Below are 228,100 nucleotides of genomic sequence, written 5' to 3' on the forward strand. Positions count from 1 at the left end.
AACTGATCATCGGCGCCATGATGCGCAAGCTGGTGCATGTAGCATTCGGCGTACTCAGGTCGGGCAAAATATTTGATCCGACCTTGCACGCTGCTTGACGGGGATAACAGTATCTACCTGCCACGGCATACCGTAGGTCGGATTGGCGTAGCGTAATCCGACAAGCACCGCATTAAATCGCATCAAGTTCGTAGCCGTCGGATTAGCGCAGCGTAATCCGACAGTCACCCCCTCAAATCACATCCAGCGCCGTGCGCAGATCATGCCGCAAATCCTCGATATCCTCGATCCCCACCGACAGCCGGATCAAGCCATCGCCGATGCCCAGTTTGGCCCGCTGTTCGGCCGGGATGCTGGCGTGCGTCATCAGGGCCGGGTGCTCGATCAGGCTTTCCACGCCGCCCAGGCTTTCGGCCAGGGCGAACACTTCGCAGCGCTCGAGGAAGCGCCGCGCGCCGGCCAGGTCCGTATCGAGGTCGATCGAGATGATGCCGCCGAAACCGTCCATCTGGCGCTGCGCCAGCGCGTGCTGCGGGTGCGAGGTCAGCCCCGGATAAAACACTTTGCGTACTTCCTTTTGCTGTTCCAGCCACTGCGCCAGGGCCAGGGCGCTTTCGCAATGGCGCTGCATGCGGATGGCCAGGGTTTTCACGCCGCGCAACGCTAAAAAGCTGTCGAACGGGCCTGCAATCGCGCCCACGGAGTTTTGCAAAAAGCCCAGCTGCTCGCGCCATTCCGCCTGGCGTGCTTCCGCGCCGACGACGGCGATGCCGCCGATGATGTCCGAGTGGCCGTTCAAATACTTGGTGGTCGAATGGACGACGATGTCGAAGCCATGCTCCAGCGGGCGCTGCACCAGCGGGCTGGCAAACGTGTTGTCGGCCACGGCAATGATGCCCCGCTCGCGGCAGATGTCGGCGATCGCGCGCAAGTCGGCCAGCTTCAGCATGGGGTTCGTTGGCGTTTCCACCCACACCATCTTCGTATCCGGGCGCAGCGCGGCCAGCAGGTTTTCCGGATTTGTCAGGTCGGCATAGTTAAATTCGTGACCGGCCGAGCGCCGGCGCACGCGCTCGAATAAACGGTAGGTGCCGCCGTACATGTCGTCGCCGGCGACGATATGGCTGCCAGCATCGAGCAATTCCAGCACGGACGAAATGGCGGCCAGGCCCGAGGCGAACGCGAACGCCGCGCTGCCGCCTTCCAGGTCGGCCACGCAGCGCTCGAGCGCCCAGCGCGTGGGATTGTGCGAGCGGCCATAGTCGAGGCCCTTGTGCACGCCGGGGCTGTCCTGCACGAAGGTGGAGGTGGCGTAAATGGGCGGCATGATGGCGCCCGTCGACGGGTCGGGCGACTGGCCGGCGTGGATGACTCGCGTGGCGAGGCGGCTCTTGCGGGTGGTTTCTTGGCTCAAGATAGTGTCCTGCGTAAGTGGTTGAGAAGGTCGAAGCGAGTGATCAGGCCATAGAAGGCGGTATCGTCGGCAACGACGGCCGTCAAGCCCCGGTCCAGGGTGGCGCGCAGGGCGGGCAAGCCGCTTGACGGCGCCAGGGTTTCGATCTGCGTCGTCATGGTGGCGCCCACCAGCGAGGCGAAATGGGCGGCGTCGCCGGAGACGTGCAGCAGCAAGTCCGATTCGTCGATGATGCCGACCAGTTGGCCGCCGTCGATGACGGGCAGCTGCGCCAGGTCGCTGGCGCGCATGCGGTTGAAGGCCGTGAGCAGGGTGTCGCCCGGCGCCACGCTGACGACGTCGCCCTCGTCGTAGCGGCGCCCGATCAGGTCGCGCAAGTCGCCCGACACGGCGCGCTGCAGCAAACCCTGGTCGCGCATCCAGCCATCGTTGTAGACCTTTGACAGGTAGCGCGTGCCCGTGTCGCAGACAAACGTGACGACGCGCTTCGGAGTCGTCTGCTCGCGGCAGTATTTGAGGGCGGCGGCCAGCAGGGTGCCGGTGGACGAGCCCCCTAAAATGCCTTCGGCGCGCAGCAGGGCGCGCGCGGAATCAAAGCTTTCCTGGTCCGTGATGGTGTAGGCCTTGGTGACGCTGTCCATGTCGGCGATAGCCGGGATGAAGTCTTCGCCGATGCCTTCGACGGCCCACGAGCCGCTCGTGTCGGCTACCTTGCCCGTGTCGATGTATTCGGTGAGGATGGAGCCTTGCGGGTCGGCCAGTACGAATTCGAGCTTCGGCTGCGCCTTGCGGAAGTAGCGGGTCAGGCCCGTCAGGGTGCCGGACGAACCGACGCCGACGACGATGGCGTCCACGTCATGGCCGCTTTGCTCCCAGATTTCGGGCGCCGTCGTCGTTTCGTGGGCCAGCGGATTGGCGGGATTGTTGAACTGGTCGGCGAAGAAGGCGCCCGGCAGTTCGCGCGCCAGGCGCGCCGCGTAATCCTGGTAGTACTCGGGATGGCCCTTGCCCACGTCCGAGCGCGTGGTGTGCACTTCCGCGCCCAGGGCTTTCAGGTGCAGCACTTTTTCCATCGACATCTTGTCGGGCACGACGAGAATCACGCGGTAGCCCTTGATGCGGCCCACCAGCGCCAGGCCGATGCCGGTGTTGCCGGCCGTCGCCTCGACGATGGTGCCGCCCGGCTGCAGGCGGCCGTCCGCTTCGGCCGCCTCGATGATGGACAGGCCGATGCGGTCCTTGATGGAACCGCCGGGATTTTGCGATTCCAGTTTCAGGAACAGCTGGCACAGGCCCGTGTCGAGCCTGGTCACTTCGACCAGTGGGGTATTGCCGATCAGCTTGTATAGCGCTGGCGGCTGGGATGGGGATGGCATTCGATCATTCATGGTGGCTCCTGTCAGAGAAACAACGGCTCCGGATTGTGTCCCGAGCCGCCTTCCGTGCCGCGCAGTGTAGGCGGGTGGACGAGTGCGGCGAACGAATGTTTATATGCTTGCATATGCGCTCTTCGCATATCGGCGGCAAGGTTCGCGATGCGAGTATGCGCCGTTTTTTGCCCGCTTGCCGCGCCAATGGCACGACTATTAAGCTGCCGCAAGCGCGCCATTGCGATTTATAATCACGCCTCGAAAAGATACTAAATAGTATTGAAATTACTCAGACAGGGCAGGCGGCAGTGGCAAAACTTTATTTCCGGTATTCCGCGATGAACGCGGGCAAGTCGACGGCCTTGTTGCAGGTCGCGCACAACTATGAAGAGCAGGGCCAGCAGGTGCGCCTGTACACGGCCGCCATCGACAGCCGCTACGGCGTGGGCCGGGTCACGTCGCGCCTGGGCCCGCAGCGCCAGGTCGACATCTTTCATGCCGACACGAATTTCCTCGACGATATTCCCCAGGTCGCCTGTTTGCTGGTGGACGAGGCGCAATTTCTCAGCACGGCCCAGGTGCAGCAGCTGCACCAGTTGGCGCAAGTGAAAGGTGTGCCCGTCATCTGCTACGGCTTGCGCACGGATTTCAAGGGCGAACCGTTTCCCGGCTCGGCCTATCTGCTGGCGCTGGCCGACGATATCGAGGAATTGAAGAATATATGTACTTGCGGCAAGAAGGCCACGATGAACATCCGCGTGGATGAGCAGGGCCGCCGCATCAAGGAAGGCGAGCAGATTAGTATTGGCGGCAACGAAAGCTACCGCCAGGCATGCGGGCGCTGTTTCTACTCATAAATTAGTCGGCGACGGGCGCACCCACATCGGCATCATCCGACAAGGCTAGGTCGCCCCGCTCGAAGGCGGCGAGGATGTCATTGGCGCGCGCCACGTCGTGCTCGCGCACCATGATGCGGGCGCCGCCGATGGCGGCCGCCAGCAGCATGTCTGCCTGCATGTGCTGGTCGTCCGTCAGCAGCACGTCGATGCCGGCCGCTGCCAGGCAGCCGCGGATGACGTGCGCATCCGTGGGGATCATCAGCCGGGCAATCAAAACATAGTCGTCGTGCATCGCGTCTCCTGGCGGTGTGGTATGCGCCATCTTAGCACCGCGTCCGCTTTTACAGCTTGAACACGCTCACCACCTGGTTCAGCTCCTGCGCCTGTTCCTGCAAGGCGTCGGCGGCGGCGGCCGCTTCTTCCACCAGGGCCGCATTCTGCTGGGTCACTTGGTCCATCTGGGCGATGGCCTGGTTGACTTGCTCGATGCCGCTGCGCTGCTCTTCGCTGGCCTGCGCGATTTCGGCCATGATGGTGCTCACTTGCTGCACGCTGGCCACCACGGTATCCATGGTGGCGCTGGCCTGGCTCACTTGCGCGTGGCCCAGGTCCACCGTGCTGGCCGACGCCTGGATCAGGTCCTTGATGTCTTTCGCCGCTGCCGTCGAGCGCTGTGCCAGGGTGCGCACCTCGGTGGCGACGACGGCGAAGCCGCGCCCCTGCTCGCCGGCCCTGGCCGCTTCCACGGCCGCGTTCAAGGCCAGGATATTCGTCTGGAAGGCGATGCCGTCGATGACGCCGATGATGTCGGCGATCTTGCTTGAGGAGTTGCGGATGGCGTCCATGGTGCTGGCCACCTGCGCCACGGCCGCGCCGCCTGTCGCTGCCAGGCTGGACGAGTCGTGCGCCAGCCGGCTTGCCTGCTGGGCATGGTCGACGTTCTGGCGCACGGTGGAACTCAGTTCTTCCATCGAGGCGGCCGTTTCTTCCAGCGAGCTGGCTTGCTGCTCCGTGCGGCTCGACAGATCCAGGTTGCCGCTGGCAATTTCACCGGACGCCGTGGCGATTTGCCCGGCGCTGCCGCGCACGTTGCCGACCACTTGCGACAGGTTGTCGCTGATGCGGTTCATGGCCAGCAGCAGGCGGCCGATTTCGTCCAGGCTGCTGGTATCGAGGTGCACCGTCAGGTCGCCGGCAGCGATTTGCGCGGCGGCTGTTTCGGCGGCGGCCAGCGGGCGCGACACGAGGGTGCGCACGAGCCAGTACAGCAGCAGGGCGAAGACGAGCAGGGCGATGAAGCCGGAAACGGCCAGCTGGTTGCGCAGCTGGCGCGCTTCCGCCGTGATCTCGTCCGTGAACGTGCCGCCCGCGATGATCCATTGCCAATCCTTGAATTGACGGTAATACAGCTGCTTTTCGCGCGCGCTTGCGCTCGTTTCGCCGGGCGCCGTCCATGTGTAGCGCATGGCGCCGTCTTTTTGCGCCAGCATGTCCTGGATGAACAATCGGCCGTCGCTGGCCTTGAACTCAAGCGCGCTCTTGCCTTCGCTGTTCGGGTGCAGCACCAGGTGGCCGTAATTGGCGCCGGGGGCAGTATCGACGATATAGATGTAGCCCGTCTGGCCGATCTTGACCTGGCGAATCTTCTCTTTCAGCATGGCCAGATTCTTGCTGATATCGAGGCCGATGAACAGCACGCCCACCACCTTGCCGCCCGCATCGCGCACGGGATCGTATTGCGTGATGTATTGCTTGCCGAACAAGGTGGCCATGCCGACAAAGCGCTGGCCTGCGCGCAGCGGCGCATAGCTGGGGTGGTTGTGGTCGAGCTGGGTGCCGATGGCCCGTTCGCCATTCTGCTTTTTCAGCGAAGTGCTGATGCGCACGAATTCATCGCCATTGGCGGCAAAGATGGTGGCGATCACGCCCGTCTGGGCCGTGTAGCGGTCGACCTGGGCCGTGTCGAGGTTGAGCACCTTGCCGCCGTTGGCCAGCGCGGGCGTGGCCTTGCCGGCCACGGCCACCATGGCACCCGCGTCGACCGTGAACGGGCCGGGAAATTCGGCCGCGAACAGGCGCGCGAAGCTGGCCGCCTCGTTGACCATGGCCGTGTGGAACACTTGCGTGGTCGTCATGACGCTATTGAGTTCGCTGGTGACGGCCGCTTCGGCGCGCTGTTCCAGTGCAGTCGAGGTGCGGATGCTGATCAAGGTCGTCAGGCTGGCGAGGATCAGGCTGACGAGGGCAAACGTGAACACGGTAATCTTGCCGCCGACACTCCATTGGCGGGGGGAGAACGAAATTGTAGGCATAGTTTGAGTCTGGCAAAGGGTAATCAGCTCGGCCATTCCTGGTCATGACATGACACGCGGGGAGGGGATCTGGTGGGGATACTGCTGAAACGGAGGTGCGCCGGCTGTGGGAGCCGCGCACGGGCAAGCTGGATTTCAGGGCGCGATGATAGCATGTTGCTTGCCTTTTGTTACTAAGTGTTTCCCGCAGGAATTACTTTTTCGCGGAAAAACATCATCGGTATCAAGGTTTGCAAAAACGGCCCATTGACTTTTTGGATTTCAATGGCACATCTAATCCATCTTCGTTGGAGGTGATGTGATTTTTGTCACGAATGTTTCACTTTGTAATGAATGAGACGCCATCCTTAATCCGCGTTTAAGCTTCCGGGAAGAAACTGATATTCCTTGGGAGACTGCCAGGCCGTATCCTGTAGAATAATATGCAGACCAGTCGTGTATTCCCCTTACTGTCTTGCTGGCTGGCGCATGAATAGCTGCGCCGCCTGGAATTGATTCAACTAATTTTCGGAGAAGCCGATGAAGAAGCAAATGATGCTGGTCACCCTGGTGCTTGCCCTGTCAGCCAACGCTGGCGCAGCCCAGACGGACAAGAGCGCCGCTCCTCCGCTACCCATGAAGCCGCTGGCCCAGCAAACGCAGGCCGCCTTGTGGGCATCGCGCGTATTGACGCGCGTCCATTACAAGGCCATGCCGCTCGACGACGCCATGTCGGAGAAAATCTTCGACCGCTATTTCAAATCCCTGGACGCGGAAAAACTGTTTTTCGTGCAGGCCGACATCGACCGTTTCGCCCCGCTGCGCACCAAGCTCGACGACGCCATCATCAATGAAGACCTGACGTCGCCGTTTGCCATCTATAACTTGTACCAGCAGCGTTTCGACGAGCGCATGGCGTATGCGCGTGAATTGCTGAAAACCAAGTTCGACTTTGCCGCCGACGAGAGCTACCAGATCGACCGCGAAAAAGCCGCTTGGCCGAAGAATGACGAGGAAGTGCGCGACCTGTGGCGCAAACGCGTCAAGAACGACTGGCTGCGTTTGAAACTGGCAGGCAAGGAAGACAAGGCCATCCGCGAAACGTTGGACAAGCGCTATGAAAGCTACACGACCCGTGCGCGCAAGCTCAACAGCGAAGACGTGTTCCAGATTTTCATGAACGCCTACGCCATGTCGATCGAACCGCATACCAATTACCTGGGTCCGCGCGCTTCCGATAACTTCGACATCGCCATGCGGTTGTCGCTCGAAGGCATCGGCGCCGTGCTGCAGACGCGCGACGAATACACGGTCGTGCGCGAAGTCGTGCCGGGCAGCCCGGCCGGCTTGTCGGGCAAGCTGAAAGTGGGCGACCGCATCGTCGGCGTGGGGCAGGGCGAAAGCGGCCCCATCGTCGAAGTGCTGGGCATGCGCATCGACGACGTGGTGCAATTGATCCGCGGCGCCAAGGATTCCGTCGTGCGCCTCGACATCTTGCCGGCCGACGCCGGCCCCGACGCCAAGCACGTGGTCGTGCCGCTGGTGCGCAAGAAAATCAGCATGGAAGAGCAGGCGGCGAAGAAATCGATCATCGAAGTGCGCGACAACGGCGTCAAGCGCCGCATCGGTGTCATTGCCCTGCCGACCTTCTACCAGGACTTCGAAGCGCGCCGCCGTGGCGACAAGGATTTCAAGAGCGCCACGCGCGACGTCAGCCGTTTGCTGGCCGAGTTGAAGAAGGATAAGGTCGACAACGTCCTCATCGACTTGCGCAACAATGGCGGCGGTTCGCTGAACGAAGCCGTCGAACTGACGGGCCTGTTCATCGACAAGGGCCCGGTCGTGATGCAACGCAATGCCGAAGGCAAGGTCGACGTGGAAAGCGACACCAATACCGGTCTGGCCTGGGATGGCCCGATGGGCGTGCTGATCAACCGCGGCTCGGCCTCGGCTTCCGAAATTTTCGCCGCCGCCGTGCAGGATTACGGCCGTGGCGTCATCATCGGCGAAGGCAGCTTCGGCAAGGGTACCGTACAAACCTTGTTCAACCTCGACCGTTTCGGCGGCAGCGAAAAAGCCCGTTTCGGCGAGCTGAAAATGACCATCGCCCAGTTCTTCCGCATCAATGGCGGCACCACGCAGTTGCGCGGCGTCACCCCCGACATCAAGCTGCCCGCCATGTCGGACACGGAAAACTTTGGCGAATCGAGCTATGACAATGCCCTGCCATGGGTGGCCATCAAACCGGCGCCATACATGCCGACGGGCGACCTGAAGGATATCGTGCCGCTGCTGGACAAGAAGCATGAAGCGCGCGTGGCCAAGGACAAGGATTTCCAGTACTTGCTCGATGACATCGCCCTCGTCGTCAAGCAGCGCAAGGAAAACCAGATTTCGCTCAATGAAACTGTGCGCCGCAAGGAGCGCGATGCCCAGGAAGCGCGCGCCAAGGCCCGTGAAAAACGCCTGATCGCGCAGATTTCGAATCCTGCCGACGACCTCGTGGTGATTCCCGATCCGAAAGACGTGCTGAAGGGCGCGAAAGCAGCCAACAAGACGGCCAAGCAGATCGCCGCCGTGAAGGGCGCCTTGCGCACCGACGACGGCTTGCAGGGCGACGAACGGGCTCTGAGCGCCGAACTGGACGCCGAAACGGCCGCCAAGAGCGCCAAGGACGTGCTGCTGAACGAAGCGGCGCGCATCCTGGCCGACGAAGTGGCGCTGATCAAGGCAGACACCCGCCTGGCATCCAAGGTCTTGCCGTATGCCGCGGATGTGAAGGCGACCCCGGTGGCGGCGACAGCGAAGTAATGAACGTGGAGTAAGGGGAGGGGAGGGTTATCTGTTTCGCGTATTTCTATCATTCCAACAATCAATTGGATTGATATGCCGCGATGCAGCATAATTCACTTGTCTCCTCTATTCTCCTCCAAGAAAATAGATTCAGCCCGCTCCTTGTAGCGGGCTTTTTTTTGTCTCAGATGTTGTGCGCGGGCAGTTGCACGTCGGGCTGGGCCGCCAGCAATGCCGTCAGCCAGCCGGCAAACGCCTGCAGCTTGGGCGTGGCCAGCCGGCCTTGCGGCGTCAGCAGCGACATGGGCATCGGCGTCGGCGGGCAGTCGGGCAGCACGGCCACCAGCGCGCCGCTGTCGAGGTGCTGGCGCACCTGGTACATTGCCGCCTGCGCCACACCCAGCCCTTGCAACGCGCAATCGACGCTGGCGTCCGCGTCATTGACGGCGATGGGCCCGGCCATCTGCACGCGCACCACTTCCTTGCCTTGTTGGAAATCCCAGTCGAAGGCGCGTCCCGTGCGGCCCGAGTAATGCATGATGCCGCTGTGCGCGGCCAGGTCAGCCAGGGTGTGCGGCGTGCCGTGCTGCGCCAGGTAGGCGGGCGAGGCGCACGTGGCGAAACGCATCAGGCCGATCTGCTTGCCGATGAAGGCGGAATCCTGCAAGGTGCCCACGCGCAAAGCGCAATCGATGCCTTCCTGCGTCAGGTCGACCAGGCGGTCCGTCAGGCTCAGCTGCAATTGCACGTCCGGATACGCGGCATGAAATTGCGCGATATGGGGAATGATCAGGCGCCGGCCCACGGTATTGGGAAGGTTGATGCGTAGCAAGCCGCGCGGTTTTTTCGCCTCCGGGCCGCGAAACGCCAGTTCCGCCGTATCGACGGCCTTCAGGATATCGATGCAGTGGCGAAAGTATTCGGCCCCTTCCGGCGTCAGCGACAGGCGGCGCGTGGTTCGCTGCAGCAATTGCGTGCCCAGGTAGGCTTCCAGCTTTTGCAGGGTGGCCGTCAGCGCGGCGCGCGGTAAATTCAATGTTTCGGCCGCCTTGGAAAAACTGTTGGCCTCGACGATGCGCACGAAGGTTTGCATGGCCTTGATCTTGTCCATGGGATAGCTTTCGTTTAATTGTTCATCTTATGTGAAAAGTATAGAGGGATTATGCCTTAATTATCTTTGCCGCAGTTTTGCCTAGAATGGCAACATCCCTATTGAATCGAGGAAACAACATGAACAAGGCCTCACCTTCTGCTCCCCACGACATTTCACCCGCCATGGTGCTGCTGCTGGCCATCGCTTCCGGCCTGATCGTCGCCAATCTGTACTACGCGCAAACCCTCGTCGGGCCCATCAGCGCCTCGACGGGCCTGTCGGCCAAAGCGGCCGGGCTGATCGTCACGCTGACGCAAGTCGGCTATACCCTGGGCCTGCTGTTTGTCGTGCCCCTGGGCGACTTGCTGGAAAACCGCCGCCTGATCGTCACTGCCTTGCTGGTGACGGCCACGGCCCTCGTGGTGGCGGCCCTCTCCACGGGCGCCATCGTGTTCCTGGCTGCCGCGCTGGCCATCGGCCTCGGTTCCGTGGCGGCGCAAGTGATCGTGCCGTTTGCCGCCCACCTGTCGCAGGAAGCGACGCGGGGCCAGACGGTGGGCAAGGTAGTCAGCGGCTTGTTGCTGGGCATCATGCTGGCCCGCCCCGTGGCCTCGCTGGTGGCCGCGCACGCCAGCTGGCACGTGGTGTTTGGCGGTGCCGCAGTACTGATGCTGGCGCTGGCTGCCGTGCTGCGCCGCGCCTTGCCCGTGCGCCAGCCCGTGTCGAGCATGAAATATCCGGCCCTGTTGGCTTCGCTGTGGCATTTGTTGCTGGGCACGCCCGTACTGCGCCGCCGCGCCGCCTATCACGCCGGCCTGTTTGGCGCCTTCAGCCTGTTCTGGACCGTCACGCCGCTGGTGCTGTCCAGCCCCGCGTTCGGCCTGTCGCAAACGGGCATCGCCATCTTTGCCCTGGTGGGCATGGCAGGCGCCGTCGCTTCGCCCATCGCCGGCCGCCTGGCCGATGCGGGCCACACCTTGCCGGCCACGGCCGTTGCACTGGCGCTGGGCATCGTCGCCTTTGCCTTGCCGATGGTCGCGCCGGAATCGAAACACGTGGCGCTGGGGCTGCTGGTGGTCGCTTCCATCGTGCTCGACATGGGCGTGGCAGCCAACCTGGTGCTGGGCCAGCGCGCCATCTTCAGCCTGGGTGCGGAAGTGCGGGGCCGCCTGAACGGCCTGTATTTCGCGCTGTTCTTCGCCGGCGGCGCGGCGGGTTCGGCCATCGGCGCCTGGGTATATGCCAGCTACGGCTGGCAGGCAACATTGCTGACCGGCATGGCGTTTCCAGGTCTGGCCCTGCTGGTGTGGCTGGGAGAATTTTTACCGCAGGCCACGCGCCGTACGGCTTGAAACCCTGATGGCGCCTCATTATCACTGATGAGTATTTCTATCATCATGAAGATAAAGTGGCGTGATATGCCGCAATGCCGCAAGATGCACTTGTCTCCTCTATCTCCTCCAAGGAAATAGATTCAGCCCGCTTCCGTAGCGGGCTTTTTTTGTCTGTTCAGATCAAATCACCACCAGGTCGAGCGCGCGCATGAAGTTCGCCGCCTGCGCATGCGTGATGACGGCGCCTTTCAGCAAGGCCGCTTCGCTCAATTTGAAACCGTCGATATCGGTGCCGCGCAAGTCCGCGCCCTGGAACTTCGCCAGTTTGATGGTGGCATTGCGCAGGCTGCCGCCTTCGAAGACGGCCTCGCGGAAATCGCAGCCGGCCAGGTAGGCGTCGGAAAAATCCAGCTGTTTTAAGGTCGCCTTGCGAAACGAGAAGCCGCGCAAGTCGGCGCCCACCAGCAGGCTGTCTTCGAAGGTGAGGCCCAGGTGGGCCACTTCCTCGAAAGACGCGCCCGTCAGCTTGCAGCCGCGGTAGGTTGCCGAGGCCAGCTTGGCGCGCCGCCATTTCGTGTTGTTCAGGTCGCAGCCTTCGAAACTGGCGTCGACGGCGTCGACGGATTCGAAATCGGCGCTGCCTGCGCGGCAGCGGCGCCAGGTGCTGCGCGCCAGTTTGCTGGCGAACAAGTTGGTGTCGGCAAAGGTGCAGCGCTCGAAAGTGCAGCCTTGCAAATCGAGGCGCGACAAGTCTTCGCCGTCGAACGCGCAATCGATGAAGTGGCGTACCGATTGCGCCAACTGCTGTTCCATGCCGGCGCGGTCCAGGGTCATGCCATCTACTGCGGTGTCGTGTGTTGCCATCCGTATTCATTCCTCATCAATGCAGGGGAGGGATGGCACGGCGGGAAAAATGCACGAACCAGAACACCTCCCCGGCTGGTGGTACAGCCAAGAGTCAGCGCCGTGGGTCCGCGTGGGCGGGAGCATGCCGGACTGCGCCGGGCACTTACCGGGTTACCAACCGGTGCGCTCATTTTCGATCAGTACGCATTGTAGCGTGTCCGAATCGGCCTTGCCAGTTTCCGCAAGCTCGGGTTAGTATCACTGCAGGCACACGCATTGTGCCAACGTCGCTCGGACGGATCCGGGCGCTTACGTATAGAGATACCATGACCGACAGCCAAGCTCCGCGCAGCTTTTCGCGCATCAATCGCCTTCCCCCCTACGTTTTCAATATCACCGCCGAGCTCAAGATGGCCGCGCGCCGCCGTGGCGAGGACATCATCGACATGTCGATGGGCAATCCCGATGGCGCCACGCCGGCCCACATCGTGGACAAGCTGGTCGAGACGGTGAAACGCCCCGACACGCATGGCTATTCCGCGTCAAAAGGCATTCCGCGCCTGCGCCGCGCCATTTCGCACTGGTACAAGAAGCGCTACGAGGTTGACATCGACCCGGACAGCGAAGCCATTGTCACCATCGGCTCGAAAGAGGGCCTGGCCCATCTGATGCTGGCAACACTCGACCGTGGCGACACGGTGCTGGTGCCGAACCCCAGTTACCCGATCCACATCTGGGGCGCCGTGATCGCGGGCGCCGACATCCGCTCCGTGCGCATGGGGCCGGGCGTGGACTTCTTTGCCGAACTGGAACGGGCGATCCGCGAAAGCTATCCGAAACCGAAGATGATGGTGCTGGGCTTTCCGTCCAACCCCACTGCGCAATGCGTGGAGCTGGAATTTTTTGAAAGAGTCGTCGCGCTGGCGAAGCAGCACAATATCCTGGTGGTGCATGACCTCGCATACGCCGACATTACCTTCGATGGCTGGAAGGCGCCGTCCATCATGCAGGTGCCCGGCGCGCGCGATGTGGCCGTCGAGTTTTTCACCATGTCGAAAAGCTACAACATGGCGGGCTGGCGCATCGGCTTCATGGTGGGCAATGCGGAACTGGTGGCGGCCCTGGCGCGCATCAAGAGCTACCACGACTACGGCAGTTTCACGCCAGTGCAAGTGGCCGCCATTGCCGCGCTGGAAGGCGACCAAAGCTGCGTGACGGACATCTGCGCCCAGTACCAGCGCCGCCGCGACGTGCTGGTGAAAGGCTTGCATGAAGCGGGCTGGATGGTGGAAAAACCGAAGGCGTCGATGTATATCTGGGCGCATATTCCGGAAGCGTACCGCCACCTGGGTTCGCTGGAATTTGCCAAGCTGCTGCTGCAGAAGGCCAAGGTCAGTGTGTCGCCCGGCATCGGTTTCGGCGAATATGGCGATGAATACGTGCGCTTCGCCCTGATCGAAAACGAGGCTCGCGTGCGGCAGGCGCTGCGGGGCATCAAGAATATGTTGCGTTCTGGCGACGGGAAAACGGAAGCGGCAGCATAAAAGTTGCCGTGTGGAATTCTTCGTTGCCCCTAATATCACTATCGCGTATTTCTGACATCACGAATATAAAGTGGTTTTATATGCTGCGACGCGGCATCATTCATCTGTCTCCTCTATCTCCTCCAAGGAAATAGATTCAGCCCGCTCCCGCAGCGGGCTTTTTTTTGGCGTCGCCATCGCCGCTGTCCACCGCCGGCAACACCAGCGGCCCGCAGCCAGACCATAGGGCCAGGCCTTGCCCCTGCAGGAAGATCAGGGCGCCGCCTAAGCTGCCAAAATGACATTGTTGAGTGCTAGTATTTCGACTCGCCTGCCGATGCGGGCAGCTCGTCACCACTCTCCAATCATATCGGGAATCATCATGACCTCATTCATCAAGCCATTGTCCATTGCCGCCGTCGTGGGCACCTTGTTCGCCAGCATCGTTCCTGCCAGCCCGGCTTCGGCGGCGGGCGCCGTCAAGCCCACCATCGTCCTGGTCCATGGCGCGTTTGCCGATGCATCGAGCTGGGACGGCGTCGCCGCCATCCTGCAAAAAGACGGCTACACCGTCATCGGCGCGGCCAATCATCTGCGCAGCGTCAAGAGTGACGCCGATTCCGTGGCCCGTGTCGTCAACAGCGTGCCTGGCGCGGTCGTGCTGGTGGGGCACTCCTACGGCGGTTCGGTGATCAGCGCCGCTGCCCAGGCAGGCGGCAACGTCAAGGCGCTGGTCTACGTGGCGGCTTTTGCGCCCGATGCCGGCGAGACGGCCGCTGGCCTGTCCGGCAAATATCCGGGCGGCACCTTGGGCACGGCTTTGGCCAAGCCCGTACCGCTGGCCGATGGCAGCAACGATCTGTTTATCGAGCAGGCCAAGTTCCACGACCAGTTCGCCGCCGATTTGCCAGCGGCCAAGGCCCGCCTGATGGCGGTCGGCCAGCGTCCGATCACGGATGCGGCGCTGAACGAAGCCTCGCCTGCGCCAGGCTGGAAGGGTATCCCGTCCTGGTTTGTCTACGGCAAGGCAGACAAGAATATTCCCGCAGAAGCGCTGGCCTTCATGGCCAAGCGTGCCAATGCGAAGAAAACCATCGTGATCGACGGCGCCTCGCACGTGGTGATGAGCTCGCATCCGGCGGAAGTGGCCAAGCTGATCGAGGAAGCGGCTGGCAGCGTCAAGTAAGCAACCAGGGCATCACGCCAAGATATTGATGGGGCTTATCTCGCTCATCACAACACATGATTGGCGTGATATGCCGCAATGCGTCAAAATGCATCTGTCTCCTCTACTTCCTCACAGGAATTAGATTCAGCCCGCTCCCGCAGCGGGCTTTTTTTTGCCCCGACGTTTGTCAGTGTTCTCCATTACCGGTAAACCGCCGCACGGCCACTTCCCACTGCTGCATCAGGCTGGCCGCCTGGTCGCGCCCGATGGTGGGCAAAAACGTCCTGTCGGCGCGCCAGTGCGACGCCAGTTCCTCCACGCCACGGTACTGGCCGATGGCCAGGCCCGCCAGGTAGGCGGCGCCCAATGCCGTCGTTTCGATCACTTGCGGGCGCACGACGGGGATGCCCAGCAAGTCGGCCTGGAATTGCAGCAGCAGGTTGTTGGCGCAGGCGCCGCCGTCCACGCGCAGTTCCGTGATCGGCGCTTGCGCGTCGCGCGTCATAGCGCCCAGCAGGGCGGCGCTCTGGAAGGCGATCGCTTCCAGTGCCGCGCGGGCGATGTGGCCCACCGTGCTGCCGCGGCTCAGGCCCAGGATGGCACCCTTGGCCGACGGCACCCAGTACGGCGCGCCCAATCCCGTGAACGACGGCACGAAGACGACGCCGCCCGAATCGGGCACGGAGGCGGCCAGGCCTTCCGCTTCGCCCGCGTGGCCGATGGCACCGAGGCCGTCGCGCAGCCATTGCACCACGGCGCCGCCGATGAAGACGCTGCCTTCGAGCGCATACGCCGGCTGCGCGCCCGCCTGGCAGGCGGCCGTGCTGATCAGGCCATGCTGCGATTGCGCGCACTGTTCGCCCGTATTGAGCAGCAGGAAGCAGCCCGTGCCATAGGTATTCTTGGCCATGCCCGGCTTGAAGCAGGTCTGGCCGAACAGCGCCGCCTGCTGGTCGCCGGCGATGCCGCCGATGATGACAGGGCTGCCCAGCACCTCGGCATCCGTTTCGCCATATACGTGGCTCGATGGGTGGACGGATGGCAGCAGGCTGGCGGGAATTCCCAGCCAGTCGAGCAGCTGCGCATCCCAGCAGCCTTCATGCAGGTTCCACAGCATGGTGCGCGAAGCGTTGGTGACGTCGCTCACGTGCAGGCGGCCGCCCGTCATTTTCCACGCCAGCCACGTATCGATAGTGCCGAAGGCCAGTTCGCCGCGCATGGCCCGCGCGCGCGCGCCGGGCACGGCGTCGAGTATCCAGCGCAGCTTGGTGCCGGAAAAATACGGGTCCAGCACCAGGCCCGTTTTGGCGTGGATGGCGCCGGCCAGGCCGCGCGCGCGCAAGTCTTCGCACAGCGCTTCCGTGCGGCGGTCTTGCCAGACGATGGCGTTGTACACGGGTTCGCCCGTGGCGCGGTCCCATACCACCGTCGTTTCGCGCTGGTTGGTGATGCCCAGCGCACCGAGCGCATCGGCCTGCAAGCCCGTCTTGGCCAGCACTTCACGGCAGGTCGCCAGCTGGCTGTGCCAGATTTCCATCGGATCGTGCTCGATCCAGCCCGGCTGCGGGAAGAGCTGGCGAAACTCGCGCTGTGCCACGGCGACGATGGCGCCTGATTCATCGAACACCATGCTGCGCGAGCTGGAAGTGCCCTGGTCGAGGGCCAGCAGGTAGGTCATGCCGCCACCTCTTGCGCCAGATGGGCCGCCAGCCACTGCTGCACGCGTGCCACGTCGGCCGGCGTGCAGCGCAATCCCAGCTTGCTGCGCCGCCACAGGATGTCGTCGCTGCTCCTGGCCCATTCCACCTCGATCAGATAGCACGCTTCAGCCTCGTACAGGCCGGGCGCCAGCTGCGCGCCCAGGTCGGCCATCGAGGCGGCGCCCGTCAGCAGGCGCGTGGCGCGGCTGCCGTAGGCGCGCGCATAGCGGCGCGCCAGCGCGGGCGGCAGCCAGGCGTGGTCGCGCTGGAAGCGGGCGAGAAAAGCCTCGAAATCATGGCTGTCCACCAGCCGGTTCGCCTGCTGCAGGTCGCCGCCGGGCAGGGGCGCCTCGGCCGTCCACGCCGCGGCGGTATTGTCCAGCAGGGGCGCCAGCAAGCCCAATGCTTCCTCGGCCAGCTTGCGGTAGGTGGTGATCTTGCCGCCCCAGATATTGAGCAGCGGCGCACCCGTCGCCGCGTCGCCGCGCGCCACTTCCAGCAGGTAGTCGCGCGTGACGGCCGACGCGTTCTGCGCGCTGTCGTCGAGCAGCGGGCGCACGCCCGAATACGTCCACACGACGTCGGCGGGGCTGATCTCGCGCTTGAAATAGCGGTTCGCTGCCTGGCACAGGTAAGCGATTTCCATCTGGCTGATTTTGACCTGGCTGACCTCTCCCTTGTATTCCTCGTCCGTGGTGCCGATCAGGGTGAAGTCATCCTGGTAGGGAATGGCGAAGATGATGCGCTGGTCCGGGTTCTGGAAGATGTAGGCGTTCGGATGCTCGAACAGGCGCGGCACGATGATGTGGCTGCCCTTGATCAGGCGCAGCCCCTGCGTCTTGCCGCCGCCGGCCGCGCCGGCAAATTGCGCCGTCCACGGTCCTGCCGCGTTGACGATGGCGCGCGCGCGCAGCACCTGGCGCTTGCCATCTTCGGCTTGCAGGGTGGCTTGCCAGGCGCCGCCATCGCGGCGCGCATCGACGCAGGCCGTGCGCGTGAGGATGTGCGCGCCGTGTTCCTGCGCATCGAGCGCATTGAGCACCACCAGGCGCGCGTCGTCGACCCAGCCGTCGGAGTACACGAAGCCCTTGCGGTAGCCGGCCTTCAGCGGCGCGCCCGCCGCGTGCTTGTCCAGCGCGATGCCTTGCGAGGCGGGCAAAAAGGCGCGCTTGGCCAGGTGGTCGTACAGGAACAGGCCCGCGCGTATCATCCAGGCGGGGCGCTGGGCGGCGTCGTGCGGCATGACGAAGCGCATCGGCCACATGATGTGGGGCGCGGCGCGCAGCAGCACTTCGCGTTCCTGCAGCGCCTTGCGCACCAGCTTGAATTCATAGTATTCGAGGTAGCGCAGGCCGCCGTGTATCAGCTTGGTGGACGCGGACGAGGTGTGCTGCGCCAGGTCGTGCTGTTCGCACAGCACCACGCGCAAGCCGCGGCCGGCCGCGTCGCGCGCGATGCCGGCGCCGTTGATGCCGCCGCCGACGACCAGCAGGTCGCAGTGGGCGGGCAGGGAGGAAAAGCGGGAAGCGGACATGGAAGGTTCGTCTTGTAAAAGTAAAAGGGAAAGGCGCCGCCTCAGGCAAGCAGCGACAGCACGGGCGGCAGCACCAGGGCCAGGCCGGCGATCAGCAGCAGCACGAAGACGGCGCGGCGCACCTGTTCGATGGGCAGGCGCGAAGGGTGGCGGCGCGCCAGCCACGTCAGGCCCATCACCAGCGGCAAGGCCTCGAGCGTCAGCCAGAATGCCGTCATGCTGAACTGGCCGTGCGCCAGCACGAGGGCCAGGCGCAGCACGGCATTCGCGGCAAACAGCACGATCAGCGAATGGCGGATCATGTCGGCCGGCCATGGCTGGCGGTACAGGTGGTACACCATGGGCGGGCCGGCGCTGGCGAACAGGCCGCCCATCACGCCGGACACGCCGCTGAAGAACAGAAACGCGGGCAGGCTTGACTGCCGCGCCCGCGCGCTGGCGCGCAGCACCAGCATGAAGGCGCAGACGACGATGGCGCAGCCGAGCAGGAAGCGCAGCACGCTCACTTGCTGCGCGCTGAACCAGCCCAGCAGGGCCACGCCCGCGCCCACGCCCAGCTGGCTGACGGCCAGCGAGGGGCCGAACACGGGCCAGGCCAGCTGCGGGCGCGTGCGGCCAAACGTGATGGCGGCATTCACCAGCACCAGCACGCTGACCACGTTGGCGACGTCGCCCAGGCTGGCCAGGTGCAGCACGGCCGTCAGGCCCAGCAGGATCAGGCCAAACGCAAAGCCCGTCAGGTTCTGCGCCACGCTGGCCAGCGCCACGCAGGCCAGGAACAGCAAGTGCGACGCCACGCTCATGCCAGGCTCATTTCGCCAGCGACAGGAAGAAGTCTTGCTGCGCGCAGCCGTGCCGCACGAAGACGGGCGGCTGGCCCAGCGGCGCGCCGACTTCCACGCGCTGGCCGCCTTCGAACACGGCGCCGCTCCACAGGTGGATCCAGGCGTCGCCCTGCGGCAGGTAGGCGCTCCAGCGCGCGGCGCCGGCCGCATGCACGGGCGCCACCAGCAGGTCGGGGCCGAACAGGTACTGGTCCTGGATGGCGTAGGTGGCGCGGTCGTGTTCATAGTGCAGGAACAGCGGGCGTTGCAGCGGCAGGCCGCGCGCCACGGCGTCTTCGGCCAAGGCGCGGATGGTCGGCGCCAGCGCCACGTGCAGCCGCGTCATGCGGGCAAAGTGGCGAAATACCTCTTCATCCTGGTAGAACTGGAAGTTTTCGTCGGGACGGTTGCCTTCGTGCGTGCGCATCATCGATGTAAACACGGCCATCTCCGTCCAGCGCTGGAACAGCTCGGCCGTGCGCAGGTTGCCGAACAAGCTCGTATAGCCGCCGATGTCGCTGTGGTGGTAGGCATTGCCCAGGAGGCCAGACGACAGGGCGCCGCAGATCACCGTCTGCAAGCCGTCGTGTCGGCTGAAGTCGACCGACTGGTCGCCCGCCCACAGCAGCGGGCAGTGCGCCTGCACGCCCGTGTAGCCGGCGCGCATGAAGAAAGTGGCGTCGCCCGTCTTGCCGGCCCGTTCGATGGCGCGCGCATTGACTTCGGCCCACAAGGTCGGCCACGCGTTGTGCATCAGGCGCGCGTCGGCGCCATTGTGCAGGCGCAGGTCGATCGGCAGGTATTCGCCGAAATCGGCCATCCAGCCGGACAGGCCGAAATCGAGCATTTCCTGGCGCAGGATGCGTTCCTCGAACCACAGCGCGGCCGCCGGATTGGTGAAGTCGACGACGCCGCAATCGAATTCGCCGAAGTCGACCAGGTAGGCGCCGCCATCCATGGCGGTCGCCAAAAAGCCCTGCTGCAGCGCTTCCTGGTACAAGGTGCCATCGTTGCACAGGTAAGGATTGACGTAGCCGAGGAAGCGGATGTCCTGTTTGCCCAGGTCGGCGATCCAGTTCTTCAGGTCAGGGTAGCGCTGCGGCTGCCAGCGCCAGTCCCAGAACAAGCGTTTGCCGAACGAGGTCTGGCGCAAGCCGACCCAGTCTTCGCACCACAGGGCGCTGACGGGCAAGCCGTGTTCCTGCGCCTGCGCGAGGATGGCGCGCGCGTGCTCCTCGCCGCCTTTCAGTCCCAGCATGGCGCCATTCTGTAGCCATGCCGGCAATTGCGGCTGGCGGCCGAAGCGCTGCGAGACGACGCCCACCAGGTCGACGAAGGTGTCGGCCAGCATGAATTCCAGGCGCTCTGGCATGGCCCAGAATTGCAATTCGTGGAAATCCGGCTGGCGGAAATCGAAGTCCGCATACGCCGTCGTTTCCGCATGCAGGCAATAGCGCTGCGACGAGATGAAGCTCGGTTGCGGATAATTCGTGTGGTAGTAGTCGCCGCCCGACTTGGACGTCACGTCCGCTTGCCACGTCAGATGCGTCGACTTGTCGCGGCCCACGCCCGGCTCCGACGTCCACAGGGGGAAGTGGCGCCCGCGCAGGTCGAAGTACGACATCTGCTCGCCGCAGCCCCACACATGTTCGTCCTGTTCTGCGGGCAGGCGCAGCCACAGCCGGTTCCAGCCCGGCGCCGCGTAGCGCACCACCAGGTGCACGCCATGCGGCTGCGATTGCACGGCCAGCACCAGTTGCGGTGCTTCGCCCGCATGGCGCGCAAAGCTCAGGGTGGCGGCGTCGTCCTCCTGCGTGACGGTCAGCGCACGCAGGGCATTGCGCTCCTCGACGTAATCCTCGATCTCGAAATTACCTCGGTACATTTCCATGCTTTCGCGGCCTTGGCCGACGAACACGCATGGCGCATCGACGCTGTGGCGCAGCAGCAAGCGGCCGGCGCAGCGCAGGGCGACGCTGTCATTTTCCTGGTGTAGTGTGTACTGCATGACGATCAACTCCTGTGAAAACCGGCCGCCGCATGGCGGGGCATGCGGCGGGCCGGCGGTGCATCAACAATTAAGTATTCATTAAAAGACGAGGAACATGCCGGCGGTCAGCTCGACGGGGCTGTAGCCGAAGTAGTTATTGTCCCCCCGGAACTGCAATACGCCCAGCTTGGCGTGGCTGTTGTTGGCGATGCGCGTGGCATAGGCATAGAACGACAGGGTAGGCTGGAAGTTGTACAGGTAGCCCAGCGAGTACGCGGTCGACTTCGGCTTGCCCACGCCATCGCCCGTGTTCGCGCCGAACGCGCCCCTGGCGTTGGCGCCGTCATAGCTGATGTGCGCCAGGCTGCCCTCGATGCGGTGCTTGCCGATGTCGTACGCACCCGACACGCCGAAGGCGTCGGCCGCATAGCCGCCCGCGTTCGACACCCGGTAGGACGTGTAGGAACCGCCCAAAGTAAAATCGTGCCACTTGTAGCGCGCGCCGACGATATCCGTCACCTGGTTGCGCTTGATGAAATTCGGCGTGCCGGCCGTACTGATGTCGTTGCTCTGCTGGTAATCCATGTGCGCATAGCCGAGGAACAGATCGCCCTTTTTGTACAGCACGTTGGCGGCCCAGCTGCGGCCATCGTTTTCCAGGTCGGTGGCGGAAGACGCCTGCTGGCCGGCCGAATACGATACCTCGGCCGAGACGTTGTTCCAGGTGGGGCTGCGGTAGCGCAGCGCATTGCCGTAGAACAGGGCCGTGCCCGAGTTGTTGCCGGCCAGGCTAGTCGTCTTGCTGGCGTTGCCCGTCACGGGGTCTTTCAGGTAGCGGCCCAGGGATTCGGGGCGCGTGAGCGAGAACAGGGCGCTGAAGTCGTTGGCGCCGTAGTTGTGCGCCGACGCCAGGTCGGCCCCCAGCGACACCCAGAACGGCGCCATGTACATGGTGCCGCCTTCGATCGAGCCCCAGGTGGTCGATGCAAAGCCGACGGTGGAACCGCGGTTGAACAGCACGGACGAGGTGGTGTTGTTTTGCGTGCCGCCGCCCGCGTTGCCGTTGAACAGGTTGAGACCCGTCTCGACGCCGAAGATGGCCTTGTATTCATCGCTGAAGACCCAGGCGCCCGTCAGGCCCAGGCGGCTGGCCATCTCGCCCTGGTTCAGGCGGTGGTTCGTCAACTGGCGCCCGCTGGCATCCTTGCCGCGCGAGACCGTATAGCCGATGTCGCCGCGGCCGTACAGCTTCCAGTTGAAGCCGGTGACGGGTTTCACGGATGCCGCCGCTGGCGCTGCTGCCATGGCTGCGGCAGGTGCCGCCGCAGGTGCAGGTTGGGCCGCCTTCGCTTCCATCTGCGCCACCCGGTCCTGCAACTGGGCCAGCATGGCTTTCATGTCGCTCAGTTCGTCGGCGCGCGCGTTAGCGCTAACAAATGACGCCGAGAAAAGGGTGCCCGTGATGGCCGCGGCCAATGTGGTCTTGCGTAACGTCGTTTGCATGATCCTGTCTCCTGTGTTTTTATAGGTGTATTGTTGCTGATCCCTGCCTTGCCTACATTAAATAATCAAATCCCTCCCATGCATAAATATTTGATATCGAGAAAGTCGTCCATGCCGTAATGCGAGCCTTCGCGGCCCATGCCCGAATGCTTGACGCCGCCGAACGGCGCCATTTCATTGGCGATCATGCCCGTGTTGATGCCGACCATGCCCACTTCCAGTTCTTCCGCCACGCGCCAGACCCTGCCCAGGTCGCGGCTGTAGAAATAACCGGCCAGGCCGAATTGCGTGGCGTTGGCCATGGCGACGACTTCGTCTTCGCTGCCGAAGCGGAACAGGGGCGCCAGCGGGGCGAAGGTTTCCTCGGTGGCGACCAGCATGTCGCTGTTCGCTTCCAATACCACGCTGGGCTCGAAAAAGCTGCCGCCCAGCGCGTGGCGCTTGCCGCCGATGGCCAGCTTGCCGCCCTTGGCCAGCGCGTCGGCGATATGCTGCTCGATCTTGCGCACGGCGTTTTCATCGATCAGCGGGCCTTGCGTCACGCCAGCGTCCAGGCCATTGCCCAGTTTCAGCTCGGCCACCTTGGCCACCAGGCGAGCGGCGAAGTCGTCGTAGATGCTGTCCTGCACGTAGATGCGGTTGGCGCACACGCAGGTCTGGCCGCTGTTGCGGTATTTCGACATCAGCACGCCTTCGACGGCCGCGTCGATGTCGGCGTCCTCGAAGACGATGAAGGGTGCGTTGCCGCCCAGTTCCAGCGACAGCTTCTTGATCGTGCCGGCCGCTTCGCGCGACAGCCAGGCGCCCACTTCCGTCGATCCCGTAAACGTGATCTTGCGCACCAGGTCGTTGTGGCACAGTTCCGTGCCGATCGCCTGCGCCGCGCCCGTCACCACATTGAAGACGCCGGGCGGCACGCCGGCGCGCAGCGCCAGTTCGCCCAGGGCCAGGGCCGATAGCGGCGTTTGCGACGCCGGTTTCAGGACCATGGCGCAGCCGGCCGCCAGGGCAGGGCCGGCCTTGCGCGTGATCATGCCATTCGGGAAATTCCACGGCGTGATGGCCGCGCACACGCCGATCGGCTGCTTGATGACGACGATGCGCTTGTCGTTCGACGGCGGCGCGATCACGTCGCCATACGCGCGCTTGCCTTCCTCGGCAAACCATTCCAGGTAGGCCGCGTTCGAGACGATCTCGCCCTTCGCTTCCGCCAGCGACTTGCCTTGCTCGCTGGTGAGGATCAGCGCCAGGTCGTCCGCGTGCTGCACAATCAGGGCATGCCAGGCGCGCAGCACCGTGGCGCGCGCCTTCACCGTCTGCTTGCGCCACAGCCTGAAGGCCGCGTGCGAGGCGGCGATGGCGCGCCGCGTCTCCAACGCGCCCATGCGCGGCACGGTGGCGATGACTGCGCCCGTGGCCGGGTTGGTGACATCGATGGTGGCGCCGTCATCGGCATCGCACCAGACGCCGTCGATCAGACATTGTTGTTTCAACAGGCTTGCGTCTTGCAGGTTCAACATGAGGGTTCTCCTTGGATGGGTGATGCGGCTTAACCCGCTACAGATACTTGCGCGAGGCCCGCGTCGACGATGATGTTCTGGCCCGTGATGCCGTCCGAATCGTCGGCCGCCAGGAACAGGGCCGTGCGGGCCACGTGGCCCGCATCAAGCCGGTATTTCAGGCATTGCAGTTCGATGAAACGCCGGTCTTCCTCGGGATCGCGCCACAGGGCGGCCTGGCGGTCGGTGACGATGGCGCCCGGGGCGATGGCGTTGACGCGGATATTCTGTTCGCCCAGTTCGCGCGCCAGGGTGCGCGACAGGCCCGCGATGCCGGCCTTGGACGTGGTGTAGCCGACCAGGTTGGGGCGCCCGCGCATCCATGAAATCGAGCCGAGGTTGATGATGGAGCCGCCCCCGGCGGCCGCCATGCCGGGTGCCACCTGCTGGATGGCGAACACATGGTGCTTGAGGTTCAGGGCCAGGCAGTTGTCCCAGTACTCGGGCGTCAGTTCTGCCAGGCTGTGGCGGTCGTCGCGGCCCGCGTTATTGAGCAGCACGCGGATGGCGCCGAAACGCGCTTCGATGTCGGCCAGGCTGGCCTGGTAGGCGGCGATGTCGCGGATGTCGCTGTACACAAAATAGGGCGCATGGCGGCACAGAGGCGCGAGGCGCGCGGCCAGGGCGGCGCTGGCGTCGCGGTCGATGTCGCAAAAAGCCACTTGCGCGCCTTGCAGGGCGAAGTGTTCGACGAGCGCAGCGCCGATGCCGGAGCCGCCGCCGGAGACGAAGACCACGCGGTCCTGCAGGCTGGGGTAGAGAGTGATGTTGGCGTTCATGCTGTCCTCGGGGGCAAATTGTGGGGTATCAATCCCGGTAAAGGGGTTCGGGGCGGCCGGCCACGTCCAGGCGCACGGCAAACAGGCCGCCGGCCTGCGGCTGGCGCGCCAGTTCATCGTCGCTTGCGCCTTCGCGCGCGCTGGTGATGTACAGGGTGCGCAGGTCGGCGCCGCCAAAGGCGATCATGGTGGGGCGCGCGACGGGCACGTGCACGATGCCGATGATCTCGCCCTGCGGCGAAAAGCGCAGCACCCGGCCGCCTTCGTACTGCGCGCTCCAGTAGCAGCCTTCCGCGTCGATGGCCGCGCCATCGGGGCGGCCGCCGTACACGGCTTCTTCGCCCTTGACGGGAAGGCGCGCGAACAGCTGGCGCTCGCCCACCTGGCCGCTGGCCGCGTCAAACGCGAAACGGTAGATCACGTGGTTCGGCGTGTCGGACTGGAACAGGGATTTCCCGTCGGCCGCGAAGGCCAGGCCGTTGCTGACTTTGACGCCAAGATCCTGTTGCGGCCCCCAGCCCAGGCGCGTGGCGCCCCGTTCCAGGCAAAACATGGCGGCCAGTTCCGCCGTGCGCGGCTCGTACATGGCGCCGGCCCAGAACCGCCCGGCGCTGTCGCAGCGGCCATCGTTGAAACGCATGTCGCGGCTGTCGTACGGTGCATCGGCCAGCTTGTCGAGCAAGCCTTCCTGCGGATAAAAACGGTAGAAACCGTCGCGCAGGGCCGCCACCAGGCCGCCCTTTTCAGCCAGGGCGATGCAGCCCGGCTCGCACGGCACCCACCAGACACGATCGAGGTTTGTCGCCGGATCGTAGCGGTGCAAACGGCGCCCGGCGATGTCGATCCAGTACAGACACTGCTCGGCCACGCTCCACAGCGGGCATTCGCCCAGCTGGGCGCGCGCATCGAGCACGAGTTCGGCTTGCCATTCACGCATGCTGTTTCTCCTCGATTGCCAGGCGCATGGCGATGTGCAGGCTCTCGCCGTGCGCCAGCAAGCGCATGCCCGTGCCCTGCGCGCCGCGCGCGGCCAGCGCAAACGCGTTATTCGCGTGCGTGACGGGTTCGATGGCGATGAAACTGCGCTCATCGTTCGGCGCGAAGCAGACGAGGTGGCCGCAATTGTCGCTGGCCGACAGGTGCACGGCATAATCGCCGTAATCGAGGCTGGCGCGGCCCGTCCAGCCGCTGTAGCAATTGTCCGCCTGCCAGCCGGCCACCGGCTGCGGCGTGGCGAATGGCGACGCCTGCGCCACGGGCGCGAGACCGGCCGGCAAGTGGTCGTCGCCCATGTTCCACACGCCATCCCACTGCGCCTGCAGGCGCAGGCCAGGGGCCAGCGGGAAGTAGGGGTGAAAACCCAGGCCGGCGGGCATGGCGCGCGCGTCGTCATTGCGCACCGATAAAGTCAGGCGCAGGCCGGCTTCGTCGAGCAGCACGGTTTGCTGCACCGTGCAGGCGAACGGCCAGTCGGCGTCGCCGCCATGCACGAGCAGCAGTTCGGCGCTGTCGCTTGTTCGCGCCGCCACGTGCCAGGCGCGCTGCCAGCCGAAGCCGTGGATGCTGTGCGGCTCGGGCGGGAAGTTGGCGCGTAGCGCATGCGCGTGGCCATCGGCTTGCAGCACGGCGTTGCCGATGCGGTTCGAATACGGCGCCAAGGGATAGCAGGCCATCTGCCGCACATTGGCACTGGCACAGCTGGGCGCGGCGCGCAGGATGTCGCGCCCGCGCCAGCGGAGCGCCGTCAGCGCGCCACCCGTAGCCGGGTGAACGTCGGCGTGGCAGTCGCCATGCGCGAGGGTGAAGGGAGGCTGGTGGTTCATTTTCAGCCTCAGCCCTTCAAGCCGCCCGAGGTCAGGCCGCTGACGACCTTTTCCTGGAAGATCACGATCAGCACGACGATGGGCACGATAGCCACTACCAGCGCCGCCGAAATGATCGGCCACGGGAAGGCGAACTCGCCCTGGTACAGCTGGATGCCGACGGGCAGGGTGCGGTAAGCCACGGCCGAATTCATCGACAGCGCCAGCAGGAACTCGTCCCAGGAATTGACGAACGCGAGGATGGCGGCCGTCGCCACGCCAGGCGCGGCCAGCGGCAGCACGATGCGCCACAGGGCGCTCAGGCGGGTGCAGCCGTCGAGCATGGCCGCGTTTTCGATGTCGCGCGGGATATCCTGGAAAAAGCTCACCATCATCAGCGTGCAGATGGGCAGGTTCAGCACCGTGTACGGCAGCACGAGCGCCCAGTAGGAATTGAGCAAGCCCAGGCTGCGCATGATTTCGAACAGCGGCACCATCAGGGTCACCAGCGGGAACATCGACACGCCGATGATGGCTGTCAGGATCAGGCCACGGAAACGCAGGCGCAAGCGGGCGATCGCATACGCGGCCAGCGCGCTGATGAACAGGCTGAGCAGAGTCGACAGGCCGGCCACGATCAGGCTGTTGGTCAGGAACGTCAGCAGCGGCTGGTCCTGGAAGGCCGAGATGAAATTGCCGATGGTCGGTTCGTGCGGCCAGTAGGTGATCGGCTTTTGCGTCAGCTCGCTCTCGGTTTTCAGCGAGGTAAACAAAATCCACAGGGCGGGGAAGACGCCGTTGAGGATGACGATCGCGGCGGCGAACCAGCGCAGGCGCTTCGATGAAAACAGGCCGCTCATTCTTTGTCTCCTCTTACATATTTCAGATATACGAACGTGGTGGCCATCGACAGCAGGAACATGAACACCGCCAGGGTCGAGCCGTAGCCCACGTCAAGGTAGTCCACCGTATTGGACTGGATATACATGGCCAGGGTCTTGGTTTCGTCGCCAGGGCCAGGCATGTTGTACGGAATATCGAAGGACTGGATGGCCGTCAGCGTGCGGAAGATCAGCGCCACCAGCATCGATGGCACCAGCAGCGGCAGCGTCACTTCCGTAAATTGCTTCCACTTGCTGGCGCCGTCCACTTCGGCCGCTTCATACAGCGAGGCGGGGATCGTTTGCAGGCCGGCCAGCAAAATCAGGGCCATGAACGACGAGGTTTTCCAGATGGTCGTGATGCAGATGGCGGCCATCGTCAGCGCGGGCGAGTTGAACCAGATTTGCGGTTCCCAGCCCAGGCCGGGGATCAGCAGGTCGATGCGGCGGATGATGTCGTTCACCAGGCCGTATTCGCTGTGGAAGAACCAGGCGAAGATCAGGCCGACGAAAGCCAGCGGCAGTGCCCACGGCAGCAGCAGCGCCAGGCGCACGGGCCAGCGGTACTTGAACGGCATGTTGGCCAGCATGGCCAAGCCCAGGCCCGCCACCAGCGCGCCCGGCACGGTGACGACGGTAATGATGATGGTGTTTTTCAGCGACTTCCAGAACAGGCTGTCTTCCAGCGCCATCTTGTAGTTGTCCAGGCCCACGAAACTGGGCAGGCTGCCGCCGGACAGGCGGATGTCGAAAAAGCTGTTGTAGATCAGTTTGCTGACCGGGTAGGCCACGATCAGCAGTAAAAACAGAATCGCCGGCGTCAGCAGGACCCAGGCCAGCGTCGTTTCGCTGGGGTCCGTGATGCGGCTTTTCAGGGTGCGTTGCCTCATGATTTCCTCGTCTGTTGCGGTGTGCGTATGCGTGTGCCGCTCGGGCCGCCGTCGTGGCGGCACGGGCGCATGCCGGTTAGCGCAGGATGCGCTTGACCCGGTTTTCGATCTCGGCCACGCCGGCCGCCGGCGTTTTCACGCCCGCCATCACGGCATTTGTATTGACGCGCACGGCTTCGGACACTTCGCTGTAGCGCGGCGTGACGGGGCGCGAACGGGCGCTTTGCACCACCGGCAGGGCATCGGCGAACCAGCCATTGGCGGCCAGCACTTCCTTGTCCTGGTAGACGGACGGGTAGACGGGCAGGTTGGAGGCCTTGATGGCCAGCTGCTTCGACACTTCCGGGCTCGACAGCCAGCGCACCAGCTTGGCCGACGCTTCCTTGTTCTTCGAGAACGAGGACACGGCCCATTGCCAGCCGCCGATGCACGAGGCAGTTTTGCCGCCCGCCATGGCCGGCAGGCTGACGACGCCGACTTTATCTTTCACGCTGCTGTCGGCGCCATCCTGGAAGTGATTCCAGGCATAACCCCAGTTGACGGCAAACAAGACGTTGCCGGCCTGGAATTCCTTGCGCGTATCGTCGGTGGCCACTTCGGCGATGTTCTTTTTCGCCACGCCCTGGTCGACCAGCTTGCGCCACATGGCCAGGCCCGCTTCCGCCTTGGGCTTGTCCAGGGTCAGCTTGCCGTTGGTGACCAGTTCGCCGCCCTGGCTCCAGTACGGCAGCAAAAAGGTGCAGACGGCGCCTTCGATGGCCTTGCCCTGGAAGCTGATGCCTTGCAATTCCGGATTCTTTTCGCCGGACTGGATGGTGCGCGCCACGGTGGCCAGCTCATCCCAGGTTTTCGGCGCCGCCAGCTTGTACTTGGCGAGCAAGTCCTTGCGGTAGTAGAGGAACATGGCGTCGGCAAAGGCGGGCAGGGCCACGACCTTGTTGTCGACCATATTCGCTTGCTTGTAGGCGGGCAGGTACTGGCCCATGATCTTGTCGCGGTCGGCGCCCAGGTATTTGTCCAGGCTTTCGATCCAGCCGGCCGACGCGTACTGGGCCGGGCGGATGATGTCGATCAGGAAGACGTCCAGGGTGGTGTCGCCGGCCGACAGCACGGTGTTCAGGTATTTCTGCTGCAGCTCGGACGTGGCGCCGCCCGTTTCCAGGTCGATCTTGACGCCGGGATTGGCCGCCATGAACTTGGTGAACAGTTCGCGCATGACTTCGGGGCGCTCCTGGCCGCCGACGAAAACCTTCACCGTTTGCGCGTGGGCCGCAGTGGCAAGAACGAACGTGGCGCCGAGCGCCAGGACGAGGGATTTGATACGCATGATGTTTGTCTCCTGTTTTGGTATGGGAATGCCGCTTGTGCGCGGCTTATCGGGATGGCAGTACCGCGCCGCCCTGCGGATCGAACAGATGGAATTTCTCCATGTCCAACTGCACCGTCACTTGCTGCCCTGGCGCCAGGGCAAACGTGGGCGGCAAACGCGCCGTCAATTCGCCGCCTTCGCACTGGAAGATGACGAGCGTTTCCGCGCCCAGCGGTTCGACCACCACGACAGTCGCGGCCAGGGCGGCGCTGGCGCTGCCGGCCGCTTCCAGCGTGATGTCTTCCGGGCGGATGCCGAATTCCACGGCGCGGCCATCGAGCTTGCCGCAGGCGGCCTGGCGTGCCGGCGGCAGGGCCAGGCGCGCTGCGCCCAGCACAATCTCGGCCTGGCCGGCGCCGTTGCGCGCCACCTTGGCGCCGAGGAAGTTCATCGGCGGCGAACCCGTGAATCCCGCGACGAATTTCGACACGGGTTCGTTGTAGATCTGGTCCGGCGTGCCGACCTGCATGATGTTGCCGCCGGACAGCACGACGATGCGCTCGGCCAGGGTCATCGCTTCGACCTGGTCATGCGTGACGTAAATGGTGGTGGCGCCGATGCGCTGGTGCAGTTTCTTGATTTCCGTGCGCATTTCCGAGCGCAGCAGGGCATCCAGGTTCGACAGCGGTTCATCGAACAGGAACAGCTTGGCCTGGCGCACGATGGCGCGGCCCATGGCCACGCGCTGGCGCTGGCCACCGGACAGGGCGCGCGGCTTGCGGTCGAGCAAGTGGTCGATTTTCAGGATGGTGGCGGCGGCGCGCACGCGCTGTTCGATTTCCGCCTTCGGAAACTTGCGCAGCTTCAAGCCAAAACCCAGGTTGTCGAACACGGACTTGTGCGGATACAGCGCATAGTCCTGGAACACCATGGCGATGTCGCGCTCGCGCGGCGGCAAGTCGTTGATGACCTGTCCCTCGATGGAGATGGTGCCGCCCGTGATGGTCTCGAGCCCCGCGACCATGCGCATCAGGGTTGATTTTCCACAACCCGAAGGGCCCACGAAGACGACGAATTCGCCTTGCTTGATTTCCAGGTCGATGCCATGAATGACTTCGACGCCGTTGTCGTACTTCTTGACGACCTTTTCCAGTTTTACACCTGACATGCTTGTCTCCAAAAGATGCGAATGACGCGTCTGAGCGCGCTACGTGCGTTGCAACAGAAATAGATTAGTAGGCACCCGTGTCGAGGGCTTTCGCCAGCGACGGTTTCAGGGCCGTGATAAAGGCATTGGCCTGGCGCATCATCATGCCCATGTCCGAGGCGATGGCCACGTAGTCATAGCCGTAATGGATGAAAGTGTGCACCATTTCCGGCGAGGGGCCGACAATGCCGATGGGTTTGCCGATGGCGCGGGCGCGGCGGGCCGCGTCGGCAATCGCCGCCTGGACATCTGGATGGCCGATATTGCCGATATGGCCCATCGCTGCCGACAGGTCGCCGGGTCCCACGAACAGGGCGTCGACGCCATCGATGGCGGCGATCTCTTCCAGCTGCGCCAGGGCGGCCGGCGTTTCCAGCTGGATAATCGAGAAGACGGCGCCGTTGGCGCGGGTGGCGTAGTCGGGCACGGTGCCATAGCGGCTGGCGCGGTGCATGGCTGCAAAGCCGCGCGTCCCGGAAATAGCCTGGCCCGGCTGCGGATAGCGGGTGGCGGCCACGGCGCTGCGCGCTTCAGCGGCGTTTTCCACGAACGGGAACATCAGGGTTTGCGCGCCGATGTCGAGCGCGCGCTTGATCTGCACGAGGTCGTTCCAGGCCAGGCGCACGACGGGGCAGGCCGGCGTGCCGCCCACTGCCTGCAGGATCTGGTAGGCGTCCTGGTAGTCGATAGGCACGTGTTCCATGTCCAGCACCAGCCAGTCGAAGCCGGCGCAGCCCATGGCTTCGGCCGTCACGGGCGTGCCGGCCATCAGCCAGCTGCCCAGCGGTACTGCTTTGTCCGCCAGCAGGGCGCGGAAGCGGTTGTCCAGGATATCCATATTTACTTTTTGCTCTCTATATATATGTAGGGAAGACGGCGGCGTCAGAAGATTGGCGGCTCGGGCGTGGCGGCGTTGCCCAGCAAGAAGTCCAGGTCGCAGCCCTGGTCGGCCTGCGTCACGTGCTCCATGTACAGCTTGGTGTAGCCGCGCGCATATTTTTGCGCCGGCGCCTGCCATTCGGCGCGGCGGCGCGCCAGTTCCTCGTCCGTCACGTCCATGTTCAGGCTGCGCGCGGCGATGTCGAGTTCGATCATGTCGCCGTTGCGCACCAAAGCCAGCGGACCGCCCACGGCCGCTTCCGGCGTCACGTGCAATACGCAGGTGCCGTAGTGGGTGCCGCTCATGCGCGCGTCGGAGATGCGCACCATGTCGCGGATGCCTTGCTGCAGCAGCTTTTTCGGCACGGGCAGATTGCCCCATTCCGGCATGCCGGGCGCGCCGATGGGGCCGCCGTTGCGCAGGATCAGGACCGTGTTTTCATCGATGTCGAGGTCCGGCGCGTGGATGTGCGCCAGCATCTCCGCGTTCGAGTCGAACACGAGGGCGCGGCCCCGGTGCTTGGCGAATTTCGGATTGGCGGCCGACGGCTTGATGACGGCGCCGCCAGGGCACAGGTTGCCGCGCAGCACGGCCAGCGCCGCGCCGTCGGCCACCGGCTGCGACACCTTGCGGATCACGCTGTCGTCGAGGCACACGGCGTCGGCGATGTTTTCGCCCAGACTGCGGCCCGTGACAGTCAAGGCCGTCAAGTCCAGCTGCGGCGCGATTTCCTTGAGCAGGGCCGACATGCCGCCCGCATAGAAGAAATCTTCCATCAGCTTGTCGCCGGACGGGAAGAGGTTGGCGATGACCGGGACTTTTTGCGCCATCGCATCCATTTCATCGAGCGACAGGGCCAGGCCGGCGCGCCCGGCGATGGCGACCAGGTGAATGGCCGCATTGGTCGAGCCGCCGAGCGCCATGTAGGCGGCCACGCCATTCGACAGCGCGGCGCGGGTGAAGAAGCGCGACGGCTTCAAGTCTTCCCACACCATGCCGACGATGCGCTCGCCGCATTGCGAGGCCATGCGTACGTGATTGGCGTCCATGGCGGGAATACTGGTGGCGCCCGGCAAGGTAAAGCCCATCGCTTCGACGATGGACGTCATGGTGGACGCCGTGCCCATGGTGTTGCAGGTGCCGGGCGAGCGCGTCATCTTCGCTTCGAGCTTGATCCACTCGGGCTTGGCGATGTCGCCGGCCACGTAGTCGTCCCAGAATTTCTTGGTGTGCGTGCCCGCGCCCACGCTCTGGCCGCGGTAGCGGTCATTGAGCATGGGGCCGGCAGGGCAGAAGATGGCGGGGATGTCCATGCTGATGGCGCCCATCAGCATGCCGGGCGTGGTCTTGTCGCAGCCGCCGAGCAGCACGGCGCCGTCGATGGGCAGCGAGCGCAGCAGTTCTTCCGTTTCCATGGCGAGGAAGTTGCGGTAGATCATGGTGGTGGGCTTGACCATCACTTCGCCCAGCGACAGGGCAGGCAGCTCGACGGGGAAGCCGCCTGCCAGCAGGATGCCGCGCTTGACGGCCTCGGCCCGTTCGCGCAGGTGCGAGTGGCACGGCGACAGGTCGCTCCAGGTATTGATGATGGCGATGACGGGGCGGTCGAGGAATTCCTCGCGGCGCAAGCCCATCTGCTGCAGGCGCTGGCGGTGGGCGAACGAGCGCATGTCGTCTGGGGCCAGCCAGCGCTGGCTGCGCAGGGATTCCAGCGTGCGGCGGGAGGTAGCGGAGTTCAATGTGTGTCCTTTTTGGTTGCCTGGCCCGCTGCGTATGGCGTTCCAGTGCTGCTGTCTCGGGTCTTGCTTGTCGCCTTTGTTAGCGCTAACATTGCAAGTACAGCGAAATATAATTTGAATCGCACGGGGCTGTCAACAGATTTAATGCAGGGTGCAGGCGCAAAGCCCTTACACTATCGGCATGATTTCATTGACGCCAATTTCCAGGATGAAATTTCTGCGGCCCAGCCGATGAGCCGTAGCGCACCGGCATGACGCCGGCATCCCCCGTGCGTGCGGCCATGGCATGATGCGTGGTGATTACCGATTTTTGAGAAGGCAGTACCCATGAACGACCCAGTACGCAAGCGGCGCGGCCTCGGCCGCAGCACCGTGTTCGATGTGGCCAAATTGGCACAGACCTCGGCCATTTCCGTGTCGCGCTATTTCAAGGAACCGGACCGCGTGTCGCAGGAAACGCGCGACCGTATCAAGAGCGCCATCGACCATCTCGGCTACATCCGCAACGAGGCGGCCGGCGGCCTGGCCTCGACCCAGGGCCGCATCGTGGGCGCCATCGTGCCCAGCGTGTCGAACTCCATCTTTGCGGAAACCATCCAGGGCTTGTCGACCACCTTGTCGCAGCACAATTACCAGTTGCTCCTGGCCACCCACGATTACTCGATCGAGACGGAAGAGAAGGTGGTGCGCGCCTTTCTCGGCTGGTCGCCGCGCGCGCTCGTGCTGACGGGCGCCGATCACAGTGCCGCCACGGAAACCTTGCTGGCGGGCTTGCAGATTCCCGTCATCGAAACGTGGGATATCCGCCCCGAGCGGCCGTATCCGCAGATCGGCTTTTCGCATATCGCCACGGGGCGCGACATGACCTTGTACTTGCACGGGCAAGGCTACCGGCGCATCGTCTACGTCGACAGCGGCATCGGCAGCGATTTCCGCGCGCGCAAGCGGGCCCAGGGGTATGAGGAAACCATGCAGCAGCTGGGCTTGCGTGCGGAAATCGTGCAAGCGTCGGTGACGGCGCCGCTCGATGCGGGCGGGCAAGTGTTCAGCGAGCAAATGGCGCGTGCCGAGCGTCCCGACGCCCTGTTTTTTGCCAACGACAACATGGCTGCCGGCGCCATCTATGAAGCGGCGCGCCTCGGCATCCGCATTCCCGAGCAATGCGCGGTGGCGGGCTTCGGCGACTTCCCGTTCTCGGAAAAACTCATGCCGGCGCTGACGACGATACGCGTGCCCCGCTATGACATCGGCCGCCTGGCCGCGCAAGCCATCCTGCAGCGCCTGGGCGAAGTGGACGAGGGTGCCGCGCCACCGGCCTTGGCGCCGCTGCCTTACGAGCTGATCGCGCGGGCCAGCGCCTGACGGCCACTGTCAGGGGTAGATATTGATGAATCATATTTCTATCATCACAACATGCAATTGGCTTGATATGCTGCGATGCGGCATCATGCATCTGTCTCCTCTACTTCCTCACAGGAATTAGATTCAGCCCGCTCCCGCAGCGGGCTTTTTTTTTGCCTGCTTCCATGGCCTTATCGCTTCAGATAAGCTTGTTTAAACATAAACATGCAAGGAGACAAGTTGATGATGCCTTTGTTTCGCGTCGCCGGCACGCTGGCGCTGATGGCGCTCGGTGCCTGTTCGGCGGAGAAGCACCCGTTTGACCGCCATTTGGCCCAGTTGCGTCCGGTCACGGTCGCAGCGCTGCCCGATATGGGGTGGCCGCCCGGCACGATGTTGTGCCCGATGGGAATTTATCAGAGCGAGCTGAGCGACTCGGTGCCTCATGCAGACCGCGTTAACGCATTCCTGAAGCAAAAGAAATTTCTGGGTGATGAAGGCCGTTGGTCGCTGATCGTCGTCACACCGATGTCCGAAGGGGGCGCCGGTATCGAGCAATTGCTTTTCAAGCGCGGCGATTATGACGTGATCAATGATCCGCAACTCATCGCGCGCGATGCGGAAACGGTGCCAGCGGGGTTTGCGCCGCACGATTGCGTGGCCGTAGAGCAAGCCCGCGTGCTGGTGACGCGTGAACAAAGATCGCATCGAAAACGCGTCATTTTTGGAACGAGCTAGGCCCGCTTCCGTCGCGGTTTTTGCCCGCGTCGTGCGTGGTGCGCTACAGCACATTCGCCGCCACAGCCGAACTGTAGTTGCGCGCCAGCGCCGCGATGATGGCGGCCATCGCCTGCGGGTTGTCCGTCACGCCGAAATGCGCGGCATACAGGCGCTTGGCCGCCTCGACTTGTGCATTCGTCAGTTTCACGGCATAGGCCATGCGCACGGTTTCAGGATTGTTCAGCGTCATTTTTCACCTCGAAGACAGGATTTTGCTTGGCTCGCGTCACTTGTACGCGCAAAGGATTGCAACTACAATCGTTGCATTTGCAATCGTATAGGCAATATCTGCCTTACGCAAGCATTGTTGCGACAGGAGCCTGCATGCATTCTTCCCCTTTATTCCCTCCACAGTCATTGGACGTGGCGCGCCACGCCGTCCAAGCCTGCCTGGCCGTGCTGGCGGCACCGCCGGCGTTGCCGTTGCGGCAGGTGTCGCCGCGCCGGGCGCTGGGCGCCATGGCGGGCAGCTTGCAGACGGGCCCGGGCGCGGCGAACGCCATCCGCGTCGTGCGCGCGGAAGTGACGCACCGGCCTGGCGATGCCTGGAATGTGACGGCGTCCGCCAGTGCCTGGCCGCTGCGCTATGGCGCCGACAAACCGCTGCTGTATCTGTGCCGCCCCGCCTCGCTCCAGGCATTGAATGGCGTGCTGGTCGATGCGCGCGAGCGTGGCATCGTCTGCAGCGATGCGGAAACGCAATCTTCTCGCTGGCCAAAAGGCGTGCAGCCCGCGCTGCCCGCCTGGCTGGCCACGCAGCACAATTGCACGCCGTTCGACCCGGCCACGGGCGAGGAAGTGCGCGCCATCCTGCGCTCGGCACTGGAAACGCTGTACCTGGAACAGCAGTCAGGCTATTACTATCTGGCCATACATGACGAAGATGCGGACGAAGGTGCGGATGAAAATGCGGGCGAAGATGCGGTGGCGGCGCCCTTGTCGGACGCCGATGCGGCAGCGGCCAGCCTGGGCATGTACCGCGTGTCGCCGCCGGGGCCGGCGCCATGCCGGATGCGTCTGTGCGGCGCGGGAACGATGCTGGCCGTCGTTGCCGAAGCGGCACGCTTGCTGAAGGAGGACTGGGATATTGCCGCGCAAGTGTGGAGTTGCCCCAGCTATACGCGCCTGGCGCGCGATGCGCAGGCGGCGGAGCAGTGGAACCTGCGTCATCCGCGCGCCGTCCCGAGACTGGCCCATGTGCGGCGCTGCCTCGATGACAGTGCCGCGCCCGTCATCGCCGTCACCGGCTATGGGCAGCACATCGCGGGCCAGATCGGCGGCTACGTGCGCGGGCGTTTCATCGCCGTCGGCGCTGACGCCATGATGGAGGTCAGCGCGCCATGGCTGGCCGTCACCGCCTTGAAAGCCCTGGCCGACGATGGCGCGCTGCCCCTGCAGTTCGTCGAGTACGCGCTGCGGCGTTACGCTTTGCTCTGAGCCTTGCCCTGACCTGCGTTGCGTGCCGCCTCGGCGGCGCGCGCGAGGGCGGCGCTGAAGTCCTGCTGCTCGCCGCTGTCAAATTGCGCCAGGAACAGGTCGGCCACCGTGGCCTGGTAGACGGCCCACATCTTCTTGCGCAGGATTTTCCCGTCTTCCGTGATGGAAACGAAGGCGGCGCGCCCGTCTTCCATCGAACGCGTGCGCGTCACCAGCCGGTCCGTTTCCAGCCTGTCCACCAGGCGGGTCAGGTTGTAGCGCTCGATGGCCAGAGCGTCGGCCAGTTCATGCATGCGGCGCGAACCGTCCTGTCCGCTTTCGAGTCCCCACAGCACGTCATACCACGCATACACGGGCAGGCCGGCGGTGGCGAGGCGGCGCTCGATTTCGCGGATCATCAAACGGTGCGTGCGCACGAACGCGAACCACAGGTCGGGCGCAGGGGCCGAGCCAATTTCAGGCGCAGTTTCAGACATCGGTATTCCTCCAGATCGATCACGGTTGCAAATGCAATTATAGCGCTATACAATGGCCGCCGTAACGATTGCAAATGCAATGATTGCATAAGCAATTATTCGCGTTTTGAATTCCCAACCCAGGAGACTGCCATGACCATATCCCTTGCTGTGCCCGATATCGACCCGCAGGAAACCAAAGAATGGCTGGAGGCGATGCAAGCCGTCGTCGCGGTGGAAGGGCGCCCGCGCGCCCATTATTTGCTTGACCAGCTCGTCGATTCCGATTCCGCGCAGCACGGCGGCATGCATGGCCGCGTCACCACCGCCTATACCAACAGCATCGCCGCCGAACGCCAGGGCGCGTATCCGGGCGACCTGGCCATCGAGCGCCGCCTGAACGCGTATATCCGCTGGAATGCGATGGTGATGGTCTTGCGCGCGGCCAAACACTCGAACGTGGGCGGCCACATCGCCACCTACCAGTCGGCGGCCGTGCTGTACGACGTGGGTTTCGACCACTTTTTCCGTGGCCGCACGGACCAGTTCGCCGGCGACCTGGTCTACATCCAGGGCCATTCCGCGCCCGGCATCTATGGCCGCGCCTATCTGGAAGGGCGTATCACGGAAGCGCAGCTGGACAATTACCGCCGCGAAGCGGGGCGCGAGGGCTTATCCTCGTATCCGCATCCCCGGCTGATGCCCGACTTCTGGCAATTTCCCACCGTCTCCATGGGCCTGGGCCCGCTGACGGCCGCCTACCAGGCCCGTTTCATGCGCTACCTCGAGTACCGTGGCTTGAAGGAGCACCAGGGCCGCAAGGTATGGGCCTTCCTCGGCGATGGCGAGATGGACCAGCCCGAATCCCTGGCCGCCATTTCCCTGGGGGGACGCGAGCGCCTCGATAACCTGATCTTTGTCGTCAACTGCAACTTGCAGCGCCTTGACGGCCCCGTGCGCGGCAACAGCAAGGTCATCCAGGAACTGGAGGGCACGTTCCGTGCGGCGGGCTGGCATGTGATCAAGGTCATCTGGGGCAGCGGCTGGGATGCCTTGCTGGCGCGCGATACGAGCGGCTTGTTGCGCCAGCGCATGATGGAATGCGTGGACGGTGATTACCAGACCTTCAAGTCGCAGAATGGCGCTTACGTGCGCGAGCATTTCTTTGGCAAGTATCCGGAACTGCTGGCACTGGTGGCGCACATGTCGGACGACGACATCTGGAAGCTGACGCGCGGCGGCCACGACCCGGAAAAAGTGCACGCCGCGTATGCCGAGGCGATGCGCACACCGGGCCGTCCCACCGTGATCCTGGCCAAGACCGTCAAGGGTTTCGGCATGGGCGAGGCGGGCGAAGGACAGAACATCAACCATCAGCTGAAAAAGATGAGCGCCGACGCCGTGCGCGCGTTCCGCGACCGCTTCGCGTTGCCCGTCAGCGACGCCCGGCTGGAAGAAATGCCCTACCTGAAACCGGCGCCGGACAGCGAGGAAGGCCGCTATTTCGCCGCGCGCCGGGCGCAGCTGGGCGGCTACATTCCCGCCCGCATCAGCAAGGTCGTGCCTTTGCCCATACCGCCGCTGTCCGCGTTCGCCACCCAGCTCAACGATAGCGGCGAGCGGGGCGCGTCCACCACCATGGCCTTCGTGCGCATCCTCGGTACCTTGCTGAAAGATCCCGCCTTGAGCAAAATCATCGTGCCCATCGTGCCGGACGAGTCGCGCACGTTTGGCATGGAAGGCCTGTTCCGCCAGATCGGCATCCATTCCTACCTGGGCCAGCTGTACACGCCGCAGGACGCCGGGCAGCTCAGCTATTACAAGGAAGCCAAGGATGGGCAGATATTGCAGGAAGGGATCAATGAATCGGGTGCCATTTCTTCCTGGATCGCCGCCGGCACGTCGTACAGCAACCATGGCCTGGCCACCATCCCGTTCTACATCTTCTATTCGATGTTCGGCCTGCAGCGCGTGGGCGACCTGGCGTGGGCGGCGGCCGATGCCCGCACGCGCGGCTTTTTGCTGGGCGCCACGTCAGGCCGCACGACACTGATGGGGGAAGGCCTGCAGCACGACGATGGCCACAGCCACGTGCTGTCGTCCGTGATTCCCAACTGCATTTCGTACGACCCCACGTTCGCGTATGAGCTGGCCGTGATCATCCACGACGGCATGCGCCGCATGTTTGCCGAGCAAGAAGATATTTTCTATTACATCACCTTGCTCAACGAAAACTACCCGCACCCGGCCATGCCGGCAGGGGCCGAGGCCGGCATCCTGCAGGGCCTGTATCTGCTGCAGGAAAGCCCGGAAGCCCTCACGGCAACCACGCCGCGCGTGCAGCTGATGGGCAGCGGTTCCATCCTGCGCGAGGTGCTGGCCGCCAGCGTGCTGCTGCAGCAGGATTTCGGCGTGGCGGCCGACGTGTGGAGCGCCACCAGCCTGACGGAAGTGCGGCGCGACGGCCTGGCCGTGGAACGCTGGAACATGCTGCATCCGGACAGCGAACCGCGCGTGCCGTATATCGAGCAATGCCTGGCTGGCCGGCACGGCCCCGTGGTGGTGGCGACCGACTACATGAAAATCGTCGGCGACCAGGTGCGCCCGTTTGTGCATGACCGGCGCTTCATCACCTTGGGCACGGATGGCTTCGGCCGCTCCGATACGCGCGAATCCTTGCGCACCTTCTTTGAAGTGGACCGCCATTTCATCGTGCTGGCCGCGCTGACGGCGCTGGCCGATGGGGGCCAGCTGCCGCGCAGCAAGATTGGCGAAGCCATCGCCAAATACGGCATCGACGTGGACAAGCTCGATCCCGCGTCCGTGTAACTTTTTTCGAGGAGGGCATCATGAAACTGTATTACGCAACGGGAACGTGTTCTTTGTCGCCGCATATCGTGGCCATCGAGGCGGGCATTGCGCTGGAACTGGAACGTGTCGATATCCGGAAGATCCCGCGCATCACGGAAACCGGCGCCGATTATGCGCGCATCAATCCGAATCTGTACGTGCCGGCGCTGGCGCTGGACGACGGTACGATCTTGCTGGAGGGCACGGCCATCGTGCAATACCTGGCTGACCTGGCGCCGGCCAGCGGCCTGGCGCCGCCGGCAGGCACCATGGCGCGCGTGCAGCTGCAATCGTGGCTGGGTTTCATTGCCACCGAGCTGCACAAGGTGTTCAGCCCCTGGCTGTTTCATCCGGAGTACGGCGCGCAGGCGCAAGACGTGGCCCGCTCGCGCCTGGCCGCACGCCTCGACTATGTGGAGCGGCAACTGGGCGATGGTGGGCAGTACTTGTTGGGGGGCACGTTTACGGTGGCCGATGCGTATTTGTATACCGTCCTCAGCTGGTCGGAGGTCGCCAAAGTCGACCTCGGCGCTTTCCCGCAGGTGAGGGCGCTGCTGGCCAGCATAGGCGATAGGCCAGCCGTGCGCGAGGCGATTCGTTGCGAGGCGCAGCGGCAGGCCCAATGAGATATTGATAAATCGAATTTCTATCATCACAACATAGAATTGGATGAATATGCTGCGATGCGGCATCATGCACCTGTCTCCTCTACTTCCTCACAGGAATTAGATTCAGCCCGCTCCCGCAGCGGGCTTTTTTTTGCCCGTTTTTATGGCATAAAGCTGCGCACGCTTGCTTGTCATCATCGCCATCGTGTTGCTTTTGTGCATGCTAAACTGGGCCTTCCCCAGACCAAGGTTGTTCGATGCTTCCATTATTTCGCCACACGCTGGAGTCCACGCCGATCCTCGCCCTGTTCCTCGTCATCGGCGCCGGTTATGCGCTGGGGCGCATCAGCGTGTTCGGCTTTTCGCTGGGCGTGGGCGGCGTGCTGTTCGCGGGGCTGGCGCTGGGCGCCTTTGCTCCCGGCTCCGTGCCGCCGCCGATGGTCGGCTCCATCGGCCTGCTGCTGTTCCTGTATGGCATCGGCGTGCAGTACGGCGTGCAGTTTTTCGCCGGCCTGCGCGGCGCGGGTCAGAAACACAATCTGATCGCCTTTGCCGCCGTCATGGGCGGCCTGGCCGTATCGATCTGGGGTGGGCAGTGGATCGATATCTCGCTGCGCATGGCCAGCGGCGTGTTTGCCGGCGCCATGACCAGCACGGCCGCCCTGCAGGCGGCGCTGGAAGCGTCGCACGGCAATGGCGACGCGGCAGTCGGCTATGCCGTCGCGTATCCGTTCGGCGTCGTCGGCCCCATGCTGGGCCTGTACCTTGCCGGACGCATCTTGAAGCCCGTGCTGACGCCGCCGCCGGCGCCCATCGTCGTGTCCGAAATTACCATCGATGCAGCCAAACTGGCGGGCGCGGCCCTGTCCGAACTGGCCGATGGCCCGCTGGCTGGCGTGCAAGTGATCGGCGTGCGCCAGGGCCACCAGAACCGCTTGCCTGATCCTGGCCTCGTGCTTGGCGTGGGCGACGCGCTGATGGTGTCGGGCACGGTGGCTGGCGTGGAAGCGGCGCGCACGGCGCTGGGCCACCTGGACCCGGGCCGCTTGATGAAGGACCGCAGCGATTTCGACGGCACGGAAGTGTTCGTGTCGGACGCGGAAATCGTCGGCGTGCCCTTGGGCGAACTGGATCTGGCGAAGGATTTCCCGCTGCAGATCGCGTTCATTCGTCGCGGCGACGCCATGATTTTGCCCCACCCATTCCTGACCTTGGAGTTTGGCGACAGGGTGATGGCCATTGCGCCGGCCAAACATGCGGCCGAGGTGCGCAAGCTGTTCGGCAATTCCATCACGGCCACGGCCGAGTTCAGCTATGTCTCGCTGGGCATGGGCATGGTATTGGGCGTGCTGCTGGGGCTGGTGCCGATTCCGTTGCCGTGGATAGGCTCGTTCAGCCTGGGCCTGGCCGGCGGGCCGCTGGTGATGGCGCTGATTCTGGGGCGCCTGGGCCGAGTCGGCAAGATCAGCTGGCGCTTGCCGCTGTCGGCCAATCTGGTCATGCGCAACTATGGCTTGACGATATTCCTCGCCTCCGTCGGCATGGCGTCCGGCTTGCCCTTCGTGCAGCAAGTGGGCGCCGACGGCTTGCCCATGCTGGCGCTCGGTGCCGTGACGGTGCTGGTGGTGGTGGCGCTTGTCGTGATCCTCGGCAAGGTCTTCCTGCGCCTGCCGTTTCCCGAACTGCTGGGCATCGCGGCCGGCGCCACGGGCAACCCGGCCGTGCTGGTGTTTGCCAACCGCCTGGCCAAGTCGGACCGGCCGAACCTCGGTTATGCGATGATTTTCCCCAGCATGACCATCGTCAAGATCGTCGCCGTGCAGGTGTTGCTGCACTTGTATGGCTGATGGCGGCCACCGTCAATCCCTCGCAGCGCCAGGCTGCTTGTCGGCTCCAACAACGCTGATGCCAAACGACAGCAGCAAGGCGGCAGCGGCGAAGCCTGCGGCAAGCCACAGGTTGGCGGAGAGGCCCAGCTTGTCGACGGCTTGGCCACCGGTCCACGCCCCGAGCGCAATGCCGATATTGAAGACGCCCACGTACAGCGCGGCGACGATCTCCACGGCCCCGGGCGCCGCCTTCATCATCAAGGTCATCAGGCCGACCGATACGCCGCCGTAGGCCAGTCCCCAGGCCAGCAACACCACGCCGCCACCGATGCCGGAGCCGCCGATAGCGAGGAACAGCAGTGGCGTGAGCAGCAGGCCGCCCGAGATGGCGATGATGGTAGTCGCCGTGCGCCGCGCCGCGACGACACCGGCCAGGAAGTTTCCAATGATGCCGGCGAAGCCATAGGCAAACAGCAGTGCGCCCAGCCATTGCGTGTCGAACCCCGACACGGACAGCAGTAGCGGGCGCACGAAGGTAAAGGCCATGAAATGGCTGCTCACCAGCAGCAGGGTCAGAAGCAGCCCCGCTTGCAACTGCCTGTTGCGCAGCTGTTTGCCGAATTGGCGCAAGGTCGTCGAAGCGGCGGCGGGCAAGGCGGGAATGACGGCCAAGTGCAGCGCCAGTACCAGGCCGCTGAACAGCGCCATAGAGCCGAAGGCCCAGCGCCATCCTGCAAGGTCGCCGATGTGTGCGCCAAGCGGCACGCCCAGCACGGAAGCGGCCGCCACGCCACCGAAGATGACCGACGTTGCCAGGCCAACCGAGCGGGCAGGAACCAGCCGGGAGGCGAGGCCGCCGGCGATGGCCCAGATGCCGCCCATGCAGAAACCGACGAGAACACGCGCCGCCAGCATCCACGCCATGTTTTGCGCCACGGCCGAGGCAATGTTTGCGATCACCAGGAGTGTCAGCAAACCACAGAGAATCTTGCGCCTGTCCAGGCTTCCCGATGCAAGCACGACCAGCGGCGCGAACAAGGCCGCCAGCAATGCGGGCAGCGAGATCATCAGGCCGGCCGTTCCCGTGGAGGTGCCGAGGGTGTCGGCAATCGGCGTCAACAGGCCGACCGGGAGCATTTCCGTCGTCACGACTGAAAAGGTGGCCATGCCGACAGCGGTGACCGCCAGCCACGGGTGGCGGGCAGAAGTTTCTGCGGCAGCGCAGGAAGACGTACTCATGGTGCATATCCTTCATGTGATCAGGCGATAAAACGGGTGTGCCCCGCTTGCAACGGAAACACGCCGCAGCGATAATACATACATCGCGTATGAATAAAGTATATATACATACGCAGTGAATGTAAACAATCGTACGTTACGTATGTAAGGAGAAAACAATGGTTCGCCGCACCCGTGTGGAAATGGAAGAAACCCGCGCGTCGTTGCTGGCCACCGCCCGCAAAGTGTTCAGCGAGCGCGGTTATGCCGACACGTCCATGGACGACCTCACCGCGCAGGCAGGGCTGACGCGTGGTGCGCTGTATCATCACTTCGGCGACAAGAAGGGCTTGCTGCTGGCGGTGGTGGAGCAAATCGATGCGGAAATGGATGGCCGCCTGCAGACCATCTCCGACAGTGCAGGGGACCTGTGGGAAGGCTTTCGCCATCGCTGCCGTGCCTATCTCGAGATGGCCCTGGAACCGGAAATTCAGCGCATCGTCTTGCGCGATGCGAGGGCGGTCCTTGGCGGCGCTTCACCGGACTCGCAGCGCCATTGCCTTGAGTCGATGCAAGGTCTTATCCAGCAGCTGATGCATCAAGGCATCGTGGCCGACGCTTGTCCGCAGGCGCTGGCTTCGCTGATCTACGGCAGCCTGGCGGAAGCGGCGTTCTGGATCGCAGACGGCGACGAAGGCAATGCGAGGTTGATAAAAGGAACGGCTGCATTGGAATTACTGTTACGCGGATTATTGCTGAAAAGGTAGTCGCGAAAAGTGCCAATCTCGCCAGTAGCGGACATGCCTGGAGAAGGGGATGACGATATTGAGCAGGGTGGGAAATAGCGGTCGAAGCTTATATTGACACGGAGGAAAACTATGCAAGTCACGCGTATCGTTGCAAATTTCCCGGCGTCGGATCCGGGCCTGGCGCGGACGTTTTACGAGGAGGTGCTGGGCCTGAGCCTGTTGATGGACCATGGCTGGATCATGACGTATGGTTCGCAAACCGAGATGAGCGTTCAAGTGAGCTTTGCGACGGAAGGCGGCTCGGACACCGCCGTGCCCGACCTTTCCATTGAAGTCGATGACGTGGATACCGCATTCGAACGCATGTCCGGAGCAGGGTTCCCCATTGAATATGGCCCTGCCGATGAACCTTGGGGGGTCCGGCGGTTTTTCATGCGCGACCCGTTCGGCAAGCTCATCAATATTCTGTCGCACACATAGACGAGGTGGCTGCGCCAGCCAGCCGATTGCATCGACTTCCCTTGCGCGCTAGCCATTGTAAAACCCCTGGCGCCGCTTCCAATCTGTTGTACAATCCTTGAGAACGGTCGTGCTTTTTTGTGCGCTGAGCTTCCTTGCGTGCAGTTATCACGGCAACCGACAAGAACCAGGAGACAGACATGGACCTGCATTACACGGCCGAGGAGATGGCCTTCCGCGACACGGTGCGCGCCTTCCTCGACACCCATTTGCCGGCGGATTTGCAGCGCAAGGTGCGCCAGCATTTGCGCTTGAACCGCGACGATTACGTGCGCTGGCACAAGATTGTCGCGCAGCAGGGCTGGGCCGCGCCGGCCTGGCCCGTCGAATATGGCGGCACGGGCTGGACGTCCGTGCAGCGCCATATCTGGGAAGACGAGTGCGCACGCGCCGCCACGCCGCCGATCCTGCCGTTTGGCGTGAACATGGTGGCGCCCGTCATCATGGCCTTCGCCAGCGCCGAACAAAAAGCATACTACTTGCCGCGCATTTTGAATTGCGACGACTGGTGGTGCCAGGGCTATTCCGAGCCGGGCGCCGGTTCCGACCTGGCCTCGCTGAAAACCACGGCCGAGCGCGACGGCGACCATTACATCGTCAATGGCCAGAAAACCTGGACCACCCTGGGCCAGCACGCGGACATGATCTTTTGCCTGGTACGCACGGACAGCACGGTGCGCAAGCAGGAAGGCATCAGTTTCTTGCTGATCGACATGAAAACGCCGGGCATCACCGTGCGCCCCATCATCATGCTCGACGAAGAGCATGAAGTGAACGAAGTCTTCTTCGACAATGTGCGCGTGCCCGTCAGCAATCTGGTTGGCCAGGAAAACAAGGGCTGGACGTACGCCAAATACCTGCTGGGCCATGAGCGCACGGGCATCGCCGCCGTCGGCCGCTCGAAGCGCGAGCTGACGTTCCTCAAGCAGCTGGCCATGCAGCAAACCAAGCGCGGCGCGCCGCTGCTGCACGATGCCGCCTTCGCCGCCAAGGTCGCCATCCTGGAAATCGAATTGATGGCGCTGGAAATGACGGTCTTGCGCGTCATCAGCGAAGAAGACAAGGGGCCTGGGCCGCAGGCGTCGATGCTGAAGGTGCGCGGTTCGGAACTGCAGCAGCAGCTGACGGAACTGATGGTCGAAGCCATCGGCCCGCAAGCCTTGCCGTTCGACCCTGACTTCCTCGACGGCAGCGCGCAACACAGTGCTGGCGGCGACGACCTGGCCGCACCGCTGGCCGCGTATTACTTCAATTACCGCAAGACATCGATCTATGGCGGCTCGAATGAAATCCAGAAAAACATCATCACGCAGATGATCCTGGGCCTGTAAGCCAGAAGGAGACGACATGGATTTCCAATTTAATCAGGAACAGCAGCAATTCGCCGACGCGCTCAGGCGCTGGGTCGACAAAGATTACCCGTTTGAAACGCGCAAGCAGATCGTCCACTCGGCCACGGGTACGTCCGACGCTGCCTGGGCCACCCTGGCCGAGCTGGGGATGACGGCCTTGCCGCTGCCGGCCGGCGTGGGCGGTTTCGACGGCACGGCCGTCGACATGCTGCTGGTGCTGCAGGAACTGGGCCGCGGCTTGGTGGTCGAGCCCTACCTGGCCACCGTGCTGGGCGCGCGCTTCCTGAGCCTGGCCGGCGGCCACGACAGCGTGCTGGAACAGGTCGCCAGCGGCAGCCTGAAACTCGCTTGCGCGCTGGGCGAGCGGCAGTCGCGCCACGATATGCACGATATCGCCACGACCGCCACCGCCGGCGGCGACGGCTTCGTGCTCGACGGCGAGAAAACCGTCGTCATCCATGGCGCCCAGGCGGGTGCGCTGGTCGTCTCGGCGCGCAGCAGCGGTAGCCAGAGCGATACGGACGGCATTTCGCTGTTCTTCGTGCCTGTCGACGCGCCCGGCGTTTCCGTGCGCGACCACCGCACCATCGACGGCCAGCGCGTCGCCACGGTCACCCTCGTGCAAGTGGTGCTGGGGCAAGACGCTCTCATCGGCCAGGCGGGGCAGGGCTGGCCCGTGCTGGACGCGGCGCTCGACTATGGCGCCGCCCTGCTGTGTGCGGAAGCCGTGGGCGCCATGGACGCCATCTTTGCCGCCACCCTCGAGTACCTGAAGACGCGCCAGCAGTTCGGCGCGCCGATCGGCAAGTTCCAGGCCTTGCAGCACCGCATGGCCGACATGTTCATCCACCTGGAGCAGGCGCGCTCGATGGCCATGCTGGCCGCCGCCAAGGCCGAAAGCGACGATGCGGTTGAACGCCGCCGCACGGTCTCGGCCGCCAAGGCGCGGGTGGGACTGGCCGCCACTTTTGTCGGCCAGCAAGCCGTGCAATTGCATGGCGGCATGGGCGTCACGGACGAATTGCCCGCCGCCCACCATTTCAAGCGCCTCTCCATGATCGCCCTGACCCTGGGCGACGTGGACCATCATATCGAGCGCTTTATCGCCCAGCCGGGCTTCTTGCCGACGGAGACCGCATGACCGCATCGCCTGCCATCACCCCGAAACACTGGTATTTCGAAGACTTTACGCAAGGCCTGGAAATCGACCTGGGCCAGCGCCATGTGACGGAAAAGGAAATCATCGCCTTCGCCACGGATTTCGACCCGCAACCGTTTCACGTCGACCATGAGGCCGCCGAAAAGACCATCTTCAAGGGCGTCATCGCCAGCGGCTGGCATACGTGCGGCATGATGATGCGCCTGGTGGTCGACAACCTGCTCAAGCATTCGTCCAGCATGGGCTCGCCCGGCCTGGACAGCATCCGCTGGCTCAAGCCCGTGCGCGCGGGCGACACCTTGCAGCTGACCTACCAGGTCAAGGAAGTGCGCCCATCGAGCAGCAAGCCGGACCGCGGCATCGTCATTTCCGTGTGGAGCGTGCGCAACCAGCATGGCGAAGTGGTCACCACCGTTGAAGGCATGGGCATGTTCGGCCGCCGTCCTGCCGGAGAGCAGCATGCGTGATATCGCCGGCATCGCCGGTTTTCAGGCCTTGGCGGGGCAGCACGTGGCCGTCTCCGACTGGCTCACCATCACCCAGCAGCGCATCGACACCTTTGCCGACGCCACGGACGACCATCAGTGGATCCACGTCGATACGGAGCGCTGCGCGCGCGAGTCGCCGTACGGCTGCACCGTGGCGCACGGCTTCCTGACCTTGTCGCTGCTGCCCGCCATGTTGCAGGGCGCCTTGCACATGGCCGGCATCCGCATGGCCATCAACTACGGTTTAAACAAGGTGCGCTTTCCCGCGCCCGTGCCCGTCGGCAGCCGCCTGCGCGCGCGCCTCGACATCCTTTCCGTCGACGACTTGCCGGAAGGGGCGCAAGTGAACTGGGCCGTCACCATGGAGCGCGAAGGCGACACGAAACCCGTGTGCGTGGCGGAGTTTTTGATGCGCTGCTATCCCTGAGCGGCAAGCCGAGCCCACATCGTAGGTCGGCGTAGGTCGGCTTAGCCCGCAGGGCGTAAGCCGACGCAGGCAGGCAGCAGGCGCGCGCGCCTCCTCTTCACTCCCCCTCCGACGCGCAATACCTGTCCCGCCCCGTATGCTTGGCGCGGTACAGCAGGGCGTCGGCGGCGCGGATCAGGGCGCTGGGGTCCATGCCTTCCGTGGGCATGACGCTGGCCATGCCCAGGCTGACGGTGACGTGCGGGCCGACGCTCGATCTGGCGTGGGCAATGTGCAGGGCGCGCACTTCGTCGAGGATGCGCTGGGCCACCACTTCGGCGCCGTCGCGCGTTTCCTGCGGCAGCAGGATGATGAATTCCTCGCCGCCGTAGCGCGCCAGCAGGTCGGGCGGGCGCACGGCACAGCGGCGCAGGGCGGCGCTCACCTGCTGCAGGCACAGGTCGCCCGCCTGGTGGCCATACGTGTCGTTGTAATCCTTGAAGTGGTCGATATCGGCCATGATGAGGGTCATCGGCATGCCGTCGCGCGCGCAGCGCCGCCATTCGCTGTCCATCGTGTCGTTGAAGCTGCGCCGGTTGGCCACGCCCGTCAGCGAATCCGTCAGCGACAGTTCGCGCATGGCGTCGGCCTGCCGCTTGATGGTCAGCTGGCTGCGCACGCGGGCCCGCACGACGGCCGCGTTGAACGGTTTCGTGATGAAATCGACGGCGCCCGCTTCCAGCGCCCGCGTTTCGTCTTCGGGCTGGTTCAGGGCCGTGACGAAGATGACGGGAATGGCGCTGAGGATGGCCGACTCGCGCAGCGCATTGCAGACGGCATAGCCATCCATGCCGGGCATGACGGCGTCGAGCAGGATCAGGTCCGGCAGTTGATTATGCGCGATTTCCAGCGCCTTCTCTCCGCTCAGGGCGAACAGCACGTCGTGTTCCTCGCGCAGCAGCTGGTGCAGGATCTGGATGTTTTCCATGGCGTCATCGACGATGAGGATGCGCCCGTTCATGGCAAGGTTGGTCCAGCTCACTTGTTTTCCTCTCGTTTCAGCTGATCGAGCACGAGTTTTTCCGCTTCGGAAAAATTCAGCGTTTCAATCGCGTTGGCCAGCGCCAGGGCCGCTTCCCGGTCCGACTGTTGTAGGGCGGGGTGCAGGATGCGGAACTGGGCCAGCGCCTTCAGGTTATTGTTGCGGATCAGCACGAGCAGCTCGGCCAGGCCGACGCGCAGGTCGACCGGTGGGCTGCCGGGCGCGGCCTGGGCCGGCTGCCCGCGCCGTGGTGGCGAGGGCAGGGTACGCGCCGCATCGATGACTTCGGCCATCGCCAGTTCCAGCTGTTCCAGCAGGGCGGCCGTAGCGTGTGATTGCGCCGTTTTTAACGCTTTTTCAGTCTCGGCAGCCAGGCTGGCGACATGCGTGGCGCCCAGGTTGGCCGCCACGCCGCACACGCGGTGCAGCAGTTGCGCCGCCTGCCGCGTGTGACCGGCGGCCAGCAGGCGCCGGGTTTCCTCGACGGCGTCGCCCTGCGAATTTTCAAAGCGCTTGAGCAGCGCCAGGAAGGCGCCGTAGTCGCCGCCGAAGCGGTGCAGGGCGGCAGCCAGGTCGATGCCGGGTATCGAGGCCGGCATTTCCAGCACCTCCGTGGCGGCGCTGCCTGGCTGAACGGCGCTGCTGCCGCCGCCTTGGGGGGCCGGCACCAGCCGGGTCAGGGTCTCGATCATGTCGTCGACGTCGATGGGCTTGGCCACGTGCGCATTCATGCCGCTGGAAATCGCGCGCAGGCGGTCTTCGTCCATGGCATTGGCCGTCATGGCGACGATGGGCAAGTCCGGCAAGCCCAGCGCGCGGATGGCCAGGGTGGCGTCGTAGCCATTCATGACGGGCATCTGCAAATCCATCAGCACCACGTCCCACGCTTGCGGGCTGTGCGCCAGCATGTCGACGGCCAGCCTGCCGTTGGTGGCCACGGCCACGCGCGCGCCCGAGTGCAGCAGGATGTACTGCGCCACTTCCTGGTTGATTTCATTGTCTTCCACCAGCAGGACGCGCATGCCTTCCAGCAAGCCCGACAGGGGCGTGGACACGGGCAGCATGGATGGCGCGCTGCGGCCATTGCGTCCATCCCGCACGGCGGTGACGGTCGCCAGCAGGCGCGCTGGCGTCGCCGGTTTCGAGACGATGCCGGCCAGCATCAGGCTGTCGGCCAGGCGTTCGAGGTTTTCGCTGTCCTGGTCGGCCACCAGCATGATCACGGGCGGCAGCACCAGGTGTTCGTCGGTGCGCGCCTCGGTGAGCATGGAAATGCCATCCATGCCGGGCATGGCCGCGTCCAGCAACACGAGATCGGCCGCCGGTTCGCCGCTGGCATGGGCGCGCAGCAGGGCCAGGCCGGCCGCGCCGCTGTCGGCGCTGCGGCTGCGCCAGCCCTGCGCCGCGCACCAGTCTTCCAGCATGGCGCGCACGCTGGCGTTGTCGTCGATGATCAGCAGCGACAGCGCCCTGGACGCGCCCTTGCCGTGCGGCTCGGGCGGCGGCGCCACCTTGTCGAAGCGGCAACTGAAGCGGAAGTCGGACCCCTCACCCAGCGTGCTTTTCACGCTGAGCTGGCCGCCCATCAATTCCACCATGCGCCGGCAGATGGCCAGCCCCAGTCCCGTGCCGCCGTATTTGCGGCTGGTGCCGCTATCGCCCTGGGAAAACGCATCGAAAATGTGTTCCTGTTCGGCCGCGCCGATGCCGATGCCCGTGTCGCGCACGGAAAACTCGAGGGTGGCGCTGGCAGCATCCTCGGCCACCATGGTAATGGCCAGCACCACTTCGCCATGCGAGGTGAACTTGACGGCGTTGCCCATGAGGTTGATCAGGATCTGTTCCACGCGCAGGGCGTCGCCGATCAGTTCGTCCGGCACGCCGGGGTCGAGCACGAACACGGGCTCCACGCCGCGCGCCCAGGCGCTGCTGGCCAGCAGCACGCCGACGCTGCCCAGCATGCGTTCGAGCTGGAAGCGGCGCTGTTCCAGCACCATCTGCCCCGCCTCGATCTTGGAAAAGTCGAGCACGTCGTTGACAATGTGGAGCAGCGACTGCGTGGCCATCTGGATCTTGCCGACATAGCTGCGCTCGCGCCGTTCCAGCGGCGACTCTTCCAGCAGGCGCGCCAGGCCGATGATGGCGTTCATCGGCGTGCGGATTTCATGGCTCATGTTGGCGACGAATTCGCTCTTCGCCGTGCTGGCCGCCTCGGCCTTGTCGCGCGCGCGCACCATTTGCTCGTTCAGTTCGTGCAGGCGCAATTCCGTGCGCTTGAGTTCGGACACGTCCGAGGCCAGCACGAAGAAGCCGCGCACGCCGCCGCCGTCGTCGAGGTCGGGAATGTAATTGGTCCACGTATGGCACACCTGGCCCGTGGGGTCGAGCAGGTCGCGCTCGAAGCTTTGCGGCCGGCCTGCCAGCACGCCCTCGACGTGGGGCGCGTACACGTCGAACAGTTCCTGTCCCAGCAGTTCGCTCATGTGGATGCCGGCCAGCTCGGCGCTGCTGCGGCCAAACCATTCATTGTAAAAATTATTGGCGAAGCGGCAACGCAGATCGGCGCCCCAGTACGACACCATGCCGGGCAGGTTGTCCGTGACGGTGCGGATGAAGCGCTCGCTCTGTTCCAGGCGCAAGGTGGTGGCGTGCAGCACCTCGGTGGCGCGCTTGCGTTCCGTGATGTCGATCGATACCCCCAGCACATGGCTGGCGCGCCCCGCATCGTCGCGCAACACCACCTTGCGCGTGGTGAAGTGGCGCGTCGTGCCGTCGGCCGTGTTGATCGCCTCCTGTTCGATTTCCACCATCTGCCCCGTGGCCAGCAGCTTGCGGTCGGCGCTGACGAAGGCGGACGCCTGCTGCGGCGGGAAGAAATCGTGGTCGGTCTTGCCCAGCAATTGCTCGCGCGAGCGTCCCAGGGTCAGTTCCGCGTGGCGGTTGATCATTTCAAAACTCAGCTTGTCGGCGCGCTTGACGAAGACCATGGCCGGGATGTTTTCGATGATGGTGCCGAACAGGTGTTTTGAGCGGCGGAACTCCGCTTCGCTGCGCTTGCGCTCGCTAATGTCCAGCCACAGGCCCGATACGCCCAGCAATTGCTGTTCGGGGCCGAAGATCGGGTGATACGAGACGATCCAGTGACTGAGCTGTTCGCGCTGCCGCCCGCCATGGCCTTGCAATTCGAGGTCGACGATGGGCGTTCCTGTTTCAATCACCTGGCGCACGCAGCGTTCCACCTCCATGCGCACGGCGTCGTCGAACTGCATGGCGCCCACGGGCTGGCCCAGATGCTGCGCCACGCTGGCGCCGCTGATGGCGGCCAGGTAATGGTTGATCATGACGATGCGCAAGTCCAGGCCCACGAACAGCATGCCGATGGGCGCCGTCGCGTACACGGTTTCCAGCAGGCGCGTGGATTTTTCCAGGGCCAGCGTGCGTTCGGCCACCAGGCTTTCGAGCTGCGTACGGTGGCGCCGCAAGTCGCGTTCCAGCGCGCCCAGGGCGCCTGCCATGTCGGCCGATTCGCGGTCCGCGTGGCGGTGCGAGAGCAGCGGTTTGCCCTGCGCCAGCGCGTGGATTTGCTGCGTCAGTTCCTGCAAGGTGCGGGCCAGGCGGCCGCCCACGCGCCAGGCCAGGGCAAAGCCGGTGCCCAGCAGCAGGGCCAGGATGAGGGAGCCGGTGACCACCGACCCAAGCAGGGCCTCGGCCACCGTGCTGGTGCGCATGGTGACGGTCACCGTCCAGGCGTCGTCCGGCGCGCGGCGAAAGCCCGTATATACGTCGAGGCCTTCCAAGGTGGTATGGCGCAGCACGCCTTCGCGCGCCCGGCGTATCTGCTCAAGCAGGGGCGCTGCGGTGCGCTGGCCCACATAGCGCTGCGGCGCCAGGGTGCGCGCCACATTGATGCCGTCGGCATTGACGATGGCCGCGCCCAGATAGGCGGGCAGGTGCAGTTCGCGCAGCAGCAGGGGCAGGTAGTTGGACGGGTACAGCGCCGTCAGCACATAGGCGGCACCCTTGTCACGTGGCAAAGGTTGGTTCAGGGCCAGCCGTGGCACCTCGTCCGGCGCGATGAGCAAACTGGTCAGCCGTGGCTTGCCGTGCTCGCGCGTGCGCTCCATGCTGGCGGCCCATTTTTGCGGCAAGGGAGGCGGCACCTGGCCGGCGGGCAGGGCTGTATTGACCAGCTGGCGTCCCTTCGCGTCGGAGATGATGAAGGCGCTGACGGCCAGGCCCGGCTGCAGCAGGCTGCCGGCCAGGGCGCGCAGGGCGCCGATGTCGTCGGCTTGCAGGGCGGGCGAGGCGGCCAGGATGTGCGCGGCCAGCTGGGCGCCGCTCAAGTCGCGTTCGACGGCGGCCGTGACGGCCCGCGCCGCCTGCGCCGTTTCGCTGACGACATGGTCGCGTTCGCGCGTGTAACTTTGCGCCACGAGCAGGAGAAACACGAGGGCCGTCGGAATGACCCAGGCAAGCACCAGCCATGAAATTCTTGAGCGTATCGAAGGCAAATCTTGCACCCGGAAAGCTCCCAGAATGGATGAGTCGACAGGCAGGCTCACGCTGGCGCTGGCTGATCTTGAATGAAAAGATGCTAGACGAAATTGATTGTTCTGACAAGCCTAGTTTCTGGAGTGGAAAAAAGGTTGCGCAAGGCATACAGAGGAGGGTGGCGCCCACCCCGCCGTGGCGGCGGGGTGGCAAGGCAGTTTACGGGACCACGGTCAGTACGTCGACATCGATTTCCGGGCTTTCCATGAAATCTTTTTCCACTTCGCCACGGATTTCCACGCGGGTCTTGGCGTCGATCTTGCGGTTCATGAAGACCTTGTCGTCGATGTCCACGCGGATTTCCGCCGTGCCGTCTGAGAAGGTATATTTCTCGTTGCCCACTTTGCGCAGCAGGTTGCCGCGCAGTACGACGGCCTGGTCGTCGACGGGATTTTTCAGGATGGCGGCCACATTGGCGGGCGCGGCCGGGCCGGTCGTCGGTCCCACATATTGGGCTTGCGCGCTGCCGGCCAGCGCGGCGCAGGCGGCCAGGAAGACGATGAGTGTGCGGTGCAGTGACATGGTATTCCTTCGATAGTGACTGGTGGCTCAGAAAAATACGGCGGTGCGGGGAATGATAGCACCGGCATTGCCATAGGGCATGTTCGCGCGGACGCTGCCCGTGCTGGCCACGCCATCGTCGAGTTTGCTGTCGATCTGCTCGGCATAGCTTTCGGGCAGGTTGTCGAAACGGATGCCGTTGCCGGCCCGGCCGCCCACTTCGTCGTTGTACAGGTAGACGGCGCCGCCCTGGGCGCTGGTCATGAATTGCGAGGTGCCGTTGAACGAGCCGGTGATGAAGCCGCCCAGCGCCAGGTGCTGCGGCGCCAAGGTGAATTCGCGCGGCTGGCCGTCGCCGATCTGGCCATCGCCATTGCCGTTGCCGGCCGAATTGGGCACGTGCACGGTGCCCTGGATATCGTCGCCGGGCAGGGCGCGGAACTTGTCCTGGTAGGCGTTGACGGCGGCCGTCAGCGCATTCGACTGCTGGATGATGTTTTTCACCTTGGCGCTGTCGATCAAGCCTTGTCCCTTGAGCACGCCACCGAGCAGCAAGCCGATGATGACCAGGACGATGGCGATTTCTACGAGCGTAAAGCCGTGCTGGCGGCGTGGGAGCATGGGATTTCCTTGGAAAAAAGTGCTGGTGCTGGGTATGGCAGCTTCAGGACCGCAGTTTACTGCAAATGGCGCCGCGCGCGCAGGGCATTTCGGACGGTGGCTCATGGCGCCGCCTTTTTCTTTTTGGCCAGTTCGTCGAGTTTGCGCGCGAGGAAAGCGAGCTCGTGCGGGTCGCTGATCTGGCCGCTGGCGATCAGGCCGCCGATCACCAGGCGGGCGCTGTCGAGCTGGTCCATGTCTTCCAGGATGAACGCTTCCATTTCGCGCACCCACGGCGGCACGTGCGGCCCCGTCGCCAACTGGCGTAGAGCGCGGGCATAGCCGAGCGCCAGCGGCAGGTCGTGCAGCTGGTGCTTCGCCACCAGCACCGCCTGCGCCATGGCGGGCCAGCGCTGCTGCGGGTCGGCCGCGAAACTGGCGGCGACAAAGGCCAGCATGCGCCGCGCGCGCTGTGGCTCTGCCACGCCCGCGTACACTTCGCTGGCGGCCACCAGCGCGTAGCGGCTGCGCGGGTCGAGCGTTTGCGCCGTCTCCAGCCAGCCGGCCAGGCGGTCATAGTCGAGCGCGCGCCACGGCAGGCTGACGCCGGGCTGGTCCTCGAACGACTGCAGGTACAGCAGCATGGCCTTGGACATGGCCAGCGGTTCGCCCAGGCTGGCCAGGCGCGCCACGCTGGCCGGCGGCGCGGCGGGCAGGGGCCGCGCCTGTGCGGGGGCATGTTGCTGCGCCAGGCGCCAGCCCAGCTGCAGCAGCAGGCAGGCCGCCAGCAGCCAGCACAGGGGGCGCGGCACGCTGCTCCAGGGACGCTGGGCGGCGGCCATCAAATGTTCCTGCGGTAAAAGTCGCACAGCGCGCAGCTGGCCAGCAAGCCGACATAGATGGCCGTTTGCGCCGCCACGCCGGCCAGGGCTTGCCAGTCGCCGGTCGCGTACAGCAGCCATTCCGTGCGGGTGAAGGCGTCGAGGCGGGGCAGCAGCAAGGCCAGCACGTCGATGGCGCCGGCCGTGGCCCGCTGCGGCCAGGAGTCGCCCGCCTGCGGGCCGTGCGCCAGCAGTTGCAGGCTGCCCAGCATGCGCGCCAGCACATAGAAGCCGCCCGTGGCGGCCAGCGCTGGTAAGGCCTGCTGCAGGCTGGCCGCGCACAGCAGGCTGAAGGCGGCGACGATCCACAGTTCGCCCAGCAGGGACAGGGCCCACAGCGCACTTTGCGCGGGCGCGGCGAACAGCGCCATCAACAGGCCGAACAGCACGGCGGGCACGGCCGCCAGCGCCCCGTAGCCGAGCAGTTTGCCCAACAGGTAGGCTGCGCGCGGCATGGGCAGAGCCAGCAGCAACTCGAGGCCCCGGTCGGCCGCTTCGCGCGCCATGCTGGTAATGATGAACGTGGCCAGCAGGAAGACGCTGGCCAGGCGCAAGGTGGCGGCCAGCAGGGACGCCTGCACGGCGCCGCTTTCCGTCAGCGCCAGTTGCTGCAGGAAGCCGGCCAGGCCGGCCGCGGCGCAGGCGGCCAGCACGAACAGCCACGGCAGGCGGCTGCGCAGCGCTTCGAGCAGCGTGTAGCGGGCGATGGTGAGGGCGGGCCGGAGCATGGGCATCAGCGGGGCAGCCTTTGCGCCGCCACCATGCGGTTGAACAGGATGTTGGGCGAGAGCCAGACGATGATATCGTCGAACTCGCCGCCGGGCTGCTGCGGGCCGCTGGCGGCGCGGCTGATGAAGGTGGTGGCGTTCGATGCATTGTTGCGTTCGTCGACATTGTTGCCGAAAGGCACAGCCTGGCGCTGGCCCTGCACGCCCGTGGCGCCGAAGCCGTTTTTCCCATGCGACATGATCATGGCGGGGATGTCCCGCAAGGCCGTCGCCTGCAGCAGCGCGCCGCCGTTGCGCGTGACGATGCTGATGTCGCGCGGCGTGCCCAGATTGAACTGCTGCTCACTGTCGCTGAAGGCCGGCGTGACGCTGTAGCGGAACAGATTGTTCCAGCTGTCGCCCTGGCGCAGCCCCAGGGTGGCCCATGGCAGGAAACCGGCGCGTTTTTCGCCCGTGCAGCGCGTGCCGCGCCGGTCTTCCAGTCCGCTCATTGCGGAAATGGCGGGACACGGCAGATAGCCGTAGCGCAGCGCGTAGCCCGTCAGCGCTTCCTTCGCTTCATTGAGCGCCTGTTGCGTCTCGGCCACCTTGCGCTGTTCCAGTTGCACCGTCAACGGCGTGACCAGGCCGCCTATCATCAGGCCGACGATGACGAGCACGATGGCGATCTCGATCAGGGAAAAGCCGCCCTGGCGGCGCGGATGGAGGGCGCTCATGGCAGGTTGCGCGCGGCGCGCATGCGTTGATACAGGGTAGGCAAGGTAATCCAGGTGAGCATGTCGTCAAAGGCGCCACCGGGCAGCGTGGCAAGGTCGGTGGCGGGGCGGGTGATGAAGCTGCGGCTGGCGCTGTCGTTGGCCGCTTCATCGATATTGCCGCGCGCCGTATTGGTCTGTGGCACGCCGCTGGCGGCCGTGCCATAGTGATCCTTGCCTTGCGAGAACAGCACGATGGGCAGGCATTGGGCGCTGACGTCGCACTGGTCCTGTCCCGCCACGAAGGAGATGGCGCCGCGGCCGTCGCGCGTGACGACGACTCTGTTGGCGACGGCGGAAAACGAGACGATGGGCGCGCGCGCCATTTCCGGCGTGACGCTGTAGCGCAGCAGCTTGCCCCAGGCATCCACGCCATCCACGCCCAGCGCGACCCACGGCAAAAAGCCGCTGCACTCGGTATCGTTGGCGCAGTCGGCGGCCCGTTCGCGCCCGTCGAGGGCGGAAGCGGCCGGACGGGGCAGGCGGCCATTGGTCGCCGCAAAGCCCAGCAAGGCGTCGCGCGCCTGCGCCAGGGTGGCCAGGGTGCGCTGCTGGCGTTCGGCTTCGCCCGTGTTGCGCCCGAAGGCGCTGATCAGCAGGCTGGCCGTGCCCAGGCCCAGCACGGCCACCAGCAGCAACAGGGCGGCGCCGCGCTGGCGACGAGGTTGACGATGCGGTTGGCGCGGCGTCATGGCGGCGCCTCGGTGACCGTGCCGCTGGCCGGATCGTAGCGCTGGCCGGGTTTGAGCAGCAGCACCTGGCCGTTCGACAGGCGCAAGGTCAGGGTGCCGGGCGTGCCGGACTTGTCGCGCGCGAGATGGTTGTGCGGCTCGTTCTGCGCTTCCTGGTTCAGCCAGACGGTGGTGCGGCCGCTGCTGCGCTGTACCACACCATTCAATTCCACGGGCGGGGCGGGCGGCGGTGGCGGCGGCGGGGATGGGGGCGCCGCCAGGGCCGGATCGGGCGCCGGCGGGCCGTAGCGCTGCGCGTCGAGCTGGGCGCGCTGCTCGGGCGACAGGAACAACCGCCCCAGCTGTGGTGGCTGCGCCTGTGCCTGGGCGATGAGCGCGGCGCCAGCCAGCAGCACGCTGAGGACGGGGGCGCGCAGGACGAGGGGGCGCTTCATGGCCGCCCCGGCACGGGCGTGCTGCCCAGGGTCAGCCACAGCAGCTCGCATTCGGCGCCCAGGGCGGGCGCCATGGCGCCCGTAGCGATTGCGTTGCCTGTGCCTGGACTCGCGCCGGCCGTGGCGTGCCGCTTGAGCGTGCAATCCTGCACGGCGAAATAGCCGGCCTGGCGCAAATCGTCCAGCAGGTTCAGCAAATCCATCTCGTGCAGCAAATCCATCTGCAGGCGCATGCGGCTGCCGCGCAGCTGATATTGTCCCATCACCATGGGCAATGGCACTTGCAGCCCTTGCTGCGGGCTGATGTCATAGCTGATCGGCAGCAGTTTGCGCTGTTCCTGGCTGCGGCGGATGGCGTCGATCCAGGCCAGGCGGTTTTCCTCGCCGATCAGGCCGCGCTGGCGCAAGGCGATGAATCGCGGTTCGTAGGCGCGGATTTCCTGCTTCTCCGCCTCCACGTGGTTGAACAGCATGGCGGCCGCCGAACGCGTGCGCTGGGCCAGGTCCAGCTGCTGCGCCTCGCGCTCGCGGTAGGCGATGCTCAGGCTCAGCAGCACCAGGCCGGCCAGCATGGTCAGGGTAAAGCACAGCAGGGCGCGGCGTATCAGGTGCAGTTCGCCCAGCCAGGCGGGCAGCGCGCGCGCGGGCGTGCCGGTCCGCTGCATGCCGGGCAGGGGCGGCTGTTTGACGGGGCCGCTCATGGCTGCCACGCGAGCAAGAGGGTGAAGCGGGCCTGGCTGGCCGGCGCGGGCACGGCGCTCTTGCCGGACAGGGCCGCGCTGGGGCGCAGGTCCAGCGGCGTTTCCTCGATCGTCACCTGCAAGCCCGGCTGGCGCGCCAGGGTTTGCGCGAAGGCCGTGATGGCGGCCAGGGCCACGCGGTAATCATTGTTCGGCATGGCCACGTCCGCTTCCAGGCGCAGCGCCTGCGGCGGTGCGACGGGAATGCCGGCCATGGCGCTGCCGGTCGGCCCTCCCGTACTTTGCTGCTGTTGTTGCTGCTGTTGCGGCGGCTGACTGCCGGCCACGCGCGCGGGCGCCTGGCCCGCATGCCAGTGCAGCTGGCCGAGCGCCACCTGCGGCGCCTGGTCCAGCGCGGCGCTCAGCATGCCCAGCAGCCGGCCCGGCTCCGGCGCCTGGCTGGCGATCATGTAGCCCAGGGTCACGGCCACTTTCATGTTCTGCGTCTTGGTCGGTGCCGGCGGCTGGGTCGACATGACGCTGCGGTAGCGCTCCTGGTAGGACGCCGTTTCCTGCGCCAGGCGCTGCGTGGTGGCTCCGTCGGCTATGCCGCCAAGCAAGTTAATCGCGCACCACAGGGCTGCCGATGCGCCGATCAGCGTGCTGGCGCCATACAGCGTCTTGCGCGCGCGCTGGAAGTGGTAATAGCGGGCCAGCGCGCCGGGCGGATAGTGGCTGGATGGCGGATGCTTGCCCAGCAAGGTCAGCAGCAATTCATCGGCCAGTGCCGGCGTCCGGCGCAAGCCCACCCGTTCGCCGGCCAGCTGCAGGTCGATGAAGTGGTACGCCACTTCGACGCCGTTATCGCACAGCAGTTCTAGCTTGGCGATCTGCGCGGCTGGTGCCAGGATGACGGTATTCAAGACGTCGCCGCGCGCCAGCATGCGCGTGCTGGTGAGAAATTGCCGCGTCTTTTCCGTTTCCAGCGCAATATTCACGGCCACGCCGTCGAGCGCGATGGTGGCCGTCTGGCGCGAAAAGCGCAGCTGGCCCTTTTCATAGTAACTTTGCCGCAAGCCGCCCGACTGCTGCGTCACCAGCAGCAAGTGTTCATGCGCGATCGACAGCTTTTTGACCAGCGCAATACTGAGCAGGCTGGTCGAATAAATGCCGGCCACGGGCACGCGCAAGTGCTCGAGCGCCTCCGTCCACGGCTGCAGCAAGGATGGGTTGGTCAGGGCAAAGAACAGCACCTGGTCGTCGTGGCGGCCGGTGCTTTCGCGGCCCAGCAGGGTGCTGCCCCTGTAGGGCGTATCGCGGTGCAATTGCTGTTTGCGCCGCTCCAGCAGCGCTCGGCCCGCCTTGCCGCGCACGTGGGGCAGCAGCTGGCGCTGGAAATCTTCCTCGATCAAGTCCGTCAGCAGGTAAGCGGGCACGTCGAGACGGTGCGCCTGCGGATCTTCCAGCCACGCGGCGAAACCGTCCAGCCCGGCCGCGCTGGCGGGAAAGGCCTGGCCCGGGCCCAGTACGCCGTGGTCCCAGTCGTAGGCGCACAGGGCGTCGCTGGTGATGTAGAGTAATTGTTTGCGGAACACGGCGGCCTCAGGTCTTGATTGTACTGATGGTGTCGTAGATCGGCCCCAGCACCGACAGCATGATCCAGCCCAGCAGCAGCCCCAGGATGACCGTCATGGTCGGCTCGATCATGGCTTGCACTTTTTCAATCAATTCCTTCACTTCCCGGTTGTAAAAGTAACTGACATTGCGCAAGGCCGTGTCCAGCGAGCCTGTGGCCTCGCCCACCTTCAGCATGCGGATCACCAGCGGCGGAAAGATGCCCGTGTGCTGGAAGGCGGCCGTGACGCCGTAGCCCTCGCTGATCAGCTGGGCGGCGCGGCGCAGGCCGGTCGCCACCACCTGGTTGCCGGCGATGCCTTCGGACAGGCGAATGCATTCGAGTATCGTGATGCCGGAAGCATACATCAGGGCGAAAAATGTGGCGAAGCGGGCCAGGATGATCTTGTGCAGCACCGGTCCGACCAGCCACAGCCGCAGCTTCAGGCCATCCCAGGCATAGCGCGCACCGCTGCTCCTGCGGATGAGGGAGCGCAGACCGAAATACAGCAGCACGGGCAAGGCCAGCAGCACATACCAGTATGCGATGAAGACATTCGACACGGCAATCAGCACGCGCGTGTGCAGCGGCAGCTCGCCGCCCATGTTGCGAATAAACGCCGTCAGCTGGGGGACCAGATAAATCATCAGGAAAAACGTCACGGCCGCCACGACGATGGCGACGATGATCGGATACATGACGATCTTGCGCGTCTGCGACGCCAGCTCGTCCTGCCATTTCAGACTTTCCGACAGGTTCTTGAAGACTTCGGCGATCTTGCCGCTCTGTTCACCCGCCAGTATCAGGCTCGTGAACGTGGCGTCGAAGATGTCGCCATGCTGGGCCAGCGCGCCCGACAGGGGCAGGCCGCCTTCGATGCTTTCGATCAGATCCGTGACGACTTCGCGCAGGCGCGGGTGGTCCGTGCTTTCACGCAAGTCGTTCAAGCCATCCAGGATGGGCACACCGGCGCCCGTCAATTGCTCCATGTGGAAGCAGAAATTGATCAGGTCGCGGCGGTGGATGACCCGCTTGCCCAGCAGCACCAGGTACTGGCCCGTGATCTTGCAGTCGATCAAGTCGAGCTGCATGCGGTGCAGGCGCGCTTCCAGGTCCGGCACGTTGGCCGCCTCCATGCTGCCGGGAATCAATGTGCCGGCGGCATCCATGGCGCGGTAGACATATTGCGCCATCAGGCCAGCCTTTCCGTCAGGTCGACCACGCGGCCCACTTCTTCCAGCGTGGTGACGCCTTCCATCACGCGGCGCATGCCGTCGTCGACGAGGCCCTTGAAGCCGCCCGCGCGCGCCGCGTTCTTCAATTCGCGCGAACTGGCGCGGCGCGCCGTCAATTCATCGAGTTCGGCCGTCATCTTGAGGATTTCCATGATGGCCAGGCGGCCCTTGTAGCCCTGGTGCGCGCAGCGCTCGCAGCCGACGGCGCGGCAGATGGACACGGGCGCATCGTCCATTGCCAGGCCCAGCAGGCGTCGCTCGACGTCGTCGGCGATCGCGGTTTCCTTGCAATGCGGACACAAACGGCGCACGAGGCGCTGCGCCACGATGCCGATGATGTTGCCGGCCATGATGTCGGGCAGGATGCCGATATCGAGCAGGCGCGAGATGGAGCCGATGGACGAGTTCGTGTGCAGGGTGGAATACACCTGGTGGCCCGTCATGGCGGCGGCAAAGGCCATTTCCGCCGTTTCGCGGTCGCGGATCTCGCCAACTAAAATGATGTCCGGGTCTTGCCGCATCATCGAGCGGATGCCGTCGGCAAAGCCCAGCTTGACGGATTCGTTGACGGAGGTCTGGCGTATCATGTTCATCGGATACTCGACCGGATCCTCCAGCGTCATGATGTTGACGCTTTCCGTATTGATGTGATTGATGATCGAATACAGGGTCGTGGTCTTGCCGCTGCCCGTCGGGCCCGTCACGAGGATCACGCCGTCGGGCCGCGCGATCATGAGTTTCAGCAAGTTCAGTTCCGCCTCGGCCAGGCCCAGGGCGTCGAGCGGCACGATGCCTTTCTGGCGGTCCAGCACGCGCAGCACGAAGTTTTCGCCATGGGTGGTGGGCTGCGCCGACGCGCGAAAGTCGATTTGCCGCCCGGAAAACTTGATGCTGATGCGCCCATCCTGCGGCGCGCGCGCCTCGGCGATATTCATGTTCGACATCACCTTCAGGCGCACGGCCATGGCCGGCCAGTACGATTTGTGCAGGCTGCGGATTTGCCGCAGGATGCCGTCGATGCGGTAGCGGATGCGCAGGAACGACTGTTCCGGTTCGAAATGGATGTCCGAGGCGCCGTTCTGCACGGCATCGGCCAGCAGTGCATCGATCAGGCGCACCATGGGCTGGCTGTACTCGTCCGACGGCGAGGCCATGCTTTGATAGCTGACTTCGCCCGTTTCGATTTCGTGCAGGATGCCGTCGATCGACAGTTCAAAGCCATAGTACTGGTCGATGGCGCGCGAAATGTCCGACTCGTTGACGAGCACGGTGGAAATCGTGATGCCCTTGACCAGCATGGCGCTGATCTGGTCGAGCGCGACGATGTTGCTGGTGTCGGCCATGGCCAGGATCAAATTGTCCGCCTGCCGTTCATACACGATGGGGAAGACGCGGTAGCGCTTGGCCACGTCCTTCGGGATCAGTTTCAGGGCGATGGCGTCGACCACCAGGCTCGACAGGTCCGCGCTGACCTGTTTCAGGTTTTCGCTGAGCGCTTCGCGCACGGTGGCTTCCGTGACGAAACCCAGGGTGATCAGCAGCTTGCCCAGCGGTTCGCTGCTGCGCCGCTGCTCGATCAAGGCGATGCGCAGCTGGTCTTCGCTGATCACGCCTTTCTGGATCAGCAATTTGCCCAGCGGAAGTTTTGCCTGTTCTGCCATGTAATGCTTATTCCTGACGGGGTGTGATGGTGGCCGGCTCGGCCGCGGGTGCTGCCGACGCCGCAGGGGCGGCCAGTTCGCGCAAGCGCGTTTGCACGACGGCCTGGTCGAACGCGGCCTGCGTGGTTTGCGCCAGGGTCAAGGCGCGCTGGTAATAGGTGGCGGCCAGTTTCGGCTGGTTCAGCCGGTCCAGGCCCACGGCCAGGTTGAAGGCGTAATCGGGATTGCCGGGCGCGGCGCTGTAGGCACGGAAAAATTGCTGCTGCGCTTCATTCCAGCGGCGCTGCTTGGCGTACACATTGCCCAGTGCAAACAGCACGGGGCCGCTGTCGGGGGTACGCGCCAGGATGGCTTTCAGTTTTGCCTCGCTCTGCACGACGTCGCCCTGGCGCAGGCCGATCAGGCCGGCCAGCGCTACGCCATCATCGGGATTGATTTCCAGCAAACGCACGTACAGCGACGCCGCTTGCGCGCCCTGGTTCTCGCGCTGGGCCACGGCCGCCAGGCCCAGCAGCGCGTCGCGGTTGTTGGCATCCTGCTGCAGCACGCTTTCATATTGCTGGCGCGCCGCGCCCAGCTGGCCCCCGTTAAAGGCTTGGTAGGCTTGCTGCACGCCGGGGTTGATCTGCGGCGCCGTATCGTTGCGTACTACCTGGATCTGGCTGTTGTCGGGCGCGGCGACCGGTGGCAGGCTGGGCGGCGCAGGCGGCTGCAGTTGCGCCAGCTGGGCGGCCACGGCCGCTTGCGCGGCGGCCTGTATCATCGCCTGCTGTTCCGCCGCGCCGGCCGGCTGGCGCTGTTCGCGCGGCATGTCTTGCGGCAGCGGCGCGGGCGCGGGGGCGTCCGGCAGGGCGCCGCCGGCCCCTGGCAACACCACGATGGGACCGGCAACGCCGGATGTGCCCGGGGCGTCCGTCAGCGGCATGGGCACGCCGGGCAGGTTGGCGCCCGCGCCGGGGCTGCTGCTGGCGCGCCAGTACCAGTAGGCCATGGAACCTGCCACCAGCAGCAGGATCGCCAGCAGCACGGCCAGGCGCACGGTGGCCGGGTCGACGCTGATGGGACCGCTGGGACCTTTCGGCGGCGGATTGCTGCGGCTGGCGCGCGGCTTGGCGGGCGGCGGTTCCGGGCGCGCGCGCGGTGGCTCGGGGGGCGGGCCGGCTTGCGGAGCGGGCTGGGCGCTACTCGGCTCGGGCCGCGGCGCGGGAGCGTCCGTCAGCGGTTCCAGGCGCAAGGTGCTTGCCGGCTGCACGGGCGGTGGCGCAACTGGCGCGGGACGGGGCGGCAGGGCGTCGGCCGGCGCCAGTTCCAGCACCTGGTCGTAGGCTTCGGACGGCTTTTCCAGTTCCTCGTCGGAAAGGCTGTTCTGCTTGGCGCGCTCGGCTTTCTTGAGCGCCTGCATCAGCAAGCTCATGGGACGTCTCCCTGCAGGCGTGCCTGCGGCTGGACGGCGGGCGCCGGCGGGCCATCCGTGTACGGCTGGCTGTTGAGCGGCGCCTGGCCGGGCAGCAGATAACGGTAGTCGCGGTAATCGCCCTCGACGCTGGCATCCTTGACCACGACGGGGCGCATGAAGATCACCAGTTCCGTCTTGCTGCTTGCCTCGTTACGATAGGTAAACAAATTGCCGACCAGGGGCAGGCTGGACAGGCCGGGCACGCCATCCTTGGCATTGTCGACGGAGTCCTGCATCAGGCCGCCCATCACGGCGATCTGGCCATTGCCCACTTTCATGATCGATTCCAGTTCGCGCGCCTGGATCACGGGCACGCGGCTGATCACGGTTGCCAGGGCCGGATTCGGGTCTTGCACGTAGCCGACGATGCGCGTAATGGTGGGGCGCACGTTCAGGGTGACTTCATCGCTCTCGGAAATTTGCGGCGTGACGCTCATGACGAAGCCGACGGGCACCGTTTCCAGTTTCGACTCATACGTTGCCGGCGTGGTGATGGTGCCCGTGGAGCTGATCACGGCGGGCGTCACCTTGATGGTAAAGAAGACATTGTTGTCGACCACCTTCAGCATGGCCGTCTGATTGTTGAGCACGCTGATCTTCGGGCTGGACAGCACTTTCACCTTGCCGAACGATTCGAGCAGCTGGATGGTCGTGCTGAAACTGTCCTTCAGATAATTGAGCACGAAGATGCCCGGCGTGGCGCCGGGCGTGACGCCGCTGCTGAGCGCCTGGGTGCCCACTTGCCTCTGCGTCAGGCTCAGGCTGCCCGTCAGGCGCGACCAGTTGATGCCTTGCTGGTACTCATTGCTCAGCCGCACTTCGATGATGGTCGCTTCGATCAGCACCTGGCGCTTGGCGCTGTGTAATACCGCGTCGAGGAATTCGGCGATCTTTTCGTGCTGGCGCCCCGTGGCCCGCACGGCGATCAAGCCGCCTTCCACATTGACGACGACGGACGAGGGACTGCCCTTGTTGGCCAGTTTCAATAGCGGCATGCCGTTCGCGTCGAGCGGCTGGGACGGGGTCGCGTTGGCGTTGCCCTGCTGCTGGCCTGGCGCATACTGGCCGCCGGTCTGCATCGGCGCCTGGCTGCCATATTGATTGCCGGCCTGATTCTGCTGCTGGCCAGGCTGGCCTTGTTGTCCCTGCTGTACTTGTTGCCCTTGCTGTCCTTGCTGTCCTTGTTGACCGGGCATGCTCGTCAATTGCTGGTTCAGCTGCGCCAGCGGGTCCACCTGCACGTCGTTGAGCGTGGTCTCGCGCAGCAGGTCGCGGATATTCTTTTCCAGGCTGTACCAGAAATTATTTTCCGAACGATTGACGACCAGAGTGGTCGAGTTGTTATTGCCGCCGCTGCCGCTGCCTTGCGTGCCGCCGACGGGGTTGCTGGCGCTGTTCGACCCGCCGCCCGCCGTGGAAATTTGCGTGGCGATATTCACGCTGCTGTTGGTGCTGCGCGCCATGTTGACGTAATCGACCTTGTAATTGCGCCATACGGGCGCGTCGGGCAGCACCGTCAGGTTCTTGCCATCGATTTCGTAGCGCATATCGACTTGCTTGCCGATACGCGTCAGCAGTTGCGGCAGGGTCTGGTTCAGCGCATTCAGGGTGACGCTGCCCTCGATCTGCGGGTGGATGTCGATATTCATGCCCGCGTCGCGCGCCAGCGCAAACAGCAGCGATTGCACGGGCACCTTGTGTACGGTGACGCTGTAGGTTTCCACTTTGGGCGCAGGCAGGGGCGCGGCCAGCGCGCTGCTTTGCTGCACCGGTTCGGGAATGGCGCCGGCTGGCCGGGGCGGGGCATTGATGTGGGCAGGCGACAGCGGCGTTTGATGCGTGGCGCAGCCGGACAGCACGGTGCTGCAGGCGAGGGCGACCCAGGAGGCCAGCACAGGAATAGGGTGTTGATTCATGAAAAGTTCGCCCTTTGAGTCGTGTTGTGCTTTTGTAATTTTACCCAGCATGATCGCCTAAAAGCAATCGGCTGTGCGGGCCCCGGAGGCAATATACCGAAATAAAGTCAGGGGGCGCCACGCCCCGTGTGTGCCGGTGCTGCGGCTTTAATTTCCGTACGGATACTATCTATGTCGTTCAGCAATATTTTCTGTGGCGACGTAGGGGCCAGCCTGGCCCAAACGGCCTCGGCGCTGGCCCGGTCGGCGAAGCTGCCGTAGACGATGTCCAGGCGCCCGGCGGTGCTCGCGGACGCTGCGCCAGGCAGGCGAAACACGTGCAGGTCGCGCAAGCCGATGGCTTGCTGCGCCTGCTGCAGGAAAGTTTCCGCCGCGGCCGTTTCGGTGGCGGGCAAGCTGGCGATGTGCAGCACCAGTTGCTGCGGTCCTTGCCGTGCCAGCCAGTCGCGCGATTCGGCCAGCTTGCTGTCGAGCAGCGTCGAGCGTGCTGGCAGCGCAGGCAGCGGCGCGCGCGGGACCGCGCCCGGGGCCGGGATCGCCGCTGTCGTCCCCGGCGTCAGCCATTGCCACAGCAGCGCAGCGGCCAGGAGCAGCATCAGTGCGCTCAAGGCGCCCGCCACCAGCTTGCCCGCATGCCAGGGCGGGCGGTGAAATGGGCTGTCGGCAATGGCCAGGCGCACGTGGCGCGCGCCAATTTCCTGCGCATCGTCCGCAAACGCGGCCAGCAGGGCCTTGTCGGCCAGGATATTGACCCTGCGTACGATGCCTTGCGCCGCGCGCGCCAGCCGGCGCAGCGCGGCCGGTGTAAACACGAGCGGCGCCATGCGGCCGGCGGCGGCCAGGCGGCAGGTCAGATAATCGTTCAGCAAGGCTTGCGGCAGGCGCGGCACGGTGAAACTGTGGGTGATGCGCTCCTTCAATTGGCGGAACTGGGGCAAGTCCAGCGTGTGCTGCAATTCCGGCTGGCCAAACAGCACGATTTGCAGCAGCTTGTGGCTGGCCGTTTCCAGGTTCGTCAGCAGGCGCAGCGCTTCCAGGGTGGCGCCCGGCATGGCTTGCGCTTCTTCGGCCAGCAGCACCACCTGGCGCCCCGCCGCATGCCGGGCGATCAGCTCGCTATGCAGGGCGCGCAGCACGGCATCGGCACGGCAGTCGTCCAGTTCCAGACCCAGTTCGGCGGCGATGGCGTGCAGGACTTCGTCCGGCTCCAGGCGGGGATTGAGCAAATACAGCACGTCGACCTGGGGCGGCAGGCGCTCGGCCAGCATACGGCACAGCATGGTCTTGCCGCTGCCCACTTCGCCCGTCAGCTTGATGATGCCTTCGCCTTGCGTGACGGCATACAGCAGCGCGTCGAGTAGTTCGCCCCGTGTATTGCCCGTATAAAAAAAGGCCGGGTCTGGCGTGATGCCGAACGGCGCCGTGCGCAAGCCGAAATGGCGCAGATACATGCCGTGCGGCGAGGGCGCGTAGTGGCTGGAAACCTGCGTGTCGGCGTTCATGTCGCGATGCAATTGAGGAAAGCCTGCTCCAGGCTGGCGTCTTCCGTGCCGCCATGGCGGGCGCGGCATTCGGCAGGCGTGCCTGTAAACACGATGCGGCCCGCATGCAGGATGGCCATGCGGTCGCACAATTCTTCCACGTCGGCCAGCGCATGCGAAGTGAGCAGGGCGCCGCGGCCCTGCGCGCGCGCTTGCCGCAGCACTTGCTTGAATTGCGCGCGCGCTTTCGGGTCGAGTCCGCTCATCGGTTCATCGAGCACCAGTTGCCGCTTGCCCGACAGCAGGCAGGCGGCCAGCCCCAGTTTCTGCATCATGCCTTTCGAATATGCGCGCGCGGGGCGCAGCAGGGCGTCCGGCGCCAGGTCCAGCGCATCCAGGGCTTGCTGCACGGCTTGCGCATCGGGACGCACCTCGTGCAGGCGCGACAGATAGCGCAGGAAGTCGCCGCCCGTCAGGTAATACGGCGCCTGGAAACGTTCCGGCAGAAACGACAGCGGTTGGCGCGTCGCGCCGTGCCGGTGCGGCTGGCCGAAGATGGCGATGTCTCCCCGCTCCGGTGTGCAAAAGTCCAGCAGGCATTTCAGCAGGCTCGTTTTTCCCGCGCCATTCACACCGACCAGGCCGAACAGTTCACCCGCGCGCACCTGCAGGTCGACGCCGCGCAGCACGGCGCTGCCCGCCAGTTGCAGATGCACGTTGTGGAACTCGATGGCGCAGGCATTCATAGGGGCAAGGGTCGGCAGGGAAGACGGGGAAGGACCTCCATTATTGCCATGGGCGCAGGTGGGCGGCAAGCGTTTCCTTGCAGTGTGTTGAAATGCACAAAAATCAAACGTTGGAATGTATTTTCTTTAAGAAACAACAGGTTCTGGAATAAAATACCCCCGCGCGCCGCTGGCGTGTATCGTCTGTGGAATTTGTTTGTCGAGGAGCATGCAATGGCAAGGCCAGAGAAAGTCCGGCTCGGTGAAATTTTGGTGCAGCAGAAATTGCTGACGGAAGAACAGTTGGGCCAGGCCTTGACGGAACAGAAGCGTTCGGGACGCAAGCTGGGCCGCGTTTTTGTCGAGCACGGCTTCGTCACGGAAGAGCAGATTTCGGGCGCGCTGGCGCGCCAGCTCGACATTCCCTACATCAATCTGAAGTTTTTCAACATCAATCCCGAACTGGTGCGGCTGCTGCCGGAAACCCAGGCGCGCCGTTTCCGCGCGCTGGTGCTGGAAGACCGCCGCGAAGGCTTGCTGGTCGGCATGTCCGATCCGACCGACCTGTTCGCGTACGATGAAATTTCGCGCCTGGTCAAGCGCCAGATCGAGCTGGCCGTGGTCAATGAAACGGAAGTGCTGGCCGCCATCGACCGCATCTACCGCCGCACGGAAGATATTTCGACCCTGACGCGCGAGCTGGAGCAGGACCTGGGCGACGTGTCCGTCGACTTCGGCGCGCTGGCCGCCAATCCGGGCCTGGAAGAGGCGCCCATCGTCAAGCTGCTGCAATCCGTGTTCGAGGATGCCACGCAGGTGCGCGCATCGGACATCCACATCGAGCCGCAGGAAGGCCGGCTGCAAATCCGTTTCCGCATCGATGGCGTGCTGCACCTGCAGACGGAAGCGGACAGCAAGATCGCCAGTTCGCTGGCGCTGCGTCTGAAACTGATGTCGGACCTCGATATTTCCGAGAAGCGTCTGCCGCAGGATGGCCGCTTCGCCATCCGCGTGAAAAACCAGCGCATCGACGTGCGTATCTCCACCATGCCGACGCAGTACGGCGAATCCGTCGTGATGCGTCTGCTGAACCAGGGCGGCACGACCTTGCGCCTGGATGCCATCGGCATGCCGCCTGCGCTGGTGGCGCAGTTCCGCGCCATCGTCAGCCGCCCGAACGGTCTCGTGCTGGTGACGGGGCCGACCGGTAGCGGCAAGACGACGACCTTGTATTGCGCCTTGTCCGAACTCAATTCCGTGGAAAAAAAGCTCATCACGGTGGAAGACCCCGTCGAGTACCGCTTGCCCGGCATTAACCAGGTGCAAGTGAACGAGAAGATCGAGCTGAACTTTGCCAGGGTGCTGCGTTCGGCCTTGCGGCAAGATCCCGACATCGTGCTCGTCGGCGAGATGCGCGACCAGGAAACGGCGCAGATCGGCCTGCGCGCCGCCATGACGGGTCACTTGGTGCTGTCGACCCTGCATACGAACGACGCCATCAGCACGCCGCTGCGGCTGATGGACATGGGCGTGCCCCGCTACATGGTGGGCAGCTCGCTGCAAGCCGTGCTGGCGCAGCGCCTGGTGCGCGTGATCTGCGAAAGCTGCAGCACGCCATACCAGCCCACGCCGAACGAATACGAATGGCTGCGCCTGGAACTGGGCGAGCTCGTCGAGCGCAACCAGTATTTCCACGGCAAGGGCTGTTCGCATTGCAACGGCATGGGTTACCGTGGCCGTACGGGCGTGTATGAATTGCTGGAAATCACGCGCGCCGTGGCCGACGCCGCCAACCATGCCGACCCATCGCACTTCATGAAGGTGGCGACGGCGCAGATGGCGGGCGAAACTTTGCGCCGCCACGCCGTGCAACTGGTGGTACAGGGCCGTACGACGGTGATGGAAGCGATGCGCATCAGCAACCAGAGCGAGGATTGAGGTGCCGTTTTTCTCCTACAAGGCACGTAGCGCCAGCGGCGAACTGCTGACCGGCGTGATGGAAGGCGCCGACAGCGGCGCCGTGGCCGACCAGTTGATGGCGGGCGGCAGCACGCCCGTCGATATCAGCGCGACGAAACAGACGGTGACGAAGGCCGGCGCCAACCAGCTGGGCTGGTGGGCCAGGCTGACCGAGAAAAAAGTCGCGCCCATGGACGTGCAGCTGTTCAGCCGCCAGCTGTACACCCTGCTCAAGGCGGGCGTGCCCATCATGCGCGGCCTGGCCGGCTTGCAGGAGTCCGCCATCAGCCCCGCGTTCGGACGCATCATCAAGGATGTGCGCGAGTCGCTCGACGCGGGGCGCGAGCTGTCGGCCGCCATGGCGCGCCACCCCACGATCTTCACGCCGTTTTACTTGTCGATGGTGCGCGTGGGCGAAATGACGGGGCGCCTCGACGAAGTGTTTTTGCGCCTGTTCAACCACCTGGAATTCGACCGCGACATGCGCGCGCGCGTGAAAACGGCGACGCGCTACCCGACCTTCGTCGTCTTCGCCATGCTCGCCGCCATGATCGTGGTGAATATCTTCGTCATTCCCCAGTTCGAGAAAGTGTTCGCCAGCTTCCACGCGGAACTGCCGCTGATGACGCGCATCCTGATCGGTACCTCGCGCTTCACGGTGACGTACTGGCCCATCCTGCTGATGCTGGGCGTGGGCGGCTTTTTCGGCTGGCGCGCCTGGCTGCGCACGAAGGATGGCTTATATAAATGGGACCGCGCCAAGCTGCGCTTGCCGATCGCCGGCAAGATCATCCTGAAGGGCACGATGGCCCGCTTTGCGCGCAGTTTCGCCTTGTCGAGCACGAGCGGCGTACCCATCGTGCAGGCGCTGACGGTGGTGTCGCAAACGGTCGACAATACTTACCTGAGCGCGCGCGTGGAACAGATGCGCGACGGCGTCGAGCGGGGCGAAAGCATCTTGCGCACCTCGGTCGCGGCCGGCGTGTTTACGCCCGTGGTGCTGCAGATGATCGCCGTGGGCGAGGAATCCGGTTCGCTCGACGACCTGATGGACGAGATCGCGGATATGTACGAGCGCGAAGTCGACTATGAATTGAAGACCCTGTCGGCGCAGATCGAGCCGATTTTGATCGTCTTCCTCGGCGCCATGGTGCTGGTGCTGGCGCTGGGCATCTTCCTGCCGATCTGGGACCTGGGCCGGGCGGCCCTGCACTGATGGCAAAGCCGTTCCGCCAGCGCGGTTTCACCCTGTTCGAGCTGGCGGTGGTGGCGGGCGTGTTCGCCATCCTGACGGCGGTATTGTTGAACCGGGTCGGCTATTACCAGCGGCAGGCGCAGCAGGTGGGCGTGGCGCAGATGCTCGGCATCTTGCGCACGAGCTTGCGGGTGCAGGTGCTGCAGCTGTACCTGGCGGACCGGCGCGACAGAATGCCGGCGCTGGCGCGGCAAAACCCGTTCGACTGGCTGGCCGACAAGCCAGCCAACTATCTGGGCGAGTTCGCGCAGCCGGACCTTGCAAAATTACCAGCGGGGAATTGGTTGTACGACAAAAAAGAACAAAAAATTATCTATTTGTTTAGTAATGGCAATATTTTTCCGACCACAAGGGTTGATTCAGTGAAATTTAAGGTAACCTTGCCGGGTGCAGACGCCGATCTTGGCAAGCTCGCCCAGGAGCCCGATATCGTGGTGTGGAAATCGCCGGACTCGGCAGCAAACTGACGCGCTTTCTGGTCAGGTGCAGCGACAGTTTCATGGCGTTGGTTTTGATGTTTTTATTTGATTTTGGAGAGCAAGAATGAACAAGTCTTTACGTAGTATGAAAAGCGGCGCCCAGGCAGGTTTTACCCTGATCGAACTGATCGTCGTCATCGTGATCCTCGGCATCCTGGCGGCGACGGCGATTCCTAAATTTATCGACATGTCGACTGATGCGCGTATTGCCAAGATGAATGCGGCGGTAGGCGCCATGAAGGCAGGTGCGGCGCTGTACCATGCGCAGTGGCTGGTCAAGGGCTCGGTCGATACGCCGAAGGTGCAGATGGAAGGCAAGGATATCGACGGTGCATTTGGTTACCCGACAACTGCCAGCATCATCGATGCTGCAGGCTTGACTGATCCTGACTACAAGTTTTCTGGTGGTGTCGTGACGCCTGATGCAACGCGTACAGCGTGCAAGGTTACCTATGTCGCTCCTGCCGCGGCTGGCGGCGCGCCGACCATCACGCCTGCTCTGGCGACTGCAGATTGTAAATAATTTGTACTGACTTGCAAGGATGGCCAGGTAATACTTGGCCTTCCTTGCGCACCACCAGCCCAACCCCAGGCGCCAGCCCGTTGGGCTTTTTTACGGGCCATCCATTGCAGCAGCCACCGACAGTCTTTCCGCATCGTTACGCAGGGCCGCCAGGCCGGCTGCGACACACGGCTGCGCGCGGCTTCACCTTGATCGAACTGGTGGCCGTGATGGTGATCGCGGGCTTGCTGGCCACCTTTGCCGTCAACCGGTTTTTCCAGCGCGACACGTTCGACGCGCGCGGTTTTGCCGACCAGGTGACGAATATCGTGCGCTACGGGCAAAAGCTGGCGGTGGCGCAAAACCGTGCCGTGTTTGTCAGCATCGATACCAATAAGGTGGCCCTGTGCTTCGACGCCGGCTGCAGCGATGCGCAGAAGGTGGTGCCGCCGACGGGCAACAACAGCGGCAGCAAGGAGACGCTACAGCATTGCCTGGGTAGCAATTGGCTGTGCGAAGGCCGTCCTTCCGGCGTTACCATGTCCACCGATCCCGTCAAGTCGGCAAGTTTTTATTTCGACGCGCTGGGCCAGCCATATGCGCTGGCCAATGTGTTTCCTGACGCATCGACCTTCCCGGGCCCGCTGCAAATCAGCATCCAGAGCAACGGCCTGACGCGTACCGTCACGGTTGAAGGGGAGACAGGCTATGTCCATTAGCCAGCGGCGCCAGCGAGAACGTGGCGTGACCCTGATCGAACTGGTGCTGTTCATCGTCATCGTCGGCCTGGCTTCGGCCGCCATCCTGGGCGTGATGAGCCTGACGACGCAACACAGCGCCGACCCGCAGCTGCGCAAGCAGGCGCTGGCGATTGCCGAAAGCATGCTGGAAGAAATCCAGCTGGCGCGGTTTACGTTTTGCGATCCGCAAGACCCTGCCGCGGAAACGGCCCCCAACCCCGCCGGTTGCGCCATCCCGGAAGTGGCCGGACAAGAGGCGGGCGGCGCGGGGCGTCCTTTCGATAACGTCAACGATTACGTGGGCGCGTATGGCGCGGCCACGGCTTACACGACGGATGCGCAAGGCGCCGTCTGGGCTGCCGGTTCTCCCCAGGCATATGTGGCCTCGGTGGTCATCACCCAGGTAGCCCTGAACGGCCTGCCTGCCACGGAAGGCCTGCGTATCCAGGTGGTCGTGCCGTATGCCGACCAGCAGGTCGTGCTCGACGGCTATCGCGTGCGCTATGCGCCGAACAGTATTCCATGAAAAAATTCCTTGACACCAGGCGCCGCTCGCGCGGCTTTACCCTCGTCGAGATGGTCATCGTGATCGTCATCACGGGCATCATCGGCGCCATGGTCGCCGTCTTCATTCGCGTGCCCGTGCAAGGCTATATGGATGTCGCGGCGCGCGCGGCGCTGGCCGACACGGCCGATACGGCGGCGCGCCGCCTGACGCGCGACGTGCGCCTGGCGCTGCCCAACAGCGTGCGCGTGACGGGCGGCGGCCAGTTCCTGGAATTGCTGCTGACCAAGACGGGCGGGCGCTACCTGAGCGACAGCGATCCGGCCGGCCTCGGCACTGTACTGAGTTTCGAGACCCCTCCCGCCGCCGGCGTTCCGGCAAGCTTCACCGTCGTCGGCGCCATGCCCGCCAATGCGCTGGGCGCGCGCCAGGCGATCAGCGTGGGCGACCAGATCGTCGTCTACAACCTGGGCGGAGCTTTCGCACCGAACAATGCGTATGCGTGCAGCGCGGCAAACGGCTGCAACCGCGCGCCCGTCACGGGCGTGGCCGGCCGTGTCGTTACGCTCGGCAGCTATCCTTTCACGACGGCGCCCGCGCCGCTGCCGTCGCCGTCGAACCGTTTTCAGGTGGTGTCGACGCCCGTCACCTATGCCTGCAATCTGACGGATGGCACCCTGACCCGTTACGACGGCTATGTGATCCAGGCCGCCCAGCCGGCTGTGGAGGGCGCCGCGCCGCTGGCGGCGGCGAATGGCGACCTGCTGGCGCGCCAGGTGACGGCGTGCGCTTTCAGCTATACGGTGCTGGCCAATGTGCAGCGGGGCCTGGTGAATATCAGCCTGAGCCTGGGCGCGGCGAACAGCAACACGGGCGTGCTGCGCCTGGTGCAACAGGTGCAGGCGAGGAATACGCCATGACGCACTTGCTGCGCCACCGCGCGCGCCGCATGCGCGGTTTCAGCCTCGTCACGGCCATTTTCCTGCTCGTGGTGCTGGCCGTGCTGGCGGCTGTGATGGTGAATATGTCCACCTTCCAGCAGACGGAATCGGCGATGGACGTGCAGGGCGTGCGCGCCGAGCAAGCCGCCCGCGCCGGCCTTGAATGGGGTTTGCAGCGGCAGATCGGCGCCGGTTTGACCGCCGGTGCGGCGTGCATCGGCGCCACCACGTTCAGTTTACCACCTGGCACGACCCTGTCGGCGTTCAGCGTCAGCGTGCAATGCAACACGGCCACGGGGCCCGGCACCTTGACCAGCTGGACCATCACGGCCACCGCTTGCAACCAGCCTGGGCCTGCCGGCTGCCCGAACGCGGGCAATAACCCCGATTACGTCCAGCGCCGCCTGCAAGCCGTGTTGTCGCAGTAAGGTCAACTGCGTGAAAAAAAGATCGCTAATTTATTGTTTTTACACAATAAAGTTGGCTTCATGAATTAAAATTGGCTGGATGCATTAACTGCGCGACAAGATCGGGCAGGCACTTACACTGGATAGTTCGCATGGGTTTATTCGCAAGAGCAAAGAAGTACGATGGCTGGCTGGCCACGGCGTTTGGCCGCGAGGGCGTCGGCGCTGTCGTTGTCGAACGTCCCGCCGGGGGCATGCCGCGCGTGCTGCGTGCCAGCTACCAGGCGGCCGCACGGCCGGCGCCGGCCGAGGTGCTGGAAAAACTGGGCAAGGAGCTGCAGGCCCCATCGCGCCACTGCACCAGCGTGCTGGCCGGCGGCGAATACCAGCTGCTGTCGCTGGAAGCGCCGGCCGTGCCGCGCGAGGAGTTGAAGACGGCCGTGGGCTGGCGCCTGAAAGATATGCTGGACTTTCCGCTGGCCGACGTCACCATCGACGTGTTCGACATTCCCGGCGACCCGAACGGCACCCAGCGGGGCAGCAGCCTGTTTGCCGTCGCCGCGCGCAACAGCGCCGTGTCGCGCCGCCAGGCGCAGTACGCCGAATGCAAGATCGGCCTGTCCGTGATCGATATCCCTGAAATGGCACAGCGTAATATCGCCACCTTGCTGGAAACGCCGGGACGCGGCATCGCCGTGCTGTTTTTCGATGGCGACGGCGGCTTGCTGACCATGAGTTTCAATGGCGAGCTGTACCAGGCGCGCCGCATCGACGTGACCCTGTCGCAATTGCAGTCGCCCGACGCCAGCCAGTACTACGACCGCGTCACCCTGGAACTGCAGCGCTCGTTCGACCACTTCGACCGCCAGTTCCATTTCATTTCGCTGGCCCGGTTGATGCTGATGACGGGCGCCAGCGATGGCTTGCACGCCTACCTGGCCGACAATCTCTACATGCCCGTCGAACAGCTGGACCTGGCCACCGTGCTGGACTTGTCGCAGGCCGCCGAATTGCGCGACCCCGCCATGCAGGCGCGCTACTTCCTGGCCATCGGCGCGGCCTTGCGCGAGCTTGGCCCGCACCCGGGCAAGCACGAAGGGAAGGGCGCATGAGCCAGCAGATCAATCTGTTCAATCCCCAGTTTGAACTGAAAAAACACCATATGTCGGCGAGCACGGCCGGCCTGGGCCTGAGCGCGCTGGCGCTCGTCTTGCTGGTCCTGGGCGTGCTGGCCCGGCAGGCGATGGCCGGCCTGGAACAGCGCGAAGCGGGCGTCAAGGCGGCATTGGCGCAAGTCGAGGCGAAGCGCGACCAGATTTTGCGCGATTACCCGCCACGCAAGAAAGATCCGGCCCTGGCGCAGGAACTGTCGGCCGTCGAGGCGCAGCGCCAGTTGCTGCAAGACGCGGCTAGCATGCTGGACAGCGGCAAGCTGGGCAATACCCTCGGCTATGCCGGCTATTTTCGCGCGCTGGCGCAGGCCAGGGTCGAAGGCGTATGGCTGACGGGCGTGGACATCGCCGGCGCCGGCAATGACTTCGGCTTGCAGGGCCGCGCCTTGCACGCGTCGCTGCTGCCCGCGTACATCACGCGCCTGGGCCAGCAGGAAATACTCAAAGGCAAGAGCTTCGCCAGCCTCGACATCGGCCAGCCCGAGCAGCCGGCCGTAGCCGAGGGCAAGGCGGCCAGCCTGCCTTATGTCGCGTTCAGCCTGCAGTCGGCGGAGCGTGCTGTCACGCCGGCCAAACCTGTTGCGGGAGGAACACGCTGATGCTGCCCCTGCTGAAGAAATGGGCCACCGCCTTCGATGCCCTCAGCTTGCGCGAGCGGCTGATGGTGTTTGGCGCCGGTGCGGCCGCCGTTCTGTTCGTATTTTATTTCATGAGCCTCAATCCCTTGCTGGCGAAGCACGCAGCGCTGGAAGCGAGCATTGCGCAAAAGCAAAGCCTGTTGACCGCGACGAACAAGGAAATCGAGCTGACCATGCTCGCCCATGCCACCGATCCCGACAAGGAAGCGCGTGCGCGCCTGCTGGCCCTGCAGATGGAAACGGCGTCCCTGGCGCAGGCGCTGCGCGAGAAGCAGCATGGCCTGGTGGCGCCCGAGCGCATGGTTACCTTGCTTGAGCACCTGCTGCGCCGGCACGCGGGATTGCGCCTGGTGTCGCTGAAAACCTTGCCCGGCAGCGCAGTCGGCGCACATCAGGCTGAAACCGCGAATGGCGATGCGGCGGCCAAGGCGGATGCCGCCAAGGCGCCGGCCCCGGCGCCGTTGCTGCACCAGCATGGCGTGGAAGTGGTGCTGCAAGGCAGTTATGCGGACATGGTGCAATACATGCAGGCGCTGCAAGCGATGCCGACGCGGGTCTTCTGGGGCGCCGCCCACCTCGACGCTGCCAGCTACCCAAGCGCCACCCTGACCCTGACCTTACATACCCTCAGCATGGACGACACATGGATCGCACTCTGACCTTTGGTCCCGCGCTGCTGGCGCCTTTTCTTGCGTTAAACCTGGCATGGCCGGGCGCGCAGGCGCAGGCGCTCGACGATCCGACGCGTCCGCCCGCGGCCCTGTGGGCGCCCGCCAGCGCCGCGCCCGCCGTTGCGGCCCGGCCTCAGTTGCAATCGGTGCTCATTTCCACCCAGCCGGGCGGACGCCGTCTGGCCGTCATCGATGGCCAGACGGTCAAGGTTGGCAGCAAGGTGGGCGACGCCGTGGTGACGGAAATCCACGACACGGCAGTGCTGTTGCGGCGTGGCAAATCACTAGAAACCTTCAAGCTGTATCCGAGCAGCAAGTCCGATAACAAGACCGATAACAAGGCCGATCGCAAGACCGATAGCAGGACCGGCAGCAAGCAGGAGTAGAAGAAGTGGCCAAGCAACTCAATCAACACAAGGCGAGCATGTTCAAGATCAGTACGATGGCGGCTGTCATCAGCGTCAGCCTGGGCCTGGGCGGCTGCAATGTCGCGCCCGTCAAGCGCGACACCTACAATGCGATCTCCGATGCCGTCAAGGGCGCGGCGGCCACCACGGCGCCAGCGGCCCAGCCCGATGCCGTGGAAGCGGCGCTGCTGCCGCCCGTGGCGGCCCTGGCCCAGCAATTGCCAAAGGCCCGCGCCGCGCTCGATGAGCGCTTCAACGTGGCTTTCAACAATGTGCCGGCGCGCCAGTTCTTCACTTCCATCGTGGCCGGCACGCGCTACAACATGCTGGTCCATCCCGACATCGGCGGCACGATTTCCGCCAACCTGAAGGACGTGACCCTGTTCCAGGCGCTCGACGCCGTGCGCGAACTGTATGGCTACGATTACAAGGTCGAGGGCACGCAGATCTACATCAAGCCCCTGACCATGCAGACGCGTTTGTTCCACGTCAATTACCTGACGGGCGCGCGCCGCGGCAGTTCCAACCTGCGCGTCTCGTCGACGTCCGTGGGTTCGGTGGGCTCGACCAATTCTGGCGGCTCGGGCAGCAATAACAACCAGGGCAATAACCAGGGCAACAACCAGAATAACGAGCAGAACCAGCAAACCAATGGCGGCCAGGGCGGCCGCACCCTGGACAGCAGCAACCTGACCACTTCGTCCACGGCAGATTTCTGGCCGGAATTGAGAGCGGCGCTGGAAGCTATCGTCGGCAGCACCGAAGGCGGGCGCCAAGTGGTATTGAGCCCGCAGTCGGGCGTGATCGTCATCCGCGCCATGCCGGAAGAGTTGCGCAATGTCGACATGTACCTGAAGGCCACGCAGCTGTCCGTCGACCGCCAGGTCATCCTGGAAGCGAAAATCCTCGAAGTCGAGCTCAACGACAACACGCAGACGGGCATCAACTGGGCCTCGTTCGCCTCGATCAAGAGCGGTCACACGAACCGCATCTCGACCGGCTTCATCCAGCCGGGCGGCACCCTGGCGCCGCTGCCGTTCAACGGCGGCCAGCCGCCCAACATGACCACCGGCAACGGCTTGACGGCCAGCAGCGGCTTTGGCCTCAGTTCGGCGGCCAACGCGGCCGGTTCCATGTTCGGCCTGGCTTTCCAGACAGCCAATTTTGCCGCCATGATTTCCTTCCTGGAATCGCAAGGTTCCGTGCACGTGCTGTCGAGCCCGCGCATCGCCACCATGAACAACCAGAAGGCCGTGCTGAAGATCGGCACGGACGAGTTTTACGTGACGGGCGTGTCGACCACGACGAACACGACGGCCAGCGGTGCGACGACCAGCCCCAACGTGACCTTGCAGCCCTTCTTTTCGGGCGTGGTGCTGGACGTGACGCCGCAGATCGATGCGGACGGCAACATCATCCTGCACGTGCATCCGTCCGTCAGCCAGGTGTCGACCATCAGCAAGGAAATCGACCTGGGCAGCGCCGGTTCGCTGAAACTGCCGCTGGCCGCATCGAGCACGTCCGAGATGGACAGCATGGTGCGCAGCCAGGATGGCCGTATCGTCGCCATCGGCGGCCTGATGCGCCAGGCCACCACGGCGGACCGCTCGCAGGTGCCGGGCGCGGGCGATCTTCCCGTGCTGGGTGCGCTGTTCCGCAACACGGGGCAGGTGATCCAGAAGCGCGAGCTGGTGGTGCTGATCAAGCCGACCATCGTCGATGGCGCCAATAGCTGGAACGAGGACTTGCTCGATTCGGGCAAGCGCATCGAGGCGCTCGACCCGCGCCGAGCGTCGGAGCGGCGCTAAATGTACCAGGCCCATTTCGGCTTGCGCGAGGCGCCGTTCGGCCTCACGCCCGATACCAGTTTCTTCTTCAACGGCCCGCAGTCGCAAAAGGCGCTCAATACCTTGCTGGTGGCGGCGCGCAATGGCGAGGGCTTCATCAAGATCACTGGCGAAGTGGGGACTGGTAAAACCTTTTTGTGCCGCAAGTTCATGCAATCGTTGGGGCCGGATTTCGTCACGGCCTACATCCCGAATCCGAACTTGCCGCCCCGTTCGCTGATACTGGCGCTGGCGGACGACCTCGATGTATTGCTGGAGAAAGATGCTGATCAGCATCAATTGCTCAAGTCCCTCAACCTGCGCCTGCTCAACCTGGCGGCGCAGGGCAAACGCGTGCTGCTGTGCCTGGACGAAGCGCAGGCGATTCCCGTCGACAGCCTCGAAGCGCTGCGCCTGCTGACGAATCTGGAAACGGAAAAGCGCAAGCTGCTGCAAATCGTGCTGTTCGGCCAGCCGGAACTCGACGTCAAGCTGGCACTGCCGGAAATCCGCCAGCTGGCGCAGCGCATCACCTTTCACTACCACCTGGGTCCCTTGTCGCGCGACGACGTGGATTTCTATGTGGCGCACCGCCTGCGCGTGGCCGGTTTCGATGGCGCGCGCCTGTTCAGCCGTGGCGGCGTGCGCAAGCTGTACCAGGCTTCCGGCGGTATCCCGCGTCTGATCAACATCATGGCGCACAAGGCGCTGATGGTGGCGTATGGCGAAGGGCGGCAGCAGGTCAGCGGGCGCCACGTGGCGCTGGCCGCCAGCGATACCCTGGCCAGCAAGCCGCGCTTCTGGCAGAGGCCCTGGCCATGGCTGGCCGGCGCCGGCGTGCTGGCCGCCGCCTGCGGCGTGAGCTGGACTTTATTGAACCGATGACGAAGATGAGCCTGTAGATGAGCCTGATTAACAAGATGTTGCAAGACCTTGACGCGCGCGGCACCCCCGATGGACGCGGCGACGCGGCCGGCATCCGCTCCGTGCCCGAACGCGAGCGGGGCCTGCCGCGCGCGCTCGTCTTCGGCGGCGCTGCCGGCCTGACGGCCGCCGCCATCGCCCTGAGCTGGGTCTACCTGAAGCGCCCGGCCGTGCCGCCCATGCTGGTCAATGTGGCCAGTACGCCTGTTCTGGCACCGGCACCGTTGCCTGTCGTTGCACCGGCTCCCGTGGTGGCGGCACCAGTTGCGCCGGTCGTGGCGGATGAGCCCGAGCCCGTGTTCCAGGCCGAGGAAGTTGCCCCGGCGCCCGCCAAGGCGAGGCCCGCCGAATTGCGCCGCATCACGGAAAAAGCGGCCGAGCCTGCCGCGGCGTCCGTGGTAAAAACGCCAGAACCGGCCGCCAGCGAGCGCATCATCGACGGCAAGCACGTCACTGCCCAGCAGCGCGTGGAGAATGAATACCGGCGCGCGCTGGCCCAGTTGCAGGACGGCCGCGTCTCCGACGCCATGCTGGCCTTGCAGCACACCCTGCAGCTGGACCCGCGCCACCAGGGCGCGCGCGAAACCCTGGTGCGTCTGCTGCTCGAAGCGCAGCGCCCCGACGAGGCGGCCCGCCAGTTGCAGCTAAGCCTGGCATTGGACCCGAAACAGCCGGCGCAAGCGATGATGCTGGCCCGTCTGCAGCTGGACAAGGCCAACGGCGGCGCGGCCGCCCTCGAGACCCTCACGCGCAGCTTGCCGTACGCGACCGACAACGGCGAATACCACGCCTTTCTGGCCGGCGTGCTGCAGCGCGAACAGCGCTACCGCGAAGCATCGGAACATTATCAGCAGGCCCTGCAGACGGCGCCGGACAACAGCGTCTGGTGGATGGGCCTGGGCATCGCCTTGCAAGCGGACAACCACCCAGCCCAGGCGCGCCAGGCATTCGAACGGGCCAAGGGCTTGCAAACCCTGTCGCCGCAATTGCAGGCGTTTGTCGAGCGCAAGCTGGTGCAGCTGACGGCGGCTGCGGCGAAGTAACTTTTACCTCAATGAAAGAAACCAGCTTGAAGCCTCTCAAACTGCTCATCGTCCTGTGCTGCCTGGCCAGCAGCACCTTGGCCAACAGCGCTCTGGCCGCACCCGCCAGCCCGCCTGCCAGCTACGTGCTGGAAAATACGGAAGTGCGCGACATCCGTGCGCAAGCCCTGAAACGCGACTATCAGCTATATGTCGCCTTGCCCGATTCCTATCGGCAGGGAAATAAACGCTATCCGGTGCTGTTCGTCGTGGACGCCAATTATTCGTTCGCCATCGTGCGTAATATCGCGCAGCGCCTGAACAAGCATGCGGGGATGGAAGAAGTCGTGGTGGTCGGCCTGTCGTATGCCAACGGCGATGGCGGGGTGTACAGCCGCCGCCGCGACTACACGCCCACCACGCCGCGCAAGCACGATTACCGCTCGGACATGCCGGGGCGGCAGCCGGCGTTCGGCGAAGCGAAGGCGTATGGCCAGTTCATCTCGGGCGAGGTGTTTCCCTTTATCGCCAGTAACTATCGCGTCAACATGCAGCGCAAGGTCTTTATCGGCCATTCCTACGGGAGCCTGCTGGGCCTGCAATTTTTGCTGACGGAACCGCGCACCTTCGAGCACTACATTCTCGGCAGCCCGTCGCTGTGGTACGACGCCGGCGTCATGTTCGATCGCGAGCAGGCGTATGCCGCCAGCCACAAGGACTTGCCTGCATCCGTGTTCTTCGGTATCGGCGGCCTGGAAAAGCTGGCGGCGGGCAAGAAGCGTTCGCGTTTGGAGGAAGAGGCAGATATGCTGGCCGACTTGCGCGAGTTCGATGGCAAGCTGAAATCGCACAAATACCCGGGCCTGAAGACGCGCTTGCGCGTGTTCGAGGATGAAGACCATGCGAGCGTGTTTCCCTTTATTTTGACGCATGGCTTGCGCGCGTATTTGAAGTCTTCAAACTGACGCTTCTGGTGCTGGCCGTTTGAATTCGCAGCCACGCAGGGGGCGAGGGTATAATTTCCCCAGTTGAAGGTTGTAAACCAAACGACAATATCCCCATGAAAACTTCTGATGCTGACGGAAAAGCGACTTCGCCGCTCACCATACTGGCGATTTCATTTCTATTGACAAGCGCTGTATTCGCTAATACCCATGCTGAGAATAATGCATATGCAGACAAGTCGGATGACTACGCTGCTCAAATTGACAGCTTGATCAAGGAAACCAGTCCAAGAAGTTTTAATGGGGTCATTCTCATTACGCAACATGGAAAAACGGCATACTCAAAAGCCTATGGCTATGCGGATTTTGAAAATAAGGTACCGTTGAAACTGGACGATAACTTCCGGATCATGTCGAATAGCAAGCAGATCACGGCAGCGCTGATTTTGAGGGAAGTTGAAAAAGGCAGGATAGACTTGCATAGTCCCGTTAGAAAATACCTGCCTGATTTGCCGCAGGCGTGGGCCGACAAGGTGACCGTGCATCAGCTGCTCAACTTTTCGGCAGGAGTCACCGAGATTGACCAGCCACTGAGCTTCAAGCCCGGAACGGACTTTTTATATGGCGTGACGACGTACGCCATGCTGGGGCATATTTTTGAAAAAGTAAGCGGGAAAAAGTATATCGAAGCGGCAAATGACTTGTTCAAAGAGCTGGCAATGGATAATAGTTTTTGCTATGAGGAAGGCAAGAAGAATAATGTTATCAATGGCTATGTCAATTCGAAAAATGTGTTTGCATTGAAAATGCATCCGGTTCAGGGGAAAGACTGGGTTGACTTCATTCCGGCAGGAGGCATTGTTTCAAATGCAAGGGATTTGAATATCTGGGATGAAAAACTTCACAAGGGAAAAATTTTAAAGCCGGAAACCTACAAGCTGATGACAAATTATGACATATCCAGTCAGCACGTCGCTTTCGGTGCTGAAAAAAATGGCTATGGTTATGGTGTCTATGTGAGCGACAAGACACCGATGAAGTACATCGGCCACTCCGGAAAAGGCTTGGGGTTTGCATCAATCAAAATGTATTTCCCTGAAGAAGATGTCGACGTTGTTGTCCTGGAAAATCAGTTCAGCGAAGACAGTGCGCTTCATTACTATTTTGAAATAAAAATAAGAGAAATAGTGATGAATAGCAATCTTGTAAAATAGTTAGATCTCTCTGGCATAAGCAGTGCTTAAGGCTGCGGCTGCGGGCTTGCCGGGGTGCGTGCATGTTTTCGAGGCGGGCAGATGCCGGAAATGCCTGCGGGATGGCCGGCAAAGTGATTTTGTGCGAAAACTGGAACAATAGCGCTGCAAGCAGCAATTTCCGCAGTGTCCTCGCGCTCCCCGACTGCCGCGAGCGGTATCGATAAGCATGGGAGCCGGCGCTTGCCCTGATCAGGCAATGGGCCGACGAGACCGATGTCGCGGTAGAATTGCTGCCCCCTTGGCCGGCAGGATAGATGTGCTGCTGAGCCTGCAGCTCAGCACGCGTGCTCCCCTGGGGGCGATTGCCTATGAAAGGAGGGGGCATCCTGGTGGAGGACGGTTGGCTTTGCTTGCCGCGATCGCCAGCATGGCCAGTCAAGCCGGCGAAATGGCGTTTCAATCCCCCGATCCAGCAGTTTGTCTCAATGGCATGTGCCGGAAAATGGCAAGGGGATAGCATGCGGTGGCTTACGCGCGATCGGTTGCCCGCCAGCGAGTGTTCGATGATGACGGTAGCACCGTCATCATCGGATGCTTCTCAATGACCTTGACCAGGATGAAATACGCATGAAATTATCCCTTTCACATATTCTTTCCACCTGCCTGCTTGGCGCCTTGGGCGCGATGGCTGGTGCGCAGGCAGCTCCCGCCGATGCCGAACTGTTGGCCCTGGTGCAGCGCCATGCGCAGGCCCAGAGCAGCTTCGATCAAGCCACATTGAAAGCCATTACGGCCGAGAATTATGTGGAAATATCGCCGGTCGGCGAGGTGGACGGGCGTGAAAAAATGCTCTCCTTCTATGCGCCAGAGCAGAAGCGGCCGAGCCCTCAAGTTCAGGTCGATGAGCCGGTGGTGCGTATTTTTGGCGATACGGCGCTCATCTCGGCACGGCTGTCTTATCGTGTCAATCAAGATGAGGCTGGACGCACCTTCGCCATGCGCGCCGGGTATGTCGCCCGGCTTGTCGACAAGCAATGGCTGCTGGTCAACGCACAGTACACGGGCATCCGTCCGCCGAAACCGTGAAATAACATTGTGCGGCGCTGGCCGCCGGCGTTGCCCAGCCTGACTACAACCGCGCCTCATCCCCCCACACATGCCGCATGCTGAAGCGCACCCCCGCATCATCTTCGTGCAGCGACGAAACGATGGCGAACTGGCTGTCGCCCGTGTCGCGCGGCGTCATCTGCGATAGCTGGGCGGCGGCCAGCGGCGCGCCCAGCGGGTCGCTGAGTGGATGCACGTGGCCGGCGCCCCGTTGCGTGACCACCCCCAGTTCGCCGCTGCGCAGGCGCACCAGAGTGCCCGGTGGATATTTTCCCAGCAGGTTGACGAACTGTTCTCCCAGCAGCGGATCGATGGGCACGCCCTGGTCGAGGAAGATGTGTTGCAGCGCCTGGTCGGGCACGATGGAGCGCCGGTAGTTGCGCGCCGAGACGCGGGCGCAATAGCGGTCCGCCAGGCCGATCAGCTTGGCATTTTGCAGGATTTCATCGGCCGTGCGCCCCTGCGGGTAGCCGCTGCCGTCGTCGTTTTCATGGTGCAGCAGCACACAACTGAGCCACTCCTCGTCGTCGACACCGGCGCAACGCAACAGTTCCGTGCTTTCCTGCGGATGCTGGCGCACGATGCGCATTTCTTCGTCATTCAGGGGGCCACGCCGGTCCTGGAAACTGTCGTGGTGGCGCAGCATGCCCACGTTCATCGTCAGCGCGGCCGCGCCGATCAACAGCAATTCGTCGTGGGACTTGTGCATGCTGCGTCCCACCAGCATGGCCAGCAAGGCCGTTTCGATGCAGTGGCGCACGGCGTAGCTACCGGCGATCTGATTGAGCAGGATGCTGGCCAGGGCGATATCGGCATCGTGTTCGAGCGCGCGCAGCAGTTCGCGCGCGATGTCGCGTACGTCGCGCTCGGCATTGTTTTCGCTGCGCAAGGCTAGCAGCAAGCGTTCCAGGCGCTGCGCCGCTTCGTTGAGCAGGCGCAAGACTGAGGGCTGGTCCGGTGCGCCCACGTACAGGCCCAACTGCATTAGCCGCCCCAGTTGCGCGCCATCCGTGATGATCTGTCCCTTGCGCAGTTGCGGGCCGGCGCTGTGGTCGGCAAGAAACAGATCCCAGGGCAGGGGTTCGCCGGGAACCAGGTCGGCCGGGCCGATGCGACGCTGTACCATCTGTCATCCTTTGCCCCGCCGCAGCGAAGCCATGTTCAGTGCTCGGTTATATGTTGCGCAGGCGCTCGAGTGCCAGGCGCAAGGTTTCGTCTTTCTTGGCAAAGCAGAAGCGCACGATGCCCGACTCCTTGCCCTGCGTATAAAACGCGGACACGGGAATGGCGGCCACCTTGATTTCCGTCGTCAGCCATTCGGCGAACTGTGCTTCGGTCTCTTGCGAAATGGCATCGTAGCGCACGCACTGGAAATACGTGCCGTCGGCCGGCAGCAGGCTGAAGCGGCTGCTCGCCAGGCCGTCGCGGAACAAGTCGCGCTTGCGCTGGTAAAACGCGGGCAAGTCCAGGTAGGGCTGCGGATCGGCCATGTAGCCGGCCAGGCCGTGCTGCATCGGCGTGTTGACGGTAAAGACGTTGTACTGGTGTACCTTGCGAAACTCCGCCGTCAGTGCCGCTGGGGCGGCTACATAGCCGACTTTCCAGCCCGTCACGTGATACGTCTTGCCGAAGCTGGACACGATGAAGCTGCGCGCCGCCAGTTCCGGGTTGCGCGCGAGCGACTCATGGCGCACGCCGTCGTACACCATGTGTTCGTAGACTTCGTCGGACAAGATCAAAATTTGCGTGCCGCGCACGATGTCGGCCAGGGCGGCCACATCGGCGGGGCGCAAGATCGTGCCCGTCGGGTTGTGCGGCGTATTGATGATGATCAGGCGCGTCTTGCTGCTGACGGCAGCGGCCAGCTTGTCCCACGGCACGCTGTAGCCGTGTTCACCCACCTCCATGGAGACGAGCACGGGCACGCCGCCGGCCAGCGCGATGGCGGGCAGATAGCTGTCGTAGGCCGGTTCGATGACGATGACTTCGTCGCCCGGGTGCACGCAGCACAGGATGGCCGTGGTGAGCGCCTGCGTGGCGCCGGCCGTGACGGTGATTTCCGTGCCGGCATCATAGCTGTGGCCGTACAGGCTGGCGACCTTGGCGGCGATGGCTACGCGCAAGGGCGCGGCGCCCGTCATCATCGGATACTGGTTGTGGCCGGCGCGCATGGCGTCGCTGACGAGGTCGACCAGTTCAGGCGCGCAATCGAAGTCGGGAAAACCCTGGCCCAGGTTGACGGCGCCATGCTGGGCCGCCAGGCTGGACATGCGGGTAAACACGGTGGTGCCCACGAGAGGCAAGCGGGTGGTCAGGGCGGGAGCCGTGTAGGGCAGGGACGGGCTGTTCATGAACGGTGGGGGCGCGGTGCGGAAAGTGGAATCGTGTCCCATTCTAGCGCAGCGCGCCCCGTTGCGTGCGGTGCTTTAAAGGCTCAGCCTGGCAATGCCCAGCTTTCCGGCACCATGATCTTGAACATGCCGGCCTTGGCCGTCTTGCGGGCCAGTTTCAGCAGGGCCTTGTCCTTGGTGATCAGGATGTCGGCGTTGGCGTCGCGCGCCAGTTCGAGGAATTTCTGGTCATCCTTGTCCGTGCAGACGGGCAGGCGCACGCCGGAGACGGGCGGCGCCACGACCGTGATGTGGGCGTCGAAGCGGGCGGCGGCAACGGCGCGGCTCGCTTCATCGAGGGGCAGATGTTTGTAGTGCAGCACGACCAGATATTCCGCGCGGCAATCTTCGCGCGTGATGGCGTGTACGGCGCCGCTTTCCATGGCCGCCAGCAGGCCCGCCCAGCGCGGGTCGTTGAAGACGAACAGGTCGAGGCAAACGTTGGTGTCGAGGACGAGTTTTTGTGGAGCAGGTATCATGTCGGCAATTCTATTCTGTAGTGATAATTTATGTTGATCGTGCTTTCGCCCGCCAAGAGTCTCGACCTGGAGACGCCGCCAACAACCTCGTTGCACAGCACTCCCGATTTTCTCGACCATTCCGCCCAGCTCATAGCCCGCATGCGCCAGTTTTCGCCCGCCGAAGTGGGCAGCCTGATGGGCATTTCCGACGCCTTGTCGGCCCTCAACGTGGCCCGCTACGCGTCCTGGACACCCCAGCTTGACGACGCGCGCCAGGCCATCATGGCCTTCAATGGCGACGTGTATGCCGGTTTCGAGGCGCGCAGCTTGCAGTCGGCCCAGCTCGACTATGCCCAGTCGCGCGTGCGCATCCTGTCGGGCCTGTACGGCTTGCTGCGCCCGCTGGACCTGATCCACCCGCACCGCCTGGAAATGGGCACGCGGCTGTCGACCGCGCGCGGCAAGGATTTGTATGCGTTCTGGGGCGACACCATCACCAACGGCCTGAACCGCACGGCGAAGGAGCAGGGCGCGAAAGTGCTGGTCAACCTGGCTTCCGAAGAATATTTCAAGTCCGTCAAGCCGCGCCAGCTGGACGTGCCCGTCATCGCGCCCGTGTTCGAGGACTGGAAGAATGGCAAATACAAAATCATCTCGTTCTACGCCAAGCGCGCGCGCGGCATGCTGGCCCGCTATGCGGCCGTCAACCAGATCCGCGATCCCGAGCAGCTGAAGCAGTTCGACGTCGATGGTTACGCGTATGTGCCGGAAGCATCAAACGATACGAGCTGGGTGTTCCGGCGCAAGGTTGGTGAATAAGTAAAAAAACCGGGCTAGCCCGGTTTTTTATTGCAGCTTACTGCCAGAATTTCCACCACTTGCGTTCCTTGTTCACCCCTTCCGGGCTGAGGAATGCCGTGTTCGGGTAGTTCTTGGTCAGCACGCGCAAGGCATCGTCGCGCAGATCGGTCAGGCCCAGCTTGTCATACGAGCGGTACATGATGAACAGCGCTTCTTCGATGGCCGGCGAGGCGGAAAAGTCGCTGATCGTCGTTTGCGCGCGGTTGGCGGCGGCCAGGTAGGCGCCGCGGCGGTAGTAATAGCGCGCCACGTGTACTTCGTATTTCGCCATGGCGTCGATCAGATAGTTCATGCGGGCCAGCGAATCGGGCGCATATTTGCTATTCGGGAACTTGTCGACCAGTTGCTTGAAGGCAGCAAACGCTTCGCGCGTGGCTTTCGGATCGCGCTCGGTCGGGTCTTGCTCGTACAGGAAGTTCAGGAAGCTGATCTGGTCGTTAAAGCTGATCAGGCCACGCAAGTAGTACATATAGTCTACATTGGCGTGGTTCGGATGCAACTTGATGAAGCGTTCGACGGCAGCCAGTGCCTGCGCCTGGTCTCCCGACTTATAATACGCGTAAGCGATCTCCATCTGCGCTTGCAGAGCATAGTTGCCGAAAGGATAGTTAGCCTCCAGCTTCTGGAACAGGCCGATTGCAGCTTCATAGTGCTGCCCGGCCATTTCTTCACGCGCCTCCGAGTATAATTTCGTAACGGACCAGTTTTTGGTCTCATCCACTTTTTCAGGCAACAAGCTGCAAGCGGACATGCCGAGCAGAACGACTGAAGCGACTACCAACGATAATTTTTTTTGCATGACGTTTTGCAAGAAGGTTTTAACCAAGATTTTACAATAGGCTGATTATAGCCGATGGGAATGCTGTGATATTAACTCCGAAGCCTAATTTGGCTGACCCCGCGTTTGACTCCCTTTCTGACCATGCTACCGAAGAGGCGTTTGACGGCGATTTTGCCGCCGACGACGTCTTCGAGGAAATGGCCCCGATTACATTGGAACTGACGCCGGACGCCTGCGGCCACCGCCTCGATAAAGTCATCTCCAAGCTGGTGCCGCAATACTCGCGCAGCCGCTTGCAATTGTGGCTGGAAGCCGGTTTCGTGACCGTCGATGGAAAAGTTGCCAAACGCAACATGACCGCCTATGGCGACGAAAAGATCGTCATTCTGCCGCAAAGCGCGCCGGAAGACGAGGCTTTTAAGCCGGAAGCGATGGAATTGAACATCGTGCACGAAGATGAGCATATCATCGTCATCAACAAACCGGCCGGACTGGTCGTGCATCCGGGCCCCGGCAACTGGTCGGGCACCTTGCTCAACGGCTTGCTGCACCACTGTCCGCAGCTGGCTGGCGTGCCGCGCGCGGGCATCGTGCACCGCCTGGACAAGGATACGAGCGGCCTGATGGTCGTCGGCAAGACACTCGCTTCGCAAACGGACCTCGTGCGCCAGTTGCAGGCGCGCACCGTCAAGCGCGAGTATTTCGCGCTCGTGTGGGGCACGCCGAAAATGGCGGGCACCATCGATGCGTCCATCGCGCGCCACCCGCGCGACCGGGTCAAGATGGCCGTCTCGGAGAATTTCACCGCCAAGCCTGCCATCACGCACTATGAATTGATCGGCAGCGGCGAACTCGACCGCCGTCCCGTGAGCCTGATGCAATGCCGCCTGGAAACAGGCCGCACGCACCAGATCCGCGTGCACATGCAGCATCTGGGCTTTGCGCTGGTCGGCGATTACGTGTACGGCAAGCAGCACCTGGTATCCGTCTTCTCGCGCCAGGCGCTGCAGGCGCGCCGTCTGGGCCTCGTACATCCGGGTACCCTGGAAGCGTGCGAATGGATCGTACCGCTGGCCGATGATTTCGCCGAGCTGATCGCCACGGCCGGCATTCCCGAGCCGGAACAGGTCTGATGATGTCGCCGTTGCCTTGCATTGTTCCCCATTGGCCAGGCTTGCCCGCGAACGTGGGCGCGCTGGCGACTGTGCGCGCGGGTGGCGTCAGCCAGGGTCCGTATGGTGACGGGCAGGGCGGCGGTGGCTTGAACCTGGGCACCCACGTGGGCGACGAACCCGCGCATGTGGCCGCCAACCGCGCGCGGCTGGCGGCCATCTTGCCTGCCGAGCCTGCCTGGCTGTCGCAAGTGCATGGCGTGGCCGTGGCCGATGCTGGCAAGCTGGACGGCCATGTGCCGGACGCCGATGCCAGTATCGCCGCCTTGCCTGGCGCCGTGTGCGTGGTGATGACGGCCGATTGCCTGCCGGTACTGTTCTGTTCGGCGGATGGCCTGATCGTCGGTGCGGCCCACGCGGGCTGGCGCGGCCTGGCCAACGGCGTCTTGCAGCGTACGGTAGACAGCATGCGGGTGCAGGGCGCGACGGATATCCTCGCCTGGCTGGGGCCGGCCATTGGTCCGCAGCAATTCGAAGTGGGTCAGGACGTGCTACAAGCGTTCCGCGACGGCGCGCGCGATGCTACTGAGCGGCAAGTACTGAGCGCGGCCTTCGTCGCCATCGCTGGCAAGCCGGACAAGTACCTGGCCGACATCTATGCGCTGGCGCGCACCATGCTGCTGCGCGATGGCGTGGCGCAAGTGGCGGGAGGGGAATACTGCACCGTCAGCGATGCGGCGCAGTTTTACTCGTACCGGCGCGATGGCGTCACGGGAAGACAGGCCAGCTTGATCTGGCGCAAATAATCTGCACGGCAGACACTTATGTGTCTGCCGTTTTTGTTTTATCGTCTGCTGAGGCTTGGGCGCGCGCCTTCTGTTCCGCGATGCGCGCCGCCTTGCGTTTGCGTCGCCGCGAGCCCGTCAGATAGAATAGGATGGACAGGGGGATGACGCAGTACAGCACGAAGGTCATCACCCCGGCGACGATGGACGGTTCCGTCAGCGCCATGAGGCCAACGACATAGATCCAGGCAACAGCGGTCATGAGCATCATGAGTAGTGGCAGTCAGTAAAAGTTTGCATGCAGGTGGCCCGGAAGTAATTATTTATTAATTCTTGAATGGACTTACATATACCTATGAATATGCCCGATCCTCAAATGATGACCAAGGAATGGATGGCGCAGATCAGCAATCCTGAGCAGTGGAAGACGTGGTTCAACATGGTACCGCAGTCCCAGGGCAATCCGATTGCCGGCATTTTGCAGGATGCGGGCGCCAGCATCAAGCCGGAAGCGATCGAGCAACTGAAAAACGCCTACGTGGCCAAACTGACGGGCTTGTGGGCCGACTTTATGGCCGGCAAGGCGCCGGAGCTGAAAGACCGCCGCTTCGCCGCGCCCGCCTGGCACGCCAGCCCCCTGTCGGCCTTCAATGCGGCGGCCTACCTGCTGAACGCGGAGTTTCTCGGCGCCATGGCCGATGCCGTGGAAGCGACGCCGCACCAGAAGCAAAAGATTGCGTTTGCCGTGCAGCAAATCGTCGACGCCATGTCGCCGGCCAACTTTCTTGCCACCAATCCCGACGCCCAGCAAACCCTGATCGAGACCAAGGGCGAGAGCCTGACCAAGGGCTTGAGCAATATGCTGGCCGACATGCAGAAGGGCCGCATTTCGCAGTCCGACGAATCGGCCTTCGAAGTGGGCCGCAACGTGGCCACCACGCCGGGTACGGTGGTATTTGAAAACGCCCTGTTCCAGCTGATCCAGTACACGCCGACGACGGCTACGGTACACCAGCGGCCGCTGTTGATGATACCGCCGTGCATCAATAAATTCTATATCCTTGACTTGCAGCCGGAAAACTCGCTCGTACGCTACGCGGTGGAGCAGGGCAATACCGTGTTCCTGATGTCCTGGCGCAACCCAGACATGAGCATGCAGCACCTGACGTGGGACGATTACGTCGAGCAAGGCGTAATCGAAGCCATCAAGGTGACGCAGGACATCTCCGGTCAGGACAAGCTCAATATGTTCGGCTTTTGCGTGGGCGGCACCATCGTCTCGACGGCCCTGGCCGTGCTCAAGGCGCGTGGCGAGAACCCGGCCGCCAGCCTGACCCTGCTGACCACTTTCCTCGACTTTTGCGATACGGGCGCGCTCGACGTCTTTATCGACGAGCCGCAAGTGGCGCTGCGCGAGCAAACCCTGGCCAAGGGCGGCCTGATGACGGGCCGCGACCTGGGCAGCACTTTTTCGAGCCTGCGACCGAACGACCTCGTGTGGAACTACGTGCAATCGAACTACCTGAAGGGCAAGGAACCGCCCGCGTTCGACTTGCTGTACTGGAATGGCGACGGCACGGGCTTGCCGGGCCCCATGTTCTGCTGGTATCTGCGCAATACGTACCTGGAAAACAGCCTGAAAGTGCCGGGCAAGCTGACGGTGGCGGGGGAAAAGGTTGACTTGAGCAGCATCGACGCGCCCGCTTTCATCTACGGTTCGCGCGAAGACCATATCGTGCCCTGGGGCGCGGCCTACGCCAGCACGGCCTTGCTGAACCCGAAAAAACCGAAAGCCAACCGCTTTATCCTCGGCGCTTCGGGCCATATCGCCGGCGTGATCAATCCTGCCTCAAAGAAAAAGCGCAGTTACTGGAGCAATGACAAGCCACGTACGGCGAAAGCCAAGACGTTGACTGCCGAGCAGTGGATGGAAGGCGCGACCGAGCACGTGGGCAGCTGGTGGCCCGAATGGGCAGCTTTCCTTGCCGAACACGGCGGCACCCAGGTGAAGGCGCCAGGCAAACCGGGCAACAAGCGCCACGCGGCAATCGAGCCGGCGCCAGGGCGGTATGTTAAAGTCAGGGCGGACTAGTTTACAAAAGCTTCTCGCCTGACAAGAACGGCGTAATCTCCGGTCTTGTCAGGAATCTACTTTTAGTTGCGTTGCAATAAATGCGGGAATCTACTACCCTGATGTGCAATGGAGCCGTTTTCCACTCTATAATGGAAAACGTAGGCAGGTGCGAAAGCGGACCCTCGTTCGCTTTTTTTTCGGATTAACTCAGTATGCGCTGCGGCGCAATAAGTGGAACTTGTGATGAGTAGTGCAAAAAAAAGTATAGACCGCCTGATTAAAAAATATCCTAACCGCCGTCTGTATGACACGCAAACCAGTTCCTACATCACCTTGACGGACGTCAAGCAGCTGGTGTTGGACAATGAGGTGTTTACCGTCGTCGATGCCAAATCCAATGAAGATCTGACGCGCAGCATCTTGCTGCAAATCATTTTGGAAGAGGAAGCGAACGGCGCGCCCATGTTCTCGAGCAGCGTGTTGTCGCAGATCATCCGCTACTATGGCCACGCCATGCAGGGCATGATGGGATCCTACCTGGAAAAGAACGTGCAAGCGTTCACCGATATCCAGCACAAATTCACGGGCACGTCGGCCGGCAGCTTCGAAGGCAAGCCATTCAGCCCTGAAATGTGGACCCAGTTCATGAATGTCCAGGGCCCGATGATGCAAGGCATGATGAACAACTACATCGACCAGAGCAAGAGCCTGTTCGTGCAAATGCAGGAGCAGATGCAAAGCCAGAGCAAGAATCTGTTCGGCACATTCCCGTTTGTTCCGCCGGTGCCGCCGACGGACAAAAAGTAATCAATGCCACGCGCTCACCGGGCGATTTGATCGCCCGGGAGTTGTATTGGTGTCATCAAAGCAGCATAGTTCTGCCAGCAAGGGGCGGCTCGGGGTACAATAGCCGATTCGCCTCACCATTTTACTAGCTGCCAACTATGTCTGAAATTCACCGTATTCCTGTTCCTTCCGCCCAGCCCGAGGCCATGCTGGCCATGCCAGGTGCGGCGCCGAAAGTGGGCTTTGTCTCGCTCGGCTGCCCGAAAGCGCTGGTCGACTCCGAACAAATCCTGACCCAACTGCGCGCCGAAGGCTACGAAACGGCGAAATCCTACGCTGGCGCCGATCTGGTGATCGTCAATACCTGCGGTTTTATCGACGCCGCCGTGCAAGAGTCGCTCGACGCCATCGGCGAAGCGCTGGCTGAAAACGGTAAAGTGATCGTCACCGGCTGCCTGGGCGCCAAGAAAGATGCTGCCGGCGACGACATCATCATGAAGGTGCACCCGAAAGTGCTGTCCGTTACGGGCCCGCACGCGCTGGCCGAAGTGATGGATTCCGTCCACTTGCACCTGCCGAAACCGCATGCACCGTTCCTCGACCTGGTGCCGCCGCAAGGCGTCAAGCTGACGCCGAAGCACTATGCCTACCTGAAAATTTCCGAAGGCTGCAACCACCGCTGCAGCTTCTGCATCATCCCATCCATGCGCGGCGACCTCGTCTCGCGCCCGATCGGCGAACTGATGATCGAAGCGGAAAACCTGTTCAAGTCCGGCGTCAAAGAATTGCTGGTCATTTCGCAAGACACGTCGGCATATGGCGTGGACGTGAAATTCCGCTCCGGCTTCTGGAATGGCCGTCCCGTGAAAACCCACATGACGCAGCTGACGGAAGCGCTGGGCGAGCTGGCCAAGTCCTACGGCGCCTGGGTGCGTTTGCATTACGTCTATCCGTACCCGCACGTGGACCAGATCATCCCGATGATGAGCGGCGGCCACATCCTGCCTTACCTCGATATTCCGATGCAGCATGCGCACCCTGACGTCCTGAAACGCATGAAGCGTCCGGCCAGCGGCGAGAAAAACCTCGACCGCATCCAGGCCTGGCGCGCCATCAACCCGGACCTGACCATCCGCTCGACCTTCATTGCCGGTTTCCCTGGCGAAACGGAAGCGGAATTCGAATACCTGCTCGACTTCCTCAAGGAAGCGCAGATCGACCGCCTCGGCTGCTTCGCCTATTCGCCTGTCGAAGGCGCGACGGCCAACGCCATCGCCAATCCTGTGCCGGAAGAGCTGCGCGAAGAGCGACGCGGTCGCGTCATGCTGCTGCAGGAAGAAATTTCCAAGAAACGCCTGCAAGCCAAGGTCGGCAAGACCGTGCGCGTGCTGATCGATGAAGTCACCCGCTCGGGCGGCGTGGGCCGCTCGTCCGCCGACGCGCCGGAAATCGATGGCGTCGTGTATGTGAAGCCGCCGTTTGAGCCGCACCGCAAGCTGGCCGTCGGTCAATTCGTGGATGTCACCATCACATCAGCGGATGCACATGACCTGTGGGGCGCTGCCGAGTAAGCAGGTGTAACAACAGTACGGCAGACAAGGGCATAAGCCCTTACAATCAAGGCGGACCGGCAATTGCTGGCCCGCCTTTTTATTTGCCTAAGCCCCGTTGCCGACGCCATGACCACACCCAAATCTCCGCAGACCGCGCTGATCCACAGCGATTACCAGGCGCCGCAAGGCTTTGCCGCGTTCCCGAACGCCATCCACCATGCGTCCACCGTGCTGTTCAAGGACGTGGCGGCCATGCGCTCCGGTGACTGGAAAGAGAAGAACGCCTACACTTACGGCTTGCACGGCACGCCGACCACCTTCACGCTGGAAGCGCGGCTGGCCGAGATCGAAGGGGGCAAATACTGCCTGCTGGCGCCGTCGGGCCTGGCGGCCATCGCCATGGCGGACTTTGCGCTGCTGAAAACGGGCGACGACGTTTTATTGCCGGAAAATATATACAATCCGAACCGTGAGCTGGGGCGCTGGTTGTCGCAGGACTTCGGCATCGCGGCCCGCTATTACGATCCGCTCATCGGCGCCGGCATCGCCGCCCTGATCCAGCCAAACACCAAACTGATCTGGACCGAAGCGCCCGGTTCCGTGACGATGGAAGTGCCGGATTTGCCCGCCATCTGCGCGGCGGCCCATGCGCGCGGCGTGCTGGTGGCCCTGGACAACACCTGGTCGGCCGGCCTGGCCCTGCGCGGCTTTGACCTGGGCGTGGACATCATCATGCAGGCGCTGACGAAATACCAGTCCGGCGGCTCGGACGTGCTGATGGGCGCGCTGATCACGCGCGAGCGGGCGCTGCACGACCGCCTGGCGCAGGCGCACATGCTTCTGGGCATGGGCGTGGGGGCGGACGACGCCTATCTGGTGCTGCGCGGCTTGCCCACCATGAAGCTGCGCTTCGACGCGCACGATGCGGGCGCACGCACGGTGGCCGCCTGGCTCAAGGGGCGCAGCGAGATCGCCACGGTGCTGCATCCGGCCTTCGCCGATTGCCCGGGCCACGCCATCTGGCAGCGCGATTTCACGGGCGCGGGCGGCCTGTTTTCCGTGCTGTTCGATGCCCGTTACACGGAGGCGCAGACGGACCGTTTCGTCGATGCATTGCAGTTGTTCAAGATTGGCTACAGCTGGGGCGGCGCGAACAGCCTGGTGATGCCGTACCGCATCGCCGCCATGCGCAAGGGCTGGCAGTTGCCTGGCCAGCTGGTGCGCCTGAACGTGGGGCTGGAAGATCCACAGGACTTGATCGCCGATATCGAACGGGCGTTCGCGGCGATGTAGGCGGCGGCAAGCCGTTGGCTTGCCGCGAAGCACCTGTTACATGGGCACGGGCTTGTTGTTGTTCAGGTCGAGGAAGCCGCGCAGCAAGCGGTATGCCTTCCACAGCCAGGCCACGCCCCACACGATGATGGCCAGCGGAATGCCGATCAGCGTGACCCACAGGATGGCGCCGACGACGACCCAGGCCACATACCACCAGAATGAACGGATCATCCAGCTGTGATGGCTGTGCACGAAGGTCCCGGCAGCCTCGTCCCGCTTCACGTAATTGATGATGAGCGGAATGAAGGAAAACGCGCCCAGCGAAAACACGAAGCTGGCGCCATGTATCAGGTACAACCACCAGGCCAGGTTTTTGGTCTGCTGGAGTTGGGTATCCAAAATAATATCTTGTGACATGAAAGCTCCCGTCGTTGCTCAATTTTTAATTGTAACAAGCAAAGCGGCGCAGGAGCGCAGTCCATGGAAAAAGGCAGAATACATTGTTGAAACGAGATCGATATCCTACCCTGGCCGCGCGCGCCAGGTCGTGGCTGCAGCGCGCCGTGCCTGCCTTGCTGCTGTGCTGTGCCACCGTGGCTCATGCCGCCGGCCCCACCCTGGAGGCGGAGTTCGCCGCCGGCTTGAAGGACGAGGGCCTGGCGGGCGCCGTCTGGAGCGAAGTCTTGCCTGACGGAACAGTCAAAGTCGGCGCGTCCGGCTTGCGCGATGCCACCAAGAACATACCCATGCAGACGGGCACGCGCATGCAGGTGGGATCCGTGGGCAAAGTGGCGCTGGCGCTGGGCGTCTTGCGCCTGGTCAGCGAAGACAAGCTCACGCTCGACACGCCCGTGCAGCAGGTGCTGCCGGAACTGGCGCTGAAAAACCCGTGGCAGGCCAGCGACCCCGTGCGCATCCGCCACCTGCTCGCGCATACGTCGGGGCTCGATAACGTGCGCTTCTGGCAGGCGTTCAGCCTGAACCCGGCGCCGGAGACGCCGCTGGCCGAGGCGTTTGACGGTGGGCGCAATCTGCTGCGCGTGCGCGCGCGGCCCGGCAGCCGCTATGCGTACTCGAACATGGGCTATGGCTTGCTGGGCATGGTGATCGAGAAGGTCACGGGCCAGCCGTATGAACGCTATCTCGACGCGCAGCTACTGCAACCGCTGGGCATGGCGGACAGCACGTTTGCCTATGTTACGCAAATGAGCACGCAAACAGGATCGCATGCGGACCCGCGCCTGGCCATGGGCCACGTCGAGCATGGCGTGGCGCAGCCGGCCGTACCCCAGTATTTGCGTCCGGCCGCGCAATTTACCACCACGGCGGCCGACATGGGCAAGCTGGCGCAATTCCTCATGGGCGATGGCAAGCTGCAGGGCGCGCAGTTCATCGACCTGGCCGTGATGGGCGCCTTGTCCGAACCGGCCGGCACGGATGCGGCGCAGGCGGGCCTGGCAACGGGCCACGGCCTGGCGCTGGCCGTGCGCGACCGCCATAACGTGGTGGGTGCCTGCCATCCCGGCACGACTGTCGGTTTTCGCGCCATGCTGTGCATCTACCCGGAGCAGGACAGCGCCTTCTTCGTGGCCTTCAATACGGATGCGGAGCAGGCCGACTATGAACGCTTCAACCGCCTGCTGCTGCGCGACCTGGAACTGCCGCTGCGCGCGCCGGCCCCACGCGGCACGCCCGCGCCCACGGTGGAAAACTGGCAGGGCGTCTACGTGCCGTCGCCCAGCCCCATGGCCAGCATGGCCTGGGTCGACGCCATCTTCGGCTTTACGCGTGTGAAATGGGATGGCGAGTCGCTGTTCCTGATCCCGTTCCAAGGCGAGCCGAAGGAGCTGGAGCCGGTGCGCGGCTTGCTGTTCCGCGCCAGCGACCGCAGCACGCCATCGCACGTGCTGATGCAGGAGGATGGCAAGCATGTGCTCAGCGATGGCTTGCGCAGCTATGAGCGCGCGTCGATGCTGCGCATGCTGGTGCTGTGGGGCAGCCTGGCCCTGGGCGCGGCGGGCTTGCTGTATGTGCTGCTGGTGGGCGTGTGGCGGGCGGCGCGGCGCAGCCTGGAACGGGGCGACCATCTGTTCGCGCCTTTGCTGGCCATGCTGGCGCTGCTCTTGCCGCTGCCGTTTTTCTATTTCCAGTCTTATCTGCGACTGGGCGACGTCACCATCGCCAGCGTGCTGCTGGCATTGACGACGGGCGCGCTGCCGCTGGCGACGGCGTTCGGCCTGGCCCGCTGCTGGCGCAGCCGCGGCACGGCGGCCGAGGCGGGCTTGCTGGCGAAATGGGATTGGGTGGCCTTGCTGGCGGCCTTGCAACTGCTGCTGGTGCTGGCCTGGTGGGGCTTGCTGCCGCTGCGCATGTGGCAGCTGTAGCGGGCGCTTAGCGCCACATTTGCAGCAGCCGGCGCCACCAGCGTTGCGCTGGTTTCGTCTGGCCACCGCGCCCGGCGCGCTTGGCGCGATAGCTGGCCGCCGCCATCTGCAGGCCGATGCGGTCCATCGCCGCCATCGCCTCCGCTTCCTGCGGCGACAAGCCATGCAGCAAGGCTTGCGCGCGCGGATCGAGCAGGAAGGCGGCACGCAAGGCGTCGTCCGTGTACAGCCTTGCCAGGTACGTTTCCAGCGCGGGAGAACTCATGCGGCTCGCCCCGCGCGCAAGGCCGCGCGCGCCGATTCCAGCTGGCCCAGCACATGCCCGAACGACGGGTAATTGCCGTCGCGTTCGACGATCACCGTCAACGGTTGCGGTGCATGGCGCGCCAGCAACGTCAATAAATCGAAGACTTCGGGCGGCACGTCGTGCAGGTGGTCGTCCAGCAGGCGCTGGCCGCCGCCCGGCGCAGCGATCCAGTGGCCGCCGCTCAGGTGCACGGCGCCGACCCTGTCCAGCGGCAGGCGCAGCAGCAGTTCCTGCGGCGACTCGCCGGCATTCACGGCATTCGCATACAGGTTGTGCAGGTCGAGCAGCAGCGGCACTTGCGCGCCATGGATGATGCGCGTCAGCCATGCCGCTTCGTCCATGGTGCTGGCCGGCGGCTGGACGAGGGTGGCGATGTTTTCCATCAGCGGGGCGCTGCCGACGATGCGCGTGGCCAGCGCGATATTGGCGATTGCGCCGGCGGCGCTGTGCTGCGTGCGCGGCGGCGCCGCCAGGTGGCCGATCTCGACGCCGCCGGCGCGCACGAAACTCAGGTGCTCGGACCACGATTCCGCCTGCACCGTTTTCATCAGGCGCGCCATCGCATGCAGGCGGCGCGGATCGGCGGGAATCGTCGAGGCCAGCCCCATGCCCACGCCATGCAGGCTGACCGGCACCTGGCGCGCCAGGCTGCGCAAGGCGGCGATGCCGGCGCGCGAGGCGCCGTAATAATCGTCGGCGATCACTTCCAGCACATCGATCCGCGCCAGATTGGACAGGATGCCGGCGGCCAGTTCGCCGCGCCAGCCCAGGCCGACGCGGTCGCGCGTGGCGTCCTGGCTAACTGCCACAGCCGCCGCCACCACCGCAACCGCCACAGCCGCTGCCGCCGCCGTCACCGCCGCCGCCCGATGACGAGTCGCCCGAGTCGCCCGTGCTGCTGGACGAGGAGTCGCCACCGCCGTTTTGCCGCGGCACCGGATACAGCTCGGCGACATAGGCGTACACGGACAAGGGCAGGGCGCCGATGCCGAAGATGGCGGCCAGCAGGGCCATGTCGGCGCTGCTGCTGCCCGCCTGCAAGCGCGCCGAGCGCATGTTCAGGCGTCCGAACAGCATGCGCAGGTCGGTCAGCAGCCGCTGCGCGCTCCAGCTGGTCGCCTGGGTGCGCAAGCCGCGCAGCATGAGGAGAAAAATCGCCAGCAGGACCGCCAGGAACAGCAGATTGTAGTGCTGGCGGCTGATGGCGATGACGGCCTTGACGCCGGCCACCGTCAGCAGCAGCCAGTGCGCGGCCCAGGTGATGCGTTCGCGCCGGCGCAGCAGCGGCGGGCCGACCAGCAATTCCTGCCGCGTCAACGTCTCCTGGTAGGCGCGGCACGATGGCAGCATGTCGGCCTGCACGGCCAGTTCCTTGCTGTGGCCCTGGCGGCCCAGGTACAGCCGCAGCACGTCGCGTTCGATGTCGTGGCTGGCAAAGCGCAGGCTGTCGGCGCTGGCCGTTTCCAGCAGCGGGCCGTCGGCGCGCAGCAAGCCGCGGTCGACCAGCACGATGGCGGCGATTTTCACGGCTTCGAGCGCGCCGCCACGCAAAAAAGCAATGCGGTAGGGATCATCGGCCAGCGACAGCTGGGCGTGCGGATTACGCAATTCCATGCGGATCAGCAGCTCGCGCGCCAGGTAGTACACGAGCGCGCCGAAGATCAGGTAGGCCAGCAGGAACGATGGCCCGCTCCAGTCAAACGGATTGTAGCCGTTCACCGCATCTGCTCCGCATGTTCGCGCAGGCGTCCGGTAATCGTCATCAAACCCGTAAAGGCGGGCAGGGCTTGCCCCGGTGCCAGGCGCGCCGTTTCGCGCGCGGCCGACATGGTGTGCAAAGCCGTGTGCAGGGCCGGGTCGCCCAGCTGGTCGACAAATGCTTCGAGCGCCTGCTTGCCAGATTGTGCAGACTTGCCCTCGAGCTGCGCCAGCGAGGCCGCCGCCGAACGCAGGGGGCCGGCCGCGTCGGCGATGGCGCCGGCCAGCTGTTCTTCAGTCAGGCTTAGGAGCATATAGCGTTCGCGCATGCGCAGCTGCTGGTTCAGCAGCACTTGCCGCAGCCGGCGCAGCACGGCGTCGCGGCTCGTGTGCAGGCTGGCGAATGGGTCAACGCCATGCAGCACCCGGTGGCGCGCGATGATGTCGGCGAACTTGACGGCGAAGGCGTCGGCGGCCTGCGTCAATTCGCTTTCGAGCAGGAACATCACCTGCAAATCGATGGCGGCGTGCGCCAGGCGCAAGGGACCGCGCAGCGCATCGGCCGCCTGCGGCGTAAAGCGCTTGAGCAGCAACAGCAGGTTGACGTCGGAGGTGGCGCGCAACTGGCCATCGGCGGCCGAGCCAAACAGCACGGCGGCGGCCAGGTCGGCGCCGAAGGCCGTTTGCGCGGCGGCGATGAATATATCGAGGTGGCGTTGTATTTCTTCTGGCAGCGGTGGCGGCATGCGGTGTTCTTTCACGATGGGCTGGCGGGGTGATCACAAGTTTGCAATATAGCAAACTTGTGCCGCCGTGCGCGCACCGCCCGCCAGATAGCGCTAAGCTGGCGCCGACTCAGCTCAACACGTTGAGCAAGCCATCGAGTCCGACAAAGTTCAGCGCCACGTCGGCCTGCGAGCGCACCACGGGCTTGGCGCGGAAGGCGACGGACAGGCCGGCGATGCCCATCATTTTCAAGTCGTTGGCGCCGTCGCCCATGACGATGGCCTGCGATGGCGTAATGCCCATCTCCGCACACACGCGCTCCACCGTGCGCTGTTTTTCCTCGGCGTCGACGATGCCCCCTAACACTTTGCCCGTCAGCTTGCCGTTGACGATTTCCAGTGCGTTCGCATGCGTGTAGTCGAGGCCCAGGCGTTGCTTCAGGCGTTCGGTGAAGAAGGTAAAGCCGCCCGACACCAGCAGGGTTTTCAGGCCGGCCTTTTGCACGGCCGCCAGCATGGCTTCCGCGCCCGGCGACAGCTTCAAACGCTCGTCGTAGACGCGCTGCAGGGCCGATGCATCGAGGCCTTCGAGCAGGGCCACGCGCTGTTTCAGGCTGGCCGCAAAATCGAGTTCGCCGCGCATGGCCGCTTCCGTGATGGCCGCCACTTGCGGTTTGAGGCCCTGCATGTCGGCGATTTCATCGATGCATTCGATGGTGATCAGGGTCGAATCCATGTCCATCGCCACGAGCTTGAATTCGCTGAGTTCACGCTGTCCCATCATGTAAGTGGCGTCCAGCTGCGCCGCCTGCGCCGCCACTTCGATCGTGGGGCGCAGCGCGGGCGAATAGGTGATCTGTTCGCAGCGCACGGCGTTCGGACCGAGCCGCGTGACGGACGTCGGCGCGGCCAGCGCGGCAATGCGTTCGAGGCGGGCGCTATCGCCGTCCAGGCCCTGCAGGATCAGATTCATGGTGATGGTCTTGGTATTGGTCATGGGACAGCCCTGCATAAATTATCGAAATGGTCTACACCGTCAATTGCTTGATGGCGGTCTTGATCTGCGTCACGCGCGCGGCCAGGTCCGGCATGGCGGCCGTGATTTTCAGCTTGTCCTGGCCATGCAGCTTGATATGGCGGTTTTTCTGGATCAGGTCGATGATGCGCATCGGGTCGATCGGTGGCTTGGCCATGAATTGCAGGGTGGCCGCCTCGCCATGCACGTCGATCTTGACGATGCCCACGGTTTTCGCCGCGATGCGCAATCGATGCGTCTCGACCAGGGCCTTGACGGCGTCGGGCAGCTTGCCGAAGCGGTCGATCAGCTCTTCCTGGATATCGTCGATCTTCTCTTGCGTGGCGCAGTTGGCCAGGCGCTTGTAGATCGACAGGCGCTCGTGCACGTCGCCGCAGAAATCGGCCGGCAGCAGGGCCGGCACGTGCAGGTTGATCTCGGTCGTCGAGGCCAGCGGCGCGGCCAGGTCCGGCTCCTTGCCCGCTTTCAGCGAGCGCACGGCTTCGTTGAGCATGTCCGAATACAGCTGGAAGCCGATTTCCGTCATCTCGCCCGACTGGCTCTCGCCCAGCACCTCGCCGGCGCCGCGGATTTCCAGGTCGTGCATGGCCAGGTAAAAGCCGCTGCCCAGTTCTTCCATCTGCTGGATGGCGTCCAGGCGGCGCTGCGCCAGTTTGGTAAGACCTTGCACGTCGTGCACCAGCAGGTAGGCGTAGGCCTGGTGATGCGAGCGGCCCACACGGCCGCGCAGCTGGTGCAGCTGCGCCAGGCCGAACTTGTCGGCGCGGTGCATGATGATGGTGTTCGCCGTCGGCACGTCGATGCCCGTTTCAATGATCGTCGTGCACAGCAGAATATTGAAACGCTGGGCGACGAAGTCGCGCATGACTTTTTCCAGGTCGCGCTCGTGCATCTGGCCGTGCGCCACGGCGATGCGCGCCTCTGGCAGCAGTTCCGTCAGCATGGCCAGGCGGTTCTGGATGGTTTCCACCTCGTTGTGCAGGAAGTAGATCTGGCCGCCCCGTTTGAGTTCGCGCAGGCATGCTTCGCGGATGATGGCTTCGCCTTCGCTGCGCACGAACGTCTTGATGGCCAGGCGCTTTTGCGGCGCCGTGGCGATGATGGAAAAGTCGCGCAAGCCTTCCAGTGCCATGCCCAGGGTGCGCGGGATCGGCGTGGCCGTCAGGGTCAGCACGTCCACTTCCGCGCGCAGTGCTTTCAGCGCTTCCTTCTGGCGCACGCCAAATCTGTGTTCCTCGTCGATGATGACGAGGCCCAGGCGCGTGAATTTCACGTCGTCGGACAGCAGTTTATGCGTGCCGATGACGATGTCGATGGTGCCGTCGGCCATGCCCTTGAATGCCTGCGTGATTTCCTTGCCGCTGCGGAAGCGCGACAGTTCCGCGATGCGCACGGGCCAGTCGGCGAAGCGGTCGGCAAAGGTCTGCGCGTGCTGCTCGGCCAGCAGGGTGGTGGGCGCCAGGATGGCCACCTGCTTGCCTCCCATCACGGCGATGAAGGCCGCGCGCAGCGCCACTTCCGTCTTGCCGAAGCCGACGTCGCCGCAGACGAGGCGGTCCATCGGTTTACCGGAAGTCATGTCCTTGATGACGTTGTGGATGGCTTCTGCCTGGTCCGGCGTCTCGTCGAAGCCGAAGCTGTCGGCGAAGCGCTGGTAGTCGTGCGACGAGAATTCGAACGAGTGGCCCTGGCGCAGCGCGCGGCGCGCATACAGGTTGAGCAGCTCGGCGGCCGTATCGCGCACCTGTTCGGCCGCGCGCTTCTTCGCTTTTTCCCACTGGCCCGAACCGAGCGAGTGCAGCGGCGCGTCTTCCGGCGATGCGCCCGAATAGCGCGAGATCACATGCAGCTGCGACACGGGCACGTACAGCTTGGTGTCCTTCGCGTATTCGAGATGCAGGAACTCCGTCTCGCCTTCGCCCAGGTCCATGCTGGTCAGGCCCATGTAGCGCCCGATGCCGTGGTTGATGTGCACGACGGGGTCGCCGATCTTCAGCTCCGACAGGTCGCGTACCATCGACTCGACCTGCGTCACGCCTTCCTGTTTCTTGGTGCCGACCCGGCGGCCGGAACCGGCATACAGCTCCGTCTCCGTGATGAAGGATAAATTTCCGTCCGGCGTAAACAGCTCGAAGCCCGCATGCAGCGGCGCCACGCCCAGCATCAGTTTGGCGTCGGATTGCAGGAAGCCATCGCTGCCTTCCACCGGCGTCAGGTGCAGATCGTATTCGGTGAAGTACTGCTGCAAGGTTTCGCGGCGGCCGTTCGATTCGGCGCAGATCATCACGCGGCGGCCCGATTGCAGCAAATAGCTGCGCAGGTTGGCCAGCGGATCGTCGGCGCGGCGGTTGACGGCGATGTTCGGCACGGGCGCCGACAGTTCGGATGCCAGCGCATCGTTCGACTTGGCGATCGCCAGGCGCGCATACGGCTTGGCCAGGCCGAAGAACTGCTCGTCGGACAGGAACAGCGATTCGGGCGGCAGGATAGGCCGTTCGCGGTCCGCCTTCAGGAAGCGGTAGCGCGACTGCGTATCGGTCCAGAAGCGGCCAATGGCAGAGTCGATCTCGCCTACCAGGGCCAGCGAGGCGTCGGGCGGCAGATAGTCGAACAGGGTCGCCGTCTGCTCGAAGAACAGGGGTAAATAATATTCGATGCCGGCCGAGGCGATGCCGCTGCTGATGTCCTTGTAGACGACCGAGCGCGATGGATCGCCCTCGAACTGTTCGCGCCAGCGGTTGCGGAAGGTGGTGCGCGCCGCTTCGTCCATGGGGAATTCGCGGCCCGGCAGCAGCCGCACTTCATGCACGGGATACAGCGAACGCTGGGTGTCGGCATCGAACGTGCGGATGGTGTCGATGGTGTCGCCGAACAGGTCCAGGCGGTAGGGCAGGGCCGACCCCATGGGGAACAGGTCGAGCAGGCCGCCGCGCACCGAGTATTCGCCCGGCGACATCACTTGCGAGACATGGCTGTAGCCGGCCAGGGTCAGCTGCGACTTCAGGCGCGCTTCGTCGAGCTTTTCGCCCTTCTTGAAGAAGAAGGTGTAGGCGGCCAGGAACGATGGCGGCGCCAGGCGCACGAGCGCCGTGGTGGCCGGCACGATCAGCACGTCGCATTGGCGCGTCTGGATTTCGTGCAGCGTGGCCAGGCGCTCGGAGACCAGGTCCTGGTGCGGCGAAAACGCGTCGTAGGGCAGGGTTTCCCAGTCCGGCAGCAGATGGCAGCGCAGGTCCTTGCCGCCAAACCACGGGATTTCATCGAGCAGGCGCTGGCCGTCGCTGGCCTGCGCCACCACCACGGCCAGCATCTGGCCCCGCGCTTTCAAGGCCAAAGCGGCCAGCGCCAGGGCATAGGCGTCGGATGAACCATACAGGGCGGGCAACGCATAGCGGTTGCCGGGCTTGGGGAGGGCTTTCGTTAAGTCTAAGGACATGCAGGCGATGACACTAGTGGCAGAGGCAGTTGAATGGGACAGCTGTGGTGCGCGCCGCGCCGCCAGTGACGGCGCTGACAGGCAGGATTATAGACCATCGCCCGCGCGCGCATTGGCAACGCCGAAGGGAACATGCACCATCGGGATGGTGCCGCCCGCCGATTTGAGGTGGCTCAGCTGGTCGTCGAAGAAGATATGCGGCTTGAACACGGCCAGCACGCGCGACTTGTCCATGCCGCCGAGGAAAAACGTCTCGTCGGCCGCCACGCCCCAGCTTTTCAGGGTCGTCACGACACGTTCGTGCGAAGGCGCGTTGCGCGCCGTGATGATGGCGATGCGCAGGATCTTTTTATAGCCGGGGTCGCGCCGCTGGGCTCTTTCTTCCAGGCGCTGCATGGTGGCCAGCTTCTGGAACAGGCCGGCCAGCGGTCCGGGGCGGTGCGGCGTGCCCACGTTCAGGGTTTCATGGGCGTGGAATTCATCGACGTCGTTGTTGCGCTTGAAGACGGTTTCCGCTTCGTCGTCGGCGATCACGCCGTCGAAATCGAAGGCCACGCGCAATTCCTCGTCGTCCTCGTCGTCTTCCGTGCGCGACGGCAGCACCAGGCCGGCCGGGTAGTCGCAGGCCAGGGCGCTGCGCACGTCGCCTTCATTCGCGCTGAGGAACAGCGAAGCGTTGAAGGCGGGCAGGTAGGGGTAGGGCGACTTGCCCGTCATGAAGGCGGCGCGTGAAATGTCCAGGCCGTAGTGGGCGATCGAGTGCATGACGCGCAAGCCCGTTTCCGGCGAATTGCGCGAAAACAGCACCACTTCCACGGGCGACTGGCGCGGATAGTGCTTGTTGATGTTCAGGAAACGGCGGATGAAGGGGAAGGCCACGCCGCGCGGCAGGACCGTGTCGATATGCGTTTCCTGGTACTTGCGGTACTCCTCGGGGCCGTTGTCGAGGTAGACCTGGTGCGATTCGGCCAGGTCGAACAGGGCGCTGGAAGCGACCCCGATCACCAGTTTGTGTTCGATAGGATAAGCCATGGTCTGCCTGTTGTTTGCTTGTTGCTCATCTTATACGACTATTAACTGCGTAGCCAATAGTGAAGCACGGTCACTTTTTGCACCAAAGCGGGGCGCCATGTCAATTTTTTTGACCGCTGTGCAATACGCACCACAGTAAAGAAATAAATATTGTCTTGTATCAAGTATATGGCAGTCAGCGCGCTCTTTTTCCACTATGCTTCCACTTATGAAATCTCGCCAATTGTAACGAAGCGTACGCCCTATCCCCGCCACCTTTATACAAGTGTCAGCTGTTTTACTCGAACATGCCAGCCCCGACTTCGCCAGCAGTCTTCGTGACTTTATAAAGGATCTAGCCATGTTTAAGAATTTACTGATCAAATGGAAGCTGGCGACGCTCGTCGCCGTGATGATGGTGGCATTGCTTGTGGTGGGCGTCAGCGGCTATTCGGGCATCGCCACCGTCGGGCGCGCCGTCAATGAAATCGGCGTGGTGCGCCTGCCGTCGATCCAGGGCCTGATGATGATGAGCGAAGGCCAGACGGCCGTCGCCGCCGCCACCCTGACGGCCGCCATGTATGAAAACAATTACCAGGCACAGGACAAGTTCGCGGAAGCGCTGCAGCTGCGCACCAAGGCATGGACGAATATCGAGGCGGGCCGCAAGCTGTACGAGCCGCTGCCGCAAACCCCCGAGGAAGCCGTGCTGTGGCAGCGCTTCCAAGGCGAGTGGGCGGCCTGGAAGGCGGACGACGACAAGGTGCGCGCCATCTTGCGCCAGCTGGCCGACAACCGCGACGAGCCGCGGCAGAAAGAGTTGTTTGCGGCGTTCTACAAGCAGTACCAGGATTCGCGCGCGCTGTTCGGCAAGGCCGAAGGCACGCTTAACGAGATCATCAAGCTCAATAACGGCGTGGCCGATGCCAGCGTCAAGGATGGCAGCGCGGCCGTGATCCGCTCGGAAAGCCTGATGGTCATCCTCGGCTTGCTGGCCTCAACGCTGGGCATCGGCTGCGCCGCCTACATCACGCGCGCCATCACCCAGCCGATCAATGCGGCCGTGAAAGTGGCGCAGACGGTGGCCTCGGGCGACCTGACGAGCCAGATCGAAGTGCACACGACGGAAGAAACGGGCCAGCTGCTGCGGGCGCTGAAAGACATGAATTCCAGCCTGGTCAGCATCGTCGGCCAGGTGCGCAGCGGCACGGAGACTATCGCCACGGCGTCGTCGGAAATTGCCAGCGGCAATCTGGACCTGTCCTCGCGCACGGAAGAGCAAGCCAGTTCGCTGGAAGAGACGGCGTCATCGATGGAAGAGCTGACGTCGACTGTGCGGCAGAACGCCGACAACGCCCAGCAGGCGAACCAGCTGGCGCTGAACGCCTCGGGCGTGGCGGTCAAGGGCGGCGCCGTGGTGGGCAAGGTGGTCGAGACCATGGACGCCATCAACGATTCGTCGCGCAAGATCGTCGACATCATTTCCGTCATCGACGGCATCGCCTTCCAGACGAATATCCTGGCGCTCAACGCCGCCGTGGAAGCGGCGCGCGCGGGCGAGCAGGGACGCGGTTTCGCCGTCGTGGCCACCGAGGTGCGTAATTTGGCGCAGCGTTCCGCAGCAGCCGCCAAGGAAATCAAGACGCTGATCGGCGACTCCGTCGTGGCCGTCGACACGGGCAGCAAGCTGGTGGCCGAGGCGGGCAGCACGATGGCTGAAATCGTCGCCAGCGTGCAGCGCGTGACGGACATCATGGCGGAGATCAGCCTGGCCACGCAGGAGCAAAGCTCGGGCATCGACCAGATCAACCAGGCCATCGGCCAGATGGACCAGGTGACGCAGCAAAACGCGGCCCTGGTGGAAGAGGCGGCCGCCGCGGCCGAATCGCTGCAGGAGCAATCGGGCCAGCTGGCCCAGGTGGTCAGCGTCTTCAAGCTCGATGGCGCGCAGGCGCCTGCCGCGCGCGCAAACGCAAAGCCGGCCGCGCCGCGCGCCGTGGCGGCCAGCGCCGCGCTGAAGCGTCCGGTACCGGGACATGCTTCGCGCCCCGCCGCAGGCCGCCCGGCCCTGCACGCCGTGCCGTCCCAGCGCCAGAGCGCGCCGCGCGACGACGAGTGGGAAGTGTTCTGATCGATTGACGGCGCCCGCATGCGCTACCGGACGGCCGCCTTGCGCGGCCGTTTTTACAGGCGTGCACAGATGCGCACTGCGGCTACTACTTACCAAAAAAACAGCGTTACAAAAATAGCTGTTTTGTCATCTAAGCAAATCTTTTCAAAACTTAACGCGACATTGCCTGTGAGATAACTCACACTGCCAGCCGTACCACCCTTGTTCCCGCCTCGGCCACATCCCGGCTGACCCTTCCGCCTGCTGCGTCCGGCCATACCTGGCAGGCGGCAGCCATTGCCGTCAGCCTTGCATGCGAGCCCGGCGCGATGACCGATGCACCACACTGAAGGATGCGAATGAAGATGGCAAATATGAAAATCGGCACACGCCTGCGCTGCGCCTTTGCATTGTTGACCTTGCTGCTGCTGGCGACCGCCGTGCTGGGCATGCTGCGCCTGTCCAGCCTGGAACTGCGCATGCGCGACGTGATCGATGACAAATATCCGAAAACCGTGCTGGCCAACGACATCATCAAGAATGTCAACATCATCGCGCGCTCCTCGCGCAACCTGCTCCTGATGACGGAACCGCAGCAGCTGGCGCAGGAACGCGCCACCATCGCCAGGGCGGGCGGCGAAACGGAAAAAAGGCTGGCGCAGCTGGAAAAGGCGGTGCAGTCGCCGCAGGGCCGCCAACTGATGGCGGCCGTGACGCAGGCGCGCGCCGCGTTCAACGGCGGGCGCGACAAGGTACTGGCCCTGCTGGAAGAGGGCGCGCGCGATGAAGCGACCAGCTTGCTGCTCGGCACCGTGCGCGGCGAGCAGCTGCGCTACATGGCGGCGCTGGAAAGCCTGATCGCGTACCAGCATGAGCTGATGGAGGAGGCGGGCGCGCAGGTGCATCACGAATACGCGACGGCGCGCAACATGATGCTGGCGCTGAGCGCGCTCGCCGTGCTCTTTTCGCTCGTCACGGCCTGGCTGGTCACGCGCAGCATCGTCGATCCGCTGCGCCATGCCTTGAGCGTGGCGCAGACCGTGGCCGCCGGCGACCTGACGTCGAGCTTCGGCCGCCACGGCGGCGATGAAACGGGCAAGCTGCTCGACGCGCTGTGCATCATGAATGGCAACCTGCTCGACATCGTGCAGCGCGTGCGCAGCGGCACCGACACCATCGCCACGGCTTCGTCGCAGATCGCGGCCGGCAATATCGACCTGTCCTCGCGCACCGAGGAGCAGGCCAGCTCGCTCGAACAGACCGCGTCGGCCATGGAGGAACTGAGCTCCACGGTGCAGCAGAACGCGGACAATGCCCGCCATGCCAGCGTGCTGGCCGTCGAGGCGGCGAACATCGCCGGCGCCGGCGGGCAAGCCGTGGGCCAGGTGATTCATACGATGGACGCCATCAGCGCGTCGTCGGCGCAGATCGCCGACATCATCGGCGTGATCGACATGCTGGCCTTCCAGACGAATATCCTGGCCCTGAACGCGGCCGTGGAAGCGGCGCGTGCGGGCGAGCAGGGGCGCGGTTTTGCCGTCGTGGCAACGGAAGTGCGCAACCTGGCGCAACGCAGCGCGGCGGCGGCGCGCGATATCCGCGCCCTGATCGCCACCTCGACGCAGCAGGTGGACGCAGGCGCGGCGCTGGTTGCACAAGCCGGCGCCACGATGCAGGAAGTGGTGGCGGCCGTGGGGCGTGTGAGCCAGATGGTGGCCGACATCACGGCGGCCAGCGCCGAGCAAAGCACGGGCATCGGCCAGGTCAGCCAGGCGGTCGTGCAGATGGACGAAGTGACGCAGCAGAATGCGGCCCTGGTGGAGGAAGCTGCGGCCGCTTCGCAATCGCTGGAAGGCGAGGCGGCGAATCTGCTGCAGGTGGTCAGCGTGTTTCGCCTGCGCCAGGGGCCCGCGGTTCTGGCGGGCCGCCCTGCGCCTGCCGTGCCGCGCCTGCTGGCCTAGTGGCGCGCCTGGCAAGGTTCTGGCACGGCGCGCTGGCGCTGCTGTGCCGGGCGCCGGCGCGCAGCCGGGAGTTGCAGGGGCGCCTGGACAGGGCCATCGTCGATGGCGAATTCTGCTTTCACTACCAGGGCAAGTTCGATACGGCGCAGCTGCGCCTGGTCGGCCTGGAAGCGTTGCTGCGCTGGAACCATCCGCGCCACGGCCTCGTTTACCCGAACGAATTCATCGGCCTGGCCGAGCGGACGAACGCCATCGCCGCGCTGGGCAACTGGGGCATCGACGCGGCCTGCCGCCAGCTGGCGCAGTGGCGCGCGGCGGGCCTGCCTGTGGTGCCGGTCGCGGTGAATGTCTCGGCGCGCCAGCTGTGCCAGCCGCAATTGCCCGATTTTGTGCTGGGCTGCCTGCGGCGTCACGCCATTCCGCCCGGCCTGCTGGAGCTGGAAGTGACGGAAAGCTGCTGCATCGACGACATGGCGCAGGCGACGCAGGGATTGCGCCGGCTGCGCGCGCTGGGCCTGTCCATTTCGCTCGACGACTATGGCACCGGCCATTCGGGCCTGAGCCATGTCAGGATGCTGCCGATTCACACCATCAAGATCGACCGCTCCTTCATCCACGACGTGGCCAGCGGTGGCCGCGACGCCGTCATCGTCGCCTCGACCATTGCGCTGGCGCGGGGCCTGGGCTTGCAGGCGCTGGCCGAGGGCGTGGAAAACGGTGAACAGCTGGCGCAGCTGCGGCGGCTGGGTTGCCCGCAGGTACAGGGCTTTTACCTGCACCGCCCGGCGCCCGCAGCCGACGTGGCCGCGCTGCTGGCCGCGGGCGCGCCGGCCGGCCTGGTACGGCCTGGCGCGGATGCTCAGTAGAATATGGCCACTGCAAGCCGCGTGCTTTAACACCTACTCCCCCACGCAAGAATGATAAACAGTCCTGCCCCGGCCTATGTCTTCGGCCCGTTTCGCCTTTTGCCGCTGGAGCGCCTGCTGTTCGAGGGCGAACGCGCGCTGCGCCTGGGCAGCAGGGCCATGGACTTGCTGCTGGCCCTGCTGGAGCGCGCCGGCGACATCGTCGATAAGCATGAGCTGGTGGCCATCGTCTGGCCCAATGCCGTGGTCGACGACGCGACCTTGCGCGTGCATCTGGCGGCGCTGCGCAAGGCGCTCGGCGATGGCCGCGATGGCCAGCGCTACATCACCACCATTCCCGGGCGCGGCTACGGCTTCCTGGCGCCGCTGGCGCACACGGGCCGGCCGGCGCCCGGTACGGCCGGCACCGAGCCGCGGCACAATCTGCCCGTCATGCTGACGCGCATGCTGGGGCGCGCCGAGGTGCTGCAGACGATGGCCAACCAGTTGCTGCAATTGCGCCTGCTGTGCATTGCCGGCCCGGGCGGCATCGGCAAGACCACCCTGGCCGTCGTCCTGGCCACGCGCGTGCTGCGCCGCTATGCCGACGGCGTGTGTTTCGTCGACCTGTCGCCGCTGGAAGAGGGGCGCCTGGTGCCGCTGGCGCTGGCCACGGCGCTGGGCGTGGCCGTGGCGGCCGGCGACGCCATGCCGGTCTTGCTGGCCTACCTGCGCCCGCGCCACATGCTGATCGTGCTCGATAACTGCGAGCACGTGATCGGCGCGGCCGCCGCGCTGGTCGATGCCTTGCTCAAGGGTGCGCCGCTGCTGCACGTGCTGGCCACCAGCCGCGAGCCGCTGCGCATCACCAGCGAGCAGTTGCAGCGCCTGCCCGCGCTGGAATTGCCGCCGGCCGATGCCGTGCCCGATGCGGCGGCAGCGCGCCATTTCGCCGCGGTGCAGCTGTTTTGCGAACGCTGCGCGGCCGTCGACGATGCTTTCGTGCTGGCCGACGCCGACGTGCCCGTGGTGGTGGACATCTGCCGGCGGCTCGATGGCATCCCGCTGGCGCTGGAGCTGGCGGCCGGGCGCATCGGCCATTTCGGCCTGCACGAATTGCGCCGCCAGCTCGACGACCGTTTTCGTTTGCTCACGCGCGGCGCGCGCAACATGCCCTTGCGCCATCAGACACTGCGCGCCACCCTCGACTGGAGCTACGGCCTGCTCGACGCGCAAGAGCGCCAGGTGCTGCAGGCGCTGAGCGTGTTCAGGAGCCGCTTCCGCCTCGAGTCGGCCAGCGCCGTGGCCGGCTGCGACGTGTTCGACACCCTGGCCGACCTAGCGGCCAAATCCCTTGTCAGCATCGAATTTTGCCGCCAGTACGTGTATTACCGGCTGCTCGACACCACGCGCGCCTATGCCGGCGCGCTGCTGTCGGCGGGCGGGGATGCGGGCGCCGTGCTGCTGCGCCACGCGCGCCATTGCCTTGGCCTGGCCCAACGCATCGCGGCCGACTGGGGGAGCATGCCGCCGGCCAGCTGGAGCGCGCGCTACGGCCGCCATGTCGACGACCTGCGCGCCGCCATCGACTGGGCTTTTGGCGAGGAGGGCGACGTGGCGCTGGGCGTGTCCCTGACCCTGGCCGCGCAAACCCTGTTCTATCAGCTGTCGCTGATGGACGAATACCGCGTGCGCGTCGGGCGGGCGCTCGAGCGCATGGCCGCGCATGCGCTGGACGACCCGGACAGCGAGATGCGGCTGCATGTCTCGCAGGCGCACCTGCTGCTGCATACGCAGGGCATCACCGGCACCATGCTGCGCTCGTTCCAGCACGGCTATGCGCTGGCCATGCGCACGGACGATGGCAGCCGCCGCTTTGAGGCGATTTGCGGCATGTGGATCTGCAGCCTGAAGCTGGCCGATTTCCAGCGCGCCGACAGCTACGCCATCGAGCTTGCCGTGCTGTGCGACGCGCGCGACGACACGCCGATGCGGCTGGTGCTGGCGCGCATGCGCTCCGTGGGCGAGTATGTGCAGGGACGCTACGCGCAGTCGGCGGCGCTGGCGCGCATGGTGCTCGCCCATCCCGAGGGTGCGCGGCAGCTCGGCTTCAATCATGCCTTGCTGGCCGATCACCAGGTCTGCCTGCGCGGCACGCTGGCGCGCTGCCTGTGGATGCAGGGCCGTCCCGACGACGCCCTGGCCCTGGTGCGCGAGGCGGTGGCGGTGGGCTTCGAGCACAATGGCGTCACGCTGTGCGTGGCGCTGGCCGTCAATGCCATTCCCGTCGCCCTGTGGTGCGGGCAGCGGGAACTGGCGCATGCGTGGACTTGCCTGCTGTGCGAGCATGCGGCCCGCTATGGCTTGCTGTACTGGAGCGCCTGGGGCGCCGCCTACCAGCGCCTGCTCGATGGGGGCGAGGCGCAGACGCAGTTCCCCTGGCCTGCGGTGCGCAGCTGGCCGATACAGGTCGATTTGATGGCCACCCTGCACGACGCGGCCGCCGATAGCCAGGCGCTGCGACGCGCGCGCATGGGCATGGCGCCGTGGAGCGCGCCGGAAGTGCTGCGCCGCGACGCGCACCACCGCTGGCGGGCGCTGGCGCAAGACGATGCTGCCGGCCTGGAAGCGGTACGGGTGCAACTGGAAGAAGCGCTGCGGCTGGCCAGGGGCCAGCAGGCGCCTGGCTGGGAGCTGCGCTGTGCCACCAGCCTGGCGGCCGTGCTGCAGGCGCAAGGCCGCCGCGCCGCCGCGCATGCCGTGCTGGCCCCCGTCCATGCGGGCTACCGGCAGGGGCGCGACACGACGGACGTGATGGCGGCAGCGGCTTTGCTGGCGCAGCTGGCTTGAACGCTATTCGTAGGCGCCCAGCCGGCGCTGTTCGTCCGGGGTAAAGCTGGCGTCGCGCAGCTGCTGCAGGGCTGCCGCATCCTGTGCGCCGCCGGGCAGGCTGGCCTTCTGGGCTTTGAGCGCTTGATAGGCGATGATGCGCTGCTGCCACTGCGATTCTTCGCGGTCCAGTTCCGCCAGGCGCGCGGCCGCCGCCGGCGTGAAGGTGCTGGCGCGCAGGCGGTAGACTTCGTTGTCGCCGCCGCCCTGTGCCCGCAAGGCCTTGACGGAGGCGTCCAGCTGCGCCACCCGCAGCGGCGCGTCGCGCGCGGCGCGCTGGGCGGGCGTCATTTTTTGATCGAGTGCCGCCAGTTGCGCCTGGCGCTGCGCTTCATCGAGCGACGTGTCGCCGAGGATGGCCATGCGCGCCACGGCATCGTCGTCATACGCGTCGCTGGCGTCGAACAGGCCCGCGCTTTCTTCGGCTGTAAAGTAATTGCCGCGCAAGGCGCGCATGGCTTGCAGGCGCGCGCGCGCCGCCAGGGCCGCATCGGCTTGCGCCGGCAAAGCCTGTTCCGCACCGGCCAGCGCCTGCTTGTAGGCCAGGTATGCGTCCAGCAGGCGCTTGGCATCGCGGGCGGGGACGGGCGCCAGGCGCCGGTCCAGTTCCGCCTCGATCTGGCTGCGGATGGCGGCCAGCGGCTTTTCACCGAGGCCCGCCAGGTAGTAGTCGAACAGGTGCGCCAGTTCCGCGTCGACCACCAGCATGTCGCCGGTGGCCACCGTCACGTTGCCGTCGGGCCGCGTGCCTTCCATCGAGCGCACGAACGCGAACAGGTCCGGTTCCGCCTTTTCCGGCGGCGGGGCCGGTGCTTCGCCAGGGCGCAGCGCCAGGTACAAGGCCAGGGCCGCCAGGCTGCCGCCGATGATCCATTTCGCGTGCATGCGCGTCTCCTTACAGTCCCAGGCCTTGCAGGCGGTTGGCCTGCTGGCGGAAGACGGTGACGGGGTTCGTTTCGAACAGGTTGACGATGCCGACGAACTGGTTGACTTCATCGAGGTGGTTCATGGCGTAGTCGTCGCGGATCACCTTGCCCAGGTGGCTGGAGCAGCTGCTCACCAGGCCATCGTTCTTGGCACCGCCGAAGGCCAGGCTGATGGCGGCCAGCAGCGGGTCTCCCACGTCGAGCACGTTCGTGTACGGTTGCGCGCCGCTCCAGGAAAAATAGTGCACGCCTTGCACTTGGTACGCGCCTTCGCCGCAGGCGGACGTGGGCACGCCTTGCGGATGGCGGCTATTAAAAGCGAGCGAGCCGGCCGTGGACAGCGACGCCAGCGAGGCGCCCGCGTTTTGCGGCAATCCCTTGTTGCCCGACAAAATGCCGATCAGGGAGGCCAGCGCATTGCCCAGCGCGTTGCTGGTGTTGGGAATGGCGCCGCTGAGGATGTCGGCCACCTTGGAGCCTTTGTTGACGCCGGCCACGCTGGTGACGGATGCCACCAGATCGGGGCGCACGGAAGCGACATAGCGGGCCGTGGGGCCGCCGTGGCTATGGCCGATCAAATTGACCTTGGCCGCCCCCGTGGCGGCGAGGATTTGCCGCACCTGCGACAGCAGCTGCTCGCCGCGCACTTCCGTGCTGTTGGCGGCCGACACGGTGGTCACATACACTTGTGCGCCGCCGCTGCGCAGGGCGCCGGAGACGCCATAAAAATAATCGACGGGACCGAGTTTGTCGAAGCCGAACAGGCCGTGCACGAGCACGATCGGGTACTTCGTTTGCGTGTAGCCGGCGGCGCTGGCGCTGCCGGGCAGGATGGCGAGGGTGAGGAGCAGGGTCGATAGCAGTTGCCAAAAGCGAGTCTTCATTTTGTCTCCGTTATTTGAATAATATGGAAATGTCGATGCTGTAGCGGTGAACCGTGCGCTCCTTTACATTCTCGATGCATTAAAAATAGCGAGCGCTCGGTTTTTTAAATGTAGCACCGCTCGATGTAAATTGCATTTGAATTGCATGATGCAGCGCAATAACTGTGGGTATTTGGCGTGGCTTATGCGCCCATTGCATAGTTGAAAAGTAAAATAGTTGTTTTCCTGAGCTATAATCGGCCCCGCATCCGCCGCCCCGCCGTCTTGCAGTGCCTTGCCCTGGCATTGCATGGATATCGCTCTTACACCGTTATTTGGGAATGCACTTGTCGACCCATTTTAATTTTGAACAGTTTCAGCAGATGACGCCTTTAAATGGCGAAAACATCTGGGAATATATTCTTGACCGCCACGCGGAACGTATCGGCGTCAAGCGCCGCAAGCCGGCGCTGGAAAATCTTGAACGCATCTTCGTCGCCACCTTCCGCCTGGCCAATGACGTGGGTTTTCGCGCCATGAGCTTGCGCGACCTGTGCCGCGAGACGGGGCTGTCGATGGGCGGCCTGTATGGCTACATCACCAGCAAGGATCAACTGGCCGAAATGATCGAGGACGTGGTGCGCCATGCCACGCAAGCCTTGCCGCTGCTGTTCGTCGACGTGAGGTCGCCGCTGGACCGCCTCGAAGCGATGATACGCTCGTCGATCTACCTGTCCGAAGTGCTGCAGCCGTGGTTTTATTTTGTCTTTATGGATTCGCGCGTGCTGCAGGTCGAGCAGCGCAGCATGGCGAAGAATTCGGAACTGTATGTCCAGACCCTGATCGCCGCCACCATCGCCGAAATCGAACCGAAGCCGCAGGGCGATCCCACCTTGCTGGCCGCGCACTGCCTGGCCCTGTTCCAGGACTGGTACGTGAAACGCTGGAAGTACCGCGCCGCGAAGGTCAATGTCGACGATTTCGCCGACAGCGTCGTCAGTACCGCGCGCGGGTATTTGAGCATGGTCAAGGCGCCGTAACAACGCAGAAGTGGGTCGGGTTACGCGGTGCCCGCTAACCCGTTTATGGCTGTTGTTTGACGCAGTAAGAGGTAGGTCGGATTAGCGCAGCGTAATCCGACAAGAGCCGACTGCGGCTTGTCGGGTTACGTCGTTCCTCCTAACCCGACCTACGGGGCCATCAGTTCGTGGTTTCTATGGGCAGCGTCTCCGGCACGGCTGCCGGATCCGTCGGCGTCTCCACGTCCATATCCAGGGTCCTGATCCCGTTCATGTCGATGAATTCATCGTACAGCCACTCGCCGTCGACCTGGCTCAGGCCCTCCGGCACGGCGCGCGTGATTTGCGGGCGCGTCGACAGGGCCGTGCGCATGTAGTCGATCCAGATCGGCATGGCCAGGGTGGCGCCGAATTCGCGTCCGCCCAGGGACTTGGGCTCGTCGTAGCCCATCCACGCCACCGCCACGATGCCGCCGCTGTAGCCGGCGAACCAGCCGTCGACGGCGTCGCTGGTGGTGCCCGTCTTGCCGGCGATGTCAGTCCGGCCCAGTTTTTTTGTTGCCGCCGCGCCCGTGCCCGTGCGCGCCACTTCGCGCAGCATGCTGTCCATCACGAAGGCGTTGCGCGGGTCCAGCGCCAGGGTCTTCTCGTCGTTCGGCGCGGGCGGCTTGGTCTGCATCAGGATGGCCCCCTTGGCGTCGACGATGCGGTCGATCAGATACGGTTCCACCTGGTGGCCGCCATTGGCGAACAGGGCGTAGGCGCCCGCCATCTGCACGGGCGTGACGGAACCCGTGCCCAGCGCCATGGTCAGATTGTTAGGCTGGCGGGCCGGGTCGAAGCCGAATTTTTCCATGAAGTCGTGCGTGTACGACACGCCCAGCGCGCGCAGGATGCGCACCGAGGCCACGTTCTTCGATTGCGCCAGCGCGTAGCGCATGGTGATGGGACCGTCGAACTTGAAGTCGTCGTTCTGCGGCGCCCACACCTTGCCGCCCGCCTGCATTTCCAGCGGCACATCGTTGATCAGGGTGGCCGGTGAAAAGCCTTTTTCCAGCGCCGCCGAATACACGAAGGGCTTCATGGCCGAACCGGGCTGGCGCCAGGCTTGCGTGACGTGATTGAACTTTTGCAGGTTGTAATCGAAGCCGCCCACCATGGCGTGGTAGGCACCCGTGTCCGCGTCGAGCGAAACGAAGGCGGCGGCCACCAGCGGCACTTGCGTGATTGCCCAGTTGTCCTTGCCATCTTTGGTGATGCGGATCACGGCGCCCGGGCGCAGCTTGATGCCGGCGCTGGCTTTGGCGGACAGGGCCGGGGCGGCGAAGCGCAAGCCGTCGCCCGTGATGGTCTTGGCGTCGCCGTCGCCCGTATCGGCTACCACCTTGCCGCTGGCCACGTCCGTGACGACGGCGGCGATCAGGCCATCGCTGTCCGGGCGTTTTTGCAGCGCCGCGTCGATGGCGTCGTCGCGCTGCTCCGGATCGGCTGGCATGTCGATGAAGGTTTCCGGGCCGCGGTAGCCGTGGCGCTGGTCGTAGGCGATGACGTTGCGCCGCGTCGACGCGTAGGCCGCGTCCTGGTCCGCTTTCAGGATCGTCGTGTAGACGCTGATGCCCTTGGTGTAGCTGTCTTCCTTGAACTGCGCGTAGACGGCCTGGCGCGCCAGTTCGGCCACGTATTCGGCGTGCGTGTCGAAACCCTGCTTGCCGCGGCTATTGATATGCAGCGGCTGGGCCAGCGCCTGCTGGTACTGGCCTTCGCTGATGTAATCGAGTTCGCGCATGCGTTTCAAGACCAGCCGCTGGCGCGCGTGCGCCTTTTTCGGATTGCTGATCGGGTTGTGGCGCGACGGGTTTTGCGGCAGGCCCGCCAGCATGGCCATTTCCGCGATCGACAGTTCATTGAGCGGTTTACCGAAGTAGGTTTGCGCCGCGCTGCCGAAGCCGAACGAGCGCTGGCCCAGGTACATCTGGTTCATGTACAGCTCGAGAATCTGGTCTTTCGACAGGGCCGACTCGATTTTCAGGGCCAGCATGATTTCATTGAGCTTGCGCGAAGCGACTTTTTCGCGCGTCAGGAAGAAATTGCGCGCCACCTGCATGGTGATGGTGGAGCCGCCGCCGTGGCCGAAGCCGTGGCGCAGGTTCGACAGCACGGCGCCGCCGGCCCGCACGAAGTCGATGCCGTGATGCTCGTAGAAGCGGCCATCCTCGATGGCCAGCAGGGCCTTCTTCATCATTTCCGGCACTTGCGCAATCGGCACGAAATCGCGGTGTTCCTCGCCGAATTCGCCGATCAGCACATTGTCGGCCGTGTACACGCGCAGCGGTATCTTCGGCTGGTAATCGGTGATGACGCCCAGTTCGGGCAGGCGGGGGCGCACGTACAGGAACAGGTAGGCGGCCAGGAGCAGGGCAGCGGCCAAGGCGGCGCAGCCGGCGATGATGATAGCGCGCACGGTGGTGCGGCGGGAAGGCCAGGGGAATCCGGTTCGTTTGGCAGTCAAGGCAGTCTCACGTGAGCGTGCAAGGCACGGTGGCAGCGATTATAGACCAATGCGCCAGCCGTTCCGGCGCGGGCGGGGCGCAGGGAGCGGGCGCAAAAAACCTTTTCATCGAAACGCGGCTGTGCGATAGTCTCGGCTTCAAGCAAATAGCCCGGGCATCGATCCGGGCTGTTTATTTTAAAAGATTAAGGATTGATTTATGGCAAAAGATGCAATGCCGAGCGCCGTGAAGCCGTATATTCCGGCCGATGCGAAACTGCCCGAGATGACCTTCCGCGCGCTATTCATGGGCGTCATCCTGGGGATGGTCTTTGGCGCCTCCTCGCTCTACCTGGTGCTGAAAGTGGGCCTGACCGTCAGCGCCTCGATTCCCGTCGCCGTGATCGCCATCACCCTGTTCGGCCTGGCCAAGAAGGTGGGCGGCAAGGATTCGTCGATCCTGGAAAACAGCATCACGCAAACGGCCGGTTCGGCCGGCGAATCGCTGGCCTTCGGCCTGGGCGTGACCATGCCGGCCATTTTGATCCTCGGCTTCGACCTGGAAATCTCGCGGGTCATGCTGGTCGGCGTCCTTGGCGGCCTGCTGGGCATTTTGATGATGATCCCGATGCGCCGCACCATGATCGTCGATCAGCACAAGGAACTCAAATTCCCCGAAGGCACGGCGTGTGCCGAAGTGCTCAAGGCGGCCGCCACGGAAGAATCGCGCATCGCCGCCGGCGAAAGCATCGAGAAGGATTCGGCTGCCGCGCTGGACGCCAAGCGCCGCGCCAAGATCATCTTCGGCGGTTTCGCCGTCGGCTTGCTGTACAAGGTATTCAATATCTCGTTCAAGGGCTGGAAGGATACGCCCGGCGTGGAATTTGCCGCACCGCTGAAGGGCGGCTCCATCGGCGCCGAGATTTCCCCTGAATTGCTGGGCGTGGGTTACATCATCGGCCCGCGCATCGCCGCCACCATGGCGGCCGGCGGCGTGCTGTCCTACCTGCTGCTGATCCCGATGATCAAGTTCTTCGGCGACAGCCTGACCACCGTGCTCTCGCCGGGCACCAAGTTGATCAGCGAAATGGGCGCGGACGACGTGCGCAGCGCCTATGTGCTGTACATCGGCGCGGGCGCCGTGGCCGCAGGCGGCCTGATTTCGCTGGTGCGCGCCATGCCCATGATCTGGCGCAGCCTGTCGGCCGGCCTGAAGGGCATCGGCAAGGGCGTCAAGAGCAATTCCACCTTGCGCACGGACCAGGATATCCCCCTGAAATGGGTCGTCATCGGCTGCCTGTCCATCATCGCCGTGATCACCTTTGCCACGCCGCTGCACATGAATTTCCTCGGCGCGCTGCTGATCCTCGTCTTCGGCTTTCTGTTCGCCACCGTCTCGTCGCGCCTGACGGGCGAAATCGGCTCGTCGTCGAACCCGATCTCGGGCATGGCTGTGGCCACCTTGCTGTTTACCTGCCTGATCTTCCTGATCATGGGCTGGACGGGCGGGCGTTACTATGTGACGGCCCTGTCGGTGGGCGCCATCGTCTGCATCGCCGCCAGCAATGCGGGCACCACGTCGCAAGACTTGAAAACCGGCTACCTGGTGGGCGCCACGCCGCGCCTGCAGCAGTATGCGATTTTGGCGGGCGCGCTGTCGTCCGCGCTGATCCTCGGCCCGATTCTGCTGAAACTGAACGAAGCGAGCACCGTCTACGTGCCGGCCGCGCAAGTGGCGCCGGGCCTGACGGTCGATGCATCGAAGCTGACGGTGACGGGCGAGTTGCATGGCACGCAAGCCGATACCGACCACAATACGTATAAAGTCTGGCAAAAGACGGATACCGTGGGCGGCCCGGCCGGCAAGTATTTTGTGAAGGAAGACGGTCAGCTGGCTTACCTGGTCGATCCGGGCATCAACGGCCATTACAGCAAGCGTCCGGACGGTTCGGAAGTGAAAAAATACGATGCGCCGAAGGCCGTGCTGATGTCCTACATCATCAAGGGCATCCTCGACCAGCAGCTGCCGTGGACCCTGGTGCTGTTCGGCGTGATGATCGCCGTGGTGCTGGAAATGGCCGGCATCCCGTCGCTGGCGTTTTCCGTGGGCGTGTACCTGCCGCTGTCGTCCACCTTGCCGATCTTCGTCGGCGGCCTGGTGCGCTGGCTGGCGGACCGCCGCAACAACAAGCTGGAACACAATGCGAAACTGAACGAGGAAGAGCGCCAGCTGGCGGGCGACCGCAGTTCCGGCGTGCTGCTGGCTTCCGGCTACATCGCCGGCGGCGCGCTGGCCGGCATTATCATCGCCATCACGGCCGGCGTGCTTACGCACTTCGACCAGATGATGGCCGACTGGGCCGAGCACGGCAACCCGTTCTACGCGGGCCTGCACCCGGATGCGCTGTCGCTGCTGCCGTATGCCGTCATCATCGTGCTGCTGTATATCGTGGCAAGAGAGAAGAAGGCGGATCGCCCGCAGGCTTGATGTCCCAGTCTATCCAATGAGAGCCGCCCGGTGTCACGATGATCCGGGCGGTTTTTTTATGCGCGCCCGATGGGCCGCGCCGCCAGTTGCGCTGCGCTCGCGTAGATCGTCACGTTGTCGGACGCGAGCCGGCCCAGGTGCGCATAAAACGCCTGCGCCGGTATGCACCACGACGCCGCATCGCCCACTTGCCCATTGACGCGCAGGCCGGCGGCGTCGAATTCACGGTGAAAGTAGTCGCGCAGGTCGGCGCGGCCGGGATGGTCGATGCGGCGCTGGGCGGCTGCCGGATCGAACGGGCGCACGGGCACTTCCCAGCGCCGGCCCGAATGGTCCAGGCAGGCCAGCAGCTGTGTATCGTCTTCCCACACGGGCACGGGAAAGGCGTCGCCCATGGCGTCTTCCAGCGCGTGATAGAACGTCACCGGTCCCATGGAAATGCCGAGGCCCAGCACCTTCGCGTGATCGCAGCCGATGAAACGCTGCCAGGGCGAGTCCATGCCGAAGATCGAGGGCGCGCGGTGGTGCGCTTCGGTAAGCTGAACGGCATGGCGGCCCCACGCGGACACTGAGTGAGTCGGGTGGATGCTGCGCCGGACACCGGCGCTGGCCAGGAAGGCTTCGGGCAGGCGTCCCATGTGCGTGCCATGGCGGCGCGGGTCGAACACATAGTCGGGCATGGCGCAGGTGGCGCGCACGGTGCCGCCCGGCAGATAGTAGGTGGGCAGCAGCAAGGTGCCTTGCGGGCCGACGGCGTCCTGCAGGGCGCCTATCACGACGAGTGCGCCGCCTTCCACGTAGCCGAGGCTTTTCAGCGAAGAATGGATGAACAGCGTATCTCCGTGCGCGATGCCCAGCCGCGTCAGATCGGCGGCCAATCCGGCGCGCGTCACATGGGGCGCGTTCTGGCGCACGTGCCGCGCGCTGGCGGTGCGGCGCCATGCTTCCAGCGCGGCCCTGGCGGCGCGTTTGGCCTCGTCAAGCATCTCCGATTTCCATTTCCAGCAGGTTGGCATCGATGCAGAACTTGGCGGCCCAGTTCAGGTAGGCCCAGGTGCCGTAGTCGCCATCGACGGGAAACGAGCCCTTGACGCCGCCGCGCGCGTGCGCGGGACCGTCGATGCTGACCGCGCGCCGCACGAAACGGTTCAAGCGGCGCCCCGCGTCGAGGTAGCGCCGCTCGCCCGTGAACTGGTACAGCAGGAACAGACAATGCGCGTTTTGCGCGGAACCCGTGAGGCAGGCGTAGCTGGCTGCCTGCTGGAAGTCCGGGCCGAGGCGACCCGCCAGGTAGCCATCGTCCCTCACGGCCTTGGCGACGCTCGTGCCGGTGCGCGCGGCGGCGTCCAGCAGGCCGGCGCGCGCGGAAAAGCGGTGTGCTTCGAGCAGGCCGCGCAAGGCGTAACCGATGGTGTGAGTCAGCGGCAGCAGCGGGTTGTCCAGGCAGTTCGAAGCGAACCAGCCGTTGGGGCGCTGCTTGGTCAGCGCCCAGTCGACCTGGCGCAGGCCGGCCGCGCCATAGCCGTGGCCCGGTGCGATGCGGTCCGCTTCGAACAGGCCCCACGCCACATGCGTTTCGTAGGCCTTGTCGCCGGCGCTGGCGAACGGCGTCGGATGGCGGCGCCAGCAGCCGTCGGCATCCTGGCTGTCGCGCAGCCAGCTTGCCGCGCGGTGCATGGCGTTTTCGTAGGCTTCGCCGTACGCTGCCACGCCGGCGGCCAGGCCCAGCAAAATCTGGCCCGTGTTGAAGGTGACGGGCACGCGCGGCGTGGAATCGATTTTCCCGCCCTGGAAACCGCCTTCCGGAAACTGGATGGCCACGCACCAATCGAGCATGCGGCGCGCGCGTCCGTGCAGCGCCTCGTCACCCGTGCGCTGCGCCAGGGCGATGACGGTGGGGATGAGGTAGCCGGTGGTCTCCGGGTAGGAACTCGACCAGCCTGTCAGCAGGCTGTAGTCGCGCGCGACGCCGCCATCGTTTGAGCTGGAATGATCCTGCGCCGCGCTCAGCCAGGCCGTGCAGGCCTTGACGACGGCTTGCGGCCCGGGGTCAAGGGCGGGCAGGCCGCGCCGGTCCGACAGCCGCTCCATGCGCGCCGCGGCCGGCAGGCTTGCCTGCGGCGCCAGTGTGTTCCGTATCTTCGTGAGCAAGGTGCGCATGGCAGTGATGGCGTAGTGGTGGGCTCCGGCTACTGTAGCGCCGGCAGCCGGCACGGCTATTGACTTGCCGCAAGGATCAGCCGCCGCATCGCCGCCGCTGGAATTGACGCATAATGGATGCCTAATCGACACATAATGGACGCTACAGCACCATCGACGAGGCCCGCCATGAACAATGTCACGCTTGAGTATTCGGTCGTCACCAATCCCGACTCCTTTGTCGGCTTCAAGTATTACGTCAAGGCGGGGCAGGCATTCGATGCCGATGATTTCGCCTATTCCTACAAGCTGAAACGCTCCGACCTGGACCCGGACAGCGTGCTGGCCACGCGCGAGGCGGCGGCGAATCTGCAGCCGGGCGAGTGGCTGACGGTGTCGCATTCGATTGCGGCGTAGCGACACGCTGTGTGTTTCTTGTTTAACTTACCTGGCCCGCCAGGGACATATGCATCTGACTCTTTCAGCATTTCCTGATATCTCTATTGTTCCAACCTTGCCTGAACACGCCGAAGCGCTGGCCGCCTTGGTGGCGCAAAACCGTGAGCGCCTGCAAGCTTATCTGCCCGCCGTGCTACAGCTGGACTCGTTCGGCGAGGCGCAGGCCTATCTGCAGGCCGCTGCCGCGCGCGCGGCCAACGGGGAAGTCCTGGAATGGCATGTTTTCTCCGGCACGGCCTTGTGCGGCAGCATCCGCCTGAAAGACATCGACACAGCGGACCGGAAAGCGAAAATTGGCTACTACCTTGGACACCAGTACCAGGGCCGGGGCATCGCCAGCGCTGCGGTACGCGCCGTCCTGGCGCATGCGTTTGGCGCGCTGCAGTTGCACCGCATCGAATTGCAGTGCGCGGCCGGTAATCACGCCAGCATGGCGCTGGCCGAGCGGCTGGGATTTGCGCGCGAAGGCGTGCGGCAGCAGGGGGAGCTGTTAAATGGCGTGTTTGTCGACCTGCATGTCTTTGGTTTGCTGCAGCCCGATTTTGTGCAGGAGGTGTAGCCTTTAGCCGGGCATGAACCACGCCCGCAGCTCATCCTCGGCCCTCCGCGCCGTTGCCTGCGTCAGGTCAGCACGATGATCTTTTCCCGCACCGGGCGGCGGCCATCGCCGACGGCCAGTTCGATGGCTTGCTCGAAGCTTGTGTAGCCGTGGCCGAATTCATGCGGGCATTGCTGCACGATGCGGGCCGCCTTGCCGGCGTTCCGGTCCGCCAGGTTGACGATGGGATTACCGTCATGGAATGACTGGCCGGCTAGATGCCGAACACTTTCAATATCGCGTCCGTGAATCCCTCGAACCAGCTACCCACCTTGCCCGCATGCTTGCCGTGGCGCGGGGTTTCTTCGTACAGGTAGACGCCGTTGTCGCCGTCGAAGCGGTCGTTGAGCAGCGCTTGCTGGCCGCGCAGATAGGGGATGAAGGTTTCGCTGCGCAGGGTCGAGTACAGCACGTCGGTGCTGAAACCCAGGGTGGCGGACTGGCTGATGGAGCGTCCCTGGCCGGCCCGTTCCAGGCGCACGCCACGGCAGCCGCGCACGATCAGGGTGACGGGGCCGCGAAAGACGATGAAGCGCAGCTGCAGGGTGAGCCAGGCGTGCAGGCTGCCCAGGCGCCAGTGGCTGCTGATCACCAGAGGCTGGCCCGCATCGGCAATCAATCCGACCAGGCCCCGCGGCTGGAATACCAATGCGCTGCCGGCCGGCAGGTGGACGATGGCCACTTCCAGCAGCGGGTCGTCGCTGGCGGATATCGTCACGGATGCCGGCTCGCCGCTTTCCAGCCGGGTCAGCGCCACCATGCCGGCGGCCAGGCTGGTGAACGGGAAGCGCCAGTCCAGCAGCCATTGCGTGCGCTTGCGTGTGCCGACGGGCGACGATTGCAGGTATTCGGGATGGATCAGCATCCGCTGCCCGGGCTGCAGCAGCAAGCCGTGCGACACGGCGGAAATGCGTGACTCGCCATGCGGCGGCAAGGGGAGGGAGCTGTCCGCGACCTGCAGTTCGTGCGCGACCGACAGCGGCGGCAAACGGGCAGCGATGGGCGCCAGCACGAAGTAAAAGAATGCTTTGATCGCCACGGGCAGCAAGATGGCCGACAGCACCAGCAGGGCGGCCGTGGGCGCCACGTCCATCACGGGCGCGCGCCAGCGGGCGATCCAGTTGCTCGCCAGCTGCGTTTCGCCGGCCGCGATGGCTTTTTGCACGGGCGCCAGCGCACCGGCCAAGGCTTGCTCGTCGATGGAAAATGGGGCGGGGCGGGCAGCGTTCGTGGCGCTGCTGTGCACGCGCTGCGCTGTCCAGGCCTGATACGCTTGCAGGTTGATGTCGCGCAGGCGCTGGCCTTGCGTTTCGAGCTGCGACAGCTGCGCATAGGCGTCGCTGCCGGGCAGGCGGGTGGCCAGCGGGTGCTGCGTTTCCAGTTCCCGGCGCTGGCGCAGGTTTTCCTGTAGCGCGGCATACGCGCGCACATGTTCCGCGTGCAGGCGCGTCAGGGTCTGCCGCGCATCTTCGCCACTGATCGCCGCTTGCAGGGCCGTCAGATAGCGGGCTTCCTGCGCCAGCACTTCGATCTCCACGCGCCGCGTGGCTTCGTCCTGCGCGTGCAGGGCCAGGGTGGTCGTGTCGGGCAGGGGAAGCGTAAACAGCGACGGTTGCTGCCGCGCGCGCAAGGTGGTCAATTGCACCTGCACTTCCTTCAGGCGGGTGGCGATGGCCGTGCGCGGGACGTGCCGCAAGGCGTTGACCCGCGCCGTGGCGGCAGCGGCCAGGCCGGCGCCATGATGATCGGCGCCGTCGGCGGCCAGCCTCAATGCGGCGATGGCCTCGCTGCCGGCGCTGTAGGCGCGCCATTCTGCCAGCAGCATGCGTCCGGCCAGCAAGATGACGATGAACAGGGCGAACTGCAGCGCGTGGCGCAGCAGGAAGCGCAGGATGGCCGTCAGCAGCTGGCGCAAGGAGGAATCGCCTTAGGTCGCCGCGCTATCGGCGTCGGCACAGCATTTCTTGTACTTTTTGCCGCTGCCGCAGTGGCACGGGTCGTTGCGGCCCGTCTTCGGCAGTTCGCGCAGCACGGTGGCGCCGGGCTGGCTTTGTTTCAGGTGGCGCTGGCGCGCCCAGGCCGCGTTGATGGCGATGACGGCGGGAATCACGCCATCCATGGCCGTTTCGGCTGCATCGTCATCGAGTTCGCTGGCCGTGGCCAGGTGCTGGAATGGCGCCAGGTACTCAGGGTGGCTGACGGCCAGGGCCGCCCACTGGGGCTTGTCCAGGCTCGTGCCGAGGATAAAACCGGCGCACCAGGCGGGCACGCTCCATTCGGGGCCGCAGACGTAGATGGGCTCGAAGCTGTCCGGGTCCTTCGCCAGCCATTCGACCATGTAGGCGTGGTGGCGCTGCGCCAGGCTGGCCGCCCGTTCGCTGGTCTCGTCCTGCGCTGGCGAGGCGCCGCCGGCCGCCTTGTCCCACACCCATGGCAGCCACTGTTCCGGCGCGATCTGCTTCGGGCTCAGGACGACGGCCGTGAGAAAACCTTCCAGCATCGACACGTCCATGGCGCGGCTTTCCAGCGCAGGCGCGGCCAGCAGGGTGTCGAGTTCGGCGTATTCGTCGTCGGAGAGGGGCGTGGTGGTGGAGATGCTGGACATAATATTCTTTGGTGATGTGAGTGGAGTGGCAGGCGGCCCTGGCCGTATTGTACCGCCCGGCCGGGCAAAAACCGGCGCCGGAATGAAAAACGGCGGCCCGCAGGCCGCCGTTGTCAGCTAAGGCAGAAGCTTACTTCACGCCGTGCATCAGTTTGTTGATCAGCGGTGCGATCAGGAACAGCACGACACCGGCACCCAGCAGGGACCAGAAGCCGAAGGTGTAGCCGGACAGGGCCGACTGCACCGACATGCCGCTGGTGCCGCTGACGTGGCTGGCGAAGATGCCCGACAGGTTGTTGCCGATACCGGTCGACAGGAACCAGCCGCCCATGCCCAGGCCGACCAGGCGCACTGGTGCCAGCTTGGTGACCATCGACAGGCCGATAGGCGACAGGCACAGCTCGCCGATCGATTGCAGCACGTAGACGGTGGTCAGGGTCCAGAACGGGATCTTGTTATCGGCGCCAACCAGGCTCGACAGAGCGAAGATCAGCAGGCCGAAGGCCAGCGCATTGCCCAGCAAGCCCAGGCCGAATTTGCGCGGGATCGAAGGATTGACGTTGTGGCGCGCCAGGAAAACCCAGATGGCGGCGATGATCGGCGCGAAGACGATGATGGCGACCGAATTGACGGTCTGGAAGTAGGCGGTCGGGAAGATCCAGAAGCCCAGGTCGCGGTTGACGATCTTGTCGGCCAGGAAAGTAAACGAGCTGCCTGCCTGTTCGAAGAACATCCAGAACAGGATGTTGAAGACAAAGATCAGCAGCATGGCGATGACGCGGTCACGCGCAACTTTACCGTTGCGTATGCCTTCGATCATCAGCATCACGGCCAGGCCGACGAACAGCACGGTCAGGACGATTTGCAGCTTTTCAGCGCCGACGGTCAGCAGGAAGTACATCAGCGGGATCACGCACAGGGAACCGACGGCTACCCAGACGACGCGCATCGGGTTGCCGGAACCGGCTTCAGGAGCGCCGATGCCTTTCAGGGCGCGGCGGCCGATGGCGAACCATACCAGGCTGATCAGCATGCCGAAACCGGAAGCCATGAAGACCATCTTGTACGATGGCATGGCGCTGGTGCCGAAGATCGACTCGGCCAGCCACTGGGTGAAGACGGGCGCGACCATGGCGCCCATGTTGATACCCATGTAGAAGATCGTGAAGCCGCTGTCGCGGCGCGGATCGGCTGTCGTGTACAGCTTGCCGACCATGGTCGAGATGTTCGGCTTGAACATGCCGTTGCCGACGATCATGGTGGCCAGGCCCAGGTTGAAGATGTCCTGGTTCGGTACCGAGATGCAGAACAGGCCTGCAGCCATGAAGACGGCGCCCAGCAGGATCGAGCGCTGGTAACCGATGACACGGTCGGCGATGTAGCCGCCGAACAGGGCGCCGGCGTACACCAGCGCGAGGAAGGAACCGTAGGTAAGGTTGGCCGCTGCCTGTCCCGAACCGTCGCCGCCATGGAACTGGGCCACGATGTACAGGACCAGCGCCCAGCGAACTCCGTAGAACGCGAAGCGCTCCCAGAATTCAGTCATGAACAACATCCACAATGGGCTTGGATGGCCCATAATCTGCTTGAACTCGGGAATAACGGCTTCCTTGTTGGGCGTAGTCGCACCGCTCATGCGGTTCCTCCTGAAAAATTATTATAGTCAATCGATACAACGAACTTATGGAAGCCTGCGGGCGGCGGGGACTCTCATGAAGAACCTCACGCACGGGAATTCCAATAGGCTGGCATTCTAATCTACAAATTGCGCTGAGCGAAGGTTTCGATTCGCATTAGCAAGAATGACTGTTTCATATTAGTCAAACCGGTTTGCAGGCAAGGGCGGGCCCGGCGATTTTGCGGCGGCACAGCACAACTTGCCTGACTTGTCGTATATTAAGGCTGCAAGACCTTCGAGCATCGATTTTTAAAGGGATTTTTCGCATTATGGAACACGACGTTATCGATACTCTGGTTTCACCGGAAGGCCGCCTGGACGTGCTCTCCAAGACTGAAGTCAACAAACTGCTCGATACCAGCCAGGGCGGCCTGTACAACACCTTCCGCCGCTGCGCGCTGGCGGTCTTGAATTGCGGCAGCACCATCGACGATGGCCGCGCCCTGCTGGAGCGCTACCAGTCGTTTGAAATCTCGATCATCCAGCGCGAGCGCGGTATCAAGCTCGACATCAAGGGCGCGCCGGCCATCGCCTTTGTCGACGGCAAGATGATCAAGGGCATCCACGAGCACCTGTTTGCCGTGCTGCGCGACATTATCTTCGTCAGCGATGAAGTGACGGGCAACCCGAAATTCGACTTGCAGAGCACGGAAGGCGTGACGGACGCCGTCTTCCATATCCTGCGCAACGCCAACGTACTGCAAACCCAGCTCAACCCGAACCTGGTCGTGTGCTGGGGCGGCCACTCGATCAACCGCGCCGAATACAATTATTCGAAGGAAGTGGGCTACCAGCTGGGCTTGCGCGGCCTCGACATCTGCACCGGCTGCGGCCCCGGCGCCATGAAGGGCCCCATGAAGGGCGCCACCATCGGCCACGCCAAACAGCGCCTGCACAATGGCCGCTACCTGGGCATCACGGAGCCGGGCATCATCGCGGCCGAGTCGCCGAACCCCATCGTCAATGACCTCGTCATCATGCCGGACATCGAAAAACGCCTGGAAGCGTTCGTGCGCGCCGGCCACGGCATCGTGGTCTTCCCGGGCGGCGCGGGCACGGCCGAAGAGATTCTGTATATCCTCGGCATCCTGCTGCATCCGGACAATGCCGAGATACCCTTCCCGTTGATTTTCACGGGCCCGGAAACGTCGCGCGAATACTTCGTGCAAATCAACCAGTTCATCCACGACACCCTGGGCCCGGAAGCGCAGCAGCGCTACAAGATCATCATCGACGACCCGGAACTGGTGGCGCGCGAAATGCTCGAAGGCATCCGTCAGGTGCGCGAATTCCGCAAGGCGCACAGCGACGCGTATTACTTCAATTGGCTGTTGAAGATCGACCACGAGTTCCAGAAGCCGTTCCAGCCCACGCATGAAAACATGCGCAACCTGAGCCTGCACAAGAACCAGCCCACGCACTTGCTGGCGGCCCAGTTGCGCCGCGCGTTTTCGGGCGTGGTGGCGGGCAACGTCAAGGACGACGGCATCCGCTCGATCGAAAAGTACGGCAACTTCGAGATCCACGGCGACAAATCCATCGCCGGCCCCATGGATGCGCTGCTCGCTTCCTTCGTGGCGCAGCACCGCATGAAACTGGCGGGTACGGCATACGTGCCGTGCTACACCGTGGTCCAGTAAACAGTCTTGAAACCACCGCGCCGCCCGCTCCCTGCGTTTGCCGGGGGCGGGCGGCGCCTTTCCACTGATGCCCCCATCGCGTTCCTTCGCCGCCACAGGCAATCAAATCGCTTGCGTCATCGATTCGTGGGTGCTATCTTTGGAACCGGTTCCAAAATAAAAATATACAGGTCAACAGGTAGTGGAGAACAAGCTTGGATTCAGTACGCGGCAATAAAAAAACAGTTTCCGGCGAGCCGGCACGTCCCGTGACCATCGCCCAGGTGGCGTCCGAGGCAGGCGTGTCGAAGACGAGCGTGTCGCGCTTTCTCGGCGGCGAACTCGACGCGCTGTCCGAGAATATCCGCCAGCAGATCACCAGCACCATTGCGCGCCTCGGCTACCAGCCGAACCAGATGGCGCGCGGCCTCAAGCGGGGACGCACGCGCCTGATCGGCATGGTCGTGGCGGACATGCTCAATCCCTACACGGTGGCCGTGCTGCAAGGCGTGGAAGCGGCTTGCCAGCAGCATGGCTATACCCTGATTTTATGTAATACCGGCAATGACGAACAGCGCGAACGCCAGTCGCTGGCCGCGCTGCGCTCGTACAGCGTGGAAGGGCTGATCGTCAACACGCAGGGACGCAACATCGAGTCGTCCGACTTGCAGCAGGCGGGCATGCCCATCGTGCTGGTCGACCGCCGCATCGAGGGCGCCGACTTCGACCTCGTGGGCCTGGACAATGTGCAGGCGGGCCGGCTGGCCACGGCGCATCTGATCGAGCAGGGTTTCGACGCCATCGCCTTCGTTGCGCCGCCCTTGACGGGCGTCAGTTCGCGCCTGATGCGCGCCGACGGTTTCCAGTCCGTGATGGCCGAGCATCCGGGCTGCGTGGGCGAAGTGCTGGCGGTGGACCTGGACGACCGGCCGGCCATCGACGCACAAATGCGGCAATGCCTGGCGCAGTGGCGCGGCCGCCGCGTGGCGCTGCTGGCCTCGAACGGCATGGTCGCGCTGGAACTGGCGCTGATGCTGCAGCGCCTCGCATTGCGCATGCCGCAGGACGTGGGCTTGCTGGGCTTTGACGAATTGCCGTGGTCGCCGCTGGCGGGCCTGAGCACGATCGAGCAGCAGACGTACGAGATCGGCTTTTCGGCGATGACATGCATGCTGTCGCGCCTGCAGGGCGATCAATGCCCGCCGCGCGAGGTGCTGTTGCCAGGCAAGCTGATTGTGCGCAACTCCACCCGGGGCGGCGACTGACGGGGAAGAGGGCCTTGCCCTTTTTTTTGGGAAGGTTATGGAACCGGTTTCATAGATTGTATTCAGCCAGGAAAGGGGCATGGATAGACAGGCAGGGCAATGGTTGGCAGGAGCTTGAAAAGAAGTTGAAACGACACGGCAAGAGACGAAATAAATCGTCCATTTGACAATATTCCCGGAAGCGCCTCGACGAGGCCGGTACCGGGATCACAGGAGACTGAGCATGAAGATGACTACACTGTTTTACGCGAAGATCGTGGCTTGCGCACTGGCAGCAACGTGCGCTCTCGGTGCGGCGGCCGACGCCGGCGCCCAGACGCTTGGCGACTTGATCAAGAAGGGCAAGCTGACCATCGGCGTCGTCAGCGGCACGCCGCCGTTTGGCAGCATCGATGCCAAGGGCGTGCCCGTCGGCTATGACGTCGACGTCGCCAACCTGATCGGCAAATACCTGAACCTGCCCGTGGAGATCGTCCCGTTGACGGCGCCGTCGCGCGTGCCGTCGCTGGAATCGGGCAAGGTCGACTTCCTCGTGGCGACCCTGGCGCCCACGCCGGAACGGGCCAAGACCTTGATGTTCACCATGCCTTACAGCGCGTTCGAGCTGGCCATCGTCGCACCGGTCGGTGGCAAATTCAAGGCCCTGGCCGACTTGAAAGGCAAGAAGGTGGGCGTGACGCGCGGCACCACGAATGACACGGCCCTGAGCCGCATGGCGCCGGCCGGCACCAGCATCGTGCGTTTCGAGGATGACGCCACCGTCACCCAGGCCTTGCTCAGCAAGCAGGTCGACGCCGTCTCGATCCCCAGCACGATGGCGCTCGACATCATCAAGACGCGCGGCGCGGGCAAGATCGAGGTCCGCTTCTCCTACTCGCTGCAGCCCAATTCGATGGCCGTGCGCCGCGGCGACTTCGAGCTGCACCAGTGGCTTAACAACTTCATCTACTACGTCAAGCTGAACGGCGAACTCGATGCCATCGCGCGCAAGTGGAGCGGCGCGCCGCTGCCGGCGCTGCCGACCTTCTGATACCGCCACCCGCACAGCGATAGTGCTCGTCCGCACGGCGCGCCGCCACGGTGGCGCGGCCGGGGACGCACACGTAGAAAAGGAGTTGAGTATGCCGTATGAATTTCATTTCGAACTCGTCATGCAATCGCTGGACCGCCTGTTGTGGGGCGCGGCGCTGACGATACGCCTGAGCGCCCTGTCCATGGTGCTGGGGCTGGCGGTGGGCGTGTGCGCCGCCGTCATCCTGAAGAACGGTCCCGCCTATGCCCGCGCGGTGGTGCGCGCCTATGTCGAGATCATTCGCAGCACGCCGTTCCTGGTGCAGCTGTTCATCATCTACTTCGGCTTGCCGTCGCTGGGCTTGCAGCTCGACGCGAACGGCGCCGCGCTCGTCGCCATGACGGTCAACCTGGGCGCCTATGCGACCGAGATCGTGCGCGCCGGCATCGGCGCCGTGCATCCGTCGCAGCTCGAGGCGGCGCAGGCGCTGGGCATGACGCGCTGGCAGGTGATGCGCCACGTGGTATTGCTGCCGGCGCTGGAAAAAGTGTATCCGGCGCTGGCCAGCCAGTTCACCTTGATGATGCTGGCATCGAGCGTCGTGTCGGCCATTTCCGCCGAAGAGCTGACTGCCGCCGCGCACCTGCTCGACTCGGAAACCTTCCGCAGCTTCGAGATCTACCTCGTCGTGATGGTGCTGTACATCCTGTTGGCCCTGCTGTTCCGCTTCAGCTTCTGGGTGCTGGGCCAGATCGTCTTCAAACGCCGCCGCCGTCTGGGCGCGGTGCGCATGGGAGCATGACATGATCAGTGACTTTTCCTGGGATAACCTGCAATTCCTGCTCGAGGCCACGCGCTGGACCATCGGCCTGTCGCTGATCGTCTTCATCACGGGCGGCATCGCCGGCTTCGCGGTGGCGCTGCTGCGCACGGCGCGCAGCCCGTTCCTGCGTTTCATCAGCGCCCTGTACATCCAGCTGGTCCAGGGCACGCCGGTGCTGATCGTGCTGTTCCTGACCTATTACGGGCTGGCCCTGTTCGGCTACAAGCTGTCGCCGGTCATCGCGGCCGGCGCGGCGATGACGATCTTTGCCAGCGCCTACCTGGGCGAGATCTGGCGCGGCTGCATCGAAGGCGTGCAGCGGCAGCAGTGGGAAGCTTCGGCCGCGCTGGCGCTGAACCGCTACCAGCAGCTGCGCTACGTCATCCTGCCGCAAGCGCTGCGCCATTCGCTGCCGCCGACCGTGGGCTTCATGGTGCAGATCATCAAGAACACTTCGATCACCTCGATCATCGGCGTGGTGGAACTGACGCGGGCAGGGCAACTGGTCAGCAATGCGACCTTCCTGCCGTTCATCGTCTTCCCCATCGTCGCCCTGATCTACTTCGCGATGTGCTATCCGCTGTCGCGCTACAGCCATTTACTGGAAAGGAAATTCCATGCCCATCGTTGAAATCGACAATATCTGCAAGAGCTTCGGCGCCAACCACGTGCTCAAGGGCGTGTCGTTCGCAGTCGAGCGGGGGCAGGTGATCGCCGTGATCGGCCGCAGCGGCTCCGGCAAGAGCACCATGCTGCGCTGTATCAACGGCCTGGAAACCATCGACAGCGGCAGCATCGTCGTGGCCGGCCACACGCTGACGGCGCGCCAGGAACACCTGCTCGACTTGCGCAAGGACGTCGGCATGGTCTTCCAGAGCTACAACCTGTTCCCGCATCTGACCGTGGAAGAAAACGTCATGCTGGCGCCGCGCATCGTCAAGAAGGTGCCCGATGCCCAAGGCCGCGCCACGGCGCTGCGCGTGCTCAAGCAGGTGGGCCTGGACCACAAGCGCGAGTCCTATCCCGAGCAGCTGTCGGGCGGCCAGCAGCAGCGCGTGGCGATCGCCCGGTCGCTGGCGATGGAGCCGCAAGTGATGCTGTTCGACGAAGTGACGTCGGCGCTCGACCCGGAACTGACGCAGGAAGTGCTGAAGGTGATGGAAGAGCTGGCGCAGGCTGGCATGACGATGCTGCTGGTGACGCACGAGATGGAGTTCGCGCGGCGCATGGCCGACGTCACCGTCTTCATGCACCAGGGGACGGTGTGGGAGAGCGGGCCGTCGGAAGCCTTCTTCAGCAACCCGCAAACGCCCGAAGCGCGCCAGTTCGTCGGCGCGGGAGCGATCAAGTGAGCCCCGTTCTGGTGGCGGCGTCGGCCTATGGCGCAAGCAGGGTAAGGCAGCTGGGGCAAAGCCATTTCATCGACGTGGTGGCCGATGCGGGCGGTGCCGGCATCGAGATCCGCCGCGAATTGTTCACCTCCGACTTGCCGGACCTGGCGCGCATGGGCGCGGCGGTGGCCGCGCGCGGCCTGTACTGCGTGTATTCCACGCCCATCGAATTGTGGGGCGCGGACGGACAGCTGCAGCACGAACTGCTGCGGCAGATGCTGGACGAGGCGGCGCGCCTGGGCGCGCGCTACCTGAAGGTGTCGCTGGGCCATTACCCGGCCGCGCCGGAGCTGCCGGCCTTGAAGGCGCAGCTGGAGGCCGCGCCCGTGGCGCTGCTGGTGGAAAACGACCAGACGGCCCATGGCGGCAGGCTGGCGACGATGGCGCGCTTCCTGGCGGCGGCGCGCGACATCGGGCTGCCCGTGGGGCTGACCTTCGACATCGGCAACTGGCGCTGGGTGGGCGAGGACGCGCAGCAGGCGGCGCGCCTGCTGGCGCCGTACGTGCGCTATGTGCATTGCAAGACGGTTCTTGACGACGGGGGCCGCTTGTCCGCGTGTGCCGTTTCCGAGGCCGATCCGGCCTGGCGCGCCGTCTTCGCGCACTTTGCGCCGGGCGTGCAACGGGCCATCGAATTCCCGCTCGAGGGCGCCGACCTGGTGGCCGAAACGGGCCGCTATATTCAGATACTGGAGGCTGTATGATGAAGCTTGACGTTGTTACCTATGGCGAGGCGATGGCGATGTTCGTTGCCGAGCAAACGGGCGACCTGGCGACCGTGGCGCACTTTACGCGCCGCCTGGCCGGTGCCGAGACGAATGTCGCCATCGGCCTGGCGCGCCTGGGTTTGAAAGTCGGCTGGCTGAGCCGCGTGGGCGACGACTCGTTCGGCCGCTTCATCCGCGCCAGCGTGCAGGCAGAGGGCGTCGATTGCAGCCGCGTCGTCGCCGTCGCCGGCCAGTCCAGCGGCTTCCTGCTCAAGGAGAAGGCCGAGAACGGCGCCGATCCGCTGGTCGAATACTTCCGCAAGGGTTCCGCCGCCAGCCGGCTGGCGCCCAAACACTTCGACCCCGCCTATTTCCTGTCCGCGCGCCACTTGCACGCCACGGGCGTGGCCGCGGCGCTGTCCGAGACCAGCCTGGCGTTCGCAGGCCAGGCGCTCGACTTCATGCGCGCCAACGGCCGCACCGTGTCGTTCGACCCGAACCTGCGGCCCTCGCTGTGGCCGTCGCAAGCCGTCATGATCGAACAGATCAACCGCCTCGCCGCCAAGGCGGACTGGGTGCTGCCCGGCCTGGGGGAAGGAAAAATCCTCACCGGCCACGACCTGCCGCACGACGTTGCCGGCTTTTATCTGCAGCAGGGCGCGCGGCTGGTGGTCATCAAGCTGGGCGCCGAGGGCGCCTATTACCGCACGGCCGATGGCGACAGCGGCATGGTGGCGGGCGAGCGCGTGGCCAACGTGGTCGATACGGTGGGCGCCGGCGACGGCTTCGCGGCCGGCCTGGTCAGCGCCTTGCTGGAAGGCTTGCCGCTGGCGCAGGCGGTAGGGCGCGGCAACTGGGTCGGCGCCTTCGCCATCCAGGTGGCCGGCGACATGGAAGGCTTGCCGACCCGCGCCCAGCTCGATGCGCTGGTCCCATCTTGAACCGTACAGGGGAAACACTCGTGAAAAAACATGTGGTTGTCTATAAAAAGCTGGCCGAACCGCTGCTGGCGCGCTTGCGCGCCGAATGCGAGGTGACGTACTTCGAGGCGATCGATGCGGACAACCGCGCCGCGTTCGCCGCCGCCATCTGCGGCGCGCACGGCTTGCTGGGCGCCAGCGTGCGCCTGGACCGCGAACTGCTGGACCCGGCCTTTGATCTGCGCATCATTTCCACCATTTCCGTGGGCGTCGACCAGTTCGACGTCGATTACCTGCGCGAACGGGCCATCATGCTGGCCAATACGCCGGACGTGCTGACGGAAACGACGGCCGACACGATCTTTGCGCTGATCCTCGCCAGCGCGCGGCGCGTCGTCGAACTGGCCGAATTCGTCAAGGCCGGACGCTGGACGCGCAGCGTGGGCGAGATCCAGTACGGCGTCAATGTGCACGGCAAGACTATCGGCATGCTGGGCATGGGCCGCATCGGCCGCGCCGTCGCCCGCCGCGCCGCGCTGGGCTTCGGCATGCAGGTGCTGTACGTGAATGGCGAAGCGGTGCCAGAAGTGGAAGCGGCGCTGGGCGCGCGCCAGGTGGCGCTCGACGACTTGCTGGCCGGCTCCGATTTCGTCTGCGTGGTGCTGCCGCTGACGGCGCAGACGGAACGCATGATGGGCCGGCGCGAGTTCGCGCTGATGCGCCCCGGCGCCATCTTCATCAACGGCTCGCGCGGGCGCATCGTCGACGAGGCGGCGCTGATCGAGGCGCTGCAGCAGGGCGCCATCCACGGCGCCGGTCTCGACGTGTTCGAGCGCGAACCGCTGGCGCCGGATAATCCGCTGCCGCACATGGCCAACGTGGTGGCGCTGCCGCATATCGGCTCGGCCACGCACGAAACGCGCTACGCCATGGCGCAGCAAGCCGTGGACAACCTGCTGGCCGGCTTGCGCGGCGAGCGTCCGCGCCACCTGGTCGGCTAAGAACCATATCGATAAAAAGACAGACAGGGCAAGACATGAAGAACAAGGTAGCAAGGGCAATGATCATCGGTGCCGGGGCCTGCGGCGGCCTGTGTTGCGCGCAGTCGAACGTGACCATGTACGGCATCGCGGACCTGGGCGTGGTATCCGAGAACGGCGGCCCCGGGGGCCGGGTGCTCAAGCTGACGAGCGGCATCGCCAACGGTTCGCGCCTCGGTTTCAAGGGCAGCGAAGACCTGGGCGGCGGCACGACGGTGATATTTACGTTTGATGCGGGCATCCTGGCCGACACGGGCGCATCGGCCCAGGGCGGCCTGCTGTTCGGGCGCCAGGCTTTCGTCGGCCTGGCCGGCGCGGCGGGCACGCTGCGCCTGGGCCGCCAGTACACGTTCATCGACAGCAGCCTGGGAGCGCTGGACCCGTTTTACCTGGGTTTTGCGGGCAGGATAAGCAATGTCTTCACGGCCGGCTACATCAGCCGGGTCGACAACAGCATCACCTACAGCTCGCCCGCGCGCGGCGGCCTTTCCGGCGAACTGGCGTACGGCTTCGGCGAAGTGCCGGGTGACGCGTCGGCCAAACGCTACGCGGGCGCGGCGGCCACCTATGCCAGCGGGCCGCTGTATGTGCGCATGGCGCACCAGGACGCCAATACGATATCAAGCGCGCTGGTGGCGGGCAGGGTGCGCAACACGGTGCTGGGCGCCACCTGGGACTTCGGCGTCGTCAAGGCGCATGGCGCCGTCGCCGTCAGCAAGAGCACGGCGGGCGCCGCCACCACGGTCGACAGCGCGGACCTGATGCTGGGCGCCACCGTGCCTGTCGGGCCGCACCGCGTCCTGTTCTCGTACGTGCGGCGCGACGACCGGCGCGCCGCCAACGGCGATGCTTCCCAGATCGGCATCGGCTACACCTACGCGCTGTCGAAGCGCAGCACCTTGTATGCGGCCTACGCGCATATCGACAACCGCAACGGCGCCGCCTATGTGGTGGGCAACGCCACCGACAACGGCACGGGCAACCAGGCCTGGAACCTCGGCCTGCGCCACACTTTTTAACGGGAGAATCGAATGAAGAAAATCGGATGGATACTGGTCGGCGCCAGCACCGTGGCGCGCGAATGGATGGTCGACGCAATCGGCCAGCAGGGCGATGCCGAAGTGCTGGCCGTGGTCAGCCGCGATGCCGCGCGCGGCGCCGCCTTTGCCGAACAATTCGGCATCGCCGCCAGCTACACGGACCTCGATGCGGCGCTCGCGCATCCGGGCGCGGACGCCGTGTACATCAGCACCACCAACGAGTTGCACATGGCGCAGACCTTGCAGGCGGCGCGCGCCGGCAAGCACGTGCTGTGCGAGAAGCCGCTGGCGCTGAACCTGGACGATGCCCGCCGCATGGTCGACGGCTGCGCCGAAGCGGGCGTGGTGCTGGGGATTAACCATCACCTGCGCAACGCGGCCAGCCACGGCAAGGTGCGCGAGCTGATACGCGCGGGCGAGATCGGCCAGCCTCTGTATGGCCGCGTGCTGCACGCGAACAACCTGCCGCAGCACTTGCGCGGCTGGCGCCTGGACGCGCCCGAGTCGGGCGGCGTCACGCTCGACATGTTCGTGCACGACGTCGATACCTTGCGCTTCCTGCTCGACGCGGAACCGCGCCACGTCACCGCCTGCGCCACCAGCGGCGGCATGACGGTGGCCGGGCTGGAAGAGGGCCTGATGGCCGTCATCGAGTTCGACAACGGCACTTTGGTGCAGGTGCACGACGCGTTCAATGCGCCGTATTCGCTGGCGGGCGTGGAAATCATCGGCAGCAAGGGCACCATCTTCGCCACCGGCGTGATGACGCAGCGCCCCGTCGGCACCATCAGCCTGACGCGCGATGGCGGCAGCATCGATATCCCCGTCGAGCATGAAAACCTGTACGTGCGCTCGGTGCGCGCCTTCCAGCGCGCCATGCGCGGCGAAGGGCAGTCAGCTGCCACCGGCGGCGACGGCATGCGCGCGCTGGCCACGGCGCTGGCTGCGCAGCAGGCCAGCCGCAGCCACCAGCGCGTGACCCTGGCCGGCTGACGGCCGCAGACGTAAAAAAGCCGCCTGATCGCAAAATCAGGCGGCTTTTTTTGTCTTGAAGCATCGAACGCCTGAAAAATCGTAGCGAGCGGATGGGAGTTGCGGCTAAGAAGCGCAACTGTGCCAAGCACGGGGCCGCCGAGGCAGTGAGCATCGCAGGCCGCAAATCGCGACGCGCAGTAGATTTTTCAGGTGTTCATCACTCTTCGCGGCGCAGATGAGGGAACAGCAGCACGTCGCGGATGTTCGGCGAATCCGTGATGATCATCATCAGGCGGTCGATACCGATGCCGCAGCCGCCGGCTGGCGGCATGCCGTATTCCAGCGCGCGGATGTAGTCGGCGTCGTAGAACATCGCCTCTTCATCGCCGGCGTCCTTGGCGGCTACTTGCGCCAGGAAGCGGGCCGACTGGTCTTCCGCGTCGTTCAACTCGGAGAAGCCGTTGGCGATCTCGCGGCCCACCATGAACAATTCAAAACGTTCGGTGATGCCGGCCACCGTGTCGGACGCGCGCGCCAGTGGCGACACTTCGACCGGGTAGTCGATGATGTAGGTCGGTTCCCACAGCTGCGCTTCAGCCGTCTCTTCGAACAGCGCCAGTTGCAGCGCGCCCAGGCCGGCCGTGGCGAACGGCTTGACGCCGAATTTCTTCAGCTCTTCCTTGATGAAGTCCGCATCGTTCAACTGCTCCGGCGTGTAGCCCGGCGCGTACTTGTTGATCGCTTCGACGATGGTCAGGCGGTGGAACGGTTTTGCCAGGTCCAGCTCGCGGCCGCCGTAGGTCAGGGTGGCGGTGCCGTGCGCGTCGATGGCGGCCTGGCGGATGACGGCTTCCGTGAAATCCATCAGCCATTTGTAGTCGGTGTAGGCCGCGTAGAATTCCATCATCGTGAATTCAGGATTGTGACGGATCGACACGCCTTCGTTGCGGAAGTTGCGGTTGATCTCGAACACGCGGTCGAAGCCGCCCACGACCAGGCGCTTCAGGTACAGCTCGGGCGCGATGCGCAGGAACATTTGCATGTCCAGCGCATTGTGGTGCGTGACGAATGGCTTGGCCGCAGCGCCGCCAGGGATCGTGTGCAGCATCGGCGTTTCCACTTCCATGAACTCGTTCTTTTCCATGAAGCGGCGGATCGACGAGATGGCGGCGGTACGCGCCTTGAAGGTGCGGCGCGTCTCTTCGTTCATGATCAGGTCGACGTAGCGCTGGCGGTACTTCGTTTCCTGGTCGGCCAGGCCGTGGAATTTGTCCGGCAGCGGGCGCAGCGACTTGGTGATCAGGCGCAGTTCCGTGACCTTGATGGTCAGCTCGTCCGTCTTGGTCTTGAACAAGGTGCCTTGCACGCCCAGGATATCGCCCAGGTCATAGTGGTGCAGGGCGGCCATGGCCGCTTCGCCGGTCAGGTCCAAGGTGGCGTAGATCTGGATGCGGCCGTCGGCCTTCGGGCCGGAAGCGTCTTGCAGGGTGGCGAAAGCGGCTTTCTTGCCCGCTTCGCGCTTGAGCATCATGCGGCCGGCCAGCACCACTGTGACAGGTTCGGCTTCCAGCTCTTCGCGCGTCTTGCTGCCGTATTGCGCGTGCAGATCGGCCGCCTTGTGCTCGGGGCGGAAATCGTTCGGGAAGGCGACGCCTTGTTCGCGCAGTGCTGCCAGCTTGACGCGGCGCTCGGCGATGATCTTGTTTTCATCGGGGGCGGCGGCTTGTTCTTGGATATCCGTAGTCATGGTGTTCTTCGTTGGTGATTATTGATGATGTGGTGCCAGCGCTGGCGCCACGCTGGCAAACAGTGCGTCGACGTCGAGCGAGGAGAAATCCGGCACGATGGCAATGACGTTGTCGAAGGCGGCAAATGCCTCGGCCGGCAGGGTGGTGGTGAGTACCACGACCCGCATGCCGGCACGGCGCGCCGCTTCCACGCCCAGGGGCGCGTCTTCAAAGACGATGCAGTTGTGCGGCAGCGCGCCGGCCAGCAGCGCGCCTTTCAGGAAAACGTCCGGGTGCGGCTTGCCCCGTTCCACGTCGGCGGCGCCGACGATGGCGTCGAAGCGGTGGCGCAGGCCCAGGCCGTCGAGCGTGAACGCGATGTTCTCGGCCGGTGCTGCCGTCCCGACCACCAGCCCCACGCCAGCCTGGCGCGCGCTGGCGATCAGCCGGTCGAAACCGGCGACTGTCGCCAGATGCGGGCCATACAGTTCGCGATAGACGACTTCCTTTTCCGCCAGCAGGGTGGCGTGGTCGGCATCCTCGCCCAGGTACTTGGCGATGATTTCATGCCCCTGCCGTCCTGCCGTGTCGCGGAAAAAGGCATCCGCATCCAGCGCATGGCCGTGGCGTTCAAAGAACGCCAGCCACGACGTCGTGTGGAAGGCCATGTTGTCGACGATCGTGCCATCCATGTCGAACAGGAAGGCGCGCTGCGCTGGAGCGGATGTATTCATCCTTATACGCCTTGCTTGAGCGAGGCGGAGATGAAGTCGTCGATGTCGCCATCGAGCACGCCCTTGGTATTGCCCGTCTCGAAACCGGTGCGCAAGTCCTTGATGCGGGACTGGTCCAGCACGTAAGAGCGGATCTGGTGACCCCAGCCCACGTCCGTCTTCGAGTCTTCCAGCTTTTGCTGCTCGCTCATGCGCTTGCGCAGCTCATGCTCGTACAGCTTCGCTTTCAGCATTTCCATCGCTTCGGCGCGGTTGCGGTGCTGCGAACGGTCGTTCTGGCACTGCACCACGATGCCTGTCGGCGCGTGGGTCATGCGGACGGCGGAGTCGGTCTTGTTGATGTGCTGACCGCCGGCGCCCGACGCGCGGTAGGTATCGACGCGGATATCGGCCGGGTTGACGTCGATCTCGATCGAATCGTCGACTTCCGGATACACGAACAGCGACGTAAACGAGGTGTGGCGGCCGTTGGCCGAGTCGAATGGCGACTTGCGCACCAGGCGGTGCACGCCCGTTTCCGTGCGCAGGAAGCCGTAAGCGTGATCGCCCTCGACCTTCAGGGTGGCCGTCTTGATGCCGGCTACCTCGCCGTCGGACTGCTCGAGGATTTCGACCTTGAAGCCCTTGCGTTCGCAATAGCGCAGGTACTGGCGCAGCAGCATCGAAGCCCAGTCCTGGGCTTCCGTGCCGCCGGCGCCGGCCTGGATGTCGATGAAGCAGTTGTTCGGGTCCATCGGATTGTTGAACATCCGGCGGAATTCCATGCTTTCGATGACCTTGCGGATTTCCTGCACGTCCTGCTCGATCGCTTCGAGCGTGTCGTCGTCGCCTTCTTCGCGGGCCATGTCGAACAGATCGCGGGTGTCGCGCAGGTCGGCATCGGCCTTGGCCAAGGTGAAGACGATGGCTTCCAGAGCCTTCTTCTCTTTACCGAGGTCCTGGGCGCGTTTGGGATCGTTCCAGACGGTTGGATCTTCCAGTTCTTCGTTGACTTGCTCTAGTTTCTCCGACTTGACAGTGAAGTCAAAGATACCTCCGAAGTTCGGCTTCGCGGACCGTCAGGTCGTTGAGCAGGGCGGAGATGATATTGATGCGTTCGGCTTCCATAATGTTCTGGTCTTCTATGGTGAAATCAAACCCTGAATTATACGCGAGCGCGGCGCGTTTCTGATGCCGGCGGCGTCGAATCGATGCCGCACGGGGCAATAAAATCGTCATTTCGCTGTATTTGCGACAATATTTTTGCCTTGATAGGGGCTGCCGTGCTGCGTATGATGCTGGCGATATTGTCTTTCCACAGGAATACATCATGCTTCAATCTCCCCGTTTCGCCCTGTTGCCGCTGCTGCTGGCCGGCTGCGGCGCCTTGCCGCCCGCCGCCACCGGTCCGGTCCAGTCATCGGCCGCGCCGGCCGGCAGCAGCGCCATCCTGGCCCTGCTGGAGACGACGGACTTGCACGCGAATGTGCTCAGTTATGATTACTACAAGCTGCAGGCGGAGCCGTCGATCGGCCTGGAACGCACGGCGGCCCTGATCGCCCAGGCGCGCGCGCAGTTCCCGAACAACCTTTTGCTCGACAACGGCGACACCATTCAGGGTACGGCGCTGGCCGACTACCAGGCCCTCGTGAAACCGCTGGCCTGCGACCAGACCCTGGCCATCTACAAGGCGATGAATGTGCTGAAAGTGGACGGCGGCGGCATCGGCAACCATGAATTCAACTACGGCCTCGCGTTCCTGAGCCAGGTGACGGGCAACCGCTTCGACGTCGACAGCGTCGACGCCAGCAAGCCGCGCTGCGCCGGCCCCGCATTTCCGCAAGTGCTGGCCAACGTCTACAGCGTCAAGACGGGTAAACCCCTGTTCGCGCCATACCACATCATCGACAAGCAAATCACGGCCACCGGCCCCGATGGCAAGCCCGTGACGAGCAGCGTGAAGGTCGGCATCATCAGTTTCGCGCCGCCCACCATCATGGCCTGGGACAAGCGCTGGCTCGAAGGCCGCGTCTACACGCAGGGCGTGCGCGAGACGGCGGAAAAATTCATCCCCGAGATGCGCGCCAAGGGCGCCGAACTGGTGGTGGCCATCTCGCACGGCGGCCTCGATGACAACCCATATTCGCCGAGCATGGAAAACGGTAATTACTACCTGTCGCAAGTGCCGGGCGTGGACGCCATGCTGATCGGCCACTCGCACCAGCTGTTCCCGAACGCGGCCAGCACGGTGCCGCAGTTTAATTTGCCCGGCGTCGACAAGGCCCGTGGCCTGGTCAATGGCGTGCCCACCGTGATGGCCAATCTATGGGGCAAGCACCTGGGCGTGATCGGACTCGCGCTGCACCATGACGGCAAGCAGTGGGTGGTTGACAAGAGCGCCACGACGGTGGAAGCGCGCGGCATCCAGAACGCGGACAAGAATTATGTGGCCCCCGATCCTGCCATCGCCAGACTGGTGGCCGAGGAGCACGCGGCGACGATCGCCTACGTGCAGACGCCCGTGGGCGCGACGGATTTCCGCATGTCGACGTATTTCGCCGACGTGGGCGACGTGAGCGCCATCGAGGTGGTGAACCAGGCGCAGGCGGGCTATCTGGCCGCATATGTGAAGGCGAACCTGCCGCAGTTTGCGCACTTGCCCGTGCTGTCGATGTCGTCGCCGTTCAAGAGCGGTTCGGCCGGCGTGTCCGACTACACGGACGTCAAGGCGGGCAATGTGGCGCTGAATAACGCGGCCGACCTGTACTTGTATCCGAACGCGCTGTACGGCGTGAAGATGACTGGCGCGGACCTGAAAGCCTGGCTGGAACAGTCGGCGCAGCGTTTCAATACCATCGACCCGAACAAGCTGGAAGCGCAGGAACTGGTCAACACGGCCCACCCGAGCTACAACTTCGATGCGATCACCAACGCCGACGTGCGCTACCAGATCGACGTCACGCAAAAGCCCGGCCAGCGCATCAAGGGCCTCAGCTACAAGGGCAAGCCGGTGGACGCCAGCCAGGAATTTTTGATCGCGACGAATAACTACCGCGCCAGCGGCGGCGGCAATTTCCCGGGACTCGACGGCAGCAAGACGGTGGTGGCCTCGCCCGACAACAACCGCGAACTCCTGATCGCTTACGTGACCCAGGAAAAAAACCTGACGCGGGCGAAAAACGGTTCGGCGCGCAGCTGGCGCTTCGCCAGGGTGACCACGAAAGGCCCGGTGGTCTTCCATTCGGCGCCGAACGTGATCGACCTGGCGAAAGCGGCCGGCATCGACAACGTCACGCAGTTGAAGCTGGATGATGGCGCGGGCAAGGGCTTTGCGCTGTACCAGGTGGATCTGTCGAAATGAAGCTATGGTTGTTTGCCATCGCCTTGGCCGGAGCGCCGCTGGCATCGGCAGGGCCGGACGTCACGGCCCGGGCCAAGGTCTTGATGCGCGCAGGAGAAGCGAGCCAGCCCCAGGCGCGCGCCCTGTTCGAACAGGCTGCGGGGCAGGGCAGCGGTCCTGCCGCATACTACCTGGGCTTGATGCACAAGAACGGCATGGGCGGCCCGCAAGACGGCGCCGCCGCGCTGCGCTGGCTGGAACTGGCAGCGCAGCGCGGCGTGGCGCCGGCCATGTTCATCGTGGCGAACATGCTGCTCGATAGCGACGAAGCCAGGGCGCGTTACTGGCTCGACGCCGCCTGCGACCTCGAATACCCGGAAGCGCTGCAGCAGAAATCCGTGGCCCTGGCCGAAGGGCAGATGGGTTATGCGCACAACGAGGAGCAATCGTTCCTGTACTTGAAGATGGCCACGCACGCGATGGGACACCGGACGCCCGAGCCCTGAGTTAGTCCGGCGCGTCCTTCTTCGGTTTGGCCCGCAGGCTGGCTGCCGCCTCGCCGATGGCGAACGGGTCGCGCGACAGGATGGCTGCGCCCAGGTCGACCAGCCTGGCCGCCGCACCGATGGCGGCTTTCACGTCGGCGATGCGCTTGAGCTGCAGCTTGCCCTTGGCGATGGCGCCCTCGATATCGCCGCGCGCCTGTTCCGCGCCTTCGGCCGTCAGATAAATGCCATACGCGCGAAACAGGGACACCATCTGGTCCAGGTGGTCTTCATATTGCTCCAGCAGCGCGCGCTCGTCCGGCGCCAGCGCCTCGCGTTCGCGGATGCGCAATTCCAGCACCAGGCTCGATGCCTGCGCCAGACTGTCGGCGATGGCGTAGCTTTGGTCTTTTGTCAGTTCGGACAGTTGGGCCATGGGATACTCCTGTGTGCGCGCCGCTTACCAGCGGGCGGGGCCATAGAAAACAGCCTGTTTTTGCAGCGTCTCGACCTGGCGTGAAAACTGCGCCAGCTGCTGTTCCAGTTCGGGCGCCTGCAGGCGGTCGAGATTGGCTCGCAGCGCGGCCACGCTCGCTTGCAGCGCGTCGACGGCGGCAACGTACGCGGCGACGATCTTTTCCCTTTCCTGCAATTGCCGGCCTTCCAGGTGCAAGCGCGTGCGGATGTAGTTGGCGGCCAGCGGCTCGCGCGGCGCGGCCTTGTCGACGGCGCCACGCAGCAGGTCCAGGTCGCGCAACTCATCCTGCAAGCCGGCGCGGTAGCTGCGCTGCGCATACTCCTTGAGCGCATTGCTGACGATGTCGACGGCTTCCTGCTCGTCGAGCAATTCGCGCAGGGCCGATTTCTGCAGGCGCTGCGTGGCCAGGCGGCTCAGGTGTTCGCTCAATTTGACGACTTTCGACAGCTTGCCCGCATCGAGCAGGGGCGCGCCGCCACCCGGCTGCGCCAGGCCGCCCAGCGCATCGCCGAGTCCGGCAAACTCTTCCTTGTAGACAGGTAGCTTGTCATCGGCCAGCGCCGCCAGGGTACGGGCATAGCGCAGCAGGAGGTCGTTCAGGCTGGCGATCGAGGCGCTGGCTTGCGCGATGGCGGCGCAATCGGCGCGCGCCGCCTGTTCGCTCGCTTGCGCATCGAAACGCTCGGTCAGGATCAGGCGCTTGCGCATGGCCTTGTCCATGCAGCTGTGGACGCCGCCCGCCAGCATGGGCTCGAAATGGACCGACATCTTTTGCGTCTGTTCGGCAAACGTGCGCACGGGCGCCAGGTTGGTGGCGCAGCCGCCCAGCAGCAGGCTGGCGATGGCGCCAAGTAGCAAGGGGGAAATGGACGAGTTCGACGGGCGCTGCATATCGCCTCCATGCGGTGGGAGTGGCTGATCGGACCTGCGCGTACGCGCTGGCAAGGGGACGTTAGCATGCTGGACAGTGCCAGTATTGCGCCAGATCAGCGTCCTGATGAATCGCCGAGCTCGCCTTTTGCCTGTCGCGTTTTGCCACAGCAGTGTTGCCCGATGGCGCAAGGTGCGCCAATTTGCGTCATATTTTCCTTACAAAAGGCTGACATCGGGCCAGCAATTGGCGCTTTTCTGCATGTTGCGACGCGTCATATGTAGTTGTTGCTGGGGCATGTTTACTCACCTACAATGATTTATCGATGGGGCGGTTATCCAGCGTACGACAATAAAAATAAGTGGCATTAAAAACGTTGTAACAGAGGAGATGACAATGAATTTGAAACAGAAATTGCTTGTAGCAAGTTTGGTTTTGGGTTTCTCGCAGGCGGCAGTCGCAGCCGACCCCATCAAGATCGGCGTGTCCGGTCCGTTCACGGGCGGTTCCGCGCCGATGGGCGTGTCGATGCGCGACGGCGTCAAGCTGGCCGTGGCTGAAATCAATGCCAAGGGGGGCGTACTGGGCCGTTCGCTGCTGCTGATCGAGCGCGATGACGAAGCGAAGAACGAACGCGGCGTGCAGATCGCCCAAGAGCTCATCAACAAGGAAAAGGTCGCCGCCACCGTCGGCTACATCAACACGGGCGTGGCCCTGGCCTCGCAGCGCTTTTATCAGGAAGCAAAAATTCCCGTCATGAACAATGTGGCGACGGGTTCCATCGTCACCAAACAATTCGCCGACCAGCCGGAAAACTACGTCTTCCGCAATGCGGCCAATGACACCATCCAGTCCGGCATGATCGTGCATGAGGCGATCGAGAACCGCAAGTTCAAGAAAGTGGCGATCCTGGCCGACTCCACCAACTACGGCCAGCTGGGCCGCGAAGACCTGGAAAAGGCGCTCGACAAGAAGGGCATCAAGCCCGTCGTCGTTGAGAAATACAACATCAAGGACGTCGACATGACGGCCCAGCTGCTGAAAGCCAAGCAGGCGGGCGCGGAAGTCGTGCTGACCTACGGCATCGGCCCGGAGCTGGCGCAGATCGCCAACGGCATGGAAAAACTGGGCTGGAAAGTGCCGCTGATCGGCAGCTGGACCCTGGCCATGGGTAACTTCATCGACAACGCGGGCAAGAACGGCAATGGCACGCGCATGCCGCAAACCTTTATCCAGGATGCCAGCACGCCGAAGCGCAAGGCCTTCATCGACGCCTACGTGGCTGCCTACAAGCCATCGGGCGGACGCATGCCATCGGCCGTCTCGGCCGCGCAAGGCTACGATTCCATCTACCTGCTGGCAGCCGCTTTCAAGCAGGCGGGCGGCACGGACGGCCCGAAAGTGCGCGCCGCGCTGGAAAACCTGAATGAAAAAGTGGAAGGCGCCGTCACCACCTACAACAAACCGTTCAGCAAGACCAACCATGAAGCGATCACGGCCGAGCTGACAGTCTTCGGTGAAGTCAAGGACGGCAAAGTCGTCCTCGCGAAATAAGCCCGGCGGACATTCGCCGCGCAGTGGCCAGCCTTGAGGAATCAGGACTGGCCATTTTTTCATCGTTCGTCTTCCGGGGAATACCATGGAAATCTTCCTGCAGCTCGTCTTCAGCGGCATCGCGCTGGGCATGATCTATGCCGTCATCGCCTTCGGCTACCAGCTGACCTTTGCCACTTCCGGCACCCTCAATTTCGGCCAGGGCGAATCCCTGATGCTGGGCGCGCTCGTGGGCCTTTCCCTGGTGGGTACCATCCACGGCGGCCCGTACATGAGCTATCTGTTGATGATCCCCATCGTCATCGTCTTCGGCGCCTTGCAGGGCGTGTTCGTCGAATGGATAGGCGTGCGGCCGGCCATCAAGATCAAGTCCGAATTCGGCTGGATCATGTCGACCATCGCGCTGGCCATCATTTTCAAGAACGTGGCGGAAAACATCTGGGGCAAGGATGACCTGATGTTCCCGTCGCCGCTGTCGGCCGCGCCGTTCCAGGTGTTTGGCGCCAACGTGCAGCAGATGCAGGTGGCCGTCATCGTCGGCGCGCTGGCCATCATGCTGGCCGTCGAAGTATTCAACCGCAAATCGATCTACGGCAAGGCCGTCGTGGCCACAGCCAACGACCGCGACGCGGCCGGCCTGATGGGCATCAACACGGGCATGGTCATCACGTTTTCCTACGCGCTGTCGTCGGCCACGGCCGCCTTTGCGGGCGTGCTGGTGGCGCCGCTGACCTTGACGGGTGCCACCATGGGCGCGTCGCTGGGCTTGAAAGCGTTTGCCGTGGCCATCATCGGCGGCCTGACGTCGGGCGTGGGCGCCATCGTCGGCGGGCTGATCCTGGGCATCGCGGAAACGACCACCGGCTACTACATCTCCACCGGCTACAAGGAAGTGCCTGGCCTGCTGCTGTTGCTGCTGGTGCTGGCCGTCAAGCCGTCCGGCCTGTTCGGCAAAGCCGCGATCAAGAAAGTCTGAGGACGACATGAACAAGAAAATCACCATGCTGGCGCTGAGCGCGGCGGGACTGGCCGCGCTCGCGCTGTTCCCCATCGTCATCCCGAACCCGTATTACATCCACCTGGCCGAGACCATCCTGATCTACGCCATCCTGCTGTTCGGCCTCGATATCGTCGTCGGCTACACGGGGCAGGTGTCGCTGGGCCACGCGGGCCTGTTCGGCATCGGCTCGTACGTCACGGGCGTGCTGGTGTTCAAGCTGGGCGTGTCGTTCTGGCTGGCCATCCCCGCCAGCATCCTGGGCGCGGCCGTGTTTGGCGCCATCCTGGCCTTGCCGGCCCTGCGCGTGACGGGGCCGTACCTGGCCATGGTGACCTTGGCCTTCGGCACCATCGTGCAAATCCTGATCAATGAAATGAGCTTCCTGACGGAAGGGCCGATGGGCATCAAGATCCACAAGCCCGTCCTGTTCGGCCACAAACTGACGGAAGTGGAGTACTACTACATGGTCGCCGCGCTGCTGGTGATCTCGCTGGTGGTGGTGCACCGCATTTTGAAATCGAACCTGGGCCGGGCGTTCGAAGCCTTGCGCGACAGCCCCATCGCCTCGGACTGCATGGGCGTGTCCGTGTACCGCTACAAGGTGTACGCCTTCGTCATCAGCGCCGGTTTCGCGGGCCTGGCCGGCAGCCTGTATGCGTATTCGGAAGAGTATATTTCGCCCAATACCTACAACTTCGAGCTGACGATCCTGTTCCTGCTGGCCGTCATCATGGGCGGACGCAAGACCCGTTCGGGCGCGCTGATCGGCGCCCTGATCGTCGTCATGCTGCCCAGCCTCTTGTCGGACATCGAATTGTTCCGCAAGATCGCCGTCGGCGCCGCCGTGCTGGGCGTGATCGGCTCAGCCTTCATGCTGGCGAAAAAGCGCTCCACCTTGCGCGGCGTGATCGTGCCCCTGGTGGCCACCATCGGCCTGGCCGCGTTTTCCTACAAACTGGAAAACATGGTCGACTGGCGCCTGACCATCTTCGGTTTGATGACCCTGTTCGTCGTGTACTACCTGCAGGACGGCATCGTGGGCTTCTTGATGAGCTTTATCGGCAAGGGCCGCCGCCATGTGCAAGCCGTCGCTTCGCACGGCGTGGCGCCGTTCGACCACGCCCAGGGCGGGCAGCAGGGCGCGACCCTGCTGCGCGTGGATCAGGCCCTGATGCAGTTCGGCGGCCTGAAAGCGCTGAACCAGGTGGACCTGAACGTCACGCAAGGCTCCGTGCACGGCTTGATCGGGCCGAACGGCTCGGGCAAGAGCACGATGATGAACGTGCTGACGGGGATCTACAAGCCGACGGCGGGCAAGGTGGAATTTGCCGGCGCCGTGATCTCCGGCCGCACGCCATCCGAGATCGCCTTGGGCGGCGTGGCGCGCACCTTCCAGAACGTGCAGCTGTTCGGCGAGATGACGGCCACCGAGAACGTGCTGGTGGGCCTGCACAACACCTTCAAGTCGAACGTGCTGGACGTGATGCTGCATACGCCGCGCTACAGGCGCGAAGAGACGGCCGCACGCGAGCGGGCCGCCAGCATCCTCGAATTCGTGGGCCTGGCGGACCTGGCCAACGAAGAGGCGCGCAATCTGCCGTATGGCAAGCAGCGGCTGCTGGAAATCGGCCGCGCGCTGGGCCTCAATCCGCGTTTGCTGCTGCTCGATGAACCGGCGGCCGGCTTGACGGCACCCGACATCAAGGAGCTGATGGCCATCATCCGCAAGATCCGCGAGCACGGCATCACCATCATCCTGATCGAGCACCACATGGACGTGGTGATGGCGCTGTCGGACGTGGTGACGGTGCTGGACTTCGGCCAGAAGATCGCCGAAGGCGCACCCGCGCTTGTCCAGAGCGACCCGAAAGTGATCGAAGCCTACCTGGGCGGCAGCGCCGAAACCCTGGCGCCAGCGGCGCACTGAGAGGAAGACCATGCTGACCATTCAAAATTTGCACGCCGCCTACGGCAAAGTCGAAGTCCTGCACGGCATTTCGCTCGACGTCCCGAAGGGCAAGCTGGTGACCCTGATCGGCTCGAACGGGGCCGGCAAGACCACCACCATGCGCGCCATTTCCGGCATGCTCAAACCGAAGTCCGGCACCGTCACCCTGGGCGGCAAGGATGTCACGGGCCTCGATTCGCACAAGATCGCGCGCGCGGGCCTGGCCCATTCGCCGGAAGGCAGGAGGGTGTTCGCCTCGATGTCGGTGACGGACAACCTGCTGCTGGGCGCCTTCCCCCGCTTCACGCGCTCGCGCCCGAAAGGCAACATCAAGCGCGACCTGGACAAGGCCCTGGAACTGTTCCCCCGCCTGAAGGAGCGGCGCGACCAGCTGGCCGGCACCTTGTCGGGCGGCGAGCAGCAAATGCTGGCCATGGCCCGCGCCGTGATGCTCAATCCCGAAGTGATACTGCTGGACGAACCGTCGATGGGCCTGGCGCCGATTTTGGTGGAAGAAGTCTTCCGCATCATCACGCGCTTAAAGGCCGAAGGCGTGACCATGCTGCTGGTCGAACAATTCGCCGCCGCCGCCCTGAACGTGGCCGATTACGGCTACGTGCTGGAAAACGGCAGCATCTCCGTGCACGGCCCGGCGGAAAGCCTGAAAACCGATCCGAAGGTGATCGCGGCGTATCTGGGGGGAGGGCATTAATGTTTGGTGGGCTTTTCCTGCTGCACCAGAATGAACGGGCTGACGACGACGGCCCATAGCGCGCTATCGGCCGCCTGCCAGTCCAGCGCCTGCTGGTCGGAGACTTTGGCCACTTTGCCGTCGGCCATCCATTGCGTGATGGTGGCCTTGTCGTCGTGCGAGATGCGCACGGCCACTTCGACCAGGTCCAGCTCGTTGGCGACCCAGACGACGTTGCCTTGGGCGAAGTGCTTTTCCAGTTCGCTCCAGGCCAGGCGGGCCGTTTCGCTGTTGACTTTGAGGCGCAGTTCGGTGTCTTTTTCAGGATTGGTTTGCATGTGAGATCAGGTTGCGGTGAGTCGGGTGCCGATGCGCACGGTTTATTTGCCCGGGAGGGCTTCCACGTGCGGCGTCGGCGTACCCTGCCATGTTAACCGATAGGCGGTGCCTTTGCGAACATTGCCGACCAGAGCAGGGCGGAAGCAGGCCAGGTTGGTGCCGCCCGCCAGCCGGGTGCTGGGGAAGATGATGCCCATGGAGCCCGCTTCCAGAAGGATGGCGGCCAGGTCTTGCGAGGCGATGTAGCTGGCCGGGTCGAGGCAGGCCGCATAGCGCTCCTGGCCGCGCAAGTCGTGGAAGCTGGCGGAAAAATCGGCCAGCAGCGACTGGTAGCTGACGCTGTCGCCGAAATAGTCGATTTCCTGGTATTCCACGGTTTTATGAAAAATGATCTCGGCCAGCGCCGTTTTCATGTCGAAGGCGCAATACCAGGCGCCCCGTTCGCCATCGTTGAAACGCGCCCCTTCCGGCCGGGCATAGGTGTAGGCGGCGTTGATGATGCGAAAGTGCGGCACGCCAAAAACCAGTTCGTCCACGCCAATTCCTGGCGCGCCGCCGTACTCTGCCACCAGGCGCGCATTCGTCGCGTTATCGAGCTCGAACAGTTCGCGCAGGTGCTCGTCGTCCTCGGCCAGCGGTGCCAGCACGGAGTCTTCCATGTCGGCGAAGCGCGATGGAATCAAACGGCAGGTGTCGATCTGGCGCAGCGCGGCCAGTGGCGGCAGCTGTGCTTGCGGCGTGGTCGGCACGATTACAGTCCTCCGCGGCGCGCGTCGAGCAGCTTGCGCACCGTCTGCATGGCCAGCAAGCCGCCGGCCAGCATCTGCGACAGGGGCGTGCGGCCGCCAAACACGGGATTCTTGTTGGACAAACTGACCCATTCGTCGGCCAGCTTGTCGCCATACAGGATGTGCAGGGCTTTATAAATGCCCAGCAAGTAGGAAATGCGCGTGATGCGGTCCACTTCCAGCACGCGGTCCGGGTGTTTCTTCCACTCGTAATAGGCGCTGCTGGATAGGCCGCCCAGCAATTCGCGCGCATCGTCGTCGCGCAGTTTCCAGGCGGCGGCCAGCTTGAAAAACCCCTTCAAGGCCGCCTGCGACAATCGCTCGCGCTCGGCTTTGGCGTTCAGGTCAACGAGCACGGCCGGTTCGAAGCGACTCTTGGGGTAGGCGTAGGCAAGATTCATGATGAACTCCTTTTATGGAATAATATTACTCCTTTTCGGGAATTTGTGCTGTCCTCGTCCAAATGTGCGCGCCAACCCCCTTAGAGTGCCTAACAGAACCGTAGCGAGCGGCAGTGAGTTGCGGCTGAGAAGCGCAGCTGTGCGAATGCACGGGGACGCCGAGTCAGTGAGCATCGGAGGCCGCAAATCGCGACGCGCAGTAGGTTATGTTAGGTGCTCTTAGTCTTCAAAGAATTGCATGCCAGCATAGGGCGCCGCCCGGCAGGCTGCCAGCCGCTGCGCCAGGCTGCCCGCATGGGCTTCCAGCCGGTGGCCGTCCGGATCGAGAAAATACAGGGAATTGCCGTCGCTGCGGTTTTGCTGCCATTCGGGCGCGCCGGCGGCGCGCAGGCGGGCGGCAAACGGGGCGAAGTCGGCGGGAGCGATGGAAAACGCGTAATGCGTGTAGCCGGGGCTGGCCAGCACAGGCGTGTCTTGTCCGTCAAGCGACAGGCACAGCCATAAATCCCCGGCCGACAGATACGCGCCCCTGTCCCAGCGTGCATGCAGGCACAGGCCCAAGGTGTCGCGGTAAAAGATGATGCTGCGCGCCAGGTCGCGCACGGACAGGGTGAGGTGGTTCAGGCCGGTTAGCATGGTGCTGCTTTCAGGTGGTGTTTCGGGGTGTTCCAGCCATTGTTGTACCTAGCAAGAATAAGATCACAAACGTTGCAACACCTGACAGTACCGTAGCGAGCGGAAGGGAGAGGTGGCCGAGAAGCGCAACCGTACTTCTAGTACGGTGAGCATCGCAGGCCGCCTATACCGACGCGCAGTAGGTACTGTCAGGTGTCACTACACAGGTTCGGCGTGCTCCACCATGAGCTGCACTTTTGTCGTGCCATTGTATTCATTCGCATCTAGTCTGAACGCGACCCTCGTGCGTTCGCCCAGGGCGTCCGTATGCCCGAACCAGATGGCATCAAAACGCACGCCGTTCTTTTCCAGCAGCAGTTTCAGATGGCGCTCTTTGAGGATGCGCTGGCTGACGACGCGGAATTCGTCGCAGAAGACGGGCGGGGCGAAGCCCTGGCCCCACACCTGGCCATCCATCAGCTCGATGAAGGCCGTCGTGTAATAGGCGTCTTCCAGCGGGCCGTCCGTTTCCACGACCCGTTCCAGCTGTTGCTGGCTGAGCCAGGCCTGGCCCACGGCTTCGAAGGCCTTGGAAAAGGCATCGAAAGCGTCGGCGCGGATGGTCAAGCCCGCCGCCATGGCGTGGCCGCCGAACTTGTCGATCAGGCTCGGCGCCCGTTTCGACACGAGGTCGAGCGCGTCGCGCAAGTGGAAGCCGGGAATCGAGCGTCCGGAGCCCTTGATCCAGCCGTCCGCGCCCGGCGCAAACGTGATGGTCGGGCGGTAGAATTTTTCCTTCAGGCGCGATGCCACGATGCCGATCACGCCCTGGTGCCACGATTCATCGAAGACGCTGATGGTGCTGCTGTTGGCCGGCTCGAACGTGTCCAGGTGCAGCAGGGCCGTGTCCTGCATTTCCGCTTCGATCTCGCGGCGCTTCAGATTGATGTCGTTCAATTGCTGGGCCAGCGCCCAGGCGCGGCCTTCGTCGTCCGTGACCAGGCATTCGATGCCCAGCGACATGTCTTGCAGGCGGCCGGCCGCATTCAGGCGCGGTCCCAGGGCAAAGCCCAGGTCGAACGGCGTGGCGCTGCGCGCTTCGCGGCCCGCCACGCGGAACAGGGCCGCCACACCTGCGTGCATATTGCCCTTGCGCATGCGTTTGAGGCCTTGCGCGACGAGGATGCGGTTGTTCGTATCGAGGCGCACGACGTCGGCCACCGTGCCCAAGGCCACCAGGTCGAGCAGGTTGTCGAGCTTCGGTTGCGTTTGCGCATCAAAGAGGCCGCGCCGGCGCATTTCCGCGCGCAGGGCCAGCAAGACGTAAAACACGACGCCCACGCCCGCCAGATGTTTACTGGGGAAACCGCAGGCGGGCTGGTTCGGGTTGACGATGACGGCCGCGTCGGGCAGGGTGTCGGCCGGCAAATGGTGGTCGGTGACGACCACCTGGATGCCGCGCCGGTTCGCTTCGGCCACGCCGTCGATGCTGGCGATGCCGTTGTCGACGGTGATGATGATGTCGGGCGACTTTTCGCGCGCCGTCAGTTCGACGATTTCCGGCGTTAGGCCATAGCCATACTCAAAGCGGTTGGGCACGATGAAGTCGACGTCGGCGCCCATGGCGCGCAAGCCGCGTATGGCCACGGCGCAGGCGGTGGCGCCGTCGCAATCGTAGTCGGCCACGATCACCATACGCTTCTTGGCGGCAATGGCGTCGGCCAGGAAGACGCCGGCCGCGCCGATGTGCAGCAAGCCCGATGGCGGTATCAAGTCTTTCGGCTCGATCGAGAGTTCTTTCGCGTCGGACAGGCCGCGCGACGCGTACAAGCGGGCCAGCACGGGGTGGATGCCGCCCTGGCGCAGCAATTCGGATTCGCGGTAGGGGCAGGGACGGGTGGCGATGCGGGTACGGGTCATGATGCTTTCAACTTGTTCAGGGTAATCGCGCGCCAGAATTTGCGCTGCGCGTTCTTGCTGGTGGTGCAGGCTAGCCAGGCGTCGCGGTGGCTCAGCACCAGGCGCAACTGGCCCAGGCGGCCATCCTTGAGGGCCGCCAGCAGCGGCGCGAACCAGTTGGCTTCCAGCGCTTGCAACTGCTGCAGCCACATGCCCCATTCTTGCGCCTGCGCCGCTTCGGTCAAGCCGCCGAGCACGACGATCGCGTCCTGTGTGCTGGCCAGCACACTGTTTGGACTGGCATCGCGCTGCGCCGGTTCCGCCAGTGCGGCCAGCCAGCCCGGTGCGTCCTGCGTATGCAGGCTGGCCGCGCAGCGCGCCGATGCAGATGCAGCCGTGGCCAGGCTGCCGCCCCAGATCCAGAAGGAGTTGATGGCTTTCAAGCCCCGCTCTTCGCGTGCCGCATTGACCGGATGTTCATGCCACAGCATCTGCACTTCGTTTTGCAGGCGGCGCGCGGCGCGCGCGTGCTCGCCTTCGGGCATCCACACGGACAAATCTTGCGTGGTGGCGGCGTCCGGCGTGGCGCACTGCAAGTCGGACCAGGCGTCGGCGCGCATGAACCAGGTACCCGCGTCGCCATACGCCAGGGGCTGGCCGATCTCGTCGAAATATGGGGCCGCAATGTCGAACAGGGCGCGGCCGTCCGCCTCGCTCAGCTTGAGCTGGCGCAAGTCTTCCAGGCTGATATGGCTGCGGGCGATGGCCAGGTGGGCCGGATGCAGCAGAAAGTAGCGCGCGCCCGGTTCCGGCACGAGGCCGTAGCCGCGCATGGCCTGGGCCGCGAAGGCCGCCTGCGCCGCCTCGCCGTTGGGCGCGGGCGACAGGGTCAAGGCGTGCGCCAGCCACGCTTCGTGCGGCAGCAGGCGGTTGGTGTTGTCAAAAATTTCCAAATTGCAAGTGGATGTGCGCGACAGCAGCGCCGCCAGCGCGGGCGCCTGCAAGACCTTGAGCAGGTCGGCAGCCAGTTCGGCAGTGGGCAAGGCGAAGGGCAGGACGAGGGTAAGTTGATTCATCCCGAGATTGTAGGCGATTGTGGTGGGGGCCGAGAAGGTGCATCTATTTTCAGGCCCCGGATGGCAACATCGCCCGCGCTGGGCATATGCAAAAAATTATAAAAATTTTATTGATATTGTTGGAAATTAATTTGCTTTTGAAAATATATTGGATATAATTGCGACAACTTAAATATTAGAAAGACAATCACCCCCCGCTGCGTGGTTGCGTCGTCTGGCTCCTGTGTCCCTCGAAACTGTATACAAGATCTGCCGGCTTCATTTTTTAAACAAGTCCCTTCTTGGAAGCCCACCTATGTATACATTCGCCGCTTTGCGCGGCCAGGCTGATCGCGCCCTGGCCCCCCGTATTTCCGCTCCTGCAGCCGCCGTGGCATGCCGTCAGGAGGCCGCATGACTACCTATAACCTGTCGACCACGGTCCACGTCTGCGAAGACATCAACAAGAATTTCGATATCCGCGACCTGCTGATCCAGGCCGGCTACTCGGTGCAAGGCGAACTGAATATCAAGAATTTCACGGTTTTGTTGCCGGACGATACCGAATCGACGGAGAACACGCCGCTGTTCGGCATGCTCGACGCCGATACCGTGTACGTGCGTCCCGGCGACTGGGCCGCCAACTACAATGGCAGCTTCTCGACCATCCAGGTGACGATTGACAAGGGCAATGGCGACATCGTCCAGCTGAGCTTGCAAGTCATCATCGATCCCGTCAATGATGCGCCCGATGCGGCCGACAAGACCTTCACCCTGGTCGACGGTTCTAGCGTCGTGCTGAGCGAAAGCGATTTCGGCTTCCACGACGACGTCGAGCATGACGGCTTCAAGTCCATCGTCATCACGAATACCACCACGGCGGGTCAGGTCTTGCTCAACGGCGTGGCCGTGGCGGTGGGCACGGAAGTCTCCATCGACGATATCCGCGCGGGCCACCTGGTCTTCGTGCCCAGCCAGACCGTGGCCGGCGACTTCGACCTCGGTTTCAAGGTGCGCGATGATGGCGGCACGGAAGGCTGCAATGCGCAAGACCTGAGCCTGGCGCCCCATTACCTGACCTTCAAGGTGCCGATGGCCCACCTTGGCGACTTCGTGTGGGAAGACAAGAACGCCAACGGCGTGCAGGACGCGGGCGAGGCGGGCATCGCCAATGTCGTCGTGCAATTGAAGGATACGGCCGGCAATGTGGTGGCTTCCACCACGACGGACGCCAGCGGCGGCTACCACTTCGACGTCAATCCGGGCACCTATTCGGTGACCGTGGTGGCGCCCGCCGGCTACGTGCCGACGGCAGCGAACCAGGGCGGCGACACGGCCAAGGACAGCAATATCGATGCGGCCGGCAAGATGGCGCCCGTCACCCTGGCGCCGGGCGAAACTAACTTGACCCTTGATGCGGGCCTGTACCGCACGGCCGAGCTGGGCGACCGCGTCTGGTTCGATACGAACAAGAATGGCGTGCAGGATGCGGGTGAAGCGGGCACCGCAGGCGTGAAAGTGACCTTGCTCGATGCGTCGGGCAACGCCGTCGGCAGCCCGCTGCTGACGGATGCGAACGGCAACTACCTGTTCACGAACCTGAAACCGGGCGCCTACAGCGTGCACTTCGATAAAACCACCTTGCCAGCCGGCCACGCCTTCACGGGCCAGGACCAGGGCGGCGACGATCAGCGCGACTCCGACGCGAATGCCGACGGCCGCACGGCGCAAGTGCTGCTGGCCTCGGGCGACAGCAACCACAGCGTGGACGCCGGCATCGTCGCCTTGCCAGCCACTCTGGGCGACCGGGTCTGGCATGACAGCAATATGAATGGCGTGCAGGATGCGGGCGAAGCGGGCATGGTCGGCGTCACCGTGCAGCTGAAAAACGCGGCCGGCAGCGTGATCGGCTCGACCTTGACGGATGCCGCCGGCTATTACAACTTCAATGTCGATCCCGGTACCTACTCGATCGCCGTCGTCGCCCCCGCCGGTTATCTGACGACGGTCAAGGACGCGGGCGGCAACGATGCGCTCGACAGCGACATCAATACGCTGGGCAACAGCGGCCAGGTGACGGTGGCTGCCGGCCAGAACTACAGGGATCTCGATGCCGGCCTCTATAAGACGGCCGCCATCGGCGACCGCGTGTGGTTCGACGCGAACGGCAACGGCACGCAGGATGCGGGCGAGGCGGGCGTCTGTGGCGTGAAAGTCAACCTGTACAACGCGCAAGGGGCCGTCGTGGCCAGCGCCACCACGGATGCCAGCGGCAATTATCTGTTCAGCAACCTGGTGCCAGGCAATTACTATCTGGGCTTCGTGCCGCCGGCCGGCTACGGCTTCACCAAGGCCGACATCGGCGGTTACGCCACCGATTCGGACGTCAATCCGGCCACCGGCTTCACCACCACGTGGACCACCCTGAAGTCGGGCGACGCGCAGCTGGACTGGGATGCGGGCCTGGTGAAACTGAACACGGCTTCCATCGGCGACCGCGTGTGGGAAGACAGGAACTACAACGGCGTGCAGGAGGCGGGCGAACTGGGCGTGGCGGGCGTGAAAGTCAACCTGCTCAATGCGTACAACCAGGTCATCGCCACGACGACGACGAATGCCAGCGGCAATTACCTGTTCAGCGAACTGGCGGCCGGCAGCTACAAGGTGGAAGTCATCCGTCCATCGGGCTTTTACTACACCAAGGCCAATGTGGGCGTTGACACGACCGATTCCGACGTCGATGTCAGCACGGGGCGCTCGGGCCTGATCAACCTGGCCGCGGGCCAGAACGACATGAGCTGGGATGCGGGCATCTACCGCAAAGCCAGCCTGGGCGACAAGGTGTGGCGCGACGCCGACCATGATGGCGTACAGGACTACAACGAGGCCGGCATCGCCAACATCAAGGTGCAACTGTACTCGGGCAGCGGCGTGCTGCTGGCCACCACCTACACGAATGCCTACGGTAACTATTTGTTCAGCAACCTCGATCCGGGCAGCTATTCGCTCAAGTTCGACAAGTCGGGCGTGTACCACGCGGGCTATGCCATGGATACGTGGCGCTGGGGCGCGAAAAACGTGGGCACGAACGACAACATCGATTCGGACGTCAACAGCAATGGCACGACGGGCAACGTGGTCTACACGGACATCCTGAAACTGGCCTCGGGCCAGAACGACATGAGCTGGGATGCGGCCATCACGCCCATCGTCATCGACCTCAACGGTGACGGCGTGCACACGATCGCCCGCGCCGACTTCCACGGCAGTTTCGACTTGCTGGGCACGGGCAGCGCCATCCAGACGGGCTGGGTCTCGGCCCAGGACGGCTTGCTGGCCATCGACAGCAATGGCAATGGCAAGATCGACAACATCTCCGAACTGTTCGGCGGCAACGAGAAGGGCACGGGCTTCGCCAAGCTGTCCAGCCACGACTCGAACGGCGACGGCGTGGTCGATGCGCACGATGACAAGTTCGCGGAATTGCGCATCTGGCGCGACGCCAACAGCAACGGGGTGACGGACGATGGCGAGCTGATGTCCTTGTACGACGCCGGCGTGGCCAGCCTGACGGTCGGCTACACGGAACTGCCTTTCCTCGACGCCAACAGCAATTTGCACCTCGAACGCAGCAGCGCCACCCTGGCCGACGGCAAGACGGTCGACATGACGGACGTGTATTTCAACGTCGATGCCAAGGATGCGGCCGCCGCCGGCGTGAGCTTGCCCAGCATGGCCGATCTGCTGCGCGACGACAGCACGCTCGACGTGGTGCTTGGCCAGGATGGCACGGTCAACACGGTCGCTGCCGCCCAGGCTGTCCCGGCTGCCGAAGCCCAGGCCCAGTGCGAGATGGCCGACCTCTTGCGCCGCGCCATGGCCCACGCGAATGTCCAGCCCCAGGAAATGGCTGCCTGATGTCCCTTGCCGGCCCGTAATCCTGCCCGGCAATGCCGCACCGGCGCACCGTCACGGGGCGCCGGCGCTTTCCACGCTTTTTCCACACTTGATAATAGAAATAGGGAAACCAATGAAACAATCCATGCACCTGTTCGTCCGCGGCGCCATCGCCGCCGCCACGTTCGCTCTTGCCAGCGGCAGCGCCCTGGCCGCCTCCAACCTGCAAGTCGTCGATTCGCACAGCGTCAGCCTGTTTACGGCTACCGGCGGCGCCTTTGGCTCGGGCAGCGCCATCTCGCCGACCTTGTGGGAAGTCAAGTACGACAGCAACACCTTCCTGGCGTTTTGCCTCGATCCCCATGTCGCACTGAGCAACAGTTCGAACAGCTACAGCAGCGGCGCCTTCGCCGCCAGCGATTCCGTCAAGCGCCTGTACGAGGGCTATTACGCCTCGTCCGTCGCCAGTGTGTCGACCAGCGCCAACAGCGCCGCCGCCTTCCAGCTGGCTCTGTGGGAATTGAATAACGACAACACGAACCTGCTGACGGGCGATTTGCGCTTCAAAAGCCTGAGCAATGCCGTCGTCAGCGAGGCCAACACCATGCTGGGCGTGGCCACGGGCAATGGCGCCATCCAGAACCTGTACAACTACACGAGCTTGAGCAGCGTCAACCCCGCTTCGCAAACCCTGCTGGCCGTGTCGCCAGTGCCGGAAGCGCAAACCTGGGCCATGCTGGTCGCGGGCCTGGGCCTGCTGGGCTTCATGGCGCGCCGCCGCAAGGGCGCTTCCGCGCTGACTTAATTATTACTCATTAATTATTGCTCATCGCTCATCGCGCAAGCGATAGCGTTCCGCTGCGGCGCGCCCGACTGGTGCGCCGCAGCGTTTTATTGTGAATCCATCATGACCCCACCCCCCGACACTTCCACCGCTTCCGCCGGCATGTCCACCGATGCGCTCGCCAACGCCATCGTCTTCCTCGCGCGCTTTTTCGGCGTGACCGTGCAGGCCGAACGCCTGCGCGCCAGCGTGACCGCGCATGGTGACCCGGCCGCCGCCGGCTTTCCTGAGCAGGCGCTGGCGCAAGCCGCCCTGGCCGGCACCGCTTTGCCGGCAGGCAAGCCGCGCCGCGCCACGGAAATGCCGGCCTTGCTGTACAACGGGGAAGGGCAGGCGCTGGTGGTGCTGACTATTGCTGACGGCAAATACGAATGCCACGTGCCCGGCATCGAAGGCAGCGCATGGCTTGACGCCGCTGCACTGGCGCAGGAAGTGCCCGATGCACGCTGGGTGGCCGTGCGGCCCGTGCTGTTTTTCGACCAGCGCAGCCTGCTCTACAGCATGCCGGTGGCGGGGCGCTGGTTCTGGGATGTCTTCAACCGCAACCGCTGGGTCTTCCGCTGGGCCTTGCTGGGCACCCTGGTGCTCAATATCATCGGCGCGCTGGTGCCGTTCTATGCGATGGCCGTGTATGACCGCGTGATCCCGAACAATGCCACGTCCAGCCTGTGGGTGTTGACGATCGCCGTCGTGGTGCTGACGGGTTTCGAGCTGGCCCTGCGCCTGCTGCGCGGCGAACTGGTGGAAACGGCGTCGCGCCGCATGGACGTGGCGCTGTCGTCGAATATCTTCGCCCAGTGCCTGCGCCTGCGTGCGGCCAGCCGGCCCGCTTCCGGGGGCACCCTGGCCAATACTGTGCGCGATTTCGAATCCGTGCGCGAATTCTTTGCCTCCACCACCCTGACGACCCTGGGCGACTTGCCGTTCCTGCTGCTGTTCCTGCTGGTGATCGCCCTGGTGGGCGGCTGGCTCGTGCTCGTGCCCCTGGCCGTCATCCCGATTTTGCTGCTGGTGGCCTTTGCCTCGCGCGCGGCCCTGGCGCGCCACGTGGCCGCCTCGATGCAGGAAAGCGCGCAGCGCACGGCGCACCTGTTTGAAACCATGAATGGCCTCGACACCATCAAGGCGCTGGGTGCCGAAACGTGGAGCCGGCGCAAATGGGAAAGCCTGACGGTGGCCATCGCCGCCAACAGCGTCGAGACGCGCGAAATCGTCAGCCGGGTCAATTACATCAACACGGCCGTGCTGGCCCTGTCCGGCGTGGCCGTGGTGGCCACGGGCGCCTTGCTGATGGGCGAACACCTGCTGACCCTGGGCCAGATCATCGCCGCGAGCATGCTGACGGGCCGCGCGCTGGCGCCCGTGAGCCAGATCGCGGGCCTGATCATGCGCTGGGAGCAAACCAAATTGTCTTACCATGCCCTCAATAAAATCATGGAAGCGCCGACCGATGACGACGCGGCCAGCCTGCAGGCGCCGCCGCTGTCCGGGCGCATCGAGTTTCGCGACGTGGGCTTTGCCTACCCGAATTCGCCGCCGCTGCTCGATAAACTCAATTTGCACATCCGCCCCGGCGAACGGGTCGGCGTGATCGGCAAGCTCGGTTCCGGCAAGAGCACCTTGCTGCGCTTGCTGCTGAACCAGTACGGCCCGCAAAGCGGCAGCGTGCTGTTCGACGACCTGGCGAGTACCCAGCTCGAACCTTTGAGTCTGCGCCGCCAGATCGGCTACGTGCCGCAGGACGTGACCCTGTTCCACGGCACCCTGCGCGAAAACATCGAACTGGGGCGCAGCCAGCCCGACGACGCCAGTCTGCTCGACGCCATCCGCCTGGCCTGCCTCGACGACATCATTACGCAGCTGCCCAACGGCGTGGCAACGGAAGTGGGCGAGCGGGGCGAGCGCCTGTCCGGCGGCCAGCGCCAGGCCGTGGCCATGGCCCGCGCCTTGTTGGCGAAACCGCCCATGCTGCTGCTCGATGAGCCGAGCAGCATGTTCGATCCGGCCACCGAGCAGCGGCTGATCGGCCGGCTGCGCACCTTGAAAGACACGACCATCGTGCTCGTCACCCACCGCATGGCCATGCTGGCGCTGGTGGACCGCCTGATCGTCTTCGACAAGGGGCGCATCGTGGCCGATGGCCCGCGCGATGAGGTCATGCGCGTGCTCAATAAGCAGACGGCCAGGCCTGCGGCGGAACAGGGAGTAGCGGCATGAGCGCCCTGAACGCCCCGAACGCCCGCTCTCTGCCGGCGGCCCACCCGGACCCGGAACGCGAACCGCAGCGCATCGTCCTGCGAATGGTGGCGCTGATCGCCGTGCTGCTGGTGCTGGTGCTGGCCTGGGCCGTTTTCGCCCAGCTCGACGTGTCCGTGAATGGCCGTGGCGCCATCACGCCGCCATCGCACCTGCAGGAAGTGCAAAGCCTGGAAGGGGGCATCGTGCGCGAAATGCTCGTGAAACCGGGCCAGCACGTGCGGCGCGGCGACTTGCTGTTGCGCCTGGACACGGCACAATACGAGGCCAACCTGGGAGCCAGCGTGCAAAACCGCCTGGCCGCGCTGGCGGGCAGGGCGCGCCTCGACGCGCTGCTGTCCGGCGGCACGCCCCGGTTTGCGCCGGAATGGCAGCAGGAGGCGCCCGAGCTGATCGCCAAGGAAACGCAGTTGTGGCGCGATGGCCAGCGCGAGTTCGCGTCGGCCACGGCGGCCGCGCGCGAAGGCGTGACGCGCCGGCGCGGCGAGCTGGCCGAGGCGCACAGCCGCATCGCGCAACTCGATACGGGCCTCAAAATTGCGCTGGAAAGCCTGTCGATCGAGGAGCGCCTGTTCAAGGAGGGCGCCGGTTCGCGCGGCGACTACCTGAATGCGCAGCAGCGCGTGCAGCAGCAGCGCACGGAACTCGACAGCCTGCGCGCGTCCGTGCCGCGCCTGGCGGCCACCCTGGCCGAGGCGCAGGCGCAGGCGGGCGAAGTGGAAGCGCGCATGCGCGGCCAGTGGGGTGCGCAGCGCAGCGAATACGAAACCAAGGCCGGGGCCCTGGCCAGCACGGTGAAAGGGCAGCAGGACCAGGTGAGCCGGCGCGACGTGACGGCCCCCGTCGACGGCGTCGTCAACCGCGTGCTGGTGGCAACCGTGGGCGGCGTGGCGCAGCCGGGCAAGCCTATCCTGGAAATCGTGCCCGCCGATTCGGAAATGCTGATCTCCGTGCGCGTCAAGCCGTCGGACATCGGTTTTATCCACGTGGGACAGCGCGCGTCGGCCAATGTGCTGGCATATGACGCCACCACCTATGGCCGCCTGCAGGCGCAGGTGGTGCGCGTGGGTGCCGACGCGATTCCCGATGAACGCAACGAGCCGTATTTCGAGGTGCAGCTGAGTACCGACCGCAGCCAGCTGACGGCGCATGGCAAGGTGCTGCCGATTACGCCCGGCATGCCCGTTGACGTGGGCATCCTGACGGGCCGCCGCTCGGTGCTGCAATATGTGTTCAAGCCCGTGTTGCGCGGCTTGCAGTCTTCCCTGCAGGAGCGGTGATGCGTACTCTTTTACTTTGCATGGCATTTGCCTGCGCCAACGCGGAGGCCCAAACGGCCCAGTCCGCGCCACCGGCCACTTTCCAGGCGCAATCCATGCGGGGCTTGCCCGCCTTGCTGGCCCGCGCCGTGCCGCGCGATCCGCAGGTGATCGCGGCGCAGGCGGCGCTGGCCACCACCGAAGCGCGCTACAAGCAGGCCCGCTCGCGCCTGTTCCCGACGGCGGCGCTGCAGGCCACGCGTGGGCGCAGCAACGACCTCGATGGCACCCTGGACGTGGAACGCCGCACGCACCAGGTGGAGGCGAGCGTGCGCTGGAATGTGTACAACGGCGGCGCCGACCGGGCCGAACTCGATGCGGCCGAGCGCGAGATGGCGGGCGCCGCCTTTGACGTGGAACGGGCACGCGCGGACAGCGCGGAAAAGCTGGCCGAAGCATATTTCGACATGCAGCGCCTGGAGCGCAGCCTGCTGCAGTCGCAGGAACGCCTGCGCGACGTGACGCTGCTGGTGCGGCAGGTGACGCGCCAGGCGGAACTGGGCAAAGCGTCGGAAGTGGACCGCGAACTGGCGCAAAGTTCGCAGCTGGACGCGGAACTGGTGCACGACGGCTTGCTGACGGACCAGCAGGCGGCGCGCATCAAGCTCGAAGCGCTGGCCTTCGAGCCGGTGGCGCAGTTTGCCGATTTCGCGTTTGCGCCGCTGCCGGCGCAGGCATTGGAAAACGCCGACACGCAGCAGGCGCAGTTGCGCGCCGCGCGCGAGCGGGCGGCGGCGGCCCAGCTGCGCGTGCGTGGCGTGGCGGCCACCCTGGCCCCTAAAATCGACCTGAATGTCAGCCACCTCCTGAATAACAAGACGACGCCGCCGCCGTCGACCATCCAGCAGCGGGGCTGGTCGGTGGGCGTTTCCTGGGAATTCCCGCTTGGCGGGGGCAGCCTGGCGCAGCGCGACGAGACCATCAGCCGCGCCGAGGCGGCCGAGGCGGACGTGGCGCGCGCCGAGCAGGGCACGCGCGCCGACCTGGCCAGCATGCTGCCGCGCATCGCCAATGCGCAGCGTACCCTGGCCCTGCTCGACGAACAGGAAAAGAAGATGGCCTTCGTCGTGCGCGGCGGGACCATCCAGTATGAGGCGGGCCGGCGCAACCTGCAGCAGGTCATCCAGACGCGCGACAGCTATTTCACGATACAGCAGCGGCGCAGCGACCAGCTGCACCGTCTGACCCTGGCGCAGATGCGGCAATATGCGCTGGCGGGGCGGTTGCTGGACGCGTTCGGCCTGGCGCAGGAGGCAAAATAGGGCCGGCGTGCGCGGTTTCACACATGGATCACGCAGACTTGATGCATGAAATGCCCATTATGTGGCACACTGCGCGCTCGCATATCATCGTTGTCGCGGGAGCGCATGAGCATCATCAAACAATTTCCCTTCGAGTGGCAGGTCGGCGTGCGCTATACGCGCGCCGGGAAACGCAGTGGCCGCAACAGCTTCATTTCCTTCATCTCCCTCATTTCCGTGGCCGGCATCGGCCTGGGCGTGGCCGCCCTGATCGTCGTGCTGTCCGTCATGAACGGCTTCCAGAAGGAAGTCACGGACCGGCTCATGTCGGTGCTGGCCCACGTCGAGGTATTCGATACCAGCGGCTTCATGCCGAACTGGCAGGCGCAGGAGCGCGCCGCCTACGCCAACCCGCAAGTGAAAGCCGTGTCGCCGTTCGTGGAAACCCAGGGCATGCTGCTCAACGACGAAACCATGCGCCCGTCCGTTGTGCGCGGCGTGCTGCCGCAGCAGGAAGCCACCGTCTCCAGCGTGGCGAGCCAGATGAAGCAGGGCAGTTTCAACGATCTGACGCCAGGCTCGTACCACATCGTGCTGGGCATCGACCTGGCCAAGGCGCTCGACGTGAAAGTGGGGCAGAACGTCACCCTGATGCTGGAACGCGAGCCGAGGGCGGGCGATCCGGCCAATGGCATCGTCATGCCGCGCATGCGCGCGCTCAAGGTTGCCGGCATCTTCGAGGCGGGCCACAATGAACTCGATGGCAGCCTGGCCTTCGTCAACATGCAGGATGCGGAGCAGATGCTGCAGCTCGATGGCCCGTCCGGCCTGCGTTTGCGCCTGCATGACATGAACAAGGCGCCGCAGGTGGCGCGCGAACTCAAGGCGTCAATGCCGGGCCAACTGTGGATGCGCGACTGGTCGCGCGCCAGCGCCAGCTGGTATGCGCTGGTGCAAAGCCAGAAGAACATGATGTTCATCATCCTCAGCATGATCATCGCCGTGGCCGCGTTCAACCTCGTCTCGACCCTGGTGATGTCGGTGACCGACAAGCAGGCCGACATTGCGATCCTGCGCACCCTGGGCGCCTCGCCATTCTCCATCATGAAGATTTTCATGATCCAGGGCGCGCTGGTCGGCTTGCTGGGGAGTGCGCTGGGTGTGATCGGCGGCGTCGTGCTGGCGCTGAACGTGGGTGTCATCGTACCCTTCATCGAAGGCATCTTCGGCCTGCACTTCATCTCGAAGGAAATCTACCAGATCAGCGCCGTGCCGTCCGACGTGCATTGGCTGGACGTGGCGCAGATTGGCCTGATCGCCTTTGGCCTGGCGCTGGTGGCGACGATCTACCCGAGCTGGCGCGCCGCCAGAGTCAAGCCGGCAGAGGCGCTGCGCTATGAGTAATTGGCTGATCAACAAACTGCCGGGGTCAGACCCGGCGGGGGGATAGCGCCCAATGGGCGATATCCCGATCCCGCAGGGACGGACCCCAGCCTTTTTCTGCTGCATGAGTAATTGACTGATCAACAAACTGCCGGGGTCAGGCCCATCGGGTCTGACCCCTTAGAAATAACGAATCAATGAGCATGTTAAAAAATCTTCCCTTCGAATGGCTGGTCGGCCTGCGCTACACGCGGGCCGGCAAGCGCAGTGGCCGCAACAGTTTTATCTCTTTTATTTCGCTCATTTCCATGGCCGGCATCGGCCTGGGCGTGGCGGCGCTGATCGTCGTGCTGTCCGTGATGAACGGCTTCCAGAAGGAAGTGACGGACCGCATGCTGTCCGTGCTGGCCCACGTGGAAGTGTTCGACAACAGCGGCAGCATGCCGGACTGGCGCGCGGAAGCGGCGCAAGCGTTCAAGAATCCGGCCGTGAAAGGCGCCGCGCCGTTCGTGGAAACGCAGGGCATGTTGCTGCGCGACGATGCGCTGCGTCCCGCCATCGTGCGCGGCGTGCTGCCCGAGGAAGAACCGAATGTTTCCGACGTGGCCGGCCAGACGCGCATGGGCAGCTTCAAGGCCCTGCAGCCGGGCACCTTCAATATCGTGCTGGGCATCGAGCTGGCGCGCGCCCTGCGCGTCAACCTCGGTGAAAAAGTGACGTTGATGCTGGCCCAGGGCCAGGTCACGCCGGCCGGCGTGCTGCCGCGCATGCGCAGCTTTACCGTCAGCGGCATCTTCCAGGCGGGCCACAATGAATTCGACGCGGGCCTGGCCTTCATCAATATCGAGGACGGCCAGCGTTTGCTGCGCCTTGACGGCCCGTCGGGCCTGCGCCTGCGCCTGGCCGACATGAACCAGGCGCCGCAAGTGGCGGTGGAGCTGAAAAAAACCATGCCGGGCGACCTGTGGCTGCGCGACTGGTCGAAGCTGAACGCCAACTGGTTTGCCGCCGTGCAGACGGAAAAGCGCATGATGTTCATCATCCTGACCCTGATCATCGCGGTGGCCGCCTTCAACCTCGTCTCGACCCTGGTGATGACGGTGACGGACAAGCAGGCCGATATCGCGATTTTGCGCACCCTGGGCGCGTCGCCCCGTTCCATCATGAAGATCTTCATGATCCAGGGCGCGCTGGTGGGCATCCTGGGCACGATCCTGGGCGTGGGCGGCGGCGTGCTGGTGGCCATGAACATCGACGTCATCGTGCCGTTCATCGAGCATTTGCTGGGCGTGCAGTTCCTCTCCAAGGACATCTATTTCATCAGCACCGTGCCGTCCGACCTGCGCTGGCCCGACGTCACCAAGATCGGCGTGCTGGCCGTGATCCTCGCCTTTCTGGCGACCCTGTACCCAAGCTGGTGGGCTGCCCGCGTGAAACCTGCGGAAGCCCTGCGCTATGAATAAACCACTGACTACGACCATGACCGATCTGAACAAACCTGCTTCCAATGGCGGCGCTGCCGTCCTTTCCTGCCGCGGCCTGGGCAAGACTTTCACGCAGGGCAGCTACAAGGTGCAGGTGCTGGCCGGCATCGACATCGACATCCACCGCGGCGAGCGGGTCGCCATCGTCGGCGCCTCCGGCTCCGGCAAATCGACCCTGCTGCATCTGCTGGGTGGCCTCGATACCCCGACCAGCGGCAGCGTGACCTTGCTGGGCAAGGATTTCGCCACCCTCAGCGAAAAGGCGCGCGGCGATTTGCGCAACGCCTCGCTGGGCTTCGTCTACCAGTTCCACCACCTGCTGCCCGAGTTTTCCGCACTCGACAACGTCGCCATGCCCCTGATGATAAGGCGCATGAAGCGCGCGCCCGCCACCGAGCTGGCGCAGCAGATCCTCACGCGCGTGAACCTGGCCAAGCGGGTCACGCACACGCCCGGCGAGTTGTCGGGCGGCGAGCGCCAGCGTGTTGCCCTGGCCCGCGCCCTCGTCACGCAGCCGGCCTGCGTGCTGGCCGATGAACCGACGGGCAATCTCGATCACGCCACGGCCGAACAAATTTTCGACCTGATGCTGGAACTGTCGCGCACCCTGGGCACGGCCTTCGTCATCGTCACGCACGATATCGAACTGGCCAAGCGCTGCGACCGCGTGCTGCGCCTGACGGACGAAGGGCTGCAACCGTACCAATATTAAGGAACCGCCATGCTGTGGATCGACACGCACTGCCACCTCGACGCGCATGAATTCGGCAGCGAATCGCTGCAGGTGGCGGCGCGCGCGCAGCAGCAGGGCGTGGGCATGATCGTCATTCCCGCCGTCGAACGGGCCAATTTCGCCATCGTGCGCGACCTGGCGGCAGCGGCGCCCAACGCCTGCTATGCGCTGGGCATCCATCCGATCTACGTGCCGCAGGCCACCGATGACGATTTGATCGCGCTGCGCGAAGCCGTGGCGCAGGCCATGGCCGACCCGCGCTTCGTCGCCATCGGCGAGATCGGCCTCGATTTCTTCATTCCCATGCTGTGCGAACCGGCCATGCGCGCCAAGCAGGAGCATTTTTTGCGCGAGCAGTTGAGAATCGCCCGCGACTTCGACCTGCCCGTGCTCACCCACGTGCGCCGCTCGCAGGATATCGTTCTCAAGCACGCGCGCCAGATCCGCCCGAACGGCGGCATCGCGCATGCGTTCAACGGCAGCTTCCAGCAGGCGCAAGGCTATATCGACCTCGGTTTCAAGCTGGGATTTGGCGGCGCCATGACCTTTACCCGGGCGCTGCAGATACGCCGCATGGCCACGGACTTGCCTTTGGCGTCCATCGTGCTGGAGACGGACGCGCCCGATATTTCCCCCAGCTGGGTACACCCGGGCCGCAACAGCCCCGAAGAATTGCCGCGCATCGGCGCCGTGCTGGCCGAACTGCGCGGCCTGGCATTGGCCGACGTGGCCGTTGCCACCAGCGCCAACGCGCGCGCCGTGATGCCCCGATTACCTTTGATGGAATGAGACCATGAACAAGAAAATGCTCGCGGGCGCCCTGGCAGCCTGCCTGTCCGGTGCGTTCGCTCCCGCGATGGCTGCGACCAGCGCCCAGTGCGACGGCATGCCCCGTCTCGACGTCGCCACACCGGCCGGCTTTTGCGTGGCCGTGCTGGCCGACGGCCTGAAGTTCCCCCGCGGCGTGCTGCCGCTGACGAATGGCGACATCCTCGTCACGGACATGACGGGATGGGCGCCGAAGCAGGGTAAATTGTGGCTGTTGCAGCACAAGGCGGCCGGCGCCGGCTATGAGCGCAAGCTGCTGCTCGACAAGCTCGATCGCCCGAACGGCATCGTGCAGGGCCCGGACGGCATGGTCTACGTGGGAGAAGTAGGGCGCATCTTCCGCTTCGACTTGCGCGACACCACCCGCAAGCTCACCGACGTGATCGGCGGTACGGCCAAGACGCCGCGCCTGCCGGGCCTCGGTTTGCACCTGCTGACGAATATGCGCTTCAGCCCCAAGGGCGACCTGTATGTGAACGTGGGCTCGAGCACAGACCATTGCGAGAACGACGGCAAGGCGCCCGATCCGGCCAAGGCATGCCCTTCGGCGGAAGGCCTGGAAGCGCTGGGTGCCATCCGCGAATACACGATGGCCTGGCCGGCTGGCACGGTGACGAGCTGGCGCACGCATGCGCGCGGCTTGCGCAACTCGATGGCGCTGGCTTTTCACCCTGCGACGGGCGAGCTGTGGCAGGCCGAAAACTCGCGCGACGCCATCCAGGCCGCCATGCCGCAACTGAAAAGCGACGAGAACCTGCCGCACGAGGAACTGAATTTGATCAAGCCCGACCGGCACTACGGCTGGCCGTACTGCTATGACGACAACGTCGCCAGTCCCGAATATCCGAAGACGGCTTGCGACGCCCAATACGCGGCACCCGAGCGCCTGCTGCCCGGCCATGCCGCGCCGCTGGGCATGACGTTTTACACGGCCAGCCGCTTCCCGGCGCTGTACAAGAATAGCCTGATCATCGGCTACCACGGCTACCGCAGCAACGGCCACCGCCTGGTGGCCCTGCTGCCCGACAAGGCGGGCGCGCCGCTGGGCAAGTCTGTCGACTTGATCGGCAACTGGGAGCGCAAGGGCAAGCAGGGCAGGGGCGCGCCCGTCGACGTGAAGCTGGGACAGGATGGCGATATCTATATGGCTGACGATCATAATGGGCTGGTGCTGAAATTGCATTATGCGGTGCCGGGCAAACCATAACTTTCACCGGTCTCGCACGTGTAGGTCGGATTAGCGGGGCAACGCCGCGCGTAATCCGACATCATTGTTGGCGTTACAGATGTTGTCGGGTTACGGCCTTTGGCCTAACCCGACCTACCGGGCCTACGCTTGACCCCGCTCAGTGCGGGGCTGCCGCATCGTCCTACAATCGGCCTGATGTTCCCTGTCGACCAGGGGCGACGGGAGGCTGGCGTGAAACCTGCATTCATCAATCTGCGTGAAAATTACTCGAGCGTGGCGGCCGTCGACCAGGCGGCCCTGTTCCGCGAAATCGGCTGGGAAGACTTGATCGGCAAGGACAGCTTTGCCAACACCTGCGCCATCCGCGTCAGCCTGGCGCTGATCAAGGCCGGCGTGAAGGTCAAGGGCCGCATGGCCATCCGCAGGGGCCCATTCAAGGGCGCGCTGATCGAACCGGGGCAGGCCAAGCTGGCGCACATGCTGGCCAGCCCGTCGATGTTTGGCGCGCCCGAAAAATTCGCTGCCGATGCGGCCATCGAAGGCATCGGCCAGCGCCAGGGCCTCGTCGCCTTCTTCCGCATTCCCGGCTACCTGGGCGGCGCCGGCGGGCATATCGACATCCTGTTGCCCTCCATCGGCGTGAAGGTGTGCGGCACCGAATGCTACTGGGATTGTGGCGAGGTCTGGTTCTGGCCACTCCGTTGACGTTTACCTGAATTTCTTCGAGCGTCCCCGTGACGCCGCATTGTGCGCGCGCAGGATGGAATCGACCCGCTCCGACGCATCGCGCGACAGGTTTTGCGCCACGTCGATATCGGGGAAGAATTCGGGCAGGCGGTAGCTGAGCCACGCATACGCGGAATAGTAGCGGCAAGTGTCCTCCACCTGCTGCAGATTCTGCGTGCCGCCGCCATACGCATGCTGGCGCAAGGTGCTGACTTTTCCCTGCGACAGATTCTTCGCCCAGTGTTCCCACGCCGTTTGCAAGGATGGCACCTTGCTCGATATCGGCACCAGCGACAGGGTGAATTTGTCGGCCACGGACAGGGGCAGTGTGTCGAGCCAGACGGCGCGTTCCTTCTGGTCTTCCGTGATGCGGGGGAAGAAGAAGCCATCCGGCACGTCGATATTGTGGATGAAGCGGCGCAGCAGTTTTGACAGCGACAGTTCGCCCGTCACCGACGAAATGCGGTGCAGATGTTCGAGCGAGGGGGCCACGGCAAAGCCGCTCGTGTTCAGCGGATGCAGCTTTTCCTTCAGCAGGGCGCGCATGACTTCATGCGTTTCGTTGTCGTAACCGGCCACGAGTCCCTCTTCATGCACGCCGTAGCGGCCCGCGCGCCCGGCGATCTGGCGCGCCAGCGCGGCCGAAATCTCTTCCTCTTCGCGGCCATTGTATTTGACGCAGGTGGTCATGACGATGCGCGCGATCGGCATGTTCAGGCCCATCGCCAGCGCATCCGTGCCGACGACGATATCGGCCGTGCCGTCGCGGAAGCGCTGCGCCTGTGCGCGCCGCACTTCGGGCGACAGGTTGCCATAGACAGTCGCCACCGACAGCCCCGTTTCCGTGATCATGTCGCGCCACATCAGCACTTCGCGGCGCGAGAAGGCGATGACGGCGTCGCCGCGGCGCAGGTTGCGCACCTTGCGCACGGCGTTCGCTTCCATCGACAGGGGCGCCATGCGCTTGAGTACATGTACCTCGAGCGGGCAGTCGAGGCGCTCCGCCAGTGCCTCGATGGCGCGCCGCGCTTCCGGCGCCCCCACCAGGTACACGGTGTGGGCAGGCGCGCCGCAGACGGCCGCCGTCCACGCGGCGCCCCGGTCCGGGTCGGCCAGCATCTGGATTTCGTCGATGACAGCCACCTCGACGACGGTTTTCGTGTCCAGCATTTCCACCGTGCTGGCCACGTGCGTTGCACCGTCGACGACCCTGCGTTCCTCGCCAGTGATCAGGCTCACGGCCAGCGGTTTGCCGTGCGGTGCGGCTTCCTGCAGGCGTTCGTAGTTTTCCAGGGCCAGCAGGCGCAATGGAGCCAGGTAGATGCCGCTTTTCGCCTTGACCAGCGCTTCCATGGCGCGGTGCGTCTTGCCGGAATTGGTGGGGCCCAGCAGGGCGATGAAGCGGCGCGGCAGGCGGCGGGCCATCTCGAACGAGGCCGGATATTCGGCCAGGTTGATGCTCTGGCGCGTGCGCGCCGCGTGCTGTTCTTCCTGCTGGCGCTCGATGGCGTGATTGAAGCGCTGGCGGATGCGGTCGAACACCATGCCGGCCGGCTCGGACGTCTGCATGTCGGCCAGGGAGTGCAGGAAGACCATGGGGTCCGTGTCTACATCCTCGCTCAAGCCCGCGATATCGGCCACGAAATCCATCACGTGCTGGCGCAGTTCCTCGAAGACGGCCGCGCTGGCCCGTTCGCGCACGAGGGCAAGCTTGGCTTCGCGGTCCATCTTGCGCCACTTGGCCGGCCGCGCCAGCACGCCCTGGCTAGGCACCAGCGCATACGGCACCACCAGATGGCCGGCCTTGACCACGCCGGAAAAGCGCACGAAGACGCGGCCTTCCATCTTGACGAGGCGGATATGCTCGGCCAGTTCCCCCAGTTCCGCGACCAGGGTGGCGTCGTTATTGTCTTCGCTGCTGTCGGAAATGTCGGTGGCGATGTCGGGAGGAAGTGCGGAGGAAGTCATGTCGTGCCTGGGTGTTGAAGTAAGCGAGGCCGATTATACCGTCGATGGCGGTGGCCGGTGGTGGCCGGCCCCGGTAGCTGCATGTTCAGGAGGCCCGGGCCCGCACCAGGCGCAATCCCCATCCTGTGGCGACCTTGCCATCGCCGCCTTGCAGCGGCGCCACGGCGTCCAGGAACGCGCTGCGCAGGCGCTGTCTGGCGCCGTCGTCCAGGCGGTCGATATCATAAGTGTCCAGCAGGGCCGTCCACAGTTCGCCCGGCGTGGGCGTCCATGGTACGTTGATGTCGTCGAATTCAACATCTGCGAAACTGCCATCGAGCAGCTCGCGCCAGCCCGCTTCGGAGCCCGTGCGCCGGTCGCCAAAGCGCAGCGGCGGCAGCTCGGTGCTGGCGATTGGCTTGAACACGCGCATGAAAACGTCGTTGACTTCTCCCAGCAGGAAAGTCCTGCCGACGATGGCGGCAAACCGGCCATCGGAACGCAGCACGCGGTGCATTTCGCGCACGACTTGTTCGATGTCGTCCATCAGCATCAGCGCCATGTGCGACACGAGATAATCGACGCTGGCCGATGGCAGGTCCAGCGCCTGGCCGCGGCCATGCAGCAGCCGCACGGACGGGGGCAGGGCGGCGCGCGCGGCGGCCAGTTCACTCTGGCTCATGTCGACGCCGAGCAGTTGCAGCCGGGGCTGCCGCCTGGCTGCCAGCAAACCCAGCAGATGACCGTCGCCGCAGGCCAGGTCGAGTAAGGTCAAGGGCGTGTCCACGGCCGGTACCAGGCTCGTCAACACTTCGTAGGACGAGGCGTAGGTAGCTGATGCCGCATGTGCCGGCAGGTGCGCAAACGCGGCGGGCGTCACACCGACCTGGCGTTGATGGAAGTCCTGCAGATACATCTCGGCGGTTGAAATCGCGTTCATGTAGCGTTCGATATGGGAAGGGCGGACGCCCCAGGGCGTGGACAGGCATGCTAGCATGGAAACGTTGAGAAATGGATTGCGGTGCTTCAGCCTGGCTGGCGTCGCTTGCGATAGGGAGGCTGGGAAAGTAATAATGTTGAGTCGCCAAGGTTTTTTCGCTGTCGATGCGGCAACTGCCGAGAAGGTCATTCTCGATGCGCAAGCGCAGGGCATGCGTGTTTTTCACCTTGCCGGGAAAATGTCGTCCAGGGATGCTTTCTTTGATGGCGTACGCGATACGCTTCCTCTCGATCCGCCATTACAAAGTAATGCAAGCTGGGATGCGCTTGACGATTCCGTATGGTCGGGTCTGGATGGATTGGACGAGAATGGCATCGTGATCGTTTGGCGCGATTCCAGCGACATGGAGGCACAAGCCCCGGAAGATTTTTCCATCGCCTTTTCTATCCTGAATGAATTGCCTGGCATGCTAGCCGATGTTGTATCCACGGTGAATCATCCCAAGAAATTAGTGGTGCTTCAGGTGATGTGATCGGCATATGACGCTGACTTGCCGTGCATGCGCAATGCCGCTTGTTCAGGCGCCTGCAGGGTTAAAGAAAAATACAACTGGAAGTCAGCGAGGGCAATGATCAGGTTGCAATTCCTTAGGATTGACGGTTCTTTATGTTGATGGCGCATGTGAGCCGTTGAATACGGAATCTGCACTTCTTCAATATTTTCATTGATTAACAAGAAAAAACGGTTTGACGATGGCGCTATGGTGAACCTTGCGTGCTGGCTTATGTCTTTCTACCAGCCGCCGGTCGATTTGCCGCGCAGATAGCGTGCCATGGCAGCGATGAGAGAAGCGTGGTATTGATTGAGCTATTCCGCTTTTCCCTGCGCCGTATCAAACCTGTCGCCCGCATGTTCGCGCGCATTCATGTAGCGCCGTTTATATTGGTGAGCTTGAGTCGCGCCGCTTCGGCCTGTCATGCGCACCTTCCTACTCGGCTTTTCCGCTGGCGCTTTCTGGCTGCAGATGCAGGCGGCACTGCCGGCGCATGCCGGTGCGGCGCTGCTACTGGCCAGCCTTTTGTTCATGATGCTCGGTTATGTCACGCGCGGCTGGCATACAGGCTTGCGCCTTGCGATGCGATGCCTGTTCGGGCTGGTGTTTGGCTACCTTTGGGCCGCGTTCCTGGCGCACGCGGCCCTCTCATCCGAGCTGGCATTGAAAGATGAAGGCCAGGACATCACCGTGACGGGAACCATCGCCAGCCTGCCCTACCGCTTCGAGCAGGGCGTGCGCTTCAACTTTGCCGTGGAAAAGGCTGCTGGGGCGAAGGTGCCGCCCTTGATCGCCCTGTCGTGGTACGCGGGTTTTCGCGATGCCGTGACGAACGCCGTGGGCGACGTGCAGCCGGGCGAACGCTGGCGCCTCACGGTGCGGCTGCAGCGTCCGCACGGCAATGCGAATCCCATGGGTTTCGATTACGAGGCGTGGCTGCTGGAGCAGGGGGTGCGCGCCACCGGTTATGTACGGCCGCAGCCGCGCGCGGACACGCCGAACGTGCGCCTGGCTGCCTTCGTGCCCGGCTTCGGCAACGTGGTGGAGGCCAGCCGCGCGGCGCTGCGCGCACGCATCGCCCGCAGCCTGGAAGGCAAGCAGTATGCGGGCGTGATCGTGGCGCTGGTGGTGGGCGATCAGCGTGCCATTCCCCAGTCTGACTGGCAAGTGTTCAACCGCACGGGCGTCAGCCATCTGATTTCGATTTCCGGCTTGCACATCACCATGATCGCGGGACTGTTCGCCCTGGGCGCGGGCGCATTGTGGCGCCGCTCATTCTTTACCGACTGGCAGCTGCCCTTGCGGCTGCCGGTGCAAAAAGTGGCGGCGCTGGCCGGCGCGTTGGCCGCGTTCCTGTACGTGTTGCTGGCCGGCTTCGGCGTGCCCGCGCAGCGCACCTTGTATATGTTGCTGGTGGTGGCGCTGGCCCTGTGGCTGGGGCGTGTCACCAGCATCGTTCACGTGCTGTGCCTGGCGCTGGGCGCCGTCGTGCTGCTCGACCCGTGGGCCGTGCTGTGGCCCGGCTTCTGGCTGTCGTTCGGCGCCGTCGCCACCATGCTGTACGCGACGGCGGGCCGCACCACGGCGCCGATGCCGTTGCAGGCGGGACGCTGGCGTCGCCTGCGCGCGGCCGTGGCGCTGGGCGCGCACACGCAGTATGTGGTGACGGTGGGGCTGGTGCCGTTGACGATGCTGCTGTTCTCGCAAGTGTCGCTGGTTTCTCCCGTGGCCAATGCACTGGCCATTCCCGTCATCAGCCTGGTCGTCACGCCTTTGTCGCTGACGGGCAGCCTGCTGCCTGCGCCCCTGTCCGATGGGCTGTTGCTGCTGGCGCATGCCATCGTGCAGATGTTGGCGCAGATGCTGGAATGGCTGGGTGCGCGCCGTTTTGCCGTGTGGACGGCGCCCGCGCCGCCAATGTGGAGTTTTTGCTGGGCCTTGTTTGGGACGGCCTGGCTGCTGGCGCCTCGCGGATGGCCGCACCGCTGGGCCGGCATGCTGGGCTGGCTGCCGCTGCTGACGGCCTTGCCATCGAGCCCGCCGCCGGGCCAATTGTGGGTGACGGCCTTCGACGTGGGGCAGGGCATGGCAGTGCTGGTGGAAACCCATGGCCACCGTCTGCTGTACGACACGGGACCCGCCTACAGCCTCGATTCCGATGGCGCCAGCAGGGTCATCGTGCCTTACTTGCGGGCGCGCGGCATCGCCAAGCTGGACGGCGTGATCATTTCCCACAGCGACCTCGATCACGCGGGCGGCGCCATGTCCCTGCTGGAGAACGTGCAGGTGGGCTGGCTGGCCTCGTCGCTGTTCGATGGCCATCCGGCCGTCGAGTTCCAGCGGGAATCGCACCAGCCTTATCTGCACTGCACGGCGGGCCAGAGCTGGACGTGGGAAGGCGTGCACTTCGCCATGCTGCACCCATTGCCCGCCAGCCACACGGACATTGCACTGAAGCCGAACGCCCGCAGCTGCACCGTGAAAATCACGGCTGGCAAGCACTCGATCCTGTTGGCCGGCGATATCGAAGCGGCACAGGAGGCGCAATTGCTGGCCCGTTCTGCGGAGGGCGAACTGGCGGCCGACGTGCTGCTGGCGCCGCATCACGGCAGCGGCACGTCATCCACGCAGGCTTTCCTGAATGCCGTCCATCCGGCCCTTGCGATTTTCCAGGTGGGACACAGGAATCGCTACAAACATCCGAAGGCGCAAGTGTACGCGCGCTATGGCGACATGGGCATTACCCGGCTGCGCACCGATGTGACGGGGGCGGTGGTGCTGGAATTCGGGAGCAATATCGATGTGACGCAGTATCGGGCCAGCCGGCCGCGCTACTGGCATGGACGCTAGCGGACGCCGCTGCATTAATGGTATAAATCTGTCATGGGTTGGCAGCCCCGGTGCTGCCTGGAATATGCTGAAAGGGTGGAGATGGGCTGGTTCAGTTGGAAGAAAAAGGCGTCCCTGCCGGAGATCAGCTTCGAGTAGCGGATCCGTTTGCAAAGTAAGCAGGCAAGGTCCCGTCAGTTTGATTTGCAGGGAGGGCAAGCTGATGCCGTTCGCCTGCGGCACCCGTATTTGTTTCATGTGACGGACCTGCCAACTGCCGAGGCAATCGTGCAACACTGCCTGCTGCAAGGCGTTTATGACTATGTGACGCTGTCGCAGGAGTTGCGAGGCGCGGCGCAACAGGCGGAAAGAAAAGGCTGTGCGCTGATTTTTCGCTTTCAGGGATCCGCCGTTGTCGGGCCGGCGCCGCCAGCGAAAGCGAAGGAGGTGGCTTACCACGATGTCGGTTCTGAAGGCTATGTGGAAACCTTTATCGCGCATGGAACGGAAGCGCTGCTGGAGCTCATCGCGATATCGTTTCGCGGCGAGGCGCCTATCTATGATGTGGCGTGGGTCCTGGACAAGCCTGTTTTTGTTCGTATACAGCCATAGCCGCCATTCATCGGCGCAGTGTCAGCTGTGCCGCTCGTCCGGTATCTCCAGCCCCCGCTGCCGCACATATTCGAGAAACAGTCGCGCCCCCTTGGCCATGCGCGAGGTACCGTAGACCGCATGGATGCTGGGATCGAGCTCCTTCGACGAGGTCAGCCGGTACGCCGTGCAAACCCGGCGCAGGGTGCCGGCGGCCACGGCGGGTTCCGCCAGCCAGCTGGCAAGGCGCACGATGCCGGCGCCTTCCAGGGCGGCCTGGAAAGTGGCGATGCCGGACGTGAAGCGGAAACGCGGCTGCACCTGGTAGCGCACGTTGCGTTCGCCGGAGACGAAATGCCAGTCGCGCAGGATGCGGGGGGCCGAGTGCATGATGATATCGTGGCCGGCCAGCTCCTCCGGTTCCTCGGGTGCGCCCATGCGTTCTATATAGTCGGGCGAGGCGTACATGTAGCGGCGGTAATTCCACAGTGGGTAGCCGATCAGCTCGCTCGACTGGGGGAAGGCGCCGCGGATGGCAAAGTCGAGCTTTTCCTGGATGGGATCGATCGATTTGTCCGAGAAGTGGATGTCCACGGACACGTTCGGATAGTCGCGCGAAAATTGCGCCACCACTTTCGGCAAGAAGCCCAAGGACAGGATCTCCGGCGCCGAGAGGCGCACCCAGCCTTGCGGCGAGTTGCTCAGCTCGGCCAGTTGGTCTTCCGCTTCGGCCTGCGTTTCCAGCAAGTGCTTGGCCGATGCGTAATACGTTTCGCCAGCCGTCGTCAGGGTGAACTGCTTTTGCGTGCGCAGGATCAGCTCGGCGCCGATCGCGTCTTCGAGGAACTGGATGGCGCGCGTGACGGCCGATGGCGAGCGCCCCAGCATGCGCGCCGCGTGGATGAAGCTGCGCTTTTCGACCACGGTGCAGAAGGCGCGGATCTCCCACATCAGTTTCATCGACATCGTGACTCCCGGCAAAAGAGGCCAGTAGACCGCATGGGGCGCATTCCGTCAAGCGTTACGCCTGATTGCGTTTTCCGCAATTTGAAGTTGCATCGGAAAAAATCCACGGCGCCTATACTGCCGCTGTCGATCATTCCATATTGCCTATCATGCTGACCATCTCGCTGCTGTGTTTATTTGCCTTCTTTGCCGGCCTCATCGATGCCGCCGTGGGCGGAGGCGGGTTGATACAGCTGCCGGCCCTGTTCAACCTGATGCCGAACATGGCCTCGACGTCCTTGCTGGGCACGAATAAACTGGCGTCCGCCTGCGGCACCACGTTTGCCGCCCGCTCGTTTGTCGGCAAGGTACATATCCCCTGGCTGCTGGTGCTGCCGGCCGTGGCCAGCGCCTTCGTCATGTCCTTCATCGGCGCGGCCGCCGTGTCCTACGTGCCGCAACAGGTGGTGCGCCCCATGGTGCTGGTGCTGATCATCATCATGGCCATCTACACCTTCATCAAGAAGGATTTCGGCACGACCCGCGAAGCGCGTCCCATCGGTCCGCGCGAACGCATCCTCGCCATCGTCATCGGCGGCGCCATCGGTTTTTATGACGGCCTGTTCGGGCCGGGCACGGGCAGCTTTTTGATTTTCCTGTTCATCCGCGTCTTCGGTTTCGATTTCATCCTTGCATCGGCCTGCTCGAAACTGGTGAATATCGCCACCAACGTGGCCGCGCTGGCCTTCTTCATTCCCGCCGGCCACGTGGTGTATGCCGTGGCCGCACCGATGGCCGTATGCAATATCCTGGGCGCGCTGACGGGCACCTGGATCGCCGTGCGCCGTGGCGCTGCCTTCGTGCGCATCCTCTTCCTCGTGCTGCTGGTGCTGCTGATCGTCAAGTTGTCCTACGACATCTTCTTCAAGTAAGTTTTTGAACGACAACAAGCCATGAAAACCATCCAGGGCGTGCTGTGGGACAACGATGGCGTGCTGGTCGATACCGAACAGCTGTTTTACGAAAGCAACCGCGACTTGCTCTTGCCCTACGGCATAGACCTGACGCCGAAGCAATTCTTTGACTGGTTTCTGGACAATAACTACGGCGCCTGGCATGTGCTGCTGGGGCTGGGCCACGAGATCGAACTGGTCGAGCGCCTGCGGGCCGAGCGCACGGTGCTGTTTGCCGAACGCTTGCGCCAGGCGCGCCGGCTGGCCATGCCCGGCATCGGGCAAATACTGGCGGCGCTGCGTCCGCACGTGGCCATGGGCGTGGTTACCAGCGCCTACGAACAGCATTTCCGGATCAGCCATGCGGCCACAGGCTTGTTGCAGCACTTCGACTTCGTGCTGACGCGTGAAATGTATGGCGAGAGCAAGCCGGCGCCCGACGGCTACCAGCTGGGCTTGCAGCGCCTGGGCCTGGCTGCCGCCGACTGCGTGGCCGTGGAAGACTCGCCGCGCGGCCTGCGCGCCGCCAATGCGGCTGGGCTCGAGTGCATCATTGTGCGCAATCACATGAACCGCGAGCATGCATTTGATGGGGCTTTTTGCGTGGTGGATTCAAATGCCGAGCTGGGCGAAGTGCTGGCCTCGTTCGTGCCCGGCATGGCGCCAGTGCGCCCGCAATTAGAGGTCTTCCTCTGATCCGTCTTGCCGGCATGCCATTACAATTGCCTATCGCATTCACCGGCACCGCCCCACGATGACCCACCCGCAACTGCACTTTGCCCACGCCAACAGTTATCCTGCCGGCACCTATCGCAAGCTGTTCGGCTTGCTGGGCCAGCACTACACCGTGCAGGCGCTCGACATGCATGCGCACGACCCCGCATACCCGGTCAGCACGGGCTGGCCCGAGCTGGTGCGCGAGTATATCGACGAGCTCGAGCGCCGCTACAGCGCGCCCGTGATCCTCGTCGGCCATTCTCTCGGTGGCATGCTCAGCGTGATGGTGGCCAAGCAGCGGCCCGACCTCGTGCGCTGCGTGGTCTTGCTCGATTCGCCCGTGGTGGCGGGCTGGCGCGCCTTGCTGGTGCGGCTGGCGCGCAACACGGCGCTGGGCGAGCGCTTCTCTCCATCGCGTTTTTCCGCCAGGCGGCGCAAGCTGTGGCCCGACGCGCAAGCCGCGTATGAACATTTTGCCGCCAAGGATATGTTCGCCATCTGGGCGCCAAACGTGTTGCGCGACTACATCGACAGCGGCCTGGTGCCACATCCGGAAGGGGTGCAGCTGCGCTTTACGCGTGAAGTGGAAACGGACGTCTACCGCAGCCTGCCGCACCATATTGGCGGCCTCGTCAAGGACGGCTTTCCAGTCCCCATCGGCTTTATCGGCGGCACGGAATCGGTGGAATGCCGCCAGGCGGGCTTGAAGGCCACGCGCAAGCTGGTCGGCAAGTTTTTCCGCCAGGTGCCGGGCGGCCATCTGTTTCCCATGGAAAACCCCGAGCTGACGGCGCAAGTGGTGCGCGAAATGATCACGGCATTGCTGGCGAAACAATAGAATATCGCCGAGGATTTTCAGGCGATGGGGGCCAACAGCGGCGGATTTTCGCGTAAAATCCTGCCATCCGGGCCGCGCCTGCACCAGGCGTGCGGTCCCAGCCATTCCGATATTCTAGAAAGATACTGCTGCGATGACGATTAAAAGCGATAAATGGATACGCCGCATGGCGGAAACAACGGGCATGATCGAGCCGTTCGAACCAGGCCAGGTCAAGGAACGCGACGGCAACCGCATCGTGTCCTACGGCACGTCCAGCTATGGCTATGACATCCGCTGCGCCGACGAGTTCAAGTTGTTTACCAACATCAACACGACCATCGTCGATCCCAAGGATTTTGACGCGAATAACTTCGTCGACGTGTCGGGCAAGGGCTATTGCATCATCCCGCCGAACTCGTTCGCGCTGGCCCGTACCGTGGAATACTTCCGCATTCCCCGCAACGTGCTGACGATTTGCCTGGGCAAGAGCACCTATGCGCGCTGCGGCATCATCGTCAACGTCACCCCGTTCGAACCGGAATGGGAAGGCTATGTGACCCTGGAGTTTTCCAACACGACCCCGTTGCCGGCGAAAATCTACGCCAACGAAGGCGTGGCGCAAGTGCTGTTCTTCGAGTCCGATGAAGTGTGCGAAACGTCGTACAAGGACCGCGGCGGCAAATACCAGGGCCAGGTTGGCGTGACATTGCCGAAGACCTGATTGCGGTGCAGGCGGGGCGCCAGCCGTCCCGTTCTTGGCTGTCCCCACTTGTCTTTACCTGCCTTTACATCCACCGCCCTAGATCCGCGCTCCATGCCTGCCGTTAAACTTGGTATTGAAACACTGAGGAGACAGTATGGTAGCGGCAATTGGTTCAGTCGGCGCGGCCAGTAGCGCCAGTACGGGCAGCGGTTCGCAGATCGCGGCGCTGCAAAAGCAGATCACGGCGGCGCAAAAGCAGTTGACGGAATCGCAGAAGGGCGAGCAGACGGACGCGTCGCAAAAGCTGCAGCAGCAGCTGGCGCAGCAAATCCAGGCCTTGCAGGCGCAGATTGCTCAGTTGCAAGCGGCGGCCGCGCAACAGGCGGCGCAACAAGACTCTCAGGCGGCCAGCAGCGCCGAGACGGCGGCCAGCCCGGCCAGGTCAAGCGCGTCGACCCTGGGCAGCATCATCGATACGCAGGCGTAACAACACATCCACAAATAAGACGCCAGGCTCGCCGATAGCTCAGCCTGGCGTTTTGACGGGCAGCAGCATTTCCACGCACAAGCCGCCACCACTGCGCAAGCTGGCTCCGATGCGGCCGCCATGGGCGCTGATGACGTGCTGGGCGATGGCCAGGCCCAGGCCGTGGCCATCCGTGCTGTGTTGGGTATTGCTGGCGCGAAAGAATGGTTCAAAAATGCGGGCCAGGTCGGCGCTGGCGACGCCGGGGCCCCGGTCCAGCACGGCGATGCGCAGCCAGTCCGTCTGGCGCGACAGCTCCACGTTCACCGTGCCGCCATCGGGGCTGTGCTTGATGGCATTGCGCACCACGTTTTCCACGGCGCGCGCCAGCAGTTCCGGCTGGCCCGTGATGCTGGCGTCGGCAGTAGCCGCGTCGCCCGCCAGGGCGATGCCCAGCTGGCGCGCCCTGGCTTCATAGCGGGCGTCGTCCACGATGTCGTGCACGAGGTCGGCGATGCCGACGTCTTCGCTGTGCGCTTGCCCGGCTCCCGCCTCCAGCCGCGACAGGGTCAGCAGTTCGCCGATCAGCTTATCCATGCGTTCGCTTTCGCGTTCGATGCGCTGCATCGAGGCGGCCATCTTTTCCGGCTGCTGGTGCGCCAGGCCGATGGCGGCCTGCAAGCGCGCCAGCGGCGAGCGCAGCTCGTGCGAGACGTCATGCAGCAAGCGCGTCTGGCTATCCATGAGGTTGCGCAAGCGGCCCGTCATGCGGTCGAAATCGCGGCCCAGGTCCGTCAATTCATCGCCGCGCTTGCCGCTGGCCTGAAAGCGCGGCGCCAGGTTGCCGTGCGAGGCGGCCTCGAATGCCTGACGCAGGTCGCGGATGGGGCGTGCAAAATACCAGGCCAGCAGAAAGGCGAACAGCAGGCTGGCGGCGATGGCGGCGCCCAGGGGAATGAAGTTGCGGTAGGGCGTGTCCATGCGCGGCGGCGGGCCGCGGCCGAATTCGCCACGTGGCGGAGGGGCGCCCGCTTCGTGGGGCCGTGGAGCGGGTCCCATGGCGCGCGGGCCGCGCATGGCGACGGCGTTCAGCGTGTCGCGCGCGGCGCCCGCCTCGGCATTGCGAAAGCGCTCGGACGAGGGCAGGAACAGCAGGTAGCGCTTGCCGTCGCTGCCGGCCGCGTCGCGCACGACGGGATGGACCTGGCTTTGCTCCAGCATGGCGCGCGCCTTGGCCAGCATGGCGGGGTGCACGGCGCGGCCCATCAATTCTTGTCCTTTGGCATCGACGGCGAACACGCGCATGCGCTCTAGCTTGCCCAGGAATTGCCGCAAGGCCTGGCTGCCGCCCGCTTCCAGGGTGGCGCTGGCGGCCTCGATGATCATTTGCGCGGGCGGACTGGTGTCGATGTCGAGGGCCCGTTCCTGCTGCGCAGCCCGGTTTTTCAGCCAAAAAGTGCCGCCGATGCCGATGGTGGCCGTCACTTGCGCCAGCATGATGCACAGAAAAAACTTCCAGAACAAACGGCCCACGCTTACTCCTTGATCAGCTGGTAGCCGAGGCGGTATACGGTTTGCAGGCAGGAGCGGCCGTCGGCCAGGCTGCCGAGCTTGCGGCGCAGGCTGCTCAAGTGCACGTCGATATTGCGGTCGAAGCGGGCCATCGGCCGTCCCAGGCCCAGTTCCGACAATTGATTCTTGCTCACGGGTTTGCCCGCATGGCGCACCAGCACTTCCAGCAAGTTGAATTCCGTGCTCGTCAGCTCCAGATGCGCGCCGGCCCAGGAAACGCGGCGCTGTTCGGGCCACATCGTCAGTTGCCCCACGGTCAGCGGCGCCAGGCCCGACGCGTCGTGCGGCGCCGCTTGCGCGCGGCGCAGGATGGCGCGGATGCGGGCCGTCAGCTCGCGCGGCGTGCATGGTTTTGTCACGTAATCGTCGGCGCCCAGCTCCAGGCCCACGATGCGGTCCGTGTCGTCGCCGCGCGCCGTCAGCATCAAGATGGGCAGGTTGCTGCCGGCGCGGATGCGGCGCAGGGTTTCCAGTCCACTCATGCGCGGCATCATGACATCGAGGATGGCGATCGCGTACAGGCCCGTCAGCGCTTCGGCTGCACCGCTTTCGCCGTCATGCACGGTGCGGGCGTCGAAACCTTCCTGCGTCAGGTATTCCTGGAACATGCCGACCAGTTCCACGTCGTCATCGATTAACAAAACCTTGCTCATGCCTGTGCTTTTTTCGGGTGAATATCGTCCGATGATAGCAGTCAACAGGCGCTGTTCAGCGCGGTTTTACCCGCTTTTACACACGTTCGCTTACATTTCCGGCCTTTCCTTTACACGCTTTTACGCGGCCCTGACGTTGCTTTACACGCCAGACGCCGACAATCAGGGCTGACCGTCACGAAAGGAAATCCCGATGAAATACCTGAGCATCATTCTATCCCTGTTGCTGCTGTCCGCCTGCAGCATGCCCTTGCTGGCGCTGGCCCAGCCAGGGCCGCCGCCCGGCTTGCCGCCGTTTTTGCACGGCATCGAGTTGAACGAAGCGCAGCAGGACAAGATTTTCGCCGCCACCTATGCCCAGGCGCCCTTGCTGCGAGAACAGGAAAAGATCGCCTTCAAGGCCCATGCGCAGCTGCGCGAGCTGGCCGCATCCAGCGCCTACGACGATGCGAAAGCCGGCGCGCTGGCGAACACGGCGGCGCAAGCCATGGCGAAGATCAGCTTGCTGCAGGCGCGCCTCGAGCAGCAATTGCTGGCCGTGCTGACGCCGGAACAGCGCCAGCAGGCGCAGCAGCTGCACGACGGCCGCCAGAGCCCGCGCCACCTTGAGCGCCCCGAGTAAGCGGCCGGCGCGAGCCCAGGGAGAGTCAGCATGCGCATCCAGGCGCTCTCGCGACGGGCCACGCAGGTTTTGTACCTGTGTGCCAGCCTCAGTCCCGCCTTGGCGGGCTTGCCCCACTTGATGGAATATATATGGCATTACATGATCACGGTCTGGTATCCGACCTCGAAATGATGCGCCGACAGGCCGCTGAACGGCGGCAAGTGCTGCGCTGGCTGCTGGCCGGCGCCGCCACCTTGCCTTTGATCAGTTGCGGCGGCGCCTCGGACGCCAGCGATACGGCGGCAGGCAGCGGTGCCGGCACCGTCGCAATATCGACCACGGGCGCCTGCACGGTGATGCCGGAGGAAACGGGCGGGCCGTACCCGGCCGATGGCACGAACACGAATGGCGGCAGCATCATCAACGTGCTGAAGCAGTCGGGGGTCGTGCGCAGCGATATCCGCGCCAGTTTCAATGGCGCTGCGGGTGTGGCGGCGGGCGTGCCGCTCACCATCCAGTTGCAGCTGCTCAACGCCAGCGGCAGCTGCGCCAGCCTGGCTGGCTACGCCGTGTATGTATGGCATTGCGACCGCGATGGCTTGTATTCGCTGTATTCGAGCGGTGTGACGGCGCAAAATTACCTGCGCGGCGTGCAGGAAACGGACAGCGCCGGCAGCCTCAGCTTTACGACCATCTTTCCCGGCTGTTACGCGGGACGCATGCCGCACGTGCATGTTGAGGTCTATCCCAGCCTGGCCAAGGCGGCCTCTGCCTCGAACCGCATCAAGACCTCGCAATTCACGTTTCCGCTGGCAACGCTGAGCGAGGCCTACGCGGCCAGCGGCTACACGGCCAGCGTGCGCAACCTGGCGCAGATCAGCTATGCGACCGACAATGTTTTCAGCGACGGCACCAGCCTGCAGATGGCCACGGTGACGGGCAATGCCACCGATGGCTATGTCGCCACCCTGGTGATCGCCGTGAACGGTTAAGTCATCGTCATGAAACCCAGGTCGCGCCGGCTGAAGTTGCCGATGTTCGGGAACACCTCGGCAAGCTGGCTGTCGGCCACGCCAAACCACTTGGCCAGAGTGGCGCCGTACTGGTCGACGGACGTGGTCGGCAGCAGGGCGCCGGAACCGACGTCCAGCGCATGGCCGACGCCCGTGACGGGGAAGGCGCCGTAGATGTCGCGGCCCTTCACGGCGCCGCCCACGACAAAGTGGTGGGCGCCCCAGCCGTGGTCCGTGCCATCGCCGTTGCTGCTGAAGGTGCGGCCGAAGTCCGACGCTGTAAACGTCGTCACCTGGCGTCGCAGATCCACGCCTTGCAGGGCCGCCAGGGCCGTGTCGAAGTACGCGAGCGCATGGGCCAGCCGGGCCATCAGGTCGCCATGCAGCACTTTTTGCCGGTCATGCGTGTCGAAGCTGCCCAAGGTCACATAAAACACTTGCCGTTTCGCCCCCAGGGCGCCGCGTCCGCCGATGATGCGCGCCACCGTCTGCAATTGCACGGCCAGCTGGTTGACGCCGGACGCGCCCGTGTTCGGATTGACATAGGGCGGCGGATTGGGCACGCCGCCCGCGCCGGCCGCCAGCATGGCGCCGCTGAGGATGCTTTGGCTGGAAATGGCGCGCTGCACGACTGCCACGTGTTCCTGTTCGATCAGGTCGCTGCCCGCCTCGTTGATGATGGCTTGCAGCGCGCCCGCGCCGCCCGTGCTGCCATACAGGCTGCCGCTCAGGCCGCGGATGGGCACGGCACCTGCCTGGCCCACCTGGAACTGGCGCACCTGGCGCCCGCTGAGGAAGACGGTGTTGCCTGCTGCGGAAATGGCCGTGAACATGGCATTCGTATTAAGCGCGCCGGCCACGTCGGCCACCCGGCCGCCCCAGCCCGTGCTGGCGCCTTCCGGCGAACCCGATTGCCACGTCGATTGCTGGTCGTTGTGCGAGAACAGCTTGGGCGGCAAGGCCACGCTGCCCGCCCTGTACTGCGCCAGGGTGGCCGGCTGGATCAGGGTACCCACATTGGCCACGATGGCGGCGCGGCCATTGTCGAACAGGTCTTTCAGGGGCTTCAGCTGGGGATGCAGGGCGAAGGTGCGGCCCGTTTGCGCCGTGGCGGGCACGATGGACAAGACGCCGCCCGTCTCGCTCAAGCCGGGCAGATGGATGGAACCTGCGCCGCCCGTGTTGCGCAGGCGCGTGTATTGAGCCCATGACGTGGGATCGGTGGCCAGCACCGTGTTGAAGGCGTCGTTGCCGCCTGCCATGAACAGGCAGACCATGGCCTTGTAATCGTCGGCCGATTGCGCGGCGGCGTTACCCATGGCGGCCAGGTTCATGGCGAAGGGAGCGGCCGTGGTACCGGCCAGGCTCAGCATGGAACCGAGGAAGCGGCGGCGGGAAAATGGAAAATTTTGCATGTGATCGCTCTTACTTTTGTACCAGGTAGGCCGGCGAGGCCATGGTCAGGAAAATGGCCAGCTTGACGCGGTTGGCCTGGGCCGTGGCAACTTGCGTGGCATTGCTGGCCGTGGCCGCAGGGATGCTGATGCCATTGACGGCGGTCAGGATTTGCCCGCGCAGTCTGGCGGGCATGCTGCCATGCATCAGGAGCAGGTCGATGCGATCGAGCAGGGCGCCCGCGTCGGCGGCCAGCGCCAGTTCGCGTGTGTAGTCCGGCGCGATATCGCGGTAGTCGCCGCCGCCATTGGCAATGGTGGCCTGCATGTAGTTCAGGTAGCCGGTGACCGATGGTTCCGATGTGATCTGCAATTCCGGCGCCAGCAGGCCCGCGCTGGCCAGGGCCGAGTTGGGCGGCATATAGCCGGGCCTGAAGTAGTTGAAGACGGAAGGCGCGTTCAAGGGACTCTGGCCCAGGCCGGCTAGGGGATCGTCCACATAATAGATGCGGTAGCGACCGCTCGCGGGTTTCGCGTCGAAGGCGCGCATCCAGTGCGCCAAGCGCAGCAGCGGCTCGCGCAACTTGCCGGTGCGCATGGTGCTGCCGGCCGGGGCCAGCGCGTCCGGGTCAAGCAGCACGGCGCGGATGACGGCCTGCATGTCTCCGCGCACGCCACTGCCATTGTTGGCAAACACGGCGGCAACGCGGCCCACGTAGGCGGTGCTGGGATTGCTGCTGACGAGGCGCTGGATCAGCTGGCGGGCAAAGAACGGTCCCGTATTCGGATGGTTGAACAGGGTGTCGAGCGCCAGTTTCAAGTCCCCCTCGCCGCTGGTGGCGCCGGAAATGGCCTGGCCCAGGAAGCGTTTTTCCGACGTGGAGTGGAAGTCCGGGTAGTTCTGCATGGGCTGCCAGTCGCGGTCGGGAGCGATCACGCCGCCATTGAAACGCATCCAGTTGCGGTCGGGACCGGCCCAGCCCCATCCCGTCAAGACCTTGGCCAGGCCCGCCACGTCGTCGTGGCTGTAAGTATCGATGGGCTTGCCACCGGACAGTTTCAGGCTGCCGTCCGCGTTCAACTGATGCAAGCCGATGGTAAATAGCTGCATCACTTCGCGGGCGAAGTTTTCATCGGGCGTGCGCGTGGCCGTTTCCTTCTGGTTGTGCAGGTGCGACAGGTACAGGCCCATCATCGGGTGCAGGGCCACGCCTTCGAGCAGGTCGCGGAAATTGCCAAAGGCGCGCTGGCCCAGCATGTCGTAGTAGCTGGCGATGCCGCGCGGCCGCGCCACCAGTTCTTCATTCTGTATGGAAATGACGAAAATTTCCGACAGGGCGAAGGCCATGCGCTGGCGCAACTGGTCTTCGCCGCGGATGCCTTGCTGCCAGAACGATTCGTAGAACTGCGTATAGCGGGTCTTTTCACCGCCGGCGGCCTCTGTGGCCAGCATCGTGTCGATGTATTTGCGGTGCAAGGTTTGCGGCTTGGAAAACTGAGTATTGAACCAGGTGTCGCTGTCGCTGGCCACCAGCGCATCGATGGCAGCCATGTTGGGCCCGAACGTGGCGCGGCCCAGGAAGCGCGACGCTTGCTGTCTGTTGAAGGTGGTGACCGCCTGGCTGGCCGGGGGCGTGGTCAGGGTCGGCGGGCGCGACATGGTATCGCCCGGCGTGGCGCCGGGGGCGGTTGTCGCAGGCGGCACGACCGAGATGTCAGGATTCTGGGTGGAGCCGGTCTTGCTGTCACCGCCACCGCCACCGCCGCAGGCGGAAAGCAGGCTGAACAATGTGATGCCCAGCAAACGGCGCAAAGTAGGGTCAGTCATTTAGTTTCTCTCAGGCAATCAAATTCTAGCCCGTTAATTGTAGGCCTTAGCTACCAGAATCCTGTTTTCAATTAACTATTTACGTGTTGGCCACATTTTCATTTACCGGACGTTGGCGTGGTGTTGGGTATGGTTTCGGTGCGGTAGCGCGAACTTAACTGTTTGAAAATAAAAAATATTTTTTGCCGATCATGGCCACTGTGGTGGATAGACGACGTAATCAATTTCATCGAATTAAGCTTGTTTGAAAGCTCATGGACAGAGCGAAAACAGCTTCGCCGGAAACCATGGTTTTTACGCCATCGGCGAAACACCGTTCGCCGTTACCCGCCGCTTTTCCCTTGTCCTTGCTGGCACGACCCTTGCAATAACAGGGCATGGGCCGCGTGCCTTCCCTTGTTGCCGGAGCCTGCCATGACCAGCCGTCTGCTCGCCTATCGCCCCGAAATGGAATTGCCTGAAGCGCCGGGCATGCTGCCTTTGCAGCAGGAAGATGAATTGGCACTGGCGGCGCAGTTGCTGGAATTGCAGGCGCCGGCGCAGTTCGACGCTTTCCTGGCGCGCCAGCTGGGTGCCACGGCGGCGGGCCAGCAAGTGCGCGGCACGCCGCTGGAAGGGCCGCTGCGTCAGCTGCTGGGCAAGGTGGTGGCGCCCCTGCTGCCCCTGCATGGCGGTTCGCCGCAGGCGCTCAAGCGGCGCGCCGCCGGCATCTTCGGCATGGAACTGGAAGGATTGAGCCCGGAAGACAAGGAATTCGAACTGGCGCGCCAGGTCGTGCACCTGATCGATGCCGTCAATACGGCGCTGGCGCAGGACGGCGGCACGGGCGCGCGCGCACCCAGGGCGCGGGTGGAGACGGCCTTGCTGCAAGTGGCACGCAGCGTGGCGCCAGGCTTGCTCAGGCAGGCGCCGCAAACGCCGGGGCCGGACGGTGGCCGCTGGCGCCGCGAGGGCGGGCACATCGTCGTGCTCGATTGTTAGCCGGACGGGCATCTGTCCGGCGCTGTAGTGTCAACTGAGTGTCAACCGAGGTGTTAACTTACAGGAGCTCATCATGCATGACTTAGATCGTACGACCCTGGAATACGGGCAGGAGATGTCCGGCTTTGAAGCGGAACAGTTCGAGTTTGGCCAGGGCGAGTGGAGCGGCGAGGGCGGCGCGAACGCCATGTTTTCCGAGACCGAGGAGATGGAACTGGCGAATGAACTGCTGTCGGTCAGCAATGAAGCCGAGCTGGAACAGTTTCTCGGCAATTTCCTGCGCAAGGCCGCCTCGGTGGCGGGCGGCATCATCAAGTCGCCCGTAGGACAAGCGATCGGCGGCGTGCTCAAGGGCGTAGCGAAAAAGGCCATTCCCCTGGCCGGCGGCGCGATCGGCGGCTATTTCGGCGGCCCGCTGGGGGCCAAGATCGGCAGCGGCCTGGCCTCGGCCGCCGGCAACGCGCTGGGGCTGGAGGCGGAGGCGTCGTCGAATGAGGACCGCGAATTCGAGGGCGCCAAGCAGTTCGTGCGCCTGGCCGCCGACACCGTCAACCGCGCCGCGCAGGCACGCGGTGCGGGCGACCCGCGCGCCATCGCCCAGGCGGCCGCCAGCGCGGCGGCGCGCCAGTTCGCGCCCGGCTTGTTGGGACGCCCCGGCAGCCAGGTGGCCACGCAGGGCGGCAGCGGCGCCGGTGCGGGCGGCGGCATGACGCAGGGGAGCGGACGCGGCCAGGGCCAGGGCGGCATGCGCCAGTCCAGCGGGCGCTGGGCGCGCCAGGGCCACAAAATCGTCTTGTACGGTGTCTGACATCATGGCCATCGGCGCTTACGCTGCCTGGATGCTGGCGCAGGAAGCACGTTCGCTGCTGACGCGGCTGGCGCGGCTGGAACCGTTCGCGCTGATCGAGCCGACGGTGCTGGCGGCCGCCCTGATGCCCAGCGCCCAGTCGGCCATCGAAAGCCAGCTGGTGCAGGGCCGGCGCGCATTGCGGCGCATGGTGGCCCAGTTCCAGTGGTGGCTGCGGCGCGAGCACGCCGACGGCGCCAGCATGGCCACGGCCGCCGAGGCACAGCGCCGCTTCACTTTCCTGCGCCTGAAATTCAATGCCGCGCTGACCCAGTTCGACCTGTTCAACGAAGTCATCACGCAACGCAGCGAGCACAAGACGGGTGTGTGGCTGGCCGGTCTCGACATCGTTGCCGCCGACGCGCTGGCGCTGCCCGGCAATGTGTACCAGGCGCCGCCCGTGATCTGCTACCTGGACCGGGGCCCGGGCGCGGCCATCCGCCGCGCGCGCACGCGCCTGCCCGGCGGCGGCGACAATCCCGTCGCCATCATCCGCCTGCCGCGCGAACGCATGATCGGCAGCAGCATCGCCTCGTCGCTCGTGCACGAGGTGGGCCACCAGGGCGCGGCGCTGCTGGACCTGGTGGCGTCCTTGCGGCCCGTGCTGCAAGCCATGCAGCACGGCGGCAGCGGTGCCGTGCACGTGTGGCAGCTGTGGGAACGGTGGATTTCCGAGATCGTGGCCGATTTCTGGTCGCTGGCGCGGGTCGGCGTGGCCGCCACCCTGGGCCTGATCGGCGTGGTCAGCCTGCCGCGCGTGTTTGTCTTCCGCCTCAATATCGACGATCCCCACCCGGTGCCGTGGCTGCGGGTGCGCCTGAGCTGCGCCATGGGGCGGGCCCTGTATCCGCATCCGCAGTGGGACCGCCTGGAGCAGCTGTGGCTGTCGTACTACCCGCTGGCCGGCCTGCCGCCGGCCCGGCAGCGGCTGCTGGAGCAGTTGCAGGCCAGCATGGCGGCCCTCGTGGGCTTGCTGGTGCAGCACCGGCCGCCTGCCTTGCGCGGCGGCTCGCTGGTCGAAGCCATGGCCGTGCGCACGCGCCAGCCGGCCATGCTGGGGCAGCTGTTTCGCAGCTGGACTCTGGCGCCGGCGCAGATGTACCAGGCCGCGCCGACCCTGGTCTTCGCCGTGCTGGGGCAGGCGCGCGCCAGCGGCACCTTGAGCCCGGAAGACGAAAGCGAGCTGCTGGGGCGTTTGCTGACCCACTGGGCCTTGCGCAGCACCCTGGACACCTCGGAGCTGTGCGCCGATGTCGTGCGGCATGGCAGCCAGTCCGGCAGGCCGCTGCCGCCCCTGGCATCCCGTTTGATTATCCATTGAGGAGAATGACATGAGCAGCAAGACGAGCAGTAATATGGGTGGCAAGAACAGAGGGGCGGGCCAGGCGGGTCCGAAACACCACGGCGGCGGCATCGCCGTCACCGTACACGAGCAGGACAGCGGGGCCATGGTCGTCAATGCCGCCATCAGCCTGTACCGGGGCAATGATGCTGATTGCCATCTGTTCAATGCCGCCACCTGGGTACCCGACCCCGCCATGCTGGTGGGCGTGCGCTGGACGGATGGGCGTGGCGGCACCGTGTTTACCGACCTGGCGACGGGCAGCTACGTGGGGGTGTATGGCAATTTCCCCGCCACAGCGCCCCAGTGCGTGACGGTGCAGGCCGGCTGCAGCGCCGTGCTGTGCTTCACGCCCCAGCTCAATCCACAGGTGACGCTGGCGTTTGAAACGGCCGACTGCCATCCCAGCGACTGCCATTTCGGCAGGGTGGGCGACCGTGCCGTGGCCACGATCTCGTTTGACGGCGACCAAAGCGCCGACGGGCGCGACCAGGTGCAAGTGCTGGCCGCCGCGCCATGGGTACCGATGCGCGGCGCGGACAACGCGTTTACCACACAAGTGCGGCGCGCCGGCATGCACCGCTTCATGGGGCAGATGATGCTGTCGCAGCGGCCCGAACTGCGCAGCGCCTTGCCCGTGCCGGAAGGCCTGAGTCCGAACGCCATGCTGGCGCTGGATGCGGAATACGAGACGGAAGAGCGCCAGCCGCAGCCCATCTCCGGCAATGTGGGCGTGTCGCTGACGCGCACGGAAACGGAGCCGACGGAAGACTTGCCGCTGTGGACCTTGATACGCAACAGCACCGAGGCGATGTCGTTTACCAATTACCTGCATTTCATGGACAGCCTGTTTTGCGGCGACCTGGCCAGCGTGCGCGGCTTCGAGCAGGAACGCTTCGTCAAAAAGACGGAGATGTTCCAGCAGCTCAAGCAGCGCCGCGCGCTGCCGTTTTCCGATGCCGATTCCTACCGCGTGCTGAAAGTGGCGACGGAAGCGTTCGTGATGGTCAATTGCGGCGTGCTGAACCAGCCGCTGGCCTTCAATCCGGCCGAGGACAACGCTTACCTGGACCGGCGCGACATCCCCCAGGGACGCGACCTGGAAACCGTGCTGCGCAACGACTACCTGGAAAACATCGACGGCTTCCAGACCTTGCCCTATTTGGCCGTGATCCGCCGCAAGCTGCCCGACATCCCCATCAGCATCCCGCGCGGCCAGGAAGGCGAAGTGGACCTGTGCTTTGGCATCATCCAGGAAAAGCTGGCCAATCCTTGTCTGCTGGAACTGATCTGGTCGTACTGGCATGAAGAGGGCATGCTCGTGCAAACCATGAACGCCATCGCGCAACGCTTCCAGAACCTGCGCGCGCCGGGCAACCATCTCGACCCCCTGTCGAACACGGAAATCGACATGCTGCGTCCGCTGAATAATTTGCTGTGGGGATACACGCAGGATGAACAGCATCGGCTGACCGTGATGCGCCGGAACTATGAGTATGACCATCACTACGGTGTGCGCCTGGACGGCAAGGCAGTGCAGCACTTCCGGCCAGCCGATAGCCGCTCCAAATTCCTGGAAGCGTTCCACCACTTGCTGCGCCTGCTGACTTCGTTCTACAAGCAGGATGACGACACCACCGTGAAGGCCGACGCCTTCCCCGTGCTGAATGCCTTGAAAGAGATCCACCTGATCCTGTCGCAGGGCGCGCATAACCAGTTCGGCGACTTGCCGTCGACGGCACGCATCGAGATGCTGATGCAGCAATGGATGCTGGCGCGCCCCGAATTCCGTGAATTTTTACCGACGCGCGTGATGGTCGCGTATCCGGAACCGTGGATGGACAGGGTTGACGCCATGAAGAAACTGCAGGGCTGGACGGATACGAGTGTGATGCATTTCCGTAACTTGGCCATCTTTGGCGAGCAATTGCTGCTCTCCGTGCGCTACGGCAATTGGAGCGACATTTATGAGCCGACCCAGGCGTTCAACTGGGCGCGTTTCTGGCGCCCACAAGTGCAGGGCTATATCCACGGCTACCGCGCCGCCACCGGGGTCGACCTGTCCGTCGACAGCAGCGACCCGGTGGTCGAATCGACGATGCCCTCGGTGTTGCTGCGCCAGCGCCTGAGCCAGCAACTGCGCAGCGTCTAGGGCGGGAGCGGGGCGCGTGCATGCTCGACTTTACCAGTGCCCTGTACCTGGGCATGCGCCATCCGGCCGCCGCGCTGGCGCCGTGGAGCAGCCTGACCCTGGGCCAGCCGGCCGCGCTGCAGGAGCCGCCCGGCGCGCAGGCCCTGGCCGCGGATCTCGCTGCCCTGCAAGGCTGCGAAGCGGCCTGCGTGCTGCCGTCGACCCTGCACCTGTTCTGGGACCTGTTCGGCATGCTGGCTGCCGAGCGCCTGGTGATCCTTATCGATGGCGGCAGCTACGCCATCGCGCGCTGGGGCGCCGAGCGGGCGCAGGCCCTGGGCTTGCCGCAGCAAGTGTTTCCCAGCGGCGAGATGGCGGCGCTGCGGCAGCTGGTGACGGTCTGGGGCAGGCAAGGGTGGCGTCCATTGATCCTGGCCGATGGCTATGTGCCGGGCAGCGAACAGGTCTTGCCGCTGGCCGGCTATGCGGCCCTGGCGCGCCAGGGCGACGGTTATTTGCTGCTCGACGACACGCAGGTGCTGGGCGTGACGGGTACACAGGGCGGCGGCTCGGCGCGGCTGCATGGCTTGCATGGGGAATCGCTGATCATCGGCGCCTCGCTGGCCAAGGGATTCGGCGTGCCGCTGGCGGTGCTGACCGGCAGCCGCAAGCTGCTGCGGCGCTTCGCGGCGCACAGCCAGACGCGCGTGCATGCCAGTGCGCCCTCGGCGGCCGTGCTGGCGGCGGCGCGGCGGGCGCTGGCGCTCAATGCGCGCCACGGCGATGCCTTGCGCGCCAGGCTGGCGGACAGGGTGGCGCAATGGCGGGCGGGAATGGTGGCGGCCGGTATCGCTTGCCGGGGCGGCAGCTTCCCCGTGCAGCGCCTGCCCGGACGCGCCCATTTGCAGCCAGCCTTGCGCGAGGCGGGCGTGCTGGCGCTGGCGCAAGCGGGGAACGGTCCCGGCGCGCTGACGTTTCTGCTGCGGGCCGACCAGACGCCCCGGCAACTGGAACAGGCGATGGACTTGCTTGAACATCACACGAGGAGGCGATATGAACGAAGCGTTTGAAATGCTGCCCTTTGCGGGACAGGCGGGAGCGGCCGGCGAGCAGGAATGGCTGGGGGAATGGTCGCAAGAGTGGTCGCAAGAAGGGACGCAAGAAGGGGAGGACGGGGGCGAGTGGGAAGGTGAATGGGAGAGCGAATGGGAAGGCGAGCGTGCGCGCCCGGGAGGTGGGCGCGGCGCCCTGCGCGGTGGCGGCCTGCGTGCAAGGCCGCCGCTGCGGGGCCCGCGCCGTCCCGCGCCGCCACGCTACCAGGGCCAGGGGCGCCGGCCGCCCCGCTATCCGCCGCCGCCCTTGCCGTATCCGCCGCGCTACCGGGGCTGGGGCGGCTATGGCGCCATCTATCCCACCATTTATCCGGCGCCGTATCCCGTGTTCGGCGGCCAGCACGAGCCGGCGCCGTATCAGGACACGGGCCAGTATCAAGGACAGGATACAGGACAAAATCAGGACCCGGACCAGGATGACGGCCAGATGCAGGGCGAAGTGCCGCCCATCCTGGCGTCCACCCTGGGCCGCGTGCCGAGCGCGGCCGCCTTGCGCTACCAGGCGGTGGGAGCGATTCCGCAGGCCGTCAACGATGCGAACGCCACGGGGCCGGGCCTGTATGTGATCGAGTTCGACACCAAGGATGGCCGGCGCGCCTACAGCGGCCAGACCGATGATTTGCGGCGGCGCCTGAAACAGCACCATTTGTGCGGCAAGATGATGGGCATGGACATGAGCGCGCATGACGTCTATGTGGCGCCGCTATCGTCGGCGGCACAGCGGCGCAGTCTGGAAAAGGGTATCCACAGCGACATGTTTACCCACCGGCGCGGCGTGTTGACGAACCAGCGGCGCGAACTGGAAATGGCCGTGCTGGGCGAAATGTGGGGCTGACGACGACAGTACCTTGACGACTGCGAAGGAGAGCATCATGCACCAACTCGAATGTGAATGCGGGCAATGCCGGCAGCGGGCCGGCGCCGCGTTTGAAGTGTTGGAATTCGGCCGGGAGTGGCCCGGCAAGGGCCGCGCGCCGGCCGTCTTCAGCGAGGAGGAAGAACTGCAACTGGCCATGGAGTTGCTGGAAGTGGCCAGCGAGGAGGAACTCGACCAGTTTCTCGGCAATGTCTTCAAGAGCGTGTGGAAGGGCGTCAAGAAAGTGGGCGCTACCATCGCCAAGGTGGCCAAGCCCTTGGGCGGCGCCTTGAAGGCCGTGGCCAAGACGGCCTTGCCCTTTGTCGGCGGCGCCCTTGGTTCGATGATCCCGATACCGGGCGTGGGCACGGCGCTCGGTTCGGCCCTGGGGCGCGCGGCCAGCAATGCGCTGGAGCTCGAAATGGAGAACGCAGCGCCGGCCGACCGCGAACTGGAGCTGGCGCGCCGCTTCGTGCGCATCGCGGGACAGGCGGCGCGCCTGGCCGGCGACGGCGATGGCAGCACGCGCGCCGTGGAAAGCGCGCTGACGCGGGCCCTGCACCAGCAATTGCCGCACTTTCGTTCGCCTGCGCCGCAGCAGGAGGAGGAAAGCGGACGCTGGCGCCGGCGCGGCAACCGCATCGTCGTCATGGGCGACTGGCAATAGCGCGGCACGATGATCATCGATTGCCACTGCCATGCGGGACCGGGCGACGGCTTGAGCGGGCCGTGGGACAGCGATGCGCCGCTGCAGGCCTACTTGCGCCGCGCGCAGGCGGCCGGTATCGCCCGCAGCGTGCTGTTCGCCGCCTTCCACTCCGATTACGCCATCGCCAACCATGGCGTGGCGCGCCTGGTCGCCGCCGATCCGCAGCGGTTTTACGGCTTTGCCTTCGTGCATGCGCGGCGCGACCGGGGCCGCATCCAGGACCTGGTGCGCACGGCCGTTGAGCGTTACGGTTTTGTCGGCATCAAGGCGCACCGGCTTGACGCGCGCATCAGCGGCGAACTGTGCGAGGCGGCGCGCTTCTTCGGCTTGCCCGTGCTGTACGACCCGGCCGGCGAGGTGGCCGTGGCCGAGCTGCTGGCGCAGCAGTACCCCGACGTCAATTTCATCCTGCCCCACCTGGGCAGCTTTGGCGACGACTGGGCGGCGCAGCTGGCGCTGATCGACCACCTTGTGCGGCATCCGAACATCCATACGGACAGCTCGGGCGTGCGCCGCTTCGACTTGCTGCAGCAGACCGTGCGCCGCGCGGGGCCGCACAAGGTCCTGTTCGGTTCGGACGGCCCCTGGCTGCATCCGGGACTGGAATTGCACAAGATTCATTTGCTGGGCTTGCCGCCAGCCGATGCGGCGCTGATCACGGGCGGCAATTTTTTGCGGCTGGCGGGGCTGGCGTGAGGCAGATCAAAGGGCGGCTGGCGGTGTCGCGGCAGTAGCGGCTTGCTCCTCGCAGGCGGCCGTCTTGCGGCGTATCTGCAGGGCGCGGTCGGTTATGCCCAGGCGGGCGGCGGCGCGCTGGTTGTTACCGTGTTCCTCGGCCAGCACGAGGCGGATGGCCACGTCGGTGGCGCAGCGCGTGATGTGCGACAGCTTGCAGCCCTGGGCCAGGGCCCGCCGCACGGCCGCTTCGAAATGCTGGTCGGGCCAGAGCGGCGCCAGCAGCCGTTCGTCGGGTGGCAGGGCGCCGATGGTGATGGGGCCGGGTCCGCAATGGCGGTGCCAGATGCGCGTGACGGTCTGGCGCAGTTCGCGCACATTGCCCGGATAGTCGCGCAGCAGCAGGTATTCGCGCACGGCCGCGTCCAGCGCGGGCGGAGGGCACTGCGCCAGCTCGGCGAGGAAATGCCGGGCCAGCGGCAGGATATCGTCCTGGCGCTCGCGCAGGGGGGGCGTCTGGCAACGCCAGCCGGCGATGCGGTAATACAGGTCGGCGCGGAAGGCGCCGCGCGCCACCTCGTATTCCAGTTCGCGGTTGGTGGCGCAAACGAGGCGAAACTGGGTCGGTTGCCAGGTATTGCCACCCACGCGCTTGTATTTGCGCTCCTGGATGGCCCGCAGCAGCTGTGCCTGCAGCGGCAGCGGCAGTTCGCCCACTTCGTCGAGAAACAGCACGCCGCCGTCGGCCAGGGCAAAAGCGCCGTCGCGCGCGGCCGCCGCGCCCGTAAAAGCGCCCCGTTCATGGCCGAACAGTTCGCTGCCAGCGAGGTCCGGCGACAAGGTGGTGCAGTCGAGAATGGTGAAGTCGCCACTGCAGTTGCCTAAACGGTGGATCAGTTGCGCCAGTAAATCCTTGCCCGTGCCCGTCTCGCCCGTGATCAGCATCGACGCCTGGCTGAAGGCGGCCATTTCCACCACCTGGTGCAGCAGCGCGGTCCAGGCCGCGCTCTCGCCCACCAGCTGCTGGCGCACGGTGCTGGACGCCAGCAACTGCGCCACGGCCTGCCAGCGCTGCAGGCGCGCCAGCACCTGGCCCGCATCGATGCTACCGGCCGGCCACAGCAGCACATCGAGCGCGCCGGCCGCCATCAGGGCACGCTTTTGCGCGCAACTGGTGGGCTGGCCGCAGGCGGCAATGGCCAGCACGGAGGCATGGCGGCACAGCGCAGGCAGCGCTTGCAGCAGCGCGGCATTGGCCTCGGCAAACAGCACGATGCCCGCGCCATCCTCCTCGCCATCGTGCCGCCGGGCTACAGTTACCTGAGCCTGCTCCAAGGCCGTCATCAGCAAGGCGCCACTGCCAGCCGCCGCCTGCTGCACGATTTCCAGCCACACCTTGAGCGTCATATGCCAGCCATCACGAGGGCACGAGTGGCCCATCTTAGAAGCCCGATACCCCAGCCGTTTGATCTGGCGCAAGCGTGCGCGGTAGGCCGCAATGAAAAACGCCGCCTGATCTGCATCAGGCGGCGTTAAGTCGCATTAACTGTTTTTAACGAACGTCACAAGAATGGCTAAAAACGTTCAGGGCAAGGCGCATTGCCGAAGACAGTACGAGTAGTACGGCTAGGCAATGCAACGCCGCCATGGACGATTTTTAGACGTTCTCGTCCAACTTGACACAGTCAACAAAGTATCCGCGTTTGCCATCGACTTCGCGTTTCACGAGACCATGCACATCCGTCTCGAAGCCAGGGAAGCGCTCGTTGAAGTCGCGCGCGAAGCGCAGGTAGTCGACGATGGTCTTGTTGAAGCGCTCGCCCGGGATCAAGAGCGGAATGCCCGGTGGGTATGGCGTCAGCAGGATGGACGTGATGCGGCCTTCCAGTTCGTCGATGGCCACGCGCTCGATTTCGCGGTGCGCCATCTTGGCGAAGGCGTCTGACGGCTTCATGGCCGGGATCATGTCCGACAGATACATTTCCGTCGTCAGACGCGCCACGTCGTAGGCCTTGTAGAAATCGTGGATTTGCTGGCACAGGTCGCGCAAGCCCATTTTTTCGTAGCGTGGGTTGGCCGCCGCAAATTCCGGCAGGATGCGCCACATCGGCTGGTTTTTGTCGTAGTCGTCCTTGAACTGCTGCAACGCGGTCAGCAGGGTATTCCAGCGGCCCTTGGTGATGCCGATGGTAAACATGATGAAGAACGAGTACAGGCCGCATTTTTCAATGATGACGCCGTGCTCTGCCAGGTACTTGGTGACGATGGACGCGGGGATGCCCGTGTCGCCGAACTGGCCGTCCAGCGACAGGCCCGGGTTGACGATGGTCGCCTTGATCGGGTCGAGCATGTTGAAGCCGGGAGCCAGGTCGCCGAAGCCGTGCCAGTCATCCTCGGCACGTATCATCCAGTCTTCCTGCTGGCCCATGCCTTCGTCGTTGAAGCTGGACGGACCCCACACCTGGAACCACCAGTCCTGGCCCCATTCCTGGTCGATCTTCTTCATGGCGCGGCGGAAATCGAGCGCTTCCATGATCGATTCTTCCACCAGGGCCGTGCCGCCCGGCGCTTCCATCATGGCCGCGGCCACGTCGCACGAGGCGATGATGGAATACTGCGGCGACGTCGACGTGTGCATCAGGTAAGCCTCGTTGAAGGCGTCCTGGTCCAGCTTGACCGTATCCGATTCGCGCACGAGGATTTGCGACGCCTGCGACAGGCCGGCCAGCAATTTGTGCGTCGACTGGGTGGAGAAGATCATCGATTCCTTGGCGCGCGGACGGTCCTTGCCGATGGCGTGCATATTCTTGTAGAAATCGTGGAAGGTGGCGTGCGGCAGCCATGCTTCGTCGAAGTGCAGGGTGTCGATCTTGCCGTCCAGCATTTCGCGCAGGGTTTCCACGTTGTAGATCACGCCATCGTAGGTCGATTGGGTGATGGTCAGAATGCGCGGTTTCTTGTTCTTTGCTTCGCGCGCGAACGGGTTCGCCTCGATTTTGCGGGCAATGCTTTCCGGCGTGAACTCGTGCAGCGGGATAGGGCCGATGATGCCCAGGTGATTGCGCGTCGGCATCAGGAACACGGGAATCGCGCCGCACATGATGATCGAATGCAAGATCGACTTGTGGCAATTGCGGTCGACGACGACGATGTCGCCTGGCGCCACGGTCGAGTGCCACACCATCTTGTTCGAGGTCGAGGTGCCGTTGGTGACGAAATAGCAATGGTCGGCATTGAAGATGCGCGCCGCATTGCGCTCGGACGCGGCCACAGGACCCGTATGGTCGAGCAGTTGGCCCAGTTCTTCGACGGCGTTGCAGACGTCGGCGCGCAGCATGTTTTCACCGAAGAACTGGTGGAACATCTGGCCGATCGGCGACTTCAGGAAGGCCACGCCGCCCGAGTGGCCGGGGCAGTGCCACGAGTAGGAACCGTCGTTGGCGTAGTGCACCAGCGCGCGGAAGAACGGCGGCGACAGGCCGTCCAGGTAGGATTTCGCTTCGCGGATGATGTGGCGCGCGACGAATTCCGGCGTATCTTCGAACATGTGGATGAAACCATGCAGTTCGCGCAGGATATCGTTGGGGATGTGGCGCGACGTGCGCGTTTCGCCGTACAGATAAATGGGGATGTCGGCGTTCTTGTAGCGGATTTCCTCGACGAAGGCGCGCAGCGATTTCAATGCGTGGTCGGTTTCCTCGATGGAACCGCCGCCGAATTCCTCATCGTCGATCGACAGCACGAAGGCTGACGCGCGCGATTGTTGCTGGGCAAATTGCGACAAATCGCCGTAGCTGGTCACGCCCAGCACTTCCATGCCTTCTTTTTCCATTGCGGCGGCAAGGGCGCGAATGCCCAGGCCGGACGTATTTTCAGAACGGAAATCCTCGTCAATGATGACGATAGGGAAACGAAATTTCATGCATGTCTCCAAAAAAGCAAGCCGCCCCTGACAGATGTGAAGGGGCGGACTAGGGCGCGACCTCAGGCGGTGATACAAGCCGGCAGCCGCAGAAAAAAAATAAGAACGGGATTCTCGCAGAAATGCGGCCTCTGCGGGAAAAAATATCGTAGCAAAGCGTCACAAGCGTACGCTAGCGTGACGCATGGGTGTGACAGGGGTATTACAGCAACATTCTGGCCATCATTCTCAACCTTGTCAGGCTTTGCGTTCCAGCGTGACAAAGGCGTAAGGCAGGCCGGATTTCTCCGAAACATGCGCTACACGCGCGGTCTCTTGCCACACGGCATGGTCAACGGCGGGGAAAAAAGCGTCGCAATCGAATGTCTGGCCGATTTCCGTGATCAGCAAACGCTGTGTCAGGGGTAGTGACTGCTTGTAGATCTCGGCGCCGCCGATGACGTAACCTTCGGCGCCGTCGAGCAGGGCGATGGCCGCTTCCACCGACGATACCGCTTCCACGCCCTCATGGCGCCAGTCCGGGTTGCGCGTGATGACGATGTTGCGGCGGTTCGGCAGCGGACGGCCGATGGAATCGAAGGTCTTGCGGCCCATGAGGACGGGATGGCCCGTCGTCAAGCGCTTGAAATGCGCCATGTCTTCCGGCAATTTCCACGGCAGGGTGTTGTCGATGCCGATGCCGCCTTGCTGGTCGGTGGCGACGATGATGGTCAGATGGCTCATTGGTTCTGTCAAAGTGGTGGGGGCGATGCCCGATGCCCGTCATTATCGTTGAAATTGCCCGCTGCCTCCAGATGCACACGCATGGCGTCGGCCAGCGGGCCCGGCGCCTCCAGCGGAATCATGTGGCCGGTGTTCTCTTTCAGCAGGTGCAGGGTGGCCTGCGGCAGGCGGGCGGCCATGGCGCGCAGATCGTCGGGATCGACGAGCTTGTCGTCTTCGGCGCCCACGATCAGCACGGGAAAATCGAGTTCCGGCAAGCGCGCCATCAGGTCGGGGCGATCGATGGTGGTGACGAATTGCGCCAGCAGCACGTCCTTGCCCAGGTCCAGCCCCATTTGCCGGATCAGATCCGTGATCGATGCATCGTCCAAGTGCGACGGGTGCAGCAGTTCGCGCAGGCGCTGGCGCGTGATGCCCGCATAGGCATTGCGTTCCAGCATGGCGACAATGCGCTGGCGCGCTTCGATTTCCGCCGGCAGCAAACCTTTGGCGGAATTGGCGATCAAAGTAAGGGACTGGACACGCTGCGGGTGCGCCAGCGCATGTTCGAGCGCCAGATAGGCGCCCAGCGAAAAGCCCACCAGATGGGCCTGTTGGGCGCTGTGGCTGGCGATCATCTGCTGCATCTGCGGGCGCGTGCGCGCCTCATGCAGGGGCACGTGCCGCAGATCAAAGGCGCCGCCCAGGGCAGGCGCCAGGCGCGACCACAGGCGCTCGTCGCACAGGGTACCGGGGATGCAGTCGAGCCGTATCTTGGTGTTGTTCAAGGATAAGCCGGGGTTCAAGGATGATGAAAATTTTTGTCGAGCGGCATTATCCATCATTTTGCGCATTGGGACAGCGGCATGGTATTTTCTGTATGGCATTATTTTTAATAGTGCGCGGCTGGCAAGTAGTCACTTTATGGTAGGCTCATGGCTCATCAAGCCGGTACACCGGCGACGTGACCTGTAACACCGAATGCAACCCTTAGCAACCAACCCTATTAAACAAAGAGGAATTACCATGGCGATCAGTTTGCAAAAAGGCGGCAATGTCAACCTGAGCAAGGAAGCTCCTGGCTTGAAGAAAATCGTGATTGGCCTGGGCTGGGACCCGCGCGCCACCGATGGCGCCGCATTCGACCTGGACGGCAGCGCCTTCCTGCTGAAAACGGATGGCAAGGCCCGTTCCGATGCCGATTTCATTTTTTACAACAACCTGAAGTCCGCCGACGGCTCCATCGCTCACGCTGGCGACAACACCACGGGCGGCGGCGATGGCGATGACGAGAAAATCGCCGTCGACCTGGCCAACGTGCCTGCCGACATCGACAAGATCGCCGTGGCCGTCACCATCCACGACGCGGAAAACCGCAAGCAGAACTTCGGCATGGTCGGCAAGGCCTACATCCGCTGCCTGAACGGCGACAACGGCGCGGAAATCGCCCGCTACGACCTGTCGGAAGACGGCTCGACGGAAGCGGCCATGATCTTCGGCGAAGTCTACCGTGCCGGCAGCGAATGGAAATTCAAGGCCATCGGTCAAGGTTTTAAAGGCGGCCTGGGCCCTCTGGCCCGCTCTTTCGGTATTAATGCTTAAAAAGCAGTTATTTGCGTAAATGTACCGGGTGGCACCGCTGCCCGGTTCTGCCTTTCCCATCTTTCTCCCTGATTCCATGGAAAACCTGATCAAGGGGCAGCGCCTGGCGCTGTCCGGCCTCGTCACGGGCAATATTGTGCAGCTGGGTCTGGCCAGCGCCGGCGTGCCGCTGGACTTTGCCTGTTTCGGCCTCGACGCCACCGGCAAGCTGTCCGATGACCGCTACATGACTTTCTTCAACCAGCCCCGTACGCCGTGCGGCGGCGTGGAAACCTCGTCGCCGTCCGGCGATGCGGCCGGTTTCAGCTACCAGCTCGACCGCTTGCCTGCGTCCATCGAGCGCCTGGTCGTCACGGCCGCCATCGATGGCGACGCCACCATGGCGCAGCTGGGCAGCGGTCATCTGCGGCTGCTCGACGGCGGCAGAGAATTGGCCCGCTACACGTATGCGGGCGCCGATTTTGCGCAAGAAAAAGCCGTCATGCTGGGCGAGTTCTACCGCAAGGATGGCGGCTGGCGCTTCATGGCCGTGGGCCAGGGTTTCAATGGCGGCCTCGATGCGCTGGTCGCGCATTTCGGCGGCGAGGTAGCGCAGGCGTTAGCGGAACCGGCGCCGGCGCCCAAGATTTCCCTATCCAAAATTTCGCTGACCAAGGCGGGTCAGACGCACAAGGTGTCGCTGGAAAAGGGCGCGGGCGCGCCGAGCAAACTCACCGTCAAGGCCACCTGGGTCGATAACGGCGATGGCGACGACGATAACGACGACCTCGATTTACGTGTCGGCATCCTCTTGCCGAATGGCCAGATGCGCTTCATCCAGGCGCCGGACACGGCAGGCAGTTTCGACGCCATGCCCTACGTGCGCCACCTGGGCGACGTGGCGGGCGCGGCGGGCAAGGAGCCGGCCACGGAAACAGTGGAAGTCAATCCCGCGCTGGCGCAGCATTACGGCGGCACGGTGGGCCTCGTCTTCAGCGTGTATTCGGCGGTGGCCAATGGCGCCGTCTCGGTCGCGTCCATGCGGCCGAAGATGGTCATGCAATACGGCGAGCAGATCGTCGAGTGCGCGTTCGACTTCCGCCTGTCCAAGGCGGCCGACGATGATTCCGTCTACACCTATGTGATCGGCATGGCGCGCGTCACGAACGACAGCATCATCCTCGAGCCGTCCGGCAAGACGTCGGAGCCGGGCAGCGAAGCGACGCCGTGGCTGAGCTGGCAGGGCGAGAACCTGCAACTGGCCTTCAACGGTCCCGTCGTCTTCAAGGGCGAGGACAAGGAAGACGAAGATGATTGCAATGCCGACAATCCACGCCGCTACATCGCCTAGGAGACACTGATGGAAACCTTGTCCAAGGGACAGCGCTTGCCGCTGGCCAATCTCGTTCCCGATGGCGTGCTGCAGATCGGCGTGGCCGCGCAGGGGCTGGCGCTCGACGTGGCCTGCTTCGGCCTCGATACGGCCGGCAAACTGTCCGACGAACGCTACATGACCTTTTTCAACCAGCCGCGCACGCCGTGCGGCGGCGTGGAAGCGCGTGCCGGCAGCGGCGGCGACACGACCGAGTTTGCCTTGCAGCTGGCGCGCTTGCCGGCCGGCATAGACCGCCTCGTCGTGACGGCGTCCATCGATGGCGGCGGCGTGATGTCGCAGCTGCAAGCTGGCCACGTGCGCCTGCAGGCGGGCGGACGCGAGCTGGCCCGCTTTGCCTTTGCCGGTACGGATTTCGCCCAGGAAAAAGCCGTCATGCTGGCAGAGATCTACCGCAAGGATGGCGGCTGGCGCTGCATGGCCGTGGGACAAGGTTTTAATGGCGGACTCGATGCGCTGGTGCGCCATTTCGGCGGTGAAGTCGAGCAGGCTGTCCCCGCAGCGGCCTCGGCCGTCATGCAGGCGAAGATCAACCTGGAAAAGCGCGTTGAACGGGAAGCGCCGCAACTGGTCAGCCTCGTCAAGCAGGCGGGCGTGTCCCTGCAAAAAGTGGGGCTGTCGGAGCACCGCGCCAAGGTGTGTCTGTGCCTCGATATTTCCGGCTCCATGGGACGGCTGTATAAAGAGGGGCTGGTGCAGCGTTTTGCCGAACGCATCCTGGCCCTGGGCTGCAAGTTCGACGACGATGGCGAGATCGATGTTTTCCTGTTCGGCAAGAACGTCCACCATCCGGCGCCCATGGCCTTGAGCAACTGCAATACCTATGTGAGCCAGGCGATTCAGCGCCATCCGCTCGAAGGCGATACGCGCTATGGCGCCGCCATGCAGGCGATCCGCGCGTTTTATTTTCCCGACAAGGCCGGCGGCGAGCGCACGCGGCCCGTCGCGGCCGAGCTGCCCGTGTACGTCATGTTCGTCACCGATGGCGGCACGAGCGACCAGGCAACGACGGAGAAACAATTGCGCTGGGCCAGCAATGAGCCCATCTTCTGGCAATTCATGGGCATCGGCAAGGGGCGCAAGTCGAAAAGCAAGTTTCTTTCCGCCTTCGCCGATTCCGATTTTCCCTTCCTGGAAAAGCTCGACGAATTGCAGGGGCGTCTGGTCGACAATGCCAATTACTTTTCCGTCAGCTCGCCCGACGAGCACAGCGACGCGGAACTGTATGACTTGTTGATGACGGAGTATCCGGGCTGGCTGAAACTGGCGCGCGGCAATGGCTTGCTGAGGTAATGGCTATCGGATGAGGCTGTATGACCACAAGTGCAAGAGATTTGTAAATTGAAGTAAATAACAATGGTTCGCATTTGCTTTGCGTAATGGAGTCATGGCATGCTTTAACTGTGCCCACACCTGTGCCCTCACGCCACGGCGTAGTGCCTCATCCGTAGCGTCTCCATTATTTTTTAAGCAAATGCATACAATCCTCTTTCACTGTCTGGCGGGCGGCAGCCTGCTCGTCTCCGGCGCCGCTGTCCAGGCCCAAACCACGACTACCAGCGGCGATACCGTCGTCAAGCCCGCGCCGGTCAAAGCGCCCGCTGCCGATGCGCCGCCTTCCGTCAGCGTGACGGCCGAGCGCCCCACGGGCCGTATCGACAGGCAAGTCTACGACGTCAAGTCCGACGTGGGCAGCAGCAACGGCACGGCGGCCGATGCCTTGAACAATGTGCCGTCGGTGGCCGTCGATCCCGATGGTTCCGTATCCCTGCGCGGCAGCAGCAATGTGCAGATATTGATCGACGGCAAGCCGTCGGCCATGCTGCAGGGTGATTCGCGCGGCGCCACTCTGACCGCGATGGCCGCCGACGATATCGAATCCGTGGAAGTGATCAACAATCCCGGCGCCCAGTTCGGCAACGAGGCCGGTGGCGGCCCCATCCTGAACCTGGTGATGCGGCGCAACCGCAAGCCGGGCGGCTTTGCCACCGTCAACGCGAACGCGGGCATCGCGGGGCGCTACAACAGTGCCGTATCCGGCACCTACAACGAAGGCCCGTGGGGCTACCAGGGCGGCATCAATGTGCGCCATGACGGCCGCAATTCCGTGGGGGAGGTCAGCCGCGAGCGCCTGGAACGTGGCACGGGCGCCTTCGCCCCCAGCAGCCAGCAGTCCACCAACAATGGCTTGAACGACTCGCTGGGCTTGCACGGCACCGTCAATTACAACCTGAACGCCAACGACACCCTGGCCGCCAGCGTGTCGTATAACGGACGCAGCAACGACCAGCGCTCGCTCGACCGCTACATCAATGGCGACAGCACGGGCAGCACCATCGGCGACTATGCGCGCAGCACCGTGCGCAATGGCGACAGCCGCAACACCAGCTGGGGTGCGCGCTACGACCACAAGGGAGAATTGCCGGGCGAAACCCTCAAAATCGACTTGCGCGTGTCGTCGTCGACCAACGAGAGCGACAGCGATTACGCGAATACCTACGCGGTGGCGCCCGTCACCACCTTCGACAGCCGCGCGCGCCAGCACAGCGAAACGGGCAACCGCATCGTCGACTTCAGCGGCGACTACGAGCGCCCGCTCGCGGGCGGCACGGCCAAGCTCGGCTACAAAGTGGCTGACAACAAGAGCAGCTTCGACACTTTGTATACGGACATCAACCCGGCCAGCCTGGCGGAAATCGTCAACCCCATGCGCAGCAACCGTTTCGAGCTCGACGAGCGCACTGTGGCCCTGTATGGCTCCTACCAGATGCGCCTGACCGAACGCTGGGGCGCGCTGGCCGGCTTGCGCGCCGAATACACGGACTTGAACGTGCGCCAGATCACGAGCGGCATCGAGGCCAGCAACAATTACGTCAGCTACATTCCCAGCCTGTTCGCCACCTACAAGGTCAGCGACGAGAGCAACTTGCGCTTCAGCTATGCGCACCGCATCCGCCGCCCGAATGCGGGCGACCTGAATCCGTACGTGGTCTACCGCGACGAGTTCAATGTGTCGGCCGGCAACCCCAAGCTGAAACCCACGCAGACGGATTCGTTCGAGATCGGCTATGAAACGAAGATCGCGGGCCTGGAAAGCAGCTTGCGCGCCTACCACCGCCGCGACACGGACGCCATCGTCGATTACCGCTACTTTATCAGCGACAATGTGCTCTTGACCACGCGGGAAAACGGCGAGGGCAGCCATTCGAGCGGGCTCGAGTTCAGCGTCAGCGGCAAGCTGACGCCGTCGCTGACCCTGAACACGAGCGGCAACCTGGCGCGCAGCCAGCAGACGAGTTCCGACGACCTGGGCAACCGCAGCACGCGCACGGCGAACGCCCTGAGCGGCCGCGCGCGCCTCAATTACCAGTTCGATGCGGCCAACCAGTTGCAGCTGGCCCTGCAAATGCAGGGCAAGACGCTGTCGGGACAGGGCTACCGCTCGCCCAACAATACCTTGAATGTGAGCTGGCGCCACACGGTGACACCGCAGCTGAGCCTGGTCATGAATGTGACCGATGTATTCAGCAGCAACAAGATGGAAACCGTCATCAACAGCGCGTCCCTGCGCGAGACAAGCACGCGGCGCTTCGATGGACGCATGATTTATGTGGGGCTGTCGTACCGCCTGGGCGGCGCCACGTCGGCGGCGAAAGAGGGCGAACGGGAACCGCGCTTCGGTCCGCCTGGCGGACGCGGGCCAGGCGGACCAGGCGGTCCCGGACCGGGCGGCCCCGGTGGCGAACCGGGCTAAGCAGCTTTGGCGATTTCCTTGAGGAAGTCGACAAAGCTGTCCGCGTGGCGTTCAAAATGCCATGCGCCTGCGCCGTGCTCGGCCGTGTAGACGGGCGCGTCGCCATTTTCAATGGCAGATAGATCCAGGCAATACGGATCGGCGCCCGCATCGGCAATCACCACGTAGTGGGCCGGCCAACCGGCGATGACTTCCTGGTCAACCGGATTGTACGAGTAGCCGTGCTGTGCCTTGAGCAGCTCTGCCGCGCCGTACACGTTCAAGCCCTGGAAGTAGCGCTTGCTGTCGATATACACGCGCAGCGGAGAGTAGCGGGCCAGGAAGCGCCGGTACTGTTCCGGCAAAGCCCAGCGCTGGTCGATGGCGGCCAGGTCGGCATTATCCGCAATGACCAGCCAGTTCGATGGGCGCGCCAGGTCCTGGTCCTTCTTGCGTTCGGCCGCCAGTTTTTTTTCCAGTTTCGCTGCCGCTTTTTCCAGTGGGGAGCGAGGGTCTTCCAAAGACGCATGCGTGGCCGGTGGCGCAAACCCCGCACCGTCCGGATAGCCATCGCGCTGCCAGGCCAGCACATCGTCGAGGGGCAGGCTCTCGGCTTTCCAGTAGTCGGGAACGGCCGACAAGCCGGCGTCAAATGGCTGGCGGCTCAGCATGGCCAGGCTTTTCACGGCCTTGGCCCTGACTTGTAGCGGTTGCGAGTCCGAGAGAGCCAGCGCCACCACGGTCTCGTAAGCATCCTTGCCCTGGCTTTTCAGCAAGCCGTCGATGCCCCAGTAGGCCAGTTGCGGCATGGTCACGGCCCAGCTGAAAAATTCCTGCAATTCCTGCGCTTGTATCAGGTCCGCCATGGTGTGTACCAATGAGGTGCGCCAGTGCAGCAGCTGGCCGTCGCGCGCGTAAGCGCTCAATATGTCAAGCACGGCCAGTCGGTCGGTCTCGCCGTGTTTCTTGATCAGCCTATCCTTGAGCGTGGCGAACTTGACGCCGTCGGTTTCGTCGAACAGTTTGCGGTGCAGTGCTGCCAGTGGTGTGATCGCCATCGTCTTCCTGATTAATTTGTCTGCTGACTTCGGTTGAATGGATACTGTTCCTGACGGCCACCAGTAGAAATTCTGGACAATGCCGGACAGGTCAAATAATATTTTTATTGTAATATGTTGCCTGCTTCCATGATGGCAGGTTCGATCAAATGATGAAATTGTATTTCAAGACCAGTGTATTTTTATGCTGTCTGCTGGCTATCGTCTATTTGTTCTTGATGCGCAAGACCTTCCCCATGGCCAGTGATGGCAGTGGGCCCAATGGCGATGCGTTAATTGCCTTTTTCATCTTCGTTATCGCATGCATACTGCATGTCCATACTTTCATTCTGGCGCTTTTTCTATACAGGAATAATAAGAATGGCACCAGGATCGCATTGGGCATGCTGGCTGCAAGTGCGCTTTTATTGTCATCGCATGAAATCAGATCCATCGCCAAAAGGCAGCTGTCCGATTATCGATACAATTCCAGTGCGACCACCAAAACTTTCAAAGCGATCTGTTCAGGGACGCCTGCCGAGTTTTTCAGCTATTTCGATCAGATCCCGGACCGGGAAAAAACGTGGCGCTATGTGCGTGACCTGATGGCAGATTTGGCCAAGGCAGGCAGGGTCGATCTGCTTGAAGCACTAGAGATAAAAGGTTTTCCTGTCGCGGAGGCCGGTCACGAGCAGGACTGGACTGACGTGGTGTACGCGGCTGTTTACAGCGAAACACTGTCACCGGAACAACGTCTGAAGGTGCTGGAATGGCTGTTTTCCAGGGCAGAATCTTTTGAATTCTCCCTGAAACAGTCCAGGCATGCGTTTTTCTCGATTGAGAATTTTTCAAATGCGTTCAAGGATATCAATAATCCGAGCACCAGAAAAGTCTTTGATCTCCTGGTACGCCACGACGCCGACTTCAGGGGCAGCAATACCGGATATGTGCTCTGGTATTCGGCCCGCTTCGGGAACCTCGATCACGTCAAGTTTTTAGTTGCCCAAAAAGTCGACCCCAATTACGTTGACGGGAACTGGCATACAACCGCCCTGGACGAAGCCATCGATAAAAAGGACCAGGCTATTGTTCAGGAACTTTTGAGGGCCGGCGCAAAGAAGGCGAGTGAGTTGAAAAGCGCGGTTCAATAATATGAACTGATCCGCGCGTTACGCTACCCGGCTCAGACGGCCATCGCGGCCTTGATTGGCGCGTGATGTTCATAGCCTTCCAGCGAGAAATCCGATGGCTCGATCTTTTCCAGCCATTCCGGCTCGTACTTGCCCGTTTTCGCATAGTCGGGCACGCGGTCGGAAATGACAAACCTGGGCGCCGGGAACGGCGTGCGCTTCAATTGCTCTTCCACCATGTCGAGGTGGTTTTCATAGATGTGCGCGTCGCCGATGAAATAGGTGAACCAGCGCGGCGTGTAGCCCGTCAGGCGCGCCACCAGATGCAGCAGGGCCGCGCCTTCGGCGATGTTGAACGGCGTACCGAGGCCGATATCGTTGCTGCGCACATATAAGCACAGCGAGATTTCGCGCGTGCTGGCGTTCGGGATGAACTGGTACAGCAAGTGGCAGGCGGGCAGGGCGACGGCATCGAGCACGGCCGGGTTCCAGCCGTGGAACAGGATGCGCCGGCTGCCGGGATTCGTCATGATGGTGTCCAGGCATTCGCGCAGCTGGTCGACGGCCTTGTACAGCAGCACTTTTTGCACGCCGTCTTCGACGATGGGAGCAACGAGCGTAAAACCGTTCGCTTGCGCGTCGGCGATTTGCGCGGGCTGGGCGGCGTCCAGCAGTTTATACGCAGGCCACTGGCGCCATTGCACGCCGTACACGGGGCCCAGGTCATCCTCGCCTTCGCGGTAGGGGTTGGCCAGCCATTGCGCATTTTCATTGGCGTTCTGGTCCCACACCTTGCAGCCCAGCGCGCGGAATTCGGCCGCGTTGCGCGAGGCGCGCAGGAAGGCGCACAATTCGCCGATCACGGATTTGAAAGCCAGTTTCTTGGTCGTCACGGCAGGGAAATTGCCGTTGGCCAAGTCGAAACGCATCATGGCGCCCGGCACGCTCAGGGTGCGGATGCCCGTGCGGTTGTCTTGCCAGCTGCCCGTTTCGAGCACGGTCTTGATCAAATCTTGGTATTGCTGCATGTATTTCTCCAACGGTAAGGATGGTGATTGTAACGCAGGCGCGACAGGCGGGCTGCGGCCCGCACACATAATTACGCTGCTGTCTTACCTGCAAACATGACTCTGTGGTAATTTGTGTGTCCTTAAAGAAATACACAGAAACGGCAGACGCTGCACCATGTTCTTGCGACAATTTGTAAACAATAATAACGGCGCCATGGTGGAGATGAGCAGGGCCGATTTTCTCAAGGCCAACTTGCGCCTGATCCTGGCCTGGCCCTTGCTGGGGCTGGTCTTGTGCGCCGTGCTGTGGACGGCCACCTTGCTGCAGCTGGAGGCGGAAAAAAAGGTGGCGCAGCAGCAGGCGCTCGACAGCGTGTCTTCGCTGTCGAAAGCGTATGGCCAGTATCTGCTGCGCACCCTGGAGCAGATGGACCAGCTGACCTTGCAGCTCAAGTATGAATGGGAAAATTCGCGCGGCCAGCTGCGTCTCGATCAATTGAAGACGCAGGGCATGTATGCCTTGCCGCAATTTGCCATCGTCGCCATCCTTGACCGCAAGGGCCATGCCGTCACGGCCACGGCGCCGCTGCAGCGCCTGCGGGTCAACGAGCGCAGCGATTTCCTGCTTCGCCACTGGCGCAGCAATTCCAGCGCGCTGCGCATCGCGCTGGGGAGGGCCAATGCGGCCAATGCGGACGATGCTGCCACGGTGCCCGGCGCCGACGAAAGCCTCGTGCATTTCACGCGCCGGCTGGAGGACGAAGATGGCAATTTCGACGGCGTGCTGCTGATCTCGATTCATTCCAGCTATTTTTCCGAATTCTATAACAGCGTCAGTTTCGGCAAGTTCGGCATGTCCGCCATGGTGGGCGAAGAGGGCGAGCTGTTCAGCACGCGCCTCGGCTCGCGCGTGCTGCCGGCCCGGAGCGTACAAGGCACGCCGTTTCTCGACACCAGCTTCCTGGAAACGGAGAGCGGTGCCCTGCATTCGAGCGGCAGGATCGCTTTTTCCGACAAGCAAAGCCGCTACGTGGGTTGGCAGGCACTGAAAGCCTATCCGTTTACGGCCGTGGTCGGACTGTCGGACGGCGAAATGCTGCACCCCTACGAGGAAACGCGCGCGATCTATATCGGCATCGCCCTGGCCGTCACCTTGCTGCTGCTGGCCTTTACCGCCATTGCCACCATGTTGTCGCTGCGCCTGGCGTGGCGCCACCACCAGTCCGAAGGCGTGCGCAATGCCTACCGCATGGCCACCGAAGGCACGAGCGACGGCTTTTATATCATTGCCGCCCTGCGCGGCGCGGACGGCAGTATCCTCGATTTCGAGATGGTCGATTGCAACGAGCCGGGCGCCGGCTATTTTGGCGTGCGGCGCGAACAATTGCTGGGCATGCGCCTGCAGTCGCGCGCCCACGAGCCGTATTTCCGCGACCTGATCCATAATTACCGGGCCGCCATGGTTTCCGGTTTTTCCGAGGAAGAGATCGAGCTGCCGGAAGGCAACCCGTTCAAGCTGCGCTGGATACGCCGGCGCGTGGTGCGCAGCGGCGACCGCCTGGCCGTCACCCTGCAAGACATCAGCACGGCCAAGGAGCACGAGCGCGACTTGCGCCGCCTGGCCAACGAAGATGGCTTGACGGGCTTGCCCAACCGCTACTGGCTGCAGCAATTCCTGCCCGGTGCCCTGGGCCGTGCCGCCATCGCGCGGCATATGCTGGCGCTGCTGTTCATCGACCTGGACGGCTTCAAGGATATCAACGATACGCAGGGCCACGCCGAGGGCGACAAGGTGCTGCGCGCCGCCTCCTTGCGCCTGAAAGCCGTGCTGCGGCCGGGCGACCACGTGGTGCGTCTGGGCGGCGACGAATTTGTCGTCGTGCTCGACCCCGTGGAAGACGACAGCCGCGCCGAACAGGTGGCGCAGCGCATCGCCATCGCCTTCGACGAACCGTTTTACCTGGGCAGCGAACGCCACAAGATGGGCGCGTCGATCGGCATCAGCCTGTATCCGCGCGATGGCGCCGAAACGGACGTGCTGCTGAAGAACGCCGACATCGCCATGTATGCCGTCAAAGTGGCGGGCAAGGGCCATCACCGCTTCTTCCAGCCCGAACTGTTCGAAACCATCCGCAGCCGCCGCGAACTCGAGCAGAGCCTGGTGGCGGCGCTGGAGCTGGACCAGTTCCTCGTCGTCTACCAGCCGCGGGTCGACGCCATGAGCGGACAGCTGTGCAGCATGGAGGCGCTCGTGCGCTGGCATCATCCGCAGCACGGCATGGTGCCGCCGCTGGAATTCATCCCCGTGGCCGAGAGCAGCGGCCTGATTTCGCAGCTGGGCGAAGTCGTCATCGAAAAGGTGTGCCTGCAGATGGCGCGCTGGCAGGCGAGCGGGCTGGAACTGGTGCCCGTGTCGATCAACGTGTCGGCGCGCCAGTTCGGCCGTGGTGACGTGCACCAGGTGCTGGCATCCGCGCTGACGCGCCACCGCATCGATGCGCGCCTGATCGAGGTGGAAATCACGGAATCGGCCATGATGGATGAACAAAACCGCGCCGTGGAGCAGCTGTCGGCCATCCGCGCGCTGGGCGTGCGCCTGTTGGTCGACGATTTCGGTACCGGATACTCGTCGCTGTCGCAGCTGCAGAAGTTCGCCATGGATGGCTTGAAGATCGACCGCGCCTTCACCATGGAGCTGGGCCGCTCGGAGCAGGGCGAGGTTTTTGTGCGCGCCATCCTGTCGATGGCGCACGCGCTGGGCATGAGCGTGGTGGCAGAGGGCGTGGAGACGCGCGAGCAACTCGACATCCTGCGCACGCTGCAATGCAACGAAGTGCAGGGCTATTTCATCTCGCGCCCCGTGCCCGCCGAACAGATGCTGGCGCTGATGCATCAGCGCTTTCTGATACCGCTTCCAGCCCCGGCGCTGGCCCTGTAGAACGCCGTGATTGGCGTGGAAAACAACGCTGTTTCATAAAAAGAGCGAACGTTCGCTTTTTTCTAAAAAATATTATATGCTTCGCTCATGCCGTCAGTGAATTGGAGTTCACGGCGGCAAGAAAAGTGCAAGACGGGGCGGCTTGAGATGCCCGCGATAGTGTGCCGAAGACCTTCATATAATAAAGAGAGACTAACTTGAAACATAAATATCTGCCCCTCCTGATCGTTGCCGCGTTCGCCGGCATCTCCTCCACCGCACAAGCATCGGGCTACCGTTTCGGCTCGCAAAGCGTTTCCGCGCAAGGCACGGCCGATGCCAGCGGCGCGGAAGCGGCCGACGCGTCGACCATTTTCTACAACCCGGCAGGCATGTCGCGCCTGGAAGGCACGCAATTCCTGGGCGGCGGCACCCTGGTGGTACCGCATTCGACCTACCAGGACACGGGTTCGAAGACCTTCACCGGCCGCACGCCGGGCGGCACGACCAAGGACTACGCGCCGGACGCCGTCTTCGCGCCGGCCCTGTATGCGAGCAAGAAGCTCAATGAGCAATGGACCGTCGGCATGGGCCTGTTCGTGCCGTACGGCGCCAAGCTCGATTACGGCAATGACTGGAGCGGCCGCTATGCGATCACCAACATCAAGCTCGAAGCGATCGCCCTCAATCCTTCCGTTTCCTTCAAGGTCAATGAACACCATTCCTTCGGTTTCGGCGTCACCGCTGAACACATGAAGGCGGAACTGGGCCAGGCGGTCGACGTGCCGGGTTCCGTGGCCTTCCTGGCCCAGCATGCGCCAGCCACGTCGCAAGCCTTCCTGGCCAATATCGCCAAGACGCAGGGCCTGGCCGCAGCGCAGGCAGCCGGCGCCGCGCTGAGGGGCGCCAAGGATGGCCATGCCTCGATGGATGGCGACGACTGGGGCTTCGGCTTCAACCTGGGCTACCTGTACCAGATGAATGAAGGCACGCGTTTCGGCATTTCCTACCGTTCGTCGATTTCGCACAAGCTGAAAGGCGACACGATCTGGGACTTCTCGCAAGTGTCGGACAACGCCGCCGTGAACGCCTTCATCGCCAAGGCATCGAACAAGGTCAATTCCAAGGCGCTGGTCGAAGTGCGCACGCCGGAAACCCTGTCGATCAACGCCTTCCATCAGATGGATGACCGTTGGGCCCTGATGGGCGACGTTACCTGGACCCGCACTTCGCGCCTGCAGAACCTGGACATCCAGTTCCCGCCGACGGCCGAAGGCGCCGAGCGCATCCGCCAGCAGTGGAAGAACACCTACCGTGTCTCTCTGGGTACCAACTACAAGTACAGCGAAAACCTGCTGCTGCGCGCCGGTATCGCACATGACCAGGCGCCAGTGCGTAGCGCCGAGCTGCGTCATCCAGCGCTGCCGGACAGCGACCGCATGCAGTACTCGATCGGCGCGAACTGGAAGCTGAACGCCAATTCCTCGCTCGACCTGGCTTACAGCTTCATCGACTTCAAGGATGCTGACGTCAATTACAAGAATGACTGCTCGCCGGTGACCCCTGGCTGCACCGGCAACGGTGAAACCACCAAGGGCCTGTTCAAGACCCGCATGCAGTTGATCGGTCTCGCTTACAACTACAAGTTCTAAGCAGGTAGTGGCGGCCGACCCGGCCGCCATGAAATGAAAAAAGCGCCTTCGGGCGCTTTTTTTTTGGTCACCATTGTGGTGGCGTCGGGTTACGCGCTGCGCGCTAACCCGACCTACCCCGACCTACGTCGACCTACGCCGCTCAGGCTTTGATGCGCATGGCCTGGTCCAGCAATGTCAAGGCCAGCCGCACGGTGTCGTCGGGCAGGTCCAGCAAGTTATCCCCTACATACCATTCCACCACGCTGTGCCCGGGCAGGGCGGCGTGGCTGGCGCGGCCGAACAGCCAGATGCCGTGGTCTTCCGCCACCTGGTTGCGGATGGCGATGGCCCGCTCGCGACTGACGGGCAGGTGCAGGTGCAGCATGTTGGCGTGCGGGGCGGCGGGATTGACGGCAATCGATGGAAAATCGCGCAGCAGCGCGTACAGCCACTGCGTGCGCGCAAAATACTGCGGCATGGCGGCGAGGCGCGCGTCGAACTGCATGGCGGCGGCCACCACGTAGGGCGTGCGGTGCACGATATTGCCGCCCTGGCGGCGGAACCACTCGCGCGCCCGTTCGACAAACGGGCGGCTGCCGGCAAGCACGGCGCCGCCGAGGCCGCCGATGCCCTTGTACAGCGACACGTAGACGGAATCGAAGCCGCCGCAGATGGCGGGCAGGGACTGGCCAAAACCCGCTTGCGCTTCCCACAGGCGCGCGCCATCCATGTGCAAATGGATGTTGTGGTCGCGGCAGTGCCGCTTGATGTCGTTCAATGCGTCCCACGACGGGCACTGGCCGCCGATTTCGCGCATCGGCAGCTCGACCTGCGCGGCGCCCAGGGCATCGGGCACGGCGCGCAAATCGTCGACCGTCCACGGACGGTGCGGGTCGCCCAGTATCAGACCTTTGAAGTGGTCGAGCAATTCGTGGTTGCCGCGCTCGTGGCGCAGGATGTGCGAGGTCGGGTGCAGCGCCACCAGGCGCGAGCCCCGGTCCTGGCAAGCCAGGCGCAGGGCCGTCACCTGCGTCATGGTGCCCGTGATGCAGAACACGGCCGCTTCGAAACCGAGCAGGCTGGCGATCTTGTTCTCGAACTGTTCGATCAGCGCGCCTTCGCCATAGGTGTCGTGCGCAACAGCGTTGGCGTCGCACCAGGCGGCCATGGCTGCGAAGGTGGCCGCTGGCGTTGGCTGGCGGTGGCCGGGCAGGACGGTATGGCAGCGCTGGCGCAGTTCAAGCTCGTTCACGGTGAATTCCTTACAAGGTGGCCGTGGCCAGTTTCGCGCCAAAGCCAATGAACATGGCGCCGACGCCGCCACCCATGCCGGCCGACAGGCGGCGACGGCGGCGGAAGGTGTCGGCCAGACGCGCGCCGACAAAGATGATGGCCGTCAGATAGGTAAAGCTGATCACCTGGCAGATCAGGCCCAGGCCGACGAAGGACAGCACGGGATTCGGGAAGGCCGGGTCGACGAACTGGATGAAGAACGAGATGAAGAACAGAATCGCTTTCGGGTTCATCAGGCTGATGATCAGGGCCTTGCGGAATGGATCGCTTTCCTTGACGGGCGCTGGCGCGGCAGGCGCCTCACCGTCGGCTGGCGCGGGCGCGCGCAGCTTGCGCCAGCAGCCGATCAGCATTTGCAGGCCGATCCAGCCCAGGTAGGCCGCGCCGATGTATTTCACCACGTAGAACAGGGCCGGGCTGGCTTTCAGCAAGGAGGCCACGCCGCAGGCCGACAGCACCATCAATATCAGGTCGCCGGCGAAGATGCCGAAGGCGCCCTGGTAGGCGGTGCGCACGCCGCGCTGGGCCGCGACCGACAGCACGTACATGGAATTGGGGCCGGGCAGGATGACGATGAAGATGGTCCCCAATAAAAAAGTCCAGAAATCGGTGATGCCCAGATTGGCGTGGAAAATTGCGTTCATGATGGATCTGTTTAATTGACTTGTACGTGATGGAATTGCAGGGCCGCCAGGTTGGCATAGATGCCGCCCAGGGAGACGAGCGACGCGTGCGTGCCCGTCTCGACGATCTTGCCGTCTTCCATGACGATGATGCGGTCGGCCCGCTGAACGGTGGCCAGGCGATGGGCGATGATGACGGTGGTGCGGCCGACCATGGCCGCTTCCAGCGCTTTTTGCACCAGGCGTTCCGATTCCGCGTCCAGCGCGCTGGTCGCTTCGTCGAGCAGCAGCAGCGGCGGGTTTTTCAGCAGGGCGCGGGCGATGGCGATGCGCTGGCGCTGGCCGCCGGACAGGCGCACGCCCCGTTCGCCGAGGAACGATTTATAACCGTTCGGCAGGCGCTCGATGAATTCGTGGGCAGCCGCCATCTTCGCGGCCGCGATCACTTCCGCGTCACTGGCGCCGGCGCGGCCGTAGCGGATGTTTTCCATGGCGTCGGCCGAGAAGATCACCGTATCTTGCGGCACGATGCCGATGGCGTCGCGCAGGGTGTGCAGGTCCAGCTGCTTGATATCGACGCCATCGAGGCGGATGCTGCCGCTTTGCGGGTCATAAAAGCGCAGGAACAGCTGGAACAGCGTGGTCTTGCCGGCGCCGGAAGGGCCGACCACGGCCACCGTTTCGCCGGCGCGGATGTCGAGGCTGACGTGATCGAGCGCTGCGGTATCAGGGCGCGACGGGTACGAGAACATGACGTCGTCCAGCGACAGCGCGGCGCCGGTGGCGGCGCGCGCGGGCAGCGGCAATGGCGTGGCCGGGGATTCGATTTCCGATTTGACGGCCATCAGTTCCAGCAGGCGCTCGGTGGCGCCGGCCGCGCGCTGGGCTTCGCCCATCACCTCGGACAGGGCGCCGATGGCGCCGGCCACGATGGACGCGTACAGGATGAACTGGCCCAAATCTCCGCCCGTCATCGAGCCTTCCAGCACGGCGCGCGCACCGAGCCACAGCACGAACACGATGGTGCCGAAGACGAGCAGGATGGCGATCATGGTGAGCAGGGCGCGGGCGCGGATGCGGCGCATGGCCGTCATGAAAGCGCCTTCGACGGAGTCGCCGAAGCGCTTCGATTCGATTTTCTCGTGCGTGAATGCCTGCACGGTGGGCATGGCGTTGAGGATTTCGCCGGCCATGGCCGACGCGTCGGCGATGCGGTCTTGCGAGTCGCGCGACAGCTTGCGCACACGGCGGCCAAAGACGATGATGGGCACGACGACGAGGATCAGCAAGCCGATGATGATGCCGGCCAGCTTGGCGCTGGTAACGAACAGCATCACCAGGCCGCCGAGGAACAGCAGCACATTGCGCAGCGCCATCGAGATGCTGGTGCCGACGACGGCCTGGATCAAGGTCGTGTCGGTGGTGATGCGCGACAGGACTTCGCCCGTCTGCGTCGTTTCAAAGAAGGCGGGGCTTTGCGTGACCACGTGGCGGTACACGGCGCTGCGGATGTCGGCCGTGACCCGCTCGCCCAGCCACGACACGGTATAGAAGCGCGCGGCCGTGGCCAGCGCCAGGATGGACGCCACGCCGAACAGGGCGAGGAAGACCAGGTCGACGTGCTGGATGCTGCTTGAACCGGCTGCGCCGCCGAAACCGAGGTCTATCATCTGCTTGAAAGCGGCGGGAATGGCCAGGGTCGAGGCGGCAGCCACCACCAGCGCGATACCGGCCAGGAAGAACTGCTTGCGGTACGGCGTCAGGAAAGGCATCAAACCCTTGAAGGCAGCCAGGCTGCCCTTTTTCAGTTCGCGGCTGGTGCCGGTGTCGGGCGTGGGTGCGGTGCTTGCGGCGGTTGCTGCGGTTGTTGAACTGGTGCTGCCTGTTTCTGTGCTGGTTGTCATTGTTTTTCGCTTAGTCTTTACTGTATTTTGTACTGCTTATAACTTCATCGGCTGGACGTAGCCCGTCATTTCCAGGTAGGCGCGGCCCACCGGCTGGCCATCGCGCTCCACCGTCACGGCGCCTTCCCAGTACACGGCCCCCGTCGAGCGGCGCGAATCGAGTTCCTGGTCCGGCTGCAGCGGCTTGATGTGCCAGCGCGTGAGGCCAGTGCGGATCTCGGCGGCGACCGGGTATTCGGCTTGTGTGCGGGGCGAGCGCCACAGCTGCGTGGGCGTGAAATCGACGTCGCCGGGCGCGAACTGCGTCATCTTACCGGAGGCATCGCGCCATGTCGCGTGCGCCCATAGTTTAGCACCTGTCTTGCTGCGGATCTGGAAGGCCATCAGGGCGCCGCCGTCATCGAGGTTGGCGCCTATCCAGTTCCAGCCGCTGGCGTCCGCATCGAGCACCTGGCTCGACCACTCGTGATCGAGCCAGGCGGTGCCCGTCACGGCTTCCGGCTTGCCGCCCGTGCGCGCGATCGTGCCCGTGGTTCGCAGCTGCGGCTCGCTGTAGTAGTAGCTCGATTGCGCGGGCCGCGCGCCCTTGCGCGAATAGCCGCCTTCGCCCTGCAGCAGCACGGGCTGGGTGGGGGCCAGGGCCAGCTGCAAGCTGAAGTCGCGCGCCGCCAGGCTGACCCGGTAGCTGCCGTCCGCCTGCCGTTGCATGCGCCAGTCGTCGAGTTTCACGTCCGTGTCGCCCACCTTGGCGTAGGCCAGGCCGAAGCCCTCGCGCGCGCTTTTCTCGTCGTGCAGCAGCTTGCCCACCTTGGGGTCGGACAGGGCCGCATGGCCGATGATCAGCTGTTTCGGTGCGAACGCGCTGGAGTTGTCCGTATCGGTGGCCGTGGCGCTGCGAAAGAAGGTCACCTGGTAGCCCAGTTGCTCGCCGCCGGCGGTTTTTACCCAGCCCGTGGCGTACCACCATTCCGTTTTATAGGCGGGATGGGCGCCGAAGTCGTGCGGCAGGCGCAGGGCCTGGCCGGCCGGCAGCGGCGTGACGGGGGCGAAGGCGGGCGGCGCGGCCAGGGCAGGCAAGGCCAGCGCAAGCAACAAGATGGCGATATGGCGCATTACCAGTCCTCCCTGACGGCGCGGATGGGGCCAGCGGACAGCGCCTGGCGGCCCGCGATCAGCGCCGTGGCGGCGGCTGCCGTCAGCAGAGCGCCGGCTACGGTGGCGATCAAGGGCCACGGCAGGTGCAGCTGCATGGTCCAGTGGAACGATTGCGGGTTGACGATGAAGACGAGCACAAAGCTGATCAACAGGCCCAGGACAAAACCGGTGGCGATGCCCAGCGCCGTCAGCGCGCCGCCTTCGAGCGCCAGGATGGATAAAATCTGCCCGCGCGTCACGCCCACGTGGCGCAGCATGCCGAATTCGCGCGCGCGCGCCAGGGTTTGCGCGGAAAACGTGGCGGCCACGCCGAACAGGCCGATGACGATGGCGATGGCTTCCAGCAGATACGTGACGGCGAAGCTGCGGTCGAAGATCTGCAGGCTCAGGGCGCGGATGGCCGACGGGTTCGATACTTCCAGGCTGGCGCCGAAGGGCA

198 protein-coding genes (1 of these 198 cut by a window edge) are annotated in these 228,100 nt (G+C 64.1%); 104 read left to right on the forward strand and 94 right to left on the reverse strand.

Annotated features, from left to right (window positions below; genetic code table 11):
* Positions 1-232: 232 nt before the first annotated feature.
* Positions 233-1,414, reverse strand: coding sequence for a trans-sulfuration enzyme family protein (locus tag ACQ4WO_RS09565; protein ID WP_436481186.1), 1,182 nt, complete (start codon positions 1,412-1,414; stop codon positions 233-235).
* On the reverse strand, positions 1,411-2,802 hold the full coding sequence (locus tag ACQ4WO_RS09570; RefSeq protein ID WP_436481187.1) for a pyridoxal-phosphate dependent enzyme: 1,392 nt from the start codon (positions 2,800-2,802) through the stop codon (positions 1,411-1,413). Before ACQ4WO_RS09570 ends, ACQ4WO_RS09565 begins: the two co-directional genes overlap by 4 nt.
* Positions 2,803-3,092: 290 nt before the next feature.
* On the opposite strand from ACQ4WO_RS09570, the gene ACQ4WO_RS09575 reads away from it, so the two are divergent.
* Entirely contained in the window at positions 3,093-3,641 is a 549-nt protein-coding gene (locus ACQ4WO_RS09575) for a thymidine kinase (RefSeq protein ID WP_034755172.1), read from the forward strand.
* A 1-nt stretch (position 3,642) separates the two neighbouring features.
* On the opposite strand, the gene ACQ4WO_RS09580 is transcribed toward ACQ4WO_RS09575, so the two are convergent.
* Positions 3,643-3,915 (reverse strand): putative signal transducing protein, encoded by a 273-nt coding sequence (locus tag ACQ4WO_RS09580; protein ID WP_436481188.1) that lies wholly within the window; start codon positions 3,913-3,915, stop codon positions 3,643-3,645.
* Positions 3,916-3,964: 49 nt separating this feature from the next.
* A complete protein-coding gene (locus ACQ4WO_RS09585) occupies positions 3,965-5,935 on the reverse strand; it encodes a methyl-accepting chemotaxis protein (RefSeq protein ID WP_436481189.1) in 1,971 nt (656 codons plus the stop codon).
* 519 nt (positions 5,936-6,454) lie between these two features.
* On the opposite strand from ACQ4WO_RS09585, the gene ACQ4WO_RS09590 reads away from it, so the two are divergent.
* Positions 6,455-8,725, forward strand: a complete 2,271-nt coding sequence (locus tag ACQ4WO_RS09590; protein WP_436481190.1) for a carboxy terminal-processing peptidase — start codon at positions 6,455-6,457, stop codon at positions 8,723-8,725.
* Positions 8,726-8,891: 166 nt separating this feature from the next.
* On the opposite strand, the gene ACQ4WO_RS09595 is transcribed toward ACQ4WO_RS09590, so the two are convergent.
* A complete protein-coding gene (locus ACQ4WO_RS09595) occupies positions 8,892-9,818 on the reverse strand; it encodes a LysR family transcriptional regulator (RefSeq protein ID WP_436481191.1) in 927 nt (308 codons plus the stop codon).
* A gap of 119 nt (positions 9,819-9,937) precedes the next feature.
* Here ACQ4WO_RS09595 and ACQ4WO_RS09600 point away from each other — a divergent pair, with 119 nt between their 5' ends.
* Positions 9,938-11,152, forward strand: coding sequence for an MFS transporter (locus ACQ4WO_RS09600; protein ID WP_436481192.1), 1,215 nt, complete (start codon positions 9,938-9,940; stop codon positions 11,150-11,152).
* 162 nt (positions 11,153-11,314) lie between these two features.
* Here ACQ4WO_RS09600 and ACQ4WO_RS09605 read toward each other — a convergent pair whose 3' ends face one another.
* Positions 11,315-11,998, reverse strand: coding sequence for a pentapeptide repeat-containing protein (locus tag ACQ4WO_RS09605; protein WP_436481193.1), 684 nt, complete (start codon positions 11,996-11,998; stop codon positions 11,315-11,317).
* Between the two features lie 308 nt (positions 11,999-12,306).
* Here ACQ4WO_RS09605 and alaC point away from each other — a divergent pair, with 308 nt between their 5' ends.
* Positions 12,307-13,524: an alanine transaminase gene (alaC, locus tag ACQ4WO_RS09610; protein WP_436481194.1), complete on the forward strand. Its 1,218-nt coding sequence runs from the start codon at positions 12,307-12,309 to the stop codon at positions 13,522-13,524.
* A gap of 361 nt (positions 13,525-13,885) precedes the next feature.
* Positions 13,886-14,689, forward strand: coding sequence for an alpha/beta fold hydrolase (locus ACQ4WO_RS09615; RefSeq protein ID WP_436481195.1), 804 nt, complete (start codon positions 13,886-13,888; stop codon positions 14,687-14,689).
* Positions 14,690-14,858: 169 nt separating this feature from the next.
* Here ACQ4WO_RS09615 and glpK read toward each other — a convergent pair whose 3' ends face one another.
* The 15 genes from glpK to araD all read right to left on the reverse strand — a co-directional run bounded on the left by glpK (position 14,859) and on the right by araD (position 33,199).
* Positions 14,859-16,349 (reverse strand): glycerol kinase GlpK, encoded by a 1,491-nt coding sequence (gene glpK, locus ACQ4WO_RS09620; protein WP_436481196.1) that lies wholly within the window; start codon positions 16,347-16,349, stop codon positions 14,859-14,861.
* The gene (gene glpD / locus ACQ4WO_RS09625) at positions 16,346-17,905 is read right to left on the reverse strand and encodes a glycerol-3-phosphate dehydrogenase (RefSeq protein ID WP_436481197.1); all 1,560 of its coding nucleotides are present in this window, start codon (positions 17,903-17,905) and stop codon (positions 16,346-16,348) included. Before glpD ends, glpK begins: the two co-directional genes overlap by 4 nt.
* Positions 17,906-17,946: 41 nt before the next feature.
* Complete coding sequence (locus ACQ4WO_RS09630) at positions 17,947-18,708, reverse strand: TSUP family transporter (RefSeq protein ID WP_436481198.1); 762 nt, start codon at positions 18,706-18,708, stop codon at positions 17,947-17,949.
* A gap of 7 nt (positions 18,709-18,715) precedes the next feature.
* Positions 18,716-20,737, reverse strand: coding sequence for an alpha-glucosidase (locus tag ACQ4WO_RS09635; RefSeq protein WP_436481199.1), 2,022 nt, complete (start codon positions 20,735-20,737; stop codon positions 18,716-18,718).
* Between the two features lie 81 nt (positions 20,738-20,818).
* Positions 20,819-22,222: a porin gene (locus ACQ4WO_RS09640; RefSeq protein ID WP_436481200.1), complete on the reverse strand. Its 1,404-nt coding sequence runs from the start codon at positions 22,220-22,222 to the stop codon at positions 20,819-20,821.
* Between the two features lie 65 nt (positions 22,223-22,287).
* Positions 22,288-23,742 carry an NAD-dependent succinate-semialdehyde dehydrogenase gene (locus tag ACQ4WO_RS09645; RefSeq protein ID WP_436481201.1) on the reverse strand — a complete coding sequence of 485 codons (1,455 nt, stop codon included), beginning with the start codon at positions 23,740-23,742 and terminating at the stop codon, positions 22,288-22,290.
* Positions 23,743-23,771: 29 nt separating this feature from the next.
* Positions 23,772-24,560, reverse strand: coding sequence for an SDR family NAD(P)-dependent oxidoreductase (locus ACQ4WO_RS09650; RefSeq protein WP_436481202.1), 789 nt, complete (start codon positions 24,558-24,560; stop codon positions 23,772-23,774).
* A 28-nt stretch (positions 24,561-24,588) separates the two neighbouring features.
* Positions 24,589-25,497 (reverse strand): SMP-30/gluconolactonase/LRE family protein, encoded by a 909-nt coding sequence (locus ACQ4WO_RS09655; RefSeq protein ID WP_436481203.1) that lies wholly within the window; start codon positions 25,495-25,497, stop codon positions 24,589-24,591.
* Entirely contained in the window at positions 25,490-26,383 is an 894-nt protein-coding gene (locus ACQ4WO_RS09660; protein WP_436481204.1) for an aldose 1-epimerase, read from the reverse strand. Before ACQ4WO_RS09660 ends, ACQ4WO_RS09655 begins: the two co-directional genes overlap by 8 nt.
* Positions 26,384-26,391: 8 nt before the next feature.
* Positions 26,392-27,222, reverse strand: a complete 831-nt coding sequence (locus ACQ4WO_RS09665) for a carbohydrate ABC transporter permease (RefSeq protein ID WP_034755232.1) — start codon at positions 27,220-27,222, stop codon at positions 26,392-26,394.
* Complete coding sequence (locus ACQ4WO_RS09670) at positions 27,219-28,133, reverse strand: carbohydrate ABC transporter permease (protein ID WP_139089627.1); 915 nt, start codon at positions 28,131-28,133, stop codon at positions 27,219-27,221. Before ACQ4WO_RS09670 ends, ACQ4WO_RS09665 begins: the two co-directional genes overlap by 4 nt.
* Before the next feature lie 76 nt (positions 28,134-28,209).
* A complete protein-coding gene (locus ACQ4WO_RS09675) occupies positions 28,210-29,460 on the reverse strand; it encodes an ABC transporter substrate-binding protein (RefSeq protein ID WP_436481205.1) in 1,251 nt (416 codons plus the stop codon).
* 46 nt (positions 29,461-29,506) lie between these two features.
* Positions 29,507-30,610, reverse strand: coding sequence for an ABC transporter ATP-binding protein (locus ACQ4WO_RS09680; protein ID WP_436481206.1), 1,104 nt, complete (start codon positions 30,608-30,610; stop codon positions 29,507-29,509).
* Between the two features lie 64 nt (positions 30,611-30,674).
* Entirely contained in the window at positions 30,675-31,487 is an 813-nt protein-coding gene (locus ACQ4WO_RS09685; RefSeq protein ID WP_436481207.1) for an HpcH/HpaI aldolase family protein, read from the reverse strand.
* A gap of 44 nt (positions 31,488-31,531) precedes the next feature.
* A complete protein-coding gene (araD, locus tag ACQ4WO_RS09690; RefSeq protein ID WP_436481684.1) occupies positions 31,532-33,199 on the reverse strand; it encodes an L-arabinonate dehydratase in 1,668 nt (555 codons plus the stop codon).
* Between the two features lie 396 nt (positions 33,200-33,595).
* Between araD and ACQ4WO_RS09695 the strand changes: the two genes are divergently transcribed.
* Complete coding sequence (locus ACQ4WO_RS09695) at positions 33,596-34,630, forward strand: LacI family DNA-binding transcriptional regulator (protein WP_436481208.1); 1,035 nt, start codon at positions 33,596-33,598, stop codon at positions 34,628-34,630.
* Positions 34,631-34,852: 222 nt separating this feature from the next.
* Positions 34,853-35,347: a hypothetical protein gene (locus tag ACQ4WO_RS09700; RefSeq protein ID WP_436481209.1), complete on the forward strand. Its 495-nt coding sequence runs from the start codon at positions 34,853-34,855 to the stop codon at positions 35,345-35,347.
* Between the two features lie 43 nt (positions 35,348-35,390).
* Here the strand turns inward: ACQ4WO_RS09700 and ACQ4WO_RS09705 are convergent, their stop codons facing one another.
* Positions 35,391-35,579 (reverse strand): hypothetical protein, encoded by a 189-nt coding sequence (locus ACQ4WO_RS09705; RefSeq protein ID WP_436481210.1) that lies wholly within the window; start codon positions 35,577-35,579, stop codon positions 35,391-35,393.
* 134 nt (positions 35,580-35,713) lie between these two features.
* Between ACQ4WO_RS09705 and ACQ4WO_RS09710 the strand changes: the two genes are divergently transcribed.
* Entirely contained in the window at positions 35,714-36,826 is a 1,113-nt protein-coding gene (locus ACQ4WO_RS09710; protein WP_436481211.1) for a transketolase-like TK C-terminal-containing protein, read from the forward strand.
* On the opposite strand, the gene ACQ4WO_RS09715 is transcribed toward ACQ4WO_RS09710, so the two are convergent.
* The gene (locus ACQ4WO_RS09715; protein ID WP_436481212.1) at positions 36,811-37,302 is read right to left on the reverse strand and encodes a MarR family winged helix-turn-helix transcriptional regulator; all 492 of its coding nucleotides are present in this window, start codon (positions 37,300-37,302) and stop codon (positions 36,811-36,813) included. The two genes, ACQ4WO_RS09710 and ACQ4WO_RS09715, sit on opposite strands and share 16 nt — an antisense overlap.
* A gap of 132 nt (positions 37,303-37,434) precedes the next feature.
* On the opposite strand from ACQ4WO_RS09715, the gene aceE reads away from it, so the two are divergent.
* Both aceE and gstA read left to right on the forward strand, forming a co-directional pair.
* Complete coding sequence (gene aceE, locus ACQ4WO_RS09720) at positions 37,435-40,110, forward strand: pyruvate dehydrogenase (acetyl-transferring), homodimeric type (RefSeq protein WP_436481213.1); 2,676 nt, start codon at positions 37,435-37,437, stop codon at positions 40,108-40,110.
* A gap of 20 nt (positions 40,111-40,130) precedes the next feature.
* On the forward strand, positions 40,131-40,757 hold the full coding sequence (gene gstA, locus ACQ4WO_RS09725; protein WP_436481214.1) for a glutathione transferase GstA: 627 nt from the start codon (positions 40,131-40,133) through the stop codon (positions 40,755-40,757).
* Between the two features lie 105 nt (positions 40,758-40,862).
* Here the strand turns inward: gstA and ACQ4WO_RS09730 are convergent, their stop codons facing one another.
* Entirely contained in the window at positions 40,863-41,006 is a 144-nt protein-coding gene (locus tag ACQ4WO_RS09730) for a hypothetical protein (RefSeq protein WP_436481215.1), read from the reverse strand.
* Between ACQ4WO_RS09730 and ACQ4WO_RS09735 the strand changes: the two genes are divergently transcribed.
* The gene (locus tag ACQ4WO_RS09735; protein ID WP_436481216.1) at positions 40,997-42,586 is read left to right on the forward strand and encodes an aspartate:alanine exchanger family transporter; all 1,590 of its coding nucleotides are present in this window, start codon (positions 40,997-40,999) and stop codon (positions 42,584-42,586) included. The two genes, ACQ4WO_RS09730 and ACQ4WO_RS09735, sit on opposite strands and share 10 nt — an antisense overlap.
* A 12-nt stretch (positions 42,587-42,598) precedes the next feature.
* On the opposite strand, the gene ACQ4WO_RS09740 is transcribed toward ACQ4WO_RS09735, so the two are convergent.
* Entirely contained in the window at positions 42,599-43,807 is a 1,209-nt protein-coding gene (locus ACQ4WO_RS09740; protein ID WP_436481217.1) for an MFS transporter, read from the reverse strand.
* Between the two features lie 158 nt (positions 43,808-43,965).
* Here ACQ4WO_RS09740 and ACQ4WO_RS09745 point away from each other — a divergent pair, with 158 nt between their 5' ends.
* The 6 genes from ACQ4WO_RS09745 to ACQ4WO_RS09770 all read left to right on the forward strand — a co-directional run bounded on the left by ACQ4WO_RS09745 (position 43,966) and on the right by ACQ4WO_RS09770 (position 48,480).
* Positions 43,966-44,553 (forward strand): TetR/AcrR family transcriptional regulator, encoded by a 588-nt coding sequence (locus ACQ4WO_RS09745; RefSeq protein WP_436481218.1) that lies wholly within the window; start codon positions 43,966-43,968, stop codon positions 44,551-44,553.
* Positions 44,554-44,664: 111 nt separating this feature from the next.
* Positions 44,665-45,015, forward strand: a complete 351-nt coding sequence (locus ACQ4WO_RS09750) for a VOC family protein (protein WP_436481219.1) — start codon at positions 44,665-44,667, stop codon at positions 45,013-45,015.
* 179 nt (positions 45,016-45,194) lie between these two features.
* A complete protein-coding gene (locus tag ACQ4WO_RS09755; protein WP_436481220.1) occupies positions 45,195-46,385 on the forward strand; it encodes an acyl-CoA dehydrogenase family protein in 1,191 nt (396 codons plus the stop codon).
* Between the two features lie 16 nt (positions 46,386-46,401).
* Positions 46,402-47,547, forward strand: a complete 1,146-nt coding sequence (locus tag ACQ4WO_RS09760; protein ID WP_436481221.1) for an acyl-CoA dehydrogenase family protein — start codon at positions 46,402-46,404, stop codon at positions 47,545-47,547.
* On the forward strand, positions 47,544-48,032 hold the full coding sequence (locus tag ACQ4WO_RS09765) for a MaoC family dehydratase (RefSeq protein WP_436481222.1): 489 nt from the start codon (positions 47,544-47,546) through the stop codon (positions 48,030-48,032). The genes ACQ4WO_RS09760 and ACQ4WO_RS09765 overlap by 4 nt, the downstream gene beginning before the upstream one ends.
* Positions 48,025-48,480, forward strand: coding sequence for a MaoC family dehydratase (locus ACQ4WO_RS09770; RefSeq protein ID WP_034755282.1), 456 nt, complete (start codon positions 48,025-48,027; stop codon positions 48,478-48,480). The genes ACQ4WO_RS09765 and ACQ4WO_RS09770 overlap by 8 nt, the downstream gene beginning before the upstream one ends.
* 97 nt (positions 48,481-48,577) lie before the next feature.
* Here ACQ4WO_RS09770 and ACQ4WO_RS09775 read toward each other — a convergent pair whose 3' ends face one another.
* The 17 genes from ACQ4WO_RS09775 to ACQ4WO_RS09855 all read right to left on the reverse strand — a co-directional run bounded on the left by ACQ4WO_RS09775 (position 48,578) and on the right by ACQ4WO_RS09855 (position 69,433).
* A complete protein-coding gene (locus ACQ4WO_RS09775; RefSeq protein ID WP_436481223.1) occupies positions 48,578-49,501 on the reverse strand; it encodes a diguanylate cyclase domain-containing protein in 924 nt (307 codons plus the stop codon).
* Positions 49,498-53,979: a PAS domain-containing protein gene (locus ACQ4WO_RS09780; protein ID WP_436481224.1), complete on the reverse strand. Its 4,482-nt coding sequence runs from the start codon at positions 53,977-53,979 to the stop codon at positions 49,498-49,500. Before ACQ4WO_RS09780 ends, ACQ4WO_RS09775 begins: the two co-directional genes overlap by 4 nt.
* Positions 53,980-54,211: 232 nt before the next feature.
* Entirely contained in the window at positions 54,212-54,574 is a 363-nt protein-coding gene (locus tag ACQ4WO_RS09785) for a YgiW/YdeI family stress tolerance OB fold protein (protein ID WP_436481225.1), read from the reverse strand.
* A gap of 27 nt (positions 54,575-54,601) precedes the next feature.
* Positions 54,602-55,174, reverse strand: coding sequence for a prepilin-type N-terminal cleavage/methylation domain-containing protein (locus ACQ4WO_RS09790; protein WP_034755294.1), 573 nt, complete (start codon positions 55,172-55,174; stop codon positions 54,602-54,604).
* 101 nt (positions 55,175-55,275) lie between these two features.
* The gene (locus ACQ4WO_RS09795; RefSeq protein WP_436481226.1) at positions 55,276-55,995 is read right to left on the reverse strand and encodes a hypothetical protein; all 720 of its coding nucleotides are present in this window, start codon (positions 55,993-55,995) and stop codon (positions 55,276-55,278) included.
* Positions 55,995-56,768 (reverse strand): ABC transporter permease subunit, encoded by a 774-nt coding sequence (locus tag ACQ4WO_RS09800; protein ID WP_436481227.1) that lies wholly within the window; start codon positions 56,766-56,768, stop codon positions 55,995-55,997. Before ACQ4WO_RS09800 ends, ACQ4WO_RS09795 begins: the two co-directional genes overlap by 1 nt.
* The gene (locus ACQ4WO_RS09805; RefSeq protein ID WP_436481228.1) at positions 56,768-57,478 is read right to left on the reverse strand and encodes a prepilin-type N-terminal cleavage/methylation domain-containing protein; all 711 of its coding nucleotides are present in this window, start codon (positions 57,476-57,478) and stop codon (positions 56,768-56,770) included. Before ACQ4WO_RS09805 ends, ACQ4WO_RS09800 begins: the two co-directional genes overlap by 1 nt.
* Positions 57,475-58,209, reverse strand: a complete 735-nt coding sequence (locus ACQ4WO_RS09810) for a hypothetical protein (protein ID WP_436481229.1) — start codon at positions 58,207-58,209, stop codon at positions 57,475-57,477. The genes ACQ4WO_RS09805 and ACQ4WO_RS09810 overlap by 4 nt, the downstream gene beginning before the upstream one ends.
* Positions 58,206-58,643, reverse strand: coding sequence for a hypothetical protein (locus ACQ4WO_RS09815; RefSeq protein ID WP_436481230.1), 438 nt, complete (start codon positions 58,641-58,643; stop codon positions 58,206-58,208). The genes ACQ4WO_RS09810 and ACQ4WO_RS09815 overlap by 4 nt, the downstream gene beginning before the upstream one ends.
* Complete coding sequence (locus tag ACQ4WO_RS09820; RefSeq protein ID WP_436481231.1) at positions 58,640-59,344, reverse strand: hypothetical protein; 705 nt, start codon at positions 59,342-59,344, stop codon at positions 58,640-58,642. Before ACQ4WO_RS09820 ends, ACQ4WO_RS09815 begins: the two co-directional genes overlap by 4 nt.
* Complete coding sequence (locus ACQ4WO_RS09825) at positions 59,341-60,918, reverse strand: hypothetical protein (RefSeq protein WP_436481232.1); 1,578 nt, start codon at positions 60,916-60,918, stop codon at positions 59,341-59,343. Before ACQ4WO_RS09825 ends, ACQ4WO_RS09820 begins: the two co-directional genes overlap by 4 nt.
* Positions 60,919-60,925: 7 nt before the next feature.
* Positions 60,926-62,131 carry a type II secretion system F family protein gene (locus tag ACQ4WO_RS09830; protein WP_436481233.1) on the reverse strand — a complete coding sequence of 402 codons (1,206 nt, stop codon included), beginning with the start codon at positions 62,129-62,131 and terminating at the stop codon, positions 60,926-60,928.
* Complete coding sequence (locus tag ACQ4WO_RS09835) at positions 62,131-63,834, reverse strand: GspE/PulE family protein (protein ID WP_139089607.1); 1,704 nt, start codon at positions 63,832-63,834, stop codon at positions 62,131-62,133. Before ACQ4WO_RS09835 ends, ACQ4WO_RS09830 begins: the two co-directional genes overlap by 1 nt.
* A gap of 7 nt (positions 63,835-63,841) precedes the next feature.
* Positions 63,842-65,248, reverse strand: coding sequence for a tetratricopeptide repeat protein (locus ACQ4WO_RS09840; RefSeq protein ID WP_436481234.1), 1,407 nt, complete (start codon positions 65,246-65,248; stop codon positions 63,842-63,844).
* A complete protein-coding gene (locus tag ACQ4WO_RS09845; RefSeq protein WP_436481235.1) occupies positions 65,245-67,206 on the reverse strand; it encodes a secretin GspD/PilQ domain-containing protein in 1,962 nt (653 codons plus the stop codon). Before ACQ4WO_RS09845 ends, ACQ4WO_RS09840 begins: the two co-directional genes overlap by 4 nt.
* Before the next feature lie 107 nt (positions 67,207-67,313).
* Positions 67,314-68,708 carry an ExeA family protein gene (locus ACQ4WO_RS09850; protein WP_436481236.1) on the reverse strand — a complete coding sequence of 465 codons (1,395 nt, stop codon included), beginning with the start codon at positions 68,706-68,708 and terminating at the stop codon, positions 67,314-67,316.
* A complete protein-coding gene (locus ACQ4WO_RS09855) occupies positions 68,705-69,433 on the reverse strand; it encodes an ABC transporter ATP-binding protein (protein WP_436481237.1) in 729 nt (242 codons plus the stop codon). The genes ACQ4WO_RS09850 and ACQ4WO_RS09855 overlap by 4 nt, the downstream gene beginning before the upstream one ends.
* A gap of 213 nt (positions 69,434-69,646) precedes the next feature.
* Between ACQ4WO_RS09855 and ACQ4WO_RS09860 the strand changes: the two genes are divergently transcribed.
* The 18 genes from ACQ4WO_RS09860 (at position 69,647) to ACQ4WO_RS09945 (ending at position 86,086) form a co-directional block, all read left to right on the forward strand.
* The gene (locus ACQ4WO_RS09860) at positions 69,647-71,350 is read left to right on the forward strand and encodes a GspE/PulE family protein (protein WP_436481238.1); all 1,704 of its coding nucleotides are present in this window, start codon (positions 69,647-69,649) and stop codon (positions 71,348-71,350) included.
* Position 71,351: 1 nt separating this feature from the next.
* Positions 71,352-72,587 (forward strand): type II secretion system F family protein, encoded by a 1,236-nt coding sequence (locus tag ACQ4WO_RS09865; protein WP_436481239.1) that lies wholly within the window; start codon positions 71,352-71,354, stop codon positions 72,585-72,587.
* Entirely contained in the window at positions 72,587-73,093 is a 507-nt protein-coding gene (locus tag ACQ4WO_RS09870; RefSeq protein ID WP_436481240.1) for a type II secretion system protein, read from the forward strand. Before ACQ4WO_RS09865 ends, ACQ4WO_RS09870 begins: the two co-directional genes overlap by 1 nt.
* A gap of 76 nt (positions 73,094-73,169) precedes the next feature.
* The gene (locus ACQ4WO_RS09875; RefSeq protein ID WP_139089601.1) at positions 73,170-73,628 is read left to right on the forward strand and encodes a type II secretion system protein; all 459 of its coding nucleotides are present in this window, start codon (positions 73,170-73,172) and stop codon (positions 73,626-73,628) included.
* A 44-nt stretch (positions 73,629-73,672) separates the two neighbouring features.
* Positions 73,673-74,326, forward strand: a complete 654-nt coding sequence (locus ACQ4WO_RS09880; protein ID WP_436481241.1) for a pilus assembly FimT family protein — start codon at positions 73,673-73,675, stop codon at positions 74,324-74,326.
* Positions 74,316-74,873 (forward strand): type IV pilus modification PilV family protein, encoded by a 558-nt coding sequence (locus tag ACQ4WO_RS09885; protein ID WP_436481242.1) that lies wholly within the window; start codon positions 74,316-74,318, stop codon positions 74,871-74,873. Before ACQ4WO_RS09880 ends, ACQ4WO_RS09885 begins: the two co-directional genes overlap by 11 nt.
* Positions 74,870-75,772: a prepilin-type N-terminal cleavage/methylation domain-containing protein gene (locus ACQ4WO_RS09890; protein WP_436481243.1), complete on the forward strand. Its 903-nt coding sequence runs from the start codon at positions 74,870-74,872 to the stop codon at positions 75,770-75,772. The genes ACQ4WO_RS09885 and ACQ4WO_RS09890 overlap by 4 nt, the downstream gene beginning before the upstream one ends.
* Positions 75,769-76,221 (forward strand): agglutinin biogenesis protein MshP, encoded by a 453-nt coding sequence (locus ACQ4WO_RS09895; RefSeq protein ID WP_436481244.1) that lies wholly within the window; start codon positions 75,769-75,771, stop codon positions 76,219-76,221. Before ACQ4WO_RS09890 ends, ACQ4WO_RS09895 begins: the two co-directional genes overlap by 4 nt.
* A 131-nt stretch (positions 76,222-76,352) precedes the next feature.
* On the forward strand, positions 76,353-77,312 hold the full coding sequence (locus ACQ4WO_RS09900; RefSeq protein ID WP_436481245.1) for an agglutinin biogenesis protein MshI: 960 nt from the start codon (positions 76,353-76,355) through the stop codon (positions 77,310-77,312).
* Positions 77,309-77,971, forward strand: a complete 663-nt coding sequence (locus ACQ4WO_RS09905; RefSeq protein WP_436481246.1) for an MSHA biogenesis protein MshI — start codon at positions 77,309-77,311, stop codon at positions 77,969-77,971. Before ACQ4WO_RS09900 ends, ACQ4WO_RS09905 begins: the two co-directional genes overlap by 4 nt.
* On the forward strand, positions 77,971-78,669 hold the full coding sequence (locus ACQ4WO_RS09910; RefSeq protein ID WP_436481247.1) for a type II secretion system protein GspM: 699 nt from the start codon (positions 77,971-77,973) through the stop codon (positions 78,667-78,669). Before ACQ4WO_RS09905 ends, ACQ4WO_RS09910 begins: the two co-directional genes overlap by 1 nt.
* On the forward strand, positions 78,654-79,067 hold the full coding sequence (locus tag ACQ4WO_RS09915; protein WP_436481248.1) for an MSHA biogenesis protein MshK: 414 nt from the start codon (positions 78,654-78,656) through the stop codon (positions 79,065-79,067). Before ACQ4WO_RS09910 ends, ACQ4WO_RS09915 begins: the two co-directional genes overlap by 16 nt.
* Before the next feature lie 38 nt (positions 79,068-79,105).
* A complete protein-coding gene (mshL, locus tag ACQ4WO_RS09920) occupies positions 79,106-80,896 on the forward strand; it encodes a pilus (MSHA type) biogenesis protein MshL (protein ID WP_436481249.1) in 1,791 nt (596 codons plus the stop codon).
* Positions 80,897-81,799, forward strand: a complete 903-nt coding sequence (locus ACQ4WO_RS09925; RefSeq protein ID WP_436481250.1) for an ExeA family protein — start codon at positions 80,897-80,899, stop codon at positions 81,797-81,799. It abuts the gene before it with no gap.
* 17 nt (positions 81,800-81,816) lie between these two features.
* Positions 81,817-82,881 carry a tetratricopeptide repeat protein gene (locus ACQ4WO_RS09930; RefSeq protein WP_436481251.1) on the forward strand — a complete coding sequence of 355 codons (1,065 nt, stop codon included), beginning with the start codon at positions 81,817-81,819 and terminating at the stop codon, positions 82,879-82,881.
* 26 nt (positions 82,882-82,907) lie between these two features.
* Positions 82,908-83,825, forward strand: a complete 918-nt coding sequence (locus ACQ4WO_RS09935; protein WP_436481252.1) for an alpha/beta hydrolase — start codon at positions 82,908-82,910, stop codon at positions 83,823-83,825.
* Positions 83,826-83,920: 95 nt separating this feature from the next.
* Positions 83,921-85,018 carry a serine hydrolase domain-containing protein gene (locus tag ACQ4WO_RS09940; RefSeq protein ID WP_436481253.1) on the forward strand — a complete coding sequence of 366 codons (1,098 nt, stop codon included), beginning with the start codon at positions 83,921-83,923 and terminating at the stop codon, positions 85,016-85,018.
* Between the two features lie 609 nt (positions 85,019-85,627).
* A complete protein-coding gene (locus tag ACQ4WO_RS09945; RefSeq protein ID WP_436481254.1) occupies positions 85,628-86,086 on the forward strand; it encodes a nuclear transport factor 2 family protein in 459 nt (152 codons plus the stop codon).
* Between the two features lie 43 nt (positions 86,087-86,129).
* Here ACQ4WO_RS09945 and ACQ4WO_RS09950 read toward each other — a convergent pair whose 3' ends face one another.
* The 3 genes from ACQ4WO_RS09950 to ACQ4WO_RS09960 all read right to left on the reverse strand — a co-directional run bounded on the left by ACQ4WO_RS09950 (position 86,130) and on the right by ACQ4WO_RS09960 (position 88,976).
* Positions 86,130-87,233 (reverse strand): HD-GYP domain-containing protein, encoded by a 1,104-nt coding sequence (locus ACQ4WO_RS09950; protein WP_052755647.1) that lies wholly within the window; start codon positions 87,231-87,233, stop codon positions 86,130-86,132.
* Positions 87,234-87,279: 46 nt separating this feature from the next.
* Entirely contained in the window at positions 87,280-88,458 is a 1,179-nt protein-coding gene (locus ACQ4WO_RS09955) for a pyridoxal phosphate-dependent aminotransferase (protein WP_436481255.1), read from the reverse strand.
* Between the two features lie 83 nt (positions 88,459-88,541).
* Positions 88,542-88,976 carry a putative toxin-antitoxin system toxin component, PIN family gene (locus tag ACQ4WO_RS09960; protein ID WP_436481256.1) on the reverse strand — a complete coding sequence of 145 codons (435 nt, stop codon included), beginning with the start codon at positions 88,974-88,976 and terminating at the stop codon, positions 88,542-88,544.
* 30 nt (positions 88,977-89,006) lie between these two features.
* Between ACQ4WO_RS09960 and yaaA the strand changes: the two genes are divergently transcribed.
* Positions 89,007-89,777 (forward strand): peroxide stress protein YaaA, encoded by a 771-nt coding sequence (gene yaaA / locus ACQ4WO_RS09965; RefSeq protein ID WP_436481257.1) that lies wholly within the window; start codon positions 89,007-89,009, stop codon positions 89,775-89,777.
* Positions 89,778-89,814: 37 nt separating this feature from the next.
* Here yaaA and ACQ4WO_RS09970 read toward each other — a convergent pair whose 3' ends face one another.
* Positions 89,815-90,618 (reverse strand): outer membrane protein assembly factor BamD, encoded by an 804-nt coding sequence (locus ACQ4WO_RS09970; RefSeq protein ID WP_086140734.1) that lies wholly within the window; start codon positions 90,616-90,618, stop codon positions 89,815-89,817.
* An 89-nt stretch (positions 90,619-90,707) separates the two neighbouring features.
* Between ACQ4WO_RS09970 and ACQ4WO_RS09975 the strand changes: the two genes are divergently transcribed.
* A complete protein-coding gene (locus ACQ4WO_RS09975) occupies positions 90,708-91,733 on the forward strand; it encodes an RluA family pseudouridine synthase (RefSeq protein WP_436481258.1) in 1,026 nt (341 codons plus the stop codon).
* Complete coding sequence (pgeF, locus tag ACQ4WO_RS09980) at positions 91,733-92,518, forward strand: peptidoglycan editing factor PgeF (protein WP_436481259.1); 786 nt, start codon at positions 91,733-91,735, stop codon at positions 92,516-92,518. Before ACQ4WO_RS09975 ends, pgeF begins: the two co-directional genes overlap by 1 nt.
* A 16-nt stretch (positions 92,519-92,534) precedes the next feature.
* Here the strand turns inward: pgeF and ACQ4WO_RS09985 are convergent, their stop codons facing one another.
* Positions 92,535-92,768 (reverse strand): hypothetical protein, encoded by a 234-nt coding sequence (locus ACQ4WO_RS09985; protein WP_223278748.1) that lies wholly within the window; start codon positions 92,766-92,768, stop codon positions 92,535-92,537.
* 105 nt (positions 92,769-92,873) lie between these two features.
* Between ACQ4WO_RS09985 and phaC the strand changes: the two genes are divergently transcribed.
* The 4 genes from phaC (at position 92,874) to ACQ4WO_RS10005 (ending at position 98,203) form a co-directional block, all read left to right on the forward strand.
* Entirely contained in the window at positions 92,874-94,589 is a 1,716-nt protein-coding gene (gene phaC / locus ACQ4WO_RS09990) for a class I poly(R)-hydroxyalkanoic acid synthase (protein ID WP_436481260.1), read from the forward strand.
* Positions 94,590-94,814: 225 nt separating this feature from the next.
* Positions 94,815-95,378 (forward strand): polyhydroxyalkanoate synthesis repressor PhaR, encoded by a 564-nt coding sequence (phaR, locus tag ACQ4WO_RS09995; RefSeq protein WP_010399000.1) that lies wholly within the window; start codon positions 94,815-94,817, stop codon positions 95,376-95,378.
* 194 nt (positions 95,379-95,572) lie between these two features.
* Entirely contained in the window at positions 95,573-96,928 is a 1,356-nt protein-coding gene (rimO, locus tag ACQ4WO_RS10000) for a 30S ribosomal protein S12 methylthiotransferase RimO (protein WP_128143344.1), read from the forward strand.
* Positions 96,929-97,036: 108 nt separating this feature from the next.
* On the forward strand, positions 97,037-98,203 hold the full coding sequence (locus tag ACQ4WO_RS10005; protein ID WP_436481261.1) for a cystathionine beta-lyase: 1,167 nt from the start codon (positions 97,037-97,039) through the stop codon (positions 98,201-98,203).
* Between the two features lie 36 nt (positions 98,204-98,239).
* Here ACQ4WO_RS10005 and ACQ4WO_RS10010 read toward each other — a convergent pair whose 3' ends face one another.
* Entirely contained in the window at positions 98,240-98,602 is a 363-nt protein-coding gene (locus ACQ4WO_RS10010; protein WP_128142837.1) for a DUF4870 family protein, read from the reverse strand.
* 86 nt (positions 98,603-98,688) lie between these two features.
* Here ACQ4WO_RS10010 and ACQ4WO_RS10015 point away from each other — a divergent pair, with 86 nt between their 5' ends.
* On the forward strand, positions 98,689-100,569 hold the full coding sequence (locus tag ACQ4WO_RS10015) for a serine hydrolase domain-containing protein (protein WP_436481262.1): 1,881 nt from the start codon (positions 98,689-98,691) through the stop codon (positions 100,567-100,569).
* A 7-nt stretch (positions 100,570-100,576) separates the two neighbouring features.
* On the opposite strand, the gene ACQ4WO_RS10020 is transcribed toward ACQ4WO_RS10015, so the two are convergent.
* From ACQ4WO_RS10020 to ACQ4WO_RS10050, 7 genes are all read right to left on the reverse strand, one after another.
* Entirely contained in the window at positions 100,577-100,834 is a 258-nt protein-coding gene (locus ACQ4WO_RS10020; RefSeq protein WP_436481263.1) for a hypothetical protein, read from the reverse strand.
* Positions 100,831-101,685, reverse strand: a complete 855-nt coding sequence (locus ACQ4WO_RS10025; protein WP_436481264.1) for an MbnB/TglH/ChrH family RiPP precursor modification enzyme — start codon at positions 101,683-101,685, stop codon at positions 100,831-100,833. Before ACQ4WO_RS10025 ends, ACQ4WO_RS10020 begins: the two co-directional genes overlap by 4 nt.
* Positions 101,675-102,595, reverse strand: coding sequence for a TIGR04222 domain-containing membrane protein (locus ACQ4WO_RS10030; protein ID WP_436481265.1), 921 nt, complete (start codon positions 102,593-102,595; stop codon positions 101,675-101,677). The genes ACQ4WO_RS10025 and ACQ4WO_RS10030 overlap by 11 nt, the downstream gene beginning before the upstream one ends.
* Positions 102,592-103,320, reverse strand: a complete 729-nt coding sequence (locus ACQ4WO_RS10035) for a nucleotidyltransferase domain-containing protein (protein ID WP_436481266.1) — start codon at positions 103,318-103,320, stop codon at positions 102,592-102,594. The genes ACQ4WO_RS10030 and ACQ4WO_RS10035 overlap by 4 nt, the downstream gene beginning before the upstream one ends.
* Positions 103,321-103,429: 109 nt before the next feature.
* Positions 103,430-104,272, reverse strand: coding sequence for a phosphoserine phosphatase SerB (gene serB, locus ACQ4WO_RS10040; protein WP_436481685.1), 843 nt, complete (start codon positions 104,270-104,272; stop codon positions 103,430-103,432).
* Between the two features lie 55 nt (positions 104,273-104,327).
* A complete protein-coding gene (gene mfd / locus ACQ4WO_RS10045; protein WP_436481267.1) occupies positions 104,328-107,771 on the reverse strand; it encodes a transcription-repair coupling factor in 3,444 nt (1,147 codons plus the stop codon).
* 87 nt (positions 107,772-107,858) lie between these two features.
* On the reverse strand, positions 107,859-108,803 hold the full coding sequence (locus ACQ4WO_RS10050; RefSeq protein WP_436481268.1) for a 5'-nucleotidase: 945 nt from the start codon (positions 108,801-108,803) through the stop codon (positions 107,859-107,861).
* A gap of 340 nt (positions 108,804-109,143) precedes the next feature.
* Between ACQ4WO_RS10050 and ACQ4WO_RS10055 the strand changes: the two genes are divergently transcribed.
* The 4 genes from ACQ4WO_RS10055 (at position 109,144) to ACQ4WO_RS10070 (ending at position 116,548) form a co-directional block, all read left to right on the forward strand.
* Positions 109,144-110,913 carry a methyl-accepting chemotaxis protein gene (locus tag ACQ4WO_RS10055; RefSeq protein ID WP_436481269.1) on the forward strand — a complete coding sequence of 590 codons (1,770 nt, stop codon included), beginning with the start codon at positions 109,144-109,146 and terminating at the stop codon, positions 110,911-110,913.
* A gap of 353 nt (positions 110,914-111,266) precedes the next feature.
* Positions 111,267-112,853 carry a methyl-accepting chemotaxis protein gene (locus tag ACQ4WO_RS10060; RefSeq protein WP_436481270.1) on the forward strand — a complete coding sequence of 529 codons (1,587 nt, stop codon included), beginning with the start codon at positions 111,267-111,269 and terminating at the stop codon, positions 112,851-112,853.
* Positions 112,853-113,719, forward strand: coding sequence for a putative bifunctional diguanylate cyclase/phosphodiesterase (locus ACQ4WO_RS10065; RefSeq protein WP_436481271.1), 867 nt, complete (start codon positions 112,853-112,855; stop codon positions 113,717-113,719). The genes ACQ4WO_RS10060 and ACQ4WO_RS10065 overlap by 1 nt, the downstream gene beginning before the upstream one ends.
* Positions 113,720-113,770: 51 nt before the next feature.
* Positions 113,771-116,548: an ATP-binding protein gene (locus ACQ4WO_RS10070; RefSeq protein ID WP_436481272.1), complete on the forward strand. Its 2,778-nt coding sequence runs from the start codon at positions 113,771-113,773 to the stop codon at positions 116,546-116,548.
* 3 nt (positions 116,549-116,551) lie between these two features.
* Here ACQ4WO_RS10070 and ACQ4WO_RS10075 read toward each other — a convergent pair whose 3' ends face one another.
* Together ACQ4WO_RS10075 and ACQ4WO_RS10080 are read right to left on the reverse strand one after the other, a co-directional pair.
* A complete protein-coding gene (locus tag ACQ4WO_RS10075; protein WP_436481273.1) occupies positions 116,552-117,472 on the reverse strand; it encodes a lipase secretion chaperone in 921 nt (306 codons plus the stop codon).
* A gap of 10 nt (positions 117,473-117,482) precedes the next feature.
* Complete coding sequence (locus tag ACQ4WO_RS10080; RefSeq protein WP_436481274.1) at positions 117,483-118,397, reverse strand: lipase family alpha/beta hydrolase; 915 nt, start codon at positions 118,395-118,397, stop codon at positions 117,483-117,485.
* Between the two features lie 362 nt (positions 118,398-118,759).
* On the opposite strand from ACQ4WO_RS10080, the gene ACQ4WO_RS10085 reads away from it, so the two are divergent.
* Complete coding sequence (locus ACQ4WO_RS10085) at positions 118,760-119,416, forward strand: TetR/AcrR family transcriptional regulator (protein ID WP_436481275.1); 657 nt, start codon at positions 118,760-118,762, stop codon at positions 119,414-119,416.
* Positions 119,417-119,576: 160 nt separating this feature from the next.
* On the opposite strand, the gene ACQ4WO_RS10090 is transcribed toward ACQ4WO_RS10085, so the two are convergent.
* Positions 119,577-121,856: a penicillin-binding protein 1A gene (locus ACQ4WO_RS10090; protein ID WP_436481276.1), complete on the reverse strand. Its 2,280-nt coding sequence runs from the start codon at positions 121,854-121,856 to the stop codon at positions 119,577-119,579.
* Between the two features lie 247 nt (positions 121,857-122,103).
* Here ACQ4WO_RS10090 and ACQ4WO_RS10095 point away from each other — a divergent pair, with 247 nt between their 5' ends.
* Entirely contained in the window at positions 122,104-124,371 is a 2,268-nt protein-coding gene (locus ACQ4WO_RS10095) for an OPT family oligopeptide transporter (protein WP_436481277.1), read from the forward strand.
* Positions 124,372-124,427: 56 nt separating this feature from the next.
* Here the strand turns inward: ACQ4WO_RS10095 and ACQ4WO_RS10100 are convergent, their stop codons facing one another.
* Positions 124,428-125,357, reverse strand: coding sequence for an AAC(3) family N-acetyltransferase (locus tag ACQ4WO_RS10100; RefSeq protein ID WP_436481278.1), 930 nt, complete (start codon positions 125,355-125,357; stop codon positions 124,428-124,430).
* Complete coding sequence (locus tag ACQ4WO_RS10105; RefSeq protein WP_436481279.1) at positions 125,350-126,531, reverse strand: prenyltransferase/squalene oxidase repeat-containing protein; 1,182 nt, start codon at positions 126,529-126,531, stop codon at positions 125,350-125,352. Before ACQ4WO_RS10105 ends, ACQ4WO_RS10100 begins: the two co-directional genes overlap by 8 nt.
* A gap of 168 nt (positions 126,532-126,699) precedes the next feature.
* Between ACQ4WO_RS10105 and ACQ4WO_RS10110 the strand changes: the two genes are divergently transcribed.
* Together ACQ4WO_RS10110 and ACQ4WO_RS10115 are read left to right on the forward strand one after the other, a co-directional pair.
* Positions 126,700-126,927, forward strand: a complete 228-nt coding sequence (locus tag ACQ4WO_RS10110) for a hypothetical protein (RefSeq protein ID WP_034755374.1) — start codon at positions 126,700-126,702, stop codon at positions 126,925-126,927.
* Positions 126,928-127,024: 97 nt separating this feature from the next.
* Positions 127,025-127,528, forward strand: a complete 504-nt coding sequence (locus ACQ4WO_RS10115) for a GNAT family N-acetyltransferase (RefSeq protein ID WP_436481280.1) — start codon at positions 127,025-127,027, stop codon at positions 127,526-127,528.
* Between the two features lie 253 nt (positions 127,529-127,781).
* Here ACQ4WO_RS10115 and ACQ4WO_RS10120 read toward each other — a convergent pair whose 3' ends face one another.
* The 3 genes from ACQ4WO_RS10120 to ACQ4WO_RS10130 all read right to left on the reverse strand — a co-directional run bounded on the left by ACQ4WO_RS10120 (position 127,782) and on the right by ACQ4WO_RS10130 (position 131,808).
* Positions 127,782-129,482, reverse strand: coding sequence for a hypothetical protein (locus ACQ4WO_RS10120; RefSeq protein ID WP_436481281.1), 1,701 nt, complete (start codon positions 129,480-129,482; stop codon positions 127,782-127,784).
* A 12-nt stretch (positions 129,483-129,494) separates the two neighbouring features.
* Entirely contained in the window at positions 129,495-130,172 is a 678-nt protein-coding gene (locus ACQ4WO_RS10125) for a UPF0149 family protein (protein ID WP_436481282.1), read from the reverse strand.
* Positions 130,173-130,302: 130 nt separating this feature from the next.
* The gene (locus tag ACQ4WO_RS10130) at positions 130,303-131,808 is read right to left on the reverse strand and encodes a peptide MFS transporter (RefSeq protein WP_128142857.1); all 1,506 of its coding nucleotides are present in this window, start codon (positions 131,806-131,808) and stop codon (positions 130,303-130,305) included.
* A 311-nt stretch (positions 131,809-132,119) separates the two neighbouring features.
* On the opposite strand from ACQ4WO_RS10130, the gene ppnN reads away from it, so the two are divergent.
* The 11 genes from ppnN (at position 132,120) to ACQ4WO_RS10185 (ending at position 142,660) form a co-directional block, all read left to right on the forward strand.
* Entirely contained in the window at positions 132,120-133,490 is a 1,371-nt protein-coding gene (gene ppnN, locus ACQ4WO_RS10135; RefSeq protein ID WP_046683005.1) for a nucleotide 5'-monophosphate nucleosidase PpnN, read from the forward strand.
* A gap of 194 nt (positions 133,491-133,684) precedes the next feature.
* On the forward strand, positions 133,685-134,734 hold the full coding sequence (locus ACQ4WO_RS10140) for a LacI family DNA-binding transcriptional regulator (RefSeq protein WP_436481283.1): 1,050 nt from the start codon (positions 133,685-133,687) through the stop codon (positions 134,732-134,734).
* A 223-nt stretch (positions 134,735-134,957) separates the two neighbouring features.
* Positions 134,958-135,764 carry a transporter substrate-binding domain-containing protein gene (locus ACQ4WO_RS10145; protein ID WP_070304998.1) on the forward strand — a complete coding sequence of 269 codons (807 nt, stop codon included), beginning with the start codon at positions 134,958-134,960 and terminating at the stop codon, positions 135,762-135,764.
* A gap of 91 nt (positions 135,765-135,855) precedes the next feature.
* The gene (locus ACQ4WO_RS10150; RefSeq protein ID WP_436481284.1) at positions 135,856-136,548 is read left to right on the forward strand and encodes an amino acid ABC transporter permease; all 693 of its coding nucleotides are present in this window, start codon (positions 135,856-135,858) and stop codon (positions 136,546-136,548) included.
* Position 136,549: 1 nt separating this feature from the next.
* On the forward strand, positions 136,550-137,200 hold the full coding sequence (locus tag ACQ4WO_RS10155) for an amino acid ABC transporter permease (protein WP_436481285.1): 651 nt from the start codon (positions 136,550-136,552) through the stop codon (positions 137,198-137,200).
* Positions 137,187-137,921, forward strand: coding sequence for an amino acid ABC transporter ATP-binding protein (locus tag ACQ4WO_RS10160; RefSeq protein WP_436481286.1), 735 nt, complete (start codon positions 137,187-137,189; stop codon positions 137,919-137,921). The genes ACQ4WO_RS10155 and ACQ4WO_RS10160 overlap by 14 nt, the downstream gene beginning before the upstream one ends.
* A complete protein-coding gene (locus ACQ4WO_RS10165; protein WP_436481287.1) occupies positions 137,918-138,664 on the forward strand; it encodes a sugar phosphate isomerase/epimerase family protein in 747 nt (248 codons plus the stop codon). The genes ACQ4WO_RS10160 and ACQ4WO_RS10165 overlap by 4 nt, the downstream gene beginning before the upstream one ends.
* Positions 138,661-139,608: a sugar kinase gene (locus ACQ4WO_RS10170; RefSeq protein ID WP_436481288.1), complete on the forward strand. Its 948-nt coding sequence runs from the start codon at positions 138,661-138,663 to the stop codon at positions 139,606-139,608. The genes ACQ4WO_RS10165 and ACQ4WO_RS10170 overlap by 4 nt, the downstream gene beginning before the upstream one ends.
* Before the next feature lie 20 nt (positions 139,609-139,628).
* Positions 139,629-140,588 carry a 2-hydroxyacid dehydrogenase gene (locus tag ACQ4WO_RS10175; RefSeq protein WP_436481289.1) on the forward strand — a complete coding sequence of 320 codons (960 nt, stop codon included), beginning with the start codon at positions 139,629-139,631 and terminating at the stop codon, positions 140,586-140,588.
* Positions 140,589-140,647: 59 nt separating this feature from the next.
* Entirely contained in the window at positions 140,648-141,646 is a 999-nt protein-coding gene (locus ACQ4WO_RS10180; protein WP_436481290.1) for a porin, read from the forward strand.
* Positions 141,647-141,658: 12 nt separating this feature from the next.
* Entirely contained in the window at positions 141,659-142,660 is a 1,002-nt protein-coding gene (locus tag ACQ4WO_RS10185; RefSeq protein ID WP_436481291.1) for a Gfo/Idh/MocA family protein, read from the forward strand.
* 199 nt (positions 142,661-142,859) lie between these two features.
* Here ACQ4WO_RS10185 and lysS read toward each other — a convergent pair whose 3' ends face one another.
* The 4 genes from lysS to ACQ4WO_RS10205 all read right to left on the reverse strand — a co-directional run bounded on the left by lysS (position 142,860) and on the right by ACQ4WO_RS10205 (position 146,321).
* Entirely contained in the window at positions 142,860-144,389 is a 1,530-nt protein-coding gene (gene lysS / locus ACQ4WO_RS10190; protein ID WP_436481292.1) for a lysine--tRNA ligase, read from the reverse strand.
* A gap of 18 nt (positions 144,390-144,407) precedes the next feature.
* Positions 144,408-145,103: an HAD family hydrolase gene (locus tag ACQ4WO_RS10195; protein WP_436481293.1), complete on the reverse strand. Its 696-nt coding sequence runs from the start codon at positions 145,101-145,103 to the stop codon at positions 144,408-144,410.
* 2 nt (positions 145,104-145,105) lie between these two features.
* A protein-coding gene (gene prfB, locus ACQ4WO_RS10200) for a peptide chain release factor 2 (RefSeq protein WP_115057524.1) occupies positions 145,106-146,210 on the reverse strand; the annotation gives its coding sequence in 2 pieces (ribosomal slippage) (positions 145,106-146,128 and positions 146,130-146,210; 1,104 coding nt in all).
* The gene (locus ACQ4WO_RS10205; RefSeq protein ID WP_219312934.1) at positions 146,127-146,321 is read right to left on the reverse strand and encodes a hypothetical protein; all 195 of its coding nucleotides are present in this window, start codon (positions 146,319-146,321) and stop codon (positions 146,127-146,129) included. Before ACQ4WO_RS10205 ends, prfB begins: the two co-directional genes overlap by 84 nt.
* A gap of 91 nt (positions 146,322-146,412) precedes the next feature.
* Between ACQ4WO_RS10205 and ACQ4WO_RS10210 the strand changes: the two genes are divergently transcribed.
* Complete coding sequence (locus ACQ4WO_RS10210; RefSeq protein ID WP_436481294.1) at positions 146,413-148,443, forward strand: bifunctional 2',3'-cyclic-nucleotide 2'-phosphodiesterase/3'-nucleotidase; 2,031 nt, start codon at positions 146,413-146,415, stop codon at positions 148,441-148,443.
* Complete coding sequence (locus ACQ4WO_RS10215) at positions 148,440-148,928, forward strand: tetratricopeptide repeat protein (RefSeq protein ID WP_436481295.1); 489 nt, start codon at positions 148,440-148,442, stop codon at positions 148,926-148,928. Before ACQ4WO_RS10210 ends, ACQ4WO_RS10215 begins: the two co-directional genes overlap by 4 nt.
* A gap of 1 nt (position 148,929) precedes the next feature.
* On the opposite strand, the gene ACQ4WO_RS10220 is transcribed toward ACQ4WO_RS10215, so the two are convergent.
* Positions 148,930-149,343 (reverse strand): hypothetical protein, encoded by a 414-nt coding sequence (locus ACQ4WO_RS10220; RefSeq protein WP_436481296.1) that lies wholly within the window; start codon positions 149,341-149,343, stop codon positions 148,930-148,932.
* A gap of 24 nt (positions 149,344-149,367) precedes the next feature.
* Entirely contained in the window at positions 149,368-150,276 is a 909-nt protein-coding gene (locus ACQ4WO_RS10225) for a hypothetical protein (RefSeq protein ID WP_436481297.1), read from the reverse strand.
* A 376-nt stretch (positions 150,277-150,652) separates the two neighbouring features.
* Here ACQ4WO_RS10225 and ACQ4WO_RS10230 point away from each other — a divergent pair, with 376 nt between their 5' ends.
* The 4 genes from ACQ4WO_RS10230 (at position 150,653) to ACQ4WO_RS10245 (ending at position 155,470) form a co-directional block, all read left to right on the forward strand.
* Positions 150,653-151,810 carry an ABC transporter substrate-binding protein gene (locus ACQ4WO_RS10230; RefSeq protein ID WP_034755418.1) on the forward strand — a complete coding sequence of 386 codons (1,158 nt, stop codon included), beginning with the start codon at positions 150,653-150,655 and terminating at the stop codon, positions 151,808-151,810.
* 85 nt (positions 151,811-151,895) lie between these two features.
* Positions 151,896-152,786: a branched-chain amino acid ABC transporter permease gene (locus ACQ4WO_RS10235; RefSeq protein ID WP_010398938.1), complete on the forward strand. Its 891-nt coding sequence runs from the start codon at positions 151,896-151,898 to the stop codon at positions 152,784-152,786.
* 7 nt (positions 152,787-152,793) lie between these two features.
* Complete coding sequence (locus ACQ4WO_RS10240) at positions 152,794-154,737, forward strand: branched-chain amino acid ABC transporter ATP-binding protein/permease (RefSeq protein ID WP_436481298.1); 1,944 nt, start codon at positions 152,794-152,796, stop codon at positions 154,735-154,737.
* A 10-nt stretch (positions 154,738-154,747) separates the two neighbouring features.
* Positions 154,748-155,470 carry an ABC transporter ATP-binding protein gene (locus tag ACQ4WO_RS10245; protein ID WP_436481299.1) on the forward strand — a complete coding sequence of 241 codons (723 nt, stop codon included), beginning with the start codon at positions 154,748-154,750 and terminating at the stop codon, positions 155,468-155,470.
* Here the strand turns inward: ACQ4WO_RS10245 and ACQ4WO_RS10250 are convergent.
* From ACQ4WO_RS10250 to ACQ4WO_RS10275, 6 genes are all read right to left on the reverse strand, one after another.
* The gene (locus tag ACQ4WO_RS10250) at positions 155,467-155,787 is read right to left on the reverse strand and encodes a DUF2288 domain-containing protein (protein WP_436481300.1); all 321 of its coding nucleotides are present in this window, start codon (positions 155,785-155,787) and stop codon (positions 155,467-155,469) included. The genes ACQ4WO_RS10245 and ACQ4WO_RS10250 overlap by 4 nt on opposite strands.
* Positions 155,788-155,829: 42 nt before the next feature.
* Positions 155,830-156,537 carry an RES family NAD+ phosphorylase gene (locus ACQ4WO_RS10255; protein WP_436481301.1) on the reverse strand — a complete coding sequence of 236 codons (708 nt, stop codon included), beginning with the start codon at positions 156,535-156,537 and terminating at the stop codon, positions 155,830-155,832.
* 2 nt (positions 156,538-156,539) lie between these two features.
* Entirely contained in the window at positions 156,540-156,977 is a 438-nt protein-coding gene (locus ACQ4WO_RS10260; RefSeq protein ID WP_436481302.1) for an antitoxin Xre/MbcA/ParS toxin-binding domain-containing protein, read from the reverse strand.
* A gap of 219 nt (positions 156,978-157,196) precedes the next feature.
* Positions 157,197-157,613, reverse strand: a complete 417-nt coding sequence (gene fos, locus ACQ4WO_RS10265; RefSeq protein WP_436481303.1) for a fosfomycin resistance glutathione transferase — start codon at positions 157,611-157,613, stop codon at positions 157,197-157,199.
* 198 nt (positions 157,614-157,811) lie between these two features.
* Entirely contained in the window at positions 157,812-159,512 is a 1,701-nt protein-coding gene (gene recJ, locus ACQ4WO_RS10270; protein WP_046682982.1) for a single-stranded-DNA-specific exonuclease RecJ, read from the reverse strand.
* Positions 159,509-160,567, reverse strand: a complete 1,059-nt coding sequence (locus ACQ4WO_RS10275) for a hypothetical protein (protein WP_436481304.1) — start codon at positions 160,565-160,567, stop codon at positions 159,509-159,511. The genes recJ and ACQ4WO_RS10275 overlap by 4 nt, the downstream gene beginning before the upstream one ends.
* A 393-nt stretch (positions 160,568-160,960) precedes the next feature.
* On the opposite strand from ACQ4WO_RS10275, the gene ACQ4WO_RS10280 reads away from it, so the two are divergent.
* From ACQ4WO_RS10280 to ACQ4WO_RS10330, 11 genes are all read left to right on the forward strand, one after another.
* Positions 160,961-164,464, forward strand: coding sequence for an SdrD B-like domain-containing protein (locus ACQ4WO_RS10280; RefSeq protein ID WP_436481305.1), 3,504 nt, complete (start codon positions 160,961-160,963; stop codon positions 164,462-164,464).
* Positions 164,465-164,588: 124 nt separating this feature from the next.
* Positions 164,589-165,248 (forward strand): PEP-CTERM sorting domain-containing protein, encoded by a 660-nt coding sequence (locus tag ACQ4WO_RS10285; protein ID WP_436481306.1) that lies wholly within the window; start codon positions 164,589-164,591, stop codon positions 165,246-165,248.
* Positions 165,249-165,350: 102 nt separating this feature from the next.
* Positions 165,351-167,504, forward strand: coding sequence for a type I secretion system permease/ATPase (locus ACQ4WO_RS10290; RefSeq protein WP_436481307.1), 2,154 nt, complete (start codon positions 165,351-165,353; stop codon positions 167,502-167,504).
* Positions 167,501-168,823 (forward strand): HlyD family type I secretion periplasmic adaptor subunit, encoded by a 1,323-nt coding sequence (locus tag ACQ4WO_RS10295; RefSeq protein WP_436481308.1) that lies wholly within the window; start codon positions 167,501-167,503, stop codon positions 168,821-168,823. Before ACQ4WO_RS10290 ends, ACQ4WO_RS10295 begins: the two co-directional genes overlap by 4 nt.
* Entirely contained in the window at positions 168,823-170,124 is a 1,302-nt protein-coding gene (locus tag ACQ4WO_RS10300; RefSeq protein ID WP_436481309.1) for a TolC family protein, read from the forward strand. Before ACQ4WO_RS10295 ends, ACQ4WO_RS10300 begins: the two co-directional genes overlap by 1 nt.
* A 105-nt stretch (positions 170,125-170,229) precedes the next feature.
* Positions 170,230-171,507, forward strand: coding sequence for a lipoprotein-releasing ABC transporter permease subunit (locus ACQ4WO_RS10305; protein ID WP_436481310.1), 1,278 nt, complete (start codon positions 170,230-170,232; stop codon positions 171,505-171,507).
* A gap of 176 nt (positions 171,508-171,683) precedes the next feature.
* A complete protein-coding gene (locus tag ACQ4WO_RS10310; protein ID WP_436481311.1) occupies positions 171,684-172,949 on the forward strand; it encodes a lipoprotein-releasing ABC transporter permease subunit in 1,266 nt (421 codons plus the stop codon).
* Positions 172,950-172,965: 16 nt separating this feature from the next.
* Complete coding sequence (gene lolD, locus ACQ4WO_RS10315) at positions 172,966-173,682, forward strand: lipoprotein-releasing ABC transporter ATP-binding protein LolD (protein WP_139089536.1); 717 nt, start codon at positions 172,966-172,968, stop codon at positions 173,680-173,682.
* A gap of 12 nt (positions 173,683-173,694) precedes the next feature.
* Positions 173,695-174,492 carry a TatD family hydrolase gene (locus ACQ4WO_RS10320; protein WP_436481686.1) on the forward strand — a complete coding sequence of 266 codons (798 nt, stop codon included), beginning with the start codon at positions 173,695-173,697 and terminating at the stop codon, positions 174,490-174,492.
* Between the two features lie 4 nt (positions 174,493-174,496).
* The gene (locus ACQ4WO_RS10325) at positions 174,497-175,738 is read left to right on the forward strand and encodes a PQQ-dependent sugar dehydrogenase (RefSeq protein ID WP_436481312.1); all 1,242 of its coding nucleotides are present in this window, start codon (positions 174,497-174,499) and stop codon (positions 175,736-175,738) included.
* Positions 175,739-175,951: 213 nt separating this feature from the next.
* A complete protein-coding gene (locus ACQ4WO_RS10330; RefSeq protein WP_436481313.1) occupies positions 175,952-176,425 on the forward strand; it encodes a T6SS effector amidase Tae4 family protein in 474 nt (157 codons plus the stop codon).
* A 3-nt stretch (positions 176,426-176,428) separates the two neighbouring features.
* Here ACQ4WO_RS10330 and ACQ4WO_RS10335 read toward each other — a convergent pair whose 3' ends face one another.
* The gene (locus tag ACQ4WO_RS10335; protein WP_436481314.1) at positions 176,429-178,414 is read right to left on the reverse strand and encodes a helicase-related protein; all 1,986 of its coding nucleotides are present in this window, start codon (positions 178,412-178,414) and stop codon (positions 176,429-176,431) included.
* Between the two features lie 85 nt (positions 178,415-178,499).
* A complete protein-coding gene (locus ACQ4WO_RS10340; protein WP_436481315.1) occupies positions 178,500-179,333 on the reverse strand; it encodes a class I SAM-dependent methyltransferase in 834 nt (277 codons plus the stop codon).
* Between the two features lie 133 nt (positions 179,334-179,466).
* Here ACQ4WO_RS10340 and ACQ4WO_RS10345 point away from each other — a divergent pair, with 133 nt between their 5' ends.
* Complete coding sequence (locus ACQ4WO_RS10345) at positions 179,467-179,865, forward strand: barstar family protein (RefSeq protein ID WP_436481316.1); 399 nt, start codon at positions 179,467-179,469, stop codon at positions 179,863-179,865.
* Here ACQ4WO_RS10345 and ACQ4WO_RS10350 read toward each other — a convergent pair.
* Positions 179,853-180,068, reverse strand: a complete 216-nt coding sequence (locus ACQ4WO_RS10350; protein WP_436481317.1) for a hypothetical protein — start codon at positions 180,066-180,068, stop codon at positions 179,853-179,855. The genes ACQ4WO_RS10345 and ACQ4WO_RS10350 overlap by 13 nt on opposite strands.
* A gap of 241 nt (positions 180,069-180,309) precedes the next feature.
* Here ACQ4WO_RS10350 and ACQ4WO_RS10355 point away from each other — a divergent pair, with 241 nt between their 5' ends.
* Together ACQ4WO_RS10355 and ACQ4WO_RS10360 are read left to right on the forward strand one after the other, a co-directional pair.
* Complete coding sequence (locus tag ACQ4WO_RS10355; protein ID WP_436481318.1) at positions 180,310-182,736, forward strand: DNA internalization-related competence protein ComEC/Rec2; 2,427 nt, start codon at positions 180,310-180,312, stop codon at positions 182,734-182,736.
* A 147-nt stretch (positions 182,737-182,883) separates the two neighbouring features.
* Entirely contained in the window at positions 182,884-183,327 is a 444-nt protein-coding gene (locus ACQ4WO_RS10360) for a hypothetical protein (RefSeq protein ID WP_436481319.1), read from the forward strand.
* Positions 183,328-183,348: 21 nt separating this feature from the next.
* Here ACQ4WO_RS10360 and ACQ4WO_RS10365 read toward each other — a convergent pair whose 3' ends face one another.
* The gene (locus ACQ4WO_RS10365) at positions 183,349-184,272 is read right to left on the reverse strand and encodes a LysR family transcriptional regulator (protein WP_436481320.1); all 924 of its coding nucleotides are present in this window, start codon (positions 184,270-184,272) and stop codon (positions 183,349-183,351) included.
* Between the two features lie 149 nt (positions 184,273-184,421).
* On the opposite strand from ACQ4WO_RS10365, the gene ACQ4WO_RS10370 reads away from it, so the two are divergent.
* The 5 genes from ACQ4WO_RS10370 (at position 184,422) to ACQ4WO_RS10390 (ending at position 187,931) form a co-directional block, all read left to right on the forward strand.
* Complete coding sequence (locus ACQ4WO_RS10370) at positions 184,422-185,183, forward strand: sulfite exporter TauE/SafE family protein (RefSeq protein ID WP_034756294.1); 762 nt, start codon at positions 184,422-184,424, stop codon at positions 185,181-185,183.
* A gap of 21 nt (positions 185,184-185,204) precedes the next feature.
* Entirely contained in the window at positions 185,205-185,900 is a 696-nt protein-coding gene (locus ACQ4WO_RS10375; RefSeq protein ID WP_436481321.1) for an HAD family hydrolase, read from the forward strand.
* Positions 185,901-185,958: 58 nt separating this feature from the next.
* Positions 185,959-186,759, forward strand: coding sequence for an alpha/beta fold hydrolase (locus tag ACQ4WO_RS10380; protein WP_436481322.1), 801 nt, complete (start codon positions 185,959-185,961; stop codon positions 186,757-186,759).
* A gap of 133 nt (positions 186,760-186,892) precedes the next feature.
* Entirely contained in the window at positions 186,893-187,462 is a 570-nt protein-coding gene (gene dcd, locus ACQ4WO_RS10385; RefSeq protein ID WP_034755486.1) for a dCTP deaminase, read from the forward strand.
* Between the two features lie 136 nt (positions 187,463-187,598).
* Positions 187,599-187,931 (forward strand): FlxA-like family protein, encoded by a 333-nt coding sequence (locus ACQ4WO_RS10390; protein WP_436481323.1) that lies wholly within the window; start codon positions 187,599-187,601, stop codon positions 187,929-187,931.
* 39 nt (positions 187,932-187,970) lie between these two features.
* On the opposite strand, the gene ACQ4WO_RS10395 is transcribed toward ACQ4WO_RS10390, so the two are convergent.
* Together ACQ4WO_RS10395 and ACQ4WO_RS10400 are read right to left on the reverse strand one after the other, a co-directional pair.
* A complete protein-coding gene (locus tag ACQ4WO_RS10395) occupies positions 187,971-189,443 on the reverse strand; it encodes a sensor histidine kinase (RefSeq protein ID WP_436481324.1) in 1,473 nt (490 codons plus the stop codon).
* Between the two features lie 2 nt (positions 189,444-189,445).
* A complete protein-coding gene (locus ACQ4WO_RS10400) occupies positions 189,446-190,135 on the reverse strand; it encodes a response regulator transcription factor (RefSeq protein WP_436481325.1) in 690 nt (229 codons plus the stop codon).
* A gap of 193 nt (positions 190,136-190,328) precedes the next feature.
* On the opposite strand from ACQ4WO_RS10400, the gene ACQ4WO_RS10405 reads away from it, so the two are divergent.
* Both ACQ4WO_RS10405 and ACQ4WO_RS10410 read left to right on the forward strand, forming a co-directional pair.
* Positions 190,329-190,757, forward strand: coding sequence for a Spy/CpxP family protein refolding chaperone (locus tag ACQ4WO_RS10405; RefSeq protein ID WP_436481326.1), 429 nt, complete (start codon positions 190,329-190,331; stop codon positions 190,755-190,757).
* 131 nt (positions 190,758-190,888) lie between these two features.
* Positions 190,889-191,731, forward strand: coding sequence for a dioxygenase family protein (locus ACQ4WO_RS10410; protein ID WP_436481327.1), 843 nt, complete (start codon positions 190,889-190,891; stop codon positions 191,729-191,731).
* Here ACQ4WO_RS10410 and ACQ4WO_RS10415 read toward each other — a convergent pair.
* On the reverse strand, positions 191,728-193,167 hold the full coding sequence (locus ACQ4WO_RS10415) for a DUF1501 domain-containing protein (protein WP_436481328.1): 1,440 nt from the start codon (positions 193,165-193,167) through the stop codon (positions 191,728-191,730). The two genes, ACQ4WO_RS10410 and ACQ4WO_RS10415, sit on opposite strands and share 4 nt — an antisense overlap.
* A gap of 10 nt (positions 193,168-193,177) precedes the next feature.
* Positions 193,178-194,974 (reverse strand): DUF1800 domain-containing protein, encoded by a 1,797-nt coding sequence (locus ACQ4WO_RS10420; RefSeq protein ID WP_436481329.1) that lies wholly within the window; start codon positions 194,972-194,974, stop codon positions 193,178-193,180.
* 414 nt (positions 194,975-195,388) lie between these two features.
* On the opposite strand from ACQ4WO_RS10420, the gene ACQ4WO_RS10425 reads away from it, so the two are divergent.
* The 8 genes from ACQ4WO_RS10425 to ACQ4WO_RS10460 all read left to right on the forward strand — a co-directional run bounded on the left by ACQ4WO_RS10425 (position 195,389) and on the right by ACQ4WO_RS10460 (position 203,648).
* Positions 195,389-195,955, forward strand: a complete 567-nt coding sequence (locus ACQ4WO_RS10425) for a hypothetical protein (protein ID WP_436481330.1) — start codon at positions 195,389-195,391, stop codon at positions 195,953-195,955.
* Between the two features lie 73 nt (positions 195,956-196,028).
* A complete protein-coding gene (locus ACQ4WO_RS10430; protein WP_436481331.1) occupies positions 196,029-196,763 on the forward strand; it encodes a hypothetical protein in 735 nt (244 codons plus the stop codon).
* Between the two features lie 4 nt (positions 196,764-196,767).
* Entirely contained in the window at positions 196,768-198,123 is a 1,356-nt protein-coding gene (locus tag ACQ4WO_RS10435; protein WP_436481332.1) for a hypothetical protein, read from the forward strand.
* A gap of 10 nt (positions 198,124-198,133) precedes the next feature.
* Complete coding sequence (locus ACQ4WO_RS10440; protein ID WP_436481333.1) at positions 198,134-200,296, forward strand: hypothetical protein; 2,163 nt, start codon at positions 198,134-198,136, stop codon at positions 200,294-200,296.
* Between the two features lie 20 nt (positions 200,297-200,316).
* Positions 200,317-201,345 carry an aminotransferase class I/II-fold pyridoxal phosphate-dependent enzyme gene (locus tag ACQ4WO_RS10445; protein ID WP_436481334.1) on the forward strand — a complete coding sequence of 343 codons (1,029 nt, stop codon included), beginning with the start codon at positions 200,317-200,319 and terminating at the stop codon, positions 201,343-201,345.
* The gene (locus ACQ4WO_RS10450; RefSeq protein WP_436481335.1) at positions 201,329-202,222 is read left to right on the forward strand and encodes a GIY-YIG nuclease family protein; all 894 of its coding nucleotides are present in this window, start codon (positions 201,329-201,331) and stop codon (positions 202,220-202,222) included. The genes ACQ4WO_RS10445 and ACQ4WO_RS10450 overlap by 17 nt, the downstream gene beginning before the upstream one ends.
* 37 nt (positions 202,223-202,259) lie before the next feature.
* Complete coding sequence (locus tag ACQ4WO_RS10455) at positions 202,260-202,910, forward strand: hypothetical protein (RefSeq protein WP_436481336.1); 651 nt, start codon at positions 202,260-202,262, stop codon at positions 202,908-202,910.
* A gap of 9 nt (positions 202,911-202,919) precedes the next feature.
* Positions 202,920-203,648 carry an amidohydrolase family protein gene (locus tag ACQ4WO_RS10460; RefSeq protein ID WP_436481337.1) on the forward strand — a complete coding sequence of 243 codons (729 nt, stop codon included), beginning with the start codon at positions 202,920-202,922 and terminating at the stop codon, positions 203,646-203,648.
* Between the two features lie 6 nt (positions 203,649-203,654).
* On the opposite strand, the gene ACQ4WO_RS10465 is transcribed toward ACQ4WO_RS10460, so the two are convergent.
* From ACQ4WO_RS10465 to ACQ4WO_RS10480, 4 genes are all read right to left on the reverse strand, one after another.
* Positions 203,655-205,034, reverse strand: coding sequence for a sigma-54-dependent transcriptional regulator (locus ACQ4WO_RS10465; RefSeq protein ID WP_436481338.1), 1,380 nt, complete (start codon positions 205,032-205,034; stop codon positions 203,655-203,657).
* A 250-nt stretch (positions 205,035-205,284) separates the two neighbouring features.
* The gene (locus ACQ4WO_RS10470; RefSeq protein ID WP_034755510.1) at positions 205,285-207,549 is read right to left on the reverse strand and encodes an arginine/lysine/ornithine decarboxylase; all 2,265 of its coding nucleotides are present in this window, start codon (positions 207,547-207,549) and stop codon (positions 205,285-205,287) included.
* A gap of 237 nt (positions 207,550-207,786) precedes the next feature.
* Positions 207,787-208,272, reverse strand: coding sequence for a dihydrofolate reductase (locus ACQ4WO_RS10475; protein ID WP_436481339.1), 486 nt, complete (start codon positions 208,270-208,272; stop codon positions 207,787-207,789).
* A gap of 8 nt (positions 208,273-208,280) precedes the next feature.
* Positions 208,281-209,039 (reverse strand): alpha/beta fold hydrolase, encoded by a 759-nt coding sequence (locus tag ACQ4WO_RS10480; RefSeq protein WP_436481340.1) that lies wholly within the window; start codon positions 209,037-209,039, stop codon positions 208,281-208,283.
* Positions 209,040-209,277: 238 nt separating this feature from the next.
* Between ACQ4WO_RS10480 and ACQ4WO_RS10485 the strand changes: the two genes are divergently transcribed.
* The 4 genes from ACQ4WO_RS10485 to ACQ4WO_RS10500 all read left to right on the forward strand — a co-directional run bounded on the left by ACQ4WO_RS10485 (position 209,278) and on the right by ACQ4WO_RS10500 (position 214,979).
* Positions 209,278-209,853: a TerD family protein gene (locus ACQ4WO_RS10485; RefSeq protein WP_128142912.1), complete on the forward strand. Its 576-nt coding sequence runs from the start codon at positions 209,278-209,280 to the stop codon at positions 209,851-209,853.
* 76 nt (positions 209,854-209,929) lie between these two features.
* Positions 209,930-211,183 carry a TerD family protein gene (locus ACQ4WO_RS10490; protein WP_436481341.1) on the forward strand — a complete coding sequence of 418 codons (1,254 nt, stop codon included), beginning with the start codon at positions 209,930-209,932 and terminating at the stop codon, positions 211,181-211,183.
* A gap of 9 nt (positions 211,184-211,192) precedes the next feature.
* Complete coding sequence (locus tag ACQ4WO_RS10495; protein WP_436481342.1) at positions 211,193-212,518, forward strand: VWA domain-containing protein; 1,326 nt, start codon at positions 211,193-211,195, stop codon at positions 212,516-212,518.
* A gap of 181 nt (positions 212,519-212,699) precedes the next feature.
* Positions 212,700-214,979 carry a TonB-dependent receptor domain-containing protein gene (locus ACQ4WO_RS10500; RefSeq protein ID WP_436481343.1) on the forward strand — a complete coding sequence of 760 codons (2,280 nt, stop codon included), beginning with the start codon at positions 212,700-212,702 and terminating at the stop codon, positions 214,977-214,979.
* On the opposite strand, the gene ACQ4WO_RS10505 is transcribed toward ACQ4WO_RS10500, so the two are convergent.
* The gene (locus tag ACQ4WO_RS10505) at positions 214,976-216,016 is read right to left on the reverse strand and encodes an SMI1/KNR4 family protein (RefSeq protein ID WP_436481344.1); all 1,041 of its coding nucleotides are present in this window, start codon (positions 216,014-216,016) and stop codon (positions 214,976-214,978) included. The genes ACQ4WO_RS10500 and ACQ4WO_RS10505 overlap by 4 nt on opposite strands.
* A 149-nt stretch (positions 216,017-216,165) precedes the next feature.
* Here ACQ4WO_RS10505 and ACQ4WO_RS10510 point away from each other — a divergent pair, with 149 nt between their 5' ends.
* On the forward strand, positions 216,166-217,146 hold the full coding sequence (locus ACQ4WO_RS10510) for an ankyrin repeat domain-containing protein (protein ID WP_436481345.1): 981 nt from the start codon (positions 216,166-216,168) through the stop codon (positions 217,144-217,146).
* A 32-nt stretch (positions 217,147-217,178) separates the two neighbouring features.
* On the opposite strand, the gene ACQ4WO_RS10515 is transcribed toward ACQ4WO_RS10510, so the two are convergent.
* A complete protein-coding gene (locus ACQ4WO_RS10515) occupies positions 217,179-218,153 on the reverse strand; it encodes a thymidylate synthase (RefSeq protein ID WP_034755526.1) in 975 nt (324 codons plus the stop codon).
* A gap of 157 nt (positions 218,154-218,310) precedes the next feature.
* Here ACQ4WO_RS10515 and ACQ4WO_RS10520 point away from each other — a divergent pair, with 157 nt between their 5' ends.
* Together ACQ4WO_RS10520 and ACQ4WO_RS10525 are read left to right on the forward strand one after the other, a co-directional pair.
* Positions 218,311-221,073 (forward strand): bifunctional diguanylate cyclase/phosphodiesterase, encoded by a 2,763-nt coding sequence (locus ACQ4WO_RS10520; RefSeq protein ID WP_436481346.1) that lies wholly within the window; start codon positions 218,311-218,313, stop codon positions 221,071-221,073.
* A gap of 197 nt (positions 221,074-221,270) precedes the next feature.
* The gene (locus ACQ4WO_RS10525; RefSeq protein ID WP_436481347.1) at positions 221,271-222,704 is read left to right on the forward strand and encodes an OmpP1/FadL family transporter; all 1,434 of its coding nucleotides are present in this window, start codon (positions 221,271-221,273) and stop codon (positions 222,702-222,704) included.
* A gap of 142 nt (positions 222,705-222,846) precedes the next feature.
* On the opposite strand, the gene ACQ4WO_RS10530 is transcribed toward ACQ4WO_RS10525, so the two are convergent.
* The 5 genes in view from ACQ4WO_RS10530 to ACQ4WO_RS10550 are tightly spaced (at most 36 nt apart) and all read right to left on the reverse strand, a layout consistent with a single transcriptional unit that may run on beyond the window.
* Positions 222,847-223,938 (reverse strand): threonine aldolase family protein, encoded by a 1,092-nt coding sequence (locus ACQ4WO_RS10530; protein ID WP_436481348.1) that lies wholly within the window; start codon positions 223,936-223,938, stop codon positions 222,847-222,849.
* A gap of 10 nt (positions 223,939-223,948) precedes the next feature.
* Positions 223,949-224,623, reverse strand: a complete 675-nt coding sequence (gene leuE, locus ACQ4WO_RS10535) for a leucine efflux protein LeuE (protein WP_436481349.1) — start codon at positions 224,621-224,623, stop codon at positions 223,949-223,951.
* A gap of 11 nt (positions 224,624-224,634) precedes the next feature.
* Entirely contained in the window at positions 224,635-226,506 is a 1,872-nt protein-coding gene (locus tag ACQ4WO_RS10540; protein WP_436481350.1) for an ABC transporter transmembrane domain-containing protein, read from the reverse strand.
* Between the two features lie 36 nt (positions 226,507-226,542).
* Positions 226,543-227,619, reverse strand: coding sequence for a lipocalin-like domain-containing protein (locus ACQ4WO_RS10545; protein ID WP_436481351.1), 1,077 nt, complete (start codon positions 227,617-227,619; stop codon positions 226,543-226,545).
* Positions 227,619-228,100 carry the 3' end of an FtsX-like permease family protein gene (locus ACQ4WO_RS10550; RefSeq protein WP_436481352.1) on the reverse strand. 2,110 nt of this gene lie beyond the right edge of the window, so the window shows 482 of its 2,592 coding nt (coding positions 2,111-2,592); its start codon lies beyond the right edge, outside the window; the stop codon is at positions 227,619-227,621. Before ACQ4WO_RS10550 ends, ACQ4WO_RS10545 begins: the two co-directional genes overlap by 1 nt.

Origin of the sequence: Janthinobacterium aestuarii, from assembly GCF_051380835.1 — a bacterium.
Classification (GTDB): Bacteria; Pseudomonadota; Gammaproteobacteria; order Burkholderiales; family Burkholderiaceae_D; genus Janthinobacterium; species Janthinobacterium aestuarii.

What these genes read in the sequence shown, in the direction of transcription:
- ACQ4WO_RS09570 (WP_436481187.1), bottom strand. Translation starts at nt 2,802, where the DNA reads ATGAATGATCGAATGCCATCCCCATCCCAGCCGCCAGCGCTATACAAG.
- ACQ4WO_RS09580 (WP_436481188.1), bottom strand. Translation starts at nt 3,915, where the DNA reads ATGCACGACGACTATGTTTTGATTGCCCGGCTGATGATCCCCACGGAT.
- ACQ4WO_RS09585 (WP_436481189.1), bottom strand. Translation starts at nt 5,935, where the DNA reads ATGCCTACAATTTCGTTCTCCCCCCGCCAATGGAGTGTCGGCGGCAAG.
- ACQ4WO_RS09590 (WP_436481190.1), top strand. Translation starts at nt 6,455, where the DNA reads ATGAAGAAGCAAATGATGCTGGTCACCCTGGTGCTTGCCCTGTCAGCC.
- ACQ4WO_RS09595 (WP_436481191.1), bottom strand. Translation starts at nt 9,818, where the DNA reads ATGGACAAGATCAAGGCCATGCAAACCTTCGTGCGCATCGTCGAGGCC.
- ACQ4WO_RS09600 (WP_436481192.1), top strand. Translation starts at nt 9,938, where the DNA reads ATGAACAAGGCCTCACCTTCTGCTCCCCACGACATTTCACCCGCCATG.
- ACQ4WO_RS09605 (WP_436481193.1), bottom strand. Translation starts at nt 11,998, where the DNA reads ATGGCAACACACGACACCGCAGTAGATGGCATGACCCTGGACCGCGCC.
- alaC (WP_436481194.1), top strand. Translation starts at nt 12,307, where the DNA reads ATGACCGACAGCCAAGCTCCGCGCAGCTTTTCGCGCATCAATCGCCTT.
- ACQ4WO_RS09615 (WP_436481195.1), top strand. Translation starts at nt 13,886, where the DNA reads ATGACCTCATTCATCAAGCCATTGTCCATTGCCGCCGTCGTGGGCACC.
- glpK (WP_436481196.1), bottom strand. Translation starts at nt 16,349, where the DNA reads ATGACCTACCTGCTGGCCCTCGACCAGGGCACTTCCAGCTCGCGCAGC.
- glpD (WP_436481197.1), bottom strand. Translation starts at nt 17,905, where the DNA reads ATGTCCGCTTCCCGCTTTTCCTCCCTGCCCGCCCACTGCGACCTGCTG.
- ACQ4WO_RS09630 (WP_436481198.1), bottom strand. Translation starts at nt 18,708, where the DNA reads ATGAGCGTGGCGTCGCACTTGCTGTTCCTGGCCTGCGTGGCGCTGGCC.
- ACQ4WO_RS09635 (WP_436481199.1), bottom strand. Translation starts at nt 20,737, where the DNA reads ATGCAGTACACACTACACCAGGAAAATGACAGCGTCGCCCTGCGCTGC.
- ACQ4WO_RS09640 (WP_436481200.1), bottom strand. Translation starts at nt 22,222, where the DNA reads ATGCAAACGACGTTACGCAAGACCACATTGGCCGCGGCCATCACGGGC.
- ACQ4WO_RS09645 (WP_436481201.1), bottom strand. Translation starts at nt 23,742, where the DNA reads ATGTTGAACCTGCAAGACGCAAGCCTGTTGAAACAACAATGTCTGATC.
- ACQ4WO_RS09650 (WP_436481202.1), bottom strand. Translation starts at nt 24,560, where the DNA reads ATGAACGCCAACATCACTCTCTACCCCAGCCTGCAGGACCGCGTGGTC.
- ACQ4WO_RS09655 (WP_436481203.1), bottom strand. Translation starts at nt 25,497, where the DNA reads ATGCGTGAATGGCAAGCCGAACTCGTGCTCGATGCGCGCGCCCAGCTG.
- ACQ4WO_RS09660 (WP_436481204.1), bottom strand. Translation starts at nt 26,383, where the DNA reads ATGAACCACCAGCCTCCCTTCACCCTCGCGCATGGCGACTGCCACGCC.
- ACQ4WO_RS09665 (WP_034755232.1), bottom strand. Translation starts at nt 27,222, where the DNA reads ATGAGCGGCCTGTTTTCATCGAAGCGCCTGCGCTGGTTCGCCGCCGCG.
- ACQ4WO_RS09670 (WP_139089627.1), bottom strand. Translation starts at nt 28,133, where the DNA reads ATGAGGCAACGCACCCTGAAAAGCCGCATCACGGACCCCAGCGAAACG.
- ACQ4WO_RS09675 (WP_436481205.1), bottom strand. Translation starts at nt 29,460, where the DNA reads ATGCGTATCAAATCCCTCGTCCTGGCGCTCGGCGCCACGTTCGTTCTT.
- ACQ4WO_RS09680 (WP_436481206.1), bottom strand. Translation starts at nt 30,610, where the DNA reads ATGTCAGGTGTAAAACTGGAAAAGGTCGTCAAGAAGTACGACAACGGC.
- ACQ4WO_RS09685 (WP_436481207.1), bottom strand. Translation starts at nt 31,487, where the DNA reads ATGGATATCCTGGACAACCGCTTCCGCGCCCTGCTGGCGGACAAAGCA.
- araD (WP_436481684.1), bottom strand. Translation starts at nt 33,199, where the DNA reads ATGCGCTCGTTCGCCCACCGCCAGCGCCTGCAGCAGATGGGCTTGCGC.
- ACQ4WO_RS09695 (WP_436481208.1), top strand. Translation starts at nt 33,596, where the DNA reads ATGAACGACCCAGTACGCAAGCGGCGCGGCCTCGGCCGCAGCACCGTG.
- ACQ4WO_RS09700 (WP_436481209.1), top strand. Translation starts at nt 34,853, where the DNA reads ATGATGCCTTTGTTTCGCGTCGCCGGCACGCTGGCGCTGATGGCGCTC.
- ACQ4WO_RS09705 (WP_436481210.1), bottom strand. Translation starts at nt 35,579, where the DNA reads ATGACGCTGAACAATCCTGAAACCGTGCGCATGGCCTATGCCGTGAAA.
- ACQ4WO_RS09710 (WP_436481211.1), top strand. Translation starts at nt 35,714, where the DNA reads ATGCATTCTTCCCCTTTATTCCCTCCACAGTCATTGGACGTGGCGCGC.
- ACQ4WO_RS09715 (WP_436481212.1), bottom strand. Translation starts at nt 37,302, where the DNA reads ATGTCTGAAACTGCGCCTGAAATTGGCTCGGCCCCTGCGCCCGACCTG.
- aceE (WP_436481213.1), top strand. Translation starts at nt 37,435, where the DNA reads ATGACCATATCCCTTGCTGTGCCCGATATCGACCCGCAGGAAACCAAA.
- gstA (WP_436481214.1), top strand. Translation starts at nt 40,131, where the DNA reads ATGAAACTGTATTACGCAACGGGAACGTGTTCTTTGTCGCCGCATATC.
- ACQ4WO_RS09735 (WP_436481216.1), top strand. Translation starts at nt 40,997, where the DNA reads ATGCTTCCATTATTTCGCCACACGCTGGAGTCCACGCCGATCCTCGCC.
- ACQ4WO_RS09730 (WP_436481215.1), bottom strand. Translation starts at nt 41,006, where the DNA reads ATGGAAGCATCGAACAACCTTGGTCTGGGGAAGGCCCAGTTTAGCATG.
- ACQ4WO_RS09740 (WP_436481217.1), bottom strand. Translation starts at nt 43,807, where the DNA reads ATGAGTACGTCTTCCTGCGCTGCCGCAGAAACTTCTGCCCGCCACCCG.
- ACQ4WO_RS09745 (WP_436481218.1), top strand. Translation starts at nt 43,966, where the DNA reads ATGGTTCGCCGCACCCGTGTGGAAATGGAAGAAACCCGCGCGTCGTTG.
- ACQ4WO_RS09750 (WP_436481219.1), top strand. Translation starts at nt 44,665, where the DNA reads ATGCAAGTCACGCGTATCGTTGCAAATTTCCCGGCGTCGGATCCGGGC.
- ACQ4WO_RS09755 (WP_436481220.1), top strand. Translation starts at nt 45,195, where the DNA reads ATGGACCTGCATTACACGGCCGAGGAGATGGCCTTCCGCGACACGGTG.
- ACQ4WO_RS09760 (WP_436481221.1), top strand. Translation starts at nt 46,402, where the DNA reads ATGGATTTCCAATTTAATCAGGAACAGCAGCAATTCGCCGACGCGCTC.
- ACQ4WO_RS09765 (WP_436481222.1), top strand. Translation starts at nt 47,544, where the DNA reads ATGACCGCATCGCCTGCCATCACCCCGAAACACTGGTATTTCGAAGAC.
- ACQ4WO_RS09770 (WP_034755282.1), top strand. Translation starts at nt 48,025, where the DNA reads ATGCGTGATATCGCCGGCATCGCCGGTTTTCAGGCCTTGGCGGGGCAG.
- ACQ4WO_RS09785 (WP_436481225.1), bottom strand. Translation starts at nt 54,574, where the DNA reads ATGTCACTGCACCGCACACTCATCGTCTTCCTGGCCGCCTGCGCCGCG.
- ACQ4WO_RS09790 (WP_034755294.1), bottom strand. Translation starts at nt 55,174, where the DNA reads ATGCTCCCACGCCGCCAGCACGGCTTTACGCTCGTAGAAATCGCCATC.
- ACQ4WO_RS09795 (WP_436481226.1), bottom strand. Translation starts at nt 55,995, where the DNA reads ATGGCCGCCGCCCAGCGTCCCTGGAGCAGCGTGCCGCGCCCCCTGTGC.
- ACQ4WO_RS09800 (WP_436481227.1), bottom strand. Translation starts at nt 56,768, where the DNA reads ATGCCCATGCTCCGGCCCGCCCTCACCATCGCCCGCTACACGCTGCTC.
- ACQ4WO_RS09805 (WP_436481228.1), bottom strand. Translation starts at nt 57,478, where the DNA reads ATGAGCGCCCTCCATCCGCGCCGCCAGGGCGGCTTTTCCCTGATCGAG.
- ACQ4WO_RS09810 (WP_436481229.1), bottom strand. Translation starts at nt 58,209, where the DNA reads ATGACGCCGCGCCAACCGCATCGTCAACCTCGTCGCCAGCGCGGCGCC.
- ACQ4WO_RS09815 (WP_436481230.1), bottom strand. Translation starts at nt 58,643, where the DNA reads ATGAAGCGCCCCCTCGTCCTGCGCGCCCCCGTCCTCAGCGTGCTGCTG.
- ACQ4WO_RS09820 (WP_436481231.1), bottom strand. Translation starts at nt 59,344, where the DNA reads ATGAGCGGCCCCGTCAAACAGCCGCCCCTGCCCGGCATGCAGCGGACC.
- ACQ4WO_RS09830 (WP_436481233.1), bottom strand. Translation starts at nt 62,131, where the DNA reads ATGGCGCAATATGTCTACCGCGCCATGGATGCCGCCGGCACATTGATT.
- ACQ4WO_RS09835 (WP_139089607.1), bottom strand. Translation starts at nt 63,834, where the DNA reads ATGGCAGAACAGGCAAAACTTCCGCTGGGCAAATTGCTGATCCAGAAA.
- ACQ4WO_RS09840 (WP_436481234.1), bottom strand. Translation starts at nt 65,248, where the DNA reads ATGAGCTTGCTGATGCAGGCGCTCAAGAAAGCCGAGCGCGCCAAGCAG.
- ACQ4WO_RS09845 (WP_436481235.1), bottom strand. Translation starts at nt 67,206, where the DNA reads ATGAATCAACACCCTATTCCTGTGCTGGCCTCCTGGGTCGCCCTCGCC.
- ACQ4WO_RS09850 (WP_436481236.1), bottom strand. Translation starts at nt 68,708, where the DNA reads ATGAACGCCGACACGCAGGTTTCCAGCCACTACGCGCCCTCGCCGCAC.
- ACQ4WO_RS09855 (WP_436481237.1), bottom strand. Translation starts at nt 69,433, where the DNA reads ATGAATGCCTGCGCCATCGAGTTCCACAACGTGCATCTGCAACTGGCG.
- ACQ4WO_RS09860 (WP_436481238.1), top strand. Translation starts at nt 69,647, where the DNA reads ATGGCAAGGCCAGAGAAAGTCCGGCTCGGTGAAATTTTGGTGCAGCAG.
- ACQ4WO_RS09870 (WP_436481240.1), top strand. Translation starts at nt 72,587, where the DNA reads ATGGCAAAGCCGTTCCGCCAGCGCGGTTTCACCCTGTTCGAGCTGGCG.
- ACQ4WO_RS09875 (WP_139089601.1), top strand. Translation starts at nt 73,170, where the DNA reads ATGAACAAGTCTTTACGTAGTATGAAAAGCGGCGCCCAGGCAGGTTTT.
- ACQ4WO_RS09885 (WP_436481242.1), top strand. Translation starts at nt 74,316, where the DNA reads ATGTCCATTAGCCAGCGGCGCCAGCGAGAACGTGGCGTGACCCTGATC.
- ACQ4WO_RS09890 (WP_436481243.1), top strand. Translation starts at nt 74,870, where the DNA reads ATGAAAAAATTCCTTGACACCAGGCGCCGCTCGCGCGGCTTTACCCTC.
- ACQ4WO_RS09895 (WP_436481244.1), top strand. Translation starts at nt 75,769, where the DNA reads ATGACGCACTTGCTGCGCCACCGCGCGCGCCGCATGCGCGGTTTCAGC.
- ACQ4WO_RS09900 (WP_436481245.1), top strand. Translation starts at nt 76,353, where the DNA reads ATGGGTTTATTCGCAAGAGCAAAGAAGTACGATGGCTGGCTGGCCACG.
- ACQ4WO_RS09905 (WP_436481246.1), top strand. Translation starts at nt 77,309, where the DNA reads ATGAGCCAGCAGATCAATCTGTTCAATCCCCAGTTTGAACTGAAAAAA.
- ACQ4WO_RS09910 (WP_436481247.1), top strand. Translation starts at nt 77,971, where the DNA reads ATGCTGCCCCTGCTGAAGAAATGGGCCACCGCCTTCGATGCCCTCAGC.
- ACQ4WO_RS09915 (WP_436481248.1), top strand. Translation starts at nt 78,654, where the DNA reads ATGGATCGCACTCTGACCTTTGGTCCCGCGCTGCTGGCGCCTTTTCTT.
- mshL (WP_436481249.1), top strand. Translation starts at nt 79,106, where the DNA reads ATGTTCAAGATCAGTACGATGGCGGCTGTCATCAGCGTCAGCCTGGGC.
- ACQ4WO_RS09925 (WP_436481250.1), top strand. Translation starts at nt 80,897, where the DNA reads ATGTACCAGGCCCATTTCGGCTTGCGCGAGGCGCCGTTCGGCCTCACG.
- ACQ4WO_RS09930 (WP_436481251.1), top strand. Translation starts at nt 81,817, where the DNA reads ATGAGCCTGATTAACAAGATGTTGCAAGACCTTGACGCGCGCGGCACC.
- ACQ4WO_RS09940 (WP_436481253.1), top strand. Translation starts at nt 83,921, where the DNA reads ATGAAAACTTCTGATGCTGACGGAAAAGCGACTTCGCCGCTCACCATA.
- ACQ4WO_RS09945 (WP_436481254.1), top strand. Translation starts at nt 85,628, where the DNA reads ATGAAATTATCCCTTTCACATATTCTTTCCACCTGCCTGCTTGGCGCC.
- ACQ4WO_RS09950 (WP_052755647.1), bottom strand. Translation starts at nt 87,233, where the DNA reads ATGGTACAGCGTCGCATCGGCCCGGCCGACCTGGTTCCCGGCGAACCC.
- ACQ4WO_RS09955 (WP_436481255.1), bottom strand. Translation starts at nt 88,458, where the DNA reads ATGAACAGCCCGTCCCTGCCCTACACGGCTCCCGCCCTGACCACCCGC.
- ACQ4WO_RS09960 (WP_436481256.1), bottom strand. Translation starts at nt 88,976, where the DNA reads ATGATACCTGCTCCACAAAAACTCGTCCTCGACACCAACGTTTGCCTC.
- yaaA (WP_436481257.1), top strand. Translation starts at nt 89,007, where the DNA reads ATGTTGATCGTGCTTTCGCCCGCCAAGAGTCTCGACCTGGAGACGCCG.
- ACQ4WO_RS09970 (WP_086140734.1), bottom strand. Translation starts at nt 90,618, where the DNA reads ATGCAAAAAAAATTATCGTTGGTAGTCGCTTCAGTCGTTCTGCTCGGC.
- pgeF (WP_436481259.1), top strand. Translation starts at nt 91,733, where the DNA reads ATGATGTCGCCGTTGCCTTGCATTGTTCCCCATTGGCCAGGCTTGCCC.
- ACQ4WO_RS09985 (WP_223278748.1), bottom strand. Translation starts at nt 92,768, where the DNA reads ATGATGCTCATGACCGCTGTTGCCTGGATCTATGTCGTTGGCCTCATG.
- phaC (WP_436481260.1), top strand. Translation starts at nt 92,874, where the DNA reads ATGATGACCAAGGAATGGATGGCGCAGATCAGCAATCCTGAGCAGTGG.
- phaR (WP_010399000.1), top strand. Translation starts at nt 94,815, where the DNA reads ATGAGTAGTGCAAAAAAAAGTATAGACCGCCTGATTAAAAAATATCCT.
- rimO (WP_128143344.1), top strand. Translation starts at nt 95,573, where the DNA reads ATGCCAGGTGCGGCGCCGAAAGTGGGCTTTGTCTCGCTCGGCTGCCCG.
- ACQ4WO_RS10005 (WP_436481261.1), top strand. Translation starts at nt 97,037, where the DNA reads ATGACCACACCCAAATCTCCGCAGACCGCGCTGATCCACAGCGATTAC.
- ACQ4WO_RS10010 (WP_128142837.1), bottom strand. Translation starts at nt 98,602, where the DNA reads ATGTCACAAGATATTATTTTGGATACCCAACTCCAGCAGACCAAAAAC.
- ACQ4WO_RS10020 (WP_436481263.1), bottom strand. Translation starts at nt 100,834, where the DNA reads ATGAGTTCTCCCGCGCTGGAAACGTACCTGGCAAGGCTGTACACGGAC.
- ACQ4WO_RS10035 (WP_436481266.1), bottom strand. Translation starts at nt 103,320, where the DNA reads ATGCCGCCACCGCTGCCAGAAGAAATACAACGCCACCTCGATATATTC.
- serB (WP_436481685.1), bottom strand. Translation starts at nt 104,272, where the DNA reads ATGAATCTGATCCTGCAGGGCCTGGACGGCGATAGCGCCCGCCTCGAA.
- mfd (WP_436481267.1), bottom strand. Translation starts at nt 107,771, where the DNA reads ATGTCCTTAGACTTAACGAAAGCCCTCCCCAAGCCCGGCAACCGCTAT.
- ACQ4WO_RS10050 (WP_436481268.1), bottom strand. Translation starts at nt 108,803, where the DNA reads ATGGCTTATCCTATCGAACACAAACTGGTGATCGGGGTCGCTTCCAGC.
- ACQ4WO_RS10055 (WP_436481269.1), top strand. Translation starts at nt 109,144, where the DNA reads ATGTTTAAGAATTTACTGATCAAATGGAAGCTGGCGACGCTCGTCGCC.
- ACQ4WO_RS10060 (WP_436481270.1), top strand. Translation starts at nt 111,267, where the DNA reads ATGAAAATCGGCACACGCCTGCGCTGCGCCTTTGCATTGTTGACCTTG.
- ACQ4WO_RS10070 (WP_436481272.1), top strand. Translation starts at nt 113,771, where the DNA reads ATGATAAACAGTCCTGCCCCGGCCTATGTCTTCGGCCCGTTTCGCCTT.
- ACQ4WO_RS10075 (WP_436481273.1), bottom strand. Translation starts at nt 117,472, where the DNA reads ATGCACGCGAAATGGATCATCGGCGGCAGCCTGGCGGCCCTGGCCTTG.
- ACQ4WO_RS10080 (WP_436481274.1), bottom strand. Translation starts at nt 118,397, where the DNA reads ATGAAGACTCGCTTTTGGCAACTGCTATCGACCCTGCTCCTCACCCTC.
- ACQ4WO_RS10085 (WP_436481275.1), top strand. Translation starts at nt 118,760, where the DNA reads ATGACGCCTTTAAATGGCGAAAACATCTGGGAATATATTCTTGACCGC.
- ACQ4WO_RS10095 (WP_436481277.1), top strand. Translation starts at nt 122,104, where the DNA reads ATGGCAAAAGATGCAATGCCGAGCGCCGTGAAGCCGTATATTCCGGCC.
- ACQ4WO_RS10100 (WP_436481278.1), bottom strand. Translation starts at nt 125,357, where the DNA reads ATGCTTGACGAGGCCAAACGCGCCGCCAGGGCCGCGCTGGAAGCATGG.
- ACQ4WO_RS10105 (WP_436481279.1), bottom strand. Translation starts at nt 126,531, where the DNA reads ATGCGCACCTTGCTCACGAAGATACGGAACACACTGGCGCCGCAGGCA.
- ACQ4WO_RS10110 (WP_034755374.1), top strand. Translation starts at nt 126,700, where the DNA reads ATGAACAATGTCACGCTTGAGTATTCGGTCGTCACCAATCCCGACTCC.
- ACQ4WO_RS10125 (WP_436481282.1), bottom strand. Translation starts at nt 130,172, where the DNA reads ATGTCCAGCATCTCCACCACCACGCCCCTCTCCGACGACGAATACGCC.
- ACQ4WO_RS10130 (WP_128142857.1), bottom strand. Translation starts at nt 131,808, where the DNA reads ATGAGCGGTGCGACTACGCCCAACAAGGAAGCCGTTATTCCCGAGTTC.
- ppnN (WP_046683005.1), top strand. Translation starts at nt 132,120, where the DNA reads ATGGAACACGACGTTATCGATACTCTGGTTTCACCGGAAGGCCGCCTG.
- ACQ4WO_RS10145 (WP_070304998.1), top strand. Translation starts at nt 134,958, where the DNA reads ATGAAGATGACTACACTGTTTTACGCGAAGATCGTGGCTTGCGCACTG.
- ACQ4WO_RS10150 (WP_436481284.1), top strand. Translation starts at nt 135,856, where the DNA reads ATGCCGTATGAATTTCATTTCGAACTCGTCATGCAATCGCTGGACCGC.
- ACQ4WO_RS10155 (WP_436481285.1), top strand. Translation starts at nt 136,550, where the DNA reads ATGATCAGTGACTTTTCCTGGGATAACCTGCAATTCCTGCTCGAGGCC.
- ACQ4WO_RS10160 (WP_436481286.1), top strand. Translation starts at nt 137,187, where the DNA reads ATGCCCATCGTTGAAATCGACAATATCTGCAAGAGCTTCGGCGCCAAC.
- ACQ4WO_RS10170 (WP_436481288.1), top strand. Translation starts at nt 138,661, where the DNA reads ATGATGAAGCTTGACGTTGTTACCTATGGCGAGGCGATGGCGATGTTC.
- ACQ4WO_RS10180 (WP_436481290.1), top strand. Translation starts at nt 140,648, where the DNA reads ATGATCATCGGTGCCGGGGCCTGCGGCGGCCTGTGTTGCGCGCAGTCG.
- ACQ4WO_RS10185 (WP_436481291.1), top strand. Translation starts at nt 141,659, where the DNA reads ATGAAGAAAATCGGATGGATACTGGTCGGCGCCAGCACCGTGGCGCGC.
- lysS (WP_436481292.1), bottom strand. Translation starts at nt 144,389, where the DNA reads ATGACTACGGATATCCAAGAACAAGCCGCCGCCCCCGATGAAAACAAG.
- ACQ4WO_RS10195 (WP_436481293.1), bottom strand. Translation starts at nt 145,103, where the DNA reads ATGAATACATCCGCTCCAGCGCAGCGCGCCTTCCTGTTCGACATGGAT.
- ACQ4WO_RS10205 (WP_219312934.1), bottom strand. Translation starts at nt 146,321, where the DNA reads ATGACGATTTTATTGCCCCGTGCGGCATCGATTCGACGCCGCCGGCAT.
- ACQ4WO_RS10210 (WP_436481294.1), top strand. Translation starts at nt 146,413, where the DNA reads ATGCTTCAATCTCCCCGTTTCGCCCTGTTGCCGCTGCTGCTGGCCGGC.
- ACQ4WO_RS10215 (WP_436481295.1), top strand. Translation starts at nt 148,440, where the DNA reads ATGAAGCTATGGTTGTTTGCCATCGCCTTGGCCGGAGCGCCGCTGGCA.
- ACQ4WO_RS10220 (WP_436481296.1), bottom strand. Translation starts at nt 149,343, where the DNA reads ATGGCCCAACTGTCCGAACTGACAAAAGACCAAAGCTACGCCATCGCC.
- ACQ4WO_RS10225 (WP_436481297.1), bottom strand. Translation starts at nt 150,276, where the DNA reads ATGCAGCGCCCGTCGAACTCGTCCATTTCCCCCTTGCTACTTGGCGCC.
- ACQ4WO_RS10230 (WP_034755418.1), top strand. Translation starts at nt 150,653, where the DNA reads ATGAATTTGAAACAGAAATTGCTTGTAGCAAGTTTGGTTTTGGGTTTC.
- ACQ4WO_RS10235 (WP_010398938.1), top strand. Translation starts at nt 151,896, where the DNA reads ATGGAAATCTTCCTGCAGCTCGTCTTCAGCGGCATCGCGCTGGGCATG.
- ACQ4WO_RS10240 (WP_436481298.1), top strand. Translation starts at nt 152,794, where the DNA reads ATGAACAAGAAAATCACCATGCTGGCGCTGAGCGCGGCGGGACTGGCC.
- ACQ4WO_RS10245 (WP_436481299.1), top strand. Translation starts at nt 154,748, where the DNA reads ATGCTGACCATTCAAAATTTGCACGCCGCCTACGGCAAAGTCGAAGTC.
- ACQ4WO_RS10250 (WP_436481300.1), bottom strand. Translation starts at nt 155,787, where the DNA reads ATGCAAACCAATCCTGAAAAAGACACCGAACTGCGCCTCAAAGTCAAC.
- ACQ4WO_RS10260 (WP_436481302.1), bottom strand. Translation starts at nt 156,977, where the DNA reads ATGAATCTTGCCTACGCCTACCCCAAGAGTCGCTTCGAACCGGCCGTG.
- fos (WP_436481303.1), bottom strand. Translation starts at nt 157,613, where the DNA reads ATGCTAACCGGCCTGAACCACCTCACCCTGTCCGTGCGCGACCTGGCG.
- recJ (WP_046682982.1), bottom strand. Translation starts at nt 159,512, where the DNA reads ATGACCCGTACCCGCATCGCCACCCGTCCCTGCCCCTACCGCGAATCC.
- ACQ4WO_RS10275 (WP_436481304.1), bottom strand. Translation starts at nt 160,567, where the DNA reads ATGAATCAACTTACCCTCGTCCTGCCCTTCGCCTTGCCCACTGCCGAA.
- ACQ4WO_RS10280 (WP_436481305.1), top strand. Translation starts at nt 160,961, where the DNA reads ATGACTACCTATAACCTGTCGACCACGGTCCACGTCTGCGAAGACATC.
- ACQ4WO_RS10285 (WP_436481306.1), top strand. Translation starts at nt 164,589, where the DNA reads ATGCACCTGTTCGTCCGCGGCGCCATCGCCGCCGCCACGTTCGCTCTT.
- ACQ4WO_RS10290 (WP_436481307.1), top strand. Translation starts at nt 165,351, where the DNA reads ATGACCCCACCCCCCGACACTTCCACCGCTTCCGCCGGCATGTCCACC.
- ACQ4WO_RS10295 (WP_436481308.1), top strand. Translation starts at nt 167,501, where the DNA reads ATGAGCGCCCTGAACGCCCCGAACGCCCGCTCTCTGCCGGCGGCCCAC.
- ACQ4WO_RS10300 (WP_436481309.1), top strand. Translation starts at nt 168,823, where the DNA reads ATGCGTACTCTTTTACTTTGCATGGCATTTGCCTGCGCCAACGCGGAG.
- ACQ4WO_RS10305 (WP_436481310.1), top strand. Translation starts at nt 170,230, where the DNA reads ATGAGCATCATCAAACAATTTCCCTTCGAGTGGCAGGTCGGCGTGCGC.
- ACQ4WO_RS10310 (WP_436481311.1), top strand. Translation starts at nt 171,684, where the DNA reads ATGAGCATGTTAAAAAATCTTCCCTTCGAATGGCTGGTCGGCCTGCGC.
- lolD (WP_139089536.1), top strand. Translation starts at nt 172,966, where the DNA reads ATGACCGATCTGAACAAACCTGCTTCCAATGGCGGCGCTGCCGTCCTT.
- ACQ4WO_RS10325 (WP_436481312.1), top strand. Translation starts at nt 174,497, where the DNA reads ATGAACAAGAAAATGCTCGCGGGCGCCCTGGCAGCCTGCCTGTCCGGT.
- ACQ4WO_RS10335 (WP_436481314.1), bottom strand. Translation starts at nt 178,414, where the DNA reads ATGACTTCCTCCGCACTTCCTCCCGACATCGCCACCGACATTTCCGAC.
- ACQ4WO_RS10340 (WP_436481315.1), bottom strand. Translation starts at nt 179,333, where the DNA reads ATGAACGCGATTTCAACCGCCGAGATGTATCTGCAGGACTTCCATCAA.
- ACQ4WO_RS10345 (WP_436481316.1), top strand. Translation starts at nt 179,467, where the DNA reads ATGTTGAGTCGCCAAGGTTTTTTCGCTGTCGATGCGGCAACTGCCGAG.
- ACQ4WO_RS10355 (WP_436481318.1), top strand. Translation starts at nt 180,310, where the DNA reads ATGCGCACCTTCCTACTCGGCTTTTCCGCTGGCGCTTTCTGGCTGCAG.
- ACQ4WO_RS10365 (WP_436481320.1), bottom strand. Translation starts at nt 184,272, where the DNA reads ATGTCGATGAAACTGATGTGGGAGATCCGCGCCTTCTGCACCGTGGTC.
- ACQ4WO_RS10370 (WP_034756294.1), top strand. Translation starts at nt 184,422, where the DNA reads ATGCTGACCATCTCGCTGCTGTGTTTATTTGCCTTCTTTGCCGGCCTC.
- ACQ4WO_RS10375 (WP_436481321.1), top strand. Translation starts at nt 185,205, where the DNA reads ATGAAAACCATCCAGGGCGTGCTGTGGGACAACGATGGCGTGCTGGTC.
- ACQ4WO_RS10380 (WP_436481322.1), top strand. Translation starts at nt 185,959, where the DNA reads ATGACCCACCCGCAACTGCACTTTGCCCACGCCAACAGTTATCCTGCC.
- dcd (WP_034755486.1), top strand. Translation starts at nt 186,893, where the DNA reads ATGACGATTAAAAGCGATAAATGGATACGCCGCATGGCGGAAACAACG.
- ACQ4WO_RS10390 (WP_436481323.1), top strand. Translation starts at nt 187,599, where the DNA reads ATGGTAGCGGCAATTGGTTCAGTCGGCGCGGCCAGTAGCGCCAGTACG.
- ACQ4WO_RS10400 (WP_436481325.1), bottom strand. Translation starts at nt 190,135, where the DNA reads ATGAGCAAGGTTTTGTTAATCGATGACGACGTGGAACTGGTCGGCATG.
- ACQ4WO_RS10405 (WP_436481326.1), top strand. Translation starts at nt 190,329, where the DNA reads ATGAAATACCTGAGCATCATTCTATCCCTGTTGCTGCTGTCCGCCTGC.
- ACQ4WO_RS10410 (WP_436481327.1), top strand. Translation starts at nt 190,889, where the DNA reads ATGGCATTACATGATCACGGTCTGGTATCCGACCTCGAAATGATGCGC.
- ACQ4WO_RS10415 (WP_436481328.1), bottom strand. Translation starts at nt 193,167, where the DNA reads ATGCAAAATTTTCCATTTTCCCGCCGCCGCTTCCTCGGTTCCATGCTG.
- ACQ4WO_RS10420 (WP_436481329.1), bottom strand. Translation starts at nt 194,974, where the DNA reads ATGACTGACCCTACTTTGCGCCGTTTGCTGGGCATCACATTGTTCAGC.
- ACQ4WO_RS10425 (WP_436481330.1), top strand. Translation starts at nt 195,389, where the DNA reads ATGACCAGCCGTCTGCTCGCCTATCGCCCCGAAATGGAATTGCCTGAA.
- ACQ4WO_RS10430 (WP_436481331.1), top strand. Translation starts at nt 196,029, where the DNA reads ATGCATGACTTAGATCGTACGACCCTGGAATACGGGCAGGAGATGTCC.
- ACQ4WO_RS10435 (WP_436481332.1), top strand. Translation starts at nt 196,768, where the DNA reads ATGGCCATCGGCGCTTACGCTGCCTGGATGCTGGCGCAGGAAGCACGT.
- ACQ4WO_RS10440 (WP_436481333.1), top strand. Translation starts at nt 198,134, where the DNA reads ATGAGCAGCAAGACGAGCAGTAATATGGGTGGCAAGAACAGAGGGGCG.
- ACQ4WO_RS10445 (WP_436481334.1), top strand. Translation starts at nt 200,317, where the DNA reads ATGCTCGACTTTACCAGTGCCCTGTACCTGGGCATGCGCCATCCGGCC.
- ACQ4WO_RS10450 (WP_436481335.1), top strand. Translation starts at nt 201,329, where the DNA reads ATGAACGAAGCGTTTGAAATGCTGCCCTTTGCGGGACAGGCGGGAGCG.
- ACQ4WO_RS10455 (WP_436481336.1), top strand. Translation starts at nt 202,260, where the DNA reads ATGCACCAACTCGAATGTGAATGCGGGCAATGCCGGCAGCGGGCCGGC.
- ACQ4WO_RS10460 (WP_436481337.1), top strand. Translation starts at nt 202,920, where the DNA reads ATGATCATCGATTGCCACTGCCATGCGGGACCGGGCGACGGCTTGAGC.
- ACQ4WO_RS10465 (WP_436481338.1), bottom strand. Translation starts at nt 205,034, where the DNA reads ATGACGCTCAAGGTGTGGCTGGAAATCGTGCAGCAGGCGGCGGCTGGC.
- ACQ4WO_RS10470 (WP_034755510.1), bottom strand. Translation starts at nt 207,549, where the DNA reads ATGAAATTTCGTTTCCCTATCGTCATCATTGACGAGGATTTCCGTTCT.
- ACQ4WO_RS10475 (WP_436481339.1), bottom strand. Translation starts at nt 208,272, where the DNA reads ATGAGCCATCTGACCATCATCGTCGCCACCGACCAGCAAGGCGGCATC.
- ACQ4WO_RS10485 (WP_128142912.1), top strand. Translation starts at nt 209,278, where the DNA reads ATGGCGATCAGTTTGCAAAAAGGCGGCAATGTCAACCTGAGCAAGGAA.
- ACQ4WO_RS10490 (WP_436481341.1), top strand. Translation starts at nt 209,930, where the DNA reads ATGGAAAACCTGATCAAGGGGCAGCGCCTGGCGCTGTCCGGCCTCGTC.
- ACQ4WO_RS10495 (WP_436481342.1), top strand. Translation starts at nt 211,193, where the DNA reads ATGGAAACCTTGTCCAAGGGACAGCGCTTGCCGCTGGCCAATCTCGTT.
- ACQ4WO_RS10500 (WP_436481343.1), top strand. Translation starts at nt 212,700, where the DNA reads ATGCATACAATCCTCTTTCACTGTCTGGCGGGCGGCAGCCTGCTCGTC.
- ACQ4WO_RS10505 (WP_436481344.1), bottom strand. Translation starts at nt 216,016, where the DNA reads ATGGCGATCACACCACTGGCAGCACTGCACCGCAAACTGTTCGACGAA.
- ACQ4WO_RS10510 (WP_436481345.1), top strand. Translation starts at nt 216,166, where the DNA reads ATGATGAAATTGTATTTCAAGACCAGTGTATTTTTATGCTGTCTGCTG.
- ACQ4WO_RS10515 (WP_034755526.1), bottom strand. Translation starts at nt 218,153, where the DNA reads ATGCAGCAATACCAAGATTTGATCAAGACCGTGCTCGAAACGGGCAGC.
- ACQ4WO_RS10520 (WP_436481346.1), top strand. Translation starts at nt 218,311, where the DNA reads ATGTTCTTGCGACAATTTGTAAACAATAATAACGGCGCCATGGTGGAG.
- leuE (WP_436481349.1), bottom strand. Translation starts at nt 224,623, where the DNA reads ATGAACGCAATTTTCCACGCCAATCTGGGCATCACCGATTTCTGGACT.
- ACQ4WO_RS10540 (WP_436481350.1), bottom strand. Translation starts at nt 226,506, where the DNA reads ATGACAACCAGCACAGAAACAGGCAGCACCAGTTCAACAACCGCAGCA.
- ACQ4WO_RS10545 (WP_436481351.1), bottom strand. Translation starts at nt 227,619, where the DNA reads ATGCGCCATATCGCCATCTTGTTGCTTGCGCTGGCCTTGCCTGCCCTG.